Annotated in this window: 201 protein-coding genes, 9 tRNA genes and 1 pseudogene (2 of these 211 only partly in view); 128 read left to right on the forward strand and 83 right to left on the reverse strand. The window is 66.9% G+C overall.

What is annotated here, in order from left to right:
* The 4 genes from AC5P53_RS05550 to AC5P53_RS05565 form a co-directional block, all read right to left on the reverse strand.
* Positions 1-1,392, reverse strand: partial view of a basic amino acid/polyamine antiporter gene (locus AC5P53_RS05550; RefSeq protein ID WP_241887552.1) — the 5' portion only. The gene continues 30 nt to the left of window position 1, outside the view; only the first 1,392 of its 1,422 coding nucleotides appear in the window; the start codon lies at positions 1,390-1,392; its stop codon lies off the left edge, out of view.
* Between the two features lie 167 nt (positions 1,393-1,559).
* A complete protein-coding gene (locus tag AC5P53_RS05555) occupies positions 1,560-4,355 on the reverse strand; it encodes a TonB-dependent receptor (RefSeq protein WP_495227164.1) in 2,796 nt (931 codons plus the stop codon).
* 197 nt (positions 4,356-4,552) lie between these two features.
* Positions 4,553-5,203, reverse strand: a complete 651-nt coding sequence (locus AC5P53_RS05560) for an energy transducer TonB (protein WP_014647940.1) — start codon at positions 5,201-5,203, stop codon at positions 4,553-4,555.
* A gap of 219 nt (positions 5,204-5,422) precedes the next feature.
* A complete protein-coding gene (locus AC5P53_RS05565; RefSeq protein WP_049442355.1) occupies positions 5,423-6,160 on the reverse strand; it encodes an SIMPL domain-containing protein in 738 nt (245 codons plus the stop codon).
* 129 nt (positions 6,161-6,289) lie between these two features.
* Here AC5P53_RS05565 and AC5P53_RS05570 point away from each other — a divergent pair, with 129 nt between their 5' ends.
* Genes AC5P53_RS05570 through tldD form a run of 4 tightly spaced genes read left to right on the forward strand, consistent with a single transcriptional unit; the run spans position 6,290 to position 13,770 of the window.
* Positions 6,290-6,898: a Maf family nucleotide pyrophosphatase gene (locus AC5P53_RS05570; protein ID WP_032961948.1), complete on the forward strand. Its 609-nt coding sequence runs from the start codon at positions 6,290-6,292 to the stop codon at positions 6,896-6,898.
* Positions 6,891-8,378, forward strand: coding sequence for a ribonuclease G (gene rng / locus AC5P53_RS05575; protein ID WP_005418079.1), 1,488 nt, complete (start codon positions 6,891-6,893; stop codon positions 8,376-8,378). The genes AC5P53_RS05570 and rng overlap by 8 nt, the downstream gene beginning before the upstream one ends.
* 30 nt (positions 8,379-8,408) lie before the next feature.
* Entirely contained in the window at positions 8,409-12,266 is a 3,858-nt protein-coding gene (locus AC5P53_RS05580; RefSeq protein WP_241887551.1) for a YhdP family protein, read from the forward strand.
* A 58-nt stretch (positions 12,267-12,324) separates the two neighbouring features.
* On the forward strand, positions 12,325-13,770 hold the full coding sequence (gene tldD / locus AC5P53_RS05585) for a metalloprotease TldD (RefSeq protein ID WP_014647936.1): 1,446 nt from the start codon (positions 12,325-12,327) through the stop codon (positions 13,768-13,770).
* A gap of 41 nt (positions 13,771-13,811) precedes the next feature.
* Here tldD and yjgA read toward each other — a convergent pair whose 3' ends face one another.
* The gene (yjgA, locus tag AC5P53_RS05590; RefSeq protein ID WP_014647935.1) at positions 13,812-14,399 is read right to left on the reverse strand and encodes a ribosome biogenesis factor YjgA; all 588 of its coding nucleotides are present in this window, start codon (positions 14,397-14,399) and stop codon (positions 13,812-13,814) included.
* 68 nt (positions 14,400-14,467) lie between these two features.
* On the opposite strand from yjgA, the gene pmbA reads away from it, so the two are divergent.
* Positions 14,468-15,835: a metalloprotease PmbA gene (pmbA, locus tag AC5P53_RS05595; protein WP_241887550.1), complete on the forward strand. Its 1,368-nt coding sequence runs from the start codon at positions 14,468-14,470 to the stop codon at positions 15,833-15,835.
* Between the two features lie 87 nt (positions 15,836-15,922).
* Positions 15,923-16,294 carry a DUF4870 domain-containing protein gene (locus AC5P53_RS05600; RefSeq protein ID WP_014647933.1) on the forward strand — a complete coding sequence of 124 codons (372 nt, stop codon included), beginning with the start codon at positions 15,923-15,925 and terminating at the stop codon, positions 16,292-16,294.
* A gap of 76 nt (positions 16,295-16,370) precedes the next feature.
* Here AC5P53_RS05600 and AC5P53_RS05605 read toward each other — a convergent pair whose 3' ends face one another.
* The 5 genes from AC5P53_RS05605 to AC5P53_RS05625 all read right to left on the reverse strand — a co-directional run bounded on the left by AC5P53_RS05605 (position 16,371) and on the right by AC5P53_RS05625 (position 21,586).
* Positions 16,371-17,249 (reverse strand): polyprenyl synthetase family protein, encoded by an 879-nt coding sequence (locus AC5P53_RS05605; protein WP_014647932.1) that lies wholly within the window; start codon positions 17,247-17,249, stop codon positions 16,371-16,373.
* Positions 17,239-17,499 carry an exodeoxyribonuclease VII small subunit gene (locus AC5P53_RS05610; protein WP_014647931.1) on the reverse strand — a complete coding sequence of 87 codons (261 nt, stop codon included), beginning with the start codon at positions 17,497-17,499 and terminating at the stop codon, positions 17,239-17,241. The genes AC5P53_RS05605 and AC5P53_RS05610 overlap by 11 nt, the downstream gene beginning before the upstream one ends.
* A 36-nt stretch (positions 17,500-17,535) precedes the next feature.
* Complete coding sequence (gene tilS / locus AC5P53_RS05615; RefSeq protein ID WP_241887549.1) at positions 17,536-18,822, reverse strand: tRNA lysidine(34) synthetase TilS; 1,287 nt, start codon at positions 18,820-18,822, stop codon at positions 17,536-17,538.
* 530 nt (positions 18,823-19,352) lie between these two features.
* The gene (locus AC5P53_RS05620) at positions 19,353-19,892 is read right to left on the reverse strand and encodes a WG repeat-containing protein (RefSeq protein ID WP_134809147.1); all 540 of its coding nucleotides are present in this window, start codon (positions 19,890-19,892) and stop codon (positions 19,353-19,355) included.
* Positions 19,889-21,586, reverse strand: coding sequence for an alkaline phosphatase (locus AC5P53_RS05625; RefSeq protein ID WP_241887548.1), 1,698 nt, complete (start codon positions 21,584-21,586; stop codon positions 19,889-19,891). Before AC5P53_RS05625 ends, AC5P53_RS05620 begins: the two co-directional genes overlap by 4 nt.
* 154 nt (positions 21,587-21,740) lie before the next feature.
* Between AC5P53_RS05625 and AC5P53_RS05630 the strand changes: the two genes are divergently transcribed.
* A complete protein-coding gene (locus tag AC5P53_RS05630) occupies positions 21,741-23,075 on the forward strand; it encodes a dicarboxylate/amino acid:cation symporter (RefSeq protein WP_014647927.1) in 1,335 nt (444 codons plus the stop codon).
* 216 nt (positions 23,076-23,291) lie between these two features.
* Here AC5P53_RS05630 and AC5P53_RS05635 read toward each other — a convergent pair whose 3' ends face one another.
* The gene (locus tag AC5P53_RS05635; protein WP_005414115.1) at positions 23,292-24,065 is read right to left on the reverse strand and encodes a C40 family peptidase; all 774 of its coding nucleotides are present in this window, start codon (positions 24,063-24,065) and stop codon (positions 23,292-23,294) included.
* 131 nt (positions 24,066-24,196) lie between these two features.
* Positions 24,197-24,736: a C40 family peptidase gene (locus AC5P53_RS05640; protein ID WP_026347086.1), complete on the reverse strand. Its 540-nt coding sequence runs from the start codon at positions 24,734-24,736 to the stop codon at positions 24,197-24,199.
* Positions 24,737-24,847: 111 nt separating this feature from the next.
* On the opposite strand from AC5P53_RS05640, the gene AC5P53_RS05645 reads away from it, so the two are divergent.
* The 7 genes and pseudogenes from AC5P53_RS05645 (at position 24,848) to AC5P53_RS05675 (ending at position 30,398) form a co-directional block, all read left to right on the forward strand.
* Positions 24,848-25,330, forward strand: a complete 483-nt coding sequence (locus AC5P53_RS05645) for an FKBP-type peptidyl-prolyl cis-trans isomerase (protein ID WP_014647924.1) — start codon at positions 24,848-24,850, stop codon at positions 25,328-25,330.
* A gap of 99 nt (positions 25,331-25,429) precedes the next feature.
* Entirely contained in the window at positions 25,430-26,674 is a 1,245-nt protein-coding gene (locus AC5P53_RS05650) for a DUF418 domain-containing protein (protein ID WP_041863671.1), read from the forward strand.
* Positions 26,675-26,700: 26 nt separating this feature from the next.
* Positions 26,701-26,862 (forward strand): annotated as a pseudogene (locus AC5P53_RS05655) (amino acid dehydrogenase); the annotation flags it as partial.
* On the forward strand, positions 26,859-28,217 hold the full coding sequence (gene gorA / locus AC5P53_RS05660) for a glutathione-disulfide reductase (protein WP_049442360.1): 1,359 nt from the start codon (positions 26,859-26,861) through the stop codon (positions 28,215-28,217). The pseudogene AC5P53_RS05655 and the gene gorA, both read left to right, overlap by 4 nt.
* A gap of 160 nt (positions 28,218-28,377) precedes the next feature.
* A complete protein-coding gene (locus AC5P53_RS05665) occupies positions 28,378-29,298 on the forward strand; it encodes a DMT family transporter (protein ID WP_241887547.1) in 921 nt (306 codons plus the stop codon).
* The gene (locus AC5P53_RS05670) at positions 29,205-29,633 is read left to right on the forward strand and encodes an MGMT family protein (protein WP_401730001.1); all 429 of its coding nucleotides are present in this window, start codon (positions 29,205-29,207) and stop codon (positions 29,631-29,633) included. The genes AC5P53_RS05665 and AC5P53_RS05670 overlap by 94 nt, the downstream gene beginning before the upstream one ends.
* Before the next feature lie 93 nt (positions 29,634-29,726).
* Positions 29,727-30,398, forward strand: a complete 672-nt coding sequence (locus AC5P53_RS05675) for a rhomboid family intramembrane serine protease (protein WP_014647919.1) — start codon at positions 29,727-29,729, stop codon at positions 30,396-30,398.
* Positions 30,399-30,538: 140 nt separating this feature from the next.
* Here AC5P53_RS05675 and AC5P53_RS05680 read toward each other — a convergent pair whose 3' ends face one another.
* The 7 genes from AC5P53_RS05680 to AC5P53_RS05710 form a co-directional block, all read right to left on the reverse strand.
* The gene (locus AC5P53_RS05680) at positions 30,539-32,122 is read right to left on the reverse strand and encodes a phytoene desaturase family protein (RefSeq protein WP_495227166.1); all 1,584 of its coding nucleotides are present in this window, start codon (positions 32,120-32,122) and stop codon (positions 30,539-30,541) included.
* 76 nt (positions 32,123-32,198) lie between these two features.
* Positions 32,199-32,693: a VOC family protein gene (locus tag AC5P53_RS05685; protein WP_049442362.1), complete on the reverse strand. Its 495-nt coding sequence runs from the start codon at positions 32,691-32,693 to the stop codon at positions 32,199-32,201.
* A gap of 123 nt (positions 32,694-32,816) precedes the next feature.
* Positions 32,817-34,823, reverse strand: a complete 2,007-nt coding sequence (locus AC5P53_RS05690; protein WP_069116157.1) for a M13 family metallopeptidase — start codon at positions 34,821-34,823, stop codon at positions 32,817-32,819.
* 215 nt (positions 34,824-35,038) lie between these two features.
* Entirely contained in the window at positions 35,039-37,141 is a 2,103-nt protein-coding gene (locus AC5P53_RS05695; RefSeq protein WP_032957470.1) for a M13 family metallopeptidase, read from the reverse strand.
* A 173-nt stretch (positions 37,142-37,314) separates the two neighbouring features.
* Positions 37,315-39,342, reverse strand: a complete 2,028-nt coding sequence (locus AC5P53_RS05700) for an alpha/beta hydrolase family protein (RefSeq protein WP_495227168.1) — start codon at positions 39,340-39,342, stop codon at positions 37,315-37,317.
* A 94-nt stretch (positions 39,343-39,436) separates the two neighbouring features.
* Entirely contained in the window at positions 39,437-42,415 is a 2,979-nt protein-coding gene (locus AC5P53_RS05705) for a TonB-dependent receptor plug domain-containing protein (RefSeq protein ID WP_014647913.1), read from the reverse strand.
* A gap of 387 nt (positions 42,416-42,802) precedes the next feature.
* Positions 42,803-45,592 carry a TonB-dependent receptor plug domain-containing protein gene (locus AC5P53_RS05710; protein WP_014647912.1) on the reverse strand — a complete coding sequence of 930 codons (2,790 nt, stop codon included), beginning with the start codon at positions 45,590-45,592 and terminating at the stop codon, positions 42,803-42,805.
* A gap of 213 nt (positions 45,593-45,805) precedes the next feature.
* Here AC5P53_RS05710 and apbC point away from each other — a divergent pair, with 213 nt between their 5' ends.
* Positions 45,806-46,660, forward strand: coding sequence for an iron-sulfur cluster carrier protein ApbC (gene apbC / locus AC5P53_RS05715; RefSeq protein ID WP_014647911.1), 855 nt, complete (start codon positions 45,806-45,808; stop codon positions 46,658-46,660).
* Positions 46,661-46,738: 78 nt separating this feature from the next.
* Complete coding sequence (dcd, locus tag AC5P53_RS05720; protein WP_014037995.1) at positions 46,739-47,311, forward strand: dCTP deaminase; 573 nt, start codon at positions 46,739-46,741, stop codon at positions 47,309-47,311.
* Positions 47,312-47,417: 106 nt separating this feature from the next.
* Here dcd and AC5P53_RS05725 read toward each other — a convergent pair whose 3' ends face one another.
* From AC5P53_RS05725 to AC5P53_RS05735, 3 genes are read right to left on the reverse strand one after another with little or no spacing between them, the layout of a single operon-like run.
* Positions 47,418-47,585 (reverse strand): LiaI-LiaF-like domain-containing protein, encoded by a 168-nt coding sequence (locus AC5P53_RS05725; RefSeq protein WP_005418011.1) that lies wholly within the window; start codon positions 47,583-47,585, stop codon positions 47,418-47,420.
* A gap of 15 nt (positions 47,586-47,600) precedes the next feature.
* Positions 47,601-48,023 (reverse strand): HIT domain-containing protein, encoded by a 423-nt coding sequence (locus AC5P53_RS05730; protein ID WP_014647910.1) that lies wholly within the window; start codon positions 48,021-48,023, stop codon positions 47,601-47,603.
* Positions 48,020-48,691, reverse strand: coding sequence for a dienelactone hydrolase family protein (locus AC5P53_RS05735; protein WP_032957503.1), 672 nt, complete (start codon positions 48,689-48,691; stop codon positions 48,020-48,022). Before AC5P53_RS05735 ends, AC5P53_RS05730 begins: the two co-directional genes overlap by 4 nt.
* Positions 48,692-49,056: 365 nt before the next feature.
* Between AC5P53_RS05735 and AC5P53_RS05740 the strand changes: the two genes are divergently transcribed.
* The 11 genes from AC5P53_RS05740 (at position 49,057) to AC5P53_RS05790 (ending at position 64,748) form a co-directional block, all read left to right on the forward strand.
* Positions 49,057-49,515, forward strand: coding sequence for a hypothetical protein (locus tag AC5P53_RS05740; protein WP_014037992.1), 459 nt, complete (start codon positions 49,057-49,059; stop codon positions 49,513-49,515).
* Positions 49,515-49,859 (forward strand): hypothetical protein, encoded by a 345-nt coding sequence (locus AC5P53_RS05745; protein WP_014647908.1) that lies wholly within the window; start codon positions 49,515-49,517, stop codon positions 49,857-49,859. Before AC5P53_RS05740 ends, AC5P53_RS05745 begins: the two co-directional genes overlap by 1 nt.
* A gap of 80 nt (positions 49,860-49,939) precedes the next feature.
* On the forward strand, positions 49,940-50,182 hold the full coding sequence (locus AC5P53_RS05750) for a phage tail assembly protein T (RefSeq protein ID WP_227864145.1): 243 nt from the start codon (positions 49,940-49,942) through the stop codon (positions 50,180-50,182).
* A gap of 94 nt (positions 50,183-50,276) precedes the next feature.
* Entirely contained in the window at positions 50,277-52,592 is a 2,316-nt protein-coding gene (locus tag AC5P53_RS05755) for a phage tail tape measure protein (protein WP_069116152.1), read from the forward strand.
* The gene (locus AC5P53_RS05760; RefSeq protein WP_014647906.1) at positions 52,589-52,942 is read left to right on the forward strand and encodes a hypothetical protein; all 354 of its coding nucleotides are present in this window, start codon (positions 52,589-52,591) and stop codon (positions 52,940-52,942) included. Before AC5P53_RS05755 ends, AC5P53_RS05760 begins: the two co-directional genes overlap by 4 nt.
* Positions 52,939-53,400: a DUF1833 family protein gene (locus AC5P53_RS05765; RefSeq protein WP_014647905.1), complete on the forward strand. Its 462-nt coding sequence runs from the start codon at positions 52,939-52,941 to the stop codon at positions 53,398-53,400. Before AC5P53_RS05760 ends, AC5P53_RS05765 begins: the two co-directional genes overlap by 4 nt.
* Positions 53,400-53,795 (forward strand): hypothetical protein, encoded by a 396-nt coding sequence (locus tag AC5P53_RS05770; protein WP_014647904.1) that lies wholly within the window; start codon positions 53,400-53,402, stop codon positions 53,793-53,795. Before AC5P53_RS05765 ends, AC5P53_RS05770 begins: the two co-directional genes overlap by 1 nt.
* Positions 53,786-62,074, forward strand: coding sequence for a host specificity factor TipJ family phage tail protein (locus tag AC5P53_RS05775; RefSeq protein ID WP_241887546.1), 8,289 nt, complete (start codon positions 53,786-53,788; stop codon positions 62,072-62,074). Before AC5P53_RS05770 ends, AC5P53_RS05775 begins: the two co-directional genes overlap by 10 nt.
* 87 nt (positions 62,075-62,161) lie before the next feature.
* Positions 62,162-62,377 (forward strand): hypothetical protein, encoded by a 216-nt coding sequence (locus AC5P53_RS05780; protein ID WP_241887545.1) that lies wholly within the window; start codon positions 62,162-62,164, stop codon positions 62,375-62,377.
* A 188-nt stretch (positions 62,378-62,565) separates the two neighbouring features.
* A complete protein-coding gene (rimO, locus tag AC5P53_RS05785; protein ID WP_049407526.1) occupies positions 62,566-63,927 on the forward strand; it encodes a 30S ribosomal protein S12 methylthiotransferase RimO in 1,362 nt (453 codons plus the stop codon).
* Positions 63,924-64,748, forward strand: coding sequence for a DUF3025 domain-containing protein (locus AC5P53_RS05790; RefSeq protein WP_241887544.1), 825 nt, complete (start codon positions 63,924-63,926; stop codon positions 64,746-64,748). The genes rimO and AC5P53_RS05790 overlap by 4 nt, the downstream gene beginning before the upstream one ends.
* Positions 64,749-64,835: 87 nt before the next feature.
* Here the strand turns inward: AC5P53_RS05790 and greB are convergent, their stop codons facing one another.
* A complete protein-coding gene (gene greB, locus AC5P53_RS05795; protein ID WP_014647900.1) occupies positions 64,836-65,342 on the reverse strand; it encodes a transcription elongation factor GreB in 507 nt (168 codons plus the stop codon).
* Positions 65,343-65,468: 126 nt separating this feature from the next.
* Complete coding sequence (locus AC5P53_RS05800; RefSeq protein WP_046431840.1) at positions 65,469-66,974, reverse strand: helicase HerA-like domain-containing protein; 1,506 nt, start codon at positions 66,972-66,974, stop codon at positions 65,469-65,471.
* A 122-nt stretch (positions 66,975-67,096) separates the two neighbouring features.
* Here AC5P53_RS05800 and AC5P53_RS05805 point away from each other — a divergent pair, with 122 nt between their 5' ends.
* The gene (locus AC5P53_RS05805; RefSeq protein WP_014647898.1) at positions 67,097-68,707 is read left to right on the forward strand and encodes a transglycosylase SLT domain-containing protein; all 1,611 of its coding nucleotides are present in this window, start codon (positions 67,097-67,099) and stop codon (positions 68,705-68,707) included.
* 23 nt (positions 68,708-68,730) lie between these two features.
* Positions 68,731-69,078 (forward strand): ribonuclease E inhibitor RraB, encoded by a 348-nt coding sequence (locus tag AC5P53_RS05810; RefSeq protein WP_046431838.1) that lies wholly within the window; start codon positions 68,731-68,733, stop codon positions 69,076-69,078.
* Between the two features lie 111 nt (positions 69,079-69,189).
* Here AC5P53_RS05810 and asd read toward each other — a convergent pair whose 3' ends face one another.
* Entirely contained in the window at positions 69,190-70,032 is an 843-nt protein-coding gene (gene asd / locus AC5P53_RS05815; protein WP_169411778.1) for an archaetidylserine decarboxylase, read from the reverse strand.
* Positions 70,029-70,679, reverse strand: a complete 651-nt coding sequence (locus AC5P53_RS05820) for an SCO family protein (protein ID WP_014647895.1) — start codon at positions 70,677-70,679, stop codon at positions 70,029-70,031. Before AC5P53_RS05820 ends, asd begins: the two co-directional genes overlap by 4 nt.
* 123 nt (positions 70,680-70,802) lie before the next feature.
* Here AC5P53_RS05820 and prmB point away from each other — a divergent pair, with 123 nt between their 5' ends.
* From prmB to AC5P53_RS05885, 13 genes are all read left to right on the forward strand, one after another.
* Complete coding sequence (gene prmB, locus AC5P53_RS05825; RefSeq protein WP_126411215.1) at positions 70,803-71,732, forward strand: 50S ribosomal protein L3 N(5)-glutamine methyltransferase; 930 nt, start codon at positions 70,803-70,805, stop codon at positions 71,730-71,732.
* Positions 71,729-72,832, forward strand: a complete 1,104-nt coding sequence (gene aroC, locus AC5P53_RS05830) for a chorismate synthase (RefSeq protein ID WP_126411214.1) — start codon at positions 71,729-71,731, stop codon at positions 72,830-72,832. Before prmB ends, aroC begins: the two co-directional genes overlap by 4 nt.
* Complete coding sequence (locus AC5P53_RS05835) at positions 72,825-73,862, forward strand: 2-hydroxyacid dehydrogenase (RefSeq protein WP_126411213.1); 1,038 nt, start codon at positions 72,825-72,827, stop codon at positions 73,860-73,862. Before aroC ends, AC5P53_RS05835 begins: the two co-directional genes overlap by 8 nt.
* 90 nt (positions 73,863-73,952) lie before the next feature.
* Complete coding sequence (locus AC5P53_RS05840) at positions 73,953-74,981, forward strand: aspartate-semialdehyde dehydrogenase (protein WP_014647891.1); 1,029 nt, start codon at positions 73,953-73,955, stop codon at positions 74,979-74,981.
* 145 nt (positions 74,982-75,126) lie between these two features.
* Positions 75,127-77,139 (forward strand): FimV/HubP family polar landmark protein, encoded by a 2,013-nt coding sequence (locus AC5P53_RS05845; RefSeq protein ID WP_046431834.1) that lies wholly within the window; start codon positions 75,127-75,129, stop codon positions 77,137-77,139.
* Positions 77,140-77,165: 26 nt separating this feature from the next.
* Positions 77,166-77,528: a VOC family protein gene (locus AC5P53_RS05850; protein WP_014647889.1), complete on the forward strand. Its 363-nt coding sequence runs from the start codon at positions 77,166-77,168 to the stop codon at positions 77,526-77,528.
* Positions 77,529-77,560: 32 nt separating this feature from the next.
* On the forward strand, positions 77,561-78,331 hold the full coding sequence (gene truA / locus AC5P53_RS05855; protein ID WP_014647888.1) for a tRNA pseudouridine(38-40) synthase TruA: 771 nt from the start codon (positions 77,561-77,563) through the stop codon (positions 78,329-78,331).
* On the forward strand, positions 78,328-78,984 hold the full coding sequence (locus tag AC5P53_RS05860; RefSeq protein ID WP_014647887.1) for a phosphoribosylanthranilate isomerase: 657 nt from the start codon (positions 78,328-78,330) through the stop codon (positions 78,982-78,984). The genes truA and AC5P53_RS05860 overlap by 4 nt, the downstream gene beginning before the upstream one ends.
* 168 nt (positions 78,985-79,152) lie before the next feature.
* Positions 79,153-79,827: a hypothetical protein gene (locus tag AC5P53_RS05865; protein WP_014647886.1), complete on the forward strand. Its 675-nt coding sequence runs from the start codon at positions 79,153-79,155 to the stop codon at positions 79,825-79,827.
* On the forward strand, positions 79,824-81,842 hold the full coding sequence (locus AC5P53_RS05870) for a hypothetical protein (protein WP_014647885.1): 2,019 nt from the start codon (positions 79,824-79,826) through the stop codon (positions 81,840-81,842). Before AC5P53_RS05865 ends, AC5P53_RS05870 begins: the two co-directional genes overlap by 4 nt.
* An 85-nt stretch (positions 81,843-81,927) precedes the next feature.
* Entirely contained in the window at positions 81,928-87,315 is a 5,388-nt protein-coding gene (locus AC5P53_RS05875; protein ID WP_241887543.1) for a DNA repair ATPase, read from the forward strand.
* 2 nt (positions 87,316-87,317) lie between these two features.
* A complete protein-coding gene (locus AC5P53_RS05880) occupies positions 87,318-88,019 on the forward strand; it encodes a hypothetical protein (protein WP_232017584.1) in 702 nt (233 codons plus the stop codon).
* Positions 88,020-88,063: 44 nt separating this feature from the next.
* Positions 88,064-89,173, forward strand: coding sequence for a toxic anion resistance protein (locus AC5P53_RS05885; protein WP_014647882.1), 1,110 nt, complete (start codon positions 88,064-88,066; stop codon positions 89,171-89,173).
* A 71-nt stretch (positions 89,174-89,244) separates the two neighbouring features.
* Here the strand turns inward: AC5P53_RS05885 and AC5P53_RS05890 are convergent, their stop codons facing one another.
* Positions 89,245-90,132: a LysR substrate-binding domain-containing protein gene (locus tag AC5P53_RS05890; protein WP_241887542.1), complete on the reverse strand. Its 888-nt coding sequence runs from the start codon at positions 90,130-90,132 to the stop codon at positions 89,245-89,247.
* Positions 90,133-90,229: 97 nt separating this feature from the next.
* On the opposite strand from AC5P53_RS05890, the gene trpB reads away from it, so the two are divergent.
* From trpB to glmM, 5 genes are all read left to right on the forward strand, one after another.
* Positions 90,230-91,447, forward strand: coding sequence for a tryptophan synthase subunit beta (gene trpB / locus AC5P53_RS05895; protein WP_032957499.1), 1,218 nt, complete (start codon positions 90,230-90,232; stop codon positions 91,445-91,447).
* The gene (locus AC5P53_RS05900; RefSeq protein ID WP_049407824.1) at positions 91,444-92,124 is read left to right on the forward strand and encodes a hypothetical protein; all 681 of its coding nucleotides are present in this window, start codon (positions 91,444-91,446) and stop codon (positions 92,122-92,124) included. Before trpB ends, AC5P53_RS05900 begins: the two co-directional genes overlap by 4 nt.
* A gap of 1 nt (position 92,125) precedes the next feature.
* Complete coding sequence (gene trpA, locus AC5P53_RS05905) at positions 92,126-92,935, forward strand: tryptophan synthase subunit alpha (RefSeq protein WP_241887541.1); 810 nt, start codon at positions 92,126-92,128, stop codon at positions 92,933-92,935.
* A 261-nt stretch (positions 92,936-93,196) separates the two neighbouring features.
* Positions 93,197-94,072, forward strand: coding sequence for an acetyl-CoA carboxylase, carboxyltransferase subunit beta (accD, locus tag AC5P53_RS05910; protein ID WP_241887540.1), 876 nt, complete (start codon positions 93,197-93,199; stop codon positions 94,070-94,072).
* The gene (glmM, locus tag AC5P53_RS05915; RefSeq protein ID WP_014647877.1) at positions 94,072-95,433 is read left to right on the forward strand and encodes a phosphoglucosamine mutase; all 1,362 of its coding nucleotides are present in this window, start codon (positions 94,072-94,074) and stop codon (positions 95,431-95,433) included. Before accD ends, glmM begins: the two co-directional genes overlap by 1 nt.
* Positions 95,434-95,511: 78 nt before the next feature.
* Here the strand turns inward: glmM and AC5P53_RS05920 are convergent, their stop codons facing one another.
* From AC5P53_RS05920 to AC5P53_RS05930, 3 genes are read right to left on the reverse strand one after another with little or no spacing between them, the layout of a single operon-like run.
* Positions 95,512-96,369, reverse strand: a complete 858-nt coding sequence (locus tag AC5P53_RS05920; RefSeq protein ID WP_049407821.1) for a polysaccharide deacetylase family protein — start codon at positions 96,367-96,369, stop codon at positions 95,512-95,514.
* Positions 96,362-97,507 carry a glycosyltransferase family 4 protein gene (locus AC5P53_RS05925; RefSeq protein ID WP_014647875.1) on the reverse strand — a complete coding sequence of 382 codons (1,146 nt, stop codon included), beginning with the start codon at positions 97,505-97,507 and terminating at the stop codon, positions 96,362-96,364. The genes AC5P53_RS05920 and AC5P53_RS05925 overlap by 8 nt, the downstream gene beginning before the upstream one ends.
* A 20-nt stretch (positions 97,508-97,527) precedes the next feature.
* Positions 97,528-99,405 (reverse strand): DUF3413 domain-containing protein, encoded by a 1,878-nt coding sequence (locus tag AC5P53_RS05930; RefSeq protein ID WP_241887539.1) that lies wholly within the window; start codon positions 99,403-99,405, stop codon positions 97,528-97,530.
* A 194-nt stretch (positions 99,406-99,599) separates the two neighbouring features.
* Between AC5P53_RS05930 and AC5P53_RS05935 the strand changes: the two genes are divergently transcribed.
* From AC5P53_RS05935 to AC5P53_RS06075, 29 genes are all read left to right on the forward strand, one after another.
* Complete coding sequence (locus AC5P53_RS05935; RefSeq protein ID WP_032956201.1) at positions 99,600-100,535, forward strand: isopenicillin N synthase family dioxygenase; 936 nt, start codon at positions 99,600-99,602, stop codon at positions 100,533-100,535.
* A gap of 668 nt (positions 100,536-101,203) precedes the next feature.
* Positions 101,204-101,959 (forward strand): triose-phosphate isomerase, encoded by a 756-nt coding sequence (gene tpiA, locus AC5P53_RS05940; RefSeq protein WP_053495921.1) that lies wholly within the window; start codon positions 101,204-101,206, stop codon positions 101,957-101,959.
* Positions 101,960-101,990: 31 nt separating this feature from the next.
* Entirely contained in the window at positions 101,991-102,428 is a 438-nt protein-coding gene (secG, locus tag AC5P53_RS05945; RefSeq protein ID WP_014647871.1) for a preprotein translocase subunit SecG, read from the forward strand.
* Positions 102,429-102,479: 51 nt separating this feature from the next.
* A tRNA-Leu gene (locus tag AC5P53_RS05950) sits at positions 102,480-102,564 on the forward strand.
* Between the two features lie 111 nt (positions 102,565-102,675).
* Positions 102,676-103,032 carry an NADH-quinone oxidoreductase subunit A gene (locus tag AC5P53_RS05955; protein ID WP_008265012.1) on the forward strand — a complete coding sequence of 119 codons (357 nt, stop codon included), beginning with the start codon at positions 102,676-102,678 and terminating at the stop codon, positions 103,030-103,032.
* The gene (locus AC5P53_RS05960) at positions 103,023-103,577 is read left to right on the forward strand and encodes a NuoB/complex I 20 kDa subunit family protein (protein ID WP_005417936.1); all 555 of its coding nucleotides are present in this window, start codon (positions 103,023-103,025) and stop codon (positions 103,575-103,577) included. The genes AC5P53_RS05955 and AC5P53_RS05960 overlap by 10 nt, the downstream gene beginning before the upstream one ends.
* A gap of 33 nt (positions 103,578-103,610) precedes the next feature.
* Positions 103,611-104,360 (forward strand): NADH-quinone oxidoreductase subunit C, encoded by a 750-nt coding sequence (locus AC5P53_RS05965; RefSeq protein ID WP_014647869.1) that lies wholly within the window; start codon positions 103,611-103,613, stop codon positions 104,358-104,360.
* The gene (locus AC5P53_RS05970; RefSeq protein WP_014647868.1) at positions 104,357-105,664 is read left to right on the forward strand and encodes an NADH-quinone oxidoreductase subunit D; all 1,308 of its coding nucleotides are present in this window, start codon (positions 104,357-104,359) and stop codon (positions 105,662-105,664) included. Before AC5P53_RS05965 ends, AC5P53_RS05970 begins: the two co-directional genes overlap by 4 nt.
* 97 nt (positions 105,665-105,761) lie before the next feature.
* Positions 105,762-106,289: an NADH-quinone oxidoreductase subunit NuoE gene (gene nuoE, locus AC5P53_RS05975; RefSeq protein WP_014647867.1), complete on the forward strand. Its 528-nt coding sequence runs from the start codon at positions 105,762-105,764 to the stop codon at positions 106,287-106,289.
* A 4-nt stretch (positions 106,290-106,293) separates the two neighbouring features.
* Positions 106,294-107,634, forward strand: coding sequence for an NADH-quinone oxidoreductase subunit NuoF (nuoF, locus tag AC5P53_RS05980; protein ID WP_014647866.1), 1,341 nt, complete (start codon positions 106,294-106,296; stop codon positions 107,632-107,634).
* Positions 107,631-109,865 (forward strand): NADH-quinone oxidoreductase subunit NuoG, encoded by a 2,235-nt coding sequence (gene nuoG / locus AC5P53_RS05985; RefSeq protein WP_241887690.1) that lies wholly within the window; start codon positions 107,631-107,633, stop codon positions 109,863-109,865. Before nuoF ends, nuoG begins: the two co-directional genes overlap by 4 nt.
* Positions 109,862-110,956: an NADH-quinone oxidoreductase subunit NuoH gene (gene nuoH / locus AC5P53_RS05990; protein WP_014037948.1), complete on the forward strand. Its 1,095-nt coding sequence runs from the start codon at positions 109,862-109,864 to the stop codon at positions 110,954-110,956. Before nuoG ends, nuoH begins: the two co-directional genes overlap by 4 nt.
* Positions 110,957-110,960: 4 nt before the next feature.
* Positions 110,961-111,449 (forward strand): NADH-quinone oxidoreductase subunit NuoI, encoded by a 489-nt coding sequence (gene nuoI, locus AC5P53_RS05995; protein WP_005410456.1) that lies wholly within the window; start codon positions 110,961-110,963, stop codon positions 111,447-111,449.
* A 9-nt stretch (positions 111,450-111,458) separates the two neighbouring features.
* Positions 111,459-112,115, forward strand: coding sequence for an NADH-quinone oxidoreductase subunit J (locus tag AC5P53_RS06000; RefSeq protein ID WP_014647864.1), 657 nt, complete (start codon positions 111,459-111,461; stop codon positions 112,113-112,115).
* Positions 112,112-112,417 (forward strand): NADH-quinone oxidoreductase subunit NuoK, encoded by a 306-nt coding sequence (gene nuoK, locus AC5P53_RS06005; protein ID WP_005417921.1) that lies wholly within the window; start codon positions 112,112-112,114, stop codon positions 112,415-112,417. The genes AC5P53_RS06000 and nuoK overlap by 4 nt, the downstream gene beginning before the upstream one ends.
* 7 nt (positions 112,418-112,424) lie before the next feature.
* Complete coding sequence (gene nuoL, locus AC5P53_RS06010; protein ID WP_046431809.1) at positions 112,425-114,599, forward strand: NADH-quinone oxidoreductase subunit L; 2,175 nt, start codon at positions 112,425-112,427, stop codon at positions 114,597-114,599.
* A 23-nt stretch (positions 114,600-114,622) separates the two neighbouring features.
* A complete protein-coding gene (locus AC5P53_RS06015; RefSeq protein ID WP_019660580.1) occupies positions 114,623-116,131 on the forward strand; it encodes an NADH-quinone oxidoreductase subunit M in 1,509 nt (502 codons plus the stop codon).
* Between the two features lie 15 nt (positions 116,132-116,146).
* Positions 116,147-117,607, forward strand: coding sequence for an NADH-quinone oxidoreductase subunit NuoN (nuoN, locus tag AC5P53_RS06020; protein WP_032957446.1), 1,461 nt, complete (start codon positions 116,147-116,149; stop codon positions 117,605-117,607).
* 127 nt (positions 117,608-117,734) lie between these two features.
* Positions 117,735-117,811 (forward strand) — tRNA-Met (locus AC5P53_RS06025).
* An 82-nt stretch (positions 117,812-117,893) separates the two neighbouring features.
* Positions 117,894-117,970: transfer RNA gene (locus AC5P53_RS06030), tRNA-Met, on the forward strand.
* Positions 117,971-118,336: 366 nt separating this feature from the next.
* Complete coding sequence (rimP, locus tag AC5P53_RS06035; protein ID WP_014647860.1) at positions 118,337-118,927, forward strand: ribosome maturation factor RimP; 591 nt, start codon at positions 118,337-118,339, stop codon at positions 118,925-118,927.
* Positions 118,928-118,931: 4 nt separating this feature from the next.
* Positions 118,932-120,443 (forward strand): transcription termination factor NusA, encoded by a 1,512-nt coding sequence (gene nusA / locus AC5P53_RS06040; protein ID WP_014647859.1) that lies wholly within the window; start codon positions 118,932-118,934, stop codon positions 120,441-120,443.
* A 92-nt stretch (positions 120,444-120,535) separates the two neighbouring features.
* Positions 120,536-123,181: a translation initiation factor IF-2 gene (infB, locus tag AC5P53_RS06045; RefSeq protein WP_014647858.1), complete on the forward strand. Its 2,646-nt coding sequence runs from the start codon at positions 120,536-120,538 to the stop codon at positions 123,179-123,181.
* Positions 123,182-123,313: 132 nt separating this feature from the next.
* Positions 123,314-123,697, forward strand: coding sequence for a 30S ribosome-binding factor RbfA (rbfA, locus tag AC5P53_RS06050; protein ID WP_005410447.1), 384 nt, complete (start codon positions 123,314-123,316; stop codon positions 123,695-123,697).
* 107 nt (positions 123,698-123,804) lie between these two features.
* Positions 123,805-124,713, forward strand: a complete 909-nt coding sequence (gene truB / locus AC5P53_RS06055; protein WP_014647857.1) for a tRNA pseudouridine(55) synthase TruB — start codon at positions 123,805-123,807, stop codon at positions 124,711-124,713.
* Between the two features lie 173 nt (positions 124,714-124,886).
* Positions 124,887-125,147, forward strand: a complete 261-nt coding sequence (gene rpsO, locus AC5P53_RS06060; RefSeq protein WP_005417886.1) for a 30S ribosomal protein S15 — start codon at positions 124,887-124,889, stop codon at positions 125,145-125,147.
* A gap of 151 nt (positions 125,148-125,298) precedes the next feature.
* A complete protein-coding gene (gene pnp / locus AC5P53_RS06065; RefSeq protein WP_046431803.1) occupies positions 125,299-127,407 on the forward strand; it encodes a polyribonucleotide nucleotidyltransferase in 2,109 nt (702 codons plus the stop codon).
* A 280-nt stretch (positions 127,408-127,687) separates the two neighbouring features.
* Positions 127,688-128,878, forward strand: a complete 1,191-nt coding sequence (locus AC5P53_RS06070; RefSeq protein WP_241887691.1) for a glycoside hydrolase family 18 protein — start codon at positions 127,688-127,690, stop codon at positions 128,876-128,878.
* A 97-nt stretch (positions 128,879-128,975) separates the two neighbouring features.
* Positions 128,976-129,380 (forward strand): VOC family protein, encoded by a 405-nt coding sequence (locus AC5P53_RS06075; protein ID WP_241887692.1) that lies wholly within the window; start codon positions 128,976-128,978, stop codon positions 129,378-129,380.
* Between the two features lie 24 nt (positions 129,381-129,404).
* Here the strand turns inward: AC5P53_RS06075 and AC5P53_RS06080 are convergent, their stop codons facing one another.
* The 3 genes from AC5P53_RS06080 to AC5P53_RS06090 are packed head-to-tail and all read right to left on the reverse strand — an operon-like array spanning position 129,405 to position 131,534.
* Positions 129,405-130,964, reverse strand: a complete 1,560-nt coding sequence (locus AC5P53_RS06080; protein WP_069116130.1) for a PepSY-associated TM helix domain-containing protein — start codon at positions 130,962-130,964, stop codon at positions 129,405-129,407.
* A 10-nt stretch (positions 130,965-130,974) separates the two neighbouring features.
* Positions 130,975-131,238 carry a hypothetical protein gene (locus AC5P53_RS06085; RefSeq protein ID WP_241887693.1) on the reverse strand — a complete coding sequence of 88 codons (264 nt, stop codon included), beginning with the start codon at positions 131,236-131,238 and terminating at the stop codon, positions 130,975-130,977.
* A complete protein-coding gene (locus AC5P53_RS06090) occupies positions 131,238-131,534 on the reverse strand; it encodes a hypothetical protein (protein WP_005410439.1) in 297 nt (98 codons plus the stop codon). The genes AC5P53_RS06085 and AC5P53_RS06090 overlap by 1 nt, the downstream gene beginning before the upstream one ends.
* 429 nt (positions 131,535-131,963) lie before the next feature.
* Here AC5P53_RS06090 and thrS point away from each other — a divergent pair, with 429 nt between their 5' ends.
* From thrS to AC5P53_RS06145, 11 genes are all read left to right on the forward strand, one after another.
* On the forward strand, positions 131,964-133,865 hold the full coding sequence (gene thrS, locus AC5P53_RS06095; RefSeq protein ID WP_032957627.1) for a threonine--tRNA ligase: 1,902 nt from the start codon (positions 131,964-131,966) through the stop codon (positions 133,863-133,865).
* 48 nt (positions 133,866-133,913) lie between these two features.
* Entirely contained in the window at positions 133,914-134,456 is a 543-nt protein-coding gene (gene infC / locus AC5P53_RS06100) for a translation initiation factor IF-3 (protein ID WP_079222586.1), read from the forward strand.
* A gap of 265 nt (positions 134,457-134,721) precedes the next feature.
* Entirely contained in the window at positions 134,722-134,919 is a 198-nt protein-coding gene (gene rpmI, locus AC5P53_RS06105) for a 50S ribosomal protein L35 (RefSeq protein ID WP_005410436.1), read from the forward strand.
* A gap of 11 nt (positions 134,920-134,930) precedes the next feature.
* Positions 134,931-135,290 carry a 50S ribosomal protein L20 gene (gene rplT, locus AC5P53_RS06110; protein ID WP_241887694.1) on the forward strand — a complete coding sequence of 120 codons (360 nt, stop codon included), beginning with the start codon at positions 134,931-134,933 and terminating at the stop codon, positions 135,288-135,290.
* Positions 135,291-135,483: 193 nt separating this feature from the next.
* On the forward strand, positions 135,484-136,479 hold the full coding sequence (locus AC5P53_RS06115) for a phenylalanine--tRNA ligase subunit alpha (protein WP_005417865.1): 996 nt from the start codon (positions 135,484-135,486) through the stop codon (positions 136,477-136,479).
* Between the two features lie 102 nt (positions 136,480-136,581).
* Positions 136,582-138,963 (forward strand): phenylalanine--tRNA ligase subunit beta, encoded by a 2,382-nt coding sequence (pheT, locus tag AC5P53_RS06120; RefSeq protein WP_241887695.1) that lies wholly within the window; start codon positions 136,582-136,584, stop codon positions 138,961-138,963.
* 27 nt (positions 138,964-138,990) lie between these two features.
* On the forward strand, positions 138,991-139,290 hold the full coding sequence (locus AC5P53_RS06125; RefSeq protein ID WP_005410432.1) for an integration host factor subunit alpha: 300 nt from the start codon (positions 138,991-138,993) through the stop codon (positions 139,288-139,290).
* A complete protein-coding gene (locus tag AC5P53_RS06130) occupies positions 139,271-139,627 on the forward strand; it encodes a MerR family transcriptional regulator (protein ID WP_005410431.1) in 357 nt (118 codons plus the stop codon). Before AC5P53_RS06125 ends, AC5P53_RS06130 begins: the two co-directional genes overlap by 20 nt.
* A gap of 68 nt (positions 139,628-139,695) precedes the next feature.
* Positions 139,696-139,772, forward strand: a tRNA-Pro gene (locus AC5P53_RS06135).
* Positions 139,773-139,889: 117 nt separating this feature from the next.
* Positions 139,890-140,090 (forward strand): hypothetical protein, encoded by a 201-nt coding sequence (locus AC5P53_RS06140; RefSeq protein ID WP_049442386.1) that lies wholly within the window; start codon positions 139,890-139,892, stop codon positions 140,088-140,090.
* Entirely contained in the window at positions 140,087-140,428 is a 342-nt protein-coding gene (locus AC5P53_RS06145) for a low molecular weight protein tyrosine phosphatase family protein (RefSeq protein ID WP_014647846.1), read from the forward strand. Before AC5P53_RS06140 ends, AC5P53_RS06145 begins: the two co-directional genes overlap by 4 nt.
* Here AC5P53_RS06145 and AC5P53_RS06150 read toward each other — a convergent pair.
* Both AC5P53_RS06150 and AC5P53_RS06155 read right to left on the reverse strand, forming a co-directional pair.
* The gene (locus tag AC5P53_RS06150; protein WP_241887696.1) at positions 140,407-140,856 is read right to left on the reverse strand and encodes a GNAT family N-acetyltransferase; all 450 of its coding nucleotides are present in this window, start codon (positions 140,854-140,856) and stop codon (positions 140,407-140,409) included. The genes AC5P53_RS06145 and AC5P53_RS06150 overlap by 22 nt on opposite strands.
* Positions 140,857-140,942: 86 nt before the next feature.
* Positions 140,943-141,464, reverse strand: coding sequence for a DUF3011 domain-containing protein (locus AC5P53_RS06155; RefSeq protein WP_495227178.1), 522 nt, complete (start codon positions 141,462-141,464; stop codon positions 140,943-140,945).
* A gap of 241 nt (positions 141,465-141,705) precedes the next feature.
* On the opposite strand from AC5P53_RS06155, the gene AC5P53_RS06160 reads away from it, so the two are divergent.
* On the forward strand, positions 141,706-142,101 hold the full coding sequence (locus AC5P53_RS06160) for a hypothetical protein (protein WP_032956187.1): 396 nt from the start codon (positions 141,706-141,708) through the stop codon (positions 142,099-142,101).
* Positions 142,102-142,113: 12 nt separating this feature from the next.
* On the opposite strand, the gene AC5P53_RS06165 is transcribed toward AC5P53_RS06160, so the two are convergent.
* Positions 142,114-142,806 (reverse strand): aspartate/glutamate racemase family protein, encoded by a 693-nt coding sequence (locus AC5P53_RS06165; protein WP_032956186.1) that lies wholly within the window; start codon positions 142,804-142,806, stop codon positions 142,114-142,116.
* Between the two features lie 162 nt (positions 142,807-142,968).
* On the opposite strand from AC5P53_RS06165, the gene AC5P53_RS06170 reads away from it, so the two are divergent.
* Positions 142,969-143,610 (forward strand): LysE family translocator, encoded by a 642-nt coding sequence (locus AC5P53_RS06170; protein ID WP_241887698.1) that lies wholly within the window; start codon positions 142,969-142,971, stop codon positions 143,608-143,610.
* A gap of 94 nt (positions 143,611-143,704) precedes the next feature.
* Positions 143,705-143,878 (forward strand): DUF1328 domain-containing protein, encoded by a 174-nt coding sequence (locus AC5P53_RS06175; protein ID WP_005417836.1) that lies wholly within the window; start codon positions 143,705-143,707, stop codon positions 143,876-143,878.
* A 22-nt stretch (positions 143,879-143,900) separates the two neighbouring features.
* Here the strand turns inward: AC5P53_RS06175 and AC5P53_RS06180 are convergent, their stop codons facing one another.
* From AC5P53_RS06180 to AC5P53_RS06195, 4 genes are all read right to left on the reverse strand, one after another.
* A complete protein-coding gene (locus AC5P53_RS06180; RefSeq protein WP_014647841.1) occupies positions 143,901-144,233 on the reverse strand; it encodes an SMR family transporter in 333 nt (110 codons plus the stop codon).
* Positions 144,234-144,246: 13 nt separating this feature from the next.
* Positions 144,247-144,819, reverse strand: coding sequence for a TetR/AcrR family transcriptional regulator (locus AC5P53_RS06185; protein WP_049442390.1), 573 nt, complete (start codon positions 144,817-144,819; stop codon positions 144,247-144,249).
* 92 nt (positions 144,820-144,911) lie between these two features.
* A complete protein-coding gene (locus tag AC5P53_RS06190) occupies positions 144,912-145,145 on the reverse strand; it encodes a DUF1653 domain-containing protein (protein ID WP_014647839.1) in 234 nt (77 codons plus the stop codon).
* Between the two features lie 12 nt (positions 145,146-145,157).
* Positions 145,158-145,439 carry a hypothetical protein gene (locus AC5P53_RS06195; RefSeq protein WP_126411199.1) on the reverse strand — a complete coding sequence of 94 codons (282 nt, stop codon included), beginning with the start codon at positions 145,437-145,439 and terminating at the stop codon, positions 145,158-145,160.
* 394 nt (positions 145,440-145,833) lie between these two features.
* On the opposite strand from AC5P53_RS06195, the gene AC5P53_RS06200 reads away from it, so the two are divergent.
* Positions 145,834-146,091, forward strand: coding sequence for a hypothetical protein (locus tag AC5P53_RS06200; RefSeq protein ID WP_061478083.1), 258 nt, complete (start codon positions 145,834-145,836; stop codon positions 146,089-146,091).
* On the opposite strand, the gene AC5P53_RS06205 is transcribed toward AC5P53_RS06200, so the two are convergent.
* The 8 genes from AC5P53_RS06205 to AC5P53_RS06240 form a co-directional block, all read right to left on the reverse strand.
* Positions 146,060-146,551 (reverse strand): response regulator, encoded by a 492-nt coding sequence (locus tag AC5P53_RS06205; protein WP_126411198.1) that lies wholly within the window; start codon positions 146,549-146,551, stop codon positions 146,060-146,062. The two genes, AC5P53_RS06200 and AC5P53_RS06205, sit on opposite strands and share 32 nt — an antisense overlap.
* A gap of 6 nt (positions 146,552-146,557) precedes the next feature.
* Positions 146,558-147,040, reverse strand: coding sequence for a pilin (locus AC5P53_RS06210; protein WP_126411197.1), 483 nt, complete (start codon positions 147,038-147,040; stop codon positions 146,558-146,560).
* Between the two features lie 109 nt (positions 147,041-147,149).
* The gene (locus AC5P53_RS06215; protein ID WP_126411196.1) at positions 147,150-147,605 is read right to left on the reverse strand and encodes a pilin; all 456 of its coding nucleotides are present in this window, start codon (positions 147,603-147,605) and stop codon (positions 147,150-147,152) included.
* Positions 147,606-147,758: 153 nt separating this feature from the next.
* Complete coding sequence (locus tag AC5P53_RS06220) at positions 147,759-148,205, reverse strand: pilin (protein ID WP_126411195.1); 447 nt, start codon at positions 148,203-148,205, stop codon at positions 147,759-147,761.
* 109 nt (positions 148,206-148,314) lie between these two features.
* Entirely contained in the window at positions 148,315-148,677 is a 363-nt protein-coding gene (locus tag AC5P53_RS06225) for a hypothetical protein (protein WP_041863646.1), read from the reverse strand.
* A gap of 63 nt (positions 148,678-148,740) precedes the next feature.
* Positions 148,741-149,112, reverse strand: coding sequence for a roadblock/LC7 domain-containing protein (locus AC5P53_RS06230; RefSeq protein ID WP_126411194.1), 372 nt, complete (start codon positions 149,110-149,112; stop codon positions 148,741-148,743).
* Positions 149,105-149,656 carry a GTP-binding protein gene (locus AC5P53_RS06235; protein ID WP_014647833.1) on the reverse strand — a complete coding sequence of 184 codons (552 nt, stop codon included), beginning with the start codon at positions 149,654-149,656 and terminating at the stop codon, positions 149,105-149,107. The genes AC5P53_RS06230 and AC5P53_RS06235 overlap by 8 nt, the downstream gene beginning before the upstream one ends.
* Positions 149,653-150,360, reverse strand: a complete 708-nt coding sequence (locus tag AC5P53_RS06240) for a hypothetical protein (protein WP_241887699.1) — start codon at positions 150,358-150,360, stop codon at positions 149,653-149,655. Before AC5P53_RS06240 ends, AC5P53_RS06235 begins: the two co-directional genes overlap by 4 nt.
* Positions 150,361-150,610: 250 nt before the next feature.
* Between AC5P53_RS06240 and AC5P53_RS06245 the strand changes: the two genes are divergently transcribed.
* The 3 genes from AC5P53_RS06245 to AC5P53_RS06255 all read left to right on the forward strand — a co-directional run bounded on the left by AC5P53_RS06245 (position 150,611) and on the right by AC5P53_RS06255 (position 152,352).
* Positions 150,611-151,282: a response regulator transcription factor gene (locus AC5P53_RS06245; protein WP_241887700.1), complete on the forward strand. Its 672-nt coding sequence runs from the start codon at positions 150,611-150,613 to the stop codon at positions 151,280-151,282.
* Positions 151,283-151,410: 128 nt separating this feature from the next.
* Positions 151,411-151,974, forward strand: coding sequence for a DUF3011 domain-containing protein (locus AC5P53_RS06250; RefSeq protein WP_032956176.1), 564 nt, complete (start codon positions 151,411-151,413; stop codon positions 151,972-151,974).
* Positions 151,975-152,148: 174 nt separating this feature from the next.
* Entirely contained in the window at positions 152,149-152,352 is a 204-nt protein-coding gene (locus AC5P53_RS06255) for a hypothetical protein (protein ID WP_005417823.1), read from the forward strand.
* 139 nt (positions 152,353-152,491) lie between these two features.
* Here the strand turns inward: AC5P53_RS06255 and dxs are convergent, their stop codons facing one another.
* From dxs to AC5P53_RS06290, 7 genes are all read right to left on the reverse strand, one after another.
* A complete protein-coding gene (gene dxs / locus AC5P53_RS06260) occupies positions 152,492-154,399 on the reverse strand; it encodes a 1-deoxy-D-xylulose-5-phosphate synthase (protein WP_032956193.1) in 1,908 nt (635 codons plus the stop codon).
* 105 nt (positions 154,400-154,504) lie between these two features.
* Positions 154,505-155,170 carry an HNH endonuclease gene (locus AC5P53_RS06265; RefSeq protein ID WP_032956174.1) on the reverse strand — a complete coding sequence of 222 codons (666 nt, stop codon included), beginning with the start codon at positions 155,168-155,170 and terminating at the stop codon, positions 154,505-154,507.
* Between the two features lie 475 nt (positions 155,171-155,645).
* The gene (locus AC5P53_RS06270) at positions 155,646-157,436 is read right to left on the reverse strand and encodes an acyl-CoA dehydrogenase C-terminal domain-containing protein (protein WP_495227181.1); all 1,791 of its coding nucleotides are present in this window, start codon (positions 157,434-157,436) and stop codon (positions 155,646-155,648) included.
* A 64-nt stretch (positions 157,437-157,500) separates the two neighbouring features.
* Positions 157,501-157,977 (reverse strand): LEA/WHy family protein, encoded by a 477-nt coding sequence (locus AC5P53_RS06275; RefSeq protein WP_014647826.1) that lies wholly within the window; start codon positions 157,975-157,977, stop codon positions 157,501-157,503.
* Positions 157,978-158,142: 165 nt separating this feature from the next.
* Positions 158,143-158,694 (reverse strand): lipocalin family protein, encoded by a 552-nt coding sequence (locus AC5P53_RS06280; protein WP_142235341.1) that lies wholly within the window; start codon positions 158,692-158,694, stop codon positions 158,143-158,145.
* Between the two features lie 141 nt (positions 158,695-158,835).
* Positions 158,836-158,911: transfer RNA gene (locus AC5P53_RS06285), tRNA-Phe, on the reverse strand.
* 72 nt (positions 158,912-158,983) lie between these two features.
* A tRNA-Phe gene (locus AC5P53_RS06290) sits at positions 158,984-159,059 on the reverse strand.
* A 333-nt stretch (positions 159,060-159,392) separates the two neighbouring features.
* Here AC5P53_RS06290 and curA point away from each other — a divergent pair.
* Positions 159,393-160,418, forward strand: coding sequence for an NADPH-dependent curcumin/dihydrocurcumin reductase (curA, locus tag AC5P53_RS06295; protein WP_142235342.1), 1,026 nt, complete (start codon positions 159,393-159,395; stop codon positions 160,416-160,418).
* A 46-nt stretch (positions 160,419-160,464) separates the two neighbouring features.
* Here the strand turns inward: curA and AC5P53_RS06300 are convergent, their stop codons facing one another.
* A complete protein-coding gene (locus tag AC5P53_RS06300) occupies positions 160,465-161,307 on the reverse strand; it encodes a bifunctional transcriptional activator/DNA repair enzyme AdaA (protein ID WP_126411190.1) in 843 nt (280 codons plus the stop codon).
* 132 nt (positions 161,308-161,439) lie between these two features.
* On the opposite strand from AC5P53_RS06300, the gene AC5P53_RS06305 reads away from it, so the two are divergent.
* On the forward strand, positions 161,440-162,201 hold the full coding sequence (locus AC5P53_RS06305; RefSeq protein ID WP_241887701.1) for an SDR family oxidoreductase: 762 nt from the start codon (positions 161,440-161,442) through the stop codon (positions 162,199-162,201).
* A 6-nt stretch (positions 162,202-162,207) separates the two neighbouring features.
* Here AC5P53_RS06305 and AC5P53_RS06310 read toward each other — a convergent pair whose 3' ends face one another.
* On the reverse strand, positions 162,208-162,693 hold the full coding sequence (locus AC5P53_RS06310) for a hypothetical protein (RefSeq protein ID WP_075076317.1): 486 nt from the start codon (positions 162,691-162,693) through the stop codon (positions 162,208-162,210).
* A 158-nt stretch (positions 162,694-162,851) separates the two neighbouring features.
* On the opposite strand from AC5P53_RS06310, the gene AC5P53_RS06315 reads away from it, so the two are divergent.
* Positions 162,852-163,025: a hypothetical protein gene (locus tag AC5P53_RS06315; RefSeq protein WP_006457496.1), complete on the forward strand. Its 174-nt coding sequence runs from the start codon at positions 162,852-162,854 to the stop codon at positions 163,023-163,025.
* 61 nt (positions 163,026-163,086) lie between these two features.
* Here the strand turns inward: AC5P53_RS06315 and AC5P53_RS06320 are convergent.
* Positions 163,087-163,162 (reverse strand) — tRNA-Ala (locus tag AC5P53_RS06320).
* 231 nt (positions 163,163-163,393) lie between these two features.
* Between AC5P53_RS06320 and AC5P53_RS06325 the strand changes: the two genes are divergently transcribed.
* Entirely contained in the window at positions 163,394-165,724 is a 2,331-nt protein-coding gene (locus AC5P53_RS06325) for a TonB-dependent receptor (RefSeq protein ID WP_046431763.1), read from the forward strand.
* Positions 165,725-165,795: 71 nt separating this feature from the next.
* Here the strand turns inward: AC5P53_RS06325 and AC5P53_RS06330 are convergent, their stop codons facing one another.
* Positions 165,796-166,869: a hypothetical protein gene (locus AC5P53_RS06330; RefSeq protein ID WP_049442402.1), complete on the reverse strand. Its 1,074-nt coding sequence runs from the start codon at positions 166,867-166,869 to the stop codon at positions 165,796-165,798.
* Positions 166,870-166,958: 89 nt separating this feature from the next.
* Positions 166,959-168,038, reverse strand: coding sequence for a ribonuclease D (gene rnd, locus AC5P53_RS06335; protein WP_032956162.1), 1,080 nt, complete (start codon positions 168,036-168,038; stop codon positions 166,959-166,961).
* An 84-nt stretch (positions 168,039-168,122) separates the two neighbouring features.
* Here rnd and AC5P53_RS06340 point away from each other — a divergent pair, with 84 nt between their 5' ends.
* Together AC5P53_RS06340 and AC5P53_RS06345 are read left to right on the forward strand one after the other, a co-directional pair.
* The gene (locus AC5P53_RS06340) at positions 168,123-170,009 is read left to right on the forward strand and encodes a formylglycine-generating enzyme family protein (RefSeq protein ID WP_014647818.1); all 1,887 of its coding nucleotides are present in this window, start codon (positions 168,123-168,125) and stop codon (positions 170,007-170,009) included.
* Between the two features lie 84 nt (positions 170,010-170,093).
* Positions 170,094-170,990: a M48 family metallopeptidase gene (locus AC5P53_RS06345; protein ID WP_005417787.1), complete on the forward strand. Its 897-nt coding sequence runs from the start codon at positions 170,094-170,096 to the stop codon at positions 170,988-170,990.
* A gap of 612 nt (positions 170,991-171,602) precedes the next feature.
* Here AC5P53_RS06345 and xseA read toward each other — a convergent pair.
* Positions 171,603-172,934 (reverse strand): exodeoxyribonuclease VII large subunit, encoded by a 1,332-nt coding sequence (gene xseA, locus AC5P53_RS06350; protein WP_014647817.1) that lies wholly within the window; start codon positions 172,932-172,934, stop codon positions 171,603-171,605.
* Positions 172,935-172,978: 44 nt separating this feature from the next.
* Positions 172,979-174,049, reverse strand: coding sequence for a tRNA epoxyqueuosine(34) reductase QueG (queG, locus tag AC5P53_RS06355; protein ID WP_032956157.1), 1,071 nt, complete (start codon positions 174,047-174,049; stop codon positions 172,979-172,981).
* A gap of 23 nt (positions 174,050-174,072) precedes the next feature.
* On the opposite strand from queG, the gene AC5P53_RS06360 reads away from it, so the two are divergent.
* The 6 genes from AC5P53_RS06360 (at position 174,073) to AC5P53_RS06385 (ending at position 181,644) form a co-directional block, all read left to right on the forward strand.
* Positions 174,073-175,557: an NAD(P)H-hydrate dehydratase gene (locus AC5P53_RS06360; protein WP_049442403.1), complete on the forward strand. Its 1,485-nt coding sequence runs from the start codon at positions 174,073-174,075 to the stop codon at positions 175,555-175,557.
* Positions 175,554-176,036: a tRNA (adenosine(37)-N6)-threonylcarbamoyltransferase complex ATPase subunit type 1 TsaE gene (gene tsaE, locus AC5P53_RS06365; protein ID WP_049442404.1), complete on the forward strand. Its 483-nt coding sequence runs from the start codon at positions 175,554-175,556 to the stop codon at positions 176,034-176,036. The genes AC5P53_RS06360 and tsaE overlap by 4 nt, the downstream gene beginning before the upstream one ends.
* Before the next feature lie 82 nt (positions 176,037-176,118).
* Positions 176,119-177,687 (forward strand): N-acetylmuramoyl-L-alanine amidase, encoded by a 1,569-nt coding sequence (locus AC5P53_RS06370; protein ID WP_495227184.1) that lies wholly within the window; start codon positions 176,119-176,121, stop codon positions 177,685-177,687.
* Positions 177,688-177,833: 146 nt separating this feature from the next.
* Entirely contained in the window at positions 177,834-179,738 is a 1,905-nt protein-coding gene (gene mutL, locus AC5P53_RS06375; RefSeq protein WP_049442405.1) for a DNA mismatch repair endonuclease MutL, read from the forward strand.
* Between the two features lie 11 nt (positions 179,739-179,749).
* The gene (locus AC5P53_RS06380) at positions 179,750-180,679 is read left to right on the forward strand and encodes a DUF1684 domain-containing protein (protein ID WP_014647811.1); all 930 of its coding nucleotides are present in this window, start codon (positions 179,750-179,752) and stop codon (positions 180,677-180,679) included.
* Between the two features lie 2 nt (positions 180,680-180,681).
* Entirely contained in the window at positions 180,682-181,644 is a 963-nt protein-coding gene (locus AC5P53_RS06385) for a TraB/GumN family protein (protein ID WP_049405938.1), read from the forward strand.
* A gap of 74 nt (positions 181,645-181,718) precedes the next feature.
* Here the strand turns inward: AC5P53_RS06385 and phaR are convergent, their stop codons facing one another.
* The 3 genes from phaR to gluQRS all read right to left on the reverse strand — a co-directional run bounded on the left by phaR (position 181,719) and on the right by gluQRS (position 184,114).
* The gene (phaR, locus tag AC5P53_RS06390) at positions 181,719-182,252 is read right to left on the reverse strand and encodes a polyhydroxyalkanoate synthesis repressor PhaR (RefSeq protein ID WP_041864232.1); all 534 of its coding nucleotides are present in this window, start codon (positions 182,250-182,252) and stop codon (positions 181,719-181,721) included.
* A gap of 183 nt (positions 182,253-182,435) precedes the next feature.
* A complete protein-coding gene (locus AC5P53_RS06395; RefSeq protein WP_014647808.1) occupies positions 182,436-183,176 on the reverse strand; it encodes a beta-ketoacyl-ACP reductase in 741 nt (246 codons plus the stop codon).
* A gap of 17 nt (positions 183,177-183,193) precedes the next feature.
* Complete coding sequence (gluQRS, locus tag AC5P53_RS06400; protein WP_111205989.1) at positions 183,194-184,114, reverse strand: tRNA glutamyl-Q(34) synthetase GluQRS; 921 nt, start codon at positions 184,112-184,114, stop codon at positions 183,194-183,196.
* A 93-nt stretch (positions 184,115-184,207) separates the two neighbouring features.
* Here gluQRS and htpX point away from each other — a divergent pair, with 93 nt between their 5' ends.
* A complete protein-coding gene (gene htpX, locus AC5P53_RS06405) occupies positions 184,208-185,074 on the forward strand; it encodes a protease HtpX (protein ID WP_014647806.1) in 867 nt (288 codons plus the stop codon).
* A 244-nt stretch (positions 185,075-185,318) separates the two neighbouring features.
* On the opposite strand, the gene AC5P53_RS06410 is transcribed toward htpX, so the two are convergent.
* Positions 185,319-186,146, reverse strand: coding sequence for an inositol monophosphatase family protein (locus AC5P53_RS06410; protein ID WP_495227185.1), 828 nt, complete (start codon positions 186,144-186,146; stop codon positions 185,319-185,321).
* A gap of 120 nt (positions 186,147-186,266) precedes the next feature.
* Between AC5P53_RS06410 and AC5P53_RS06415 the strand changes: the two genes are divergently transcribed.
* The 3 genes from AC5P53_RS06415 to AC5P53_RS06425 all read left to right on the forward strand — a co-directional run bounded on the left by AC5P53_RS06415 (position 186,267) and on the right by AC5P53_RS06425 (position 190,139).
* Positions 186,267-187,037, forward strand: a complete 771-nt coding sequence (locus AC5P53_RS06415; protein WP_241887799.1) for an RNA methyltransferase — start codon at positions 186,267-186,269, stop codon at positions 187,035-187,037.
* 103 nt (positions 187,038-187,140) lie between these two features.
* Positions 187,141-188,016 (forward strand): phosphate/phosphite/phosphonate ABC transporter substrate-binding protein, encoded by an 876-nt coding sequence (locus tag AC5P53_RS06420; protein WP_495227187.1) that lies wholly within the window; start codon positions 187,141-187,143, stop codon positions 188,014-188,016.
* A complete protein-coding gene (locus AC5P53_RS06425) occupies positions 188,013-190,139 on the forward strand; it encodes a putative bifunctional diguanylate cyclase/phosphodiesterase (protein WP_014647803.1) in 2,127 nt (708 codons plus the stop codon). Before AC5P53_RS06420 ends, AC5P53_RS06425 begins: the two co-directional genes overlap by 4 nt.
* Before the next feature lie 67 nt (positions 190,140-190,206).
* Here AC5P53_RS06425 and epmB read toward each other — a convergent pair whose 3' ends face one another.
* Complete coding sequence (epmB, locus tag AC5P53_RS06430) at positions 190,207-191,247, reverse strand: EF-P beta-lysylation protein EpmB (protein WP_126411185.1); 1,041 nt, start codon at positions 191,245-191,247, stop codon at positions 190,207-190,209.
* A 96-nt stretch (positions 191,248-191,343) separates the two neighbouring features.
* Here epmB and efp point away from each other — a divergent pair, with 96 nt between their 5' ends.
* The 5 genes from efp to AC5P53_RS06455 all read left to right on the forward strand — a co-directional run bounded on the left by efp (position 191,344) and on the right by AC5P53_RS06455 (position 195,611).
* A complete protein-coding gene (gene efp, locus AC5P53_RS06435) occupies positions 191,344-191,910 on the forward strand; it encodes an elongation factor P (protein ID WP_005410381.1) in 567 nt (188 codons plus the stop codon).
* Between the two features lie 206 nt (positions 191,911-192,116).
* Positions 192,117-193,460, forward strand: a complete 1,344-nt coding sequence (locus AC5P53_RS06440; RefSeq protein WP_014647801.1) for a TRZ/ATZ family hydrolase — start codon at positions 192,117-192,119, stop codon at positions 193,458-193,460.
* 26 nt (positions 193,461-193,486) lie between these two features.
* Complete coding sequence (gene ubiG / locus AC5P53_RS06445) at positions 193,487-194,203, forward strand: bifunctional 2-polyprenyl-6-hydroxyphenol methylase/3-demethylubiquinol 3-O-methyltransferase UbiG (protein ID WP_014647800.1); 717 nt, start codon at positions 193,487-193,489, stop codon at positions 194,201-194,203.
* Positions 194,200-194,895 (forward strand): phosphoglycolate phosphatase, encoded by a 696-nt coding sequence (locus tag AC5P53_RS06450; RefSeq protein WP_014647799.1) that lies wholly within the window; start codon positions 194,200-194,202, stop codon positions 194,893-194,895. The genes ubiG and AC5P53_RS06450 overlap by 4 nt, the downstream gene beginning before the upstream one ends.
* A gap of 11 nt (positions 194,896-194,906) precedes the next feature.
* On the forward strand, positions 194,907-195,611 hold the full coding sequence (locus tag AC5P53_RS06455; RefSeq protein ID WP_032956133.1) for a squalene/phytoene synthase family protein: 705 nt from the start codon (positions 194,907-194,909) through the stop codon (positions 195,609-195,611).
* 89 nt (positions 195,612-195,700) lie between these two features.
* On the opposite strand, the gene AC5P53_RS06460 is transcribed toward AC5P53_RS06455, so the two are convergent.
* The 3 genes from AC5P53_RS06460 to yidD are packed head-to-tail and all read right to left on the reverse strand — an operon-like array spanning position 195,701 to position 198,148.
* Entirely contained in the window at positions 195,701-196,546 is an 846-nt protein-coding gene (locus AC5P53_RS06460) for a M23 family metallopeptidase (protein WP_495227189.1), read from the reverse strand.
* Positions 196,546-197,892 (reverse strand): dihydroorotase, encoded by a 1,347-nt coding sequence (locus AC5P53_RS06465; protein WP_014647796.1) that lies wholly within the window; start codon positions 197,890-197,892, stop codon positions 196,546-196,548. The genes AC5P53_RS06460 and AC5P53_RS06465 overlap by 1 nt, the downstream gene beginning before the upstream one ends.
* A 1-nt stretch (position 197,893) precedes the next feature.
* On the reverse strand, positions 197,894-198,148 hold the full coding sequence (gene yidD, locus AC5P53_RS06470) for a membrane protein insertion efficiency factor YidD (RefSeq protein WP_014037867.1): 255 nt from the start codon (positions 198,146-198,148) through the stop codon (positions 197,894-197,896).
* Positions 198,149-198,419: 271 nt separating this feature from the next.
* Between yidD and dksA the strand changes: the two genes are divergently transcribed.
* Positions 198,420-199,646, forward strand: a complete 1,227-nt coding sequence (gene dksA / locus AC5P53_RS06475) for an RNA polymerase-binding protein DksA (RefSeq protein WP_014647794.1) — start codon at positions 198,420-198,422, stop codon at positions 199,644-199,646.
* Between the two features lie 546 nt (positions 199,647-200,192).
* Here dksA and AC5P53_RS06480 read toward each other — a convergent pair.
* From AC5P53_RS06480 to cysS, 3 genes are read right to left on the reverse strand one after another with little or no spacing between them, the layout of a single operon-like run.
* Positions 200,193-201,440, reverse strand: a complete 1,248-nt coding sequence (locus tag AC5P53_RS06480) for an MFS transporter (protein ID WP_032956128.1) — start codon at positions 201,438-201,440, stop codon at positions 200,193-200,195.
* Entirely contained in the window at positions 201,437-201,889 is a 453-nt protein-coding gene (locus tag AC5P53_RS06485; RefSeq protein WP_014647792.1) for a SufE family protein, read from the reverse strand. Before AC5P53_RS06485 ends, AC5P53_RS06480 begins: the two co-directional genes overlap by 4 nt.
* A 54-nt stretch (positions 201,890-201,943) precedes the next feature.
* Complete coding sequence (gene cysS, locus AC5P53_RS06490; RefSeq protein ID WP_241887801.1) at positions 201,944-203,320, reverse strand: cysteine--tRNA ligase; 1,377 nt, start codon at positions 203,318-203,320, stop codon at positions 201,944-201,946.
* 188 nt (positions 203,321-203,508) lie between these two features.
* On the opposite strand from cysS, the gene AC5P53_RS06495 reads away from it, so the two are divergent.
* The 11 genes from AC5P53_RS06495 to AC5P53_RS06545 all read left to right on the forward strand — a co-directional run bounded on the left by AC5P53_RS06495 (position 203,509) and on the right by AC5P53_RS06545 (position 214,944).
* Entirely contained in the window at positions 203,509-204,072 is a 564-nt protein-coding gene (locus AC5P53_RS06495; RefSeq protein ID WP_014647790.1) for a glycine zipper 2TM domain-containing protein, read from the forward strand.
* A gap of 331 nt (positions 204,073-204,403) precedes the next feature.
* Positions 204,404-205,414 carry an N-acetylornithine carbamoyltransferase gene (locus AC5P53_RS06500; RefSeq protein WP_014647788.1) on the forward strand — a complete coding sequence of 337 codons (1,011 nt, stop codon included), beginning with the start codon at positions 204,404-204,406 and terminating at the stop codon, positions 205,412-205,414.
* 119 nt (positions 205,415-205,533) lie between these two features.
* The gene (locus AC5P53_RS06505) at positions 205,534-206,730 is read left to right on the forward strand and encodes an argininosuccinate synthase (RefSeq protein ID WP_014647787.1); all 1,197 of its coding nucleotides are present in this window, start codon (positions 205,534-205,536) and stop codon (positions 206,728-206,730) included.
* 151 nt (positions 206,731-206,881) lie between these two features.
* Positions 206,882-207,970, forward strand: a complete 1,089-nt coding sequence (locus AC5P53_RS06510) for an acetylornithine deacetylase (RefSeq protein ID WP_014647786.1) — start codon at positions 206,882-206,884, stop codon at positions 207,968-207,970.
* Positions 207,971-208,045: 75 nt separating this feature from the next.
* Complete coding sequence (locus AC5P53_RS06515; RefSeq protein WP_049406136.1) at positions 208,046-209,374, forward strand: acetylglutamate kinase; 1,329 nt, start codon at positions 208,046-208,048, stop codon at positions 209,372-209,374.
* Positions 209,375-209,378: 4 nt separating this feature from the next.
* The gene (locus AC5P53_RS06520; protein WP_014647784.1) at positions 209,379-209,978 is read left to right on the forward strand and encodes a GNAT family N-acetyltransferase; all 600 of its coding nucleotides are present in this window, start codon (positions 209,379-209,381) and stop codon (positions 209,976-209,978) included.
* On the forward strand, positions 209,975-210,928 hold the full coding sequence (gene argC, locus AC5P53_RS06525) for an N-acetyl-gamma-glutamyl-phosphate reductase (protein WP_014647783.1): 954 nt from the start codon (positions 209,975-209,977) through the stop codon (positions 210,926-210,928). Before AC5P53_RS06520 ends, argC begins: the two co-directional genes overlap by 4 nt.
* A 20-nt stretch (positions 210,929-210,948) precedes the next feature.
* A complete protein-coding gene (gene argH, locus AC5P53_RS06530; protein WP_014647782.1) occupies positions 210,949-212,244 on the forward strand; it encodes an argininosuccinate lyase in 1,296 nt (431 codons plus the stop codon).
* Positions 212,244-212,507, forward strand: coding sequence for a YciI family protein (locus tag AC5P53_RS06535; protein ID WP_014647781.1), 264 nt, complete (start codon positions 212,244-212,246; stop codon positions 212,505-212,507). The genes argH and AC5P53_RS06535 overlap by 1 nt, the downstream gene beginning before the upstream one ends.
* An 11-nt stretch (positions 212,508-212,518) precedes the next feature.
* Positions 212,519-213,676, forward strand: a complete 1,158-nt coding sequence (proB, locus tag AC5P53_RS06540; RefSeq protein WP_241887517.1) for a glutamate 5-kinase — start codon at positions 212,519-212,521, stop codon at positions 213,674-213,676.
* On the forward strand, positions 213,673-214,944 hold the full coding sequence (locus AC5P53_RS06545; protein ID WP_126411181.1) for a glutamate-5-semialdehyde dehydrogenase: 1,272 nt from the start codon (positions 213,673-213,675) through the stop codon (positions 214,942-214,944). Before proB ends, AC5P53_RS06545 begins: the two co-directional genes overlap by 4 nt.
* A 96-nt stretch (positions 214,945-215,040) precedes the next feature.
* Here the strand turns inward: AC5P53_RS06545 and pgaD are convergent, their stop codons facing one another.
* The 10 genes from pgaD to AC5P53_RS06595 all read right to left on the reverse strand — a co-directional run bounded on the left by pgaD (position 215,041) and on the right by AC5P53_RS06595 (position 225,730).
* Positions 215,041-215,511: a poly-beta-1,6-N-acetyl-D-glucosamine biosynthesis protein PgaD gene (gene pgaD, locus AC5P53_RS06550; protein WP_014647778.1), complete on the reverse strand. Its 471-nt coding sequence runs from the start codon at positions 215,509-215,511 to the stop codon at positions 215,041-215,043.
* On the reverse strand, positions 215,508-216,758 hold the full coding sequence (gene pgaC, locus AC5P53_RS06555; protein ID WP_153643664.1) for a poly-beta-1,6-N-acetyl-D-glucosamine synthase: 1,251 nt from the start codon (positions 216,756-216,758) through the stop codon (positions 215,508-215,510). Before pgaC ends, pgaD begins: the two co-directional genes overlap by 4 nt.
* Before the next feature lie 7 nt (positions 216,759-216,765).
* Positions 216,766-218,652 carry a poly-beta-1,6-N-acetyl-D-glucosamine N-deacetylase PgaB gene (gene pgaB, locus AC5P53_RS06560; RefSeq protein ID WP_075076327.1) on the reverse strand — a complete coding sequence of 629 codons (1,887 nt, stop codon included), beginning with the start codon at positions 218,650-218,652 and terminating at the stop codon, positions 216,766-216,768.
* A 1-nt stretch (position 218,653) separates the two neighbouring features.
* Entirely contained in the window at positions 218,654-220,681 is a 2,028-nt protein-coding gene (pgaA, locus tag AC5P53_RS06565) for a poly-beta-1,6 N-acetyl-D-glucosamine export porin PgaA (protein WP_032956114.1), read from the reverse strand.
* 341 nt (positions 220,682-221,022) lie between these two features.
* Positions 221,023-222,228, reverse strand: coding sequence for a CynX/NimT family MFS transporter (locus AC5P53_RS06570; protein ID WP_241887519.1), 1,206 nt, complete (start codon positions 222,226-222,228; stop codon positions 221,023-221,025).
* A gap of 221 nt (positions 222,229-222,449) precedes the next feature.
* Positions 222,450-222,526: transfer RNA gene (locus AC5P53_RS06575), tRNA-Pro, on the reverse strand.
* 140 nt (positions 222,527-222,666) lie between these two features.
* Positions 222,667-222,743: transfer RNA gene (locus AC5P53_RS06580), tRNA-Pro, on the reverse strand.
* A 55-nt stretch (positions 222,744-222,798) separates the two neighbouring features.
* Positions 222,799-222,915 carry a cytochrome bd-I oxidase subunit CydX gene (gene cydX, locus AC5P53_RS06585; protein WP_005410354.1) on the reverse strand — a complete coding sequence of 39 codons (117 nt, stop codon included), beginning with the start codon at positions 222,913-222,915 and terminating at the stop codon, positions 222,799-222,801.
* 58 nt (positions 222,916-222,973) lie between these two features.
* A complete protein-coding gene (gene cydB / locus AC5P53_RS06590) occupies positions 222,974-224,125 on the reverse strand; it encodes a cytochrome d ubiquinol oxidase subunit II (protein ID WP_014647773.1) in 1,152 nt (383 codons plus the stop codon).
* A gap of 15 nt (positions 224,126-224,140) precedes the next feature.
* Complete coding sequence (locus AC5P53_RS06595; RefSeq protein WP_005410352.1) at positions 224,141-225,730, reverse strand: cytochrome ubiquinol oxidase subunit I; 1,590 nt, start codon at positions 225,728-225,730, stop codon at positions 224,141-224,143.
* 228 nt (positions 225,731-225,958) lie between these two features.
* Here AC5P53_RS06595 and cydD point away from each other — a divergent pair, with 228 nt between their 5' ends.
* A protein-coding gene (cydD, locus tag AC5P53_RS06600; RefSeq protein ID WP_111187912.1) for a thiol reductant ABC exporter subunit CydD crosses the window boundary here: on the forward strand, positions 225,959-226,822 show its start. The gene runs 882 nt beyond the window's last position; 864 of the gene's 1,746 nt are visible here — the first part of the coding sequence; the start codon lies at positions 225,959-225,961; the stop codon falls past the right edge of the window.

Here is a 226,822-nt window from a genome sequence, read left to right on the forward strand (position 1 = left end):
CACCAGCGTGGCGATCGCCACCGCCAGGATCGCGCCGAACAGTACCCACTCCAAGCGCGTGAATACCCGCTCGCCGCGCTGGCGCCGGGTCAAAGCGAACAACACCACGCCGGGCACGTACAGCAGTACCGACAGCAGCAGGTTGTCCAGGCCGCCGGCATACACCAGCCACAGCGCATAGGCGCTGGCCAGCAGTGCGACCCCGAAATCGCGCCAGCGCACGCCTGGTTCGCCGGTGTAGGCCTGCCCGCGCCAGGCCAGCTGCACGCCGAACGCGGTGGACAGGAAGTAGGGCACCAGGCTCATCGACGCAGCGAGCAGCACCAGCCCGGTGTAGCTGCCCGAACTGACCAGCACCATCAGCAGGAACAACTGGATCAGGCCATTGCTCAACCACAGTGCATTGGCCGGCACGCCACGCGCGTTCTCGCGGCCGAGGAAGGCCGGCATGGTGCCGTCACCGGCGGCGGCATACAGCACTTCGGCGCACAGCAGCACCCAGGCCAGCAATGCGCCGAGTACGGAGACGATCGAACCGATGATGATCACCGTCGCGCCCCATTCGCCGACGATGGCGCGCAGCACGTAGGCCATCGACGGATTGGGCAGCCCGGCCAGTTCGGCCTGCGACAGCACGCCCATCGACAGCAGGCTGACCAGTACCAGCAGCAGCCAGACCCCGAGGAAACCGATCACCGTGGCACGGCCGACGTCGGCACGGCGCGCGGCACGTCGCGAATAGATGCTGGCCCCTTCGATGCCGATGAACACCCACACGGTCACCAGCATCATGCCGCGCAGCTGCTGGCCGAGGTCGCCGAGTGCGGGCGTACCGAGGAAATCGGCGCGGAACACGTCCATGCGGAACGCGCCCGCCGCCAGGATCAGGAACAACGCGATGGGCAGCAGCTTGGCCACCGTCACCAGGCCGTTGACGATGGCGGCCGTGCGCAGGCCGCGCAGCACCAGCAGGTGCACGGTCCACAGCAGCAGTGATGAAGCGGCTACGGCGGCGGGTGTATTGCCTTCACCGAAGACCGGCACGAAGTGGCCGAGGCCACTGAAGATCAGTACGAAGAAGCTGGCGTTGCCGAGCACCGACGCCACCCAGTAGCCCCACGCCGCGGAGAAGCCGATGTAGTTGCCGAAGCCTTCGCGCGCATAGGCGTAGATGCCGGTATCCAGGTCGGGGCGACGATTGGCCAGGGCCTGGAACACGAAGGCCAGCATCAGCATGCCGGCGCCACTGACCGCCCAGCCGATCAAGGCGGCGGCCGGGCCGGCGCTGCGCGCGACGTTCTGCGGCAGTGAAAAGATGCCGGCGCCGACCATCGAGCCGACTACCAGTGCAGTCAACGCGGGCAGGCCCAGCCGTTGCGATGTCGCGGCCATGGAGATCCCCTGCGGCGCGGATGCCGCGAGCATACGGTAGCCATGTCCTCGTGAACATGTCCGCAAGAGCCAGCGGGCAAGCGCCAGCCTGCAGGAACCGGCCCGCGTGAAAACGACGAAGGCCCGGGCAACGGCCCGGGCCTTCGAAGGTGACGCTGCAACCGGTCTTACTTGAACGTGTACTTGAAGCCGACGGTGTAGTAACGGCCCAGCGCACCGGAGAAGTGCATCGGGTTGTAGTTCACCGCGCCGTAGGTGGTCGGATCGAGCGGGGCGATGCAGTCGAACACGTTGGCCACCGAGGCGTTGAGTTCGAACGAGTCGTTGATGCTCCAGCGACCGGACAGGTCCATCGTGGTGAACGAAGAGATCTTCTTCACCGGCGTACCGTCAGCGTAGAAGGCCAGGTAGCTGCCACCACGGCTGTCGATGTTGTCCATCTTGCTGATGTAGTTGACGATGCCGCTGACGCTCCACGGGCCCTGCTTCCAGGTGGTGCCGAAGTTGACCTTGTCCTTCGGCGTACCGATGCAGTTGGTGACGTCGCAGTTGCCGTGGGTACCCACGTAATCAACCGTGTCGCCGCCTTCGGTGCGCTCGAACTTCAGGATGTGGCTCCACTGCAGGTCCAGCTCCAGCTGGCCCGGGCCGATCTCGAAGGTCTGGCGGATATCGGTATCGATACCGCGCACGCGCGACGAGCTGGCATTCACGTAGCCGGTGTTGACCGCCAGGATGGTGCCGCTGTTGGCCACGCCATTGAGATTGTTGCTGTCGCGCAGCACGTTGCCGGCCAGGATCGCCGCCGCCGTGCTGCCCTGAACGATCTCGTTGGTACGCTTGATCTGCCAGGCATCGACGGTCATCGAGGTGGTCGAAGTCGGCTGCAGCACGATGCCGACCGAGTAGCTCTTGGACTCTTCCGGCTTCAGCAGCTTGTTCGGCTTGGTGATGATCGCCACCGAATTGGCGCCACATTCGCTGGCAGCGCCGCCGCTGATCTGGCAACGCACCGGGTCGACCGCAGTGGAGAAGGCGGCCAGGCCACCGTCACCGTTCTCGGCCGGGTTCGGCGCGCGGAAACCTTCGGCGTAGCTGGCGCGCAGGGCGATCCAGTCGGCCGGGGTCCACTTCACGCCCAGCTTCGGCGTAGCCTTGCCTTCGCCGCTTTCGTACTTGTCGTAACGCAGGGCGCCGGACAGTTCCAGCTGTTCCAGCACCGGTGCCGACAGTTCGACGTAGCCGGCGTAGACGTTCTGGGTGCCGTCATAGGCCGAGTAGCCCAGGCCGATGATGTCGCCCTGGTCGGTGTAGGTCTGCGGGGTCAGGCTGTTGCTGGTCTTGCGCCACTCGGTACCGATCGCCAGGCCCAGCGGACCACCCTTCAGGTCCATCAGGCTGCGCGAGACGGTGAAGTCGAACATGTCCAGGCTGGACTTGGCGCGGGCGCTGATCGTGGGCGAGATGTAGTCGTACAGCGCCTGCGAGTTCTTGCCGGCATCATCACCGATACGCCACACGCCACCGGCGCAGTTGGCATTGCCCAGTGCACACTGGACGGCGCTGTAGCGCAGGAAGCCGGTGCGCTTGTTGGTCAGGTCGGTGCCCGAGTGCAGGTAGGCGGTATCGTAGCTCCAGTCGCCCCAGTTGCCCTTGATGCCGACCAGGAAGCGGTTGAACTCATTGGTGTTGTCGGTCACGCGCGGGCCGACATCCCAGGCCGAGTAACGCACGCGGCGCGCCGTGCCCGGGGTCGGGTTGTCGGGATGGTTCGGGCCCAGCACGGTGGCACCGGGGCCACTGTTGGCATTGACCGGGCCGCCCGGATAGCCCCAGCCGCCCGACACGCCGGACGGGGTGTTGCTGAAGATGGTTTCCTTCTTCGAGTAGCCGATCTCGGTGTAGATCTCGCCGCCTTCACCGAAGGCGAAGCTGGCGCGACCGAACACGTTGACGTACTTCTCTTCCGGAATCAGGTCGCGGTACTGCTGCGCCGGATCCCACAGGCAGCCATCGGCGGCGATGCTGGCCGGGGTCTGCCCACCGATGGTGGTCAGGCCGGCGCAACCCGGCAGCGGCACCAGATGGCCGGTGGCGTCGAGGTAGGAGCCGTTCGGGCCGGAACCGCCGGAGGTGCCACCACGGGTGTAGGCACCGCCGAGGAACTGGGCGGTCTTGTCATAGCCCCACGGGCGGGTGTCACCGGTACCGATCCACTTGCGGTTCTTGCGGTCGCTGATCTTGATCGCGTCGGTCTTGCCAACGTCCAGGCTGAAGAAGGCGTTCCAGCCATCGGTGGCCAGGTCGCCGGTACCGGCGGTCAGGGTTGCCTTCCGGGCGTCGCCATCGCTGTCACCGGACAGGCCGTAGGAGCCACGCAGGATGGCGCCCTGGAAGTCGCTGCGCAGGATGATGTTGACCACGCCGGCGATGGCATCGGAGCCGTAGATCGCCGAAGCGCCGTCCTTCAGGACTTCCACGCGCTCGACGGCATCGAGCGGAATGGTGCTGAGGTCGGTGAAGACCTTCTGTCCGTCATCGGCCAGGCCATAGGTGGCCATGCGGCGGCCGTTCAACAGTACCAGCGTCGAGCCGGCGCCCAGGCCGCGCAGCGAAATGCCGGCACCACCGCCGGCGAAACCGTTGCCGAAGGTCTTGGGAATCGAGCCGGCGCCATCGGCGGTGATGGTCTGCAGGTACTCGGCCAGCGAGGTCTTGCCGGTGCGGTCGATTTCCTGGCGGGTCACCACCTGCACCGGCGACGGTGTCTCGGTGTTGGTGCGCGGGATGTTGGAGCCGGTGACCGTGATGCGGTCGAGGTTGGTGGCCTTTTCCTGCGCGAAGGCGGAGGAGGAAGCGACGGCGCCGGCCAGCAGCAGGGCGCCGCCGGTGAGGATGTGGGTGATGGACGATGCCAGGGTGCTGCGGCGGCGGCTGGCGGGCCGTTGGATCGGGTGTTTCACAGCTTCTCTCCTAACTGGAAAACCGTAGCGTTGAGGGCTGTCGCCGGATCGATACCGGGACGCGCCAATCTAGGTTTCCTGCAGGTGACGAAGTCGTGAAATTTTGCTTAATCGGTAACGCTTGGTCCCTGGCCTGTCCGCATTTCCCGGGCAGCGGCAGGGACCGGCCCGGCGCGAGGCCGGGCCGGTGGTGGGGCTCAGTCGGGCAGCGAGAACTGTACCGGTACCAGGCCGATGGCCGGAACTGCCACGCCGTCACGCTGGGCAGGCTCGAAGCGCCAGTGCCGGAGCACCTGCTGGCGGGCGGCCTGGTCCAGGTTGCGCGAGCCGCTGCTGCGCTCGACGCTGACCGCGACCGGTTGGCCATGGCTGTCCACTTCCACCCGCAACAGCACTGTTCCCTGTTCGTGGTTGCGCAGGGACTGGATGGGGTAGGTCGGCGGCGGGGCGCTGCGGTACTGCAGCTGGGCGCCGGCCAGAGGGGTGGACGTGTCGATGCTGGGCGCCAGCTGCGGCGGAGCCGGTTCGGCGGCCGGCAGCGCGATGCCCTGGGTCTCCTCCACGGTCGCGGTGGGCGCCGGCAGTGGCGGTACCACCGGCTGCGTTCGCGGTTTCGGCACCACCTGGACGATCTCCTTGGGCGGGACCGGAACCGGCGGCGTTGGCGGTGGCGGGATCTTCTCGATCAGCCGGACCGGCGTCTTTTCACGCGGGACCTGCACGGCCTGGTAGGTCGCAGGGATGAGCAGCAACAGGAAGGCCAGCAGGTGCAGGGCGATCGCCGCGCTCCAGGCGGCCACCCGGGCGGGGTCGAAATGCAGGGATGCAACGGGGTACGTACGAACCATGATCCACCTCCATGCCAGTGACGAAGTCCTCAACGCACCAGGGCCCGTGGCGGGGTTGCCGCACGCGGCTGGCAGTCCATCAGTAGCGCGGCACGACGGCTACTGCCTAGAGGCAGGGGCATGATCGTTGGGCTGGCCTTCAGCCAGTGTCGGCGGAGGGCACGAAAAAGGCGGGCCCCCTGCGGGACCCGCCTGTGTCGTCGACCGCGGCGGACGCGATCAGCGGCCCAGTTCGAACACCACGTCCAGGTTGACCGAGACGGTCGATTCGCCCGGTGCGACCGGGGTGGCCTTGTCCATCGCCGCACCGGCCGCCATGGTGCGCATCATCTGCATCGGGCGGAAACCGCCGCTGCTGTTCTCGGAGATGCTGACGATGCGGCGCACCTGCAGGCCCAGCGACTTGGCATAGGTCTGGGCGCGGGCCTGGGCCTTCTTCAGCGCGGCCAGGCGGGCTTCGTCATAGACCGGTTCCGGCTGGTCGATCTCGAAGCTGGGGCCGTTGATCTGGTTGGCGCCCTGAGCGGCCAGCGCATCGAGCACCTTGCCGAGCTTGGCGATGTCACGGACCTTCAGGCTGACCGTGTTGCTGGCCTGGTAGCCGGTGATCTTCGGCGCCTCGTTGTCGGCATAGCGGTACTGCGGGTTGAGGCTGACGCCGCTGGTCTGCACGTCGCGCTCGGCGATGCCGGCGGCCTTGATCGCGGCCAGCACCTTGTCCATCTGCTGGGCGTTCTGGCGCATGGCGCTGTTGCCGTCGGCGGCCTGGGTGACCACGCCGGCCGACAGGGTGGCGACGTCCGGCACGCGGGTGGCCTCGGCGTTGGCCGAAATGTTCAGCAGGGTGCCTTCGGCCGCGGCGGCGATCGACGGCGACGACGGAGCAGCATGGGCAGTCATCGAGGTTCCAAGGGCGAGGGACAGGGCGAGCAGCAGCGGGGTGGCGGTCAGGCGCATGGGATCTCCTTGTTGTGCGGTGAGGGTGGTGTCGTAGCGATGAACGCGCTGTGAGCCTGTAAGGGGTTGTACGCGTTCCGTAACGGGTTGCCGACGATTCAGGTGACGGGCTCAGGTTATGCTGTGCCGATGCTCTATCTTGCTTCCCGCTCCCCCCGACGCAACCAGTTGCTGGCCCGACTCGGACGCCCCTTCCAGGCCCTGGACCTGGAGGTCGTCGAGCAGCGCGCCGCGACCGAGAGTGCCGAACAGTATGTGTGCCGGGTCGCCGCCGACAAGGCGCGCGCCGGGCTGGCCCGGGTGCTGGCCGAAGACCCGCAGGCGCGGGTGCTCGGCTCGGACACCGAGGTGGTGCTGGACGGTGAAGTGTTCGGCAAGCCGGCCGACGCCGCCGGCGCGCGCGCGATGCTGGCGCGCCTGGCCGGGCGCACCCACCAGGTGATGACTGCGGTGGTGGTGGTCGGCGCCGACGGGCTGGACAGCGAACTGGTCATTTCCGAAGTGACCTTCGCCCCGATCGCCGCCGCCGACATCGCCGCCTATGTCGCCACCGGCGAGCCGTTGGACAAGGCCGGGGCCTACGCCATCCAGGGCGGGGCCGAGCGCTGGATCGAACATCTTTCCGGCAGCTACTCCGGCGTCATGGGGCTGCCATTGCTGCATACCGATCGTCTGCTGGCGCGCTGTGGCGTGCCGGCCCCCACTGCCGATGCCGCCAGGGAGGCTGCCGATGTCTGAGGAAATCCTGGTCAATGTGACCCCCCGCGAAACCCGGGTCGCGGTGATCGAGAACGGCATGCTGCAGGAACTGCACATCGAGCGCGGCTGGCGCCGGGGTGTGGTCGGCAACATCTACAAGGGCAAGGTGCAGCGGGTCATGCCCGGCATGCAGGCCGCGTTCGTCGAGGTCGGCCTGGAGCGCGCCGCGTTCCTGCACGCCAACGACGTGGTGCGCCCGGCCCCGGTGGCCAGTGCCGACACCGAGAACACGACCCTGCCGCCGCCGGCCAGCGTGCCGATCGTCGAGCTGCTGCGTGACGGCCAGGACATCGTGGTGCAGGTGGTGAAGGACCCGATCGGCACCAAGGGTGCACGCCTGACCACGCAGATCAGCATTCCCTCGCGCTACATGGTGCTGCTGCCGCAGTCCAAGGTGGTGGGGGTGTCCGCGCGCATCGAGGATGAAACCGAGCGCGCCCGCCTGAAGGCGCTGGTGACCGAGTTGTCGGCGCAGCACGGCGGCTACGGCTACATCGTGCGCACCAACGCCGAAGGCCAGCCGGCCGAGGCCATCGCCGAGGACATCGCCTACCTGTCGCGCGTGTGGAACGTGGTCGAGCGCCGCGGCCGCGAAGCGCCGTCGTGCAGCATCATCTATGAAGACCTGAGCCTGCCGCTGCGGTCGGTGCGCGACCTGATCCGCAAGGACGTGGACAAGGTGAAGGTGGACTCGAAGGAGACCTTCGGCCAACTGCAGGCCTTCGTCGCCAAGTACATGCCGGTGCTGGCCGAGAAGCTGGAGCTGTACTCCGGTGACCGCCCGATCTTCGACATGTTCGGCGTGGAGGACGAGATCGGCCGCGCGCTGGACAAGCAGGTGCCGCTGAAATCCGGTGGCTACCTGGTGATCGACCAGACCGAGGCGATGACCACCATCGACGTCAACACCGGCTCGTTCCTCGGCCAGCGCAACCTGGAAGAAACGGTGTTCCGCACCAACCTGGAAGCGGCGCAGGCGGTGGCGCGGCAGCTGCGGCTGCGCAACCTGGGCGGCATCATCATCATCGACTTCATCGACATGGATGATGCGGAGCATCGTCGCCAGGTGCTGCGCACGCTGGAAAAGGCGCTGGCCCGCGACCATGCCAAGACCACGGTCTATGATTTCTCGCCGCTGGGCCTGGTGGAGATGACCCGCAAGCGTACGGTGGAAAGCCTGGAGCGCCAGCTGTCGGAGACCTGCCCGCAGTGCAGCGGCCGCGGCAGCATCAAGACCACCGAGACGGTGACCTATGAGATCTTCCGCGAGATCACCCGTGCCGTGCGCCAGTTCGATGCTGCGCGCCTGCTGGTGATCGCCTCGACCAAGGTGGTCGCGCGAATTACCGATGAGGAATCCTCGGCGGTGGCCGAGCTGGAAGAGTTCCTCGGCAAGAGCATCCGCTTCCAGGCGGACGAGCAGTACCTGCAGGAGCAATTCGATGTCGTTCTGCTCTGATCCTCGCCGGCTGCAGGCCGGCGGTGGCCGATGAGCGCGCCGCCGCGCCTGCGACTGCGAAGGATCCGCCGTCATTTCATTGCCGCCTGTGCGGTGGGCCTGGTCGGGCTTGCACTGCTGGTGGGCACGCTCAGCCAGCTGCTGCCGCTGGCCGAGCGTCATCCTGACAGGATCGCCGCCTGGCTGAGCGAGCGTGCCGGCCAGCCGGTGCGTTTCGACCAGCTGCAGACCGCCTGGACCCGTCGTGGCCCGCTGCTGCAGCTGAAAGGCCTGCGCATCGGCGCCGGGCAGGGCCTGGCGATCGGCGAGGCCGAGGTGCTGGTATCGATGTACAGCGGGCTGCTGCCCGGGCGCTCGCTGACCGAGCTGCGCCTGCGTGGCCTGGCGCTGGATCTGCAGCAGGGCGAGGACGGACGCTGGACGGTGCGCGGGCTGCCGCAATCGGACAACGGCGGCGATCCGCTGGATGCGTTGCGCCGGCTGGGCGAGCTGCAGGTGATCGGAGGGCGCCTGGGCGTGCACGCGCCGACGTTGGGCATCGACACCACGCTGCCGCGCATCGACCTGCGCATGCGGGTCAATGGCGATCGCCTGCGCGTGGGCGTACGCGCCTGGGCGCAGCCCGAAGCGCTGCCGCTGACCGCGGTGCTGGACGTGGACCGTGCGCGCGGCAACGGCGAGGCCTGGCTGGGCGCCGACCCGGTCGATTTCCACGCCTGGGCGCCCTTGCTGGCGGCTGGCGGCGTGCGCCTGCGCGAGGGCAAGGGCGAGTTGAACCTGTGGTTGACCCTGCGCGATTTCGCGCCGGTGGCGCTGACCACGGATTCGGACCTGCGCGACGTGCGTATCGATGGCGCACCGATACCCGGCATGGCGGCGCCGCAGCTGCAGCTGCAGCGACTGCAGGCCCGCCTGCGCTGGCAGCGCCAGGCCGAGGGCTGGGCGCTGCAGGTACCGCAGCTGCGGCTGAAGAATGAAGACGGCGAGCAGCGCCTCGATGGCCTGCAGCTGCAGGTCGGCAAACAGCTGCAGGTCCGTTCCGGTGAAGTGCAGGCCGGCATCGCACTGCGTGCGCTGGCCCTGAGTGATCGCCTTGAGCCGGGCCTGCGTCGCTGGCTGTTCCTGTCCAGGCCGCAGCTGGACGTGCGCGCCTTGCAGCTGTCGGGCGAACGCGATGGCCCCCTGTGGGCGCAGGGTGAACTGCAGTCGCTGGGTTTCGCCAGCGTGGGCAACTCGCCCGGCCTGCGCGGCCTGGGCGGGCGCTTTGAAGGCGACGCCGACGGCTTCAGCCTGCAGCTGCAACCGCAACGGCAGCTGCAGTTCGATTGGCCGACCGGCTTCGGCGTGCGCCATGACCTGCACCTGGCCGGACAGATCGTGGGCTGGCGCGACGAGGGCGGTGGTTGGCGGATCGGGACGCCGGCGATGCGTGTGGAAGGCACCGACTACGCGGCCGACGTGCGCGGCGGGGTCTGGTTCCAGGGCGACGGCACGCGGCCGTGGCTGCAGCTGGCCGCGAAGCTGGACGACGTGCCGATGACGGCGGCCAAGCGCTTCTGGATCCACTCCAAGATGAGCAAGGGCGCCACCGACTGGCTGGACATGGCGCTGGCTGGCGGCCAGGTGCGCAATGGCGTCGGCCTGGTCACCGGTGACCTGGACGACTGGCCGTTCGACAACAATGATGGCCGCTTCGAGGCCACCGGCCACATCACCAATGGCGACATCCGCTTCCAGCACGACTGGCCGCTGATGAGCCAGGTCGACGCCGACATCGCCTTCATCGGCCCTGGCTTCGACATGCGTGGACGGGGTGATCTTGCCGGCGTGGCGGTACAGAAATTCGAAGCGGGCATTCCGGACTTCGGGCACCAGCCGTTGTACGTACGTGCCGACGCGCCGAGCGAGGCCGGCAAGCTGCTGGCGATGCTGCGCCAGAGCCCGTTGCACAAGGATTACGGCGATACGCTGGACAATCTGGTCGCCAGTGGTCCGGCCCATGTGACCTTCGATCTGCTGCAGCCGCTGCATCAGGACGAGGGCGAGGGCCACCTGCAGGGCACGGTCGATCTGGCCGGCGTGAAGCTGGTCGACAAGCGCTTCCAGCTGACCTTTGACAACATGCACGGGCAGGCGCGCTACAGCAATGGCGGTTTCGGCGCCGAGGACCTGGCGGTGCGCCACCTCGGCCAGGAAGGACGGCTGAGCCTGCGTGCCGGAGGTTACGTGCATGACAGCACGCGCGCCTTCGAGTCGCAGCTGACCGCCCGCCTCGATGCCAGCGTGCTGATCGACCGTGCTCCGGAGATGGCCTGGCTCAAGCCTTACATCAACGGCAATTCGGCCTGGACCATCGGCGTCAACCTGCCCAAGGTGGCGCCCGGCGCGCCTGCGCCGCCGAGCGAGCTGCGACTGAGTTCGGACCTGGTCGGCACCCGGCTCGACCTGCCGGCGCCGCTGGACAAGCCGGCCGCCGAGCCGCTGGCGACCACGGTGGCCGCGCAGCTGCCGATGGGCGCCGGCCGCATCGATGTGGCGTTCGGCCAGCGCCTGGCCCTGGCCGCGCGCAGCCACAACAACCAGACCGGTGTGCAGGTCACGCTGGGCAGCGACCATGTCGACCGCGAGCCGCCGGCGAGCGGACTGACGGTCAATGGCCGCAGCCCGACCCTGGATGCGCTGGAGTGGATCAGCCTGGCGCGCGGTGGGAGTGACGACGACGCGATGCCGCTGCGCGCGGTCGACGTGCAGGTCGGCCAGCTCAAGCTGATCGGCGGAGTCTTCGAGCAGACCCGGCTGCAGCTGCACCCGGGCCCGCAGGCACTGGACGTGCGCCTGGACGGGCCGTCGCTGGCCGGCCGCCTGACCGTACCCAACGCCGACGGCGGCACCATCAGCGGCCAGCTTGACCGGGTGCACTGGCAGTCACTGCCGGCGGCACCGGGTGCGGCCGCCGCGCCGGCGCGGGTACAGGCCGGTGCCAATGACATGGACCCGGCCACGCTGCCGCCGTTCGCGCTGGACATCGCCGACCTGAAGTTCGGCAAGGTGGTGCTGGGCCAGGCGGTGCTGCGCACGCGCCCACTGGCCAACGGCCTGAACGTGGACGCGTTGCGCTTCCGCGCGCCGGACCAGGAAATCGACATCACCGGCCGCTGGCTCGGCCGTACGGGCGGCGCCCGTACCGAACTGACCGCGCAGGTGCGCAGCGAGGACCTGGGCGGGCTGATGCAGAACCTTGATTACGGCGGCCAGCTGCGCGGCGGTTCCGGCCAGGCGCAGCTGCAGGCGGCCTGGAGCGGGGGGCCGTCGGACTTCCAGCTGGGCAACCTGCAGGGCAGCCTCGACCTGCATGCGCGCAATGGCCAGCTGCTGGAGCTGGAGCCGGGCGCCGGCCGCGTGCTGGGCCTGCTCAGCGTCGCGCAGCTGCCGCGGCGGCTGATGTTCGATTTCCGCGACTTCTTCTCCAAGGGCTTCGCGTTCAACCAGATCGAGGGCAGCATGCAGTTCGGTCAGGGCATGGCGCGCACCGACAAGGTGCTGATCGAAGGCCCGGCGGCCAACATCACCATCCGTGGCCAGGCCGACCTGCGCAACCAGCAGTTCGACCAGACCATCGACGTCAACCCGCGCGCGGGCAACCTGCTGACCGTGGTCGGTGCGGTGGCCGGCGGCCCGGTGGGGGCGGCGCTGGGCGCGGCCACCAATGCGGTATTGTCCAAGCCGCTGGGCGAGATTGGCGCCCGTACCTACAAGGTGACCGGTCCATGGAAGGAGCCGAAGGTGGAAGTGATCGAGCGCAGCCGCGACAAGACCCCATCACCGCCCGTGCCGGCACCTGCACCGGCCATTCCGCCGACCGTCACCGACCTGCCGCGCTCGCGCTGAGCACGGCTTCCTGTTCACGGGGCTTGCCTGAGCGCCCCCGCACCCCCAGATCGAAACCATGACTGATATCGCCCTGACGCTTGCCCAAGACCGCCTGCTGCGCCCCGGCGGCCTGGATACCGCCGGCCTGGAGCGCACCTTCGGGCAGCTGCTCGGCCCTGGTGTCGACTTCGGCGACCTTTATTTCCAGCACGCCCGCCGCGAGAGCTGGAGCGTGGAAGACGGCATCGTCAAGGACGGCGCCCATTCCATCGAGCAGGGCGTGGGCGTGCGGGCGATTTCCGGCGAGAAGACCGGCTTCGCCTACTCCGATGACATCCATGCCGATGCGCTGCTGGCGGCGGCGCAGTCGGCGCGCGCGATCTCGCGCGAGGGCGGTGCGCAGACCGGACGTTCGCTGCTGCGCGGCAATGCGCGCGCGCTGTACCCGGCGCTGGACCCGATCGACGGCATCGGCAACGAGGCCAAGGTCGAGGTGCTCAAGCGCCTGGATGGCTACCTGCGTGCCGCCGACCCGCGCGTGAAGCAGGTGATGGTGAGCCTGTCCGGCGGCGTCGATACGGTGCTGATCGCCCGCAGCGACGGCGTGCTGGCGGCCGACGTGCGCCCGCTGGTACGCCTGAACGTGCAGGTCATCGTCGAACACAACGGCCGTCGCGAGTCCGGCTACGCCGGTGGTGGTGGCCGTTATGGCTACGAAGCGCTGTTCGCCAGCGGCCGCCCCGAAGCCCTGGCCCAGGAAGCGCTGCGCCAGGCGCTGGTGAACCTGGACGCGGTGCCGGCGCCGGCCGGCATGATGCCGGTGGTGCTCGGCCCGGGTTGGCCGGGCGTGTTGCTGCACGAAGCGGTCGGCCACGGCCTGGAAGGCGACTTCAACCGCAAGGGCACCAGCGTCTACGCCGGCCGCATCGGCGAGCGCGTCGCCGCACCGGGGGTGACCATCGTCGACGACGGCACCCTCGACGGTCGCCGCGGTTCGTTGAACATCGACGACGAAGGCCACCCGAGCCAGTGCACCCCGCTGATCGAGGACGGCATCCTGGTCGGCTACATGCAGGACAGCCTCAACGCGCGGCTGATGGGCATGGCCCCGACCGGCAACGGGCGCCGCGAATCGTTCGCGCACCTGACCATGCCACGCATGACCAACACCTACATGCGCGCCGGCGAGCACGACCCGCAGGAGATGATCCGTTCGGTGAAGAAGGGCCTGTACGCGGTGAACTTCGGCGGTGGCCAGGTCGACATCACCAGCGGCAAGTACGTGTTCTCGGCCACCGAGGCCTACCTGATCGAGGATGGCCGCATTACCACCCCGGTGAAGGGCGCGACCCTGATCGGCAACGGCCCGGAGACCATGCAGAAGGTGCGCATGGTCGGCAACGATCTGGCCCTGGACGAGGGCGTGGGCATCTGCGGCAAGGACGGGCAGAGTGTGCCCGTGGGTGTCGGCCAGCCCTCGCTGTTGATCGAGGGCATCACCGTCGGCGGTACGCAGGCCTGAGCGTGGCGATGGCCGCGGCCACCGCCCGGGCCGGCGCGGACTCAGTCCTCGTCGGCCTCGTCGACCGGATCGCCGGCGTGTTCGTCGCCCGCCGTCTTCAAGCCCAGCGCCGCCGGCAGCATCAGCGTACGCAGCACCTGGAAGATCTCGCGGTAGGCGCGCGGCGGCTTGTTCTTCGCCTTTTCGGCCTGCGCGTTGCGTACCAGGGTGCGCAGCTGCTGGCGGTCGGCCTGCGGGTAGTCGTCAAGCAGGGCGGCCAGCGCCTTGTCACCGTCGGCCAACAGGCGGTCGCGCCAGTCTTCCACGCGGTGCATCATCGCCACTTCGCGGCGGCCAGTCTCGCTGTTGGCGTCCAGCGCATCGCGGATCGCGTCCAGCGTTGCCTCGTCCTCGCGGCGCATGTGCTTGGCCAGGAACGCCAGCTGGCGCTTGTGGGCGATGTGGGCGGTGATGCGCTTGCACTCGGCGATATGCGGCAGCAGGTCTTCCGGGATCGGCAGGCGCGCCAGCTGGGCCGGGGTCAACGACACCAGCTTCTCGCCCAGGGCCAGGACGTCGAGCGCGTCGCGCCGGTTCTGGCTGCGGCTCTTGTCGTGGAATTCACCGGTTTCTTCGTCGCGTCCGCGCATCGTCCCTACCTGATCTCAAAAAAAGTCGCCCGGCGTGATGCCGGGCCCAACCTGTACAGGATAAAGCATTGAACGTGATCGCCCCTGAAGTGGCCGTCGGCGACGACAGCCCGGCCCGGCTGGAACGGCTGGCCGACCTCTCCCAGCAGCTGCTCGACCGCGCCCGCGCGCTGGGCGCCAGCCAGGCCGAGGTCAGTTGCAGCGAGGACCGCGGATTGGAGGTCAATGTCCGCCTCGGCGAGGTCGAGACCGTGCAGTCCACGCGTGACCGCGGCATCGCCGTGACCGTCTATTTCGGCCAGCGCAAGGGCAGTGCCAGCACCGGTGACCTGAACGAGGCCAGCCTGGCCGCTACGGTCGAGCAGGCCTGCGCGATTGCCCGGCATACCGAGGATGACCCGGCTGCCGGCCTGGCCGAGGCCGCACTGATGGCCACCGACTTCCCGGAGCTGGACGGTTGGCACCCGTGGGCGCTGCAGGCCGATGAGGCGGTGGACCTGGCCCTGGCCTGCGAGGCGGCCGGTCGCGAGGCCGACGCGCAGATCCGCAATTCCGACGGCGCATCGGTGTCGAGCATGCAGAGCCTGTCGGTGTATGCCAATTCGCATGGTTTCTTTGGTCGTGAGCGCGGCACCCACCATTCGGTCGGCTGCGCGCTGATCGCCGGGCAGGGCGATGGCATGCAGCGCGATGGCTGGTACACCAGCGCGCTTGCCCGGGAGGACCTGGAAGACGTGGGCCGGGTCGGCCGTCGTGCCGCCGAGCGCACCGTGGCCCGCCTGCAGCCGCGTTCACTGGCTACTGGCAGCATGCCGGTGCTGTTCGCCCCGGAAGTGGCGCGCAGCCTGGTCGGCCACCTGCTGTCGGCGGTGTCCGGCGGCGCCTTGTACCGCCAGGCCAGCTTCCTGCTGGACAGCGTCGGCCAACGCCTGTTCCCGGAGTGGATGCAGATCGACGAGCTGCCGCACCTGCGCCGTGGCCTGCGCTCGGCCGCCTTCGACGGCGACGGCGTGGCCACCCGTAGTTCGGCGCTGGTCCGTGACGGCGTACTGCAGCGCTACGTGCTGGGCAGCTATTCGGCGCGCAAGCTGGGCCTGCAGACCACCGCCAATGCTGGCGGCGTGCACAACCTGCAGCTGGCGGCCAATGCCGGCTCGCTGGAAGAGATCGCCCGGCAGATGGGTGACGGCCTGCTGGTGACCGAGCTGATGGGGCAGGGCGTGAACGGGGTGACCGGCGATTACTCACGAGGCGCGGGCGGCTTCCGTGTCGAGAACGGCGAGATCCAGTACCCGGTGGACGGCGTCACCATCGCCGGCAACCTGCGCGAGATGTTCAGCAGCATCGAGGCGGTCGGCAGCGACGTCGACCCGCGCTCGCACATCCGGACCGGTTCGATCCTGCTGGGGCGGATGACCGTCGCCGGTAATGATTGATGGCATTGATGACGTAAGCTATGCGCGCCTGACGCAACCAGCTTGGTGCTGGTGGGTCAAGACCACCCAATGAAAAGGAGTTTTGTCGTGAGCGAATTCGATAACGTCCCGCCGCCGCCGGCAACCACCGATGCCCCGGCCGACCAGCGCACCATGGCGCTGGCTGCGCACCTGCTGGGCATCTTCACCTGGTTCATCGGCGCCCTGATCATCTGGCTGATCAACAAGGATGACGCCAGCAAGGCCTTCGTGACCGACCAGGCCAAGGAAGCGCTGAACTTCCAGATCACCGTGACCATCGCCATGGTCATCAGCATCATCCTGATGGTGGTGATCATCGGCGGCATCCTGGCGCCGATCGTGGGCATCATCAACCTGGTGTTCTGCATCATTGCCGCAGTCAAGGCCAACAACGGCGAAGCCTATCGCTACCCGTTCACGCTGCGCCTGATCAAGTAATACCGGCCGCATGCGCAAACAGGAACGCCCGGCATTGCCGGGCGTTCCTGTTTGAGGGCAGCGTCACCGGCGGCGATCAGTGATCGCGTTCCACCGCCAGCGTTGCCAGCGCGCGCAGCGCATCGGCCTCTTCGCCATGGCCGGCCAACGTGGCCTGCATGCGTGCGGCCAGTTCGCGCAGCTGCGCCTTCGCGCCGTCCATGCCGAGCAGCGCGGGGAAGGTGCTCTTGTCCTGCGCCTCGTCCTTGCCGGCGGTCTTGCCCAGCTGTTCGGAACTGGCTTCGACATCGAGGATGTCATCGCGGACCTGGAAGGCCAGGCCGAGTGCATCGGCGAAACTGTCGAGCTGGGCCAGCTGCGGCTCGTGGGCCTGGCCGCACAGCGCCCCCATGCGCACCGCTGCACGGATCAGCGCGCCGGTCTTCAGCGCATGCATGCGGGTCAGTGCCGCCAGGGTCTGCTGCTGGCCGGTGGCATCGATGTCCAGCGCCTGGCCACCGCACATGCCGGAGGCGCCGGACGCGTGAGCGAGGGTCTGCAGGCAGGCCACGCGCAGCGTGGCCGGCAGCGGCGCATCGGCCAGCAGGCCGAAGGCACGCGTCTGCAGGGCGTCGCCGGCCAGGATCGCGGTGGCTTCGTCGAAGGCGATGTGGGTGGTCGGCTTGCCGCGGCGCAGGGCGTCGTCGTCCATCGCCGGCAGGTCGTCATGCACCAGCGAATAGGCGTGGATCAGCTCGACAGCCATCGCCGCCGCGTCCAGCTGTTCCGGCTGCGCGCCGAACAGGTGGCCACTGGCATACACCAGCAGCGGGCGCATGCGTTTGCCACCGCCCAGCACCGAATAGCGCATGGCCTGGTGCAGGCGCTGCGGTGCTTCGGCGGGCGAGGGCAGGGCGGCATCGAGCTGGCTTTCGATACGGTCGCGCCAGCGCGCGAACAGGGCTTCAGCCGTCATGGTTGGGCGGATCGAAAGGCTCGGCCGTTTCCGGCTGGGCCGGATCGCTGAGCAGGCGCACGCGCAATTCGGCCTGCTCCAGCGCCTGCTGGCACTGACGGTACAGACCGACACCGCGTTCGTAAGCACTGAGCGACGCTTCCAGGCTCAGCTCGCCGGTTTCCATCTGCTCCACCAGCTGTTCCAGCGATTCGAGCGACTGCTCGAACTGGGCGACCGGGGAGGCGTTTTCGGGGGACTTCTTGGCCATGCGGCAAGTGTGGACGGGCTGCGCGCGGGGGTCAATTCACCAGCCGCCCGGACGCCACTGCAGCTGCGCGTCGTGGGCCTGCAACCAGGCCTGCAGGGGAGCTGCGATGACCACGTCGGCGGCGGCAAGCAGCTGCGCTCCATCGAAGACCAGCGGCAGCTGGGCGCGTCGCCAGGGGGCAAGGTGTTCGCGTTGCAGGCAGTCCTTCAGCGCATGCGAATGCTGGCGACCGGGCAGCAGGATGCGTTCGCCGCCCACACGCGCACGGACCTGGAGCGGCCGTTCGAAGGCCTCGGCGCCGTGCAGGTGCAGCTGACCGCCATCGGGCAGCGCCAATGGCGCGCGTCCATCCCATCCGGCCTGCCAATCATGGGGAAGCGCCGGCAGTTGCGCGGGCAGGAGATAGGCGTGATCGCGCCATTGCTGGATGGCATGATCGTGCCAGCGCACCCGCGCCTGGCGATCGTTGCTGGCTGGTAGCAGCTCGTCCAGCGCCTGCTGCAGCACCGTGGCCGGCAGTGGGGCGGCCCCATGGCCGATCACCCAGGCACGCAGCACGCGCGCGGCGCGGCCCGGTGACACCTGGCGCAGCAGCTGCAGCGACAGCACACGCGGTGCCACCTCCAGATGCACGATCAGCTCGGCGTCCTCCTCGTCCAGCAGTTCGCGAGTCTGCCGGCAATGCAGGGCGCTGCCCGCCAATGCCGCGGCGGTGTGCGGCCAGCGCTGGCGCAGCAACGGCAGCACCTGCAGGCGCAGGAAATTGCGATCGGCGTGGTCGTCGGCGTTGCTGGGGTCTTCAACCCAGCGCAGCGCGTGCTGGTGCGCGTAATCGAGCAGCGCACGGCGCGGCACCGCCAGCAGCGGTCGCCACACACGGTGTTCGCCTACGCGGCTGTCTGCGGACATCGCGGCAAGACCATCGACGCCGGAGCCACGCAGGGCATGCAGCAGGAAGGTCTCGGCCTGGTCGTCCAGGTGCTGCGCCAGCGCCAGTGTTTCGCCGTCGCGCAGTTCGGTGGCGAACGCGGCGCGTCGCGCCTGCCGTGCTGCGCCTTCCAGGCCCAGGCCCGATGTGGGGTCGATCTGCACGCGATGCACGGCCAGTTCGATGCCCAGCGCTGCGCATTGGTGCTGGCAATGCAGCACCCAGTCGTCCGCATCGGGGTGCAGGCCATGGTGCACATGCACCGCGCGCAGCGCCGTGCCGGAGGCCTTGGCGCAGCGCCACAGCCAGTGCAGCAGCACGGTCGAGTCGACACCGCCGCTGTAGCCCACCAGCAGTGGCGCATCCAGCGGAACGAGGGCAGGGAAGGCAGTCACGGCGGCAAGTATAGGGTTGCTCGGCAGGGCTGCGCCCTGCACCCGCTACGATCCAGAGCAACGGCAACAGCAACAGCAGAAGCTGGTTTCCTGAGGGGAGGCGGGGTGGGTCCGGTTGCGGGAGACGCCGTAAACCCCCAGGCCGGCCCAGCCGCTGGCGGCTGTGCGTTCGGGCGCTTGCGAAGCAGTGCTTCGCAAGCAAAGCGCCCTCACCCATGGGGGCTTGGCCGCGGCATCCATGCCGCGGACACTCCCGCAACCGGACCCATCCCGCCTTTGACAGTTTCCTGCGAACTGTCGGAATGGCTCTTGGGGTCAGATCCGTTTTCCTGCGGAAAACGGATCTGACCCCGTATTCAATTCGATATCTGAGAGAAAAATCGTGTCGACCAAGCTCGACACCTACCAGGAGCAACAGCAACCGCCGTGGTTGCCGGCCGCCCCGCCATCCCACGGAATGCACGCTGTTGCTGTTGCTTCGGCCGTTGCCGTTGCATCGGCAGGTGCAGGGCGCAGCCCTGCCGAAAAACCTACTTCACCCGACGGCCCGCGCGGTCGATGCGGAACCACTCCCCGCCTTCCATCGGCGTGTGGCCATCGGCATCCGGCGTGCCGCGCCGACAGCCGTTGCAGACCTCGGCCACGCCATCCTGGAACGGCCACCCGAAATCGAAGGTGCCGGGCACCACCTGGCGGAACGTCAGGTCGAAGTAGCCGACGCGGTTGCCGACGCGGCCGCGCAGCAGGCCTTCCTGCGGTGTTTCCGGGCCGTTGTCCCAGGTCAGCACAGGCAGGCTGCGGCCCTTGCGGTCGACGTAGTGGAAGCCCTGGTCGGCATACACCACGGCCAGGCCGTGGTCGTCGTAGTTCAGGTTCTTCAGCGCATCGGCGCTGATCTTCGGCCGGTGATCGACCACCTCGCAGTTGGGCAGCGGCCACAACCCGTGTTCGTCGGTCAGCAGCTGGCAGGCCGGCGCCTGCGCCAGCGCGCTGGAACCGGCCAGTACGCCGAGCAGGACCAGCGACCGCGCGAAGCGGCCGCGGTCGAGGCGGGCCTGCCGCACGATCACTTGGCCTCGGCCTTGCGCTCGAAGGCCGTCGGTGCCGGCAGCTGCACCGGCACGCCCTTGTCATCGCAGGTGCCGGCCTGGCACAGGCGCTCGCGCAGGGCCGGGGTGGCCTGCACGATCATGTGGTAGATCGCGTTCTGTTCCAGCGTGCCGCGGATCGCCTTGCTGCCCGGGCCACGCGCCCAGATGCCGACATCCTCACCACCGTGCGATTCGGACTTCATCGGCACCAGTGCTTCCTGCATGTAGTCCGGATGCTCGGTGTCGACCTCGCGCAGGTTCGGGCGGCCGTTGGCCGGTTCGAAGCTGCTCGGGTTGTGCGGGTAACGCTTCGGGCCGGCCGGCTGCTGGTTGCTGCTGCCGGTATGGCCCGGGCCGTTGGCATAGCTCAGTGTGGTGTACGGCTGGCCCGTGCCGTCCAGCGCGTAGTCCAGCTTGCCGGCACCATCTTCGCCGCCCTTGTCCTTCACCTTGCCCAGGATCGGATTGCCACGTGCCGGGTAGCCGACGAAGTTCAGCGTATGCGAGTGGTCGGCGGTAACGATGATCAGGGTGTCGTCGGCCGAGGTCAGTTCGTTGGCCACGCGCACCGCGTCGGACAGCGCCACGGTCTCGGTCAGTGCACGGTAGGCGTTGCCGCTGTGGTTGGCGTGGTCGATGCGCGCGCCTTCGATCATCAGCACGTAGCCTTCCTGGTGCCTGGCCAGATTCCTGATCGCTGCAGCCGTCAGTTCGGCCAGGCTCGGCTCACCGCCCGGATCCTGCGGGCGCTCGTATTCGTAGCGCATGTGGTCCGGTTCGAACAGGCCGAGGATGGCCGGCGCATTGGCGGCCGCCGCCAGCTGCTTGCTGTTCCACACGTAGGCACCCTGCGGGTGCGCCTGCTGCCATTCCTGCACCAGGCTGCGGCCATCCAGGCGCTGGCCGACCTTGTCGTCGTATTCCGGATCGCGCTCTTCCACGGTGGTGAATTCACCGCGACCGCCGCCGAGAGCGACCAGCGGGCCGCGCCCATAACGCGAGGTCGACAGCAGCTGCTGTGCGATGTCCTTGCAGCCTGCAGCCTTGGCCGCTTCAGTCAGGTCGGTGTCGTTTTCCCAGTTGCGCTCGGGCGAGTGCGCATAGGTGGCAGCAGGGGTGGCATGGGTCAGGCGCGCGGTGGACACCACACCGGTGGCCAGGCCGGCGCTGTCGGCCAGCTGCAGCCAGGTCAGCAGGCCCTTGGACAGGCTGTCGGCGCAGTCGGTGCGGCTGCCGGCGCTGACACCGATCGCGCCCATGTGGGTCTTCACGCCGGTGGTGATGGCGGTCATGGTGCCGGCCGAGTCCGGCGTCTGCGAATCGGTGTTGTAGGTCTTGCTGAACGCCGTGGCCGGGAAGCGCTCCCAGGACAGCAGGTTCTCCTCGCCCGAGCCACCCTTCTGCTGGCCTTCGTAGATGCGCGAGGCGGCCACGGTGGTCAGGCTCATGCCGTCGCCGAGGAACAGGATGACGTTCTTCGCCTTGCCGGACATCGCGCCGTTGGCGGCGGCCTGGGCGGCGCCACTGCGGTACCACCATTGCGGGGTCTCGCCGGCCGGATGGGCGACCGGGTCGACGGCGACCTTCAGGCCGGAGGCGGGGGTGGTGCTGGCGCAGGCGCCCAGCAGCAGGGTGGTGGCGCAGGCGGCCAACAGGGAGACGGAACGGCGCATGGACGCTGGGATCTCACAAACTGTAACGGGACGTTCATTATGCCCGCCCCTGCAAGGCACGCCGATGACACACTGATTTGCCGGCCGGGCGGTCGTTCTGCGGGCCGCCTTGGGCTATCGTGCCAGCATCCCTTCCTTCCCCTCTGGATTGCCTATGAAGCTGGTCTCTGCCTGGCTGCGGATTCCATTCTGGCAGCGCGTGGTCGGTGGCTTCGTGCTCGGCGCGCTGGCCGGCTGGGCGCTTGGCCCGGCCGCGGAAACGTGGTTCGGCCCGCTCGGTGAGCTGTACGTCACCCTGATCAAGATGATCGCCGTGCCGCTGGTGTTCTTCGCGGTCATCAACGCAATCTCGTCGCTGCACGGGCAGAAGTCGGTCGCCGCGCTCAGTGGCCGCACCTTCCTCTGGTTCGTGATCACCGCGGCGCTGGCGGTATGCGTTGGGCTGGGCGTGGGGACCGTGCTGCAGCCCGGTGCCGGCGGGCTGCAGCTGACAATGGCCAGCAACTACGTGCCGCGCGAAGTGCCCAGTGTGGTGCAGGTGCTGCTGGACGTGGTGCCGGCCAATGTCTTCTACGCGCTGTCCGGCATCGGTACCAAGGTCAATGCGGCCGGTGAGACTGTGCTGGCGGCCGGTCGCGGCTCGATCCTGCCGGTGATCTTCTTCGCAGGCCTGGTGGGCTTTGCCATCGTCAAGCTGGGCGAGAAGGTGACCGAGGCGCGCAAGCTGGTCGGCCAGATGAGCGACATCATGATCCAGGTGACCCGCTTCGTGCTGGAAGTCACCCCGATCGGTACCTTCGGCCTGATCGCCGGCCTGGTCGGCAGCTATGGCTTCGAGAAGCTGCTGCCGCTGGGCCATTTCGTGCTGGCCCTGTACGTGGCCTGCGCCCTGCACATCGTGGTGGTCTACAGCGCGCTGCTGCTGGCGCACGGCCTGAACCCGCTGAAGTTCTTCCGCGGCGCGGCGCCGGGCATGCAGGTGGCCTTCGTCAGCTCGTCCAGCTTCGCCGCGATGCCGGTGGCGCTGCGTTCGATCACCCACAACCTGGGCGTGAACAAGGACTACGGTTCATTCGCGGTGCCGCTGGGCGCCAGCATCAAGATGGATGGCTGCGGCGCGATCTATCCGGCGCTGTGCGCGGTGTTCATCGCGCAGTACAGCGGTGTGCCGCTGACCCCGGAGCAGTACGTGGTGGTGCTGATCGCCTCGGTGCTGGGCAGCTTCGGTACGGCCGGCGTGCCGGGTACCGCGGTGATCATGGCCACGGTGGTGCTGAGCGCAGCCAACCTGCCGCTGGAGACCATCGGCTATCTGTATGCCATCGACCGCATTCTCGACATGATGCGCACGATGACGAATGTGACCGGCCAGATGCTGGTGCCGGTGATCGTGGCCAAGGAAACCGGGCTGCTGGACCAGGCGGTGTATGACAATCCGTCCAGCAATGTGGGCGTGGACGATCCTGACCCGACACCGCCACGCAGCTGAGGTTGCGTGGAGATGAAAGGCCCGCCCTGACCGGCGGGCCTTTCGTTTGGGAGATAGCTGACGCGCTGCCGGCCGTGGTAGATCCACGCCATGCGTGGATGGAGGCGGTGCCGACCAAGGTCGGCAGCTACCCACCATTACGCGGGCCCAACAAAAAAGCCGCTGCAGGGCAGCGGCTTTGCTTTGCGTATCAGGCGGCGCTGTGACGCCAGCCGGTCAGAGGTCGACCCGGCGGGCCTGCATGAACTTGTTGCCCCAGTAGCCACTGAGCAGGGTGTCCACGCGGACGTCCTTGCCCGAGCTCGGCGCATGCAGGAAACGGCCATCGCCGACGTAGATGCCGACGTGGTCGACGCGGCCCTTGCGGCCGAAGAACACCAGATCACCCGCGGCCAGCGCGGTGCGGTCGTTGATCAGTTCGGCATTGTCATCGTGGGCCATCTCGCGCGAGACGCGCGGAAGTTCGATGCCCAGGGCCGAACGGAACACATAACCGACCAGGCCGCTGCAGTCGAAACCGCTGTCCGGGTTGCTGCCACCCCAACGGTACGGGGTGCCCAGCAGGGTCATCGCGCGGCGCAGCAGCGACTGCACCTTGCCGTTGTCGGCGGCGGTGCCGACGACGCTGCCATTGGCGGCGCTGCTGGTGTCGTAGTTGGCGAGCAGGCGGCTGAGGTCGCCGGCCACCACGGCCGAGCGGTCCATCAGCGGAATGGTGTCGTTGGCGGCCAGGTGCGGCAGCAGGGCGGCCAGCGTGGCACTGGCGGCGGCATCGACGCGGCTGCGCTGCGGAGCGGCAGCCTCGGCCTTGGCGGCCGGTCGGGCGGTGCTCTCGGCCACCGGGGCCGGGGTCACATCGGAACGGTTCGGAGCAGTCTGCGACCAGGCCGGAAGGCTGGTCAGACACAGTGCCAGGCCAAGCAACAGCGGGCGGGCACTACGTGAAGATACGGAAGTCTGGCCTTCGCTTTTCAGGTCGTCAGTCGTCACGCGTCGGTCACAGGAAAAAAACGATGGGGCATCATGCCCTGTAAAAGCGCGGATAAGTTAAAAATTCCGTTAGTAATTCGTTAGTTGTGCAGTGATGTTCGTCACACTTTTGAATATATCGCCTGTTCATTTTAGCGAAGGACGCGTTTCGCCCCTGTGTAGTGGTCCTTCCAGTAGGGACCGCTGAGCGAGTCCAGGCGCACGGTGCCGCCGGTGCTCGGCGCATGCACGAAACGCCCTTCACCTACATAAATACCGACGTGGGTGACGCTGCCGCGGCTGCCGAAGAACACCAGGTCGCCGGTGGCCAGGCGCTGCGGGTCGATCTTCGGGCCCTGCACCGCCGCCAGGTCGCGGGAGGTGCGCGGCAGCCGCAGGTCCAGCATCTCGCGATAGACATAAGCGACCAAGCCGCTGCAGTCGAAGCCCGAATCCGGGGTGTTGCCGCCATAGCGGTAGGGCGTGCCGACCAAGCTGATGGCGCGCATCAGCACCGAGTTGGCAGCCTCGGGGTTGTCCGGCACGGTCTTTGGCCAGTTCGCCGTGGGCGGGGGCGGGGCCGGGCGGGTGGCCTTGCCACCGCCACAGGCGGTCATCAACAGGGGCAGGGCCAGCAGCAGGGCCGGGGCGAGAAACCGGCGCTGGCCGGACGAAACTGGCGTGATGTGCATGATCTCCGGATAATGCGCCACCTTGGATTGGCCGTCATGATGGCGGCGTCCCCGCCGGGCGACAACCCGCCCCAACCCGCCTGCCTCCGGCAGATCCAGACAGAGTTGCGCATGAAGATCGAAAAAGACCGCGTTGTCCGCTTCCACTACACCGTTTCCGAAGTCGGCCAGGAGCCGATCGAATCGTCCAAGGACCGCGGCGAGCCGCTGGCGATCCTGATCGGTCACGGCAACATCATCCCGGGCCTGGAAAACGCCATGATGGACAAGGAAGCCGGCGCGACCTTCAACGTCGACGTCAAGGCGGCCGATGCCTACGGCGAGCGTCGTGAGGGCCTGTCCCAGCGCGTGCCGAAGAAGCACTTCGGCAATACCAAGCTGGCGCCGGGCCAGCAGGTCGTGCTGCAGACCAACTTCGGCCCGCGTGCGGTGACCGTGCAGAAGGTCGGCATGAGCGTCGTCGACGTTGACCTGAACCATCCGATGGCTGGCAAGGACCTGCACTTCGACGTCGAAATCGTCGACGTGCGCGAAGCCGGCAAGGAAGAGCTGGACCACGGCCACGTCCACGGCGACGGCGGTCACCAGCACTGATCGCAGCGCGATCGTGATGGCAGCAATGGCCCGCTTCGGCGGGCCGTTGCGTTTCTGGAACACGCCGCGGCCATCCATGGTGCACGGGCCGGCGGCATAATGGCGGACCTGCCTGACGGACGCCCCGTGAACGCCGCTTCTCCTTCCCTGCAGCCGGTGGCTTCCGGCGAACGCATCGCCGTGCTGGACGTGCTGCGTGGTGCTGCGCTGCTGGGCATCCTGCTGATGAACATCGAGGCTTTCAGCGGCCCGCTGGACCTGGCCTTCACCGGCATTGACGTGCACTGGCGGGGCATCGATTACTGGGCCGACGCCTTCGTCTATGTGTTCGTGCAGGGCAAGTTCTTCACCCTGTTCTCGCTGCTGTTCGGTGCCGGCTTTGCGGTGATGGCACAACGCGCCGAGGTGGCCGGGCGCGACTTCACCCCGTTCTACCTGCGCCGCAGCGCCGGCCTGCTGCTGATCGGCCTGTGCCATGCACTGCTGGTCTGGTCCGGCGACATCCTGGTGATGTATGCGCTGGTCTCGTTGCCCTTGCTGGCCTGCCGCGAGGCGCCGCGCAGCTGGCTGCCGTGGATGGGCGTGATCGTCTACCTCGGCGGTGTAGCGATGATGCTGCTGGTGGGTGCGATGGTGTCGATGGCGTCGGCCGAAGAGGTGCAGGGCATGCTTGCCGAGGCGCAGCAGAGCATCGACCTGCAGCGGCAGGTGTACGGGCAGGGCAGCTGGGCGCAGGCCACTGTGCAGCGCCTGAGCGAGTTCGGCACCTCGATGGGCGCGTTGCTGATCAGCGGCCCGGAAGTGCTGGGCATGTTCCTGCTCGGCAGCTGGTTCGCCGGCAGTGGCGCGCTGGCGACGCCGGAGCGCTTCCCGCGGCTGTACGCGTCGCTGCGCTGGATCGCACTGCCGCTGGGGCTGCTGGTCACGCTGCTGGGGGTTGCCTGGAAACCCTACCTTGCACCCGGCGCCTACAACCTGCCGGTGACCGCGGCGATGGCCCTGGTCACGGTTGGCGGGCTGCCGATGTGCCTGGGCTACCTGGCGTGGATCGTGCACTGGCGCACGCGGCTGGCGTGGCTGGCGCCGGTGGGGCGCATGGCGTTGACCCACTATCTTGGCCAGTCGCTGCTGTGTACCTGGACCTTCTACCACTACGGCCTGGGCAGGTTCGAGATGATGCCGCGCAGCGTGCAGCTGCTGTTCGCGCTGCTGTTGTTTGCCGTGCAGGTGGCTGTTTCGCACGCGTGGCTGGCGCGCTTCCGCTTTGGTCCGATGGAATGGCTGTGGCGTGCAATGACCTACCGGCAGTGGCCACCGATGCGGCGCAGGACGAAGCAGGGGTGAGCGATGAGCGCGCACGCGCTGTGCCGATCGGCCGCGCGCCCGCGCATCCTCACGTCTGGCCTGCAGCGGGGCATGGCATGCTCGGCGTCAGCATGAGCGCCGGCATCGGCCAGCGGATCGCCGATCTCGTCTGCGGCCACACGCCAGCGATCGATCCTGCCCCTTACCGACCCGAGCGATTCCGATGAGCACTGCATCCTATGATTACGACCTGATCGTCCTTGGCGGCGGCTCCGCCGGCCTGGCCGGCGCGATCCGCGCCGCGCAGCACGGCAAGCGCGTGGCAATGCTGGAACCCGGCGAACTGGGCGGAACCTGTGTCAATGTCGGCTGCGTGCCGAAGAAGGCGATGTGGCTGGCGGCCGACCTGCACGAGCGCATCGGCCTGGCCAATGCGATGGGCTTCGATGTCGAGGCACGCCCGGCGCTGTCGTGGAAGGAACTGGTGATCCATCGCCAGGCCTACATCAGCAACATCCACACCAGCTACCACAAGCGCCTGGACGAAACCGGCGTGGTGCGCATTCCGGCACGTGGCCATCTGCTTGATGCGCACACCGTGGCCTGCAGTGATGGCGTGCACTACAGCGCCGAACACATCCTGATCGCCACTGGCGCGCATCCACTGCGTCCGGATATTCCCGGCGCGGAGCTGGGCCTGGTCTCCGACGATTTCTTCGACCTGCGTGCGGCGCCGGCCGAGGTGGCGATCATCGGTGGTGGTTACATCGCGGTGGAGCTGGCTGGCCTGCTGCAGGCGCTCGGCAGCCGCGTGAGCCTGCTGGTGCGCGGCAAGCGCCTGCTGGAGCGCTTCGATTACGAGCTGACCGATCAGCTGGCCGAGAACCTGAAACAGCAGGGCGTGCGGATCCATTTCGACTATCGCCTGCGCGAACTGCAGCGCGATGGCGAGCGCGTGCGGGCGTTCGGCCATGACGGCCCGATCGACAGTGTGTTCGATGCGGTGTTCTTCGCTGCCGGCCGCCGCGGCAACAGCCGTGGCCTGGGTCTGGAAGCGCTCGGCATCGACATCGGCGAGCACGATCAGGTGCAGGTGGACGAGTGGCAGACCACCCGCGTGCCGAGCGTGCACGCGGTCGGTGACATCGCCGGCAAGGTCGGCCTGACCCCGGTGGCGGTGGCCGCTTCGCGGCGGCTGATGGACCGCCTGTTCGGGGGGCGCCCGCAGTCCAAAATGGATTACGAGAACGTGGCCAGCGTGGTGTTCTCGCATCCGCCGCTGGGCGCGGTGGGCATGAGCGAGGAAGAAGCGCGCCGGCGTTTCGACCAGGTGAGCGTCTACCACAGCCGCTTCCGCCCGATGCTGCAGGCGCTGGCCAATGGTACCCAGCGCAGCCTGTTCAAGATGGTCTGTGCCGGCCCGGAAGAACGCGTGGTAGGCATCCACCTGCTGGGCGAAGCGGCCGACGAGATCCTGCAGGGCTTTGCGGTGGCGGTGAAGATGGGCGCGACCAAGGCCCAGTTCGACGACACCGTGGCGATCCACCCGACCTCGGCCGAAGAAGTGGTGCTGATGCGCTGAGCCGGGCCGTTGTGGGGCCGAGCCCTGCTCGGCAGCCTTTCGCCCCGGCCTGGCGACGCCGAGCGCAGGCTCGGCTCTACAGGGCAGCGGGCGCCCCCATGCGACAATGAGCGTCCCCCACGCCTTACCGGGCCGCTCTGCGCGGCCCGCCGTCGTCCTGATGTCCACTCCCGCTTCCCGCATCGCCACTGCTTCCCCACGCATTGCGCTGGGCGGCATCGGCCTGGCCGCGATCGGCGCCATCGCCGCGTCGGGCAAGGCGATCATCGTCAAGCTCGGCCTGCGCCACGGCGTCGATGCCACCACGCTGCTCGCCCTGCGCATGCTGATGGCGCTGCCCCTGTTCGCGTTGATGGCAGCGTGGGCCGCGCGCCGGGCCGAGCCGTTGTCCTGGGCCGACCGTGCCCGCGTGCTGTGGCTGGGTTTCACCGGCTACTACCTGTCCAGCCTGCTCGACTTCCAGGGACTGCAGTACATCAGCGTGACCCTGGAGCGGCTGATCCTGTACTTGAACCCGACCCTGGTACTGCTGATCAACGTGCTGCTGGCGCGCCAGCGGCCGGGCCGCTGGCAGATCGGTGCGCTGGTGCTGAGCTACCTCGGCGTGCTGCTGGCCTTCGGCCACGATCTGCAGCGCGAGGGTGGGCAGATCATCGTCGGCAGCCTGCTGGTGCTGGGCAGTGCCCTCAGCTATGCGCTGTACCTGTTCGGCAGTGGGCAGGTGGTCGCGCGCATCGGTGCGGTGCGGCTGACCGCCTATGCCAGCTGCGTGGCCAGCGTGCTGGTGCTGCTGCATTTCGCGGTGACCCATCCGCTGCCGCTGCTGTGGCAGGCACCGGCGCCGGTGCAGTGTCTGTCGTTGGTCAATGCCACCGTGTGCACGGTGCTGCCGGTGCTGGCGATCATGCTGGCGGTGCAGCGCGTGGGTTCGTCGCTGGCCGCGCAGGTCGGTATGCTGGGCCCTGTTTCCACCATCGTGATGAGCCTATGGCTGCTCGACGAACCGATGGGGCCGGCGCAGATCGCCGGCACCGTGCTGGTGCTGATCGGCGTTCTGCTGGTGACCCGCCTGCGGCGCTGACGCCGGAGCAGGCGCGTGCGCGCATCCTGGCGGTGATCCGCGCAATCCCGGCGGGGCAGGTGATGGGCTACGGCCAGGTGGCGATGCGCGCGGGCCTGCCCGGGCGTGCACGCCTGACCGCACGCATCCTGGGCCAGAACGACGACCCGGACCTGCCCTGGCACCGCGTGCTGCGCTCGGACGGGCGCATTGCCATGGAAGAAGGGTCGGCCGGCTGGCGCGAGCAGTCACAACGGTTGCGCGCCGAGGGTGTGCGGGTGGAGAACGGCCGGGTGCGGATGCCGGCGACCGATCCGGCGGCGGCGCTGGACGCAGCGGTGTGGGGCCCGGGCTGAGCACCGCTGGCGACTGAACAGGCCGGACCTGCGGGTCGCCAACAAGACACGATGCTGCGGCTATGATGGAGGCCGTTCCATGCCGGTGCTCCCATGTTCCCGCGACTGCCAACCGTCACCAAGGCCCTGCTGATCGCCAACGCGATCCTGTTCCTGCTGCAGCAGCCGTTCCTGCTCGGCATGCAGACCTTCGAGCCGTTCATGCTGCAACCGTTGCAGCAGGGCTTCGACGCGTTCTCGCCGGGTGGCAACTTCCAGCCTTGGCAGCTGCTGACTTACGGTTTCCTGCATGGCAGCTTCGGCCATCTGTTCTTCAACATGCTGGCGGTCTTCATGTTCGGCGCGCCGCTGGAGCAGACCTGGGGCGAGAAGCGCTTCCTGCTGTACTACCTGGTGTGCGTGGCCGGTGCCGGTGTCTGCCAGCTGCTGGTGGGTACGCTGCTGGAAAACCCTGCCACGGTGCTGGGCGCCTCCGGCGGCGTGTTCGGCCTGCTGCTGGCCTACGGCATGCTGTTCCCGAACCAGCGGGTGATGCTGCTGTTCCCGCCGATCCCGATGAAGGCGCGCACTTTCGTGATCCTGTTCGGTGTGGGCGAGCTGGTGCTGGGCATGACCGGCTGGCAGCCGGGCGTGGCCCACTTCGCGCACCTCGGCGGCATGCTGTTCGGCTGGTTGCTGATCCGCTACTGGCGCGGGCAGCCGCCGTTCAAGCGCCGCCCGCCCGGCCCACCGAAGCGCCCGAACCATCTGCGCAGCGTCAAATGATCCGAAGGATCATTTGACGCTGCAGGTGCCGACCGTTGGTCGGCACGCCTTCTCCCACGCGGGCAGGTGCCAACCCTGGCTGGCACGCTTTGAATGGGATCATTTGACGCTGCAGGTGCCGACCGTTGGTCGGCACGCCTCTACAGATCCTGCAACACCACCTGCGCCGCGTTGTGCCCCGGTGCACCGGTGACGCCGCCGCCGGGGTGTGTGCCCGAACCGCACAGGTACAGCCCGGGCAGGGCGCCACGATAGCCGGCCTGGCCGACCATCGGCCGTGCCGAGAACAGCTGGTTGGCGCTCAGTGCGCCGTGGAAGATGTCGCCGCCGACCAGGCCGAAGGTGCGTTCCAGATCCAGCGGCGACAGCACCTGCCGACCGAGCACGCTGGCGGTGAAGCCGGGCGCATGCCGTTCGACGGTGGCGATCATCAGGTCGGCCACGGTCTCCCGGTGATCGTCCCAATGGCGGCCTTCAGGCAACACCGGCGCCACATGCTGGCAGAACAGGCTGGCCACGTGCTGCCCGGGCGGCGCCAGCGAATCGTCCAGCGTGCTCGGAATCAGCATTTCCACGATCGGTTCGCGCGCCCAACCGTCGCGGCGCGCATCCAGCCAGGCGCGGTCCATGTAATCCAGGCTGGGTGCCATGATGATGCCGGCGCTGAGGTGATCGCCGGGCCCGGGCAGGGCGCGGAACTCCGGCAGCCGCGACAGCGCCACGTTCATCCGGAACGTGCCGGAACCGCAGCGCCAGTTCGCCATGCGTTCGCGTCTCGCGTTGGGTACCTGTGCCGGTTCCAGCAATTGTTCGTACAGCAGTTTCGGATTGACGTTGGCGACCACCGTGCGTGCGCGCAGGATCTCGCCGTTGGCCAGTTCGACGCCCACCGCGCGGCCCTGTTCGATTCGCACGCGCTGCACACCGGCCTCCACGCGCAGTTCCGCTCCGGCCTCGCGTGCCGAGGCTGCAATCGCCTGGCTGATCGCGCCCATGCCGCCGATCGCATGGCCCCACGCACCCTTCACGCCATTGCACTGGCCGAATACGTGGTGCAGCAGTACGTAGGCACTGCCCGGTGTATAGGGGCTTGCGTAGTTGCCGACGATGCCATCGAAGCCGAACAGCGCCTTGATCGGTTCGCTTTCGAACCAGCGATCCAGATACTCGGCTGCCGACAGCGTGAACAGGTCCAGCAGCTCCTGCCGCAGCGAGGCATCCAGCGTGGCCAGTTCACGACCAAGACGACCCATCTGCCACAGCGCAGGCAACGCGCGCCAACCACCCGCAACGCCGGCATCCGGTGGCGCGCGCAGGGCCCACGCGCGCAGCACATCGGCGAAGATCTCCAGGCGCGCTTCGTATTCGGGAAGCCGCTGCGCATCCCGCTCGGAGAACTTCGCGACCTCTGCCTGGGTGCGGCCCGGTGCCGACAGCAGATAACGACCATCCTCCATCGGCAGGAAGTTGTTGACCGGGCGATTGATGATGCGCAGCCCATGCGCATGCAGTTGCAGGTCGTCGATCACCTTCGGCTGCAGCAGGGACACCGTGTACGACGCCACCGAGTTGCGGAAGCCGGGATGGAATTCCTCGGTGACTGCGGCACCGCCGAGAACGCCACGACGTTCCAGCACCAGCACCTTCTTTCCAGCGCGCGCCAGATAGGCCGCGCAGACCAGGCCGTTGTGGCCGCCACCAACGACGATCGCATCCCAGGACATCAACACCTCGCAAAAAGGGGACGGAGGGGATTAAGTCGCAATCTGCATCTGCACACGGGGCATGGGGAGAAACGACTTAATCCCCTCCGTCCCCTTTTTTGATTGCCGCTTCGATGGTGGCGATGTCGATCTTCTTCATCGGCATCATCGCGTTGAAGGCGCGCTTGGCCAATGCCTTGTCCTTGCTGGTCACGGCTTCGATCAACATGCGCGGGCTGATCTGCCAGGAGATGCCCCAGCGATCCTTGCACCAGCCGCATTGGCTTTCCTGTCCACCGTTGCCGACGATCGCATCCCACAGGCGGTCGGTCTCGGCCTGGTCCTCGGTCTGGATCTGGAAGGAAAACGCTTCACTGTGCTTGAACGCGGTGCCGCCGTTGAGGCCGACGCAGGGAATGCCGCAGACCGTGAACTCGACCGTCAGCACGTTGCCTTCCTTGCCATCCGGAAAGTCGCCGGGGGCGCGATGCACGGCGATCACCGCGCTGTCGGGCAGGATGCTGGCGTAGAAGGTGGCGGCCTCGAGCGCGCCGTTGTCGTACCAGAGGCAGATCGTGTTCTTGTGTGCCATGTCGGGGCTCCGCGATGGACGAAGCCGCAGCGATAGCACGCGCGGTGTTAACCCGGGATCGTGCTGCACCCGCAAAAAAGGGCGCCCGAAGGCGCCCCCTGTACTACGGGTAGTGCGCGTGGCTCAGCGCCAGACCTTGATCTGGTCGGCTTCGCTGCGCTGCATCGGCTGGCCGGCCTTGCAGCTGAAGGTGGCACCGAATGCCGGCAGGTTGGCCAGCGTGCCGTTGCTGCGCCACAGGCCCGGCGCGCGGATGTCGGCGGTCAGGCGGCGCACCGCCTCGTTCGGCGACAGCTGCTGTGCCCACAACGCCGACCAGGCGCGGAAGAAGCCCTGCTGCTGTGCCGGCTTGGCCTTCGGCTCCTGCGCGGTATAGGCCGCCCAGGCCAGTTCCAGACCGGCGATGTCGGCCAGGTTCTCTTCCTGGGTGAGCGTGCCGTTGACCTTGGCACCCTTCACGCCCGGGAAATCGTAGGCGCTGTACTGCGCGGCCACGCGGTTGCCAAGCAGGGTCCAGGCGGTCTTGTCGGCCGGGGTCCACCAGCTGCGCAGTTCGCCCTTGGCGTCGACCAGTGCACCCTTGGCGTCGATCGCACGGGTCAGCTCATGGCCGACCAGGCCACCGAAGCTGCCGAACTTGTCGGCGGCGTCGGCCTTGGCATTGAACACCGGGCCCTGCAGGATCGCCGCGGTAACGATCAGGCGGTTCTGTGCCAGGTCGTAGGCCAGCGACGGCTGCTGCGGCAGCACGTCCCAGCGGCGGTCGGCGTTGCCCTTGCCGATGCGCTTCATTTCCTCGCGGTGGCGCCAGGTCGACGCGATCAGCATGTTGCCGCCGAACGAACCGCGGCCCATCGGCTGCACGCTGTAGTCGAGGTCGCGCAACGGGGTGCCGATCTCGATCTTCAGCGCAGCCAGCTTGGCCTGCGCTTCGGTCTTGGCTTCGGCGCTCATCCAGCTGTTGTTCTTGACCGCCTCGATCTGCACTTCGCGCAGCTTGTCGACGATCCACGCCGCCTGGCGACGGTCTTCGGCCGACAGGTAACGGGCCGCGTATTCGCGGCCGACCATCGGGCCGGCGGCCACGTTGATCGCCTCCAGCACGTCTTCCCAGCGCTGCGGCGGCAGCGTTTCGCCACGCAGCACGCGGCCACGGAATTCAAACTCCGCGTCGCGGTAGGCCTTGGACAGGTACGGTGCCATCGAGTCGCCCACGCGCCAGCGCAGGTAGGCCTTCCACTGGTCCGGCTTGAGCTTGGTGACCATGCCATCGAGCTGCTTGAACAGGCCCGGGTCGGCCAGCGAGACCAGGTCGTCGTCCACGCCCTGTGCCTTCAGGAACGCGTCCAGCTGCAGGTTGCGGTAACGGCTGTTGAGCTCCTTGGTGGAGATCGGCGCGTAGTTGTTGAACGGGTTGTTGATGCCGGCCAGCGATTGCGCATTGCGCGCCAGCTCGGTCTCCAGCGCGATCACCGACTGCGATTCGGCATCGAGCCTGGCCGCCGGGGTGCCGGTCAGCGCCAGGATCTGCTTGACGTAGTTGCGGTAGCGCCCCATCAGCGCCACGGTATCGGCGTCGGTGCGGGTATAGAACGCCGGGTCCGGCAGGCCCATGCCGCCCTGCATGAAGTAACCGATGTGGCGGTCCAGTGCCTTCAGGTCGACGTCCGGGCCGAAGTTGAAGGCCACCGGGATGCCCACCTGGTGCAGCGCGGCGATCGAGGCCGGCACATCCTTGGCCTTCTTGATGGCGTTGATGCGGGTCAGCAGCGGCGCGATCGGGTTGGAGCCGTCCGCTTCCACGGCGGCTTCGTCCAGGCCGCTGGCCCAGAAGTCGCCCAGCAGCTTCTGCACGTTGCCCTGCGGCGACTTCATCGCTGCGTCGAGCAGTTCACGCTGCTGCTGGCGGCTGCGCTCGACCAGCTGGCCGAGCGCGGTGGTGGCACCGGTCTGCGGCACCGGGTTGGCCTTCAGCCAGCCTGCATTGGTGGCGTCGTAGAAGTCGCTGCACTGGGCGCTGACGGCCGGGGCGCGCGCGGCCTTCTTCTTGGCGGCGAACGCATCGTGGGTCGGGACCAGGGTCGCCAGGCTGATGCCCAGGGCGATGGCAAGCGGACGGAAATTGGGCATGTGGAACGAATCCGTGATGGATTGAGGGCGCGCGCACTATAGCAAGCTGTGCATGGGCGCGGCATGCACGCGTCACGGTGGCGCCGCTGGGCCGTGCGCCGACCAGGGTCGGCATCTACCAACGGCCTGGGCCATGCGTGGATGACGGGCGCTGTGAAAAACAAAGGCCCGGGATTCCCGGGCCTTTGCAGGTCTGCCGCAGCGTCAGCCGTGGCTTACCAGATCACCACCTGCTGCTCGCCGGTGCGGGCCATCGGCGAACCGGCCTTGCACTGGAACGCGGCAGCGAAGGTCGGCAGGTTCGACGGCGCACCCATGGCACGGAACTGCGCCGGGGCGTGCGGGTCGGTGGCCAGGCGGACCTTGGCGTTTTCCGGGGTGTACTTGGTGCGCCACACGGTGGCCCAGTTGAAGAAGAAGCGCTGGTCGCGGGTGAAGCCGTCGACCTTCGCATCTTCCTTGCCGGCGGTCGCCTTCTGCAGGGCGTCGTAGGCGGTGGCCAGGCCGCCCAGGTCGGCGATGTTCTCGCCCAGGGTCAGGTGGCCGTTCACTGCCTGGCCGTCGACCTTGTACTGGTCGAACTGCTTGACCAGCTTGCCGGTGAGGCCTTCGAAGTTCTTCTTGTCGGCCGGGGTCCACCAGTCTTCCATGTTGCCGGTCGGCCCGAAGCGTGCGCCCTGGTCGTCGTAACCGTGGGTCATCTCATGGCCGATCACCGCACCGATGCCGCCGTAGTTCAGCGCGTCGTCGGCCTTCGGATCGAAGAACGGCGGCTGCAGGATGGCGGCCGGGAACACGATCTCGTTCTGCAGCGGGTTGTAGTAGGCGTTGACGGTCTGCGGGGTCATGCCCCACTCGGTCTTGTCCACCGGCTTGCCGATCTTGGACAGGTTGAACTTGTAGTTGAACTCGTTGGCCGCGCGCACGTTGCCCAGGTAGCTGTCGCGCTGGGTCTGCAGGCCCGACCAGTCGCGCCACTTGTCCGGGTAACCGATCTTCGGGGTGAAGGTTTCCCACTTGGCGATGGCCTTGGCCTTGGTTTCCTCGCTCATCCAGCTCAGGCCCTGGATGCGGTCCTTCAGCGAGGCGGCCAGGTTCTTCACCAGTTCTTCCATCTTCGCCTTGGCTTCCGGCGAGAAGGCAACCTTCACGTACAGCTGGCCGAAGGCTTCACCGGCATCGTTTTCGATGGTGCCCAGCACACGCTTCCAGCGCGGCTTCTGCTCCTTCTGGCCGTTGAGGGTCTTGCCGTAGAACTCGTAGTTCTCCTGCACGAAGGCATCGGCCAGGTACGGCGAGGCGCTGTCCACGGTGTGGAAGCGCAGGTAGGCGCGCCACACCGACGGATCGGTGTCGGCCAGCGACTTGCTCACTTCCTCATGGAAGGCCGGCATGGCCAGCGAGAACTTCTCCGGCGCGGCCACGCCCTGCGACTTGAAGAACTCGGTCCAGCTGAAGTTCGGGGTCAGCTTGTCGGCGTCGGCCAGGGTGACCGGGTTGTAGTACAGCTCGACGTTGCGCGACAGCTCCACGCGCGACTTGGAGGCCTTGGCCAGGCGGGTTTCGAACTTGACCACGTCCTCGGCCTGCTTGGCTGCATCGGCCGCGGCCACGCCGGACAGCTCCAGCACCTTGGCGACATGCGCCTGATAGGCCTTCAGCTTGTCGGCGTTCTTGGCATCGGTGTAGTAGGTGGTATCCGGCAGGCCCAGGCCGCCCTGGCTGGCATAGGCCATGTTCACCCCGGAGTTCTTGAAGTCGGCTTCAGCGCCGAAGCCGAACAGGAGGTTGTCACCCTTGGCGGCGCTGGTGCGCAGGTAGTTGGCGATGGCCGCCTTGTCCTGCAGGCCGTCGATCGCAGCCAGGTCGGCCTTCAGCGGCTCGATGCCCTGGGCGTTGATCTTGGCTTCGTCCATGCCGGTGGCCCACAGGTCGCCGACGATCTTCTCGATGTGGTTCGGGTTCTTGACCTGCGCAACCTGTTCGGCCAGCTGGTGCTGCACGGCCACCGAACGTTCGTCGAGGATGGTGAACGCGCCCCAGCTGGTGCGGTCGCCCGGGATTTCATTGGCGGCCAGCCACTTGCTGTTGACGTAGTCGCCGAAGGCGGTGCACGCGTCCTTGGTGGTGTCCAGGTCGCTCGGCTGGAAGGCGTTGTAGGCCGGCAGCTTGCTGTCGTCCAGCTTGTAGGTGGTGGCTTCGGCGGTGGCCGGGGCGGGGGTCGCGGCATCCTTGGCCGGGGTTTCGTTCTTGCCGCAGCCGGCCAGCACGGCCGACACGGCCAGGCTGAGCAGGACGATCTTGGGAGTGCGCGTCATCACTATTCTTGGCCTCCAGGCCGAGTGAGTCAGGGAGAAGCCGCAGGTACGGCCGTGGGCCGAACGATACGCCGCCGGCCTGGCCTGCAAGGGTGTCGAAGGTCATGTCCGGGCGCAAGGGGCCAGAACGTGCAAGGGCGCCCCGTGGGCGCCCTTGCAGGAAGCGGTGCGGCTTACAGGCCGCCGCCGCCGCAGCCCTTGCCCAGGTAGTCGTCGATCAGCCTGAGCTGGTCACCCATGATCGCGCGGGTCCAGGCGGGACCATGCGCGTAGTCGGCGATGGCGTGGAACTCGACCGGCTGCCCCGAACCCCTGGCCTTGTTCACGAACCACTCCGACTGCTCGATCGGCACCGTGCGGTCGCGGTCACCGTGGTAGACCATCAATGGAATCTTCATTTCACCTGCCTTGTCGACCGGGTTGAGGCCGGCCACGGTCGGCGCCTGGGCCTGGCGGAAGAACGGGTTGGTATAGAAGCGCGACCAGATCTTCTTGATGTCCGAAACGCCGGCACCGGCGATGGCGCACTTGTACAGGCCATTGGGACGCACCGAAGCCGCGAACGCCGAGTAGCCGCCGTAGGAGAAGCCGAACATGGCGATGTGGCCGGGCTGGGCGATCTTCTGGTCGATCATCCACTGCGCGCCATCGTCCTTGTCGTCCTGCATCTTCTGGCCCCATTCGGCATCACCGGCCATCCACAGCTTGCGGCCCCAGTCGGCCGAGCCGCGGAACTGCGGGCGCAGGACCGCCATGCAGCGTGATGCCATCAGCGGTACCCACATCGAGCCGTCGAAGTCCATGCCATCGCGTGCCCACGGGCCGCCGTGCGGATGCACCACGGCTTTCCACGGGCCGGCACCGCACAGCTCGGTGCTGGGCGTGGTCAGGAATGCCGGAATGTCCAGCCCGTCGCGTGCCTTGTAGTAGACCAGCCGGGTGGTGCCCAGCGCGGCTGGCTGGATCTGCGGATAGGTCTTGGCCAGCAGGGTCAGCTTGCCGTCGTGCAGCAGGTGATACTCGGGCGGGTTGGAAGGGCCGGAGGTAGCCACCAGCACATTGGAAAGATCGGCGGTGTAGTCGACGATGCGGTAGCTCAGGCCTGTATCGTAGTTGGCGGTGTAGCGCTGGCCGTTCGCGGTATCGACCATCGCCAGCGGCTCCTGGCGGATGCCAAGCGCCTGGCGCAGCCCCTGGTCCAGGGCCTTCATGCGCGGAGAGGTCCACTGGATGTCGTCGCCGCGCGGACCGGCGTAGCCGATTCCCATGATCTCGCCGAAGGGTACCGCACCGCTCCGGTGGCGGTTGATCAGCATCGAGCCGGCGTTGAACAGTTTGTGCTCGAACAGCACTTCCTTCTGCTTGCGGGCCGTGATGTCGTACTCGTAGACGATTGATTTGTCGCGGCCGACATTGCTGAGTACGAACGCGATGTTCGGATCATCGGCAAAGCCGATCACCTGGTTGACGTCGCGGTTCTTCACGTAGGAGCGGAAATGCTCCTCCCAGGCACCGTTGGCAGGCGAGCGGAACTCGGTGGCGACGTAGGCGCCGGAACCGTCGACGTCCTGCCGCAGGCGTGCCCGCAGTTCACTGTCCAGGTCGGTGATATAGCCCGCCACGCGCTCTTCGGTCTTCTGGATGCGCTGGGAGGTGAAGTTGCGCAGGTCGACCTTGTAGACGTCACCGGAACTGCTGCCCGAACCGTTGACCACCAGGATGTGGTCGGGATCGTTGGGCAGGGTGTCGAGCACCGTGGCGTTGGCCAGTGCCTGCTCGAGCTCTTCATTGCGACTGGAGGCGCGCGGCGGCGTGATCGGCTCCTTCCACTGCTTGCCTTCGATGTCGGTGATGAAGAACTTGCTGACGAAGGTCTTGGTCACCCGGTCGGCGCGCAGGTCGTAGGGTTGCCACAGCACGACGGCCAGCTGTCCGTTCTTGATGAACGACACGCTCTGGAACTTCATGCGGTTGGCGCCGATCACCGTGGGTGGCTTGTCCAGTGCATCGGTCCGCCAAACCACGATCACGCGCTCCTCGCCATCGGCGCGAAGGCCGGCGATGTGTTTTCCGTCTGGTGACAACGACAGGCTGGAGATGGCCGGGAAGGCGGCCATCTGTTCGATGGTGGGCGCCACAGGCTTGGCGTGCAGCAACGGTGAAAGGCTGGCCAGGGCCGCCAGCAGCAGGGCTCGCTTCATTGCAACCTCGGAATGCGTTGGCACCGGCCTGCGGAGAATCCGGTGCCTGAAATGGAACCGCCGCCTCGAAGGGCGGCGGTTGCAGGGAGCAGGATCAGAACGAACGCGTGATGTTCAGGAAGTAGCTGCGACCGAAGTAGTCGAAGCCGCTGTACAGCAGCGCGTTGCCGACGGTGCTGTAGACACCCTGCGAGATGGTCGGCGGCTTGCGGTCGGCGAAGTTGCGCACGCCACCGGTGACCGACCACTTGTCCGCTTCATACTTCACCGAGATGGCCTGCAGGAAGTAGTTCGGGGTGTACAGCTTGTACGCCGAGGTGGCCGGATCGAAGTCACCCGGGTTGCGCTCCTCGTAGTACGCGTAGCTGTCCATCTTGTCGATCCAGTCCAGGCCGTAACGCACCTGCCAGTTCTTCCACTTGTAGCTCAGGTCCAGCGAGGCGGTGTTTTCCGGACGCGACAGCATGCCGTTGTAGTCCACCAGCGGATCGTCGGAGAAGACCTTGCTGGCCTGTTCCAGGTAGTGGGTGAACTGCAGCGTGGTGCGCAGGGTGCCCGGGCCGATTTCGCGGACATAGCGGGTGGTGAAGTCCAGGCCACGGACCTTGTCGGTGGACAGGTTGATGAAGCCGTTGGTCACCACCAGTTGGTTGTTGACCGGGTTGCGGGCCACCAGGCGGCACAGACCCGAACCGGAGGAGAAGTCGGCACTGCCGCTGTCGTAGCAGCGCGACAGGATGTTCGCGCCGCCCGCGCTGTCGACGCCGTTCTTCACTTCGATGTCGAAGTAGTCGGCGGCGAAGGACAGGTCACCGAAGCCGCTGCCGAATTCCGGCTGGATCACCACGCCCAGGGTCTTGGCCTTGGAGGTTTCGGCTTCCAGGCCGGCCTCGGCACCACCCTGGGTGACCACGGTCACGCCCTGGGTGGCCAGGTAGTCCGGTGCCAGGCCCAGCGATGCGCAGTTCTGGTAACGCGGCGAGCTCGGGTTGCGATCACCATACTCGTTGCAGGGGTCGGCACTGCTGCTCAGGAAGCCGGTGGTGCCGCCCAGGAACTGTTCGAACAGCGCCGGTGCGCGGTAGGAGGTGCCGTACGACGCACGGAACGACAGCCACTTCACCGGGGTCCACAGCGCGCCGATCTTGTAGGTCTCATCCGAGCCGTAGGACTTGTAGTCGGTGTAGCGGCCGGACAGGTTGACCGTCAGTTCCTCGGCAGCGGTGACGCCGGACAGCAGCGGCAGTTCCAGTTCGCCGTAGGCTTCGAACACCGAGTCCGAACCGCGGGTCGGAGTGGCGTTGGTCAGGTTGTACAGGTCGGCATTGATCGAGTACGGCGACGGGGTGTCGTCGATGCGTGCCTTGCGGTACTCGACGCCGAATGCACCACCGGCCGAACCGTACGGCATGTCGAACAGCGGGCCGTTGACGTTGAAGTTGACCGTCGTTTCCTTGTACAGCGTGTTGCCGGTGACCGGCACGAACACCCAGTCCTTCCAGTCCTGCGGCAGCTTGCCACCGATGGTGTTGGTGTTCAGCGCCGGCGCGGCGATGCAGCCGTTGGAACCGTCCCGGCAGACATAGCCACCGGCACCGTTGGAGACCACGTCCAGGCTCTGGCGCAGGCGGCTGGTCAGGAAGCTCTCGAAGGTGTAGTCGGCGTCGCTGCGCGAGTGCATGACGTTGAAGTCATAGTTCCACTCCGAGCTCAGGTGGCCACGCAGGCCGGCATTGAAGCGCAGGAAGTCGACGTTCTGCTTGTTGGTGTCGTTGCCGAAACCGATGAACGCACGCACGCCCAGGTTCTTGCCGCTGGTCTGGTCGGTCGGAGCACCGGCAACGCTGTCACGCAGGTTGGCCGGGATCAGCGGGCTGCCCACGGCATAGTCCAGGGTCAGCTGGCGATAGCCGGTCTGGGTCGACTTGCGCTTGTTGCCCAGGAACTCGTAGTACAGCTCGGCATCGCCCAGTGCGTTGAGGTCGAAGCCACCCTGCAGGTACAGGGTGTGGGTCTTGGTCGGCGAGATCAGCGACTGGTTGCGCATGGCCGGATCGAAGGTGTCGCGGGTGTTCAGGTCCACGCCTTCGTAGCCCACCAGGCCGGTGGTGATGGCCGCATTCGGGCGCCAGCGGTTGAAGCGGGTGCCGGCGCCGCCCGGGGCCGCAACACCGGTACGGGTGTTGGTGCCGATGGTGTTCAGCGTGGTGCCGCCGGCATCGAGCGACCAGCACTTCGGCTTGCCGGTCAGCGGGTCGATGAAGTCGCCGCTGCCCCAATAGTCGCCCGCGTCGATGTCGCGGTACATGTCGGTCGGGCAGCCACCGGCCCAGCTGCGGTCGGCCAGGGTCAGCTCGTTGCGGGTGTAGTACTCATAGGAGCCGGAGAAGTGCGAGCGCTCGCCGGTGGCACCGAACATGATGGAGTAACGGCGCTCTTCACCGCCGCCGCCATCGGTGGCGTTGTGCTGTGCTTCGAAGCTGACGCCATCGACCTTCTTCTTGGTGATGATGTTGATTACGCCGGCAACGGCGTCGGAGCCGTAGATCGAGGACGCACCGTCCTTCAGGATTTCGACGCGGTCGACGATCGAGTTCGGCAGCACGTTCAGGTCGGTCGAGCCCACCGAGCCGCGGGTACCGGCCGGCGACACGCGGCGGCCATTGAGCAGGATCAGGGTGCGGGTCGGGCCGAGGCCGCGCAGGCCCAGGGTGTTGGCGCCCGGGCCACCGTCGGTGACGTAGCCGCCATAGGCGTTGTTGATCTGCGCCGCACCGGCGGTGACCGCGGTGCTCTGCAGGGCCGCCGTGGTCGAGTTGAAGCCGGCCAGGGTGGTTTCTTCACGGGTGACGACCTGCACCGGCGAGACCGAGTTGAACACGTCGCGGCTGATGCGCGAGCCGGTGACGGTCACCGTATCCAGATTGGTGGCCTTGGACTTGGATGCCTCTTCGGTGGTCTGCGTCGAGCCCGAGGCGTCCTGTGCGATCGCCGGGGCAGCCGCAGCGAGCAGCACGGCGGAGGCGAGGGCGAAGCTCAGCGGGTGCTTGCTGAGCGACTTGCGATTGATCATCTGAAATCCCCTTGAATCGAATGATTGCGTCGTACACCGGGACAGGTCCTTGTCGGCGTCTCCGTGTGCCCCTTGCCCGGGGTCGGCAGCGTGCTGCCACCCGGCGCTGGTACCGGCTTCACGTGCCGATGACCCGAGATTAACACGACATTAACCGAGCCTGTCAAACGTTCACGAGGGAGTCATGAAGCTATGGGTGATGGGCGCGCCTTGCAGTGACAGGAGCGCCCATTTCTCCTTCATCTCATTGATACGTATTGATTTGTTTCGGTTCATGTCAAACGTGTCTGAACCGTGAACGGGATGTGGCCGTGCTGTGCGACGGACAAAAAAAGGCCCCGCCGAAGCGGGGCCTGGTCCAGACACGCAGTCCGGAATACGACGGGATCAGAAGTCGTACTTGACCTGGGCCGAGATCTGACGGCCGTAGACGCTGTAGAAGCCGTCGTTGAACGGGGTCGATTCGTTGCCCGGGTAGTTGTAGCGCTGGCCTTCCGGCAGCTTGTTGAACACGTTGTTGACCATCAGCGACAGGGTCAGATCGTCCTGCGCCTGGTAGTTCAGGCTCATGTTGTAGGTGGTGTACGAGCCCCACTTGCCGGCCTTGGCGCCGGAGGAGTGGACGTAGTCATAGCTGCGGCCGGTGTAGGCCAGGTAGTTCGGGGTGCTGCCGACGTAGTTGGCGTACAGGGTGGTGGTGAACTTGGAGATGGCCCAGCCCACCGACACATCGCCGCGCACCTTGGCGAAGTTGTCGTAGTACCACATGTTGTACGGATCGCTCAGCAGATCCAGCTTCTGTGCGCCCGGCAGCGGCACCACTTCACGCTTCAGCATGTTGGTGTAGTTGCCCGAGAACATCAGCGAACCGAAGCGGCCCAGGTCCTGCTGGTACTTGGCGCCGACGGTCACCGCTTCCAGGTTCTGGCTGGCCACGTTGAGCTTCGGGGTGTACACGCGGGCCAGGTTGCCACCGGCGTCGCGGGACACCCAGTCGGTCACGTTCTGGCAGCTGGCCGAGGTGTTGTTCGGCAGGCCGTTGCGGCACTGGTACTCGGCCAGCAGCAGCTGGTCGGTGCTCAGGGTCTTGACCTCGTTCTTGATCTTCCAGTTGTAGTAGTCGACCGACAGCGAGAAGTTGCTCACCGGGGCCCACACCACGCCCGCGCTCCACACGTCGGCGGTGATCGGCTTCAGGTCCGGGTTGCCGGACTTTTCGCTGTACACCGAGGTGGTCTTGTAGAACGAGCAGGCTTCGTCACGCAGCGCGTAGCCCATCTGGCTGCAGCGGTAGTAGTCGTTCTGGCCGGAGGCGAACGAGCCGCTCATGCCCTGGAAGGCATCGGACAGGGTCGGCGCACGGAATGCGGTGCCGTACTTGCCGCGCAGCAGCAGGCTCTCAACCGGGCGGTATTCCAGGCCGATGCTGTAGGTGGCCTTGTCAACGGTCTTGTCGGCGATCTTGAAGGCGTCGTAGCGGCCCGAGGCGCTGATGGTCAGCGACTCGAACACCGGCATGCGCAGTTCGCTGGTCACCGCGTAGTTGCTGCGGTGGCCGGCACCGGCCACGGCGGTGGCGCCCCAGGCGTTACCATCGACGAAGGCCTGGTCGGGCGAGTAATCCCAACCTTCGCTGCCACCTTCCAGCACCACGGCCAGGCCGGCGTCGCCGCCCGGCAGGGAGAACAGCGACCCGTTGGTCACCTGCACGCGACCCAGGTTCTGCCAGGTCTTGCTGCGGTGGGTGCCATAGCCGGTGAAGCTGGCGAACTGGTCCGGGGTGATCGGCGAGTAGAACGCAGCGTAGTCCGGGTTGTAGATGCCGAAGCCATCAGCGGTGGTACCCAGGCGCGGGCCCAGCACGGTGTCGCCGAAGAAGCCTTCGATCTTGTCCTTCCAGCGCGCGAAGCGGTTCTGGTCCAGGCGGTATTCGCCGCGGGTGAAGCTGGCGCTGTAGTCCCAGTCGCCGACCATGCCCTTGCCACCCAGGGTGACCTGGTAGGAACGGCTCTCATCGGAGTTCAGGATGTTGTTGTAGTGGCCCGGGCCGATTTCTTCCGGTGCGAAGGCGCGCTGCAGGTTCACGACCTTGCCCAGGCCCTGGTCGTAGAAGCCGCCCATCACCGACTTGGTGCCCCACCACAGGGCGCTGGAGCCGGAGGTGAACTCGGTCTTTTCCTTGCTGTACAGCACATCGGCGAACAGCTGGAAGTTGTCGTTCACGTCGAAGGTCATCGACGAGTAGAACTGGCCGCTGTTCTTGCCGTTCTTCAGGGTCTTGTAGCCGGCGCTGTACACCGAGCCGCACGATTCGCCCGATGCACGCTTGCCGACGGTGGTGGTGCCGTCGTACAGGCCTGCGACGTTGGCGCAGCGGGTCGGGTCCATCATGTACAGCTTGTTGTCGGCGTTGCCGATGACGGCAAAGTCGTTCGACGGCAGCTGTGCGGTGTAGCCGACCGGGTTGTTCTGCTTGGTGATGTCACGCTGGTAGCCCCAGATCGGGCTGCCGTTTTCGATCTGCACGTTGACCAGCGCGTGGAAGCGGTCGTCGAATGCATTGAAGCCCTTGGCGGCGCTGAAGCGGATGTTGCTGCCACCACCTTCGGTGTAGGTGCCGCCACGGATCGACATCGTGCCGCCGTCCATGCGTTCCTTCAGGATGATGTTGACCACGCCGGCGATCGCGTCCGAGCCGTACAGCGACGACTGGCCGCCCGGCAGGACCTCGATGCGCTCGACGATGTCGATCGGAATGCCGCTGATGTTGTTGAACGACTCGCTGCCGTTGTACAGCGCCGGATACGAGAGCATCGGGCGGCCGTTGATCAGGTACTTGGTGTAGCCCGGGTTCAGGCCGAACATGCCGGCGGCTTCGGCGCCCTGGGTGAACGCACCCGAGGTCTGTCCACCCTGCAGGCCGCCGGTGGTCAGCGACGACTGCTGCAGAACTTCAGCAACGCTGCTGAAGCCGCGGGTCTGGATGTCTTCGGCGGTGATGGACATCACCGGGGTCTGGGTTTCGACCTGGGTCTGCGGGATCAGCGAACCGGTGACGGTGATCTTGTCCAGGTTGGTCGCCTTGTCCTGGGCCATTGCCGGGGCGGCGGCCATCAGAGCGGACATCAGGGCGACGGCGAGCGTGTTGCGACGTGCGGTATTGCTGACGTGTTTCATGTAATTCCATTGGAGAGCAAAAACAAAAACGGCACTGCGCATGCGCCATCGCGCGGGCTGGAATATCCGGCTCCGCAGCTCAAAACAGTGCTCATCGAACGTAACATGAACTTAACAATCTGTGCACGAATCTGTCGCATTCCTGAATTTCAGTCAGCTTGCATCCAGCTTGTATGATGTCGGGTTATCCCCCTGACCCCGCCGGTGCCCGTTGTGAACAGTTCTCCCCGCCGTCCCCATGTCAGCCAGGTCCAGAAGGGACTTACGCCGCATGCCCGCATCCGCAACGTGATCGCGGTCGGTTCGGGCAAGGGCGGCGTCGGCAAGTCCACCACCTCGGTGAACCTGGCCGTGGCGCTGCAGCAGCTCGGTGCGCGCGTGGGCGTGCTCGATGCGGACATCTACGGGCCGAGCGTGCCGGCCATGCTGGGCCTGTCCGGTCGCCCGGAAAGCCCGGACAACAAGAGCATCGAGCCGTTGCGTGCCTTTGGCGTGGACACCATGTCGATCGGCTACCTGATCGAAGAGGACACGCCGATGATCTGGCGGGGCCCGATGGCCACCTCGGCGATGACCCAGCTGTTCAACGACACCCTGTGGGACGACCTGGATTTCCTGCTGATCGACCTGCCGCCGGGCACCGGTGACATCCAGCTGACCCTGACCCAGAAGATTCCGCTGGCCGGTGCGGTGATCGTCACCACGCCGCAGGACATCGCCACGCTGGACGCGAAGAAAGCGCTGAAGATGTTCGAGAAGGTCGAGGTGCCGGTGCTGGGCATCGTCGAGAACATGGCGGTGCACACCTGCAGCAGTTGCGGGCACATCGAGCACCTGTTCGGCGAGGGCGGCGGCGAGCGCATGGCCGCCCAGTACGGCGTGCCGCTGCTGGGCTCTCTGCCCCTGCAGATCGGCATCCGTGAACAGGGCGATGCAGGCACCCCGATCACCGTCGCCCAGCCGGATTCGGCGCCGGCCCAGGCCTACCGCCATGCCGCACAGCGCCTGATCGAGGAAGTGGGCAGGCGCCCGCGGGCTTCGATCCCGATCCTGTCGTCGCTGCTGTAAGGGCCGGGGCAGGGGCCGCCGGCCGAGGCCGGGCCCCTGCTAGAATCCTCGCGCCCCCTCGTACCCCCAGGACAAAGCATGAGCATCAAGAGTGACCGTTGGATCCGCCGCATGTCCGAGCAGCACGGCATGATCGAGCCGTTCGAGGCCGGGCAGGTGAAGCAGGCCAACGGCCAGCGCATCGTCAGCTATGGCACGTCCAGCTATGGCTATGACGTGCGCTGCTCGCGCGAGTTCAAGGTGTTCACCAACATCAACTCGACGATCGTCGATCCCAAGCACTTCGACTCGGGCAGCTTCGTCGACATCACCGCCGACGAATGCATCATCCCGCCGAACAGCTTCGCGCTGGCGCGTACCGTCGAGTACTTCCGCATCCCGCGCGATACCCTGGTGGTGTGCCTGGGCAAGAGCACCTACGCGCGCTGCGGCATCATCGTCAACGTGACGCCGCTGGAGCCGGAATGGGAAGGCCACGTCACCCTGGAATTCAGCAACACCACGCCGCTGCCGGCGCGCATCTACGCCAACGAAGGCGTGGCACAGATGCTGTTCTTCCAGGCGGCCGCCGATGACGTCTGCGAGACGTCCTACCGCGACCGTGGCGGCAAGTACCAGGGCCAGACCGGCGTGACCCTGCCGCGGACCTGACGATTGCAGGCGATTTGTAGAGCCGAGCCATGCTCGGCTGCCCTGCATTGAAGCCGAGCATGGCTCGGCTCTACATGAGGGAAGGCGGCGCAATGCGCCGCCTTCCTTATTTGCCGCGACCGAACAGCATCGCGATGCCGACACCGACCAGGGCCACCGGCCACCAGGTCAACAGCAGCTTGGACAGGTTCAGGTGCGTCCAGCCGAGATTGCTGGCGAGCATGAACAGGCCGATCAGGATCAGCAGGACGGCGGCAACGAGGTTGAATCGCATCGGGTCGGCGAAGGCTCAGGACTGGGCCGGATATCCTAGCCGTTCCTTCCAGTAGGCGACATGCTGGTCCAGCGCCGCCGGCTCGTAGCGGTGCGCCGGGCCACTGCCCCAGACCGGGCCCGGCCAGGCCGGATCACCGTCATGGCGGCCGATGACATGGAAGTGCAGCTGGCGCACGATGTTGCCCAGCGCCCCGATGTTGATCTTCTCCACCCCGTCGGCACCCTTCAGGGCCTTGCAGGCGCGGTTGAGCTCGGTGCGCAGCTTGTCCTGCTGCTCGCCGTCCAGCTCGATCCACTCGGTCACCCCGGCCAGGCGCGGTACCAGCACCAGCCAGGGGAATCGTTCGTCGTTCATCAGCCGCACTTGCGACAACGGTCCTTCCGCCACCAGCACGCTATCGGTGGCCAGGCGTGAATCGAGTTCGAATTCGCTCATCCAAGATGCTCCGAGAAGAAGTCCAGGGTGCGTTGCAGCGCCAGGGCGGCGCTGTCTGGATCATACGCATGTCCGACCTCCCGGTTGAAGGCGTGATCGGCCGGATAGACGTAGGTGGCCATCTGCGGCAGCTTCTCGCGGTGGGCCTGGACCGCTTCCGGCGGGATGCTGCGGTCCTGGGCGCCGAAGTGGAAGATCACCGGGGCCTTGGGCGCCTCGTCGAGGAACTGCACGTTGCGCGCACCGTAGTAGCTGACCGACGGCAGCCCCAGGCGCAGTGCGGACAGCATCGCCACCGTGCCGCCCCAGCAGTAGCCGACGGTGCCGACCTTGCCGTAGGGCGCCAGTCGGGTGGCCGCCGCGCGCACGACCTCCAGCGCCCGTTCCATGCCCAGCGCGCCGACCCGTTCCAGGCCCTGCTTCACGCCCTCGGCGTCGTAGGGCAGCGCATCCGGGTCGGCGTCGGGGCCGTCGACCAGGTCGAAGAACGAGGGCGCCAGCACCGCATAGCCTTCGGCTGCGAAGCGCTCGGCCACGCTGCGGATGTGCGGATTGGCGCCGAAGATTTCCTGCACCACCACCAGGCCGCCGCGCGCGGTGCCGTCCGGCAGGGCCTGCCAGGCCCGTACCGGGCCGTGATGCGTATCCAGGGTGATCCACTCGGCCATCGTCATCTTCCTCGTTGCTGGGAACAGAGCTGCATTGTCGGCGCTGCGCCGGTTAGCGCGGCGTCAGCGGCTGTGCCGGATCGGGCGGCTGCGGGTTTGCGGCAGTGCGTTCCCAAGGCGGTGCAGAGGGCTGTTTCTGCATTGACCGGTGCACACCCGCAGCCTAAGCTTTCAGCCACGATGACATACAAGCCTCCGGCGCGAGCCGGGGGCTTTTTTGTTGTCCGCGTGTTGCGGGTCGCAACGCGCAACCGGTGGCTGTGACGGGCCAGCCACGATGACCCACTGCAGGCAGCCCCGAGCCTGATCACCCCGAACCCCAGCCGCCGCAAGGCGGCTTTTTCATTTCCAGGAGATTCAACACCATGTCCATCAATCAAGCCATTTCCGCCCAGGACTCCGCGCTGTACGTGAAGGCCGGTACCGCCCCGACCGCGCCGAACAATCCGGCCGGCTATACCGAAATCGACGGCCTGACCGCCTTCCCGTTCGGCCGCGGCCAGGCCAACACCCTTGATGCCACCAACCTGCGTTCGAAGCAGATGGAGAACATCGCGGGTCTGTCCGGCGGCCAGGCCGTGCAGGTGTCCGGCCACCGCTGGCCGGTCGGCAGCTCGGCAGGCCAGGAGATCCTGCGCGACGCCGATCCGGATGCCGACCTGCACTTCCTGATGGTGCTGCCCACCGGCGATGCCGCTACCTTCGTCGCCAAGGTCGCCGCCTTCAACGTGGCCCCGGGCACCAACCAGGTGCTGACGTTCACTGCGGACCTGCTGCCGCGTGAGTTCGCGCTGGTAACCGTGGCCGCTGGCGGCACCCCGTGATGCTGCTGGGCAAGCAGCAGATCCTGGACGCGCAGGATCGCCGGCACGAGGACGTCGCCGTACCCGAATGGGGCGGCAGCGTGCGCGTGGCGATGATGTCGGCGCGTGACCGTGATCGCTGGGAGCAGGAGACCTATGGCGGTGACACGCCCAAGGTGGATGACTTCCGCGCGCGATTCGTCGGCCTGTGCCTGGTCGATGAAATGGGCGAGCGCCTGTTCTCCGACCACGAGGTGGCCCAGCTGGGCACGAAATCGGCCGCGGCGCTGGATCGCGTGTTCCGTGTCGCGCAGACGCTCAATGCGCTCGGCGATGCGGCCGTGGGAGAGCTGGAAAAAAACTGATCCGCCGGCCTGAGCGCCGGCTTCAGTTCCGGATCGCGTGGAGGCTGGGCCTCCCGCATCCGGACCACCTGCTGGCGGGAGTGACCTCCCGCCAGCTCTCGGAGATGTATGCGTTCGCACGCCTGGAGCCGTTGGACCAGCCCCTGCAGGGGATGCTCGCCCAGCTGACCAGTGTGCTGGCGCAGGTGCACGGCAATACGACCACTGCCGACGACTTCCTGCTGGTGCGACCGCGTGCGTCGCCGGAGAGGGCGGCAAAGGAGCGCTCGCAGCAGCTGCTGGAACTGTTCGGCAGCGCATCGCGGCGCAACGCTGCGGCGTGATTCCGGGCGGGGCAGGGCATTGCTTCTCCGATGCGTGGCATGCAATCGAACCTGGGGCCCTGCGGGGCCCCTCATCATTCTTGGAGGAACGCGTATGGCGTCCACTAACCAGAATCTAGACGTAGTACTGCGGGTCAACACGACGGGCTTCCGTACCGCAATGGCGGAGGCCAGCCGCCTGGCAACGCAGAATCTCAAGACACTGCGCGCGGAGGCCGAGCGGACGGCCGCCGCGCTGGCGCGCGTGCATGCGGCACCGGAGGGCGCAACGGGCAAGGCCGCGACAAAGGCAAAGGCCAACGTCGGCGGCGATGTGCTCGGCAGCGGCTTGAAGGAGCTTGGTAGCGGCCTGCTGACGGCCGCCGGTGGCCCATGGGGCATCGCCATCGCGTCGGTGCAGAAGCTGGGCGAAGCGTACCTGGACATGGTCAAGGCGTCCGAACGTGCGCGCAGCGAGTACAAGGAGCAGATGCAGTCGCTGCAGCAGATGTCGTTCTCGATGGACCAGGCCGGCCTGGGCATGGGCGCGGGCACGCTGCCCCTGGAGCAGGCGGTCGCCACGCTGCATGAGCAGGCCAGGGCGCTGCGCGAGCTGGAGGCACGCGAGAAGGCGCTGCAGGGCTCGGTCGTCCATTGGGAAGGCCGAGTGAGTCATGGCCAGCGATCGGGACGGGAAGGGGCGGGCCTGAGTGCAGCCTCGGACTACGCCGAGCTGGAGAAGGCCAGGGCGAACCTGGAAGCGTTCCAGGCGGAGGTCGCGCCGGTCCAGGAGAAGTTCCGTGGCCTGAAAGAAACGATCAGGGGCGCCCTCGACGAGAAGCTGTTCAATGCGATTGCCGCGGCCATCCAGAACGTGGACAACCAGACGCTTGACCAGCTCATCGCGTCTCTGGGTGCGACGCAATGGAACGCATTGAAGGCGACCGATGCCTTCAACGGCATGCTGGGCGCCATGCGCGGAGAGGCGTGGCGGGACGAGGTCGAGTGGATCCGGCTGACCCGTGGCGAGTACGCGGCCTGGATGGCTGAACGCGGCGCGGAGATCAACGCAAGGGGCGGCCCGGACAAGATGGACCCGGCCCAGCGCGCAGAGTTCAACAGGGATGCCGCGCGCAAGAAGGCCGACATCGAACGCAAGGCCCAGTTCCGCGAACAGCAGCAGGCCGCCCAGCAGTCGGTCAGGGGCGTGCACGAGCAGGCTGATGCGTACGCCGGGCTGATGGATCGCATCGAGAAGCAGATCGCCCAGGACCGGGTGCGGCAGAAGCTGAAGGAGGGGATGACAGAGGCGGAAAAGCTGCAGGTCACCCTCCTTGACGAGATGGAGCATGCCGAGAAGAAGCTCAGCGAGCAGAAGCAACTGCGGGTGAAGGCCTCGCTGGACGCCGCGGTGGCCCTGGCCAAGGAAGCGGCAGCCGCTGAAGCGTCGAAGAAGGCCCAGCAGGATCTGCTGAAGCTGCAGCGGGAGCTCCAGCAGGCGGCGCATGCACAGCAGCGCGGCAACGACCAGGCGCTGTTCGGCATCGGCCATGGCGCAGCGAGCGTGGATCGCATGCAACGCCGTTCCGCTCTGGATGAGGATCGGGACAATCGAAAGCGCGCGCTGGACGACGAGTCGCGTGGTGAGGATGGCAAGGTCATCGAGTCGGAGCGCTACAGAGCCCGGCTGGCCGAGCTCGATGCATTCCATGAACAGTCACTGCAACGCGAGGCAGAGTTCCAGGAGAACAAGAAGGCATACCAGTCCGATTGGAAGAACGGCGCAATGCGGGCGTTCGAGGACTATGCCGATGCCGCGGCCAATGCCGCCGAGTTGAGCCACGGCGTCTTCAGTAATGCATTGGGCGGGTTGGAAGACAGTCTGGTCAAGTTTGCCCAGACCGGAAAGCTGTCCTTCTCCGACCTCGCCGACTCGATCATCGCCGATCTGGCGCGCGTGGCAGCCAAACAGATGGTCAGTGGGCTGATCAGTTCGATCGGGCAGATGTTCGGGCCGAAGATCACCGGCTTTTCCATCGGCGGGTACACGGGCCCAGGGGGCAAGTACGAGCCGGCCGGCATCGTCCACAAGGGCGAGGGCGTGCTCAGCCAGGAAGACATGGCTGCGCTCGGCGGCCCATCGGCATTCTTCGCCCTGCGCACTTCGCTGCGAACCGGCAATGGCCTGTCCGGTGGTGATAGCGGGGGTTATGTGCAGGTACCGATCGCCCGTGCCGGCGAGGGTGGGATGAATGTGGAAATCAACAACTACGGCGAAAGCCGGGTCAACACCCGGGAAGAGCGGCAGCGCATGCCCGATGGCAGCGAAGTACGGCGGCTGGTGATCGACATCGTGGGCGACAGCCTCAACGGTGGTGAGCTGGGCGCCATTGGACGGGCCCGATACGGATGGACGGAGGCAGTGGGATGAGCAGTTGGCCAGAATATGCAGAAATCCGCTTTGCGGATTACGGCGAGGAGATCGTCGCTTCGGAAGAGCGGACCGAGATGGAGCGCGGCCCCAGCAAGATGCGCGCGCTCAACAGCCGGGTGATGAAGAACGTGTACGCCTCGGTGCAGTTCCGCACCGCGGCTGACGCCGAGGCATTCGAAGCGTGGTACCTGCACGATGTCGGTCGCGTCGGCTGGTTCACGATGGAGCACCCGCGGACCGGGCAGCCGATCAGCGCCCGCTTCCCGCAGGGCATCGGCCGCCTGGTGCCACTGAACACCCGGTTCCGCTTCTCCAAGCGCGATCTTGTACTGGAGTACATGCGATGAGTTCCTTCCATGAGCGCCGCCAGCGCCTGGCCGACACCCAGGGACCGCTGATGCTGTTGGAAGTGTCGGCGCCGTCGATGCCGGAGGTGTTGCGGATCGTCAACGACAACGTCAACTGGACCAGCAACGGCAAGGAGTTCATTGCCGCACCGTTCGGCTTCCAGCTTCCCGACGATGTCAGTGGACAGGCACCGCGCGCGCAGCTGGTGATCGACAACATCGGCCGCGCACTCACCGAGGACCTGGAAGGGCTTGCCCCCGGAGAGATGGTGACCGCACGGTTGATGCTGACCGATCGCGCCGATCCGGATGCCATCGAGGCCGAGTACGACCTGCCGATGACCCAGGTGTCGGTCAACACGCGCACGGTCAGTGCCCAGTGTGGTGTCGACTTCCTGATGCGCCAGCAGGCCGTGCTGCTGCATGCCAATCCGTTCACGCTGCCGGGAATCTTCTGATGCGCCTGGTCGACGTCGAGCGATGGGTGGGCATCCCCTATGACGAAGCAGCGTGCGACTGCGCCGACCTGGTGATGCAGGTGCAGCGGGCGCTGTTCGCCCGTGAAGTGGCACTGCCCGGACGCCGGCCGCGCGGGCGGCGCGGCTCGGCCGAGCTGGGCGCATTGTCGCGCGCGCAGGCGGTACCTCGCGAGGGCCCTCCACAGGACGGCGACCTGGTACTGATGATCGAACGCGGACAACACAACCCCGGCCACGCCGGGGTTTTCTTTTTCCTGGCTCATGAGGGCTGGGTCTTGCACAGCAACGAAACGAACGGCTGCAGCGTGCTGCACCGCGTTCGTGACCTGCCCGGATTTGGGCTGAGGATCGAGGGATACTACGCATGGAACTGACACCACAACCGGCGGTCGACGGCCGCCTCATCATCACCCCGCACCCGGTGCTGCTGGATGGCCAGCGCAACGTGCCGGTCGAACTGCGCCCGGGTGAAAGCCTGTACGCATTCCTCATGCGCCATGTAGACGGGCTCGATGGCCGCGCATGGCAGGTCTGCGTTGACGGGCTGGAGGTGCCGCGCGAGCAGTGGATGCACACGCGACCGCGCCATGGCCAGTTGATCGAAGTGCGCAGCGTGGTGGGCAAGGCGGTGATTCCGCTGGTGGCGATGATCGCGCTGACCTATTTCACCTTCGGCATCGGCACGCTGGTGGCCGGTTCCGCGTGGGGCGCAGGCGCCGTTGCGGGGCTCAGCGCCACCTACGGCACCGCGCTGGCGTCGGCGGTCTATGTTGCCGGCAGCGTGCTGATCAACAAGGTGCTGGGCCCGAAGCCTCCCCGTGCAGGTGGCGGTGGCGGTGTCGCCGACACTGCGTATTCCCTGGCAGCGCCGCGCAACCGTGTGCGCGCCTATGAACCGCTGGGCCTGCTGTTCGGTTCCACGCGCCTCGCTCCGGACCTGATCAGCCGCCCCTATACCTGGTTCGAGGGCGATGAGCAGTACGTCGGCCTGACCCTCAGCCCGGGCATCAACGTTGGCCGGGTGGAGGCCCTGCAGAACGGTGATTCAGCGCTGTCCAGCTACGAAGGCGTGCGCACCTGGTTCCGCGGCTTCCCGCAGATGCCCGACGAAGCGATTCCGCTGTACAGCAACGCGGATGTGATTGAAGGCGCGCAGCTGCTCGATACCGGCAGCGATGCCAAGCACGTGGCCAGCCCGTGGGTGGAGCGCACCAGCTCCGCTGACTCTCTGCGCCTGCAGGTGAACATCGAGTTCCGGCTGTGGGATACCACGTCCAAGGGCAAGGACAAGGACAACCGCGAGCAGATCCAGATCCAGTACCGGCCGGTCGGCTCCGATGCCTGGCAGTCGTTCGGCAATTACAGCGTCGTGGGACGCACGCAGAAGGCGCGCCGCGTCAGCTACGGCCGCGACGTGGAGCTGGGCCAGTACGACGTGCGCGTACGCGTGGCCGGGCAGAACACCGATGGCAGTGGCGCGCAGGCGAATTTCACCTGGACCACGCTGGTCAGCGTGCAGCGCGACGACGCCAGCCATGCCGGCATTCCTGCCATCGGCCTGCAGATGAAGGCGTCCGGCCAGCTCAATGGCACCCCGGATGAGATCCGCTGCGTGGCTCATGCGCGACCGATTCCGGTGTGGAAGGGTGAAGCGGCCGGCTGGGTGACCGAGGAAACCAGCAACCCGGGCGCACAGATCCTGGCCTACGCGCGTGGCATCCATGATGAGAACGGCAAGCGCATCGCCGGCCTGGGCATGGCCGACCGGCGCATCGATATCGAAAGCCTGAAAGCCTTCATGCTGCACTGCGCGGACAACGCGCTGGGCTACGACTACTGGCTGACCGAGGTGCGCAGCCACCAGGCAGTGCTCGACGCCATCGCGCTGGCCGGCTTCGGCCAGGTGACCTGGGCCAAGGGCCGGCTGGGCGTGGCCTGGGCGGCCGATGAGCAGCCCCTGTCCGGCGTGGTCAACATGGCCACGATCAAGAAGGGCCAGTTCCAGGTCGATTACACCCTGGCCAACGCTGCCGACGGCATCGAGTACAGCTACCTGGACCGCCGCACCTGGAAGGCGGCGACGCTGCGCGTGCCGGCGCCGGGCGTGGAGGTGATGCTCAATCCGGCCAAGATCACCGGTGAGGGCGTCAGCTCCGAAGCCCATGCCGCGATGCTGGCGCGTTGGCATCTGGCGCAGAGCGTCTATCAATACAAGTCGATCAGCTACAGCACCGACATCGAGCACCTGGCCTACTCGCGGTTGTCGGTGCTGGCGTTGCAGCACGACCTTACCCAGTGGGGCTTCGGTGGCCGCCTGATCGATGCCGCCGTCGACGCTGCAGGCGTTGCCACGCTGCAACTGGACGAGACGGTCCCGGCACCTTCGCTGGGCAGTGCGTTCATCGGCCTGCGTATTCCAGGCGAGCGTGTCTACCGCGTACTGCGCGTGGTTCCGGGCGCTGAGCCAAGTGACAGGCTGGTGCTGGCCGATCCGTGGCCGGCAGATGCACCGCTGCCGGGCCACAACGACGGCAATCCTGCACACGACACGATCTGGATCTACGACTTCAAGCAGACGCCGGGTACCCGCGTGCGCGTGACCGGCATCCGCCCGGAAGGTGACCTGAAGGGCGCCGCTGTGGAGGTGGTGCAGGAGGGGCCCGAGTTCTGGCACTACGTGCGGACCGGGCAGTATGTGCCGCCGTCGAATGAATCCTCGCTGCAGACCCGGCCGGTGGCCAGCAATCTGAAGGTGGTCGAGCGCCAGGTCAGCCGGGGTGGCAGCGTGCATACCGAACTGCAGGCCAGCTTCGATATCAGTGGACCCACCGGCGAAACGCGGGTCCTGTCCGATCCAGACGGCAATGCCGCGCTGGAGGAAGTGGCACGCACCAGCACGCGATCAGCGAGCTGGGCGATTCCCGGAGCGGGTACCTATCCGGTGGTCGTTCGTCCGTACAGCCCCGATGGCCGTGCCGGCGTTGCCGTGTCCACCCAGTACACCACGCTGGGTGCCGATGCGCCGCCGGTCCTGGTCGATCTGTTCGACATCGAAGAGCTCAGCGGTGGCGTGCGCCGGTATGTGTGGGGCTTCTCCGGCGACACCGTGCAGTCGGCTGATTTCGCCGGCGTGGAAATCCGCTATACCGCCGGCAGTATCGACAACCCGCTGTGGGAGCACATGACCCCGCTGGGCGATGCCGGTGGCTTCTTCACCTCCGCAATCGAAGCCGTATTGCCAGAGGCGGGCAGCTGGACGTTTGCGTGCCGCAGTCGCAACACCGCTGGCGTGCTGTCCGTCGGTGCCCGCTACCTGCGACGCTCGCTGGGGCGCAATACCGGGCAGACGCTGGAGGGAATCGGCGGTGTGGTCGAATCGGTCAAGCAGGACCTGGGCAAGGAAATCAACGCCCGCATCGACAGCGACCTGGCCGCCGCCACCCGTGCAGCCGAGGCGCTGCGTAGCGAATCGCTGCGCCTGCAGGACCAGATCACCGCCAGCGCCCAACGACTTGCCGGCCAGGCCGAACGGCTGGACCAGCAGGCGCAGGCGCTCAAGGCGAACACCGATGGCCTGGCGCGCGAAGTGCTGGACCGTGCTGCCGGCGATCTGAATACCCGCACCGAGCTGACCACGGCGGTGACCCGCGAAACCAGCGAGCGCCGGTCGGATGTGGAGAACCTGACCCGCATGGTGAGCCAGCTGTCGGCAGGCAGTGGCGTGCAGTTCGACAGCAAGCGCATCTGGTACTTCGACAGCAGCGTGGAAGGTTGGGGCGCGAATGGCGGCAGTCCAACGCTGGTGGAGGGCTGGCTGCGCCCGGCCAACCATGCCAGCGACGCCTTCGTGACGAGCCCGCGCGGCCAGGATGTCCAGGGCGCGGCGCACCGCTTCGTCAAGCTGCGCATCCGCAAGGTGGGCAGTCCTGCCTGGGACGGGCGCCTGCTGTGGAATGGTCCCGGCCAGTCGTGGGACAACGCACGCATGGTGCAGTTCGCGGAGCCAAGCTATGACAGCAACGGCATCGCGACGCTGGACGTGGACAACATTCCATGGAACGGGACCATCGTCGACCAGATCCGCCTGGATCTGTCCAAGGCGCAGACCGATGCCGACTACTTCCTGCTGGACTGGGTGGCGATCGGTCGCCCGACGCCGGGTGCGTCGGTGGCCATGCTGCAGGACGAAGCCACTGCACGCGTCGCAGCAGACAGCAGCGAAGCGGGCCGGCGCGAGTCGCTGGCCGTGCAGTTGCGCGGCAGCTACGAGGGCGGTGACCTGGCAGGGGTCAGCCAGGGCCTGATCGCGGCCGAGAAGACCGCACGGCTGAGTGGCGACCAGGTCAACGCGCAGTCGATCCAGGCACTCCAGGCACGGATGCCGGCAGGCACCGGCGCGCTGGCCACCAGTGCCAGTGTCAGCAGCCTGCAGCAGGCGATGGTGACCGCTGACACCGCGCTGGGGCGGCGCGTGGACAGCCTCGATGCCACGATGGGGGACAAGATCGGATCCAGCGCCTTCAATGCGTTGAAGACCGAAGTCGGGCAGCTCGATGGCCGGGTTACCAGCAGCAGCCAGGACCTGGTGCAGCTGAAGAGTCGCATGGAAGCGGTGATGGGCGCGGGCAGCAACCTCGCGCTCAATGGCGACTTCAACCTGGGCGCTGGCACCGGCTGGACGTTCTTCAACACCACCGCAGCATCGGTGGTGCGCGAGGGCCGCGGCAACAGCCTGTGCTGGAAGGCGGAGCCCTATGCGGGCGGAAGCAATACGGTGGTCAGCGCCGCGGTCAATGAGGGGCGCGTCATCACCCTGACCGCCGGCCGTCGCTATCGGGTGTCGTGCTGGACGCGGACCAGCGAGGACTTCGACGGCACCGCCGACAATACCAAGCTGCGCGTCGCCGACCACAACGGCAACCTGATGGGCGGCGCCACGCAGTCGTTCCCGAAATCGGCGGACTGGGTCAAGACCGAGACCTTCGTGACGTTGCCGCCTACCGGCACGGTGCAGGGCATCAAGGTCACGATCAATCGCAATGGCACGGCCGGCACGTTGTGGCTGGACGATCTGTGGGTGGAGGATGTGACCGATGTCGACGCGAACGCTGCGGCGGTCAGTGGCCTGTCGACCAGGGTGGAACAGATCGATGGCAAGCTGAGCAGTGCCGCCGAGGACGTCACCCGGCTGGCCTCGGGCATCGGCAACATGGTGGCCTACAACATCATCGCCAACGCACATATCCTCGCCTGGCCCACCGGTGGCCCCCGAGCATCGGGTGTGTACCGTGCCAATGGCAGCATCGTGCCGGGCATGGGCGCCAACCGGGGGCTGCGGGTGGGCATCATCAATGCGGACAACAGCATCACCGATACGGCGGTGTTCGATACCCATGGCAATCTGCAGAGCGAGTCGGCCCGCTTCAACACCTGGTACGACCAGACGCTGAAGGACAACCAGTACTTCATTGCCTATACGTCCGATGCAGTGGGGGCGATCAGTAGTGCCAGCAACAGCGACACCAGTGGCCTGCGCACCCGCCTGCTGGACGCGGGCCTGTCACAGGAAAACCTGGCGGCCCTGTCGGGGTCGCGGATGCTGGTGATGATCGGGCGGCGCAGGAGTGGTGCCGGCGGTGGCAGGCAGATCCTGTCGCCCTTGCCGGAGACCGGCCGTACTGGCATGTGGGTGGAAATGACCGTCACCGTGCTCAATGGCGTGCCGACCGGATCGCAGGATTCGTCGATGCTCGATCGTACGGCGCGGAGCAATGCGGACGCCTTGACCGGGCTGCGCACCGACGTCAGCAAGCTCGGTACCGACCTGGTGTCCGCCGCAGACAGCCTGACCAGCCTGGCCGCGCGGGTCGACACCTCGGTGACCAGCAGCGACAACGTGCTGCGCAACAGTAACTTTGCTGGCAGTGCCGCCTGGTGGACGCTGACCCGTACCGTGTCGGCCAACACCGTGGAGTGGGTGAAGGCATCGGGCCAGAGTGGTGATGCGTTGCTGATGACGCATGGGCCGCAGGCCGGGCAGAATCCGGCCATCACGGCCAATGACGCGCGGTGGCTGCCCGTTGTTGCCGGCAGGTCGCGGCGGTACCGCCTGGTGATGGTCGCCCGCGCCTTCGACGATGCGACGGCGACCCTGGTCTGCCGGCTGCGCGTGCGGACCAGCGGGGTGAGTGAAAGCCATGCCGACGTGACGCTGAACCTGTCCGATGCGTCCTGGAAAACCTACACGGCCGAATGGTCTGCCGCGCAGGATCGCAACGAGATCATGCCGCAGGTGCATCTGACCAACGCCGGCGGCAAGGTGCTGTTCGACCGGATCGAGTTCTACGACATCACCGATGCGCAGGACATCGCCGGCAACGCGACGGCCATCGCCAACCTGCGCAGCGACGTGGTGCAGCTGGGCGATCGTGTCACCAGCAGTGCGTCCAGTGTGCTCAAGCTGCAGTCGGACGTGCAGTCGGTCCTCAATGGCAGCGACAGCCTGTTCCCGCTGGGTGCGTTCGAAACGTTCCAGGATGGCCAACTGCTGGGCAGTGCGGCGGGCACGATCTACACCGCCCGCGCCGATGCTCGCCGGACCGGTGAGCGCGGTCTGGATGTGAACGTTGCGGCCAACACCAGTCCGAACACCAATGCGGACCTGTACCTCGGGCAGTGGACCCCCATCACCGGCAATCGCCGCATCTATGTGGAGTACTACGCCCGCCTGCATCCGGACAGTATCCAGCCGACCGGTGGTTCCATCCGGGTGGGCTGGCAGACCACCAACGAAGCCAACGCGGAGAATTCCTGGCCCTTGCAGGCTTACGCACTGGCCTCGCTGCGCAAGGATGGCTGGACCAAGGTCAGCGGTTACCTGAACACCGCCGCGTCTGCGGCGAAGTGGCGGATGCTGGTCAGCATTCCGGGAGGAAGTGGTGCGCGCGAAGTGGGCGTGCGCGTGCAGGTGGACGACATCCGCATGATCGATGTCACCGACGCCTACGCCGCGCAGCAGAGCGCCGCTGCCACGGCCACCGCGGTGACCGCGCTGACCACCAAAGTCGATCAGCAGGGCACGAAGGTCGACGCGCAGGCGCAGCAGCTCACCGACCTGTCCAGCGGGCTGAAGGGCGTGCTCAACACCGGAAGCGGCCTGCTGCCCAATCCCGACTTCGCCGAAGGGCTGGGGGGGTGGACGGCATCGGCGGCGGCCAATGGGGCGGTGTGGAGTACGGTCAACGGCGACGGACGCCCAGGTGTGCTGCTCAACCGCTACACGAACGTGAATCCGACCCTGCAGGCCAACGGTGGCAAATGGGTGCCGATCAACGGCGCGCGCCGCCTGCGGGTGATCGTCCGCGCCTGCGGTGCTGGCGGCGCCAACAATCTGCTGGTGCGGATGTATCGCAAGAATGCGGCAGGCCAGCAGTCCTACCAGGATCTGCGTGCCGTGTTCGCGGTGGAGGCGTTCGAGACCCGATCGTTCGACTTCGATGCCTTCAACAGCGGCATCGATGCCTGGCGCTTGAACCTCTATGTTCATCCCGACAACGGTCAGGTGCGGGTGGACAGCGTCCAGGTCTATGACATCACCGACCAGGTGGCCAACGATGCCAATGCCTCGGCCATCACGGGGCTGAGCACCTCGGTAAGCCAGCAGGGCACCAAGCTGGACACCACCGCGCGTGACCTGACCCAGCTCAAGACCCAGGTGGGCGATGTATCGGCCAGCGGCTTCTCGCAGCTGAACAGCCAGGTCAGCCAGCAGGGTACGCAACTGACTGCGCTGTCCGGGCGGATCGATGGCGTGCAGGCCTCACTGGGTGGCAAGGCGGATGCAGCCGTGGTCACCAGCATGCAGGCGCAGGTCAAGAATCTGGGCGCCGGTGGCAACCTGCTGATGAACACCACGTTCCCCTTCTGGCAGCGCTCGGGGTGGGGCTGGGGCAGTAATCCGAACGGGCGGTGGACCGAACTGGGCAACCCCACCGGCGATGACAGCTGGCATCCGCAGGGGATCTTCGGGCTGGGCGCGGTGACGCCCGGCGTCGTCGCAGCAGGCGAAATGGCATGGTGGGGAACCGAGTACGACATCGCCATCGAAGGCGGCAAGACCTATTGCGCGTCCGCCTGGATCAATACCCATCGCGTGGAAGCCAAGCTGGAGATGACGTTCTTCGATGCGGCCGGCAATCACCTGGGGCTGGTGCACAGCCCTGGCGTGAGGAGCGATACCGGAACCCCGATCACGCTCGACCGCTTGACGCGCACGTTCCTGATCACCAAGGCGCCCGCCACGGCGACCTTCGCTCGCTTTCGCGTGATCGTGATCGGCACCGGTGGAAACACGCCCTATTTCTGGATGTTCCGCCCGATGCTCAGCCAGGTGGACGCGGCAGCAACCGCCCCGCCCACCTGGTCGGCCGGAGGCACCGAGTCTTCCGCGCAGTGGTCGGTCAACGTCCGTGCAGATGGCCGGGTAGGGGGCGTGCAACTGGCGTCCAGCGGCCAGGTCTCGCGTTTCGATGTGGTGGCCGACGCGTTCAGTGTCAGTGCCCCCGGTGGCGGGCGTCGTACCGAGTACAGCGATGGCAACTGGCGGGTCTATGACGAAGCCGGACGCCTGCGCGTGCGCATGGGCGTGTGGTGACCCGTGCACCTGCCCGTCGCGGTGGGTGCCCTGCATGAAAACCGTTCGGGCCGCCGGTGGATGCGGCCCTTTTTTTGGAGATCCAACATGAAGTTCAACGCACGTCTTGTCCTGCTGACCCGCGCAGTGGAGCAGTCGGGGGTGGTCAATCTGCATTTCCGGCCGGAGGGCGAGAACCTTCTTCCGCAGATGGTGATCCCGGTATCGCCGCTGGATGCGCATGCCTTGAAGTTCGGGGCACTGTACCGGTTCGAGGCGATCGAGGTGGAAGAAGCGCTGCCCATTGAAACAGCCGCTGGCTGAGACCGGGCGGTTGCAGTGGTGCTGGATATGACCGGGTACTGACCCTTCACGGGCCAGGCGCCGCAGGCGGCAGCGGCGATTCAGGGCGCTGGCCCGAAGCCCGGTATACTGGCGCCCTTTCAGGCCCCGGCCCCCAGGAACCCCTGCCATGCCGGCAGGGGCCCAGGCCCCCAGAGTCCCGCGATTCCATGTCCCAGCTGAACCCCAAAGTCGGCTTCGTCAGCCTTGGCTGCCCGAAGGCCCTCGTCGATTCCGAGCGCATCCTCACCCAGCTCCGCTCGGAAGGCTACGACATCGTCCCGTCCTACGATTCGGCCGACGTGGTGGTGGTCAACACCTGTGGCTTCATCGATTCGGCGGTGACCGAGTCGCTGGATGCCATTGGCGAGGCGATGAACCAGAACGGCAAGGTCATCGTCACCGGCTGCCTGGGCAAGCGCCCTGAGCAGATCCGCGAGGCGTACCCCAACGTGCTGGCGGTGTCCGGCCCGCAGGATTACCAGAGCGTGATGGAAGCGGTGCATGAAGCACTGCCGCCCAAGCACGATCCGTTCGTGGACCTGGTGCCCGACTACGGCATCAAGCTGACCCCGCGCCATTACGCCTACCTGAAGATTTCCGAAGGCTGCAACCACAAGTGCAGCTTCTGCATCATTCCGTCGATGCGCGGCAAGCTGGTCTCGCGCCCGGTGGATGAGGTGCTGCGCGAAGCCGAGCGCCTGGTGCGTGGTGGCGTGCGTGAGCTGCTGGTGGTTTCGCAGGACACCTCTGCCTACGGCGTGGACGTGAAGTACGCCGAGAAGATGTGGCGCGACAAGGCCTACCAGACCCGCCTGAAGGCGCTGTGCGAAGGCCTGTCCGAGCTGGATGCGTGGGTGCGCATGCACTACGTCTACCCGTATCCGCACGTGGACGAAGTGGTGCCGCTGATGGCCGAGAACCGCATCCTGCCGTACCTGGACATCCCGTTCCAGCATGCGAGTCCGCGCATCCTGCGCCTGATGAAGCGCCCCGGTGCGGTCGAGAAGACCCTGGAGCGCGTGCAGAACTGGCGCCGTATCGCGCCGGACATCACCGTGCGTTCGACCTTCATCGTCGGCTTCCCGGGCGAGACCGAGTCCGAGTTCGAAGAACTGCTGTCGTTCCTCGACGAAGCGCAGCTGGATCGCGTGGGCGCGTTCGCCTATTCGCCGGTCGAGGGGGCCACCGCCAACGATCTGCCCGATGCTGTGCCGGAGGAAGTGAAGCAGGAGCGTCTGGCCCGCTTCATGGAGAAGCAGGCGCAGATCTCCGCCGCACGCCTGGAGGCCAAGATCGGCACCGTGCAGCAGTGCCTGGTCGACGCCATCGAAGGCGATATCGCCGTGGCCCGTTCCAGGGCCGATGCGCCGGAGATCGACGGACTGGTGCACATCCAGAACGCCGACCAGGTGCCGCTGCGCGTGGGCGAATTCGTCGACGTGGAAATCACCGAGAGCGACGAGCACGACCTGTACGGTGACGCGCTGCCCGCCGCTACCCGCCCGGCATTCGACCTCAAGATGCTGTGACCGCAGCGACGACCGCCGCCAATGACGGGGGCGGCGTCCGGCGCTTCGTACCGCCGCCACGTGCGGCGATCGATCCGCAGGTGTTCGCGCAGCCGCTGTTTGCCGGGCTGCAGGATTTCCGTGATCTGCTGGATGGCCCCCACTGGCCGTCCATCGCGGCGCTTGACGCACGCCTGTCCCTGCCGGGTTGGCAGCTGGTCGAACAGGATGCCGCGTTGCTGGCCGATGGCCTGCACTACGAGGCCCGCATCGCGCAGGGGCGCATCGCCACCCGTGCCGACAACTGGCACGACCTGTTCAACGCGCTGGTGTGGGCCTCCCACCCGCAGCTCAAGCGGGCACTCAACGTGCAGCAGTGCCGGCATATCGAAGCCATGCCACCCGGCCAGCGCAACCGCGCGCAGGCCGCCTTGACCCAGTTCGACGAAACCGGCGTGATCGTGCGTGTGGGTGATGTCACGTTGCTGCGCGCGTGGGATGGGCATGACTGGCCTGCGTTGTTCGAGCCAACGCGCTGGCAGAGCGGTGACATCGCCATTGCCGCGGTATTCGGGCACGCGTTGATGGAACAGGCACTGCTGCCGGGGCGATTGCTGGTGGGCAAGTGCGTGGTGGTGCAGGGTGATGCCGATGCTGCCTGCGTTGACGCGGTGACTGCGGCCATTGCCGAAGGCAGGGCAGTGACCGATCCGCTGCAGCTGCGGCCCCTGCCGTTGGCGGGTATTCCTGGCTGGCACGGCGTGCAGGATTCCGCCTTCTATCGCAATGCCGATTATTTCCGCCCGTTGCGTGCAGGGCGCACATACCCGCCGCCGTTGTAGAGCCGAGCCCATGCTCGGCTGTGTTTGCCCACCAGCCGAGCATGGGCTCGGCTCTACAACGGCAGCGAGGTCGGGCATGACTCGACTCTACAACGGCGCGTACTCCACCCCGATCACCGCAAAGGTGAATTGCCCGCCGGGCAGCTCCACCGAGAATTCATCATCCAGTCGCTTCTTCAGCAGCGCCCGCGCCAACGGCGAATCGATGCTGATCCAGCCCAGCCCGGCATCGGTCTCATCCGGCCCGACAATGCGATAGCGGCTGGTCTCGCCACTGTCCACATTCTCCAGTTCCACCCATGCGCCGAAGAACACCGCCAGCGGGTCGGTCGGCGTGGTGTCGACCACGCGCAGTGATTCCAGCCGCTTGGTCAGGTAGCGCACGCGACGGTCGATCTCGCCCAGCTGCTTCTTGCGATAGGTGTATTCGGCGTTCTCGGAGCGGTCACCTTCCGCGGCGGCCGCGGCCAGTGCCTTCACCACCTCCGGGCGGCGCACACGCCACAGCTCATCCAGTTCGGCCTTCAGCCGGGCATGCCCGGAGGCGGTGATCAGTGCCGTGCTTTTTTCTGCGGGGGGACGCCAACGCGACATGCAATACGACTTCTTTTCTGGATCACGAATGGGGAGTGGGGTCGGAGCCCTCTCTGGCGGGGGGGATCCGACCCTGGGGTCAGATCCCTTTCCAGCGGAAAGGGCTCTGACCCCGGCCGTGGCAGATCAACGCTTTCCGCCGAAGATGCCACCCAGGATGCCGCGCACGATCTGGTTGCCCAGCTTGGTGCCGACGGTGCGCGTGGTCTGCTTGGCCATCGTCTCGATCATGCCCTGGCGGCGCTTGGTGCCGAAGATCGCATCCTTGATCGCCTGGCCGAAACCGCCTTCCTGCGCTTCGTCCTGTTCGCGGCTGCGCGCGGCCGGCGCCTGCGCCTGTTCGACAGTCTTCTGTGCACGCTGGGCCAGCAGTTCGGCGGCCGATTCGCGGTTGATCGCGGTGTCGTAGCGACTGCCGACCGGGCTGCCGGCACGCACCTGGGCGCGTTCGGCTTCGGTGATCGGCCCCATCCGGCAGCGTGGCGGCGCGATCATCGTCTGCTGCACCGGCATCGGGATGCCCTTGTCCTGCAGCGTGGAGACCAGGGCCTCACCAGTGCCGAGCTGGCTCAGTACCTTGGCCACGTCCAGCTTCGGGTTCGGCACGAAGGTTTCGGCCGCGGTCTTCACCGCCTTCTGGTCGCGCGGGGTGAACGCGCGCAGTGCGTGCTGCACACGGTTGCCGAGCTGGCCGAGGATGTTGCCTGGCACGTCGTCGGGGAACTGCGAGCAGAAATACACGCCCACGCCCTTGGAGCGGATCAGGCGCACCACCTGCTCGATGCGCTGCACCAGCGATGGCGGCGCATCGTCGAACAGCAGGTGCGCCTCGTCGAAGATGAAGACCAGCTTCGGCTTGTCCAGGTCGCCCACTTCCGGCAGCTGCTCGAACAGCTCCGACAGCAGCCACAGCAGGAAGGTGGAGTACAGCTTGGGCTTGAGTACCAGCTGGTCGGCGGCGAGGATGCCGATCATGCCGCGGCCGTCGTGGTTGACGCGCATGATGTCGGCCAGCTCCAGCGCAGGTTCGCCGAAGAAGTGCTCGCCACCGTCCTGCGCCAGGCGCAGCACCGAACGCTGGATCGCGGCGATCGACTGCGCGCTGACCAGGCCGTACTCGGTGGAGATGTCCTTGCGCTCCTCGGCGACGAGGCCGAGCAGGGCGCGCAGGTCGTCCATGTCCAGCAGCAGCAGGCCGCGGTCGTCGGCCAGCTTGAACACGATGTCGAGCACGCCGGACTGGGTGTCGTTCAACTCGAGGATGCGCGCCAGCAGGGTCGGGCCCATTTCGCTGACGGTGGTGCGCACCGGGTGGCCCAGCTTGCCGTACAGGTCCCAGAAGAGGGTGGGGCTGGCGGCCGGCGCATAGTCGGCCACGCCGATCTCGGCGGCACGCTGGAGCAGGTTCTCGGCGCCGCTGCCGGGCACGGCCAGGCCGGAGACATCGCCCTTCACATCGGCCAGGAACACCGGCACGCCCAGTCGCGAGAAGCCCTCGGCCAGCGTCATCAGGGTCACGGTCTTGCCGGTACCGGTGGCGCCGGCCACCAGGCCGTGGCGGTTGCCGAGTTTCGGCAGCAGGGTGACGGCAATATCGTCGGTAATGCCTTTGCCGAGCAGAATCGGATCCATGGTCCAGCCCTTGTGATGAATAGCCCAATGTTAACCGCCGGCAGTGACGGTCCGAAGGTCGGCTTGCCCGGACCTTGGCGGCGCCGCTACTCTGCCTGCCTGTTTCGCACACAGTGCCATCAATGCCCGTTCCTGTCCTGATTTCCCGCGGTTGGCCGCTGCTGGCCCTGGCCGGCCTGGTTTCCCTGGCGCCCGACGCCCATGCGCAGCGGGTTTCGGCCCGGGACAAGGTGAAGGTGGATGCGCTGCAGCAGCGCATGACCGTCGCCGAAAAGCGCTACAGCGACGCCCTGCTGCTGGTCGCCAATGCCGACCCCAAGGGCAGCAACGAGGCCGACGCCGCGCTGGAGGACATGGAAGATGTCCTCAACGACTGCGTGAAGCAGAAGGGCTGCCAGATGGGCACCCTGCTGGCCAGCTACAAGCGCCTGCTCAAGCACGACGCCGATGCCGCTGCCAGCGATGACGTGGCCGACGAGGGGGGTGACCGCCTGGAAGCCGACCCGGATCACATCGGCCCGCTGACCGCGGATGTGCCCGAGGCCGCGCGCGCTGCCGCGCTGCTGAACGACAAGCGGCACGCCTTCGACAGCATGGTCGAGTACAACCCGGCGGTGCAGGCCGGCATCCGTCGCTGGCTGACCGACATGCGTCCTGCGCTGCTGACCAGCTACGAGAACTACCAGAACCTGCGCGCGGTGATGTGGCCGGAGTGGGAGAAGCGTGGCCTGCCCGAGGCGCTGCTGTTCGGCATCATGGCCAAGGAATCCAACGGCCGCGTGCACGCTTCCTCGCGTGCCGGCGCCGCCGGCCTGATGCAGTTCATGCCGGCCACTGGCCGTCGCTTCGGCCTCGGCCCGGATGGCACCGGCTTCGACACGCGCTTCGATGCGCGCAGCGCCGCCGAGGCCAGCGCCAGCTACCTCAACGAACGCCTGCGCGAACTGAACAACAACGTGGAAATGTCGGTGGCCGCCTACAACGGTGGCGAAGGCCGTGCCGCACGCGTGTTCAAGCAGAGCGCCGGCCAGAGCTTCTGGACCGACAGTGTCTACAACCAGTTCCCGGGCGAGACCAAGGACTATGTGCCGATGGTGATTGCCGCGGCCTGGATCTTCCTGCACCCGCAGCAGTATGGCGTGGAGTTCCCGAAGATCAGCGCGCAGCCGGCCACGCTGCGCCTGGCCAAGTCCACCACCATCTATGAACTGACCATCTGCCTGGGCAGCCACGGCACCCGTGATGGCTACATGCGCGCGCTGCGTAACCTCAACCCGCGCTATGAAGCCGATGGCTGGATTCCGGCCGGCACCCTGATCAACGCCACCACCCGCATCGCCGGGCTGTACCAGCGCAACTGCGTCAGTGGCCCGCGTGCCGACCTGGCCCGCACCCTGATCACCGCCGATCTGAACGCGGCGATCAAGCGCCCGACCGCGGCCAGCTACACCGGCAGCGTCGCCGTGGGCGGCGTGGTGCCGGTGGCCGACGCTGCGGCCTCCACCAGTGTGCCGACCACGCCGGTGGCGGCGGTGGCGACGCCTCGCCCGGCGCCGGCCGCGCGCCCGAAGCCGGTGCGCAGCCACAAGGTGGGCAAGGGCGAGACCCTGGGCGCCATCGCGGCGAAGTTCCAGTGCGACGTGCCGACCCTGGCCCGCGCCAACGGCCTGAAGGCCCCGGCCTACAGCCTGCGTCACGGCCAGACGCTGAAGCTGCAGGGCTGCGACAAGTAATTCCCCCGACCCCTGGAACCCGCATGGATCTCGAAGACACCCGCAACCTGTTCGCCAACCTCCGCGAAAACACCGACTGGGACATCAACGGCCCGTTGCTGTGGGGGTACTTCTTCGTGCACTCCACTGCTGAGCCGTTGCAGGCACTGGCAGAGCACCTGCAGGCGCAGGGCTACACCTTCGTGGAACTGTTCGAACAAGATCCGGAAGAGGGTGACGCGCCGTTCCACGTGCTGCATGTGGAGCGCGTGGAGATCCACGACGAAGCCTCGCTGGACCGTCGCAACCAGGAATTCGCAGCGCTGGCCGCGGAGAAGGGCGTGGAAGACTACGACGGCATGGACGTCGGCCCGGCCCCGGCCCTGCAGTAACGCGCGTACCGGTAGTGCCGGCCGCTGGCCGGCATCCCGTTGTGGAAAAGGGGACGGAGGGGATTAAGTCGTTTATGCATAAACGACTTAATCCCCTCCGTCCCCTTTTTATCAGCGCAGCTTCGCCAGGGCCTGGCCCAGCTGTACCGGGCTTTCGGCGCCCAGCTGCGGGGCGAATTCGGCCACGCCCGGCGGCAGCAGCACGATCACGGTCGAGCCGTAGTTGAAGCGTGCCATCTCGGCGAAACGCTCCAGCCTGATGCCCTGGCCGCGGTAGTCCTTGCGGGTGATGCGGTCGCCGTAGTGCGGAATCTCCTCGCCGCTCCACACGGTTTCCACGCCGGACACCAGCAGTGCACCGACCATCACGCTGACCATCGGGCCGAAGCTGGTATCGAAATGGCAGACCAGGCGTTCGTTGCGTGCGAACAGGCGCGGTACGCCGTTGACGGCCGCCGGGCCGACACTGAACAGGCGCCCTGGCACGTGCACGGTTTCACGCAGGGTGCCGGTCCAGGGCATGTGCACGCGGTGGTAGTCGCGCGGGGACAGGTACACGGTGGCGTACAGGCCGTCGTTGTACGGCTTGGCATCCTCGGCGCCGCCCAGCAGTTCGGCGGCGGTGAACGACTGGCCCTTGGCCTGGAAAATGCGGCCGGCCTCGATCCTGCCGAGCTGGCTGATGCGGCCGTCGGCCGGCATCACCAGGCTGCGCGGATCGGCATCGGCCACGCGTGCGCCCGGCTTCAGCGCACGGGTGAAGAACTGGTTGAAGGTCGCATAGCTGCGCGGGTCCGGGTTGGCCGCTTCGTCCAGGTTGACGTTGAACTTGCGGGTGACCGTGTCGATCAGCCAGCGCGACACGCGCGGATCGTCCGAGTACGCCAGCGAACGCGCCATCGAGGACAGCAGGCGGTGGGGCAGGGCATACGTCAGGGCGGTGGTGAGGCTCATGGGGCGGTTTTCTCGGTCAGCTTCTGCAGGTCGCGGGCGATCGCCGGCGCGTTGAACGGGGGGCGTACCAGGCCGGCGAGGCGGCCCTGCGGGTCGAGCACGGCCAGGCTGGCCGAATGCTCGACGGTGTAATCCTCGGGGTTCTCGTCGAAATGCTTGCCCGGCACCTTCTGGAACACGAAGCCCAACGAGGTGGCGAAGCGCTCCAGCGAGGGAACGTCAGCGGTGGCGGCCAGGGTGTCCTTGTGGAAGCCGTGCACGTACTCGCCCAGCCGGGTGGCGCTGTCGCGGTCGGGGTCGACCGAGATGAACAGCACGCGTGGGCGCAGGCTGTCGGGCAGGGCTTCCCACTGGTTCTGCGCGCCGGCCAGCGCGGCCAGCGTGGTCGGGCAGACGTCGGGGCAGAAGGTGAAGCCCAGGAACACCAGGGTCCAGTGGCCCTTCAGTTCGCCCGGGATCAGGCGGGTGCCGTCGGACTGGGCCAGGTTGAAGTCGGGCAGTTCGCGCGGCTGCGGGTACAGCGTGATCGCTTCGGTGGCCGGGGCATTGGCCGGCGGCTTCGGCGCGAACACCTGCTGGGCGGCCAGCAGGCCGAGACCCGCCGCCAGGGCGATCAGCAGGATGATGCCGGCGTTGCGATTGAACATGGGGGCTCCCGCGCGAAGTGGGCCCCATCATACCGGCTGTGGCCCGAATCGTTTCCGCCGCAACGGATGCCGCCACGGGCGCCAGCCCCTATAATCGGGGGCCACTTTGCCCGCAGTACCGCCATGACCGCTGAAACGGCCGCCGAACTCCACACGATCATCGATCTGATCCGCTACGGCACCAGCCGTTTCAACGAAGCCGGGCTGACCTTCGGGCACAGCTACGACAACGCGCTGGACGAGGCCACCCAGCTGGTGCTGCACAGCCTGCACCTGCCGCACGACCTCGGCCCGGCCTACGGCCAGGCGCGCCTGCTGCAGGCCGAAAAGCTGCGCGTGCTGGAGCTGTTCCAGCGCCGCATCGATGAACGCATCCCGGCCGCCTACCTGACCGGTGAGGCCTGGTTTGCAGGATTGAGCTTCAAGAGCGACAAGCGCGCCCTGGTACCGCGCTCGCCGATCGCCGAACTGATCGAATGCGGCTTCGAGCCGTGGCTGGCCGGCCGCGACGTGTACCGTGCACTGGACCTGTGCACCGGTTCGGGCTGCATCGCCATCGCCATGGGCCACTACTACCCGAACTGGCAGGTGGACGGCGTCGACCTGAGCGACGATGCACTGTCGCTGGCCGAAGAAAACAAGGAGCGCCTGCAGGCGCACAACGTCACCCTGATCAAGTCGGACCTGTTCAACGGCCTGTCCGGCCGCCACTACGACCTGATCGTCACCAATCCGCCATACGTCACCAACGACGAGACCGATGCCCTGCCGCAGGAATACTCCTACGAGCCGGAGATGGGCCTGCGTGCCGGCGACGACGGCCTGGACCTGGTGCTGAAGATCCTGCGCGATGCCCCGCTGCACCTGAGCGAGGACGGCCTGCTGATCTGTGAAGTGGGCGAGTCCGAGCAGCATCTGGTCAAGCTGCTGCCGGAAGTCGATTTCGCCTGGATCGAATTCAAGGTCGGCCAGATGGGTATCTTCGCGGTTGAATGCCGCGAGCTGATCGCCCACAGCGCACGCATCACCGAACTGGCGGCGCGCCGCCCGTGAGCTCCAATTCGTTCGGCAAGCTGTTCACCGTCACCACGTTCGGCGAGTCGCACGGGCCGGCCATCGGCTGCGTGATCGATGGCTGCCCGCCGGGGCTGGCGCTGGACGCGGCCGAATTCGCCCACGACCTGCAGCGTCGCGCCACCGGCAAGAGCCGGCATACTTCGGCGCGGCGCGAGGCCGACGAGGTCGAGATCCTGTCCGGCGTGTACGAGGGCCTGACCACCGGCACCCCGATCGCGCTGCTGATCCGCAACACCGACCAGCGCAGCAAGGATTACGCCAACATCGGCCAGCAGTTCCGGCCGGGCCATGCCGACTACAGCTACTGGCACAAGTTCGGCATCCGCGACCCGCGCGGTGGCGGCCGTTCCTCGGCACGCGAGACCACCATGCGCGTGGCCGCTGGCGTGGTCGCCAAGAAGTGGCTGGCCGAGCGCTTTGGCGTCACCGTGCGTGGCTACCTGTCGCAGCTGGGCGACATCACCCCGGCCGGTTTCGACTGGTCGGCGGTGGAAGACAACCCGTTCTTCTGGCCGCACGCTGCACAGGTGCCCGAACTGGAGGCGTACATGGACGCGCTGCGCAAGTCCGGAGATTCGGTCGGCGCGCGCGTGGACGTGGTCGCCGACAATGTGCCGCCGGGCTGGGGTGAGCCGATCTACGGCAAACTCGACGGTGAACTGGCTGCCGCGCTGATGAGCATCAACGCGGTGAAGGGCGTGGAGATCGGCGACGGTTTCGCCAGCGCCGCGCAGAAGGGCACCGAACACCGCGACCTGCTGACCCCGCAGGGCTTCGCCAGCAATCATGCGGGTGGCATCCTCGGTGGCATTTCCACCGGCCAGCCGGTGGTCGCCTCGATCGCGTTGAAGCCGACCTCCAGCCTGCGCCTGCCGGGCCCGTCGCTGGATACGTCCGGCAACGTGGTCGAGGTGGTCACCACCGGCCGCCACGACCCCTGCGTCGGCATCCGCGCCACCCCGATCGCCGAGGCGATGGTAGCGATGGTGCTGATGGACCAGGCGCTGCGCCACCGCGCGCAGTGCGGCGATGTCGGCACGATCACCCCGCGCATTCCCGGGCAGATCGATGGCTGACACGCGGCCGACCGTGTGGGTGAGCCAGCCGCTGATCGACGCGGCCATCGCGCCGCTGCGCGATCGCGTGCAGCTGCGCAGCACCGACACCGTCACCGCCTGGGCCCCGGACCAGATCGCCGGACAACTGGCCAGCGCCGACGGCGCGATCATCACGCTCAACGAGCGCATCGGCGCGGCCCAGGTGGCCGGCGCCGCGCAGCTGCGGGTGATCGCCAATGTCGGGGTGGGCTACAACAACCTGGACGTCGACGCGCTCAGCGCGGCCGGCATCCTGGCCAGCAACACACCGGACGTACTGACCGAAACCACCGCCGATCTCGGTTTCGCCCTGCTGATGGCCACCGCGCGCCGCATCACCGAGTCCGAGCGCTGGCTGCGCGAAGGGCAGTGGCAGCAGTGGTCGTTCCAGACCATGCTCGGTGCCGATATCCACGGCAGCACGCTGGGCATCCTTGGCATGGGCCGCATCGGCCAGGGCATCGCCCGTCGCGGCGCGCACGGTTTCGGCATGAAGGTGCTGTACCACAACCGGTCGCAGCTGCCGGCGGCGACCGAGGCGGAAGTGGGCGCGACCTATGTGGACCTGGATACGCTGCTGGCACAGTCCGACCACCTGCTGCTGGTGCTGCCGTACACGCCGGCCTCGCATCATCTGATCGATGCCGCCGCACTGGCGAAGATGAAGCCGTCGGCGACGCTGGTGAATATCGCCCGCGGTGGCCTGGTCGATGAGATCGCGCTGGCCGATGCGCTGGCCAACGGTCGCCTGGCTGCGGCGGGTCTGGATGTGTACGAAGGCGAGCCAACGGTACGCCCGGAACTGCTGGCGCTGCGCAACGTCGTGCTCACTCCGCATATCGGCAGCGCCTCGCTGGCCACGCGCACGGCGATGGTACAGCTGGCCGTGGATAATCTGCTTGCCGGGCTCGGCCTGGACGGCGGCCCGTCGCGGATGCCGAGCGCGATCAACGCTGAGGCGGCGATGGCCGCGCGCGTGACGCTGGGCAAAAAAACCGGGAAACGATAGGGAACCTCCGCGCGCCCCGCTTGAGGAGGTTCCCCGAACCCAGCTGTCGTGCGTGTTTTTCCCCATTCCCGTTTTCGTGAGAGTTCCCCCATGAGCAATGCACAGCGCAGTTTCCACGTCGCCGTCGTCGGTGCCACCGGCGCCGTCGGCGAGACCATGTTGTCGATCCTGGCCGAGCGTGATTTCCCGGTCGGTACCCTGAGCGTCCTGGCCTCCGAGCGTTCGGCCGGTGGCGAGATCGAGTTCAACGGCCAGAAGGTCACGGTCCAGGACCTGGCCACCTTCGATCCGGCCGGCGTCGAGATCGCGCTGTTCTCGGCCGGTGGCAGCGTGTCCAAGGAATACGCACCGAAGTTCGCCGCCGCAGGTGCGGTGGTGATCGACAACTCCTCGGCCTTCCGTTACGACGATGACGTGCCGCTGGTGGTGTCCGAAGTCAACCCGGAACAGGTCGCCAACCGTCCGCGCGGCATCATCGCCAATCCGAACTGCTCGACCATGCAGATGCTGGTGGCGCTGGCGCCGCTGCACCGCAAGTACGGCATCGAGCGCATCAACGTCTCCACCTACCAGTCGGTGTCCGGCGGTGGTCGTTCGGCCACTGAGGAGCTGGGCAAGCAGACCGGCCAGCTGCTGAGCTTCCAGGAGATCGATCCGCAGCGCTTCCCGGTGCAGATCGCCTTCAACCTGATCCCGCACATCGACGACTTCCAGGACAACGGCTTCACCAAGGAAGAAATGAAGCTGATCTGGGAGACCCGCAAGATCCTCGGCGACGACAGCATCCTGGTGAACCCGACCGCAGTGCGCGTGCCGGTGTTCTACGGCCATTCCGAGTCGGTGGCGATCGAAACCCGCGACAAGGTCACCGTGGCCGAAGCACGTGCGCTGCTGGAGCAGTCGCCGGGCATCGAAGTGGTGGACCGTCACGAGGCCGGTGGCTACCCGACCCCGGTCACCCACGCCTCGGGCACCGACGCGGTGTACGTCGGCCGCATCCGTGAGGACCTGTCGCACCCGCGCGGCCTGAACCTGTGGATCGTATCGGACAACGTGCGCAAGGGCGCCGCCCTGAATGCCGTGCAGCTGGCCGAGCTGGTCGCCGCCGAGCAGCGCTGATCACAGCGGTTGCCTCACCGGTAGTGCCGGCCGCTGGCCGGCATTGCCGTGATGGCACGTGCGTGTCTGCCGGCCAGCGGCCGGCACTACCGAAGGTCCCCATCGGTGGGTGCGGACCGCGGTCCGCACGCTTTATAGTGTCGCCATGAATAAACGGGCCAGGGGCGCAAAGCGCCCCCTCCTCTATCTTTCCACCGCGCTGCTGGCCCTGGCCAGCAGTTCGGCGCTTGCCCTGGGCTTGGGCGACATCCGTGTCCTGTCCAAGCCGGGCCAGCCCCTGCTGGCCGAAATCCCGGTGGTCTCGGCCGATCCGTCCGAGCTGGAGAACCTGCGTGTCGCGTTGGCCTCACCGGTCACCTTCGAGCGCGTCGGCCTGCAGCGGCCGACCGGGCTGGTCGGCGAACTGCAGTTCGAACTGACCCGCAATGCGCAGGGCAGGGCAGTGGTGCGGGTGACCTCGCAGACGCCGGTCGAGACCCCGTCGCTGAGCTTCCTGATCGAGGCGGACTGGGGCCAGGGCCGCCTGGTGCGCGAGTACTCGGCGCTGGTCGATGCACCGTCCAGCGCACTGGCCGTGGCCGAGCCGGAAATCGTTGCACCCGCAGGTACGCTCTCCAACACCATCGCCCGTGAGGCCGCCCCGGCGCCCGCCGCCGCGGAGAGCGTGAGCGCGCCTGCGCCGTCCACCGCCACCACGCCGGCACCCGCACCGGCTCGCCCGCGTGCAGTGGCTGCACCCGCTGCCGCACCGGCAGCCGATGGCAGCGTTACCGTCCAGCGTGGGCAGACCTTGTCGCAGATCGCCAGCGTGGTGGCCCGCGGCAACCAGGTCAGCCGCGACCGCGCAATGATTGCGCTGCTGCGGGCCAACCCGGAGGCCTTCATCCGTGGCAACGTCAACCTGCTCAGGCAGGGCGCCGTGCTGCGTATGCCCGGCAGCGATGCACTGGCGGCGGTCGATGCCGCCGAGGCCGCCGCGCTGGTGCGCGAGCATGCCGCACAGTGGCGTCAGGCGCGCACCGTGCCGCAACCGGCGGGTACTGTCGCCCCGGTCGCCACGGCGGGAACCACGAAGGCTTCTTCCCCGGCTGCGGCCACTGGGGCACGACTTGAAATCGCTCCGGCGCTGGCCTCCGACGCCGCGCACGCGGGCACAACCACCGGCACTGCAGCCGGCAGCGAGGGTGACATGCTGGGCAACGAACAACTGCGCCAGGCACGCGAGGACATCGCGACCCGCGATGCCGAGATCGGCGAGCTGAAGCAGCGGGTGGCCGACCTGGAAAAACTCAAGGAACAGCAGCAGTCGCTGATCGCGATGAAGGACAACGACCTGGCCGCGGCGCAGCAGCGCCTGGCGCAGGCACCGGATGCCCGCGATGCGGCAACGCCGTGGTACTGGCTGGGTCTGCCGGTGCTGTTGCTGGCGGCCGGCGCGGCCTGGCTGCTGCGTCGTCGCAAGCCGTCGCCACTGCCGCCGCTGCGCGAGGAAGGCGACGCCGCCGGCCTGGCCGCTGCGGTACCGGCCGGCGCGGCGCTGGATACGCTGGCCGAGCAGTCTTCGTGGTCGACGGCGGTGTCCGACAGTGGCCGCCAGGAACCGGCGATGCCTGCCTGGGCGACCGAAGCCGAGGTGCAGGATGACGTGGCTGCCGAAGCGGTCGCCGACGTCGCCGCCCAGACTGACTGGCAGGCGCAGACGCTGCGCGATGACGAAGTGGTGGAGCTGCCTGGGGCCGTGACCGACCTGCCGCGCTGGGACGAGCCGGTGGCCATGCAGGACACCCCCGTGCAGGATGAGCCGCCCGCGCAGGCGGTCCCTGACGAGATCGCAGTACCGGACTACGCGCTGCACGCCGAACAGCAGCCGCAGTTCCGCGGCGTGTTCGACCTGCCGGCCGAGCATCATGACGGCGGGGATTCGAGCGCGGCGCCGCACGACGCGCTGGCCGCGGCCGCGCATGAAGACGGTACTGCCGCGCCGGCCAGCGATGCCGGCTGGGCGCCGCGCGCCGGGCAGGAACGCCTGGAACTGGCCATCGCCTACCTCGACCTGGGCGATGCGCAGACCGCACGGACGTTGCTGCTGGAAGTGGCCGAGGGCGGCGACCTGCACTGCCAGGCCCAGGCTCGCGAACTGCTGGCCCGCCTGCCGTGACCGAACCCGCCGACAAGGACCGTGCCATGAGCCGCGAGCGCCGTATCGACTACGTTGAATTCGCCTCCAGTGACCCGGCCGACAGCCGCGCCTTCTTCGAAAAGGTGTTCGGGTGGTCGTTCGTCGACTATGGCAGCGACTACACCGCCTTCGACGATGGCCGCCTGCAGGGTGGCTTCTTCCGCGGCCAGCCGCAACGAGCCAGTGACAGCGGCGCGCCGCTGCTGGTGCTGTATGCCGACCAGCTGGCGCCCATCGAGGCAGCGGTGCGCGACGCTGGCGGTGAGATCGTACGGCCGGTGTTTTCTTTCCCCGGTGGCAGCCGCTTCCAGTTCGTCGAGCCCGGTGGCAACGAACTGGCGGTCTGGTCCGAACGCGATCCGGCCTGAGCGCCGCCCCTCCCGCAACATCGAGGTAGCACATGCGTTACGCGCTTGGCGTCGAGTACGACGGCAGCGATTTCAGGGGCTGGCAGAACCTGGGCGAGGGTGGTCCCAGCGTGCAGGCCAGCCTTGAGCAGGCCCTGTCGTCGGTGGCCGATGCGCCGCTGCAGGTGGTCTGTGCCGGTCGCACCGATGCCGGCGTGCACGGCCAGTGCCAGGTCGTGCATTTCGACACCGACGTGGTGCGCGATCCGCGCGCCTGGATGCTGGGCACCACCACCCGCCTGCCGCGCTCGATCGCGGTGCGCTGGTGCGTGCCCGTGGCCGATGATTTCCACGCCCGCTTCTCGGCGCGGGCACGCCGTTACCGTTACCGCCTGCTCAACCGCGAAGTGCGGCCGGCGCTGCAGCGGCAGACCCTCAGCTGGGAGCGCCGTGCGCTGGACGCGGGCCTGATGCATGCCGCCGGCCAGGCCCTGCTAGGCGAGAACGACTTCAGCGCGTTCCGCTCGGTGCAGTGCCAGGCGCTGCATGCACGGCGTGAACTGCAGTCGCTGCAGGTCAGCCGCCAGGGCGAGGTGATCGAGGTCGCCGTGCAGGGCAATGCATTCCTTCATCACATGGTCCGCAATATCGTCGGATCGCTGATCCTGGTGGGCAGTGGCGAGAAGCCGGTGGAATGGATCGCCGAACTGCTGGCCGGGCGCGATCGCACCGTAGCCGGTCCCACCGCACCGCCGCAGGGCCTGGTGTTCCTTGGGCCCCTGTACCCCGACAACTGGCATCTGCCCGCCGAGGTCACGCTATGAGCCGCTCCTACTACCGCACGCGCATCAAGTTCTGTGGCATGACCCGGGCCGGCGACGTCCGCCTGGCCGGTGAGCTGGGCGTGGACGCGGTGGGTTTCATCTTCGCCCGTGAAAGCAGCCGCCGGGTCGCTCCGGCCGAGGCACGCGCGATGCGCCAGGCGATCGCGCCCATGGTCGACGTGGTGGCGTTGTTCCGCAACAACAGCAAGGAAGAAGTGCGCGAGGTGCTGCGCACGGTACGACCGACCCTGCTGCAGTTCCACGGCGAGGAAGACGAGAGCTTCTGCCGCAGCTTCAACATGCCATACCTGAAGGCGATCGCCATGGGCGGCCGTGAAGAGATCAACGCCCGCACCCTGCAGCTGCGCTATCCCAGCGCCGCCGGCTTCCTGTTCGACAGCCACGCGCCGGGCGGCGGTGGCGGCACCGGCGTGGCCTTTGACTGGGGCCGGATCCCGACCGGCCTGCATCGCCCGTTCCTGCTGGCCGGCGGCCTGAACCCGGAAAACGTCTACGACGCGGTGCTGGGTACCCTGCCGTGGGGCGTGGATGTCTCCAGTGGCATCGAACTGGAGCCGGGCATCAAGGACGGCTACAAGATGCGCACCTTCGTCGAGGAAGTGCGCCGCGCCGATTGCACGGTTCTCGAGTGATTGGCGTCATTATTTGCCGTGATTTGGACCTGGATTTGAGCCTGCACGCATTCTTCACATAGGATGGTCCCAAGCGCGCCTGCCATGAGGGCTGGCGCGGGGATCGACGGGACGCGCGCGGCGCGCCCCGAACGGGCGGCCGCCGCCCACAGCCCAGGAAGGCAAGCGATGCAGGAGTTTCTCACCGTCGTACTCGGTTACCCGACGCTGCCGTACAGCATTCTGCTGTTGGTGTCGGTGATGTATTGGGCGGTTGCGGCGTTCGGCCTGGTCGATGACGGTTTTGGCAATCTCGGCGCCGATGGCGCGCTCGAGGCGGGGACCGACCTCAGTGGCCTGTCAGCCATGCTGGCGCGCTGGGGCCTGGGTGGCGTCCCGATCATGGTGGTGGTCACCCTGCTGAGCCTGTTCGGCTGGCTCATCACCTATTTCATCCATCTGTTCGTACTGCTGCCGCTGCCGGACCTGCTGCGCTGGGGCCTGGGTACGCTCGTGGCGGTGCTGGCACCGCTGCCAGCGGTACCGCTCATCGCGCTGATCCTGCGCCCGGTCCGGCGCTTCCTGCTGCGCCTGCGGCCGGTGCCGCAGGCATCGCTGCTCGGCCGGGCCGGCGTGGTCGCGTCGCCGAAGGTGGACGCACGCAGCGGTCATGCCACGGTCGATGATGGCGGCGCCGGGCTGGTGCTGCAGATCCGCAGCGACATCGAACTGCAGCGTGGCGAGCGCATCGTGCTGGTCGAGCACATGGCCGAACAACACTATTACCGGGTGGTCCGCGCCGATGCGATCGCCCTCGATTTCCAGGACAACCTGCTTCCGGGCAACAAGGAGACTCATCAATGACGTTGGCATCCCTCTTACCGTTCCTGGCCGTCGCCGGCGGCCTGCTCGTCCTGCTGCTGGGCGTGGCCGGGCTGTTCAAGGCCTTCTACCGCAAGGTCGACCAGGGCGTGGCCCTGATCGTCAACGACATGAGCTCCACGCCCAAGGTGCACTTCACCGGTGCGCTGATCATCCCGGTGCTGTACCGCGCCGAGCTGATGCGGATCAGCCTGATCACCCTGCAGATCGACCGCCGTGGCAAGGAAGGCCTGATCTGCCGCGACAACATGCGTGCCGACATCGCCGTGGCCTTCTACCTGCGGGTGAACGAGACCCAGGCCGACGTGCTGCGCGTGGCCAAGGCCATCGGTGCCGACCGTGCGTCGGACAAGCATGCCGTCGATGAGCTGTTCAACGCCAAGTTCTCCGAAGCGTTGAAGACGGTCGGCAAGAAGTTCGACTTCACCGAACTGTTCGAGAAGCGCCAGGAGTTCCGCGACGAGATCATCGCGGTGATCGGCAACGACCTCAACGGCTATGTGCTGGAAGACGTGGCGATCGATTACCTGGAGCAGACCCCGAAGGCGCTGCTGGACCAGTTCAACATCCTTGACGCGCAGGGTATCCGCAAGATCACCGAGCTGACCGCCGCGCAGAACGTGGTGACCAACGAGCTGGAGCAGAACGAGAAGCTCGCCATCACCAAGAAGAACGTGGAAGCGCGTGAAGCGCTGCTGGCGCTGGAACGCCAGCAGGCCGAAGCCGAAGCACGTCAGAAGCGCGAGATCGAGACCATCCGCGCGCGCGAGGAGGCCGAGACCGCCAAGGTGCAGGAAGAGCAGCGCCAGCTGTCCGAGAACGCCCGCATCGAAGCACAGCAGCTGATCGAGATCCGCGACCAGAACCGCCTGCGCGAAGTGGAAGTGGCCGAGCAGAACCGCCAGCGCGCCGTGGCCATCGAGGCCGAGCGCGTGGAGCGCGCACGCCAGCTTGAGCAGGTCACCACCGACCGCGAAGTGCAGCTGCAGGGCGTGGAGCGCGACAAGGTGGTCGAGCAGGGCAAGATGGACGTGGCCAACATCACCCGCGAACGCATCTCCATCGACAAGACCGTGGCGCAGGAGGAAGAGCGCATCAAGGAAGTGCGCGAGGTCTCCGAGGCCGACCGCCAGAAGCAGGTGCTGATCCTGGAAGCCGAGGCCAAGGCACAGGAATCGCTGGTGCGCGAGGTAAAGGAAGCGCAGGCACGCGAGACCGCTTCCAAGCACCGCGCAGTGGAACTGACCACGCTGGCCCAGGCCGAACACGAAGCAGCCGGCAAGCAGGCCGAAGCCAAGCGCCTGCTGGCCGACGCGCTGCGCGCCGAGCAGGCCGCACCGGGCCTGGCCGAAGCGCAGGTGCGTGAAGCTTCGGCACTGGCCATCGAGAAGGTCGGCATCGCCGAGGCCCGCGTGATCGAAGCCAAGGCCGAAGCCAGCCTGAAGCAGGGCAGCAACGAAGCCCGCGTGCTGGCCGAGACCCTGCAGGCGCAGGCGCAGGGTGAGGAGAAGATGGGCCTGGCCCGTGCCACCGCCACCGAATCGCTGGGCAACGCCGAAGCCGGCGTGGTGCAGAAGAAGCTGCTGGCCGAAGCCGAAGGCCTGGTGCGCAAGTTCGAAGCGATCGCTTCGCTGAGCGACCAGGCACGTGGCCACGAAGAGTTCCGCATGATGCTGGACAACAGCCTGAAGCAGGCGCTGGCCTCGATCGAAGCCGGCAAGGAAGTCTCGCGCGAGAACGCCAACGTCATCGCCAGCGCGTTGCGCAACGCCGATATCGACCTGGTCGGTGGCGACGGCGGCATGTTCGAGAACCTGGTCAAGGCGGTGTCGCTGGGCAAGTCGATCGAAGGCTTTGCCGGCAAGAGCCCGATCGTGCAGGAGCTGATGCAGCGCTACCTGGGCGTGGCCGTGGCCGAACCGGCGCCGCGCCAGATCGCCGAGGATGCCGAAGCGGTGCCGACCGTGTCGGCCACCGTGGTCGACAGCGCCCGTTGATGCATCGGGCGATGGCTGCTGCGGCCATCGCCCGCCCGCGCCGGCCGCAACCGCGGCCGTCCGCCCGTGAGCCGGAAGCCTGCTGATGTCTGATACCCATCCGTCCGCCGAATCCACTGCACCGGAGGCCGGCGGCACTACCGTCGACCAGGCCGTTGCCCAGGGCGGTGCCTATGAAGTCCTGCGCCGCCGCCTGGCCGAGCAGGGCCAGCGCCTGCAGGGCCTGGCCGAAACGCTCAACCGCCAGCGCCTGGCCGAGTTCGGCGACAGCCGCCTGGAGGTAGTCGGGCGCTTCCGCATCCGCAGCGAAAACAACTGCGTCGGCCGTGACATCGTGCAGGTCGGGCCGGACCGCCTGCTGTTCGGCTACAACGTGTTCATCGGGCTGAAGACCCAGACCCGCATCGAGGACGTGTTCGGCCTGTACCGGCTGGTGCAGGGCAGCGACGGCTACGACGTGGCGGCGCTGGAGCTGAAGGGCAGCTTCCTCGACCAGCCCGGCTTCGTGCACGACTTCAACGAACTGTACGCCTACTACAAGCACGCGCGCCTGCTGCAGCTGATCGTGGTGGGCGACAAGCTGCTGGCGTCGTTCCAGATCGGTGAGCGCAGCAGCGACGTGCGCGTGTTCCGCTGGGCGCTGTCGCGCGATGGCGAACTGACCTATCTGGATGCGCGCGGTGAGCGCGATATCGCACTGCCGCCGCCGTTCGACTTCGAATGGACCCGGGCGACCCGCGACCTGGCGGTCAATGGCCGCCATTCGCACCTGAACATCCTCGATACCCTGTTCGTGGAGACCACCGGCGGCGACCTCACGATCAAGGTCGAGAACAACACCGAGACAGGGCAGGGCATCTACAGCGAACCGGTGGAGGACAGCACGCAGTCGCTGGACGACGCCCAGTTCGAGTTCGCCCGGGTCGGCTCGCTGGTGCTGCTGAAAGTGCTGCCGTACCGCGAGACGGAGTGGCGCGGGCTTATCTACAACACGCTGACCGGCGGCATCGTGCGCAACGATGCGATCGTGCAGGCCTGCGTGCAGCTGCCCGAAGACCACGGCGTGATCTTCCCGGGTGGCTATTACCTGCAGGGCGGCGAGCACAAGGCGTTCGACGCCTCGATGGCCGGCATGCAGTTCAAGCGCAGCATCCGTTCACCGAATGGTGAGGACGTGCTGTACATCTTCTATGAGCGCGAAGGCGGGCGCTCGGCGCTGTTCGTCTACAACACCATCCAGCGCGTGTTGCAGAACCCGGTGTTCGGCCATGGCTACGCCTTGATGCAGGACGGGCGCATGGTGCTGTTCCATGCCGAAGGCAGCGAACCGACCCGCATCCATCCGATGCAGGTCTGGCAGACCCCGTTCAGCAGTGACGAGTTTGCTGCAAGCCGGCCACCCGGCAACACCTTCATGGGCCGCATCGGCAATGCCGAACTGGTGCGGGGCATCTCCAACCTGTTCAACCTGGCGCGCGAGATCGATGGACAGGACGTGTCGGTGCAGCGCTACCAGCGCCTGGTGGCCGACACCCGGCGCCTGTTCGATGCCCACCACTGGTTGGGCGACGCGGCCTGCGATGGCGCCGAGGCGCTGCTGCGGCAGATCAGCGCCACCGGCGAATCGGTGCTGGACGAGTACGAGAAGGTGCAGTCGATCCGCCAGCAGTCGGCGCAGGCGATGGTCGAGGCAGAGGCCGCGCACAAGGCGCTGCTGGGCCGGCTGCAGCCGCAGAACTGGAACGAGGTGCAGGCCTTCGTCGAGGCCCTCAATGCGATCACCGCATTGCGTGGACGGCTGCTGACCATCCGCGAGCTGCGTTACATCGACACCGCGCGCATCGAGACGATGACGGCCGAGCTGGTGGAGGCGCAGGATCATGTCGGCGCCGCCACGGGTGACTTCCTCGCCGGCGATGCCGCGCTGGTGCCGCTGACCACGCGCCTGCAGGCGCTGGATGAAGCTGCGCAGCAGGCGCAGAGTGCCCGCCAGCTGGATGAGCAGCTGGCGGGGCTGCGCGGGATGGCGGCCGATCTGGATATGCTGTCTGAACTGATGGCCGGCCTGAAGGTGGACGATGCCACCGCCCGCACCCGCGTGGTCGAGTCCATTTCGGTGCTGTACGGCCGCCTCAACCAGGCCCGCGCGCGTGCCGATCAGCGCCGCAGGTCGCTCGGCTCAGCCGAGGCCGTGGCGCAGTTCGCCGCGCAGTTCGCGCTGTTCTCGCAGTCGATCACCAGCGCGCTGGCGCTGGCCACGGACCCGGAGCGTGCCGACGAGCAGTTGTCGCGCCTGCTGGTGCAGCTGGAGGAGCTGGAGAGCCAGTTCGGCGAACACGAGCAGTTCCTCGGCGACATCCTGAGCAAGCGCGAAGAGCTGGTTGAAGCCTTCGAAACGCACAAGCAGGCGCTGCTGGATGACCGCCAGCGCAAGGCACGTTCGGTGCTGGATGCGGCCAGCCGCATCCTCGATGGCCTGGCCAAGCGCACCGAGCGCTTCGCCACCGCCGATGAGCTCAATGCGTTCTTTGCCGGCGATCCGCTGATCCTCAAGCTGCGTGAGCTGGCCGAACGCCTGCGCGCGTTGCATGACAACGTCAAGGCCGACGACATCGAAGCGCGCCTGAAGGGCGTGCGTGACCAGGCGGTGCGCCAGCTGCGTGACCGCAGTGATCTGTACGAGGCGGGCGGCAACGTGGTGCGGCTGGGGCCGCGCCATCGCTTCAGCGTCAACACCCAGGCGCTGGACCTGACCCTGCTGCCGCGTGGTGACACGCTGGCGATCCATCTGACCGGCACCGACTTCCTGGAGACCCTGCACGATCCGGAGCTGGATGCGCTGAAGCCGTTCTGGCCGGTCACCCTGGACTCCGAATCACCTGCACTGTATCGCGGCGAGTATCTTGCCGGCAGCCTGTTGATGGCCGCGCAGGAGGGGAGCGACGGGCTTGACCTGGCCACGCTGCAGCACGACGTCGCCACGCCCGAAGCACTGGACCAGCGCGTGCGTGCGTTTGCCGCACCGCGCTACCGCGAAGGCTACGAGCGCGGCATCCATGACCATGATGCCGCGCTGATCCTGCGTGCGTTGCTGCCCTTGCAGCAGGCGGCCGGCAGCCTGCGGCATGCACCACGGGTGCGTGCGCTGGCGGTGCTGTTCTGGGCTGCCGAGCAGCGGCGCGAAGCGGTGGCGCAATGGCCGGCCCGCCAGATGGGTGCTGAAGCGCTGGCACGCCTGCTGGGGTCCGACGAAGGGCGCCTGGCGTTGCGTGCGGAAATGGCCGAGGCACTGCTGGCGTATGCGCAATCCCACGCGTTGCCGTTCGATGCCGATGCCGCAGAGGCCGCGGCCGCTTATCTGGGCGAGGAACTGGCGGCCGGCGAACCGGTGTTCAGCAGCAGCCGCCATGCGGTAGCGCTGCTGGAGGCACTGGCTCGGCAGCTGGAACAGGCCGGGCAACGCGAGGCGGTCGAACGCGCCCTGCAGCGCAGCCAGGATCCGCTGGCCACGCGCTGGGCGCTGGCCGGTCAGTGGCTGCGGGCGCTGGCGCGGATGCCGGCGCATGCCCCGCATGCCGGCTACGTCGACGAGGCTGCAGCACTGCTGCTGGTGCAGCGCCAGCTGCGTACCCGTGCCAGCGACGCCGCGCTGCAGGCGGAGGTCAGTGGCCTGCTGGGTGAACACGCACGCATCAGCAACGGCACGCTGGTGGTATCGCTGGATGATTTCCTGGCGCGCCTGAAGCAGCACCTGCGTCATTTCGTGCCAGCGTTCCATGCCTACCAGGCGCTGCGCCAGGGCATCATCGGCCGCGAGCGCGAGACCTTGCGGCTTTCCGAGTTCAAGGCGCGGCCGCTGTCCTCGTTCGTACGCAACAAGCTGATCAATGATGTCTACCTGGGCGTGATCGGTGACAACCTGGCCAAGCAGATGGGCACGGTCGGCGAGAACAAGCGCAGCGACCTGATGGGCCTGCTGATGATGATTTCGCCGCCCGGCTACGGCAAGACCACGCTGATGGAATACGTGGCGCACCGCCTGGGCCTGGTCTTCATGAAGATCAACGGCCCGGCGCTGGGTCACGAGGTGCGGTCGCTGGACCCGGCCCAGGCACCGGACGCGACCTCGCGGCAGGAGCTGGAGAAGCTCAACCTGGCGCTGGAAATGGGCAACAACACCATGCTGTATGTGGACGACATCCAGCACACCCATCCGGAGTTCCTGCAGAAGTTCATCTCGCTGTGCGATGGCACCCGCCGTATCGAGGGTGTGTGGCGCGGTCGCACCCGCACCTACGACATGCGCGGCAAGAAATTCTGCGTGGTGATGGCCGGCAATCCGTACACCGAGTCTGGCGAGGTGTTCAAGATTCCGGACATGCTGGCCAACCGTGCCGACATCTACAACCTGGGTGATGTGCTCGGTGGCATGGAGGCGGCCTTTACCCTCAGCTACATCGAGAACAGCCTGACTTCCAACCCGGTGCTGGCGCCGCTGGCTACGCGCGACATGGCTGACCTGTACACGCTGGTCGACCGGGCGATGGGCAAGGAGGTCTCGACCAACGGCCTGAGCCACGCCTACAGCAGCGCGGAGATCAACGAAATCACCGCCACCCTGCAGCGCATGCTGCGCGTGCGCGACGTGGTCTACCGCGTCAACCAGCAGTACATCGCCAGTGCCGCGCAGGACGATCGCTACCGCACCGAGCCGCCGTTCCGGCTGCAGGGTAGCTACCGCAACATGAACAAGCTGGCCGAGAAAATCTCGCCGGTGATGAACGAGGACGAGCTGCAGCAGTTGATCTCCGACCACTACCTGGGCGAGGCACAGCTGCTGACCACCGGCGCCGAAGAAAACCTGTTGAAGCTGGCCGAGCTGCGCGGCGTGCTGGACGACACGCAGGCGCAACGCTGGACGCAGATCAAGCGCGACTTCCTGCGCAACAAGGCCATGGGGGCCGACGACAGCGATGTCGGCGGGCGCGTGGTCGCGCAGCTGGCCGACATCGCCACCGCCCTGCAGCTTCCACCGCCGGCGCCGGAAGCGATTGCCGTTGCCGACCCGGCACCGTGGCCGGCGTTGCTGGAGGCCCTGCATCGTCTTTCTGAAACACGTCCGCCCGCCGCGCCGGTGCCGGTCGCGGCAGCCGCCAGTGTGCCGACGACGGTCCTGGCCGACGACCTGCAGGCTGGCCTGGCACCGTTGGTGGAACTGTTGGCGGCATCGCAGGCGCAGCAGGCACAGGTGTCCCAGACCCTGGCCGCGTTCGCCGGCTGGGCGCGGCAGCAGGTCGAGCGTGGGGTGCCGAACAGTGCGGTGGCGCAGCGTGCGCGTGTGCGCCGTGCCACGACGCCGGAGGAGCGCGCGCTGGATGAGGCGCTGATGCGTCACTTCTACGGCGAGTCGTTGCCGCCGGACGACGGTGAGGAGATTCCAGCGACGACACCGAAGCCGCCGCCGCTGCCGTGACCATGCAGGCGCCACTGCCGCCACCGAGCTTGCCGGACACGGCCGATGTCGCCGCGCTGGCCGACTATGGTGCGCCGTTGCTGCAGGCGCTGGCGCGGCGCGAAACACCGTTGCCGCCGGGCGCGGGCGCAGGGCTGGTGGCCGCACTGGCACGCATCGCGCTGGCCCTGCAGGCCGATAACCCGGCGCAGATCCGGCAGCAGGCGGGCTGGTGGGGCCGCCTGCTGGGGCGCGATGTCGATCGCGAGGCGGAAGGACGTGCGCTGCAGTCGCAGCTGGGCGTGCTGGCCCTGCAGGCGCGCGAGCAGGCCCAGCAGCTGCAGCAGCAGCTGCAGCTGCGGGCCATGGCCATCGCCGGACATTCAGCGGCGGCCGCAGCGCTGGACGCCTGGGTCGAGCTGGCAGCGGTGCGGCTGGCGTCGCTGGATACCGCCGGCCAGGCCGCGCTGTCGCAACGGCTCTATCACCTGCGCCGGCTGGCCACGCTGCGCCGTCTCGAGGCCGGCCAGTGGCAGCTCCTGCAGGACCAGGACAACGTGCTGCTGCAACGCTTCGCGCGCATCCATGACGTCCTGTTGCCAGCCTGGCGGCAGGCCGCCGCGGCGGGCCAGGCCGCGGCCGGCGCCACATTGGCGGCGAAGGCCGCCACGCTGCACGCACAGATCGATGACGAGGTCGCGGCGGCTCAGGCTAGACTGCCTTGAGCCGGCCGCCGCTGCCGCTTACCCAACTGCAAGGAGACTGCCCGATGACCCAGGACAGCCAGACCCCCGGTGCCCTCGTGCCCGGCACGACTACCGCCGTTCCGCTCGATGAAGGCGCATTGCAGGCGCTTGGCCTGGTCCGCGAGGATCTGCCGCGCATCGCCGAGATCCGTCTGGAGCTGGATGACCTGCGCCCGGGCAACCTGCAGGTCTTCGGTCGCGAAGCGGCCACGCGCACCGCGGCGTTTTCCAGCCAGTTGCTGGACCAGGTGCGCAATCGTGACCTCGATGCCAGCGGCGAGAAACTGGGCGAAGTGGTGCGCATCGCACGCAGCCTGAAGCTGGACGGCTTCGCGCAGCGGTCGAAGGTGCCGGTGATCGGTGGCCTGATCGACCGCCTGCGCGTATCCAAGGGCGAGCTGGTGCAGAAGTTCAGCGACACCAATGCGCAGATCGAGCAGCTGCTGGGTGATGTCGGTGTGCAGCAGGCGTTGATGGGCAAGCGCGTGGGCGAGTTCGACCGCATGCATGACATCGTCCGCGAAGAACGCCATGCGCTGGGCCTGTATGCTGCGGCCGGCAAGCAGCGCCTGGCCGAACTGCAGGCCGAGCAGCAGGCCGGGCAGGGCAGTGAGGATCCGCAGCAGCGCATCCGCCAGAGCGAAGTCGACAACGCGATCCGCCTCCTCGAAAAGCGCGTGTCCGACCTGCAGCTGATGCAGCATGCGGCCGACCAGTCGCTGCCGATGATCCGCCTGATCCAGGCCAACGCGCTGCAGCTGATCGAGAAGTTCAACACGGTGCGCGAGATCACCATCCCGTCGTGGAAGCGCCAGTTCGCCATCCAGCTTTCGCTGGGTGAGCAGAAGGCCGCGGTCGAGCTGTCCACCGCCATCGACGATGCCACCAACGAGCTGATGCGCCGCAACGCCGACCTGCTGCGCCAGGCCTCGGTGGATACCGCGCGCAGCAACCAGCGCGGCGTGATCGACGTGGCGACGCTGCGCCACGTGCACGACCAGTTGATCGCCACGGTCGAGGAAGTGCGCAGCATCCATCGCGAAGGAATGCAGCAGCGGCAGCAGGCCGAAGTCGAGCTGTCGCGCCTGCGCGAAGACCTGCAGCAGCGACTGGCCACCCCGACTGCCAGCTGAAAAAAGGGGACGGAGGGGATTAAGTCGTTTGTGCCACTTGCGACTTAATCCCCTCCGTCCCCTTTTTGTTGTCAGCGCAGTTGCTGGCCCAGCCAGTCGGCCAGCGCATCCACGCGCCCATCTGCCGGTCCATCCGGTCGCGCCAGCACCCAGAAGCCACCGGTGGCGGCAAACCCCCACGGCGCGACCAGTCGCCCGGCGGCCAGGTCCTCGGCCACCAGGGGCTCGGGTGCGATCGCCGGGCCCAGCCCGGCCACCGCTGCCTCCAGCAGGTAGTACAGGTGCTCGAAGGCAGTACCCAGCTGCAGCTTCGAGGTGTCCAGATCGTGCGCTTGCGCCCACGCCGGCCATGCCTGCGGCCGTGAGCTGGTGTGCAGCAGCGTCTCCTGCAGCAGCGCCGAGGGCGGCACATGCCGCAGGCGCTGCGCGGCCGGATGCGAGGGGGCCACCACCACACCGACCCGTTCCGGCGCCAGCTCACGCACCTGCCAGCCCCGGGGCCACGGCCCCTGCGCCAGCAGCAGCACCGCGTCCAGTGCGGCCTGCGCCTCGGTGAAGCTGCCATCCAGCGCCGACCACTGCAGGCGTACGCCGGGCAGGGCAGCCTGCAGTGCGGGCAGGCGCGGAATCATCCAGCGCGCCAGCACGCTGCCGCTGCAGCCCAGCACCAGCGCCGGGGCCGCGGTCGGCCGGCGCAGTTCGCGCACGCAGTCTTCGATGCCGCTGAAGGCCTCGCTGCACGCTGCCTGCAGGCGCGTGCCCGCATCGGTCAGGCGCAGGCCGCGACCGGCCCGCTGGAACAGCGCCAGGCCGAGGTGGTCTTCCAGCAGCTTCAGCTGGCGGCTGACCGCGCCGTGGGTCACGTGCAGGTCCTGCGCGGCGCGGCCAACCCCGCCCAGGCGGGCGGTGGCCTCGAACGCGCGCAGCGCATTGAGCGGTGGCAACAGCGAACGGCTCATGTGAGATTTCCTGACGGTATATGCCAGATAATATCCATTTTCCGGTCACGACCCGTGCGCTAGAGTATCCACCTGTCTCGAACCAGCGGTCGCTTCCATGTCTGCCTCCCCCATTGCCGACTACCACGCCTTCCCGGATGCCCAGGGCCATTTCGGCCGCTACGGTGGCAGCTTCGTTGCCGAAACCCTGGTCGGCCCGCTGCAGGAACTCGCCCAGGCCTATGACCAGGCCCGCCAGGATCCGGCCTTCCAGGCCGCCTACGACCGCGACCTGGCCCACTACGTGGGCCGGCCGAGCCCGATCTACCACGCCCAGCGGCTGAGCGACCATGTCGGCGGCGCGCAGATCCTGCTCAAGCGCGAAGACCTGAACCACACCGGCGCGCACAAGATCAACAACACCATCGGCCAGGCGCTGCTGGCGGCGCGGATGGGCAAGAAGCGCATCATCGCCGAGACTGGTGCCGGCCAGCACGGCGTGGCCAGCGCCACGGTTGCCGCGCGGTTGGGCCTGGAATGCGTGGTGTACATGGGCGCCACCGACATCGAGCGGCAGAAGATCAACGTCTACCGCATGAAGCTGCTCGGCGCGACGGTGGTGCCGGTCACCTCCGGTTCGGCCACCTTGAAGGACGCGCTCAACGAAGCGATGCGCGACTGGGTGACCAATGTGCAGGACACCTTCTACATCATCGGTACGGTCGCCGGTCCGGATCCCTACCCGCGCATGGTGCGCGACTTCAACGCCATCGTCGGCCGCGAGGCACGCGAGCAGATGCTGGCCGAGTACGGCCGCCTGCCCGATGCGATCACTGCCTGCGTCGGCGGCGGCAGCAATGCCATCGGCCTGTTCCATGCCTTCCTCAACGACCGCCAGGTCGAGATCGTCGGCGCCGAGGCCGCAGGTGATGGCATCAGCACCGGTCGCCATGCTGCATCGATCGCCGCCGGTCGCCCGGGCGTGCTGCATGGCAACCGCACCTATGTACTGTGCGACGACGACGGCCAGATCATCGAGACCCATTCGGTGTCGGCCGGCCTGGACTATCCGGGCGTCGGCCCCGAACACGCATTCCTGGCCGATACCGGCCGCGCGCGCTACCTCGGCATCACCGATGACGAAGCACTGCAGGCCTTCCACCTGCTGGCGCATACCGAGGGCATCCTGCCGGCGCTGGAGTCCAGCCATGCGCTGGCGCAGGCGATCAAGCTGGCGCGTGAGCGTCCGCGTGACCAGATCGTGCTGTGCAATCTGTCCGGCCGTGGCGACAAGGATGTGCATACCATCGCCGCGCGCGAAGGGCTGGTGCTGTGAGCGCGCTGCTGCGCAACAGTGGCGTGCTGCTGCTGGCGCTGGGGTTGGCCGCGTGCCAGCCGCCGGAGCCGCCGCTGCTGGCACCGGCCGCCAAGGCCACCACGCAGCCGGCACAGCAGGCGGCCGCGAATGATGACCTCGACCCGATGGCACGTGCGCCGATCGTCGATCCGCCGTCCACGGAAGATATGGACAGCGATGGCGCGCCTGCGGTGGTCTCGGTGGCGCTGGACCATGCCGGCGAGGTGCTGATCGGCCAGCACATGGGCGATCTGAAGGCACTCGGGCCGTGGACCGCGCAAGGGGCGGTCGAAGCCATCGGCGGCAGTTGCGAGTACTACGACGGCAAGGGGCTGCCGCCCGGCGTGTCGATGATGACCGATGAAGATCGCGTCGTCCGTTTCGATCTCGGCCTGGATCCGGACAGCGGGGCGCCGACCCAGCAGCCCGGTCCGTTCGGCCTGCGTGTCGGCATGACCCGCGCCCAGGCCATGGCCCAGTTCCCGAAGCCGCCGGTATCCAGCCCGCATGCCTACGACGGTGACCAGGGCGAGTACCTCACCTGGCAGGACCCGGGTTCGGACCTGGGTATCCGCGTGGAACTGTTTGAAGGGCGGGTCACCCAGATGTACTGGGGAACCAGCGATGCGATTGAACTGATTGAAGGATGTGCCTGAAATGTCCGTATCCCGACTCGATGCCTGTTTCCAGCGTCTGCGCGAACAGCAGCGCAAGGCGCTGATCCCCTTCGTCACGGCCGGTGATCCCTCGCTGGAGGCCACCGTGCCGGTCATGCACGCACTGGTCGACGCCGGCGCCGACGTGATTGAACTGGGCGTGCCGTTCTCCGACCCGATGGCCGATGGCCCGACCATCCAGCGCAGCTCCGAGCGCGCGCTGGCGCGCGGCGCCGGCAGCCGCTACGTCCTGCAGGCCGTGGCGCAGTTCCGCGAGCGCGATGCGCAGACCCCCGTGGTGCTGATGGGCTACCTGAACCCGGTGGAGATCCACGGTTACGCGGCCTTCGCCAAGGCCGCCGTCGACGCCGGCGTGGACGGCGTGCTGCTGGTCGACCTGCCGCCGGAAGAAGCGGGCGACGCCCAGCAGACGTTCGACGCAGCCGGCCTTGCGCTGGTACTGCTGGCGTCGCCGACCACCAGCGAGGCGCGAGCCGACAAGCTGCTGGCGCTGGCCCGTGGCTATCTCTACTACGTCAGCTTTGCCGGTGTCACCGGCGCGTCCGAGCGCCTGGACAGCGATGCCGCCAGTGCCCGCCTGCAGGCGTTGCGCGCGCGTGCGTCGGTGCCGGTGGTGGCGGGCTTCGGCATCAAGGATGCCGCCAGTGCCGCGGCCATGGCCCGCCAGGCCGACGGCGTGGTGGTGGGCAGCGCGCTGGTGGCGGCGCTGGCCGAAGCGGGCTCGGCGGAAGAGGCCGCGCAGCACGCCCGGGCCTTCCTCGCCCCGCTGAGGCAGGCGCTGGACGCGTAACGGTAGTGCCGGCCGCTGGCCGGCATCCTCCTGAGGGCTCGCGTGCAAGGGCTGCCGGCCAGCGGCCGGCACTACCCATCGGTCTGCACGCAAGGGCTGCCGGCCAGCGGCAGGCACCGCCCCAGCACCTAAACGTACGTCCCAGCATGGTTTTTTCCGGCTGCCCCGTGTCTGGCAAGGGGGTGCACGGGCGGGGAAAGCGGAGCTAGACTGTCCGCCTTTGCGGCCCCCGGGCCGCCCTGAACGGAAGTGTCCTCCCGCATGAGTTGGCTCAGCAAGTTGATGCCGTCCGGCATCCGCACCGACAACACCCCCAGCAAGAAGCGCAGTGTCCCCGAGGGCCTGTGGGAAAAGTGCAGCAACTGCGGCAGCGCGTTGTACCGTCCGGAACTGGAAGAGAACCTGGAAGTCTGCCCGAAGTGCGGCCATCACATGGCGATCCGTGCGCGTGCGCGCCTGGCTGCCCTGTTCGATGCCGACAGCACCACCGAGATCGGTGCGCGCCTGGGGCCGACCGACCTGCTCAAGTTCAAGGACCAGAAGAAGTACAGCGAGCGCATCAAGATCGCGCAGAAGAACACCGGCGAGTACGACGCGCTGATCGCCATGCGCGGCCTGCTCAAGGGCCGTGCGCTGGTGGCATCGTCGTTCGACTTCGCCTTCATGGGCGGCTCGATGGGCTCGGTGGTCGGCGAGCGTTTCGCACTGGCCGCGGAAACCGCGGTCGAGATCGGTGCGCCCTACGTGTGCTTCTCGCAGAGCGGTGGCGCCCGCATGCAGGAAGGCCTGTTCTCGCTGATGCAGATGGCCAAGACCTCGGCCGCGCTGGGCAAGCTGCGTGAAGCCGGCCTGCCGTACATCTCGGTGCTGACCCATCCGACCACCGGCGGCGTGTCGGCTTCCTTCGCGATGCTGGGTGACATCAACATCGCCGAGCCGCAGGCGCTGATCGGCTTCGCCGGCCCGCGCGTGATCGAGCAGACCGTGCGCGAGAAGCTGCCGGAAGGCTTCCAGCGCTCGGAATTCCTGCTGGAGCACGGCGCTATCGACCAGATCTGCGACCGTCGCAAAATGCGCGACCGCCTGTCCGATCTGCTGGCAATGCTGGGCCGTCAGCCGGCGCCGGAGGTGGCTTGATGGGAGGCCGCAAGTACTTCGGTACTGATGGCATCCGTGGACGGGTCGGCCAGGGCGTGATCTCGGCCGACTTCGTGCTGCGCCTGGGCAACGCCCTGGGCCGTGTCCTGGTCGACCAGCGCGGCCAGGACGGGCGCCGGCCGATCGTGGTGATCGGCAAGGACACCCGCATCTCCGGTTACATGTTCGAAGCGGCACTGGAAGCCGGCCTGGTCGCCGCCGGTGCGGACGTGCAGCTGCTGGGGCCGATGCCGACCCCGGCGGTGGCGTTCCTGACCCGTACGCTTGGCGTGGACGCTGGCATCGTCATCAGCGCCTCGCACAACCCGCACTACGACAACGGCATCAAGTTCTTCTCCGCCCAGGGCGAGAAGCTCGACGATGCCACCGAGCTGGCCCTGGAAGCGGCGCTGGACATCCCGTTCACCACCGCCGAATCGGAAAAGCTGGGCAAGGCGTCGCGTGCGCGCGAAGCGGTCGGCCGCTACATCGAGTTCTGCAAGGCCAGCGTGCCGCGCGCGTTCGACCTGCGTGGCGTGCGCCTGGTGCTGGACTGCGCGCACGGCGCCACCTACCAGATCGCGCCGCTGCTGTTCCGTGAACTGGGCGCCGAGGTGATCGGCATTGGTGCCGAGCCCAACGGCGTCAACATCAACGCCGGCGTGGGTTCCACCCACATCGACAACCTGGCGGCCAAGGTCCGCGAAACCCGCGCCGATCTCGGCATCGCCTTCGATGGGGATGGCGACCGCGTGCTGATGGCCGACGACCAGGGCAACCCGGTCGACGGCGATGACCTGCTGTATATCCTGGCCCGTGCATGGAAAGCCGAAGGCCGCCTGCGCGGCCCGGTGGTCGGCACGCTGATGAGCAACTACGGCGTCGAGAAGGCATTTGCCGACCTGCAGATTCCGTTCGTGCGCAGCAATGTCGGCGATCGCTACGTGCACCAGGCGCTGATGGAAGGCGGCGGCGTGCTCGGCGGTGAAGCCTCCGGCCACCTGCTGTGCCTGGATCGGGCCACCACCGGCGACGGCATCGTCAGCGCGCTGCAGGTGCTGGTGGCATTGCGCAACAGCGGGCAGACCCTGCGCCAGGCGCTGGAAGGACTGGTGCGGGTGCCGCAGAAGACGGTCAACGTGCGGTTGGGCAATGTCTCGGCCAAGGCCACGGTGCAGGCCGGCAGCGTGCAGGCCGCGCTGGCTGTCGCGCAGCAGTCGGTGGCCGGCCGTGGCCGTGCGTTCCTGCGCCCGTCCGGTACCGAGCCGGTGGTGCGGGTCACGGTCGAAGCCGATGATGCGACGCTGATGCAGGACACGCTGGATCGACTGTCCGCGGCGGTACGTGAAGCCGCCGCCTGAGGCCGCTGCACATCTGCCCAACGAAAACGCCCCGGAATGCCGGGGCGTTTTCGTTGAAGGGGCAGGGCGGTGGGTTGCCTACGGCCCCGGCACCATCTTCTTCTGGCGTGCCTTGAAGCCATTGAACAGCGGTGCGATCAGCGGGTTGTAGCTCTGTGCGATGCGTTTTCGCAGCCAGCTGGCCGGGCGGTTGCGGATCGCGAAACGATAGATGCGCTCCGGGTCGCCGCCCACCACATTGCGTCCGAACGGGTGGGTGGTATGCAGGTAGCGGAAGCCGTGCTCGCGCGCCACCTCGATGTGGTCCTGGTCGAAATCGCCGTAGGGCCAGCACAGCGTATCGGACACCTCGCCAAGCTTGTCCTGCAGGACGTCGCGCGAGACTGCCAGGTCGTGGCTCAGGCCGGCACGGCGCTGTGCGCGGTCCAGGTCGTCGCGGCGCAGCCAGCGGGTGTGGGTATGGGTGTGGCAATGCACTTCGAAGGTGCCGGCGGCGATGGCCGCGCGCGCTTCGCTCCAGCGCATCATCACGTCGTCGCTGCGGTTCTGCTCGTAGATCGCCGCTTCGCAGCCGCGATGGTCCGGCGTGGCAGGCAACGTTGCCCCGGCAAGCCCGGCGTGGGGCCGCTCCGGGCCTTCGCCCATCCAGCCGGTGACCACGAACACCACCGCGTGCATGCCGTACTTCTGCAGGATCGGGTGCGCATACACCCAGTTGTCCAGGTAGCCATCGTCGAAGGTGATCACGATCGACTTGCGCGGCACCGGCTTGCCGGCCAGGAAGCCGGCGTACTGGTCCAGTGTCAGCGACGTCCAGCCGTTGCCGGCCAGCCACGCGATCTGGCTTTCGAAATTCTCCGGTGACACGGTGATCATGCCCGGCGACGGACTGACGTGGTGGTGCATCAGCACCGGTACGGTTCGGGCATCAGCCATGTCCCAGCTCCTTCAGCCACTGGTGGTAATAGTGTTCGGTGGTCTCACCGTGGCCGTCGGGAGTGAACCGGTGCGCGCTGCGCATCCAGTCCCACCCGGCGCGGCCCATCTGCCGCCGCCGTTCCGGATCGTCCACCAGCAGGCGCAGGGCGCCTGTCAGGGCTGCATTGTCGCCCAGCCGGGTGAGGATCGCATTGCTGCCATCCACCACCATCTCCGGCACGCCACCCACCCGCGTGGCCACGATCGGCACCCCGACATAGGCGGCCTCCAGGAAGACGGTACCGGCCGCTTCCTTGTGCGATGCCAGCGCGAAGATGTCGAAGCCAGCCATCAGCCGGCATGCGCCATCGCGATAGCCGAGCAGATGGACCTGCTGCTGCAGCCCGTGCTCGTCGCGCAGCGCCTGCAGCCGGTCCATGACCGGCTGGCCATCGCCGACCACCACCAGGTGCAGGTTCGGGTGCGTCTTGCACAGCGGCACCATCGCCTGCAGCAGGTCGGCATGACCCTTGGGTTCGCGCAGCACCGCCACGCAACCGACCACGATGTCCTGTTCGCCGAAGCCGAGTTCGGCGCGCACGTCCGCGCGTACCTCCTGCAGGCATTGCCAGGGGTCGTCCTTGCGGATTTCGCTCCAGCGCGGCGGGACCGCGATGGGCGGCACGATACCGATGTGTTCGGCCGGAATGCCGCGCGCGGCCAGCAACTGCTTGACGAAGCTGCTGACGGTCAGCACCCGGTGCGGCAGGCCGGTATAGGTCAGCAGCGAGTTGACCGGGCTCATCAGGTGGCGCGAGCGCACCACCAGCGGCGTGCCGCCCAGGCGTGCACCGGCGGCGGCGATCAGTGCGTCACGGCGGCTGGTGGTGTTGACCACGTCATAGCGTTCGCGGCGCACCAGGCGCGAGACCGACCAGATGCCGCGCAGCAGGCGCAGCAGGCCACCCATGCGCAGGGTATGCACGGTGAAACCATCATCGCGTGCCAGCTGGGCCAGTCGCGCTTCGGGCTGGCACAGCAGCGCCACCTCGTGGCCACGCGCGCGCATCACCTGCATGTGGCGGAAGATGTAGATCTCCTGCCCGCCCATTCCCTTGGCGGCTTCAGTGTGCAGGATGCGCAGCGGACGGTTCATGCAGGATCGATCCTTGAGGGTCAGCGGTTGCGGAAGCGGGTCAGCGCTTCCCATGCAGTGCGTACGGCGGCCGCATCGGGCGCCTGCTGTGGCAGCGGCCGGTAGCGCAGGTCCAGGGCGGTGGCGTTGCCGAACTTGTCGAACACATAGATGGCATCGCCATGGCGCACCGCGCGCTGCGACCAGCTTTCGACCACCAGCGCACGCGTGCCCTGCGGCTCGGCCAGCAGGTCCTGGCCGGTGCTGTAATCGGCCAGTGCGTTCTCGCAACCCAGTGCGTGGCGCATCAGTGTCGGCACCCAGTCTTCGTGCGAGCTGGTGCGTGCGTCGTGGCCAGCGGCCTTGCCCGGCCAATGCAGCACGAACGGGACCTGCAGCTGATAGTCGGAGAAGTTGCCGTTGTGGCCCCAGTAGTTCAGCTTGAGGTCGTTGAACTCTTCGGCATGGTCACCGGTGACCAGCACGATGGTGTCCTCGGCCAGGCCCTGTGCGCGCAGGTCGTCCAGCAGCGAGCCGATCAGGCTGTCGGCATAGTGCACGGCGGTGCGGTAGCGGTTGAGTTCCGGCGTCGGGTCATGCTCCGGGCCGAATTTGAGGAAATCGATATCGGCGGCCATCGGTGTGGCCACCGCCGGATAGCCCTCGGGCATGTGGTAGGGCGCATGGGTGGAGTCGAGGAACACGAAGCCGAACCACGGGCGCTGCGCGGCCTGGCTGGCGCGGATGTCCTGCTGCAGCGCACTGATGATCGCGCGGTCGCGGCCGTCTGACTTCAGCGCTGCCGGCCCCTGGTGCAGCTGGTCGCGGACATCGGCGAACACCGTGCGATCGAACTCCGGGCTGTACAACGGCGCACTGCCGTACAGGTGCAGGTCGTAGCCCTGCTGGCCCAGCACCTGGAACAGCTGCGAGCCACGCTGCTCGTCAAGCATGCTCGGCCAATAGCCGCCGGGCAGGCCGTAGAGCAGTCCGAACAGGCCGTAGCGGGTGGCATTGCCGGTGCTGAAATGGTGGTCGAAGACGCGCGCATCCTGCGCCAGCGTCGACGTGTTGGGCATCAGCTGCGGTGTCAGCACATCGTGGCGCAGCGACTCCAGTACCACCATCAGTACGTTGGGACGATGTGGGCTCTGGCAGCGCAGCGGATGCAGCGGGTACAGCAGCTGCGCATGGCGCGGGTCGGGCAGGCCGGCGTGCTGTTGGCTGACCACGCCCAGGCGCCGCATGAAGCTCTTGGCCGTGATCGGCTGCGCCCACGGCAGGTAGTTCCACTGCGCGATCACATCACGGTCGCCGCGGGCGTCGTAGTAGGCCGTGGCGACCTGGCCGCCGGCCATCAGCAGCGCGACCACCGCCCAGGCCTGCAGCACCCGTCGACGGCGCGGCGCGGCCGGCAGCAGTTTCCAGCACGCCCAAGCCAGCAGGCCCTCGGCGGTGAAGACCGCGGCAACCAGCAGGCCGACCTGCAGCCAGGTCTTCCAGGACAGGGCAACCTGGTCCTGCAGGGCGCCGCCGAACACCATGTTCACGACCATGGCATTGAGGTGGAAGCGGTACAGGGTGAAGACCTTGGCGTCGACCAGCAGCAGGCACAGCCACAGGCCCTGCAGCACGGCCGCGCTGATGCTCAGCGCACGCGCGCTGCGTGGCCACAGGCCCAGCAGCAGCGGCAGCAGGCCGGCCAGCGCACCGAACGCGAGCAGGTGGCCGGGCAGGGCGACCGCCAGATAGGCCAGGCCGGCGCCGCCGCCCGGATTGTCACGCAGCGGTACATTGCCCAGCGCAATCGCCGCGGCCAGTACCGCATTGCCGACGATGAACAGCGACCACCAGGCCAGCCGCCGCCAGCGCCGGGCGGAACCTTCAATGGCAGGGGCGGCAGGGGCAGCTGCGGGCATGGTGGGGCAGGTTCAGGGGGTGCAGGAGAGGGGCGGGGCCAACGTGACGGAAGCGTTGCTCCGCGCGCGGGTCGCGCATTGTATCGGTTTGTTTCCGTGTATCGAGTGGCGTCCCCCGGGCGATCTGTCACAATGTTCAGGCGGGCCATGAATGCGTTGGCCCCCTCAGACCCAACGACAAGCCAGGAACCGCTGTGAGCCAGATCCCCACCCTCGACATCACCCGTTTCGACAGCGACCGCGAGGCCTTCGTGGCCGAGCTGGGCGCGGCCTACCGCCAATGGGGATTCGCGGGCATCCGTAACCACGGCATCCCGCAGGCCGACATCGACGCGGCCTACGATGCCTTCAAGGCTTTCTTCGCCCTGCCGGAAGAGGTCAAGCGCAAGTACCACGTGGCCGGCAGCGGCGGCGCCCGCGGCTACACCCCGTTCGGCGTGGAAACCGCCAAGGGCTCCAAGCATTTCGACCTGAAGGAGTTCTGGCACATCGGCCGCGAGATCGCCGACGATTCCAAGTACCGGGACGTGATGGCGCCGAACCTGTGGCCGGCCGAGGTCGAAGGTTTCCGTGAGCGCGGTTACGGCCTGTATCAGGCGCTGGACAACCTGGGGTCGCGCGTGTTGTCCGCGTTGGCCCTGCACATTGGCCTGCCGGAAGACTTCTTCGCCGACAAGACCAACTTCGGCAACTCGATCCTGCGCCCGATCCACTACCCGCCGATCACCACTGACGACATCCCGAACGTGCGTGCCGGTGCCCATGGCGACATCAACTTCATCACCCTGCTGGTCGGCGCCAGTGCCGCAGGCCTGGAAGTGCAGTCGCATGACGGCGAGTGGGTGCCATTTACGTCAGATGCGGACACGATCGTGGTCAACATCGGCGACATGCTGCAGCGCCTGACCAACCACGTGTATCCGTCGACCATCCACCGCGTGGTCAACCCCCCGGGTGACCTGGCGCGCCAGCCGCGCTACTCGGTGCCGTTCTTCCTGCACCCGAACCCGGACTTCCTGATCGACGTGCTGCCCTCGTGCATCACCCCGGAGAACCCGAGCCGGTATCCGGAGGCGATCACCGCCCACGGCTTCCTCGAGGAACGCCTGCGCGAGATCAAGCTGAAGTAAGGAAAAGTGAGGCCGCCGAAAGGCGGCCTTTTCTTTGCAGGGTTGCACCCTGCACCCGCGGTAGTGCCGGCCGCTGGCCGGCAAGTCCAAAGCCAAAGCGGCTCTGGGGTGTTCCGTGGGGAGGCGGGGAGGTGTCGGATGGCGGGGACGCCGTAAACCCATCCCTGGGGGCTTGGCCGCGGCATCCATGCCGCGCACACCCCGCCATCCGACACCTCCCCGCCTTCGACAGTTTCCCGGTGACGGTTGGTGGGTGTCGACCTTGCTCGACACGGTAGATCCACGCCATGCGTGGATGAGATCTGTCAGATCGAAGTGGGGCAGGGCACGTGGTATGCCGCTTTTGCTCTTGCTCTTCTTTTTTCTTTCCGTGGCGGGCGGAACCGCCGGAATGTGTCGGAGGCCGGGCGGGTGGGGATGACGGGGGTGTCCGCGGCATGGATGCCGCGGCCAAGCCCCCACGGACGGGTTTACGGCGTCCCCCGCCATCCCCACCCGCCCGGCCAAGCCCACCAATCCAACCGGGCTTTCCGCGACCAACCCAAACAAACTCCCGCCACGAGGGGCTGCGCCGTTGGCTGAAAATCCATGTAACCGCTTACAAGGAAACGGATTTTTGCCGCAACGGGTATCATGACCGGCTGACTTCACACAGGAGCCACCCGCTCATGCGCCGCAAGATCGTCGCTGGAAACTGGAAGCTGCATGGCAGCCGTCAATTCGCCAATGAACTGCTGGGGCAGGTGGCCGCCGGGCTGCCGCTGGAGGGGGTGGACGTGGTGATCCTGCCGCCGCTGCCGTACCTGGGCGAGCTGGTCGAGGACTTCGGCGAGACCGGCCTGGCCTTCGGCGCGCAGGACGTGAGCAGCAACGAGAAGGGCGCCTATACCGGCGAGGTCTGCGCGGCCATGCTGGTCGAGGTCGGGGCCCGCTATGGCCTGGTCGGCCATTCCGAGCGCCGCCAGTATCACCATGAAAGCAGCGAGCTGGTCGCGCGCAAGTTCGCCGCCGCCCAGCATGCCGGCCTGGTGCCGGTGCTGTGCGTGGGCGAGACCCTGGAGCAGCGCGAGGCCGGGCAGACCGAAGCGGTCATCGCCAGCCAGCTGGCGCCGGTGCTGGAGCTGGTCGGTGCGGCCGGCTTTGCCAAGGCCGTGGTCGCCTACGAGCCGGTCTGGGCCATCGGTACCGGCCGTACCGCTACAAAGGAGCAGGCACAGCAGGTGCACGCGTTCATCCGTGGCGAAGTTGCGCGCTTCGATGCTAGAATTGCTGATTCACTGCCCATTGTTTACGGCGGTAGCGTGAAGCCCGACAATGCCGGGGAACTGTTCGCGCAGCCGGATGTCGATGGTGGGCTGGTCGGCGGCGCCTCCCTGGTGGCCGCGGACTTCCTGGCCATCGCACGGGCGGCGGCCGCGAACTAATCCTAGAAGTATTGTCCGAGGGCGGTTTCCAATGCTGATGTTGATCCTCAATGTCGTCTACGTGCTGGTCGCTGTGGCCATGATCGCGCTGATCCTGATGCAGCGTGGCTCGGGTGCGGCGGCGGGTTCGGGCTTTGGCGCCGGCGCCTCGGGTACGGTGTTCGGTGCGCGTGGCGCCTCGAACTTCCTGTCCAAGTCGACCAAGTGGCTGGCCGTCGTGTTCTTCGGCATCAGTCTCTTCATGGCCTGGTATGCCGGTCACGGCACCCGTCCGGCGGCCGACCAGGACCTGGGCCTGATGTCCGCCCCGGCGGCCAGCGCGCCGGCTGCTCCGGCGGGCGAACTGCCGGCCGTTCCGAAGGCCGATCCGGTCCCGGCCGCCCCGGTTCCGGCGGCGAATGTGCCGGCTCAGGCGGAATCTTCGGTTTCTGGTGAAGAAAAGCCTTCGGAAGGCTCCCAGAAACACTGAAGCCGGTTACAATACGCGGCGCATCGGGAAGATAGTCTGATGTGATCGTTTGCCCAGGTGGCGGAATTGGTAGACGCACTACCTTGAGGTGGTAGCGACGCAAGTCGTAGGGGTTCGAGTCCCCTCTTGGGCACCATTTGTAAGTAAAGCGGGTTCGTCTGGCGCGCAAGGCGCCAGGCAGGTTCCCGTCCACTCCCCCATGCCAAAGCGCCTGCAGGCGCGGCGGCAGAGGCAAGAGAGAATCGCTGTGCTGGCCGAATATTTGCCTTCTCTGCTGTTTCTGATCGTTGCCACCGGTATCGGCATTACGCTGATGCTGGTTGGTCGATTCCTCGGTCCCCGCCGCCCCGATCTGGAAAAGCTGTCGCCGTACGAGTGCGGCTTCGAGGCCTTCGAAGACGCGCGCATGAAGTTCGACGTGCGCTACTACCTGATCGCGATCCAGTTCATCGTCTTCGACCTGGAAATCATCTTCATCGTGCCGTGGACCCAGGTCTTCATGGAGCTGGGCGCCCGTTCGCTCATCACCATGGGCCTGTTCGTCGGCATGCTGTTCCTCGGTTTCATTTACGTCTGGAAGAAGGGAGCGCTGGAATGGGAGTGATTCAGACTCTCGATGGCCTCATGAACAACCCGTCGCCGGAAGGCCGGGTTGATGACATCCTGCGGCCGGAAGGCGACAACCCGCTGCTGGAAAAGGGCTTCGTCACCACCAGCGTCGACGCACTGCTGAACTGGGCGCGCACCGGCTCGATGTGGCCGATGACCTTCGGCCTGGCCTGCTGCGCGGTCGAGATGATGCACGCCGGCGCCGCGCGCCTGGACCTTGACCGTTACGGCGTGGTGTTCCGCCCGTCGCCGCGTCAGTCCGACGTGATGATCGTGGCCGGTACCCTGGTCAACAAGATGGCCCCGGCGCTGCGCAAGGTCTACGACCAGATGCCGGACCCGAAGTGGGTCATCTCGATGGGTAGCTGCGCCAACGGCGGTGGCTATTACCACTACTCCTATTCTGTCGTGCGCGGCTGTGATCGCGTGGTGCCGGTGGACGTCTACGTCCCGGGCTGCCCGCCGACCGCCGAGGCGCTGGTGTACGGGATCCTGCAGCTGCAGAAGAAGATCTGGCGTACACAGACCATCGCCCGCTGACCCCTTCACCTGACAAGAGCGCGCCAAGCCCCCATGGCAGAGCAAGCATCCTTCATCGACCGACTCTCCGCACGTTTCGCTGGTGCGAAGGTCATCGTGGTCGAACCCCGCGGCGAAGTGACGCTGGAAGTGCCTGCCGCCGAGTGGCACGCCACCGCCCTGGCGCTGCGTGACGAGTTTGGTTTCGAGCAGGCCGTGGATCTGTGCGGCGTCGACTACCTCGGTTATGGCTCCGACGAATGGGACACCGCCGACGTGTCCTCGCAGGGCTTCAGCCGTGGCGTCGAAGGCAAGGCCCAGGGCCGCTTCGCGTGGGGCGAGTTCCCCACCGAGGAAAACGGTGCCGACGGTGCCCGCCCGCAGCACATGCCGACCCAGCGTTTCGCCGTGGTCGCCCAGCTGCGCTCGTACCAGCACAACCTGATGATGCACCTGCGCTGCTTCGCCCCTGACGAAGCGCTGCCGGTGGTGTCCTCGCTGACCAGCGTGTGGCCGGGCCTGAACTGGTTCGAGCGTGAAGCGTTCGACCTGTACGGCGTGATCTTCGAAGGCCACCCGGACCTGCGCCGGATCCTGACCGACTACGGTTTCGTCGGCCATCCGTTCCGCAAGGACTTCCCGCTGATCGGCAATGTCGAAGTCCGCTACGACGAAGAAAAGAAGCGCGTGATCTACGAACCGGTCACCTCGGTGGAGCCGCGTGTCGGCGTGCCGCGCGTGATCCGTGACGACGCCCGTCTGCAGACCGCAGCCGGTGAGCGCGCGCAGGAGGCAGTGAAGTGAGCCACGTACACCAGGCCGGCGAAGCGTTCGCCAGCAACGCCGCCGAAAGCCGGCAGGAAATCCGCAACTACACCATGAACTTCGGCCCGCAGCATCCGGCCGCTCACGGTGTGCTGCGCCTGATCCTGGAAATGGACGGCGAAACCATCATGCGTGCCGACCCGCACGTGGGTCTGCTGCACCGTGGCACCGAGAAGCTGGCCGAGTCCAAGCCGTTCAACCAGTCGATCGGCTACATGGATCGCCTCGACTACGTGTCGATGATGTGCAACGAGCACGCCTACGTGCGCGCGATCGAGACCCTGATGGGCATCGAGGCGCCGGAGCGTGCGCAGTACATCCGCACCATGTACGACGAGATCACCCGCATCCTCAACCACCTGATGTGGCTGGGCTCCAACGCGCTCGACCTGGGTGCGATGGCCGTGATGCTGTATGCCTTCCGTGAGCGCGAAGAGCTGATGGACTGCTATGAAGCGGTCTCCGGCGCGCGCATGCACGCGGCGTACTACCGCCCGGGCGGTGTCTACCGCGACCTGCCGGACCACATGCCGAAGTACAAGGAATCGCGCTGGCACAAGGGCAAGGCGCTGAAGCAGCTCAATGCTTCGCGCGAAGGCTCGCTGCTGGACTTCCTGGAGAACTTCACCGTCGAGTTCCCCAAGCGCGTCGACGAATACGAAACCCTGCTGACCGACAACCGCATCTGGAAGCAGCGTACCGTCGGCATCGGCGTGGTCACTCCGGAACTGGCACACCAGTGGGGCATGACCGGCGTGATGCTGCGTGGCTCTGGCGTGGCCTGGGACCTGCGCAAGAAGCGCCCGTACGCCAAGTACGATGCTGTCGATTTCGACATCCCGCTGGGCAAGGAAGGCGACTGCTACGACCGCTACCTGGTCCGCGTCGCCGAAATGCGCGAATCCAACCGCATCATCAAGCAGTGCGTGGCGTGGCTGAAGGCCAACCCCGGCCCGGTCATGGTCAAGAACTTCAAGGTCGCTCCGCCCAAGCGCGAGGACATGAAGGACGACATGGAAGCGCTGATCCACCACTTCAAGCTGTTCAGCGAAGGCTATTGCGTACCGGCGGGTGAAACCTATGCGGCCGTGGAAGCGCCCAAGGGCGAATTCGGCTGCTACCTGGTCTCCGATGGCGCCAACAAGCCCTTCCGCGTGCACCTGCGCGCACCGGGCTTCGCCCACCTGTCCTCGATCGATTCGATCGTGCGCGGCCACATGCTGGCCGACGTGGTGGCGATGATCGGTACCTATGACCTGGTGTTCGGCGAGGTTGACCGGTAATGCCGTCCGCCACGCCAACGCCCGCTGCAGGCAGCCGGCGCAAGCCGGCGCCGCAGTTTCTGGAATTTCACGTTATGCATTTCGCTGAGGTCGGCCGATGAAGGCGACAGGTAATTTCGAGGCGGCGCGCGACGTCGACCCGATGGTGGTGCTGAGCGACAAGACCCGCGCTCACATCGATCACTGGCTGTCCAAGTTCCCGCCGGACCGCAAGCGCTCTGCCGTGCTGCAGGGCCTGCATGCGGCCCAGGAGCAGAACCAGGGCTGGCTGACCGACGAGCTGATCGCCGCCGTCGCCAAGTACCTCGACCTGCCGCCGGTGTGGGCCTACGAGGTCGCCAGCTTCTACTCGATGTTCGAGACCGAGAAGGTGGGCCGCAACAACGTGGCCATCTGCACCAACATCAGCTGCTGGCTCAATGGCGCCGAGGACATCGTCCGCCATTGCGAGAAGAAGCTGGGCATCAAGCACGGTGAATCGACCCCGGACGGCCGCGTCTACCTCAAGCGCGAGGAAGAGTGCCTGGCCGGTTGTGGCGGCGCGCCGATGATGGTCATCAACGGTCACTACCATGAGCGTCTGACCCTGGAAAAGGTCGACGAGCTGCTGGACGGGCTGGAGTAAGGGCATGGCACATCACCACGAATCCAAGGGTCCGGTCGGCCCCGCGCCGCTGCCGCACCAGGTGGTCTACACCACCCTGCATTACGACACCCCGTGGTCGTACGAAAGCTACCTGAAGACCGGTGGCTACGCCGCCCTGCGCAAGATCCTCGAAGAGAAGATCCCGCCGGAGCAGGTCATCGAGATGGTCAAGGCCTCGGGCCTGCGCGGCCGCGGTGGCGCAGGCTTCCCGACCGGCCTGAAGTGGTCCTTCATGCCCAAGGGCAACATGCAGAAGTACATCCTCTGCAACTCGGACGAATCCGAGCCGGGCACCTGCAAGGACCGCGACATCCTGCGCTACAACCCGCATTCGGTGGTGGAAGGCATGGCGATCGCCTGCTACGCCACCGGTTCGACCGTGGGTTACAACTACCTGCGCGGTGAGTTCCACCACGAGCCGTTCGAGCACTTCGAGCAGGCCCTGGCCGACGCCTATGCGAACGGCTGGCTGGGCAAGAACATCCTCGGCAGCGGCGTGGACATCGACATCTACGGTGCGCTGGGCGCCGGCGCCTACATCTGCGGCGAAGAAACCGCGCTGATGGAATCGCTGGAAGGCAAGAAGGGCCAGCCGCGCTACAAGCCGCCGTTCCCGGCCAATTTCGGCCTGTATGGCAAGCCGTCGACGATCAACAACACCGAAACCTACGGTTCGGTGCCGGCGATCATCCGCAACGGTCCGGAGTGGTTCAAGGGCCTGAGCCTGACCGCCAACGGCGGTCCGAAGTGCTTCTCGGTGTCCGGCTGCGTGCAGAACGGCGGCAACTTCGAAGTGCCGCTCGGCACCAAATTCCACGACCTGCTGGAAATGGCCGGTGGCCTGCGTCCGGGCCGCACGCTGAAGGGCGCGATCCCGGGCGGCGTGTCGATGCCGGTGCTGACCGCGGCCGAGCTGGAGGACCTGCCGATGGACTACGACACCATCCGTGCACTGGGCTCCGGCCTGGGTTCGGGCGCGATCGTGGTGCTCGACGACAGCGTCTGCTGCGTCAAGTTCGCCTGCCGCATCAGCCAGTTCTTCCACAAGGAATCCTGCGGCCAGTGCACCCCGTGCCGTGAAGGTACCGGCTGGATGCACCGCGTGCTGGAGCGCATCGTCGCCGGCAAGGCCACGATGGAAGACCTGCACCAGCTGAAGGCGGTGGCCGGGCAGATCGAAGGCCACACCATCTGTGCGTTCGGTGAAGCGGCTGCATGGCCCATCCAGGGCTTCCTGCGCCAGTTCTGGGACGAATTCGAGTACTACATCGTCAACGGTCATTCGATGGTTGACGGCAAGAAGGTGGAGGCAGCCGCCGCATGAGCGCGCAACCCGTAAACCCGAACGTGCCACCGGATCACGTGACCATCGAGATCGATGGCAAGTCGCTGGTCGTGCCCAAGGGTTCGATGATCATCCAGGCGGCCGACAAGGCCGGTATTCCGATTCCGCGCTTCTGCTACCACGAGAAGCTGCCGATCGCCGCCAACTGCCGCATGTGCCTGGTGGACGTGGAGAAGTCGCCGAAGCCGGCGCCGGCCTGCGCCACCCCGGTGATGGACGGCATGAAGGTCGCCACCCGTAGCGAGAAGGCACTGAAGTTCCAGCGCTCGGTGATGGAGTTCCTGCTCATCAACCACCCGCTGGACTGCCCGATCTGCGATCAGGGCGGCGAGTGCGAGCTGCAGGACGTGTCGCTGGGCTATGGCCGTTCGGTCAGCCGCTTCAACGAGCGCAAGCGCGTGGTGCCGGACGAGGACATGGGCCCGCTGGTCGCTACCGAGATGACCCGCTGCATCCAGTGCACCCGCTGCGTCCGCTTCACCGCCGACGTTGCCGGTACCTACGAACTGGGTGGCATGTACCGCGGTGAGAACCTGCAGATCGGTACCTTTGACGGCAAGCCGCTGACCACCGAGCTGTCCGGCAACGTCGTCGACGTCTGCCCGGTCGGCGCGCTGACCAACAAGGTGTTCCAGTTCCGCGCCCGTCCGTGGGAACTGACCGCGCGCGAATCGCTGGGCTACCACGACGCGATGGGTTCGAACCTGTTCCTGCACGTGCGTCGCGGTGAAGTGCTGCGCACCGTGCCGCGCGACAACGAAGCCGTGAACGAGTGCTGGCTGTCCGACCGTGACCGCTACTCGCACCAGGGCCTGTACAGCGAAGACCGTGCGGTCAAGCCGCTGCGCAAGGTCAATGGCGAGTGGAAGGAAGTGAGCTGGGCCGAAGGCCTGGCCGCGGCCGCCGAGATCCTCAAGGCGAACCAGGGCGACAACCTGGGCGTGCTGGTGCACCCGTCCACCTCCAACGAGGAAGGCGCGTTGCTGGCCCGCCTGGCCAAGGGCCTGGGCACGGGCAACATCGACCACCGCATCAACAACCGCGATTTCTCCGACGCCGCAACCGCCGAAGTGTTCGGCCTGCCGCTGGCCGAAATCGAAGGCGCTGACCGCATCGTCGTTCTGGGCAGCAACATCCGCCACGAACTGCCGCTGCTGCACGCCCGCCTGCGCAAGGCGCAGACCACCAAGGGCGCGAAGATCCATGTCGTCAACCCGGTGGACTTCGACTTCGCCTTCAGCATCGCCGGCAAGCAGATCGTCGCACCGTCCAAGTTCGTCGACGCGCTGGCCAACGCCGAGCTGCGTTCGGCAGTGCAGGGCGGCAACAACACCGTGCTGATCGTCGGTGGCATCGCCGAAAACCACCCGCGGGCTGCCGCGATCCGCGCTGCTGCGCGTGAGTTCGCCGCCGCCACCGGTGCCAAGCTGTGCCGCATCCCGCAGGGCGCCAACGCCGTTGGCCTGACCCGCGCCGGTGTGCTGCCGGCCGGCAGGGACGTCGCCGCGATGCTGGCGCAGCCGCGCCAGGCCTATGTGGTGTACGGCCTTGAGCCGGGCCTGGACTTCGCCGATGCACCTGCCGCGCGCAAGGCGCTGGCCGGTGCCCAGGTGGTGGCTTTCAGCCAGTTCGCCTGTGCCTCGACCCGCGACGTCGCCGACGTGATCCTGCCGATCGGTGCGCTGCCGGAAATCGACGCCACCCTGACCAACCTTGATGGTCGCGAGCAGTCGGCCCGTGCCGGCGGCAAGCTGCCGGGCGAGGCCCGTGAAGGCTGGCGCGTGCTGCGCGCCCTGGGCGGCGAGCTGGCCGTGGCCGGTTTCGACTTCACCGACCTGGCCGGCCTGCGCGCCAGCCTGGCCCCGGTATCGGTCACCGTTGCCGCTTCGGCGCAGCCGGTGGTTGCCGGCGAAGGCCTGGAAGTGGCTTCGACCGCCGCGATCTACCGCACCGATGCGGTGGTCCGTCGCGCCCCGGCGCTGCAGTCGCATCCGCTCAACAACGCCCCGCGCATCGTGCTGAACGCTGAAGATGCCGCTCGCCTGCAGCTGCAGGAAGGGCAGATGGCCAAGGTCGGCACCGATGCCGGCAAGGCCACCCTGCCGGTGGTGGTCGACGCCCGCGTCGCTGCGGGTTCGGTCTGGATTGAATCGGGCCACGGCGCGACCGCGCCGCTGGGTGCCGCTCGCGTATCGGTGGTGGCTGCATGAACGAATTGCTGTTGAACGCGGTCGACCCGCTGCACCAGTGGCTGCTGGGCCTCGGTGACATCGGCGCGCTGATCTGGATCATCCTGAAGATCCTGGTGATCGCCGTTCCGGTGATCATCTCGGTGGCCTTCTACGTGGTCTGGGAACGCAAGCTGATCGGCTGGATGCACGTCCGCCACGGCCCGATGTACGTGGGCATGGGCATCTTCCAGGCCTTCGCCGACGTCTTCAAGCTGCTGTTCAAGGAAGTGGTTCAGCCGAGCAGCGCCAACAAGGCGATCTATCTGCTGGCCCCGCTGATCACCCTGGCCCCGGCCTTCGCGGCCTGGTCGGTGGTGCCCTTCGATTCGCAGATCGTGCTGTCCAACGCCAACGCCGGCCTGCTGTACCTGCTGGCGATGACCTCGCTGGGCATCTACGGCATCATCCTGGCCGGTTGGGCGTCCAACTCGAAGTATGCGTTCCTGGGGGCGATGCGCGCCTCGGCGCAGATGATCAGCTACGAAATCGCCATGGGCTTCGCCCTGGTCGGCGTGATGATCGCCTCGGGCAGCCTGAACCTGAGCAACATCGTGATGGCGCAGGCCGGCAGTTCCGGCTTCTTCGACTGGTTCCTGCTGCCGCTGTTCCCGCTGTTCGTCATCTACTGGGTCTCGGGCGTGGCTGAAACCAACCGCGCGCCGTTCGACGTGGTGGAAGGCGAATCGGAAATCGTCGCCGGCCACATGGTCGAATACTCCGGCGGTGCCTTCGCCCTGTTCTTCCTGGCCGAATACGCGAACATGATCCTGATCAGCTTCCTGATCTCGATCTTCTTCCTCGGGGGCTGGCTGAGCCCGGTCCAGGGCTGGGTCAACTTCGGCGATGTCTCGCCGCTGGTCGACTGGATCTGGAAGGGGGGCGCGCCGTGGCTGTTCGTCAAGGTGTTCTTCTTCGCCAGTGCCTACATCTGGTTCCGTGCCAGCTTCCCGCGCTTCCGCTACGACCAGATCATGCGCCTGGGCTGGAAGGTCTTCATCCCGCTGGCCATTCTGTGGATCGCGGTTACCGCCGTCATGGTGTTCTTCGGCGTGATTCAAAAGGGCGTCTAAAGTGATGAACAGGATTACCCATTACTTCAAGAGCCTGCTGCTGCTCGAACTGCTGGCGGGCCTCTGGCTGACGCTGAAGTACAGCTTCAAGCCGAAGTACACGATGATGTACCCGATGGAGAAGTTCCCGCAGTCGCCGCGCTTCCGTGGCCTGCATGCGCTGCGCCGTTATCCCAACGGCGAAGAGCGCTGCATCGCCTGCAAGCTGTGCGAAGCGGTGTGCCCGGCGCTGGCCATCACCATCGACTCGGCCAAGCGCGAGGACGGCACCCGCCGCACCACGCGTTATGACATCGACCTGTTCAAGTGCATCTTCTGTGGCTTCTGTGAGGAAAGCTGCCCGGTGGACTCGATCGTCGAAACCCACATCCTCGAGTACCACTTCGAGAATCGTGGCGAAAACATCGTTACCAAGCCGCAGCTGCTGGCCCTGGGCGACCGTCTCGAAAACGAGATCGCCGAGCGTCGCGCCGCCGATGCCGCTTACCGCTGAGGTCGAGAGATGGATTGGGTAAATATCGCTTTCTGGGTGTTCGCCATCGCGGCAACGGTTTCGGCCGGTGCGGTGATCAGCGTGCGCAACCCGGTTCACGCCGTGCTCTGCCTGGTGCTGACCTTCTTCTCCATCGCCTGCGTGTGGCTGCTGGTGGGCGCCGAGTTCCTCGGTGTGGCGCTGGTGCTGGTCTACGTCGGTGCGGTGATGGTGCTGTTCCTGTTCGTGGTGATGATGCTGGACATCGACCCCACCAAGCTGCGTGAGGGCTGGGTGCGCTACCTGCCGGTCGGCCTGATTGTCGCGGTCGCGATGCTGGCGCAGATGCTGATCCTGATCGGGGTCAAGGCGCGTTCGGTCACGCCGTTCCCGGCCGACAACGCCGCTGCGGTCGCCGCCGACAGCTCCAACATCACCTGGCTGGCACGCACGCTGTTCACCGAGTACCTGCTGCCGTTCGAGTTCGCCGCCGTCATCCTGACCGTGGCCGTGGTTGCCGCCGTGATGCTGACCCTGCGTCGCCGTACCGGCGTGAAGAGCCAGAACCCGGGCCAGCAGACCATGGTCAAGGCCGGCCAGCGCCTGCGCATGGTCAAGATGGGTGCCGAAGCACCGGTCGTGCACAGCAACAGCAAGCCGGTCGCCGGCGAGGAGACCCAGCCGTGATCACCCTTGGCCATATCCTCGCGCTGGGCGCGGTGCTGTTCGCCATCAGCCTGGCCGGTATCTTCCTCAACCGGAAGAACGTCATCGTCCTGCTGATGTCGATCGAGCTGATGCTGCTGTCGGTGAACATCAATTTCGTCGGCTTCTCGCGTCAGCTGGGCGATCCGTCCGGCCAGCTGTTCGTGTTCTTCATCCTGACCGTCGCCGCCGCGGAAGCCGCCATCGGCCTGGCGATCCTGGTGACCCTGTTCCGTACACGCCGCACGATCAATGTCGGCGAAGTCGATTCGTTGAAGGGCTGATCCACAGATGGAAATCACTCTCTCCAAGAGTCTGTTGATCGCAGTGGTGCTCGCACCGCTGTTCGGCAGCATCATCGCCGGCCTGTTCGGTCGCCAGGTCAAGCGCTTCGGCGCGCAGACCATCACCATCCTCGGCGTCGCGGTGGCCTGCGGCCTGTCGATGTATACGCTCTACCAGCTGCTGTGGGGCGGGGCGCAGCCGTTCAACCAGAACATCTACACGTTCTTCGAAGTCGGCCAGTACTCGGCCCACGTCGGTTTCATGGTCGACAAGCTGACCGCGATGATGATGGTGGTGGTGACCTTCGTGTCGCTGCTGGTCCACATCTACACGATCGGCTACATGCAGGACGATCCGGGCTACCAGCGGTTCTTCAGCTACATCTCGCTGTTCACCTTCTCGATGCTCACCCTGGTGATGAGCAACAACTTCCTGCAGCTGTTCTTCGGCTGGGAAGCGGTGGGCCTGGTGTCGTACCTGCTGATCGGCTTCTGGTTCAAGCGCCCGACCGCGATCTTCGCCAACATGAAGGCGTTCCTGGTCAACCGCGTCGGTGACTTCGGCTTCCTGCTGGGCATCGCCGGCGTGCTGTGGGTGTTCGGCACCCTGGACTACTCGCAGGTGTTCTCGCAGGCCGGCATGCTGGCCGACCCGCGCGCCCAGCTGCAGATCTGGGACGGCACGCTGCTGGGCATGCAGCTGCTGAACGAGCCGGTGATCTGGTCGATCGCCACCGTCATCTGCATCTGCCTGTTCATCGGTGCCATGGGCAAGTCGGCCCAGGTCCCGCTGCACGTGTGGCTGCCGGACTCGATGGAAGGCCCGACCCCGATCTCGGCACTGATCCACGCCGCGACGATGGTGACCGCCGGTATCTTCATGGTCACCCGCATGTCGCCGCTGTTCGAGCTGTCGCAGACCGCGCTGAACTTCGTGCTGTTCATCGGTGCCACCACCGCGTTCTTCACTGGCCTGATCGGCATCGTGCAGAACGACATCAAGCGCGTGGTCGCGTACTCGACCCTGTCGCAGCTGGGCTACATGACGGTTGCACTGGGCGTGTCGGCCTATTCGGCTGCCGTGTTCCACCTGATGACCCACGCCTTCTTCAAGGCCCTGCTGTTCCTGGGCGCCGGCTCGGTCATCATCGCGATGCACCACGAGCAGGACATGCGCAAGATGGGCGGCCTGCGCAAGTACATGCCGATCACCTTCATCACCATGTGGATCGGTACCCTGGCGCTGGTCGGCACGCCGTTCTTCTCCGGCTTCTACTCGAAGGACACCATCATCGAGGCGGCCGAGCTGCACGCGCACCTGTCCAACAGCTGGGTGGCCACCTATGGCTACTGGGCGGTGCTGGGTGGCGTGATCGTCACCAGCTTCTACAGCTTCCGCCTGCTGTTCCTGACCTTCCACGGCAAGGAGCGTTTCCGCGACGCGCATGACGATCACGGCCACGGCCATGACGATCACCACGCCGCCGACGCCCACCACGGCGATGCACACCATGGTGATGGCCACGACGACCACGGCCATGGCCACGGTCCGCACGAGCCGCACGAAACCCCGTGGGTGGTGACCCTGCCGCTGATCCTGCTGGCCATCCCGTCGATCGCCATCGGTTTCTTCAGCATCGGCCCGATGCTGTACGGCACCGACTGGGCCGGCAACCACGCGCACGATGCCATCAAGGGCCAGGCGCACACGTTCTTCACCGGCATCGTCGACTTCTACGATCCGGCCAAGAACACCATCGGCTTCCTGGGTGAGGAGTTCCATGGCCCGGTCGCCTTCGCGCTGCATGGCATGATGGCTCCGGCGTTCATGCTGACCGTTGCGGGCTTCCTGCTGGCCGCACTGTTCTACCTGTGGAAGCCGGACCTGTCGGGCAAGGCCCGCAAGACCTTTGCTCCGCTGGTGTCGGTGCTTGAAAACAAGTACGGCTTCGACAAGCTGTGGATCGATGGCTTTGCCGGTGGCAGCGTCAAGCTGGGCAAGGTCTCGCGCTGGATCGACAGCAACATCGTCGACGGCGTGGTCAATCTCTCGGCACGTGTTGTGGACGTCGCAGCCGGCGTGCTGCGTCGTACCCAATCCGGTTTCCTCTATCACTACGCCTTCGCGATGATCATCGGCCTGATTGCCCTGCTGGGCGTGCTGATGCATTACCTGCGTTGATGACCTGTACGGAATAAGAAGACGTGTCGAACTGGCCTCTACTCAGTGTCCTCATCTGGCTGCCGATCATCGGTGGTGCCCTGATCCTTGCGATCCGTGATGCGCAGACCGCCCGCTGGGCGTCGCTGGGCGTAGCGGTGCTGACCTTCGTGGCGAGCCTCTCGCTGCTGAGCGGCTACAACGCAGGCGTCGATGGTCTGCAGTTCGTCGAGACCCATGCCTGGATCCCGGCGTACAAGATCGGCTACAACCTGGGCGTGGACGGCATTGCCGTGGCGCTGATCCTGCTGACCACCCTGGTCAGCGTGCTTGCCCTGATCGGCGCCTGGAGCGCCATCGACAAGCGCGTGAACCAGTACGTGGCGGCCTTCCTGATCCTGGAAGGTGTCACCGTCGGCATCTTCGCCGCGACGGACGCGATGCTGTTCTACGTGTTCTTCGAGGCGATGCTGATCCCGATGTTCCTGATCATCGGTGTCTGGGGCGGTCCGCGCCGCATCTACGCCGCGCTGAAGTTCTTCCTGTACACCTTCCTCGGCTCGGTGCTGATGCTGGTGGCGCTGATCTACCTGTACATGAAGGGCGGCAGCTTCCAGCTGGCCGACCTGTACGCGCTGCCGCTGTCGGCCAAGGAGCAGACCTGGATCTTCTTCGCCTTCCTGATCGCCTTCGCGGTCAAGGTGCCGATGTTCCCGGTCCACACCTGGCTGCCGGACGCCCACGTGGAAGCGCCCACCGCCGGTTCGGTGATCCTGGCCGCGATCGCCCTGAAGATCGGTGGCTACGGCTTCCTGCGCTTCAACCTGCCGATCGTCCCGGACGCGTCGCAGGAATGGGCCTGGCTGGTGATCGCGCTGTCGCTGATCGCGGTGATCTACGTCGGCTTGGTCGCCCTGGTGCAGGACGACATGAAGAAGCTGATCGCCTATTCGTCGATCGCGCACATGGGCTTTGTCACCCTGGGCACCTTCATCGCCCTGTGGCTGGTGCGCGAAGCCGGCAACGCCGATGCCGCCCGCCTGGGCCTGCAGGGCGCCATGGTGCAGATGATCTCGCACGGCTTCGTGTCCGGCGCGATGTTCTCCTGCGTCGGCGTGCTGTACGACCGCATGCACAGCCGCCGCATCGCCGATTACGGCGGCGTGGTCAACGTGATGCCGTGGTTCGCCACCTTCGCGATGCTGTTCTTCATGGCCAACGCGGGCCTGCCGGGTACCAGCGGTTTCGTTGGCGAGTTCATGGTCATCCTCTCGGCCTTCCAGCGTAATCCGTGGATCGCCCTGGGCGCGGCCACCACCTTGATCATCGGCGCCGCCTACACCCTGTGGCTGTACAAGCGCATCTTCTTCGGTGAAGTGGCCAACAGCCATGTTGCCGAACTGAAGGACATCAACGGCCGCGAATGGCTGGTGCTGGGCGTGTTCGCCATCGGCGTGCTGGCCCTGGGCATCTACCCCAAGCCGCTGACCGACCTGATGGAGCCCTCGATCGCGAAGCTGGCGATGCAGATCGCATCCAGCAAGCTGCTGTAATTCCAGGATTTGATGATGACCACCTCGCCGCTGCTGCCATTGACCGCCGCTGACCTGCCACCGCTCGCTCCCGAGCTGGTGCTGATCGGCAGCGCCTTCGCCCTGATGATCCTCGACCTGTTCGTCAGCAACCGGAACAAGATCGTCACCCACCTGTTCTCGCTCGCTGCGCTGGCCGTGGTGCTGTTCATGCTGGCCACCGGCGTGGGCGGGCAGGGGGAGGTCTTCCATGGCATGTTCGTGCGCGATACCGCCGCGGACGTGATGAAGACCGGAATCGTGCTGCTCAGCGGCCTGACCCTGGTCTACGGCTGGCGCTACCTGCGTGATCGCGACCTGTTCCAGGGCGAGATCCCGGTGCTGATCCTGTTCGGCACCGCCGGCATGATGATCCTGGTCTCGGCCGGCAGCCTGCTGATGGTCTACCTGGGCCTGGAACTGCTGGCGCTGTGCTCCTACGCCCTGGTCGCCAGCAACCGCGAAAGCGGCCTGGCCTCGGAAGCGGCGATGAAGTACATCGTGCTGGGTTCGCTGGCCTCGGGCCTGCTGCTCTACGGCATGTCTCTGATCTACGGCGCCACCGGCAGCCTGCACCTGGATGTGATCCGCGAGGCCATCCCGCACTCGGAAGAGCGCGTGCTGCTGATCACCGGTGCGGTGTTCATGATCGCCGGCGTCGCCTTCAAGCTGGGTGCCGCGCCGTTCCACATGTGGCTGCCGGACGTGTACCAAGGTGCCCCGGCACCGATCGCACTGTTCATCAGCTCGGCGCCGAAGCTGGCCGCGTTCGGCATGGCCTACCGCCTGCTGGAAATGGGCGTGGGCCCGCTGTCGACCGAACTGCAGCTGCTGATTGCCGGCCTGGCCGCGGTATCGCTGGTCATCGGCAACCTGATGGCCATCGCGCAGAGCAACCTCAAGCGCATGCTGGCGTTCTCCACCGTCTCGCACATCGGCTTCCTGCTGATGGGCATCGCCGGTGGCGGTTCGCAGGGCTACGCCGCCGCGCTGTTCTACGCACTGGCTTACGCGATCATGTCCACCGCCGCCTTCGGCGCGATCATCGCGCTGTCGCGTGCCGGCTTTGAAGCCGAGAACATCGAGGACTTCAAGGGCCTGAACGCCCGCAACCCGTGGATGGCCGGCCTGGTGCTGTGCATCATGGCGTCGCTGGCCGGCATCCCGCCGTTCCTGGGCTTCTGGACCAAGCTGGCGGTGCTGGGCGCGGCCGTCAACGGCGGCCTGCTGTGGCTGGCCATCCTCGGCGTGCTGTGCGCCGTGGTCGGCTGCTTCTACTACCTGCGCGTCATCAAGGTCATGTACTTCGATGAGCCGGTGGGCGAGGCCATGCCGCGCAGCAACGACCGCGTGCTGGGCGTGGTGCTGGGCGTGAATGCCCTGGCGCTGCTCGCGCTGGGCCTGGCCTGGAACCCGATCATGGTCTGGTGCCAGCAGGCATTTGCGCATCTTGCATGAAAGTTGACACAAAGCTGCGCGATTCGTGTAATATGCGCAGCCTGAGTTGTCACTGCAGCGGTTCAGCCAGAACATCGTTGCGGTAGCCCTTCTCGAAAGAGCAGGGCAACAGTTCAAACACTTCCGGTGCGGGGTGGAGCAGTCTGGCAGCTCGTCGGGCTCATAACCCGAAGGTCGCAGGTTCAAATCCTGCCCCCGCTACCAACGTCGGATCGGCGCCAACCGGTTCGATGAATGAGGGAAAGCTTGCATTTTTCGCAGCAATGCCTCATGATTCCGCTTCTGATGCGGGGTGGAGCAGTCTGGCAGCTCGTCGGGCTCATAACCCGAAGGTCGCAGGTTCAAATCCTGCCCCCGCTACCAAGTAAAGAGATCGCCTTCGAAGTCCTGCTTCGAGGGCGTTTTTCTTTGGGGTCTGCGTTGTTTCTGCGTGATCGGGGTCAGATCCCTTATCCACGGGAAAAGGGATCTGACCCGGGTCCGCACCTTGCACCAGCGCGGTGCAGTCGCTATCATCAGCGGCCTAGCAGTACCCCTGAAGGCGGCCTCCCAGCGGGAGTCCGGACCCGGAAGGAGGGCCGCAGCCGGCAGGCAATGCAGGTTGCAACCGGAATCCAGTCACCGGAGTCTTTCCGGAAAAGGGGCCCAACGGGCCCTTTGTCGTTTCCGGGGCGTCACGTTTCCACGCCGGCCAAGGCCGGCACCCAACCATAGAGATCAAGGCAGGCTGTGAGCGACAAGGCAACCGACATCGCGAATCTGCTCGCCCCGACCGTTGTGTCGCTGGGCCTGGAGCTGCTGGGCGTTGAGTATCTGCCGGCCCCCGGCGGTGCGACCCTGCGCCTTTACATCGACGTGCCGCTGGCTGAACAGCCCGAGCGCATCATCAATGTCGACGACTGCGAGCGGGTCAGCCGCGAAGTGTCGGCGCAGCTGGACGTCGAGGACCCGATCAGCGGCAATTACACGCTGGAAGTGTCCTCGCCGGGCGTCGACCGTCCGCTGTTCAGCCTGGAGCAGTTCGGCCGTCACCTCGGCGAATCGGCCAAGGTCACGCTGAAGCTGCCGCAGGACAACCGTCGTCGCCTGCAGGGTCGTATCGAGGCGACCGACGAGGCGGCGGGGACCATCACTTTCATCGTCGACAAGGCCGAAGTGGTCGTGTCGGCCGACAACATCGACAAGGCACGGATCATGCCCGACTGGGTGGCGCTGGGGCTGGCCCCGAGCAAGCCGACCGGTCCGGCGCCGAAGCGTCCGAAGCCGAACACGAATTCTTCTTCCAACGAGCCGGCGGCAAAGAAGCCGCGCGCGGAGTGAGCCAATGAGCAAGGAACTGTTGCTGGTAGTCGACGCAGTCGCCAACGAGAAGGGCGTGCCGCGTGAAGTGATCTTCGATGCCATCGAGGCCGCCCTGGCCTCGGCAGCGAAGAAGCGCTATCCCGACGAGGAAGTGCTGACCCGCGTGGTCATCGACCACAAGGACGGCAGCTACGAAACCTTCCGCCGCTGGGAAGTGGTGGCCGATGACGTGGTCATGGAATCGCCGGACCGCCAGATCCGCCTGATGGATGCCGTCGATGAAGCCGAAGGCGTCGAGGTCGGCGACTACATCGAAGAGCAGATCGAGAACCCGGATTTCGGCCGCATCGCTGCCCAGGCCGCCAAGCAGGTCATCGTCCAGCGCGTGCGCGAAGCCGAGCGCCAGCAGGTCGTGGATGCGTGGAAGGATCGCGTGGGTGAGCTGATCACCGGCGTGGTCAAGCGCGCCGAGCGCGGCAACATCTATGTCGACCTCGGTGGCAACGCCGAAGGCTTCATCCCGAAGGACAAGGGCATCCCGCGCGACGTGCTGCGCGCCGGTGACCGCGTGCGCGGCTACCTGGCCGAAGTGCGCTCGGAGCCGCGTGGCCCGCAGCTGTTCATCAGCCGTGCCGCCCCGGAATTCATGATCGAGCTGTTCAAGCTGGAAGTGCCGGAAGTCGGCCAGGGCCTGGTGGAAATCAAGGCCTGTGCACGTGACCCGGGCGACCGCGCCAAGATCGCCGTGCTGGCCCACGACCAGCGCACCGATCCGATCGGCGCCTGCATCGGCATGCGCGGTTCGCGCGTGCAGGCCGTGTCCAACGAGCTCAATGGCGAGCGCGTGGACATCGTGCTGTGGAACGACAACCCGGCCAACTTCGTCATCAACGCGATGGCGCCGGCCGAAGTGCAGTCGATCATCGTCGATGAAGACAAGCACTCGATGGACCTGGCCGTTGCCGAAGACCGCCTGGCCCAGGCGATCGGCAAGGGCGGCCAGAACGTGCGCCTGGCCAGCCGCCTGACCGGCTGGCAGCTCAACGTGATGACCCAGGACCAGGTCACCGCCAAGTCGGAAGCCGAGCAGGCTGCGGCCCGCCAGCTGTTCATGGACAAGCTGGAAGTGGACGAGGAAATCGCCGGCATCCTGGTCAGCGAAGGCTTCGGCACCGTCGAGGAAATCGCATATGTCCCGGTCGGCGAACTGCTGGCCGTGGAAGGTTTCGACGAGGACATCGTCGAAGAGCTGCGCGCTCGTGCCCGCGATGCGCTGCTCAATGAGGCCCTGGCAGTCGAGGAAGGCCTTGAAGACGGCCAGCCGGCGCAGGACCTGCTGTCCCTGAAGGGCATGGACGAAGCCACCGCGTACGCGCTGGCCGGCCACGGCGTGCGTACCAGCGAGGATCTGTCCGACCTGGCCGCCGACGAGGTCATGGACTTCGGCATCGAAGGACTGGATCAGGCGCGCGCCGCTGCGCTGATCCTGGCCGCCCGTGCCGAGGAGATCGCCCGACTGGAACGCGGCGAATGAGCCGGCAATGAACAGGGCCCTGAGCCGCTCAGGGCGTAGAATCCGCGCCACCTCCACATGCGGGGGGGCGCCCACAAGATCATAGGATCCGAATGTCGCAGCAAACCACCATCCGCAAGCTTGCCGAACTGGTCAACACGCCGGTCGAAAAACTGCTGGAACAGCTGGCCGGTGCCGGCATGAAGTTCAGCGGTCCCGACCAGGTCGTGACCAGCTCCGAGAAGGTGAAGCTCCTGGGCTTCCTTCGTCGTTCGCACGGCAAGCCCGAGCAGGCCCCGGAAGAGACCGATCAGTCTGCGAAGAAGATCACGCTCAACCGCCGGAAGCAGCAGGAAGTGACGGTCAATTCCGGTCGCAGCAAGACGACCGTGAATGTCGAGGTGCGCCAGAAGCGTACCTACGTCAAGGATGGTGCTCGCGCCATGACCCCGGACGAAGAGCGCGCCGACATCCTGCGCAAGCTGGAAGAGTCGCGTGCCCGCAACCTTGCCGAACAGCAGGCCCTGGCCGAGAAGGATCGTCTGCGCGACGAAGCCATCGTCCGTGCCCGTGAGGAAGAGGCCGCCGCCAAGGAACGCGCCGAGGCCGAGAAGAAGGCTGCCGAGGAAGCTGCGGCTGCCGCCAAGGCGGCCGAGACGCTGGCTGCCAGCAAGCCCAAGCGTGCTCCGATCGACGAAACCGCGCCGCGCCCGCCGCGCACCCCGGCCGCAGCCCCGGCTGCGCCGCGTGGTGCACCGCCGCCGCCGCGCAACGACGACCGCAACAACCGCAGCGCGCCGCGCAACGAGCGTGGCCCGGGTGACCGTTTCGCCGGCCAGATGCACCTGTCGGCCGCCGACCGTGCGCGTCGTGGCAACAGCAACAACAGCAACACCCGGGGTCGTCCGGGCGGGCGCAACCAGGCCGGTGGCCGTCGCGACATGTCGCGCGGTGGCAACAATGCCGGCCCGCACGCCTTCGAGCGTCCGACTGCACCGGTGGTGCGTGAAGTGGCGATCGGCGACACCATCACCGTGGCCGACCTGGCGCAGAAGCTGGCGCTGAAGGGCGGCGAGGTGGTCAAGGCGCTGTTCAAGATGGGCGTGATGGCGACCATCACCCAGTCCATCGACCACGACACCGCCGCGCTGGTGACCGAAGAACTCGGCCACAAGGCGATCCGCGCCAACGACAACGACGCCGAAGACGCACTGCTGGCCTCGACCGGTGAAAACCAGGGCGAAGCCACCCAGCGTCCGCCGGTGGTCACCATCATGGGCCACGTCGACCACGGCAAGACCTCGCTGCTGGATTACATCCGCCGCACCAAGGTCGCCACCGGCGAAGCGGGTGGCATCACCCAGCACATCGGCGCTTACCACGTCGATACGCCGAAGGGCGTGATCAGCTTCCTGGACACCCCGGGCCACGCCGCCTTCACCTCGATGCGTGCGCGCGGCGCCAAGCTGACCGACATCGTGGTGCTGGTCGTGGCCGCCGATGACGGCGTCATGCCGCAGACCAAGGAAGCGATCCAGCACGCCCGTTCGGCGGGTGTGCCGCTGATCGTGGCGATCAACAAGATCGACAAGTCCGACGCGGATCCGATGCGGGTCAAGAACGAACTGCTGTCCGAGCAGGTCGTGGCCGAAGACTTCGGTGGTGACACCCAGATGGTGGAGATCTCGGCCAAGACCGGCCTGGGCATCGACGACCTGCTGGACGCCATCTCGATCCAGGCCGAACTGCTGGAACTGAAGGCGGTCGATGAAGGCCGCGCCTCGGGCGTGGTGATCGAATCGTCGCTGGACAAGGGCCGCGGCCCGGTCGCGACGGTGCTGGTGCAGCAGGGCCGCCTGAAGAAGGGCGACTACCTGGTGTGCGGCATCCAGTACGGCCGCGTGCGTGCGCTGTTCGACGAAACCGGCAAGCAGCCGGAGTTCGCCGGCCCGTCCATCCCGGTGCAGGTCCTGGGCCTGTCCGGCGTGCCGGAAGCTGGTGACGACTTCGTGGTCGTCGAGGACGAGCGCCTGGCCAAGGACGTTGCCCAGCAGCGCGAGACCAAGCGCCGTGAATCGCGCCTGGTGGCCACCGCTGGCAGCCGCATGGAAGACATCATGGCGACCCTGGGCAAGGGCGAGGGCCAGCAGGTCCTCAACCTGGTCATCAAGGCCGACGTGCAGGGTTCGGTGCAGGCGCTGAGCCAGGCACTGGTCGCGCTGTCCAACGAAGACATCCGCATCAACGTGATCCACTCCGGCGTGGGTGGCATCACCGAGTCGGACGCCAACTCGGCCGCCGCTTCGAAGGCCACCGTCATCGGCTTCAACGTGCGTGCGGACGCTTCGGCCCGTCGCATCATCGAATCCAATGGTGTCGACCTGCGTTACTTCTCGATCATCTATGACGTGATCGACCAGGTGAAGCAGGTGGCCTCCGGTCTGCTGGGCGTGGAGATCCGCGAAGAGATCATCGGTATCGCCGAGGTCCGCGACGTCTTCCGCAGCTCGAAGCTGGGTGCCGTCGCCGGCTGCATGGTCATCGAGGGTGTGGTCAAGCGCAACAAGCCGATCCGCGTCCTGCGCGACAGCGTGGTGATCTTCGAGGGCGAGCTGGAATCGCTGCGTCGCTTCAAGGAGAACGTCGAGGAAGTCCGCAACGGTACCGAATGCGGTATCGCGGTGAAGGCCTACAACGACGTCAAGCCGGGTGACCAGATCGAGTGCTTCGAACGTATCGAAGTGCCGCGCACCCTGTAATGCTGCAAGGTGGCCCGGCCAACGGTCGGGCCCCACCATGTACCTGTAGCGCCCGACCGTTGGTCGGGCGACAATCGAATCAAAGGTAGTGCCCGACCGTTGGTCGGGCGACAACTGAACCAAGAGCTCCTCGTGCCCAAGACTTTCCATCGAACCGACCGTGTCTCCGCCCAGCTGCGCCGTGAACTCGGCACCCTGGTGCACAACGCCGTGCGCGAGCACGGGTTGCCCTCGGTGAGCGTGTCCGACGTGGAAATCACCCGCGACATGGCCCATGCCAAGGTGTTCGTCACCGCGCTGATGCCGGAACGTTCGGCTGAAGCCGTGGCCGGCCTGAAGGAACTGGGCTACCGCCTGCGCATGGACCTGGCCCGCGCGATGAAGCTGCGCCACGTGCCGGAGCTGCATTTCCACTACGACGACTCGGTCGACCGTGGTGAGCACATCGACAACATCCTGCGCGACCTGCCCGACACGCTGGCCGCCGAGAAGCGTCGCGAGAGCGACGAAGAATAACCGCGCGACGCCGGGCATGCCCGGCGTTGCTGCATTCCGGCTGCGCGATGTCTGATGCAGGCCGCGCTGCGGCAGCCGAGCATGGCCCGTCCCAACACTTTCCTGTCATGACCCGAATTCAGTTCCGTCGCCTGGATGGCATCCTGCTGCTCGACAAGTCGACCGGCATGAGCTCCAACGCCGCCCTGCAGGTGGCGCGCCGCCTGTTCCGCGCCGAGAAGGGCGGCCATACCGGCAGCCTCGACCCGCTGGCCACCGGCCTGCTGCCGCTGTGTTTCGGCGAGGCGACCAAGATCGCCGGCCTGCTGCTGGGTTCGGCCAAGGCCTACGACGCCGAGATCGTGCTCGGCCAGACCACCGATACCGACGATGCCGAAGGCCAGGTACTGCTGCAGCGCCCGGTGCCGGCGATCAGTGCCCAGGCCCTGCAGGCTGCGCTGGCGCCGCTGACCGGCACCATCCGCCAGCGTGCCCCGATCTATTCGGCGCTGAAGCAGGGCGGGGAACCGCTGTATGTGAAGGCCCGCCGCGGTGACGTCATCGAAGCGCCCGAACGCGAGGTGCAGGTACACGCCATCGAGGTGCTGGAGCAGCAGCCGGAACGGCTGCGGCTGCGCGTGACCTGTGGTTCCGGCACCTATATCCGCAGCCTGGCCCGCGACCTCGGCGAACGCCTGGGCTGTGGCGCCCACATCAGCGCGCTGCGCCGGCTCTGGGTCGAGCCGTTCCGCGAGCCTGCCATGGTCACCCTGGACCAGCTGCGGGCGATGGTCGAGGCCGGTGACGAGGCTGGCATGGACGCGTTGCTGCTGCCGCTGGCGGCCGGGCTGGCTGAATACCCGAGGGTCGACCTGGACGCCGACCAGGCCCACCGGTTCTGCGTGGGCCAGCGCCAGCGCGACCTGTCCTGGCCGCGCGGCCTGGTGGCCGTGTTCGGTCCGGACGATGCTGTCCAGGGCCTGGGCCAGGTCGACGAGAGTGGCCTGCTGGCCCCGCAGCGCCGTTTCAACCTCTGACCGGGGCCTGCCGGTTCAGCCCCGGTCCTTGTCCCGGACGCCCCCGGCCGTTACAATTTCGCGGCCGTTTTCCGGCAACCTGCCTCGCGCAGGTTTCATCCTCGTAGTCCACGGCGAGCCTGGCGGTGCGCGAAGCGCGTTCCTGCCGGCCACGCATCACAGAGAAAAAAGAAATGTCGATCGACACCCAGAAGGTCATTGAAGACAACAAGCGCAGCGCGGCTGACACCGGCTCCCCGGAAGTCCAGGTTGCACTGCTGACCGCCCGCATCGAACTGCTGACCGGCCACTTCAAGACCCACAAGAAGGACCACCACAGCCGCCGCGGCCTGCTGCAGATGGTCAACCGCCGTCGCAGCCTGCTCGACTACCTGAAGAAGAAGGACGTCGAGCGCTACAAGGCCCTGATCGAGAAGCTTGGCCTGCGTCGCTAAGCAACGAATCCCCCGCGGCGCAGCGATGCGCCGCGGTTTTGTTTTGTAGTACCGCAATCCCCGATTCAGGCCGGAACGATCCGGCCACCCGCTGGCGGCAAGGGTCGCCGACGGTCCAAATTCGCAGACAGCATCCCCAAGGACACCCTCCGTGGCAAAAATCACCAAAACCTTCCAGTACGGCAAGCACACCGTCACGCTTGAGACCGGCGAAGTCGCCCGTCAGGCCAGCGGCGCCGTCATCGTCAAGATGGACGACACCGTACTGCTGGTCACCGCCGTCGCCGCCAAGAGCGCGCGCGAAGGCCAGGACTTCTTCCCGCTGACCGTCGATTATCAGGAAAAGTTCTACGCCGGCGGCCGTATCCCGGGTGGTTTCTTCAAGCGCGAAGGCCGTGCGACCGAGAAGGAAACCCTGATCTCGCGTCTGATCGACCGTCCGATCCGCCCGCTGTTCCCGGAAGACTACAAGAACGAAGTGCAGATCATCGCCACGGTGATGTCGCTGAACCCGGACGTGGACGGTGACATCCCGGCCCTGATCGGTGCTTCGGCTGCCCTGGCCCTGGCTGGCACCCCGTTCATGGGTCCGATCGGCGCGGCCAAGGTCGGTTACAAGAACGGCGAGTACATCCTGAACCCGACCGTCAGCGAACTGGCTGACTCGCAGCTGGAGCTGGTCGTCGCCGGTACCTCCAACGCCGTGCTGATGGTTGAATCCGAAGCCGCGCTGCTGTCCGAAGAAGTGATGCTGGGCGCCGTGACCTTCGGTCACCGCGAAATGCAGAAGGTCATCAACGCGATCAACGAGCTGACCGTCGAAGCCGGCACCAAGCCGTCGACCTGGGAAGCCCCGGCCAAGAACGAAGCGCTGATCTCCGCCCTGAAGGAAGCCATCGGCCCGCGCCTGGGCGAAGCCTTCCAGGTGCGTGACAAGCTGCAGCGCCGCGACGCCATCTCGGCGATCAAGAAGGACGTGTTCGAAGCCCTGGCTGGTCGCGTGGCCGCTGAAGGCTGGAACCCGGCCGAGCTGTCGAAGGAATTCGGCGAACTGGAATACCGCACCATGCGTGACTCGGTGCTGGACACCAAGGTCCGTATCGACGGCCGTGCGCTGGACACCGTCCGCCCGATCACCGTGAAGACCGGCGTGCTGCCGCGTACCCACGGTTCCTCGCTGTTCACCCGTGGCGAAACCCAGGCCATCGTGACCATCACCCTGGGCACCGCCCGTGACGGCCAGGTCATTGACGCCGTTGCCGGTGAGTACAAGGAAAACTTCCTGTTCCACTACAACTTCCCTCCGTTCTCGGTGGGTGAGTGCGGCCGCATGATGGGCCCGAAGCGCCGCGAAATCGGCCACGGTCGCCTGGCCAAGCGCGGCGTGCTGGCTGTCATGCCGTCGCTGGAATCCTTCCCGTACACCATCCGCGTCGTCTCGGAAATCACCGAGTCGAACGGTTCCTCGTCGATGGCATCGGTCTGCGGCTCGTCGCTGGCCCTGATGGACGCCGGCGTGCCGGTGAAGGCGCCGGTGGCCGGTATCGCCATGGGCCTGGTCAAGGAAGGCGAGCGCTTCGTCGTCCTGTCCGACATCCTGGGTGACGAAGATCACCTGGGCGACATGGACTTCAAGGTGGCCGGTACCGCTGAGGGCATTTCCGCCCTGCAGATGGACATCAAGATCGAAGGCATCACCGAAGAGATCATGAAGCAGGCTCTGCAGCAGGCCAAGGCTGGTCGTCTGCACATCCTGGGCGAAATGGCCCACGGCCTGACCGCTCCGCGTGAAGAGCTGTCGGACTACGCGCCGCGCCTGCTGACCATCAAGATCCACCCGGACAAGATCCGCGAAGTGATCGGCAAGGGTGGCTCGACCATCCAGGCCATCACCAAGGAAACCGGCACCCAGATCGACATCCAGGATGACGGCACCATCGTCATCGCTTCGGTCAATGCCATCGCTGCCCAGGCCGCCAAGGCCCGCATCGAGCAGATCACCTCGGACGTCGAGCCGGGCCGCATCTACGAAGGCAAGGTCGCCAAGATCATGGACTTCGGTGCGTTCGTCACGATCCTGCCGGGCAAGGACGGTCTGGTCCACGTGTCGCAGATCTCCAGCGATCGCGTCGAGAAGGTCGGCGACGTTCTGAAGGAAGGCGATGTGGTCAAGGTCAAGGTGCTGGAAGTCGACAAGCAGGGCCGTATCCGCCTGTCGATGAAGGCCGTGGAAGAAGGCGACGCCGTCAGCGCCGAGTAATCGGTACTGCTGATTGTGCGGTGGGTGAGGACCGTCGGTCCTCACGCTTCCGCAAATGAAAAAGCGGGCTTCGGCCCGCTTTTTCTTTGCCTTGATGTCATGCAGTGCCGCTCATCCAGGTCGCTGCATGTCCTGCTGCAGTGCGTGAGCGCCGCCACGTGGCCATCGTTCTGTCACGGTTGCGCGGATCACGCCTGTCCACGGGACGACATGCCGCGACAACCGTCCCACAGCCACATCGGTTTGCTAACGTGGCGGCGCCTTCGAACCGGGAGATCCCATGTTCCGCCAGACCGTGGCCGTCCTTGCCGTGCTGATTGCCGGTGCCGTGCCCATCGCTGCGCGCGCCGCGCCGCCGCCGCCGCCGATCTTCGGTGCCTACTACCCCGGCGGCTCGGCCGAGCGCTATCCGGTGTCGAGCATTCCCGCCGAGCGCCTGACCCATCTGTTCTATGCGTTCTCCACCATCGAGGACGGCCGCTGCGCGGTCGGCGCGGAAGCGCCGAAGAACTTCGCCGCGCTGGCCGAGCTCAAGAAGGCGCATCCGCACCTGCGCACGCTGATTTCGATCGGTGGCTGGGGTGCGGGTGGGTTCTCCGATGCAGCGTTGACCGAGGCCAGCCGCAAGCGCCTGGTGGACTCATGCATGGCACTGTTCTTCGATCACCATGCCGGCAGCTTCGATGGCGTGGATATCGACTGGGAGTTCCCGGTCAGTGGCGGGCCGAAGGAGCTGGCGCATCGCCCGCAGGATCGCGCCAACCTGACCAGGCTCGCGCAGGCGTTCCGCGTGGCACTCGATGCGCATGGGCGCAAGGTGGGGCAGCCAATGCTGCTGACCGCCGCGCTGGCCGCCGGTCGCCTGCAGACCGATGGCCCCTATGATCCGGCGGCGAGCTACGACCTGCCGGCGCTGGCCAAGGTGTTCGATTTCATCAACCTGATGAGCTATGACATGGGCACCGGCTTCTCATCGGTGTCGACCTTCAATGCGCCCCTGCATGAAGTGCCGGCCGATCCGCTGGCGCCGGAGCTGCGGCGCTGGAACAACGTGGCCGGCGCGGTGCAGTACTACCGCGAGCACGGTGTGCCGGCCGACAAGCTGGTGCTGGGCGTGCCGTTCTATGGGCGCGGCTTCAAGGTCACCGGCGATGCGCCGGATGGCCTGTATCAGCCCTACAGCGCACCGGCCGACGCCGGCGACTGGCGGGTGATCAAGGCGCGCTATCTCGACCAGCCGGGTTGGGTGAAGCACTGGCAGCCGCAGGCGCAGAGCCCGTGGCTGTACAACGCCGTGCAGAAGATCTTCATCAGCTATGAAGACCCGCGCTCGATCGGCCTGCGTGCCCGGTTCGCCCGCGAGCAGGGCCTGGCCGGGGTGTTCATGTGGGAGCTGACCGGCGACGACGAGCAGGCCAGCCTGCTCAACGCGATGCTCGGCCCGTGGCAGAAGGCGCGCATCGGCGATTGAGTCACTGGTGGCGCCGGGCCATGCCCGGCGCCAGGCGGCAACGCCATCGGCCCGACACCGCACATTGCGACGACGCCGGCGGCGCTACGCTTTGGGCATGATCCATCTCGAACGCCTGGACCACCTGGTCCTCACCGTCGCCGACATCGAACGCAGCTGTGACTTCTACCAGCGCGTGCTCGGCATGCAGGTCGTGCGCTTCGGCGCTGGCCGTACCGCGCTGCAGTTCGGCCAGCAGAAGATCAACCTGCATCCGGCCAGCGCGCCACTGCAGCCGCATGCGCTGCGACCCACGCCGGGCAGTGCCGATCTGTGCCTGGTCACGCATACGGCAATGGTCGATGTGCTGGCGCACCTGCAGGCGCAGGCCATCGCGGTGGAGGAGGGGCCGGCCACACGTACCGGTGCGCTGGGACCGATCGAATCGGTGTACTTCCGCGACCCGGATGGCAACCTGATCGAAGTGAGTCGTTACCCGGGCGAAGAACACCTGCAGCGGTAGCGCCGGGCCATGCCCGGTGAAGGCTTAGTTGGCCCAGACGCTGTTGGGGTCGCCGTTGCGGGCGCGGCGCTGGCTGGCGACGGCCAGGCGAGCGAAGCCGAAGGCCATGGCCAGCGCGATGGCATCGACCCAGAACAGCGGCCAATGGCCACGCGCGGCGGCGCGCCACAGCCAGTCACCATTGAGTGCGCCGTGCAGGACCGGCACCAGTGCAGTGCTGAGCGCTGCGGCCCACAGCAGCTCGCGCGCCGCCTGCGCGGGGCGGCGCAGTGCAGCCCACAGCGCACAGGCTGCCCAGCTGCCGAAGCAGGCCCAGCGGATGCCATGGTCGACCGCCGACGGTGCCAACCGCTCCAGCACCAGCGCGGTGATGAAAGCGACCGAGATCGCCACGCACAGGCCGATGCACACGCCAACCGTGGCCCGTGCCATGTTCACCCCGGCACGCGGCTGTTGCGGCTGGCGACGCTTGCGCCGCGACTCGATCCACAACAGGTTGCCGGAGTAGAACAGGAACGCACCGCCGAGGCCGAGCAGGAAGTACAGCCAGACCACCACGCCATTGCCGAACTCACCGAAGTGCAGGGCATAGGCGGCGCTGAGCGTGGCGTGGTTGGCATCGCGCTGGCCCGGCAGCTGGGAGGCCAGGACGTTGCCAGTGGCCACGTCCAGGGCCACCGAACCGAGCGGCCCGAGTGTGCCGGTGGATTCGCCCGTGATCTCGATCGTGGCGCTGGCATCGCCGGCGTTGGCCAGCTTCAGGTAGGCCGGCTCGAAGTTGGCCACGCCCTGTGCGCGTGCTACTTCAAGCGCGCGCGCATGCAGCAGGCGCAGGCTGCCCGGCGGTGCCGGGATGCCACTGGCGTCGCGCACCGGCGCGGTGTCCATTGCAGTCGGTACCGCCTGCAGGGCCTTGCCGTCGTAGATCAGTGGATTGAGCAGGGCCATCTGCACGAACACCAGGCAGAGCAGGGCGCCAGTGACCGCGAACATCAGGTGGAAGGGCAGGCTGAGCACGCCGATCACGTTGTGCGCGTCCTGCCACAGCTGCTTCAGGTTGCGGCCCGGACGCAGCGCGAACAGGTCGCCGAACAGCTTCGGCAGGTGGATCACCAGGCCGCTCAGCAGCGCCATGCCATACAGCAGGCTGACGATGCCCATCACGTAGATGCCGGCCACCGGTAGTCCGAGGCTGTAATGCAGTTCGTTGACCAGTTCGGCCAGCCCGGTCTGTGGCGGCGTCGGGCTGCCGGCGATCTGGCCCGGCCAGGCATAGCGCCAGCTGCCGTCGTCGGCCTGCCAGTAGGCCAGGGGTTGCGGATGTTCGGCGCCGGGGAACGTCATGCCGACGTGGCGGCGGGCTTCCGGGTGTGCCGCCAGCACGTCTTCCAGCAGGTACTGCGCATCGTCCAGGCCCGCCGGCAACGCGGTGGCTGCACCGGGCGTCTGCCACAGCGGCAGGTCGTGGTGGAACAGGGTCAGCGCACCCGCGTAGAAGGCCACGAACAGGCCGAAGCCGGCAACCAGGCCGACCCAGGTGTGCAGGGTGGTGAACGTACGCAGGGTCTGCGAGCTGAACTTCATGGGGGGAGTCTCATTGCACCGCGCCGGTCAGGCGCAGCAGCGTCAGCACGGCGAAGCCGGCCGTAGCGCTGCCGGCCAGTGTCACCCAGGCGCGCAGCGCGCTGCGGAAGCTGAACGCCCACAGGGCAGCCAGCATCCACAGCGGGATGAACGTGACCAGGCTGGGCACCAGCGCGTTCTGCCAGGGGCCCGGCGGCAACCACGTCACCAGCCCGGTCGCGGCGGCGGCCAGCAAGAAGCCGGCCACGATGCCGGCGAAGGCGCGCGGCCACATCAGGGCGACTCCGTGCCCGGGCGATGCCAGGCGGCCAGTGCCGGCAGCAGCATCGCGGCCAGCATCCAGGTGCACAGCATCGCCACCAGGCCAGCGGCAAAGCCGAGTTCGGCCATCCACAGCCACAATGCGGCAGCCGCGGCGACCAGGCCGATCTGGCGGCCGAGGCGGCCGGCGCGGCGCAGGCGGGGCCAGCGGCAGTGCGGCGAGGCGGCATAGAAGGCCAGTGCCGAGAACATCGCTGCCAGCATGCCCAGGCTGCAGAAGCCCAGCGTGGAAAGGCCGACGGTGATCATTGCGGGCGGCCGCCATGGCAGCGGGCCAGCGAACGCGGGGCACGGGCGGGGCCGGCGGGAGCCGGTCGGAGCGGGTGGCGCATCACGAGGTCCTGGGGGGAAGCGGGCAGGCTGGCACGGGGCGGGCTGCGCGGACATGGTAATCATTGCGTTTTCACGCCGCCAGCGAGGGCCATTCAGCGGACCGTACGGTAGGCCTTGGGCTTTCCGGTGTGCTGGTTTAAGATCGTCGCAGAACCCTGACTGGAACAAGGTGGCCCGCGCCCAGCGCCGGCCGAGCGTGCGACATGAGCACTACCACCGCCCACTGTTGACTTGCCCCCGAAGGCCCTGTGTTCCAGGCGCCCTCGCGGCGCTTTTTTATTGCCCGGGCAATGGCCCGGGAACGCTTTCCAGCCCGCCCAGCGGGCCCCGCACGAAGCCAATGCGATGATCAACATTACCCTTCCCGACGGCAGCCGCCGCGAGTTCGAAAACCCCGTCAGCGTCATGGACGTCGCCCAGTCGATCGGTGCCGGCCTGGCCAAGGCCACCATCGCCGGCTCGGTCGACGGCGTGCTGGTCGATGCCAGTGACGTCATCGACCACGATGCCAGCCTGCGCATCATCACCGCCAAGGACGAGGAGGGCGTGGAGATCATCCGCCACTCCTGCGCCCATCTGGTCGGCCACGCCGTCAAGCAGCTGTACCCGGACGTGAAGATGGTGATCGGCCCGGTGATCGCCGAGGGCTTCTACTACGACATCTATTCCGAGCGCCCGTTCACCCCGGACGACATGGCCGCGATCGAGAAGCGCATGGGTGAGCTGATCGCCCAGGATTACGACGTCATCAAGAAGATGACGCCGCGCGCCGAAGTGATCGAGATCTTCAAGGCCCGTGGCGAGGACTACAAGCTGCGCCTGATCGAGGACATGTCCGACGACATCCAGGCGATGGGCATGTACTACCACCAGGAATACGTGGACATGTGCCGCGGCCCGCACGTGCCGAACACGCGCTTCCTGAAGGCCTTCAAGCTGACCCGCATCTCCGGCGCCTACTGGCGCGGCGATGCGCAGAACGAACAGCTGCAGCGCATCTACGGCACCGCCTGGGCCGACAAGAAGCAGCTCGAGGCGTACATCAAGCGCATCGAGGAAGCCGAGATGCGCGACCACCGCCGCATCGGCAAGCAGCAGGACCTGTTCCACCTGCAGGAAGAGGCGCCGGGCCTGGTGTTCTGGCACCCGAAGGGCTGGGCGTTGTGGCAGGTGGTCGAGCAGTACATGCGCAAGGTCTACCGCAGCAGCGGCTACGGCGAAGTGCGCTGCCCGCAGATCCTGGACGTGAGCCTGTGGAAGAAGTCCGGCCACTGGGACAACTACCAGGACAACATGTTCTTCACCGAGTCGGAGAAGCGCACCTACGCGGTCAAGCCGATGAACTGCCCGGGCCATATCCAGGTGTTCAACCAGGGCCTGCACAGCTACCGCGACCTGCCGATCCGCTACGGTGAGTTCGGTTCCTGCCACCGCAACGAGCCGTCCGGCGCGCTGCACGGCATCCTGCGCGTGCGTGGTTTCACCCAGGACGACGGCCATGTGTTCTGCACCGAGAGCCAGATCGAATCGGAAGTGACCGCGTTCCACCAGCAGGCGCTGGCGGTCTACCAGCACTTCGGCTTCGACGAGATCCAGATCAAGATCGCGCTGCGTCCGGAATCGCGCCTGGGCGACGACGCCACCTGGGACAAGGCCGAGGGCGCACTGCGTTCGGCGCTGTCCGCCTGTGGCGTGGAATGGCAGGAGCTGCCGGGCGAGGGCGCCTTCTACGGCCCGAAGATCGAGTACCACCTGAAGGATGCCATCGGCCGTACCTGGCAGCTGGGCACCATGCAGGTCGACTTCATGATGCCGGGCCGCCTGGGCGCCGAGTACGTGGACGAGAACAGCCAGAAGAAGCATCCGGTCATGCTGCACCGCGCCATCGTCGGCTCGATGGAGCGCTTCCTGGGCATCCTGATCGAGCACCACGCCGGCCAGTTCCCGGCCTGGCTGGCGCCGACCCAGGTGGTGGTGGCCAACATCACCGACGCCCAGGCCGACTACGTCTCGGGCGTGACCAAAACCCTTGCGGAGCAAGGCTTCCGCGTCAGCTCGGATTTGCGTAACGAGAAGATCGGCTATAAAATCCGCGAGCATACGTTGCAGCGCGTGCCCTACCTGCTGGTCATTGGTGACCGCGAGAAGGAAAATGGGGCTGTGGCGGTGCGTACGCGTTCTGGCGAAGACCTGGGCAGCATGAGCCTGCAGGCCTTCATCGAGCGGCTCCAGGCCGAGGGCGCGTAAGCAAAGGTCCGGTCCGGGGGCACAGGCACCCGGACCGGTTCGATACCCTTGGGAGAACGTAATATCAGCACCCCTGACAACAAACAGAACCGCAAGAATCAGGAAATCCGTGTGCCGCGCGTCCGCGTGATCGGCAGTGACGGAGAAATGATCGGCGTGTTGTCGCGCGACGAAGCGCTGTCCATGGCCGAAGATGAAGGCCTGGACCTGGTCGAAATCCAGCCGCAGGCCGATCCGCCGGTCTGCAAGATCATGGACTTCGGCAAGTTCAAGTTCGAAGCGCAGAAGAAGGCCAGCGAGGCCAAGAAGAAGACCAAGCAGGTCGAGATCAAGGAAGTGAAGTTCCGTCCGGTCACGGACGAGGGCGACTACCAGATCAAGCTGCGCAAGATGCGCGGGTTCCTTGAAGAAGGCGACAAGATCAAGGTCAACATCCGTTTCCGTGGCCGTGAAATGAGCCACCAGGAACTGGGTCGCGAAATGGCCAACCGGATCGAGACCGATCTGGGCGAGGACATCGTCATTGAATCCCGTCCGCGCCTGGAAGGGCGTCAGATGGTCATGATGATCGCGCCGAAGAAGAAGACCTGAGGCCTGACGGGCCGCCTCCGGGGCGCCTGGCTGAATGGTTCAGGGTAAGGGGACGCCACTGGCGTCCCTTTGCTTTTGCAGGATGCCGGTGAAATGCCGGCGCAAGGGGTGCTGGGGCTGGTGGCAAGGCGGTTTTGCCTGTATCATGCCCGGCTCGACCCACCCAGGACGGGTCGTACGCCGATCATGGCAGGACGGAAAGAGCGGCCCAGGCCGCCGCCAGATCAGTCAGAAACCAGGGTCAAATCCCATCAAGGACATTGCAATGCCCAAGATCAAGACCAACCGGGCAGCGGCCAAGCGTTTCCGCAAGACCGCCTCGGGCAAGTACAAGTGCGGCCACGCCAACCGTAGCCACATCCTCACGAAGAAAGCGACCAAGCGTAAGCGTAATCTGCGTCAGACGGGCCATGTCCGTGCAGAAGACGCAGGCCGTCTGGACCGCATGCTCCCTTACCTCTGAGGAACTGAAAAATGGCACGAGTTAAGCGTGGCGTACAGGCGCGTCGCCGCCACAAGAAGATTCTGGATCTCGCCAAGGGCTATTACAACGCCCGCCGCAAGGTCTTCCGCGTCGCCAAGCAGGCGGTCATCAAGGCACAGCAGTACGCCTACATCGGCCGTAAGCAGAAGAAGCGCAACTTCCGTTCGCTGTGGATCACCCGTATCAATGCGGCTTCCCGTATCAACGGCCTGAGCTACAGCCGCTTCATGAACGGTCTGCTGAAGGCCGGCATCACCCTGGACCGCAAGGTCCTGGCTGACATCGCCGTGCACGACGCAGCCGGTTTTGCTGCGCTGGCCGAAAAGGCCAAGGGCGCGCTGGCGGCATAAGTCCTTCCCGATGCCGTAACCGTTCATCCGGAACGGTGTCAGGTCAAGGCAATGCATGGGGAAGGGCGCAAGTCCTTCCCCATTCTTTTTTGGGTCCCGGCGAGGCCATGGCGGCAGCGCGGGGACGGCGGTGGCGACAGGGGTCGGCCCTTCGCGCATCGCGATGGCAGATCGACTGGAGTTCCGGCCCCCCATGAGCGACATCCAATCCCTCACCACCCAGGCGCTGGCCGATGTGGCCGCCGCACAGAGCCCCGACGTGCTGGAACAGCTGCGCGTGGCCCTGCTTGGCAAGAGTGGCAGCATCACCTCGCAGCTCAAGCAGCTCGGCGCCCTGCCGGCCGACGAGCGCAAGGCCGCCGGTGAAGCGATCAACCAGGCCCGCGACGCGCTGACCCGCGCGCTCGGCGAGCGCAAGGCGCTGCTGGAAGATGCGGCACTGGATGCACGCCTGGCCGCCGAAGCCATCGACATCACCCTGCCGGGTCGCAACGGCGACCGCGCCGGCCTGCATCCGATCACCCGCACCCTGGAGCGCATCACCGGCATCTTCGGCCGGCTGGGCTACGAGCTGTCGGAAGGGCCGGAGATCGAGGACGACTGGCACAACTTCGAGGCGCTGAACTTCCCGCCGCACCATCCGGCGCGCGCCATGCACGACACCTTCTACTTCGGCGACGGCCGCCTGCTGCGCACGCACACCTCCGGCGTGCAGGTGCGCTACATGGGTGACCACGCACCGCCGCTGCGCATGATCGCCGCCGGCAAGGTGTACCGCAGCGACAGCGACCAGACCCATTCGCCGATGTTCCATCAGGTGGAAGGCTTGCTGGTGGACGAGCATTCGACCTTCGCCGACCTGAAGGGCACGCTGGCCGAGTTCGTGCGCGCCTTCTTCGAGCGCGATTTCGAAATGCGCTTCCGCCCCAGCTATTTCCCGTTCGTTGAGCCGGGCGCGGAAGTGGACATCGCCTGGCAGCAGCCCGATGGCAGCACCCGCTGGCTGGAAGTGCTGGGCTGCGGCATGGTCCATCCGAACGTGCTGCGCAACGTCGGCATCGATCCGGAGCGCTACACCGGCTTCGCCTTCGGCATGGGCGTGGAGCGCTTTGCAATGCTGCGCTACGGCGTCAACGACCTGCGTGCGTTCTTCGAGAACGACGTGCGGTTCCTGAAACAGTTCGCGTAAGCCGCAACCCTGTAGAGCCGGGCCATGCCCGGCTGCTCCTGAAACGACTGCTCCCAAATTCGCAGGCCCAGGCGCATGCGCCGGGCCCACCAGGATGACACCATGAAATTCTCCGAAAACTGGCTGCGCAGCCACGTCCCGACCGGCGCTTCGCGCGATGAACTGAGTGCAGTGCTGACCGCCATCGGCCTGGAAGTGGAAGACGTGACCGCGCTGGGCGAAGGCCTCGACCACGTGGTCGTGGCACGCATCGTCGACGCGGTGCGCCATCCGGAAGCGGATCGCCTGCAGGTGTGCAGGGTTGATGCCGGGCAGGGCGAACTGCTGCAGATCGTGTGCGGCGCCCCGAACGCGCGCCCGGGCCTGGTCGCGCCGCTGGCGATGGTCGGTGCGCAGATCGGCGAGCTGAAGATCAAGCCGGCCAAGCTGCGTGGCGTTGAGTCCAACGGCATGCTGTGCTCGGCCAAGGAACTGGGCCTGGACAACGATGCTTCCGGCCTGCTGGAACTGCCCGACGACGCACCGGTCGGCCAGACCCTGGTCGAGTACCTGGGCCTGCCGGATGCCAGCATCGAGATCAAGCTGACCCCGAACCGCGCCGACTGCTTCAGCCTGCGCGGCATCGCCTACGACGTCGCCGCCGCCACCCGCAGTGAAGTGCTGGACTTCGCTGCCGACGCCATTCCGGCAGTCGGCAGCCGTGAGCTGGGCATCCAGCTCGACGCCGGCGCCGAAGCGCCGCGTTACCTGGGCCGTGTCATCGAAGGCGTCAATGCTGCCGCCAAGACCCCGTTGTGGATGGCCGAGCGCCTGCGCCGCAGTGGCGTGCGTCCAGTCTCGCTGCTGGTCGACATCACCCAGTATGTGATGCTGGAGCTGGGCCAGCCGATGCACGCCTACGACCTGGGCACCCTGCAGGGCAGCATCGCCGTGCGCCGTTCGCGCGCGGGCGAGACGCTGAAGCTGCTGGACGGCCGCGATGCTGCGCTGGACGACAGCTTCCTGGTGGTCACCGACGCTGACCGCGCGGTCGGCCTGGCCGGCCTGATGGGCGGCTTCGACACCCGCGTCACCGACGCGACCACCGCCGTGTTCCTGGAAGCCGCGCACTTCGCGCCGGCCGCGATCATGGGTCGTGGCCGCAAGCTGGGCCTGCACACCGATGCCGGCCATCGCTTCGAGCGCGGCGTCGATCCGGCGCTGCCGCGCACCGCGATCGAGTACGCCACCCGCCTGGTGCTGGACCTGGCCGGCGGTACCCCGGCACCGGTCACCGAGGCCGTGCGTGAAGCCGATCTGCCGCAGCCAGCGACCATCGTGCTGCGCCGCGCCCGCATCACCCGCGTGCTCGGCATCACCATCGACGATGCGGAAGTCGAGCGCATCCTGCGCGCGCTGGGCATGGACGTGGTCGCCGCCGCCGACGGCTGGCAGGTGGTCGCGCCGAGCCGCCGCTTCGACATCGCCATCGAAGAAGACCTGATCGAAGAGCTGGCCCGCATCCACGGTTACGAGCAGATCCCGACCACGCTGCCGGGCGGTGCCTCGCGCGTGGCGATGCCGAGCGAGACCCAGCTGGACGCGCTGAGCGTGCGCCGCCAGCTGATCGCCCGTGACCAGCAGGAAACCGTCAATTTCGCCTTCGTCGACGACGCGCTGCTGACCCAGTGGCAGCTGCGCGACGGCCTGGTGCCGCTGGCCAACCCGCTGTCGGCCGAACTGGCGGTGATGCGCCCGTCGCTGCTGCCGGGCCTGGTCGCCACGTTGGGCCGCAACGCCGCCCGCCAGTTGGGCCGTGTGCGCCTGTTCGAGCTCGGCCGCGTGTTCGCCCAGCAGGCCGGAGACGGCCAGCCGGCACCGCTGGAAACCCCGCGCGTGGCCGCTGCGGTCTGCGGTGAGGCGCAGGCGGTGCAGTGGGGCCTGCCGACCCGCAAGGTCGACTTCCATGACCTGAAGGGCGACCTGGAGTCGCTGGCGGCCGCCAGTGGCGCGCAGCTGGAGTTCCGCCCGTCCGTCCGCGCCTACGGCCACCCGGCGCGTTCGGCCGAGGTGTACCGCGATGGCGTGGCGATCGGCTGGATCGGCCAGATCCACCCGCGCCTGACCCGGGCGATGGATATCGAAGCCGACGTCTACGCCTTCGAGCTGGACCTGGAGCCGCTGACGGCCCGCCGACTGCCGCGCGCCGGCGAGCTGTCGCGCTTCCCGGCGGTGCGTCGCGACCTGGCGTTCCTGGTGCCTGAACAGGTGGCCTGGGCCGATCTGGCGGCCACCGTCCGCCAGGCCGCCGGCCCGCTGCTGCGCGACCTGAACCTGTTCGACCGTTACGTCGGCCAGGGCGTCGAGCCGGGATTCAAGAGTCTCGCTATGGGCTTGATTTTGCAGGACAAGTCGCGCACTCTGACGGACCGCGACGTGGATGCGGTGGTGGCCGAGGCGGTCACTGCCATCGAGCGTGAACACCACGCCCGGATCCGCGGCTGAGCGGGCAGCACTCGGGGGTAGCAGGCAATGGCATTGACCAAGGCGGAGATGGCGGAAAAGCTGTTCGACGAAGTCGGTCTGAACAAGCGGGAAGCCAAGGAATTCGTCGACGCGTTTTTCGATGTGCTGCGTGAAGCATTGGAACAGGGACGTCAGGTGAAGCTGTCGGGCTTCGGCAATTTCGATCTGCGGCGCAAGAACCAGCGCCCGGGTCGCAACCCCAAGACCGGCGAGGAAATTCCGATTTCCGCCCGTACGGTGGTCACCTTCCGTCCGGGCCAGAAGCTCAAGGAGAGGGTGGAAGCTTATGCTGGATCCGGGCAGTAACCGCGAACTACCGCCGATCCCGGCCAAGCGCTACTTCACCATCGGTGAAGTCAGCGAGCTGTGCGACGTCAAGCCGCATGTCCTGCGCTACTGGGAAACCGAGTTTCCCAGCCTTGAGCCGGCCAAGCGCCGAGGCAACCGCCGCTACTACCAGCGCCACGACGTGCTGATGGTGCGGCAGATCCGCAGCCTGCTGTACGAACAGGGCTACACGATCGGTGGTGCACGCCTGCGTCTGGACGGCCCCGATGCCCGCGAGGAATCGGCGCTGAGCAACCAGATCATCAAGCAGGTGCGCATGGAGCTGGAAGAAGTGCTGCAGTTGCTGCGCCGCTGATCCCATTTCCATCGTAATCCGCTATACTTCACGGCCCGCCGCAGTGGCGGGCACATCGCAGCATCAGTCGGGGCGTAGCGCAGCCTGGTAGCGCATCTGCCTGGGGGGCAGAGGGTCGTCGGTTCGAATCCGGCCGTCCCGACCACTGTGATGAATCAAGAAGCCCGCGCAGCGATGCGTGGGCTTTTTTGTGCGTGCGGTGTATGCTGCGCGCCACTCGTACTACCGCGGCTGCTGAACCCGGTACTCACGAGAACACATCATGGATTCTGCAAGAAGCCGTGCCTGGCGTCGCAGCCAGGCTCGCAACCGTGGTGGCGACCGCGCCACGACCGCCTACAGCTACAAGCCCGAGAAGAACTGGAAGCTGCTGTATACGCGCGATGCCAAGCTCGCGCGCGCACGCCAGCTGGGCTTCACCTATCCGGTCCTCAGCGCCCGCCAACTGCAGGAACAGGAATGATCAACCTGCTGTTCGTCTGCAGCCGCAACCAGCTGCGCAGCCCGACCGCCGAAGCCATGTGGCGACGGCGACCCGGCTTCGCTGCGCTGTCGGCCGGCACCAGTCCGCATGCACGACGCCCCATCGGCCCGGCGGATATCCGCTGGGCCGATGTCATCTTCGTGATGGAGGCCAAGCACCAGCATCGCCTGCAGGCCGCCTATGCGCGCCTGCTGGAATACAAGCGCCTGCATTGCCTGGATATCCCCGACGACTATCGCTGCATGGATCCGCTGTTGATGGACCTGCTGGATGCAAAGGTGACCACGTATCTCGATCAGCTGCCGGCAAAGCGGTAGAGCAGCTCCGAATCGCCTTCGTCCAATCCGTGCACGATGCCGCTGTCGATGAAACCCGAAGCGGCGAGCAGGCGTTGCATGCCGGTATTGGAAGCATTGGTCGAAGTGAACAGCCTGCCGTGGCCGTGCAGCGCGATGGCATGGCGCAGCAGGGCGGCGCCGACGCCCTGGCTGCGTTGTTCGCGCGCCACCATCAGCATCTCGACGAAGGCTTCGCCGAAGAAGTGATGGTGGATGACCAGGTAACCGGCCAGCTGACCGGCCCATTCGGCCACGTGCATGCCACCATTGGCCTGCCAGTCGCTGATCTGCCGTGCGCGTTGCGGATCGTGGACCGCAACGCTGTCGAGCGCGATCAACGCGGAAACGTCGGCGGGCATTGCCTCGCGGATGTGCAACATCGTCGAGGAGGGATCGGGCGGCACCATCGAAGGCTCCTGGGCTGGGTGCGCCCAGTCTATCGATCGCGTCGGCCGTGTCTGCGCATCCGCCACAGCCAGCGTGTGGTCGGCAGTCAATACACACGGAACTCGGCACGGCAGCCGTCGCTGACCCACACGCCGCGGCGGTCCCAGCCCCAGTTGCGATCCTCGACGCACGGTGTCACCGACTTCTGCTTGACCAGGCGTACCTCGTGGCGCACACGGATGCGGCATTCCTTGTCCTTCTGCTCGTAGGACTCGCAGACCAGGCGCTCGCCATCGTCATCGCGGTCACGGTCACGGTCACGGCCGCGCCCCGGCCAGCGTTCGCGTCCCTGTCCGTCGGCCACGAACTCGGCGCGACAGCCGTCGGTGACCCGGAGCATGCGGCGGCTCTGGCCCCAGTTCTGGTCCTCTACGCAGCGGGTGACCGACAGCTGCCTGGCCAGGCGCATGCGGCCTTCGATCGGGCACTGCTGGGTCTTGTTGAACTGCGATTCGCAGCGCAGCGGCGCAATGGGATCGCTGTCGTAATCCTGGGCGGCCACCGTGGTGGCGGCCAGCAGCAGGGCCAGGGTGGGGAGGGCAACCGGCAGCAGCAGGCGATGGGTCATGGGGGGCCTCGGCAGGGGAATGGGCCGCAAGAATGGACCAGCCCGGGGCCATCGGAACGGATCGTTCCGGCGTTGGCTCAGTGGGGATTTAGTAGTGTGCACCGGCCCATGCAGAGCCTTACATCCCTTATCATCGCGGCACATCCGATCGCATCGGCTTACACCTTCTTACATCTCTCCCACGCTTGCCGGCCCAGCCTGTGGCTGCCGTCACTGGCGTGCAGCCGGCGTGTGGAGGAGGATGCGCGGACCACGACGACCACAGGGGGTTGCGTTGATCAGCAGTACCGTCATTCATCGCTCGGCTGGCGCAGAGGCCGGGCAGGTGCGTGTCCTGGACACCACGTTCAAGGGCAAGCATGTGTTCATTGCGTGGGGCCTGCGCGGGCCGGAACTGGCCCGCAGCGCGGACCCGCCCGCCACCGTGGCTGCGCGCAAGGCGCTGCATGCCGTGGCCGGCCACAGCGAGGGACCGCGCAGCCCGGAGGTGTTCATCGCCAACCAGTCGGCAGTGGCGATTACCGTCTATCGGCTGCTGACCGAGGCGCGTTCGGGCGATGCCATCTTCTTCCTGTGTGATTCGCAGGCCGTGGTCGACTGGTTGATCACCGCACTGGAAGTGCAGGGCGAAGACTGACAGCGCGCAGGGTCAGGCCAGTGCCGCATCCACCGCCGCCAGGGCGTGCAGGGTGGTGGTGTCGAACAGCGGCACCGGGCTGTCCTCGGCGCGGACCAGCAACATGATTTCGGTACAGCCGAGGATGATCGCTTCGGCGCCGCGTGCAACCAGGCGCGCGATCACGCCGGCGTACGCCTGCCGCGAATGCTCGCTGACCACGCCGCAGATCAGCTCCTGGTAGATGATGTCGTGCACGCTGCGGCGATCATCGGCCTCCGGAACCAGTACCTCCAGCCCGAAGCGGTCCTGCAGCCGGTCGCGGTAGAACGCCTGCTCCATGGTGAAGGCGGTGCCGAGCAGTCCCACCTTGCGGATGCCGGCCTGCAGGATCGCCGCGGCGGTCGGGTCGGCGATATGCAGCAGGGGCAGCGGGCATCCGGCTTCGATCCGGCCGGCCAGCGTGTGCATGGTGTTGGTGCAGATCACCAGCAGCTCGGCGCCACCGGCCTGCAGCCGCCGTGCAGCATCCAGCATGTGGTTGCCCAGCAGATCCCATTGGCCGTCGTGCTGCAGCTGCTTGATGCCGGCGAAATCCACCGACCACAGCAGCAGTTGCGCCGAATGCGCGCCACCGAGGCGATGCCGCACCGCCTCGTTGATGAGCCGGTAGTACTGCGCCGAGCTTTCCCAGCTCATGCCGCCGATCAGGCCAAGGGTCTTCATGCACTGCTCCAAGCCAGAGACGGCCATTGCAGCACAGATGGCAGTGGCGCTGCCGTGCACGGGCGCCGGCATCTGTAACCGTCGCATCCACCGCCCGCTGTATGTGCCGCGTCCTGCATGGGTGCCCTATGCTGGTGCCGTCTTCTGAAGTGGAAACCGGCAATGGCCCTGCATACCTGGTGGTGGTTCCTGGCCACGGTCTTCGTGCTGTGCGGGACGCCCGGGCCGAACATGCTGCACATCCTCGGGCGCAGCGTCGGGCTGGGGTTCCGTGGCAGCGTGCCGGCCATGGCCGGCTGCCTGCTGGCGATGCTGCTGGTGCTGGCCGCATCCGCTGCGGGCCTGAGCGCGTTGCTGCACTCCTCGCCGATGCTGTTCGAAGTGCTGCGCTATCTCGGTGTGGCCTACCTGGCCTGGCTTGGCATCAAGGCGTGGCGTGACAGCTGCCGCCCGGCACCCGCGGTGGCCGATGCTGCCGAGGTCACACTGGCGCCGGTACATGGCGCAGCGATGGTATTCCGTGGCGGCCTGTGGGTTGGCCTGAGCAACCCCAAGCTGTTGTTGTTCGCTGCGGCGTTCCTGCCGCAGTTCGTTGATCCGTCGCGTAGCCAGGCCATGCAGTACAGCGTGCTGGTGGCGACCTTCGCGGCCTGCGAACTGTTCTGGTACGTGATGTACGCCGCCGGTGGCCACGGCCTGCGTCGTTGGCTTGCAAAGCCATTCGCACGGCGCTGGTTCGAGCGGCTGGTGGGAAGCGTGTTCCTGGCCTTCGCGGTGGCGCTGCTGCGCTTCCGGCCGCGCTGATTCACGCCGCACACGCGGCCTTTTCACGACTGCCGCATCGGCTGCGGCCTAGCCTGATCACACCGTTTGCGTTCCCTGCGGGGTAAGGACTGACATGATCAAGTGGGCCATCATTTTCGCCATCATCGGCATCATCGCCGGCGTGCTGGGCTTCGGCGGCATCGCCGGTGCCGCTGTGGGCATCGCCAAGTTCCTGTTCTGGGCCGGCATCATCATTGCCGTGGTGCTGTTCCTGATCGGCATGAGCGTGGCGAAGAAGGTCAGCTAGCACCTGCCGCGCAGCAGCGTGTTCAGTGCGCGCTGCTGCGCGAGAACAGGTTGATCACCAGCACGCCGGCGCAGATCAGCGCGATGCCGGCCAGCGCAGCTGCATCCAGCCGCTGCTTGAACACCACCAGGCCGATCAGCGAGATCAGCACGATGCCGACGCCGGACCAGATCGCATAGGCGATGCCGGTCGGCACCGACTTCATGGTGACCGACAGCAGGTAGAAGCACAGCCCGTAGCCGACCAGCGCGCCCAGTGTCGGCCACAGCCGGCTCATGCCGTCCGAGGCCTTCAGCAGCGACGTGGCAATCACTTCCAGCACGATGGCGGCGGCCAGGTAGATATAGGGGTTCATCGCGGGCTCCGGGTCACTGCGGGTCGCACAGCTTGAGGGCCTGCTCGGCCATCGCCAGCGCATTGAGGCGCTCTGCTTCGTCCAGCGGCCGACCATAGGCGGTGGCCCAATAGCCATCGGCCGCGCAGCGTGCCGCGTACAGGCGCGGATCGCCGGCTTCGCCGGGGAACTCGGCCAGCATCGCGCGCTTCCAGTCGCGCCAGTGCGCCAGCAGGGCCGGCTCCATCAGGTTGCCCAGGGTCAGGCCGACGTCGTTGTCCTGTTCCTGCTGCAGCAGGTGCTCGAAGTTGGCCCGCACATAGGCGCGGCTGAAGCAGCCGTGGCCGGGCGTGCCGTCCTGCAGGAGCGTGCGCACACGCGCCTCGAACTCGCCGATGAGTGCGCCGATGGCTTCATCGACCAGCGCCTGCTTGCTGCTGAAATGGTGGAACAACGCGCCCTTGCTGACCCCGGCCACGCGCGCGACATCCTGCACGGTCAGTGCCGCCAGCCCGTTCTGGCCAATCACGGCGATGGTGGCGTGCAGCAATGACTGGCGCACGCTGTCGGGTGCTTTGCGCCGCGAGCGGGGAGGGGGCGGGGACATGATGGGAAGAAACCGACTGGACGGTATGATTTGTAGCGCAGCCGGATCGCGTCACCGGCGCGACCATCGGCCACCGCCCGGTGGGAGCCGGATCAATCGTCGATGCGTGCGAAACGCGCCTGCGGGCCGTGTTTGCCTGGGACCTGCTCGACGAACATCGGGTAGGGGCGTACCCACAGGCCACCTTCGCCGTAGAGTGCGCGGTACAGCACCAATGGTTCCAGCGTCTCGCTGCTGCGGACGATGTCGATCACTTCGTACTCGCCGCCCTTGAAGTGGCGATACCGGCCACGGGCGAGGTCGGGCAGGGGACTCAGCTCAGCCATGACGGGTCGTGCTCACTTGCGCGCCGGGCTGGCGGGCGTGGCGCAGTACGCGTCGATCGCCTCGGCGCTGTTGGCCAGGCCGTGTGCCTGTGCCAGCTCCCAGGGCCGCTCGCAGCGCTGGCTGTGCTCGCACCACTGGTAGCCGGCCGAGCCGATGCAGCCATGCGCGTCGCGATCGCCGCCTACCCTCGGCGTGGTGGTCGAAGGCTTGCCGTCGGCACGTGGGGCTGCATTGTCCGGGCTCGCGCATGCGGCCAGAACCAGCAGCGCTGGAATCAGAAGAAGCACCTTCATGCGCGAGCTCCGTGCGTAAAGCAACATATTCTGTCGCAAATAGCCCGTTAGCAAGCGCTCAATGCACGGCGGCGCGGACCAACTCTTCGATCAGAATCAGATAGCTGGCCACGAAATAGAACTTCAGCAACGTCGAACGCTGGTGCGAGAAGAAGGTGCGCATGTGGAAGGGGCCCCTGTTGATGATGGTAGTGTGAAGCCCAGCTGACTCCGTGACAAGGATCACGGAATGAACGAGCTAAACGGACTCAGGGATGTGATGAGGGTGGGGTTCTGACGCACTGGCGCGGACTTTTCGTACTTTTCTGATGGGACCACCCTGATGGCATGGCTAGGGTGACGGCATCAGCAGAGGCTCTGGTGCCCCCTGCGCCTATCCCAGAAGGAGCGTCCCATGGTCATTACCGTCAAGTGCAGTGCCGCGCAGTGGTCCCTGTTGGACCCGGCCGCAGGCGTCGCCGAAGCATTCAACTCCGGGGCCGCAGCGTTCGATGCCGCGGTTGGCCTGGCCAGCGCCCACCATCGCCGGACCGGCCAGGGCAGCACGGTGCGCGTGGAGGCGCTGGGCAGCAGCGTGGATGCCGTGCATTTCGAGGCGATGGCAACCGCCTCGGGGCCGGTTACCGGCCTGCGTCCTGCGCCGGTGGCGTAACGCCGGAGGATCCCCCGCGCAGTGCCTGGCTTACGACATGGCACAGCCACGACGGATTCACCGTCTTGGCATAGACATGACCGATCTGTGCCGGCAGGGCGCGATCCTGCAGTACGCGCAAGGGCTGTTGGGCCAGCACGAGGATGAGCAGATCCCTGCGCAGGCAGCAGATGCGGCGCAGCAGTGGCATGCCGTCGGCCTGGCCCACAGTCGGCATGCAGGGATCGATGATCAGTACGTTGCAGCGCGGGCTGGCGATCTGGGTCAGAACGTCTGCGGGCGAGCGCGCTTCGCCGAGGGTTTTGCCGTCCAGATGAGACTGGAGTCTGCGTATCAGTTCGCGTCGGATCCAGGGGTTTGCATCGGCGATGACGAGGGAGGGGAGGGGAGATGGCCGGCTTTCGCAGGCGGCACTGCCTGACTGGAGCGGGAAAGCGTGAACAGCTTGAAGTATCTGCATAGCAGGCTATGGATTGTCGGGGCCACAGCCTTTGGGCAGGAGGTCGTAGTAGGGGATGGCAGTCCAGCAGCGCCATTCATGGTTGTCCGAATCCCTGATCAGCGTCAGGTTGCCACGCCATGTGCCCAGGTTGTAGCCAGCATCGGATCGCAGCAGGCAATTGATTTCCAGGTCGCCGTCCGGAGCAATCATTGTTGTAATGGTTTCACAGCGCTCACTGCTCTCCGGCAGTCCCAGCTTGCGATTGTCCGAGCCATGTAGATCACCGCGTTCGGCCAGCCACGCCTCTACTCCTGCCTTCCCGCCGGCCAGCTCGGCCAACGCCGCCGCCAGCTTGGCTTTGGTAGAGAACTTCTTGTATTGCGGGACCGCTATCAGGGAAAGAACTGCAATGATGGCTACGACCGCCATGAGTTCGACCAGAGAAAACCCTCGTTGCCGATGTGTACGCCTCCCCGCGTGGCCGGCCCTTGAGATTTTATTTTTCATAGGTTCCTCCATGAGGAAATCAACTTTGAATCGTGGCTGGCGCACGCAATGGAAAGGCGCATGCGACTGTGGCAGGTTGGGCAGTCCGCGCAGTGACTTGCGTCAGCGATCAGGCCTGGCAGCCTTGGGGAAGCAGGCTCTGGTCCGGTATGTCGCTGCTGCAGACCCAGTTGCCTTCCCAGCCGCGATCCAACTTCAGCCAGCCAGTGCCAAACGTGGCATCGCTCTTGAGGAAGCAGCCAATGCTCGTTTCTCCGTTCGTGACATTGCTCGTCACCGTAATCCCGTCACAGCGGGAGCTTGACTCGGGCAGGCCAATCGATGCCGGCGTGGTGATCTCGCTGCCTTCGGCGAGGAGTGATTCAACGCCGACTTTTCCACCAGCGACTTCAGCGAGGGCAGCGGCCAGCTTTGCCTTGGCCGAGAACCGCTGATACTGCGGCAGGGCAATCATCCCCAGAATCCCGATGATCGCCACCACCACCATGAGTTCAATAAGGGAAAAGCCCTTCTGCCGGGATGCGCTTTTGCCTGCGTGGCGTGTGCGGTCGATTGCGGTATTCATGATAATCCTCTGTAGCGTGGTGGTTTCGTTGGTCTGGCCCCGAAACAAGTATTCGTGGCGCAGTCATAGGAAATCACGTGCACGGCAGTGGGTATATTCAAGAATTGGTAAAATCGAATCTATTGAATGGTTGCGCGATTGTTTTACGAATAATCAGAAAGTGCGCCGCAATTCCGCGGGGCATGGCGCAGGCACTGCAACCACATCGGCCATGCCTGCATTGCATCGCCATTCTCCGGCAGGGGTTCGCCACCATTGCAGGCGGCCGTCCTGGCGCAGATCACAGGTCAGCACTGCGCGGCCGGTGTCGGGGAGCGAGGCGCGCAGGTGAGCGCAATGCGCAGCGCTGGCAGGCAGGCCAAGGTGATGGTCGGTCAAGGTGAGATCACCTTCGGCGTAACTGTTTTCCACGGCGGCGATGGCGGCGCCCAGCACGCTGGCCGCGTCGCACGGCCGGGTGCAGCCGGTAGCGTCATCTGCCGAGGGCGCACACAGCAGTAGCGCGTAGATGGCGGTCAGTCCGGCGACGATGCAGACCGACGCCCAAGGCCGGTAGTGGCGTGGGCGACGTGCCGCCTGTGTGGTTGCTCGAGGGCGCATGGAGGGCAGCTCCCGTTGTCGAGAAGGGCGCGCGGTGCAACTGCAGGCCGGGGCCGCTCTCCCCAGAGCGGCCCCGGCATTCGCATCCCCTGGCTATCGTTGTCGTGCGCTACAGCGCCAGCGAGCTTTCCACGTCCAGCACCATGCGCCGGGCGAGAGCAAGATTGGCCTTCTGCCGATCCAGCACCACATAGAAGAACAGGCCCTTCTTGGCCGACACCGGGCGCAGCACGTGGTACGCACGACCCAGGGTGATCAGCATGTCTTCGATGTTGTCGTTGAGTTTCAGCGCTTCGGCCGTTTTCATCTTGGCGCGGAGCACCTCGGTGTTTCCAGCGGCCGCCAGTTCCATGTCCACGCCTGAGCCGGCTTCACCCAGCAGCATGCCGCTTTCGTAATCGACCAGGGCAACGGCTTGTGCGCCGTTGATCTGCATGAGCGTGTCCAGGCATTTGTTGATGGCGATATTCATTTCAGTGGTCCGTTGCGGGTGTGAGGAGTTGAAGAGCCGTCTGATCAGTGAGAGAGGCATGCATCAGTTCGGGTTGTCGGCCAGGGCACGCACGCACTGCTTGGCATGCCACAGCACGTTGCCGATGACGCAGCTGTGGTCGCATGCGGTCATCAGCAGGCGCGGTTGCTTTCCTGGAATGGCGAGCATGAGTACTTTGCCGTTGGCGGCATCGAGGATGAGTGTGTCGAGTTCGCCAAAGTGCAGTTCGTGGCCCAGCGCGCTGGCCAGGCCGAGCATCGAACTGGTCATCGCGGCCAGACGATCGGCGACATGGCCTTGCGGGCCGGCCTGGGCCAGTGCAAAACCATCGGTGCTGGCAACGACGAGGGCCTGGATGCCGGTGACGTCGCGTGCCAGGGCATCCAGTGCCGAAGCGTGGCCGATGTCATTCATGGGTGACCGCCATGGCATTGCATTCGATCTGGCTCATCAGCAGATCCATCGTGGTGATGGCCTGCGCCATGTCGCGTGGGTCCAGCGGCAACGCCGGCAGGTGCGGTGCGTGGTCCTGCAACCAGTCCTGCCAGTGCGGCTGTACCGGGTCATCGGTGCTGCCGCACCGGGTGAAACCGATGACCACGGGCAGGCCCGGCGCGTTGTCTGCGATGGCCTTCAGGTGCTGCCCCGCCAGCGTACTGTCCTTGCTGGCGCTGCCATCGATCAGGACGATGGCGCCTTCGGCACCGGCCAGCAGGATCGGCCAGATGTACGAGAAGCGCTCCTGTCCGGGCGATCCATACAGGCGCAGGCGGTCACCACCCGGCAGGTCGATGTCGCCATAGTCCATGGCTACGGTGGTGTACTGCTTGCCCACGGCAGGGTCGGTATTGCGGGCCTCGGTCACTACGGCCTTGCCCCGGGTCAGGGTCTGCACGAGGGTGGACTTGCCCGCGCCAAGTGGGCCCATCACTACGATCTTGTGCTCACGCACGGTCATGCACTCCAGCGGATGCGAAGTTGTCGCCACAGGTTGACGAGGCCATCGGTGGGCGAGGGGCGCACGGGTGCGTCCTCGCCTACGACGGGAAAGGCATAGGCGGTGAGAAACGCCGCATTGAAGAACGACTGCACGGTACGGCGCGGCAGGTCGAGGAGGTCGCAGCACGCCTGCACGGATGCGCCTTGCTTGATCAGCAGCGCACACAGCCGGAAATGATCCGGCCGATGGGCCAGGATGCGGAAATCCGGCCAGCGACGAAGGCGCAGCTTCGCGCTCTCGTGCAGGGTAGGCATCGGCGCGTTGTGATCAGCCGTGGACAGGCCGACGTTCCACAAGGTCGGGCGTAGCGGGATGTTGCTGGACACTGTCGCGCGCTGCATGAACACATCCTGGGTCACCGGCACCAGACTCAGCGGGGGATCCTCATCGCGCAACAGCCTCTGCAGCAGCGTCAGGGTGATCGGCGCTGGCGCAGTGGTCATCATCCGGTCGTTCCTGGCATCCAGCCAGCACACCGTGGCCTCGCCGTGGATGATCGCGGCATGGGCCGGCCGCCGTGACGGCATGCTGTCGCTTGCTAGGTGCAGGCGCAACTGCTGTACGAACGGCAATGCTGCCGTCGGCAGTGTTGCCGGTGCCAGCGGCGTTGGTTCAAGTGGTCCTTGCAGATCCTCAAACGATTGACGACGGAATCGGACCATGGGGTGTCCAGCGCAGCGAGTAATCGGAGATGGATATGTAAGCGGCCTTTCCGGATTTCTGGAATGAAACTATTGGGAAAGTTCACGCGCGGCGTTTGTTTATGATCGCGAATGCAAATAATGGAAACGGGCTGGCGATTCTGCTTGAATGAAATCAATTGCAGTGGATCATTGTTAAGTTGACGTTGCCCGGAATGATTACTAGGGTTTTCGCTGCGCATTGCGGCGTGACTATTTACGGGTAATCAGCATGCTCACTCGAATTGCCATCGCGGACGACCATCCTCTGATCCTGCTTGGTACGCGCATCGTGATCGAGGCTGGTGGGCGCCATCGCGTGGTGGCAGAGGCGCGGTGTGCAGAAAGCCTTATGTCGATCCTGGCCGAAGAAGTCGTTGATCTGGTGGTGACTGATTTCTCGATGCCCACTGGGGGGCGCTCGGATGGCCAGTCGATGCTGCAGGCGTTGAGTCGCAATTACCCCAAGGTGCCGGTGATCCTGGTCACGATGGTCACCAATGCCACGACCTTGAACATGGCCATGCGCACGGGTGTGCGGGGACTGGTGTGCAAAAGCAGTGGCGTGGATGGCGTTCGCAAGGCGGTCGATGCCGTGCTGAGTGGCGGGATCTACCTGGACCCCGAGCTGGCGCCCTGCCTGCAGGACTCCGGGCGTGAGCGATCGCTTTCAGTACTGTCGCCCAAGGAGCTGGAAGTTCTGCGGCTGTATGTGTCGGGGCCTTCGATCACAGAGATCGCCGGGCAGCTGCGGCGCACCGTCAGTACCATCAGCCGGCAACGCATTTCGGCGATGAGGAAACTGGGCATCAGCAATGATGCCGAGCTGTTCGCCTATGCGTTCGAGGAACGCCTGGGCAATGCCGGTGGCATGGCCAGTGGGGCAGCGAACGGAAGCCCATGAGCTCACGGCGGTCCGGTCAGCCACGGTTGAGTTGTTTGAATGGGGGAAAAACTGCCATCACGCATCCCTCTGTGCGTCGGGCCGTGAATCCCGGATGCTTGCGCCATCGTATTCATCTGGAGATCTCGATGGGCAAGGCACTCACCTGGCGCACCCTGGCCTGCACCCTGTTGCCGATGCTGGCGGCTGCCGGCGGCGCCCAGGCGCAGAGTTATGGCTACGGCTATGACGACGACCGCTATGGCGGCCGCGATGGCAGCGGCATCGTGCGCTGCGAGTCGGTCAAGAACCGCAGCAATGAGTGCCGCCTGGACGGCCGCGCGCGGTTGATCCGCCAGTTGTCCGGTTCGCCCTGTGTGGAAGGTGAGACCTGGGGCCAGTCGCGCAACGGCGTCTGGGTCACACAGGGGTGCCGTGCCGAATTCGTCGGTGAATATCGCCGCGGTGGCGGCTGGGGTGGCAATGGTGGCGGCTGGGGCAATGGCAATGGCAACGGATGGGGCGGCGGCGATGTGGTCACCTGCCATTCCAATGGACATCGGCAGGAGTACTGCGATGCGCGCATCCGCCGGGGTGTGCGCCTGATCCGCCAGGACTCACGCAGCGCCTGCATCGAAGGCCAGAGCTGGGGCTGGGATCGCCGCGGCATCTGGGTGAGTGATGGCTGCCGGGCGCAGTTCCAGGTGAACTGAGCTTTACGGGTTCAGCCCATGAAAATCAGAATAATCTGATACAGCTCACATTTTGAACGCCGTATTGTCTGCGATCAGGGCACGTTGCGTGCCCTGAATTCCAGCGGTGCCGTGTGCCATAACCGGCATGGGCATCCCGCCGCCGTCGATACGCTGTCTCAAGGAGTGAGCTGCATGTTGATCCGCCTGCAATGCGAACAGCGCCAGTGGCGCGTGCTGCATCCGGACCGGCCGGAGCCGATCGAGTTCCGCGATGGCGCCCGCGCCTACGACTTCGCCGAGACCCTGGCCCGCCTGCACTTTGTCGACACCGGTCAGCGTGCGGCCGTGCGCGTGGAAGCCAGCGGCGCATTCGTCGAAGCGGTCAGTTACGGCTGAGCGCGGGTGCCTGCCAAGGCAGGCACCCGGAATTCCATCATCCACGCATGGCGTGGATCTACGCGTTTCGAGCCTGGAGGGTGCGGACGCTGTCCGCACCCATTGCGCCCTGTGTGGATCTACCGGGTGGTGATCGGCCTCAGCCTGCCGCGCTGAGCGGCGGGGTACCTGCGGCGAGCTGCGGCCAGCGCTTGAGCACAGCGGCGCGGATGCCGGCCGCGTCGATGCCGGCTTCGGCCAGCAGGTCTTCGCGGCTGGCATGGTGCTGGTAGCTGTCGGGCAGGCCCAGGTGCAGGATCGGCCGCAGCACGCCTTCGGCATTGAGCAGTTCACCAACACCGGAGCCGGCGCCACCGGCCACCACGTTGTCTTCGATCGTCACCAGGCCCTCGTGCTGGGCGGCGACAGCCAGCACCAGCTCGCGGTCCAGCGGCTTGATGAAACGCATGTTGACCACGCTCAGGCCCAGTTCGCGGCCGACCTGCTCGGCGGCGGCCACGGTGCTGCCGAAGGCGAGCAGGGCAATGCGGCTGCCCTGCAGGCGCAGTTCGCCCTTGCCGATCGGCAGGGTCGACAGGTCGGTGCCGGCTGCAACGCCGGTGCCGGTGCCGCGCGGGTAGCGCACGGCGGCCGGGCCCGGGTGCTGCAGGCCGGTGCTTAGCATCTGCCGGCACTCGGCTTCGTTGGACGGTGCCATCACCACCAGGTTCGGCACGCAGCGCAGGAAGCTCAGGTCGAGGTTGCCGGCGTGGGTCGCACCGTCCGGGCCGACCACGCCGGCGCGGTCGATCGCGAACAGCACGTCCAGGTCCTGGATGGCCACGTCATGTACCAACTGGTCGTACGCGCGCTGCAGGAAGGTCGAGTAGATCGCCACCACCGGCTTGCCACCCTGTGTGGCCATGCCGGCGGCGAGGGTGACCGCATGCTGTTCGGCAATCGCCACGTCGAAATAGCGCTGCGGGTATTCCTTGCTGAAACGCACCAGGCCGGAGCCTTCGCGCATCGCCGGGGTGATGCCGTACAGGCGCGGCTCGGCGGCGGCGGCATCGCACAGCCAGTCGCTGAATACATCGGTGTAGGTCGGCTTCTTGGCACCGGCCTTGGCCACCAGGCCCTTGTCCGGATCGAACGGGCCCACGGCGTGGTAACCGATCTGGTCGCCCTCGGCCGGCTCGTAACCCTTGCCCTTGGTGGTCATCACATGCAGCAGCTTCGGGCCCTTGGAGGCGCGCAGCGTCTTCAGCGTGGACAGCAGGGCGGGCATGTCGTGGCCGTCGATCGGGCCGGTGTAGTGGAAGCCCATTTCCTCGAACATCGTGGAAGGCACGAACATGCCCTTCCAGTGCTCTTCCCAGCGTTTCACGAAGCGTGCCGGATTGTTCTTCTTGTCACCGAGAATCTTCTTGCCGCCTTCGCGCAGCGCGTTGAGCGTGCGGCTGCCGGTGGCGCGGCCCAGCATCTTGGTCAGGCCGCCCACGGCCTCGGAGATCGACATGTTGTTGTCGTTGAGGATCACCAGCAGGTTCGGCTCCGGCTCCATGCCGCCAGCGTGCATCAGCGCTTCGAACGCCATGCCGGCGGTCATCGCGCCGTCACCGATCACCGCCACGATCTTGCGGTCGTCGCCTTCGGACTGGCGGGCGATGGCCATGCCCAGTGCGGCCGAGATCGAGGTCGAGGAGTGGCCGACACCAAAAGTGTCGTACTCGCTTTCCTCGCGCTTCGGGAACGGCGCGATGCCGTCCTTCTGCTTGACGGTGTGGATCTCGTCGCGGCGGCCGGTCAGGATCTTGTGCGGGTAAGTCTGATGGCCGACGTCCCAGACCAGCTGGTCGTGCGGTGTCTGGTACAGGTAGTGCAGGGCCACGGTGAGCTCGATCACGCCCAGGCCGGCGGCGAAGTGGCCGCCACTCTTGCCCACCGATTCAATGAGATAGGCGCGCAGTTCGTCGGCAACCGCCCTCAATTCGGATTCGTCGAACGTGCGCAGGTCATCCGGCGTCTGGATGCGCGCGAGGCGGGGATAGCGGGCAGAGTCGATCATCATGTTCGCACTTTTTCTGAACGCCCATTTTCGCCCTCAAACGGGGGTGGGGCAAGCAAACGCCGCCGTCCGTGACAGGACGGTGAGGGTTGCATTTTCAGGCGTTCAGGTGCTCAGTTTCGAGCGCTTGGGCAATTGCGCCTTCAGGAAGGCCATCTGGTCGGCCAGGATGTTGCGGTTGGACAGGATCAGGTGCTCGATCCAGCTGGGCCGGTAGGGCACTGCCAGCAGGGGCATGCCGGCCTGCTGCGGGGTGCGGTCGCTCTTGCGCGAATTGCAGTGGAAGCAGGCGGTGACCACGTTTTCCCAGCAGTCCAGGCCGCCCTTGGACAGCGGCATGACGTGGTCGCGGGTGAGCGTGGGGCGGCTGAACTGCTGGCCGCAGTACATGCACAGATGGGCGTCGCGGGCGAAAAGGGCCTGGTTGGTCAGGTTCGGCGTCGGGTCGATCGCACGGGAGCGGGCGTGGCCGCGGGCGGCGATGATCGGGTGCAGGTCCATGCCGCTCTGCAGGCCGCTGAAACGGTTGGTGCCACCGTGGATGTGCAGGCAGGGGTCGCCGAGCGTCCAGGCCACCGCCTCGCGGGCGTAGAGGCAGGCCGCATCCTGCCAGGTGATCCAGTCCAGTACGCGTCCGTGGGCATCAAGCGAGAGCAGCCGGACCGAACCGGGGCGATGCAGCGTCGTGGCATTGGGCGATGCTTCGGCGCCCGGAGCAGAAAACGGAGCTCCGGCTTCGATCAGACCCAAGCGTGTAGTGTCTGTCTCCATCGGGAGAACAGCTTATACCTGAATCATTGCGATTTGGGTATCGCCCGGAGGGCGAAACCCAAATCGCAATGATTCAGGTCCGCGCATTCCTCCTATCCCCCGCACCTGTCGGTGCGCCCCCCTTAACAAAGGGGGGCTTTTCCCCAGATGGATTTCAGTGGTTTCCATCCACGCGTGGCGTGGATCTACGCAGATCGCGGGGAACTGTCAGAGGCGGGGCGGTGTGGGTTGGCAGGACCGTTGGCGCCATGGAGGGCGCCATCGAGCCCCCAAGGGTGAAGGCGCTTTGCTTGCGAAGCACTGCTTCGCAAGCGCCCGAACGCACAGCCGCCAGCGGCTGGGCCGGACCGCGGAGCGGGGTTTACGGCGTGTCCTGCCAGCCCACACCGCCCCGCCATCCACCGGGATCCAGCTGTTGCTATTGCGGTTGCCGGCCAGCGGCCGGCACTACCGCGGGTGCCGGGCGAAGCCCGGCTCAGGCGCCGAAGCGCTCGTCGTCCATGGCCATCAGCGGCGCGGCGCCGGCCTGGATCGCGGCGGCGTGGCTGAGGGTGCGCGGCAGCACGCGGGCGAAGTAGAACCGTGCGGTCTCGCGCTTGCTCTGGGCGAAGGCGGCGCCGTGCGCGCTGGCATCGGCGGCGGCGACGCTGCGGGCCCACCAGTAGGCCAGCACCACGTAACCCGAATAGAACAGGTAGTCGTAGCTGGCCGCGCCCAGTTCGTCGGGATTGGCGGCCGCGCGCTGCAGCACGTCCATCGTCAGCTTGCCCCATTCGGCGGCCTTGGCGCGCAGCGGGCCGATGAACTCGGCCAGCGCTTCGTTGCCCTCGTGTTCCTTGGCGAAGGCTTCGATCTCGGCCAGCATCAGCTTCAGGCCGGCGCCCTGGCTGGATGCGGTCTTGCGGCCGATCAGGTCCAGCGCCTGGATGCCGGTAGTGCCTTCATACAGCGTGGTGATGCGTGCATCTCGGGCCAGCTGCTCCATGCCGTGCTCGCGGATGTAGCCGTGGCCACCGAAGCACTGCAGGGCGTTGTAGGTGTTCTCGATGCCCCATTCGGTCTGGCAGGCCTTGGAGATCGGGGTCAGGAAGCTCACCAGGGTGTCGGCGCGCTCGCGCTCGGCGGCATCCTCGGCGTGGTGGGCGATGTCGATCAGGGTGGCGGCGTGCAGTGCCAGCAGGCGGCTGCCTTCGACCAGCGACTTCACGGTCAGCAGCATGCGACGCACGTCCGGGTGGACCAGGATCGGGTCGGCCGGCTTGTCCGGGAACCTGGCGCCGCTCAGGGCGCGCGACTGCAGGCGCTCACGGCTGTACTTCAGTGCGTTCTGGTAGGCGCGCTCGGACAGGCCGATGCCCTGCAGGCCGACACCCAGGCGCGCGGTGTTCATCATGGTGAACATGGCCTGCAGGCCCTTGTGCGGCTGGCCGACCAGGTAACCCTGCGCACCATCGAAGTTCATCACGCAGGTGACCGACCCCTTGATGCCCATCTTGTGTTCGATCGAGCCACAGCGCAGTGCATTGCGCTCGCCGACGTTGCCATCGCGGTCGACCTTGAACTTCGGGGTGACGAACAGCGAGATGCCCTTGGCGCCCGAAGGGGCGTCGGGCAGCTTGGCCAGCACCAGGTGCACGATGTTCCCGGTCAGGTCGTGCTCCCCGGCGGTGATGAAGATCTTGGTGCCGGTGATCGAGTAGCTGCCGTCGGCGTTCGGCTCGGCCTTGGTCTTGAGCAGGCCCAGGTCGGTGCCGCAGTGCGGCTCGGTCAGGCACATCGTGCCGGTCCAGCGGCCTTCGATCAGCGGCTTGAGGAAGGCGTCGTGCTGCCACGCCTCGCCGTGCTGCTTCAGCGCTTCAATGGCGCCGTGCGAGAGCAGCGGGAAGTTGCCCCACGCCAGGTTGGCGGCGTTGATCATTTCGTTGAGCGGCACCCCCAGGGTGTGCGGCAGGCCCTGGCCGCCCAGCTCCGGCGAGGCGGTCAGGCCGGTCCAGCCGCCATCGACGAACTGGTCGTAGGCCTGCTTGAAGCCGGGCGGGGTGGTCACTTCACCGGTGGCCTGGTCGAGTACGCAGCCGATCTCGTCGCCGACGCTGTTGAGCGGGGCCAGCACGGTGGCGCTGAAGCGGCCGGCTTCCTCCAGCACGGCATCGACCACGTCGGCGGTGGCGTCGGTGAAGCCCAGGCGGGCGAACAGGGGTTCGACCTTGAGCACGTCGTGCAGGGCGAAACGGAGGTCGGAAAGCGGGGCGGTGTAGCTGCTCATCGGTACGTCTCGATTTGATCAGGGCAGAGGGGAGCGGCGCCGGGCGCCGCGACGAAAGGCGGGTTCAGCGCAGCACGCCGGGCAGGCCGGGGGCCTGGTTGAGGGTGCTGCGGCTGCTGATGTCGAAGCTGCGCTGCTTCTTTTCCTGCGGCGTGGCCGCCACCGTTCCCTTCAGGGCGTAGGCCAGGGTACGGTTGCTGGCCAGCGCGTCGGCCACCACCAGGCGCGCGGTCGAGCTGGGCACGAGGTCGACATTGATGACGTCGGCGGAGGTGCCGCCGATGGAGATGCCGGGCTTGACCTGCAGGGTGCCGGCATCGCTGTCGCCGACGGTCAGCGCCAGTGAGACATCATCGAAGGTCATCGGCATCGAGCTGAAGTTCTGCAGGCGCAGGGCCACGGTCCAGTTGCCGTCGGCACGCACGGTCAGCTGCTGCAGGCTGGCCGCCGGTTCCGAAACACGCTTGACGATGCCGTTGCTGCAGGCAACAAGGGCGAGGGTGCACAGGACGATCAAGGCGGTACGGAAGCGGTGGAGCATGGGCGCAAGTCCTCTGGAGGGGGTGCGTTGGGGTAAGCATACTACGGCGTATGGTTTTATGGATCGCCCGGAGCGACCCGTCCGCAGAGGGTAGCGCGTGAAGATGGCGGTCGGGCATGCACAACGCCGGATGGCGCGCGCACGATGCGCCGGATGCGAAGCGGTTCAGTCGGCCGCGGGATCGCGCAGCGGGGCCATCAGGCGCAGTGGCCCGAGGTCGTACCCCATCGACTCGGCCTTGGCTTTCAACTGTTCGAACCGATCGCGCTCCATCTCCGGCAGGCGCGAGAGGATCCACAGATACTTGCGGCCGGGTTCGCCGACCAGGGCCCATTGATAGTCCGGGTCCAGCGCCAGCACCCAGTAGTCGGCCCAGACCAGGGGCGCCCAGCTCAGCCAGTCGGGGACGAAGCGCACCTGCAGTTGCCCGGGATGGCCGGCCACCGGGCGTGCCACGCCTTCGGCGACCACGCGCTCGCCGTCACCCTTGCGGCAGGCATTGGTGACGCTGATGCGGCCGTCGCGGCGCAGGCCATAGTTGGCGGTGATGTCGCCCACGCACTGCTTCTGGAACGAGACTGGAAGATGCGCGATCTCGTGCCATTGGCCCGCGTAGCGATCAATGTCCAGGTGCTCGACCGCGCGCACCGGTTCAGTGGCGGTCACCGGGAAGGCGGCCAGCAGCAGGCAGGTGAGCAGGGCGGGGCGCAGAGGCATCGGCAGGCTCCAGGCAGGAGTCTGGAGCGTAGGTGCCGCGGCCCGTGCCGGTGTAAATGTTTCGTCAACCGGGCCACGGTGGTCGCCGCTTGCGCGAAGCGCGAATAAAAAAAGACCTGCATTTCTGCAGGTCTCTGAAGATGGTGGCCGAAGACGGAATCGAACCGCCGACACGGGGATTTTCAATCCCCTGCTCTACCAACTGAGCTACTCGGCCAAATTGTGTGGCGACCGCGGTGAATGCGGTTTCCGGAAAAAAAAGACCCGCATTTCTGCAGGCCTTCGAAAGTGGTGGCCGAAGACGGAATCGAACCGCCGACACGGGGATTTTCAATCCCCTGCTCTACCAACTGAGCTACTCGGCCACATGTTTCGTTGCAGCGAGGTCGCTGCCAAGGACGCGTATATTACGGAGGTCGGCTGCCTTCGGCAAGCGTTTTGCCAAGATTTCTTCACATTGCCCTCTGCGCGCTCGCAAGTGCTTGATCCTCCGTTGTGGGGCGGGCGTGCCCCATCGATTGTCGTCTGCGGTGGAAATCAGCAGGTCGCCGCGTTCGCCAAAGCTGCAAGGGCAGGGGGTGCGCCGGACCCGCGCGGGTCCGGGCAATGGAACGCTGTTTTCGTGGCCGCCATCGGGGATCGCCGCAGCGTAGTGTCGGCAGTCCTTTCCCGATGCTGGCAACAGCAGAGACCTGGCCATGTCCGATTCCTCCACCGCGTCCCGCATCGTGCTTGCCTCGCGTCCGCAGGGGGCGCCAAGTGCAGCCAATTTCCGCCTGGAACAGGTTGCGCTGCCGGCCCTGGCCGATGGCGAAGTGCTGCTGCGCAACCGCTACCTTTCGTTGGACCCGTACATGCGAGGACGCATGGACGAGGGCCCGTCGTATGCCGCGCCGGTGGCGGTAGGGGCGGTGATGGAAGGCCAGACCGTGGCCGAGGTGCTGCAATCCAAGGCCGAGGGCGTAACCGCAGGCGAGCTGGTGCTGGCGCCGGGGGGCTGGCAGACCCACGCGGTGCTGCCGGCCAAGGCGCTGGGGCGTCGTCTGGATCCGGCCGGGCTGCCGCTCAGTACGGCGCTGGGGGTATATGGCATGCCCGGTTTCACCGCCTATTCCAGCCTGCATGAAATCGCCCGTCTGAAGCCGGGCGAGACGTTGGTGGTAGCCGCCGCGACCGGGCCGGTGGGCGCGACCGTGGCGCAGCTGGCCAAGCTGCAGGGCGCGCGCGTGGTCGCCATCGCCGGTGGCGAGGCCAAGCGTGCCTATCTGCAGACGCTGGGCGTGGACGTGGCGCTGGATCATCGCGTGGCTGATTTTGCGGACCAGCTGCGCGCGGCAGTGCCTTCGGGCATCGACGTGTACTTCGAGAATGTCGGCGGCCATGTGCTGGATGCGGTGCTGCCGCTGCTCAACGACTTCGCCCGCATTCCGGTCTGCGGCACCATCGCTACCTACAACGAGCGGGGCGTCGAGCAGCCTGGCCCGGATCGGCTGCCGTCACTGTTCAGCCAGATCCTGCGCCAGCGCCTGACCGTGCGTGGTTTCATCGTGCACGACTTCAACCACCTGTGGCCGGACTTCGAACGCGAGATGCCGCAGTGGCTGCGCGAGGGCCGCATCCAGTACCGCGAGGATGTGGTGGAAGGTCTGGAGAAGGCGCCGGAGGCGTTCTTCGGGCTGTTGCAGGGGCGTAACTTCGGCAAGCTGGTGGTGAAGCTGGATTGAGTGCTTGGTGGGTGTGCCGACCAAGGTCGGCGGCTATCGGGTGGCGTCAGCCGTTGGCGACCTTTTCCCGGCGCAGCAGTTCGCGCTTGCGCGCAACGCCCCAGGCATAGCCGGACAGGTCACCGTCGCGGCGCACCACGCGGTGGCAGGGCACGGCTACCGCCAATGGATTGCTCGCGCAGGCACGTGCCACCGCACGACTCGAGCGTGGTGCACCGATATGCGCGGCAATATCCGCATACGACGCGGTCTGGCCGCGCGGAATCTGCTGCAGTGCCTGCCATACCCGCTGCTGGAAGGCGGTGCCGCGGATATCCAGCGGCAGTGTGGCGCCTCGCGAGGGATCCTCGACCAGGCCCACCACCTGTGCCACCAGTTGCTCATAGCCGTGGTCGGCACCGACCAGTTCGGCCTGGCGGAAGCGTTGCTGCAGTGACTGCAGCAGCGCCTCCGGATCGTCGCCGAGCAGGATCGCGACCACGCCGGTGGCGCTGCTGGCCACCAGCACGCTGCCCAGTGAGCTTTCGGCAAGCGCGAAGTGGATGACTTCGCCGCGACCACCTGCGCGCCATTGCTTGGGAGTCATGCCCAGCAACTTCGGTGCGTTCTCGTAGAAGCGCCCGCTGGAGCCGAAGCCGGCATCGTGGAAGGCATCGGTGATGCGCTCCTGCTGTTCGAGCCCGGTGCGCAGGCGGTCGGCGCGCAGCGCGGCAGCGTACTGCTTGGGGGTCAGCCCGGTGGCCTGTTTGAACAGGCGATGCAGGCGCGTCGGGCTGCAGCCGGCGATGTCGGCCAGCTCCTGCAGCGAGGGCTCGTCGAGGCTGGCCTGCAGATGGCGGCAGACCCGTTCGACGCGGGCGTCGAGGGCGGTGGTGGCGGTGCTGTCCATGGGAGGATTCTGGCACGTGCCGGTTCTGCGGAAACTCCGTTTCCTGCACCTGGCCGCGAGGCCCGGAAACGGAGTGTTTGTGGGCCGGAGGCGCGGCATCGTGGCGGCCACTCCACAACCGGTACCACCCTCATGCGCCTGAACAACAAGATCGCCATCATCACCGGTGCCAGCGCTGGCATTGGTCGTGCCAGCGCCCTGCGCTTTGCTGCCGAAGGGGCAAAACTGGTGCTCAATGCGCGGCGGCCGCAACCGCTGCACGCACTGGCCGAGCAGATCCGTGGCGCCGGCGGCGAGGTGGTGATGCATGCCGCCGATGTGGCTGATCCGGGCACGGCGCAGGCGCTGGTGGATCTGGCCCAACAGTCATTCGGAGGCCTGGACATCGCGCTCAACAATGCCGGCATGCTCGGCCCCGGCGTGCCGGCAGCAGAGTTCCCGGCGGATGCGTGGCGCGAGGTGATGGCCACCAATCTCGACGCCGCCTTCCATGCCGCACGCGCGCAGTTGCCGGCATTGCTGGCACGCGGGGGTGGCTCGCTGGTGTTTGTCGGTACCTTTGTCGGCCATACCGTGGGCTTCCCGGGTATGGCCGCCTACGCGTCGAGCAAGGCCGGACTGATCGGCCTGAGCCAGGTGATCGCCGCCGAGTACGGCGCGCGTGGCGTACGCAGCAACGTGCTGCTGCCTGGCGGTACCGATACCGAGATGGGCCGGCAGGCCGCACCCACCGGCGATGCCCGCGACTTCGTGCGCTCGCTGCACGCACTCAAGCGCATGGCCGAGCCGGAGGAGATCGCCAACGCGGCGCTGTTCCTGGCCAGCGATGAAAGCAGTTTCGTTACCGGTACCGCGATGCGTGTTGAAGGTGGAGTGTCGATCACCCGTACCTGAGCGGCGTCATGAGCGCGGCGTGTAGCGGATACCGCTGCTGGCCATGAAGCCTTTCGGGTCGAACCGGGCCCATGCCTCGCCCCACTCGAACCGGGCGCGGCCACCTGCCAGTTTGCGCCCCAGAGCCGTGGCCAAGGTGCGACGCATGAAAGCGACTTCGGCATCGATCGCGACCTGGGTCGGCCAGCCGTCTTCCAGTGTCGCACCCGGCAGATCGACGCCGATCGTCACCATGTCGAGCTGTTGCCCGTGGAAGCACAGGCTGATGCCGGCGGGCGCACCGCCCAGACTGACCCGGTGCAGGCTGAGCCAGTGATAGCCGGTGCCGGCATCGCGCTCGCCATGCATCAGCGTGGCGAAGGCGATGCGCGCCTCCTCCAGTGACAGGGTGGGGCAGATCAACGTCGTCAGGTGGCCGAGCTGGATGCTGCCGTCCGCTGGATCGAGGCGCATTGGCAGCGTACGCGCGGCGTGCTGGGCGGGAGGTGACATCGCGGACTGGCTGGGCATGTTGGTCCGGATTCTGCAGAGCCGTGAGCTGCGGCGGCAAGCGGAACTGCACACGCTGTTCGCGCGGGCCTGACCTGCGGATCACTGCGCAGCCTCTAGCGTGAAGTCCTGATCGGCCTTCGCCGGCACAGGAGACTTCGATGAGCGAGCGCGACAAAGACCCTGGCGATCCGAAACAGGGCGTACAGGAAAGCCGTCAGGACAGGGCGCAGGAGGACGTGGCAAAGCAGCGGCCGGGGCAGCGCGATCAGCAGGTGCGTGATACGCATTCGCGTGGTCCACGCCGCAAGGACGGGGATCAGGAACCTGCCTGACTCGTGATCGATGCAAGAAAAAACCCGCAGATCGCGACGATCGGCGGGTCTTCTTAATGAGTGGTGGAGCCAAGGAGGATCGAACTCCTGACCTCGTCATTGCGAACGACGCGCTCTCCCAGCTGAGCTATGGCCCCACGGCAGGGCTTCAGTGTAGCCAACTGGCTGCGCCTTGCCAAGCCGACCCGGGATGTGCCGGACGGCGTGGCATGAAGGCGTGCACTGTGCCGAAACCGTCCGGTTTGTCGGGGCCGGATGCCGCGCAACGAAATCGTAACAATTTGGGGGATAATGGCGGCTTGCGCAGTTCTCCTCCTTTTTGCCGCCCGGCTCGCGCAGGCCGCACGGACGCCTCCTCAGAGCATTCCATGCCCTCCCATTCCGATTCCCGCCGCCTGTCGGGTATGTCGTCTTCCTTCGTTTCCTTCCGCCGCCATCCGCTGGCCCTGGCCTGTGCCGGCCTGGCCCTGGTCGGCAGCTTTGGTGCCGCCGCGCAGGACAGCGCGCCGACCCCGACGGGCCTGGACACGATCACCGTGACCGCCGAGCACCGCGAGCAGAACCTGCAGGAAGTGCCGGTCTCGGTGGGCGTGGTGCAGGGCGAGCGCATGCGCGACTTCACCGCCGGCGGCGACGACACCCTGCTGGCGCTGTCCGGCCGCGTGCCGAGCCTGTATGCGGAAACCACCACCGGCCGCATCTTCCCGCGCTTCTATATCCGCGGCCTGGGCAACATCGACTTCTACCTGGGTGCCTCGCAGCCGGTGTCGATCATCCAGGACGACGTGGTGCTGGAGCACGTGGTGCTGAAGTCCAACCCGGTCTATGACGTGGACCAGGTGGAAGTGCTGCGCGGCCCGCAGGGCTCGCTGTTCGGCCGCAACACCACCGCCGGCATCATCAAGTTCGACACGCTGAAGCCGACCCAGGACTACACCGGCCGCGTCAGCGCCAGCTATGCGACCTACAACAGCGTGTCGATCGACGGCGGCTTTGGCGGCCCGATCAACGACATCGCCTCGTTCCGCGTGTCGGCGCTGTACCAGCACCGCGACGACTACGTCGACAACACCTACAAGGGCCCGAGCGCTGACGGCACGGTCAGCCCGAAGAAGAACGCCATGGGCGGCTTCGATGACCGCAACGTGCGCGCGCAGCTGCTGCTGACCCCGAGCGACCAGTTCTCGATCCTGGCCTCGGCCCACGCCCGTGATTACGAAGGCACCTCGACCCTGTTCCTGCGTGGTGCGCTGACCAAGGGCTCGAACAAGACCGACGTGCCGCGCGACCAGGTCGCCTACGACGAAGCCGACAACAACCCGCAGGCCTACAAGACCTACGGCGGCTCGGTGAAGGCACGCTACGACTTCGGCGCGATCGACTTCACCTCGATCACCGCCTATGAGACCACCTCCGGCTACAGCCGTGGTGACACCGACGGCGGCGCGGCGGTGAACTTCCCGGTGAACGGTGTGCCGAACGGCTACGGCCAGTCGATGGGCCGCATCCGCGACCTGGACCAGTGGACCCAGGAATTCCGCCTGGCCAGCCATGACGACAGCGCCCTGCAGTGGCAGGCCGGTGCGTTCTACTTCAACGGCAGCGACACCACCGACTTCTACCAGCGTGCGTGGTTCCTGCAGGGTGCGGCCCGCAACCCGAACAACTGGGTGCGACTGCGCAACAAGAACACCTCGTGGGCCGGTTTCGGCCAGCTGAGCTACGCCTTCACCGACAAGTTCACCGTCACGGCCGGCCTGCGCCAGACCAAGGACGAGAAGCACACCCGCCTGCTGAAGACCGCTGACACCGCCGCCGGCGTGGTGACCTACAAGGGCCGCACCGACGTCAAGATGTCCGACACCACCCCGAGCTGGGATCTGAGCGCGATGTACCAGATCACGCCGGACGTGAGCGTCTATGCGAAGGTCGCACGCGGCTTCCGCGGCCCGACCATCCAGGGCCGTTCGGCGGTGTTCAATGCCGACTTCACCACCGCCGATTCCGAGACCATCCTGTCCTGGGAAGCCGGCGTGAAGAGCAGCCTGTGGGACAACCGCCTGCGCCTGAACGCCACCGCGTTCACCTACACCGTCAATGACATCCAGCTCAACGGCAACGATTCGGACGGCAACGGCGTGCTGTTCAATGCCGACAAGGCCAAGGCCTACGGTTTCGAAGCGGACATGGAGCTGCGCCCGATCCCGAACCTGACCCTGAGCGCCGGCGTCAGCCTGCTGCACAGCGAGATCAAGGACAAGCGCGTCTACGCGCAGGTCTGCGGCCTCAACGGCAAGGTGGTGTGCACGGTGAATGACCCGACCATCAAGGTCGGTGCCAACACCTTCGCGCAGATCGACGGCAACCCGCTGCCGAACGCGCCGAAGTACAACGTCAACTTGGCCGCCCGCTACGACTTCCCGGTCAGCGACGCGGGCACCATGTTCGTGTCCACCGACTGGAACAAGCAGGGCTACACCAGCTTCGTGCTGTACGACAGCAAGGAGTTCAACTCCAAGGGTGATTTCGAGGGCGGCCTGAAGATCGGCTACTCGGGCAACTACGGTGCCTATGAAGTGGCGCTGTTCGCGCGCAACATCACCAACGAGAAGAACCTCAAGGGTGTGATCGAGAACTACATGGCCGCGGTCTACAACGAACCGCGCACCGTCGGTGTCTCGTTGAACATGAACTGGTAAGGCTTACCCCGTCGTGTAACGGAAACGGCGCTCATCGAGCGCCGTTTTTCGTTGCTCGGCATCATCCGTGCTCACGGCGTGGCGCTGACGCCCTTGCCCAGCGCTGCATCGGACGGCGCACTGGGGCCCAGCACCTGCAGCTGCATCGCCTCCATCCGCTCCAGTACCTTGCGCTGCTTGCCGTTGAGGCCGCGCGAGGTGATTGCGATGTGCTTGCGTGCAGCGTCCAGCGGCGCGGGTTGGTAGTGCACCGTGAAGCGGCGCAGGGCGCATCCCGTCAGCTTGTCGACCGGTGCGCAGTCGTTCGCGTTGAAATCGATATCGCCGTCGGCGGCAACAATGAAGGGGCTGAGCAGGATCTGCCCTTCGCGGGCAGTGAAGGCCAGTGGCGCGTGGGCCTTGGCAATGACCGCCTGGATGCGTACGGCAGGGATGTCTTCAGGGACGATCCTGTCATCCCAGTAGCCTTCGGTCGGGCGCGAGGTTTCGTAGTTCTGGGTGCCCCATGCCACGCAGTTGCCGGAGGCCACATGCACCGAGATGCAGACCTGCTGGGAGTGCTGATCGGTCAGGACGCCGGGTGGTACCCAGACCTTCTTCCAGGAATAGAAACGGTAATCGACGTCGGCCAGGCGGGTGGCGCCGATGTCCTTCGATACTTCGTCCGTAGTCCCCAGCGGCTTCAGCTTGGCCACGCGGGTGTTCAGGCGGTAGTTCTCCGCACCGTTCAGCAGATAGGTGCCCGGCGGAATCAGATGCACCTCGAACACGTCCATCAACACCGTCCGCTGCGGGCCGGTTTCCAGTTCGTTGGTGTTGAACAGCTGCACATAGCCCTGGGAGGGAATGTCCTTGTGCTGGAAGGACACCCGCGTCGAGAACCCGGGCAGGTCGGTCGAGCGCTTGCCCAGATGAAAGCCGGGGACCGGAGAGCCGACGCCTGGCCCGCCGTTGTGCACGACATACGGGGCCGGCACCAGCACGGCAACCAGACCGTCGCGGGTGGCACCGTCAATGATGTCCACCAGCTTGGCTGTGTTCTCCTTTTCCTGTGCATAGGAAAGCGGTGCGGCCTGCCCAGAGCATGCCAGGCCCAACGTGGTTAGCAGCAGTGCGCAGGCGGTCGCGATCTTGAGGGTCTGCATCGACGTCTCCTTGTCAGTACCGGTAAACCTAGCACGGCCCCTGCAGGCTCGAGGTGCATGGCGCCGACGTGGTCCGGCGCCTTGTGCCATCAACGTGCGGGCAGCAGCGCCTGCAGCCGCGATTCCAGTTCCTGCTGGCGCCAGCCGGCCAGTGCGGCCGGCCACTGGCGGCGTTCCAGATAGCTTTCCAGGTGCTTGCGTGAGGCCAATACGCCATCCGGCAGGCCCAGTTCGCGGCTGCGCTCGGCAACCGCGTCCTGCAGCTTCTTCAGTGCCTGCTTGTTGCTGTCGTTGGCCGGCAGCGCCAGCGGTGCTTCGGCCTCATCGGCCAGCGGCGTATCCAGCGCCTGCCACACAGCGCCCGCGAGCTTGCGCGGTGCCTTCGGGAACTGTTCGAACAGCTTGCCCAGTGCGGCGGCATCGGCCGGTGGCGTGCGTGCCAGCGTGGCGGCCAGTTCGTTGTCCAGGATCCAGCTGCGCGGGCGGTCGCTGCTGCGTGCCTGCACATCGCGCCAGCGCAGCAGACGCAGCAGCCGATGCTGTGCGGCCGTGTCGAGGAACTGCGCCGAGCGCATCGCCAGGTGCGGCCAACGGTCTTCGTCATTGGCGACGCTGGCCAGCAGGCGCTCGCCGTCGTCGTGCAGCCACTGCTGGCGGCCCAGCGCCTGCAACCTGGCATCGATGGCGTCATGCAGCGCGAACAGGTGCTCGACATCGTCGGCGGCGTACTGCAGCTGCGATTCGGACAACGGGCGGCGCATCCAGTCCGAACGGGTTTCGCCCTTGGCCAGCGCCACGCCGGTGATTTCCGCGACCAGCTTCTGGTAGCCCATACCGCCACCGATGCCTGCCAGCGAGGCGCCGATCTGGGTGTCGAACAGCGGACGTGGCAACACGCCGCAGGCCCACTTGAAGGCGACCAGGTCTTCGCTGGCGCTGTGCATCACCTTGACGATCGATTCATCGGCCAGCCACGGCGCCAGCGCCTCGGTCATGCCGGGAATCAGGGGGTCGATCAGCAGGATGTCCTGCCCGACCGCCATCTGCACCAGGGCCAACTGCGGCCAGAAGGTGCGTTCACGGATGAATTCGGTGTCCAGGCCGATGCGGGCCGGACGCTGCTGGAAGTACGGATCCAGCTCGGCGGGGGTGGTGATCCAGATTGCCACGGGTCAGGGCCTACTACTCGGGTTTGCTCAGGCAGGGGAGAATAGCCTAACGTCGGTCCGCATCCGTGCCGAAGGAGATCCTGCTTGCGTTTTCCGCTGTCGTCCGTGCTGTGCACCGCCCTGGCCCTGGCCGGCTGCACGCCGTCGCCCTCGGCGACGCCGGAGCCGGGACCGGCTGCTGGCGAAGACGCACGGCCGCAGCAAGGCATGCAGGCGGACGCGACGCCGGAGGCGGCGCAGGGCAGCGTCACCATCGCCGGTGAGGATGCCGCCGAGGATGTGCAGCGGTGGACGCCACCGCGGGTCGATCGGCAGGGGCGCAGCCTGGCCCAGCTGCGTCGCGCGGCCGAGAAGGCGTTCGCCGAAGGGCGCCTGTACGAGGACGCCGACGCGGCGGTTCCGCTGTGGCTGGCGGTGCAGGAGGAAGACCCGGATGACCGCCAGGCCCGCAACGGCCTGCAGCGCGCCCGCCAGCGCCTTCAGCAGCAGGCCGATGCCCTGCTGGTCCGGCCGCTGCAGCAGCGCGAGGCGCTGGCCGAGGCCAGCCGCCAGGCACTGGTGCTGCTGACCCTGGCGCCGAAGGATGAGAAGGTTCGCGCGCTGCAGGGACGGGTGGAGCTCGCCCAGCGCGTGGTGGCCTACAACCGTGCCGGCGAGGAAGACCTGCGTTCGGGGCGGATCGGTGAGGACGGTGACGGAGCGATCGGCAACTTCCGTGAAGCGCTGGCCCTGGATGAACACAACAGCCGGGCACGGCAGGGCCTGGCGGCGGCCGAGAGTGGCCTGATCCGCCGTGCCGAGGACGCGGCGCGGGTGCGTGACTTTGCCAGCGCCGGCACCTGGCTGGCCGAAGCCAGCAAGGTCCGTGACTCATCACCGGCCATTGCCGATGCCTTCGAACGTATCGAACAGATCCGCGCGGCGGCACTGCTGCAGCTGCGCGATGATGGCCTGCGCGAACTGGCGACGCCACAGGGCCTGAAGCCGGCGCGCGAGAAGCTGGCCGAGGCCCTGCGCATCGCCTTGCCAGGGGATGCGGTGGTGGCCCAGTTGCGCGAACGCATCGACCTGGCCACCCATTACGGCAGCTTCCGTCCCGGGCAGGTGTTCAGCGACGCCATGCGCGATGGCGGGCGCGGCCCGCAGATGATCGTGGTGCCGCATGGTGGCTTCCAGATGGGCGCGGGTGATGCCGAGCCCGGTGCCAGCGATGCCGAGCGGCCCTCGCATTATGTGCGCTTTGACCGCGGGTTTGCGATGGCGATCACCGAGATCACGGTCAGTGATTTCGAGCGCTATGTGAAGTCGACCAATGCGCGGCCGCGTGCGACCCGGCGCGGCCACTCGGTGGTCTATGACGAGCGCAGCGGCAATTTCATCCGCCGCAGCGGTGTGGACTGGCGTTCCGATTACGATGGCGCGCGCGCACTGGGCAATTCGCCGGTGATGCATGTGAGCGTGCGTGATGCCGAAAACTACGCGGCGTGGCTGTCCGAGCAGACAGGACGCAGCTACCGGCTGCCCAGCGAGGCCGAATTCGAGTACGCGCTGCGTGCCGGCAGCAGTGGCCGTTATCCGTGGGGCGACGCCGGCACGCCGCCGCCCGGCGCTGGCAACTTCACCGGCAGCAAGGATGTCTCGCCCTCGGGGCGGCACTGGCACAACGCCTTCGTCGGCTATGGCGATGGCTGGTGGGGGCCCGCGCCGGTGGCCAGTTTCCAGGCCAATGCCTTCGGCCTGCACGACATGGCTGGCAATCTCAGCGAGTGGGTGGCCGACTGCTGGCATGCCAGCTACCGGCGTGCGCCGTCCGATGGTGTCGCCTGGTTCAACCCGGGCTGCCGGTCGCGGGTGATCCGGGGCGGCAACTGGGCCAATGCGCCCGAGCAGACCCGTGCGGCCTGGCGGCAATCGCAGGACTCGGACACCACCAACGCGCGCATCGGCTTCCGTCTGGTGCGGGGCATCTGAGCATCGGGCTTCACCCGCTGCTGGCGTCCGCGCACTAAGATTGCGCCGTGCCCGCCGGCCGGCGGGGCCTGCTGGAAGACACCGATGCGCAACGATCCCTTTTCCCGCTCGCCGCAAGGCCCGCAGCGGCGCGGCCTGTTCGGCAACATCCGCTGGTGGGTGCTGCTGCTGGCAGCGGGCTATGCGGTGTTCTACTGGTTCTCCAATCGCACGGTCGATCCCTACACCGGCGAGAAGGTGATGATCGACAGCAGCCTGGATGCGCGCCAGGAGACCGCGCTCGGGCTGCAGGCCTACCAGCAGATCCTGTCGCAGGAACGGCCGATGGATCCGAATGCGCCGATCGCGCGTGATGTGCGCGACATCGCCCAGCGCCTGATCGCCAAGGTGGACGTGGTGGAGACCGCGCTGGCACAGGAGCACGGCGTGCAGCCGGCGCATTTCGCGCGGGATTTCCAGTGGGAAGTGAATGTGATCCCGTCCGAGCAGGCCAATGCGTTCTGCCTGCCGGGTGGCAAGATGGCGGTCTACACCGGCCTGGTGCCGGTGGCGCGTACGCGTGACGCGATGGCGGTGGTGATGGGCCATGAGATCGCCCATGCGCTTCTACGCCATGGTGCACAGCGGATGGCGCAGCAGAAGCTGACCCAGATCGGGCAGATGGCTGGTGCCGCCAGCGGCATGGATGCGCAGCAGCAACAGATGATGATGTCGGCGATGGGCTACGGCTACCTGCTGCCCTATGCGCGCAGCCACGAGACGCAGGCCGATGAAGTGGGGCTGATGCTGGCCGCAGCGGCCTGCTTCGATCCCCGCGAGGCGGTGCCGCTGTGGCAGCGCATGGGCCAGGCCAGTGGCGGCCAGGCGCCGCCGGAGTTCGCCTCCACCCACCCGAACCCGGGTACCCGCATCCAGAACCTGCAGGCGCTGATGCCGAAGGCGCTCGAGTACCGGCAGAAGTTCTGCGAGCAGGCAAAGTAGGGGAGGCGGCAGGGCTTGCAGCCCTGCACCCGCTGCGAACCAAGGCAACAGCAACAGCCGAAGCAGAAGCGGGTTTCCTGTGGGTAGGCGGGGTGGGGCCAGTTGCGGGAGACGCCGTAAACCCATCCATGGGGGCTTGGCCGCGGCATCCATGCCGCGGACACTCCCGCAACCGGACCCACCCCGCCTTCGACAGATTCTCGCGATCTGTCGGAATGGCGTGGGGTCAGATCCGTTTTCCTACGGAAAACGGATCTGACCCCGAATTGATTCGATATCTGACAGAGATTCATCCACGCATGGCGTGGATCTACCGATCCGTCGCCGGGAAACTGTCGGGGGGGGCGGTGTGGCTGTGCAGGACCGTTGGTGCCATCGAGCCCCCAAGGGTGAGGGCGCTTTGCTTGCGAAGCACTGCTTCGCAAGCGCCCGAACGCACAGCCGCCGGCGGCTGGGCCGGACCGCGCAGCGGGGTCTACGGCGTGTCCTGCACAGCCACACCGCCCCGCCAAACCATCAGCAATCCAGAGCCGCTTTTGCTGTTGCTGTTGAGGTTGTCGGCCAGCGGCCGGCACTACCGCAGGTGCAGGGCGCAGCCCTGCCGAACGCCCCTTACTTGACCTGTACGTCGATCACACCGTCGCCGACGCGGGCCTGCAGTGCGTCACCTGGCTTTACCTGATCGATCTGGCGTACCAGCGTGCCATCGTCGCTGCGGGTGAGGATGCTGTAGCCACGCGCCACGGTCGCCAGCGGGCTGACTGCTTCAAGTGAACGCGCCAGTCCGCGCAGTCGCAGTGCATCGCGCTCCAGCAGGCGCTGCATCGCGGCCTGCGGCCGCCCGCGCAGGGCAGCCAGACGGCGCTGCATCGCATCGAGCTGGCGCTGCGGATGGTGCCCGCGCAGCACTGCCGCCGCATGACGCAGGCGCGCGGCGCGGCGCTCCTGCTGCTGGTTGAACGCAGCATGCAGGCGCCGGCCCAGATCCAGCTGGCGTCGGCGCAACAAGTCCAGCCGCGCCTGCGGGCTCTGGGCGTTCAGGCGCAGCAGGGCGCGGTCGGCGCGCTGCATCGCCTGCTGCATCGCATGCCGTTGCAGCTGCACCATGCGCGCGGCCGTGCGGCGCAGGCGCAGTGCCAGTTCGCGCTGGTCGGGTACCAGCAGTTCAGCTGCCACCGAAGGCGTCGGTGCACGCAGGTCGGCGGCGAAGTCGCTGAGGCTGAAGTCGGTTTCGTGGCCGACCGCCGAAACCACTGGGGTGTGGCTGGCGGCGATCGCACGGGCCAGGGCTTCGTCATTGAAGGCCCACAGGTCTTCCAGCGAACCGCCGCCGCGGGTCAGCAGGATCACGTCGTAGCGACCACTGGCATCGGCCGCCTGCAGCAGGCGGGTGATCTGCGCGGCGGCGCTGCTGCCCTGCACCAGGGTCGGCAGCAGGTCGACTTCCAGCAGCGGGAAACGGCGGCCGAGCACGCTCAGCACATCGCGCACGGCGGCGCCGGTCGGCGAGGTGATCACTGCCAGACGTTGTACATGCGCCGGCAGTGGCCGTTTGCGCGCCGGGTCGAACAGGCCCTCGGCCTCCAGCCGTGCCTTCAGTTCCTCGAAGGCGCGGCGCAGTGCGCCTTCGCCCGCCTCCTCCATGTGGTCCAGCACCATCTGGTACTCGCCACGGGCGTCGTACAGGGTCACCTTGCCGCGCACCAGCACGCGCATGCCTTCGCGCGGCACGAACTTCAGGTACTGCGCCTTCATCCGGAACATTGCGGCACGCAGCTGCGCACGCGCGTCCTTCAGGGTGAAATACAGGTGACCGGAGGCAGGACGCGCCACGCTGCCCAGTTCGGCCTCGACCCAGATCGCCGGGAAACTGCCTTCCAGCAGGTCGCGGGCCAGGGTGTTGAGCTGGCTGGGGGTGAAAATGTCGTTGTTGCGTGGCTGCATGGGAACGGCGTGCTGCGGGTGGAGCGGGGGCTCAGGATCGCACGTCAGCGCGCCGTGTGCTGGCCCAGCGCCCACTGCACGTGTTCACGCACCAGCGGCGAGGGATCATCGACGCGGGTCTGCAACGCGGCCAATGCTTCGGCCGAGGACGGTGCGTTGCCCAGTGCCACGGCGATGTTGCGCAGCCAGCGCTCGTGCCCGCTGCGGCGGATCGGGCTGCCCTCGGTGCGGCGCAGGAACTCGGCCTCGTCCCAGGCGAACAGCTGGTCCAGGCGCGCGGTATCGAGGTTGTTGCGCGCGCGGAAATCGGCTTCGTCGGTGCGCTTGGCGAACTTGTTCCAGGGGCAGACCAGCTGGCAGTCGTCGCAGCCGTAGATGCGGTTGCCGATCAACGGACGCATGTCTTCGGGAATGGCGCCGTCGTGCTCGATGGTCAGGTAGGAAATGCAGCGCCGCGCGTCCAGCCGCTGCGGGCCGGTGATGGCCTGGGTCGGGCAGACATCGATGCAACGCGTGCAGGTGCCGCAGTGCGCCGTGGCCGGCGTGTCGATCGGCAACGGGATGTCGATGTAGATCTCGCCGATGAAGAACCATGAGCCGCCATGGCGGTCGATCAGGCAGGTGTGCTTGCCGATCCAGCCGAGGCCGGCGTTGCGCGCCAGTGCGCGTTCCAGCACGGGGGCGGAATCGACGAACACGCGGTAGCCCAGTGGCGCTACTTCGTCGTTGATCTGCGTCGCCAGCTTCTGCAGGCGGTTGCGCATCAGCTTGTGATAGTCGCGGCCCAGCGCGTAGCGCGCCACGTAGGCGCGGCCCGGGTCGGCCAGGGTCGCCCAGGCTTCGGTGTCGTCCTTGTGGCTGTAGTCCATGCCCACTGAAATCACGCGCACGGTGCCGGGCAGCAGCTCGGCCGGTCGCGCGCGCAAGGTGCCGTGGCGCGCCATCCAGTCCATCGTGCCGTACAGGCCCTGGCCCAGCCAGTCGGCCAGGTGCGCTTCATCCTCGCCCAGTTCGATACCAGCGATGCCGCAGCGCTGGAAGCCATGCGCACGCGCCAGTTCGCGGATGCGCTGCACGGCCTGGACCGGATCGACAGGGGTGGGGGCGGGGGACATGTGCACCAGTATAAAATCCCTGCATGGCCAACCTTGCCGATCTGTTCGATTCCGCTGCCGCGCGTGCGCTTGATGCGCAGGCCTCGGCGTTGGCCGCCGACGGCGGCTGGGGCCTGATGGCGCAGGCCGGCCAGGCCGCCTGGCAGTGCCTGCTGCAGCATTGGCCCCAGGCGCGGCGGATCGGCGTGGTGGTCGGCGCTGGCAACAATGGGGGCGATGGCCAGGTGCTGGCCCGTCACGCGCTGCAGGCCGGGCGCGAGGTGACAGTGATCGCCCTGCCGGGCAGGCCGCCCTCGACCGCGCTGGCACAGCGTGCAGCATCTGAATTCAGGTCCGGCGGCGGCACCATCACCGATTTCGACGGCATGCTGCCCGAGGCCGACGTCTGGGTCGATGCCCTGTTCGGGCTGGGCTTTGATCGCGCGCCGGAGGGTACGGCGCAGGCGTTGATTACCGCGCTCAACGCGCAGACTGCGCCGGTGCTGGCGCTGGATGTTCCCAGTGGCGTCGATGCCGACCGTGGGGCGGTGCCGGGCGTAGCAGTGCGCGCTGCACTGACCCTGCAGTTCATCGTGGCGCATCGCGGGCTGTATTCCGGCGATGCGCTGGATCATTGCGGGCACAAGGTCCTGGCGCCCCTGCTGTTGCCCGCGGCGGCCTGGCAAGGCGTGGTGCCCGCTGCGGAGCACTGGACGCAGGTGAGGTTGCGGGCCCTGTTGCCACCGCGCCGCGCCAATACCCACAAGGGCGAATCCGGGCACGTGCTGTGCGTCGGCGGCAACCATGGCAGCGGCGGTGCCATCGCGATGGCGGCCGAAGCCGCCTTGCGCGCGGGTGCGGGGCTGTTGAGCCTGGGCACCCGCCGCGACCACGTCGGTCCACTGCTGGCCCGGTTGCCCGAGGCCATGACCCATGCACTGGAAGATGGCGATGTGCTGCCGGCGCTGCTGGACAAGGCGAAGGTGGTGGCGATCGGGCCCGGTCTGGGCCAGGACGAATGGGCACGCGCCTTGTTTGCGCGGGTGCTGGCCAGCAACAAGCCATTGGTGGTCGATGCCGATGCCCTGAACCTGCTGGCGCAGGATCCGCGCGCGTTGCCCGATGCCATTCTCACACCGCACCCGGGCGAGGCCGCGCGCCTGCTCGGCTGCAGCACGGCTGAAATCCAGGCCGACCGCTACACCTGTGCGCACATGCTGGCCGAGCGCTTCCATGCCGTGGTGGTGCTGAAGGGCGCTGGCAGCATCGTGGCAGCGCCTGGGCAAACGCCCCGGTTGATCGCTGCCGGTAACCCAGGGATGGCCGTGGGAGGCATGGGCGACCTGCTCACCGGCATCATCGCCAGCCTGCGTGCGCAGGGCCTTGCGGCCTTCGATGCCGCGGCCGCGGGCGCGCTGCTGCATGCGCTGGCGGGCGATGCAGCTGCCGCCGATGGCGCGCGCGGCCTGCTTCCTACTGATCTGCTGGCGCCGCTGCGGCGACTGGCCAACCCGGACCTCTCCCCATGACCGAATTCTTCCTTGCCGACAGCGACGCCACCGAACTGCTCGGGCAGTGGCTGGCGGCCACCCGGCCGCCGCAGGCGCTGATCGAACTGCGCGGCGACCTGGGTGCCGGCAAGTCCACCACGGCCCGCGCGCTGCTGCGCGCGCTGGGCGTGCAGGGCGCGATCCGCAGCCCCACCTACACCCTGGTCGAGCGCTATCCGCTGGCCAGTGGCGGCGAGGCGTGGCACCTGGACCTGTATCGCATCGGCCAGGCCGGTGAGCTGGATTTCCTCGGCCTGGACGAGGGCAGCGCGGTGCTGTGGCTGGTCGAATGGCCGGAACGGGGCGCCGGCGCGCTGCCGCCGACCGACCTGGTGGTGGCGCTGGAGATCGACGGGCAGGGACGACGCGTCCGTCTCACTGGGGCCAGCGACGTAGGACATGAATGGCTGGAACGGTTGCCGCAAGGGGGCGACTTGCAGGCCATTTCTGTCGGCTGACGAGAACAAAGACCGGCAGGTTACGGATTATTAAGGAAAAAAGTGTTGCATTCCGTTCAGCGCGGTGATTGAATCCTGAGCCATGCGCCCGGGGAACCGTCTCATCGCCATCTGTGCCGCCGTCGGACTGGGTCTGGCGAGCGTCAGTACGTGGGCGGGTGAAGTCCGACAGGTCCTGCTGAACACCGGCGCTACCGGCACCCGTGCCGAGATCTCGCTGGTCGGCAGTGGCGGCTACAAGACCCTGTCGCTGGCCGGCCCGAACCGCCTGGTGGTCGATTTCCCCGACTCCAGCGCCATACGCAACCTGAAGATGCCGGCCGCGCAGGGCGTGGTCACGGCGGTGCGTACCGGACAGCCGGTCCCGGGCACGTTCCGCGTCGTTTTCGACCTCGCCGAATCGGTGGCGCCGTTCCGCCCGCAGATGCAGCGCGAGGGCAATGAATCCAAGCTGGTGATCGAATGGCCGGGCGATGGCCCGGCCTTGGCCAGCAGCCGCCCGGCGGCGACGCCAGCCGGGCAGCCGCAGGCGCCCGCGGCGGGAGCTGCACCAGTACCGACTCCGGCCGAGAGCGCGCAGTCGCGCACCGATGCCGCGCGTGCCACGGCCCTGCTGACCGCACAGGTACAGCAGCAGGCCAGCGCCACTGCCGCCGCACCGGCCACGCCGACCCCGGCACCGACCACCGCGCCGGCCCAGGTTGCTGCGGCCGGTGTCACCGCCAGCAGCACGCCGTCGTCCTCGCCGGCCGCGATCCTCGCCGGCCAGCGCACCGCAGCGGTGGTGACCACGCCGCCGGCCACCGTGCCTACACCGGCACCGACGCCGGTGGAACCGCCGCGTCCTGTCATGCCCAGCGATGCGTCGCGTATCCGCATGCAGGCCGGCATGCGCCACCTGGTGGTGGCGATCGATCCCGGACACGGCGGCCAGGACCCGGGTGCGATCGGCCCGACCGGCAAGCGCGAGAAGGATGTCACTCTGGCAGTGGCGCGCGAGCTGGCCCGCCAGGTTAACGCCACGCCGGGCCTGAAGGCCTACCTGACGCGCGACAGCGACGTGTTCATTCCGCTGCCGATGCGTGCGCAGAAGGCGCGTGCGAACAAGGCGGACATCTTCATCTCGATCCATGCCGACGCGGCCGAAAACCGCTCGGCCACGGGCTCATCGGTCTACGTGCTGTCGACCAAGGGCGCCTCGTCGCAGCGCGCCCGCTGGCTGGCGGACAAGGAAAACGCGGCCGACCTGGTCGGCGGCGTGCGCCTGCAGCAGACCGAAGGCACCCTGGCCAACGTGCTGCTGGACCTGGCGCAGAGCGGCTACATGAAGGCGTCCGAAGACGCGGCCGGCCACGTGCTGGGCGGCCTGAAGCGGATCGGCAACAACCACAAGCCGAACATCGAGCGCGCCAACTTCGCGGTGCTGCGCACCTCGGACATGCCGGCGATGCTGGTGGAAACCGCGTTCATCTCCAATCCGGATGAAGAACGCCGCCTGATGGACCCGGCGTACCAGCGCAAGATCGCTGGCGCCGTGCTGGACGGCGTGCACACCTTCTTCAGCCGCCAGCCGCCGCCGGGGACCTTGTATGCGGCCCGCGCCCAGGCCGAGATCGACGCGGCCGGTACCATGGCCGGCGGCAGCAAGTAAGCCGCCGAAGGCGGGTTGCTGCTTTCCGTAGAGTCGAGCCGCGCTCGACTGGGCCTTGTCGGTAGCCCGCAGTCGAGCATGGCTCGACTCTATCCTCGGCAGCTCCGCTATCATCGACCCATGAAGTCTGCTGCCCATCACCTCCCATGAGTGCGCCCGGTCCGCGCCCGATCCGGCCGTTGCCGGAGATCCTCATCAACCAGATCGCCGCTGGCGAAGTGGTCGAACGGCCCGCGTCGGTGGTCAAGGAACTGGTCGAGAACGCGATCGATGCCGGCGCCAGCCGCGTCGACATCGATCTGGAAGAGGGCGGTGTGCGCCTGATCCGCATCCGTGACAATGGCAGCGGCATCGCACCGGAGCAGCTGCCGCTGGCGGTATCGCGCCACGCCACCAGCAAGATCGCCGACCTGGACGATCTGGAATCGGTGGCAACGCTGGGGTTCCGCGGTGAAGCGCTGCCTTCGATCGCCTCGGTCAGCCGCTTCACCCTGGCCTCGCGCCGCGCGCATGACGAGCACGGTTCGGCGTTGCAGATCGAAGGCGGCAAGATCGGCGAGGTGACCCCGCGCGCGCACGCGCCGGGCACCACGGTGGAAGTGCGCGAGCTGTTCTACAACGTGCCGGCGCGGCGCAAGTTCCTGCGCGCCGAGCGCACCGAACTGGGCCATATCGAAGAGTGGCTGCGTTCGCTGGCGCTGGCACGGCCGGATGTCGAGCTGCGCGTGTCGCACAACGGCAAGGCCTCGCGTCGTTACAAGCCGGGCGATCTGTATTCCGATACACGCCTTGCCGAAACGCTGGGCGAGGATTTCGCCAACCAGGCCGTGCGCGTGGACCACAGCGGTGCCGGACTGCGCCTGCATGGCTGGATCGCGCAGCCGCATTATTCGCGCGCGAGCGCCGACCAGCAGTACCTGTACGTCAACGGTCGCTCGGTGCGTGACCGCAGCGTCGCCCACGCAGTGAAGATGGCCTACGGCGATGTGCTGTACCACGGCCGCCAGCCGGCCTATGTGCTGTTCCTGGAACTGGATCCGACCCGCGTCGACGTCAACGTGCACCCTGCCAAGCACGAAGTGCGCTTCCGTGATTCGCGGCTGGTCCATGATTTCGTCTACCGCACGCTGAAGGATGCGCTGGCCGATACCCGCGCCGGCATGTCGGCGCAGGAGATCGGTGCCGGTGCTGCGCAGCCGGTGGATGCCACGGCCATGCCGATGGCATCGAGCGCAGGCGCGTCGGGATTCGGGCTGGTGCGTGGGCCCGCGCCGGGTGCCGGCTCGGGAGGTGGTGGTGGCGGATTCTCCGGATGGCGCCCGCAGCAGCCGCTGGGCCTGCAGGTGGCCGATGCACCGGCTGCCTATGCCGCGCTGTATGCCGCACCGGCCGGCGCCGAGCGCGGTGCTGCGCTGCCGCCGATGCCGACCGAGAACGGACTGCCGGTCACCAGTGCCGACGCAGGCGTGCCGCCGCTGGGCTATGCGATCGCGCAGCTGCATGGCATCTACATCCTGGCCGAGAACGCCGAAGGCCTGATCGTGGTCGACATGCATGCGGCCCACGAACGCATCGGCTACGAGCGCCTGAAGAACGCGCACGATGGCATCGGCCTGCAGTCGCAGCCGTTGCTGGTGCCGATCACGCTGGCAGTGGGCGAGCGCGAGGCCGACACCGCCGAGAGCGAAGCTGAAACCCTGGCGGCGCTCGGCTTCGAGGTGACCCGTGCCGGGCCCGGTTCGCTGCACGTGCGCAGTATTCCGGCATTGTTGGCGCATGCCGAACCGGAAGGGCTGCTGCGCGACGTGCTGACCGACCTGCGCGAGCATGGCCAGAGCCGCCGCGTGGCCAGTGCACGCGACGAACTGCTGTCGACCATGGCCTGCCACGGCGCGGTGCGTGCCAACCGGCGCTTGACCCTGCCGGAAATGAACGCGCTGCTGCGCGACATGGAAATCACCGAACGGTCCGGCCAGTGCAACCACGGCCGACCGACCTGGGCCCGTTTTTCGCTGGCGGAGATCGACCGCTGGTTCCTGCGCGGACGTTGAGGGGAGCATCGATGCGTTATCGGGGAATGGCGGGCCTGCTGGCCGCCGTGGTGTTGGCCGCCTGCAGCCCGGCAACACCGCCGGTGCCGACGGCCGCTGAAGATCCGGCCTACGCGGCCGCGCAGCAACAATGGCGTGTAGCGCGCTACCAGGACCTGACCCGGCCCGATGGCTGGACGGCGCTGGTGGGCCTGCACTGGCTGCAGAACAAATCGCATTTCGTTGGCAGCGGCGCTACCAACGGCATCCGCCTGACGGTTGGCCCGGACAAGCTGGGCCTGCTGCGTCGCGAAGGGACGCAGTGGTGGTTCACGCCTGAAGCCGGTGTCGATGTCAGTCATGATGGCCTGCCGGTGCGCGGCCGCATCCGCGTTGACACCGACAAGGACGCGCAACCGACGCTGCTGGCCTTCGATGGCGGCAAGGGCCAGCTCAGCATCATCCGCCGGGGGCCGCGGGACGCGCTGCGGGTCAAGCATGCCGATGCGCCTGCGCGGCGTGACTTTGCCGGCCTGCAGTACTGGCCGGGCGGCGTGGACTGGCAGGTGCAGGCGCGCTTCATCGCGCACCCGCCGGGCAAGACCCTGCCGATCGTCGACATCACCGGCCTGACCACCGAGATGCCCAATGCCGGCGCGGTCGAGTTCGAACGCGATGGTCGCAGCTGGCGGCTGGAAGCGATCGGTGCGCCCGGGCAGCCGCTGTTCCTGATCTTCGCCGACCGCACCAGCGGCCGCGGCAGCTATCCGGCCGGGCGCTACCTGGATACCGATGCGCCCGCCGCAGACGGCACCGTGCGCATCGATTTCAACCATGCCTACAACCCGCCGTGCGCGTTCACCGCCTACGCCACCTGTCCGCTGGCGCCACCGGAAAACCGGCTGGATCTGCGCGTGGAAGCGGGCGAGAAGGCGTACCACCTGCCTGAAGGAGAAGGCTGACCATGCCGATCAAACACCTGTTCCGTGCCGCGCTGCTGATGGCGGCGTGCGCGATGGCACCCCTGGCCACTGCCCGCGATGCGCCGGGCACCACGGCTGCGGCCGCGACCGCCGCGGCGGCCAAGCCGCCCGTACCGCTGTTGTGGAAAGTCACCGGCCCGGGCGATGCACGCGTCTACCTGCTGGGGTCGTTCCACCTGCTGAAGCCGCAGGACTACCCGCTGTCGCCCGATGTCGAGCAGGCGTTCGAGGCCTCGCAGCGGGTGGTGTTCGAGCTGTCGCCGGAAGACATGCAGTCGCCGCAGCTGGCCAGCCGCATGGTGCAGGCCGCGACCCGCACCGATGGCAGCGAGCTGAAGCGTGATCTGGATGCGCCGACCTGGCAGAAGCTGCAGGCCTTTGCTGCCCAGAACCAGCTGCCGCTGGCGCAGATGCAGGGCATGAAGGCCTGGTTTGTCGGCCTGAGCATTTCGGTCGGGCAGATGCAGAAACTGGGCCTGGACCCGGCGCTAGGCCTGGACCGCCACTTCATGGAGCGTGCGCAGAAGACCGGCCGCAAGACGGCGGGCCTGGAGGACATCGATACCCAGATCGGCATGCTTGACGGGATGACGGTGCAGGAGCAGCGGCAGATGCTGGCCGAAGCGCTGGACCAGGCCGGCAAGGCCGATGAGCAGGCGCGGCTGCTGCATGATGCATGGCGTCGCGGCGACGAGCGCCTGCTGTGGACCAAGATGGCGGCGGAGATGCGCCAGCAGTATCCGCAGCTGTACCAGCGCATCAACACCGGGCGCAACGATGCCTGGGTGCCGAAGCTGCAGCCGTACCTGCAGGCCGGGCAGGGCGGTACGCTGGTGGTGGTCGGCACGCTGCACCTGCTGGGCAGTGATGGCGTGGTCGAGAAGCTGAAGGCCAAGGGCTACAAGGTCGAGCGCGTGTGCACGGGGTGCAAGGCGAAACGCTGACGCATCGTTGGCGCGATGCCAAACAGAACGGCGCGCCAGGGGCGCGCCGTTTTCGTATCAGCCGTAGCTGCCGTTCAGCGGCGGGTCTTGCCGCCGGTGCCGGTGCCCGGTTCGCCGGGCTTGTTGCCGGTGCCGGTTCCCGTTCCGGTACCGCCGGGGCGCGGGCCACCGAAACCGCTGCCCATGCTGCGCTGGAATTCCTGCCACAACTCCAGGTTGCGCTCGGTCAGCTGGTTCATCATCGCCCACGGGGTCTGGCCCAGCAGGTTGCCCATCTGCTGGCGGAACTGTTGCTGCTGGTCGAGGAAGACCTGCATGCTGCGCTCCAGATAGTTGCCCATGAAGCCCTGCAGGGAATCGCCGTAGAAGCGGATCAGCTGGCTCAGCAGCTGGGTGGACAGCATCGGTTCGCCGTCCTGTTCCTGGTCGGCGATGATCTGCAGCAGGACCGATCGAGTGAGGTCGTCGCCGCTCTTGGCGTCGCGGACTTCGAAGTCTTCACCGTCCAGGATCAGCTGGCGCACGTCCTCGATGGTGATGTAGCTGGAGATCTCGGTGTCGTAGAGACGGCGGTTCGGATACTTCTTGATGATGCGGGTCGCAGCCATGAAGCGGTACTCGTCACAGTAGACGCGCAGCATGGCGCAGTGCAGCAGCGGTTGCAACCGCTCCAGCCCCCGCCAGGCTTGGCTTTCAGGGGCGATCATGTTGCGCAACAAGGGTTTGCGTGCTGCGCAGCATGACCATCGGCAGGGGCCGCCGGTGCATGCCGCGGCGCCCCCCTGCGCGGCTCACCAGCCCATGTGGTGGCCGCCGTTGATGTCCAGGTTGCTGCCGGTGATCCACGAGGCTTCCTCGGCCACCAGGAAGGACACGCCATAGGCGATTTCTTCCGGCTTGCCGAGGCGTCCGGTCGGGATGTCGGCGATGATCTTGGCGCGCACGTCCTCCGGAACCGCCATCACCATGTCGGTGGCGACGTAGCCGGGCGAAATGGTGTTGACAGTGATGCCGAAGCCGGCGTTCTCGCGGGCCAGCGAGATGGTGAAGCCGTGCATGCCGGCCTTGGCCGCAGCGTAGTTGGCCTGGCCGTACTGGCCCTTCAGGCCGTTGATCGAGCTGATCTGGATGACCCGGCCCCAGCCGCGGCGGCGCATGCCCTCGATGACCGGCCGGGTGACGTTGAACACCGAGTTGAGATTGGTGTTGATCACATCGTGCCACTGGTCCGCGCGCATGCGGTGGAAGGTGGTGTCACGGGTGATGCCGGCGTTGTTGACCAGGATCTCGACCGGGCCCAGCTCGGCCTCGACGGCGCGCACGAGTGCTTCGGCGCTGTCCGGATCGGAGACATCGCCCGGGAAGATCGCCACGTGGTAGCCGCGCTCGGTCATCGCCTGCTGCCAGGCGCGGGCCTTGGCCTCGTCGCGGTAGTTGGTGGCGACCCGGTGGCCCTGGTCGGCCAGGCGTTGGCAGATGGCGGTACCGATGCCGCCGGTTCCGCCGGTGACCAGTGCGACGCGAGATGTCATGGAGTACTGTCCGGGTATCAGGTGGGGGAAGGGGGATTCTGCAACATCGGCGCGGAAAGTGCGCCGGCCGGCAACAGGATGTCGGTCCGCGGCAGCCGCGCCGGGTCGAACGCCCGTTGCGCAGCCTCCAGCAGCGCATCCCGCTCATCGGCGCCGTCCAGTGCGGCAGGCGCCTGGCCCAGCAGCTGCCAGAGCGCGCGCAATACCGGCACCGGCCGCGTGCTGTCCACCGGCAGCGACGCCAGCGACTTGGACAGTTTGTGCCCCGGTGCATCGAGCAGCAGCGGCAGGTGCCAGTAGCGTGGCACGGCCAGGCCCAGCGCCTGCTGCAGCAGGATCTGCCGCGCGGTGGAATCGAGCAGGTCGGCGCCGCGCACCACTTCGGTCACGCCCTGTTCGGCGTCATCGACCACCACGGCCAACTGGTAGGCCCAGCAGCCATCTGCACGGCGCAGCACGAAGTCGCCAACCTCGGCATGCACGTCCTGGTGCTGCGGCCCGCGCAGGCCATCATTGAAGTGCACGATGCTGCCGCGTGGCACGCGGAAGCGGACGGCAGGGTCCGGTCGTGGCTGTCGCGCAACGCAGCGGTGGTGGATGCCGCCGCTGGCGGCCAGTTCGCTGCGGCTGCAGTGGCAGACAAAGGCCAGATCGCTGGCCAGCAGCACGTCGAGCGCGGCCTGGTAGGCCTCCCCGCGCGCGCTCTGCCACAGGACCGGGCCGTCATGGGTGAGGCCGAAGGCGGCCAGCGCCTGCAGTTGTGCCTCCGCGGCGCCAGGCACCGTGCGCGGCGGATCGACGTCTTCAATGCGCAGCCGCCACAGGCCGCCGTGATGGCGGGCGAGCAGCCAGCTGCCGAAGGCGGCAAGCAGGGATCCGGGGTGGAGCAGGCCGGTCGGCGAGGGCGCGAAGCGGCCGCAGGAAATGGGGGAGGTCATGCTGGCTGAATCGTCGGTCAGGTTGGCGCTTGAATTCAAGCTGACCACACCGCAAATTGACTGGTATCGACCCCTTCCGAGCCGGATTTTCCCATGTTTACCCGCATTGCCCTGTTCCTGGCGACCAACTTCGCGGTCCTGATCCTCGCCAGCATCGTGATGTCGTTGCTGGGGGTCAATCCGAGCCAGATGAGTGGCCTGCTGGTCATGGCCGCGATCTTCGGCTTCGGTGGCTCCTTCATCTCGCTGCTGCTGTCCAAGTGGATGGCCAAGCGCTCCACCGGTGCGGTGGTGATCACCGAGCCGCGCAACCAGACTGAGCGCTGGCTGCTGGCCACCGTCGAGCGGCAGGCCAAGGCGGCCGGCATCGGCATGCCCGAGGTGGCGGTCTATGACGGCCCGGAGATCAATGCCTTCGCCACCGGTGCCAACCGCAACAACGCGCTGGTGGCGGTGTCCACCGGCCTGCTGCACAACATGAGTGAAGACGAGGCCGAAGCGGTGCTGGGCCACGAGATCGCCCACGTCGCCAACGGTGACATGATCACCATGGCACTGCTGCAGGGCGTGTTGAACACCTTCGTGATCGTGCTGGCCCGCGTGGTCGGCGGCATCATCGACAGCGCGCTGTCGGGCAACCGCGAAGGCGGCGGCCGCGGCTTCGCCTACTACATCATCGTGTTCGTGCTGGAGATGGTGTTCGGCCTGTTCGCCACGATGATCTCGATGTGGTTCTCGCGCCACCGCGAGTTCCGTGCCGATGCGGGTGGTGCCTCGCTGGCGGGCCGCCAGAAGATGATCGCCGCGCTGGAGCGCCTGCAGCTCAACCACGGCCAGAGCACGCTGCCGACCCAGATTGCCGCCTTCGGCATTTCCGGTTCGACGGCCAAGAAGCTGTTCATGAGCCACCCGCCGCTGGAAGAGCGCATCGCCGCGCTGCGGGCGTCGACGGCGGCGTAAGCCACCGCTCCACGGTAGTGCAGGAACGCCTGGCTTCGCGCCGGGCGTTTTTGTTTGCGCGATGCATTGCTGATGCCGGATCGTGCCCGGCGGATCGTTTCCGCGCCTGCGGGGAGGTGTCACTTTCTTTGCACGAGCAAAGAAAGTGACACCTCCCCGCGGTCGCGGAAACGACTCTCCGTGCGCACAAACGAAAACGGCACCCTCGCAGGTGCCGTCTCCATGAACCGCATTACGCGAAACCTCAGAACTTCGCGTCGAACTCCGCCGCATAACCGGTGTTGACCAGCACCTTCTGCAGCGACTCGGCCACCTTCAGGTTGCCGGCCACGATCTGGTGGGTCTCCGGGCCACGGTTGTCCATGCGGCCCAGGGTCGCGCCCTTGAAGTCGCAGACCTTGCCACCCGCCTCGCGGACCAGCAGCAGGCCGGCGGCGATGTCCCACGCCTTCACGCCGGCTTCGAAGTAGGCGTCGGCGCGGCCGCAGGCCACGTAGGCCAGGTCCAGTGCGGCCGAGCCGGTGCGGCGGATGTCCTCGCCGTGCACCAGCAGGGCGTCAACCGCCTTCAGCTGGGCGCTGGCACGGCTGCGCTCGCGCGGCGCGAAGCCGGTGTGGATCATCGTGCCTTCCAGGTCCTTGCGATCGGCCACGCGGATGCGGCGGTCGTTCAGCACGGCGCCAGCGCCACGGCTTGCGGTGAACAGTTCATTGCGCAGCGGGTCGAAGATGACCGCATCGGTCGGTTCGCCATTCTCGACCAGAGCGATCGACACGCAGTAGTGCGGCACGCCGCGCAGGTAATTGCTGGTGCCGTCCAGCGGGTCGATGACCCACATCTGGCGGCGCTCGCCCTGCACGCCACCTTCTTCGCCGAAGATGCCGTAGTCCGGGTAAGCGCGCTTGAGTTCCTTGACGATGACCTTTTCCGCGTCCGCATCCACTTCGCTGGCGTAGTCCATCCGGCCCTTCTGCACCACGTTCAGTGCCTCGAACTTGTTGATGTTGCGCAACAGGACGTTGCCGGCGAGGCGGGCGGCCTTGACCATGACGGTGACGGCGGGTTTCTGCATGGCGTGGGCTCCCGGAAAGGCAGAAGAGATGGACTGGCGGGGGAAAAGAGCGGGTCCGGCGCAGTGGCCGGCCGCACAGTTTACCATTGGTCATCGTCCAGCTCGACCTTTTCCCTGTTCATGTCCCAGTTTCCCGCCGCCACCCGCCTCCGATTCGTCCTGGTCGGTACCCAGCACCCCGGCAACATGGGCGCTGCCGCCCGTGCCCTGAAGACCATGGGCCTAGCCCGCCTAGTGCTGGTCGCCCCCGAAAAACCGCTGGACGAGGAGGCTTTCCGCCGCTCGGCCGGTGCCGAAGACGTGCTGGGGGACGCCCCGGTGGTGGCCACCCTGGCCGAGGCCGTGGCCGATTGCCGACTGGTGCTGGGCTGCACCGCCCGTGCCCGCCGCGTCCAGCTGGAGGAGTACCTGCCGGCCGATGCCGCCGCCCGTGCGGTGGCCAAGGCGGGCGAGGGCGCCGAGGTGGCGCTGGTGTTCGGTCGCGAGCGCACCGGGCTGACCAACGAGGAACTGCAGCTCTGCCATGCGGCGGTGCATATTCCATCCGACCCGGCGTTCAGCTCGCTCAACCTAGCAGCCGCGGTGCAGGTGCTGGCCTATGAAACGCGCATGCAGCTGCTGGGCGCGCAGCCGGCCGCCGACGCCGAGACGGGTTTCCGCGAACAGGCCGCCAGCCATGAGCAGATGGAGAGCTTCTTCGCCCAGCTCGGCGACACCTTGGACGAGATCGATTTCCACAAGGGCCGCGCACCGGAATCAGCGATGCGCAAGCTGCGCCGCCTGTTCCTGCGCAGCGAGCCGAGCGAGCAGGAAGTGCGCCTGTTGCGCGGCATCCTGGCCGACACCCAGCGCATGGCGCGACTGGCACAAGCGGGCAACAAGGACAGCTGACGACGTTCTCATTTTTTCGGGTAGTCTGTCCGGATACCCAGGGGGGATGAAGCCTGTGTCGGGTCTGCGAAGGGCAGTGCAGAGGGGACTGCTGAGCCTGGTCATGATCCTGCTGGCCGGGACGGTGCATGCAGCACCGGACCCGGTGCTGGTGCTGGGCCGGATCAGCGATGATCCCAAGGCCCATTACGAGCAGCTGCAGCCGTTGCTGGACTATGTGGTGGCACGCATGCATGACGTCGGCATCAAGGAGGGGCGGATCCTGATGGCGCGCGACCCGCAGCAGATGGCCAGCTATCTGCGGCGGGGGCGGGTCGACTGGGTCACGGAAACGTCGGGTACGGCGGTGGCACTCGGCCAGCGCAGTGGCGCGCTGCCGTTGTTGCTGACCGAGCGCAATGGCGTGCGTGAGTACCAGACCGTGTTCTTCGTGCGCCGCGACAGTCCGGTCCAGCGCATCCAGGATATGCGTGGGCATCGCCTGGCGTTGCAGAACACGGCGTCCACCAGTGCCTACCTGGTGCCGGTGATGACGCTGCTGCAGGAGGGGCTGGCGCCGCAGATCCTGGCCGGCGTGTGGGACATGCCGGGCCGGGACAGTGTGGGGTATGTGTTCGCGCGCAGCGAGTTGAACATCGCTACGTTCGTGCACAAGGGCGTGGTTGACGTGGGGGCGGTGAGCAGCGTGGACTGGAACGACGAGCGACGGATGCCGGCGGCATTCCGGCGCGACTTCCGCGAGCTGCTGCGCACCAGGCCCTACCCGCGGGCGGTGGAGATGGTGCGCGCCGACCTCGACCCGCGGGTGCGTGACCGGCTGCAGGACGTCCTGCTGCAGGCGGCCAGTGACCCGCAGGCGCAGGGGGCGTTGCATCGGTTTTTCGGTACTTCCGGTTTCCACCGCGTCGATGCGCATGCGCAGCAGCGGCTGGATGAATTGAAACAAGGATTGACGCGCGTGCGGATGGAAGTGGAATGAAGTGGCTCGGCTCGGGAATGCAGGCCCGGTTCCTGCTCGCGATGGGCGGGGCGATGGTCGTGGTGGTGGCGATCCTGGCAGTGTTGCTGGGGCGGCAGGCGGCGATGCAGGGCGAGGTGCGCAACCTCAGTGGTGGCGTCATCCATGAACTGTTCGACCGCAGCGTGCGCAGCCGCGGCGAAGCGATGGCGCGCGAGCTGTCCGACGCGCTGGCCAACCCGTTGTACTACCGCGACCTGGACCAGGTCGGTGCGCTGGTGCGCAGCACCGCACGGCAGCCGGTCGTGCGCTATGTGCTGGTGTTCGACGACCGTGGCCGGCTGGTGCATGACGGCTCGATCGAGGTGTCCGGCTTCGGCCAGCCGATGGCCGACCCGCTCGCTCCCAAGGCCGCGGTGGCGCAGGCGCTGGTGGTGCAGGAATCGCCCAAGGTGCTCGACAACACCATGCCGATCATGGTCGGCAACCAGCGCATCGGCGGCGTCCGCGTCGGCATGGCGCTGGACGAGGTGCAGCAGCGCGAACAGGCAGCCAATGCCACGCTCGGCGAGCGCCTGCAGCAGGTCGGCAGCCGCCACCTGGGCTGGCTGCTGCTGATGCTGGGCCTGCTGGTGGTGATCGGCGTGGCGGTGATCCTTTACGTGCAGCGCACCCTGGTGGCGCCGATCCGGGACCTGGCCGCTGCGGCACGCCGCATCGAGGCTGGCGACTATCAGGCGCCGCTGGCCGAGAACACCCGCAATGACGAGGTCGGCGAGCTGGTGCGCGGCTTTGCCCGGATGCGCGATTCCATCGCCCGCCATGACCGCGAGGTGCGGCGCATGGCCTATACCGATGCGCTGACCGGGTTGACCAACCGGCTGGCGTTCCGGGAAGCACTGGACCATCGCCTGATGGCGGCGCGCGCATCCAATCATCGGCTGGGCCTGCTGTTCGCCGATATCGACGACTTCAAGCGCGTCAACGATACCCTCGGCCACGAGGCCGGTGACGAAGCGCTGTTGCAGTTCGCACAGCGCATCGGGCGCGCGGTCGCCGAAGCGGGAGGCGATGAGGCGCTGCTGGCCCGCTTCGGCGGCGACGAGTTCGTGATCCTGGTCGGCGATGGCGACGTGGCCGCGAACGCCCGGCTGCTGGCCGAGGTGCTGGTGCGCGAACTGGGCAAGCCGCTGGTGGTACAGGGCAGGGAGCTGTTCCTGGGGACCTCGATCGGCGTGACCCTGTTCCCGGACGATGCCGCCGATGCGACGACGCTGCTGAAGAACGGCGACATCGCCATGTACCAGGCGAAGATGGCCGGCAAGAACTGCTACCGCCATTACAGCCGGGCGATGGACCATGCGGTCGAGCGCCGCGTGCACATGGAGCAGGAACTGCGCGGGGCCTGGGAGCGCGGCGAGCTGCGCCTGGCCTACCAGCCGATCTTCCGCATGCGCGACCGCCGCATGGTCGGCGTCGAAGTGCTGCTGCGCTGGCAGCATCCGACCCTGGGTACGATTCCGCCGTCGGTGTTCATCGAAGTGGCCGAGCAGAGCGGGCTGATCGAGATCATCGGCCCGAAGGTGCTGCGTGCGGCCTGCATGGAAGCCTCGCAGTGGCCACGGGGTGCGGGCGGCGACGATCTGTTCGTGTCGGTGAACGTATCACCGCGGCAGCTGCGCGGCGGCGAGCTGCCGGCGCTGGTTGCACAGTGCCTGCATGAGTCCGGGCTACCGGCCTCGCGCCTGCACCTGGAGCTGACCGAAACCGCAGTGATCGGCGACGAGATGGTTGCCGCGCAGCTGCTGGACAAGCTGCACCGCACTGGCGTGAAGGTCTGGCTGGATGATTTCGGAACGGGCTTCTCCGGTCTCAGCCACCTGCGCCAGGTGCCGGTGGACGGCGTGAAGATCGACAAGAGTTTCGTGGCCGACATGCAGCGCGATCCCGACGATCTGGCACTGACCACGGCCATCATCGCCATGGCCCACGCGCTGGGCATCACGGTGGTGGCCGAAGGCATCGAGCAGCAGGCGCAGTTCGAACTGCTGGTGCAACGCGGCTGCGATCTTGGCCAGGGCTACTGGCTGAGCCACCCGGTGACCGCCACCGAAGTGGTGCGGATGATCGAATCGGGTCTCTGACCGACGGTTGTTGTGTCGGGGTCAGATCCCTTTTCCGCAGGAAAAAGGGATCTGACCCCCTGCGGAATTACAGCGGGCGCTTGCTCGGGTCGCCGGGCAGTTCGCGCACCAGCTTGGGGATCAGGTAGCCGGACAGGCGTGCGGTCAGGCCGGCAATCAGCGCCTTGGCCTGGCTGTCGTCCACTTCGAAGTGGGCCACGCCCTCGACCCGGTCCAGCTGGTGCAGGTAATAGGGCAGCACGCCGGCGGCGAAGCTGCGCTCGCTCAGGTCCTGCAGGGCCCGCACGCTGTCGTTGACCCCGCGCAGCAGGACGGCCTGGTTCAGCAGCTGGGCGCCGACGCCGCGCAGGCGGCTCATCGCAGCGTCCACGCTGGCGTCGAACTCATTGGCATGGTTGGCGTGGACCACGATCGCCAGCGGCCACGGCAGGCTGCCCAGCCAGGCCAGCAGCTCCTCGTCCACGCGCTCCGGCAGCACGATCGGCAGCCGGGTGTGGATGCGCAGGCGGCGGATGTGCGGGATCGCGCGCAGCGCATCGGTCAGCTCGGCCAGCTTGTGCGTGGCCAGTGACAGCGGGTCGCCGCCGGACAGGATGACCTCGTCGATGTCCGGGTCGGCCGCGATGGCCGCTACGGCCTCCTGCCAGCCGCCCTTGGCGGCGTTTTCCGCGGCATAGTCGAAGTGGCGGCGGAAGCAGTAGCGGCAGTTGATCGCGCAACTGCCGGTGGCGACCAGCAGGGCGCGTCCACGGTACTTCTGGATGACGCCGGTGGCCTTCCTGGCGGCACCATCACCCACCGCATCGAAACTGAACCCGGGTGCCGGGCGCATTTCCTCGTCGACGGGCAGCACCTGGCGCAGCAGCGGGTCGGCCGCGTCGCCCACGCGCATGCGCGCCACGAAGCCCTCCGGCACGCGCAGCGCGAACTGGGCAATGGCCGCCTCCGAGACACCCAGCGCGGCCGGGTCCAGCTGCAGCCGGGCCAGCAGGGCGTGCGGGTCGCGCAGCGCCTGGCGCCAGAGCTGCTGCCAGCGCGCGGGCGCGCCTGGCGACTGGGGCCGGGGGAAGGCGGAAAGCTGCATGGAGAGGGGGCCTGCGGTTATCATGGGGGCAGAAAAACAGTCGCCCACCGGCACCCGGTGGGCTTTCCATTCTAACGGCTCGCCGCACCCGCGGCGTTTTTGCCACTCAGGAGTTTACGCATGGCCAGCTACGGCATGAACGACGTCAAGAACGGGATGAAGATCCTGGTCAACAACCAACCGGCCGTCATCATCGACACCGAATACGTCAAGCCGGGCAAGGGCCAGGCCTTCACCCGCGTGAAGTACCGCCTGATCAAGGACGGCCGTACCCAGGAAGTGACCATGAAGTCGACCGACTCGCTGGATGCAGCCGACGTCGTCGATACCGACATGAACTTCATGTACAGCGACGGTGAGTACTGGCACTTCATGGACCCGGAATCCTTCGAGCAGGTCCAGGCCACCAAGGCCGGCATGGGCGGCGCCGAAAAGTGGCTGAAGGGCGAAGAGTCCTGCGTGGTCACCCTGTGGAACGGTGAGCCGATCTTCGTGCAGCCGCCGAACTTCGTCGAACTGAAGATCACCGAAACCGATCCGGGCGTCCGTGGCGACACCTCGGGCGGCGGCGGCAAGCCGGCCACCCTGGAAACCGGCGCCGTGGTCCGCGTGCCGCTGTTCGTCAACCAGGACGAAGTGATCCGCGTCGACACCCGTTCGGGCGAATACTCCGCACGCGTCAAGTAAGGTTCCGGCCATAGGCCGACCTTGCGGTAGTGCCGGCCGCTGGCCGGGTACGCGCCAGCACATTCGCGCTGGCGCTCCCATGATCTGCTTCGGCAGATCATGGGCCCCGCTTCACGGGTCTCCAGACCCCGCCGCTTCGCGGCAGCCCCTGACTCAGGGGCGTGTCCCCAGAAGTATCTCGCCGCCCCCACAGCCAGTGAGCCCGCATGAGCGATAGCCCGCACCTCCCCGAAGCCTGCGACCTGCTCATCGAAGCCGGTTACGTCGTTCCGATCGAGCCGCATGCGGTGGTGCTGGAAGACCATGCCGTTGCCGTGCGTGGCAGCGAGATCGTGGCCATCCTGCCGCGTGCCGAGGCGCGCGCACGCTTCCGCGCCACCCAGGTGGTGAGCCGACCCGAGGCTGCGCTGATGCCGGGCCTGGTCAACGCGCACACGCACAACCCGATGACCCTGCTGCGCGGCGTTGCCGACGACCTGCCGCTGATGACCTGGCTGCAGCAGCACATCTGGCCGGTGGAAGCGGCGGTGATCGGCCCCGAATTCGTTGCCGACGGTACCACCCTGGCCATCGCCGAGATGCTGCGCGGCGGCACCACCTGCGCCAACGAGAACTACTTCTTCGGCGACGTGCAGGCCGCGGTCTACAAGAAACACGGTTTCCGCGCGCTGGTGGGCGCGGTCATCATCGATTTCCCCACCGCCTGGGCCAAGACCGACGACGAGTACTTCGCCAAGGCCGGCGAACTGCACGACCAGTGGCGCACCGATCCGCTGATCGGCACCGCGTTCGCGCCGCATGCGCCTTACACGGTCAATGATGCCAACTTCGAGCGGGTACGGATGCTGTCCGACCAGCTCGACATGCAGGTGCACCTGCACACCCACGAGACCGCGCAGGAAATCAACGATTCGATCAGGCTGCACGGCCAGCGCCCGCTGGCGCGGCTGGATCGGCTCGGCCTGGTCAACGACCGCCTGATCGCGGTGCACATGACCCAGCTGACCGATGCGGAAATCCACCTGTGCGCCGAACGTGGCGTCAGCGTGGTGCATTGCCCGGAATCCAACCTGAAGCTGGCCTCCGGTTTCTGCCCGGCCTGCGCCCTGCAGCGCGCAGGCGTGAACCTGGCGATCGGTACCGATGGCTGCGCCAGCAACAACGACCTGGACATGTTCAGCGAGAACCGCACCGCGGCGATCCTGGCCAAGGCCGTGGCCGACGACGCCACTGCACTGGACGCGGCAACCACGCTGCGCGCGTCCACGCTGGGTGGCGCACGCGCGCTGGGCTTCGGCGACCGCATCGGCTCGATCGAAGTCGGCAAGCAGGCCGACCTGGTCTGCGTTGATCTGTCCGCGCTGGAAACACAGCCGCTGCACAACGTGCTGTCGCAGCTGGTGTACGCCACCGGCCGCCAGCAGGTCAGCGATGTCTGGATCGCCGGCAAGCCGAAGCTGGTGCAGCGCGAGCTGGTCGGCATGGACCTGCCGGGCATCATCGCCAACGCGCGCCAGTGGCGCGAGCGCATCCGCCATATCCGCGCCTGAACCCTGGCGCCGCAAGGACATCCCCCATGACTGCCCCCCACGCTTCCTCAAATTTCGATCAGGCCGAGCTGGACAAGTTCGCTGCGCTGGCCAACCGCTGGTGGGACGCTGACGGCCCGCAGAAGCCGCTGCATGCGCTGAATCCGGTGCGCCTGCAGTACGTGGCTGACCGCGTGCCGCTGCGCGGCGCCCGCGTGCTCGACATCGGCTGCGGTGGCGGCCTGTTGAGCGAAGCGCTGGCCCAGGCCGGTGCTGACGTCACCGCCATCGACCTGGCCCCGGAGCTGGTCAAGGTCGCGCGCCTGCATGCGCTGGAAAGCGGCGCCCAGGTCGATTACCGGGTGCAGGCGGCCGAGGATCTGGCCGCCGAGCAGCCGGGCAGCTTCGACGTGGTCACCTGCATGGAAATGCTGGAGCACGTGCCGGACCCGGGCGCGATCATCGAGGCCTGCAAGCGCCTGCTGAAGCCGGGCGGCCACCTGTTCCTGTCGACCATCAACCGCACCGCCGCCGCGTTCGCGGTGGCGATCGTCGGCGCCGAGTACGTGGCGCGCCTGCTGCCCAAGGGCACGCACCACTACCAGGAATTCATCAAGCCGGCCGAGCTGGCGCGCTGGCTGCGCGAGGCCGACCTGCAGCTGGTGGATGTCAGCGGCATGGCCTACGAGCCGTGGCGCAACCATGCCCGCCTGAGCAGCCGCACCGACATCAACTACCTGGCCTACGCGGTCAAGCCGGCATGACCGCCGCCCGCTTCCCGCGTGCGGTGCTGTTCGACCTGGACGGCACCCTGCTGGACAGCGCGCCGGACTTCGTCGCCACCTGCAACGCGATGCTGGCCGAGCGTGGTCGTGCGCCCATCGATCCGGCGGTGCTGCGCCCGGTGGTCTCCAAGGGCTCGCGCGCGATGGTCGGGGCCGCTTTCCCGGACCTGGATGCCGCTGCGCGAGATGCACTGATTCCGGAATTCCTGCAGCGCTACGAAGCGCTGATCGGCCAGCACGCGGTGCTGTTCGATGGCGTGGCCGGCATGCTTGCCGCGCTGGATGACGCCGGCACCGTGTGGGGCATCGTCACCAACAAGCCCGAGTACCTGGCGCGGCTGATCCTGCCGCAGCACGGCTGGCAGCAGCGCTGCGCAGTGCTGGTCGGCGGTGACAGCCTGGCCGAGCGCAAACCTCACCCGCTGCCGCTGCTGCACGCTGCGCAGGCCATTGGCGTTGCCGCCGAAGACTGTGTGTACGTGGGTGACGACGAGCGCGACATCATCGCCGCGCGGGCCGCGGCCATGCCGTCGGTGGCAGCCCTGTGGGGCTACCGCCTGCACAGCGACGATCCGCTGGCCTGGCAGGCCGACGTGCTGGTCGAGAACGCTGAACTTCTGCAACTGGCCAGTCTCTGGCCGACCCGGCCGGCAGCCCCGGCCCAGCCGTAAGGAATGGTGTAGTGAGCAGTACCGCGCTGGACAGTTTCCTCGACAAGTGGCGCAGCCGTTGGCCGGAATGGTCGGTGGCCGCCCCGTTCGTGGCCGAATCGCAACGCGAGCTTGCAGTGGCGTGGTTCGCGCTGCTGCAGGAGTTCGACGACATGCTCAACACCAGCGGCGATCCGCTGCCGGCCGACGCCAAGCTGGCGTGGTGGGGCGAGGAGCTGCGCAGCTGGGCGGGACATCGCTCGCGCCATCCGCTGGGCAGGCTGCTGGAGCCGGTGCGTGCACCGTGGGCCCAGTTGGCCGAAGCACTTCCGGATCTGGTTGAAGCGCGCACGGTCGCGCTGGATGCGGCCGGCGCCGAGCGCGCGCTGGCGAACTACGCCGAGGCCGTAGCCGCGGTGGAGGCGGCCTTGTTCGCTGACAAGCCGCGCACCGGCGCCGGTCGTGCGGTGCAGCTGCAGACCCTGGCGCAGCGCCTGCAGGACGCTGGCGTGGCCGGTGTGCCGCGCAGCCTGCTGGACGAGGACGCCAGCAATGCCGCACAGCGCTGGGCGCAGCATCTGTTGAAGGGGTGGGGCACCCGCGTGCCCGGCCCGCGCCCGCGCCGTGTGTGGTCCAGCCTGGCGCGTGCGCGGGTGGCGGCACAGGCCGCAGGCAAGCCGATCGAGGCCACCCCGGTGCGCACCCTGCTGCGCGTGTGGTGGGCCGCGCGCGGTTGATCCAACGTACCTGGTAGTGCCGGCCGCTGGCCGGCATCCAGCAGGGCGCGGAAGAGGATGAGGTTGCCGGCCAGCGGCCGGCACTACCGTTACTTGCGCTCCAGCACCAGCAGCGGGTCGATACGGGTCTCGAACCAGTTCATGCCCCAGTGCAGGTGCGGGCCGGTGGCACGGCCGGTGGCGCCGACCGCAGCGATCACCTGGCCCTGTTCAACCCGGTCGCCGACCTTTACGTCGATGCGCGAGAGGTGCAGGAAGTTGGAGCTGACCCCGAAGCCGTGGTCGAGCAGCAACGTGCCGCCGGTCAGGTACAGGTCCGGGCCGGCGAAGGTGACGATGCCGGCGGCCGGTGCTTTCACCGGCGTGCCGGTCGGCACCGCGATGTCCATGCCGGAATGACCGGCACCGGGCTGGCCGTTGTACACGCGGGCATTGCCGAAGCGGCCGCTGATGCGGCCCTGCACCGGCCAGATGAAGGTCTGGGTGAAGTCGGTGCGGTCGTCATCGCGGGCGCGTGCGGCGGTCACCTGCGCCTGTTCGCGCTTGATCCGCTCGGCAATCGCCGGCGGCGGGTTGACCGTCTTCGGCGGCACGCCATTGACCCGCTCTGTGGGCCAGTCGCGCGGCGTCACCGCAATGGTCGCGGTCTCGCTGCCACCATCGGGGCGCTGCACCTGCACGCGCAGCGGGCCCTTCTCGTCACGGCCGATGCCGAACACCACGCTGCCGTAGCCGCTCACCCGCAGCTGGCGACCGGCGTACTGCACGCGGCTGCCGGCGGAAACCTTGCCGATCACCAGTGCGCCCTGCGACGCACTGGCCGGGAACACCACGCGGCTGTCGATCAGGCTGCCAATGCCATCCTGCGCCTGCGCCGCGGGTGCGGAAAACAGGGGCGCGGCCAGCAGCGACCCGATCAGAAGTGCCGAGCGCATCAGCGGTCGTAGGTCATGCGCTGGCCGGCGGGTTCGCCCACCAGGTTGCTGCCGTCCCACACCAGCTGGCCGTTGACCCAGGTGGAGGCGACGCGCGAACGGAAGGTGGTGCCCTCAAACGGCGACCAGCCGCACTTGGACAGCACGTCCTCGCGCTTGACCGTGAACGGCACGTCTTCAACCAGGACCAGATCGGCGAAGTAGCCTTCGCGCAGGAAACCACGTTCTTCCACGTCGAACAGCTGCGCCGGGGCGTGGGCGAACTTCTGCACCACCTGCTCGCGGGTCAGCTTGCCTTCGTGCACGCGCTCCAGCGCGGCCACCAGCGCGTACTGCACCAGTGGCAGGCCGGAGGGGGCCTGCGCGTAGGGCTTCTGCTTCTCTTCCCAGGTGTGCGGCGCGTGGTCGGTAGCCAGCACGTCCAGCACGTCGTCGGCCAGCGCAGCGGTGATCGCCTCGCGGTCGGACACTTCCTTGATGGCCGGGTTGCACTTGATCAGGTTGCCCTTGGTCGCATAGTCCGGGCGCGCGAAGTGCAGGAAGTGCACGCAGGTTTCAGCGGTGATCTGCTTGCGGCTGCCATCGGCGCGGATCAGCGGGCCCTTCTCGAACAGCGCCAGTTCATCGGCGGTGGAGATGTGCAGCACGTGCAGGCGGGTGCCGTGTTTGCGCGCCAGCGACATCGCCAGGCGGGTCGACTTGATGCAGGCTTCGCGCGAGCGGATGTCCGGGTGCATGTCCGGGGTCAGCGCATCGCCGTACTTTTCCTGGAAGGCCTTCAGGTTGGCATCGATCATCGGCGTGTCTTCGCAGTGCGTGATGATCGGGGTCGGGCATTCGCGGAAGATCGCGTCCAGCGTTTCGGGGTTGTCGACCAGCATGTTGCCGGTCGAAGCACCCATGAACACCTTCACGCCCGGCGCCTTCTTCGGGTCCAGCGCACGGATGGCGTCCAGGTTGTCATTGCTGGCGCCGTGGTAGAAGCCGTAGTTGGCCCAGGCGCGGCCGCGCGCGAGCTCGTACTTGGCTTCCAGGATGGTCGAATCCAGCGTCGGCGGGTTGGTGTTGGGCATGTCCATGAAGCTGGTCAGGCCACCGGCCACGGCCGCCGCCGATTCGCTGGCGATGTCGCCCTTGTGGGTCAGGCCCGGTTCGCGGAAGTGCACCTGGTCATCGATCATGCCCGGGAGCAGCCAGCGCCCGGCCGCGTCCACCACCTGCTCGCCGTCGCGCGGCGCCAGCCCGTTGCCGATCTGCGCGATGCGGCCGTTCTCGATGCGCAGGTCGCCGTCGAAGGTGCGGCCTTCGTTGACCATGCGGGCATTGGTGATGAGGGTGGAGGACATGTCAATGTTTTCCTGTGCAACGGCAAGAGGGGGCGTTGGGGGACTCGGGCACGGGGTCGAAACCGCCGGGATGGAACGGGTGGCAGCGGCCCAGCCTGCGCGCAGCCAGCCAGCTGCCGCGCAGCGGGCCGTGCCGCGAGATCGCGTCCATCGCGTATTCAGAACAGCTCGGCACGAAACGGCAGCGGGGCCCCAGCAAGGGGCTGATGAAGCGCTTGTAGAAGCGCAGCAGGGCGATGAGCAGGCGCGAGATCACCCAGTCATCTTATGCCAGTTGGCATGAAGGCCGCATTTGTGCAGGATGGGCCGTTGGTCGCATGTCGCCGATGGCCTGCGACCGGTACCAGCACCGTCGGGTGCTGGCCAGGTTCCGTACCGCGCAAGGCGGTCCGTGTTCGTCGGACTGCCCATTGGGCGCCTTGGCTCCAGGACTGAATGGAGCAGGGTGCCGAGGTTGCTGCTGCGGGTCGGGTAGGCTATAAAGGCCCGCTTTCCCGGGCCCCGGGGAATCCAAGGAAGAGCGTTTCGTGGCTGCTAAAAAAACTGCAAAGAAGGCCGCAACGGCCGCCAAGAAAACCGCCAAGCCTGTTGTGAAGAAGTTGGCGGCAAAGCCCGTTGCCAAGAAGCCGGCGAGCAAGCCGGCGACCAAGGCAGCGTCCTCGCAACCGGCGGCCAGGAAGGCCACCGCAAAGAAAACGCCGGTCAAGGCAACCAAGCCGGTGGCGAAGAAGGCCGCTGCGCCCGCCAAGGCCAAGCCAGCCGCTGCCAGCAAGAAGGCGCCGGTGAAAAAGGCCGTCAGCAAGGCTGCGCCGGTGAAGAAGACCGTCGCCAAGCCGGTGGTCAAGAAGGCAGCAGCCAAGCCGGCGCCGAAGGCGGTGGTGAAGAAGGCTGCAGCCAAGCCGGTCGCCAAGCCGGCGGCAAAGAAGGTCGCTGCGGCCAAGCCGGTCGCCACGCCTGCCGCTGCAAAGAAGGTTGCCAAGAATGTTGCCGCACCGGCCGTAAAGCCGGCCCCGGCCCCAGTAGTGAAGTCCGCACCGAAGCCTGCTGCCAAGCCGGCTCCGGCCAAGCCTGTCCCGGCCAAGACCGTGGCAGTGGCAGCAGCCCAACCGGCCCCCAAGCCGGCCCCGGCCGCCGCTCCTGCCGCTTCGAAGGCCCCGCAATCCAAGAATCCCGTGCCCGTTTCGAAATCGCCTGCCAAAACCGCCGTGAAATCCGATTCCGCCCCGAAGACCGTGTCGCGCCCTGTCGGCAAGGTTGCCGTGGCCGTCGCCGCCCGCTCGGCAGCACCGGCCCCGCGCAGCAAGTACAAGGTGGTCGAATACAAGACCGACGAGGCCACCGGCCGCCCGATCCTGCCGGCTGGCTACAAGCCGTCCTCGGAAGAGGAATACATGAGCCCGCTGCAGCAGGAGTATTTCCGCCAGCGCCTGCAGAACTGGCGCGCGGACCTGGTGGAAGAGTCCAAGCAGACCATCGAGAACCTGCGCGAGGAAGTGCGTGACATCGGCGACGAAGCCGAGCGCGCGACCCGCGAAACCGAGAACTCGCTGGAACTGCGTACCCGCGACCGCTACCGCAAGCTGATCGGCAAGATCGACAGCACCCTGAAGCGCCTGGAAGCGGGCGACTACGGTTACTGCGTCGACACCGGCGAAGAAATCGGCCTGGAGCGCCTGGAGGCGCGCCTGACCGCCGAGCGCACCATCGATGCCCAGGAGCGTTGGGAGCATCTGCAGAAGCAGCAGGGCGACTGATTCCTGATCGTTGTCTGGTCATGCAGAAAACCCGGCTTCGGCCGGGTTTTTTGTTGGGTTCGAGTTGGCTGTGTAGAGCGCCTTCCGGGTATCGGGTGGAGCCTGCGGGTGGGTCCGATGTAGAGCCGAGCCCACGCTCGGCTCAGGCCGAAGCCGGAGGGCAAGGAAGAGCAAAAGCAAAAGCAAAGGCAGCCAAGCATGGCTTGGCTCTATCAGGAGCGGTCATGCGTGCGCTCGCGGCTGTTGGGTCCGCCTTGTAGCGAGCCGAGCACCGCAGGGGAATCAGGGGCGAAGAGGCGGCTCTATCCTGTAGAGCCGACTGCTGGTCGGCTGGCTCTCCGCGTCGTCCCCTGATTCACCGAGGAGCACAGGGCACCGGCGCGCAGCGCCGGCTCGCGGATGGCGGCGTGTTTCTTTGGTTACTTTTCTTTTCGCGCGAAAAGAAACGTGACACCCCACCGCGGTCGCGGAAAGAGCCCGCCGGGCATGGCCCGGCGCGTGGGCGCACGGAAATACGCAGCCGAGCATGGGCTCGGCTCTACAGGCTCACTGCAGGTCGCGAAGATTCAACTTCCGCAGCGTCGGGTTCTTCCACGCGGTGATCCCGGCCACGCTCAGCACCGCGAACCCGCCCAGCACCACGGCCGGTACCAGGCCGAGCAGCTTCGCCATCGTGCCGGCATAGAACGCGCCCAGCTCGTTGGACGAACTGATGAAGATGCCGTTGATCGACGATACGCGACCGCGCATTTCTTCCGGCGTGGCCAGCTGCAGGATGGTCGAGCGGATCACCACCGAGACGCCATCGAAGGCGCCGTAGAACAGCAGGATCAGCGCCGACAGCCAGAAGTGCTGCGACAGCCCGAAGCTGATCACGCACAGGCCGAAGCCGGCCACCGCGAACAGCAGCACGCGGCCGGCATTGCGGTGCAGCGGGTGGCGGGCCAGCCACAGGCCCACGCACACCGAGCCCAGCGCCGGCATCGCGCGCAGGATGCCCAGGCCTTCCGGGCCGTGGTGCAGGATTTCGTGCAGGAACGCCGGCAGCATCGCCACCACGCCGCCCAGCAGCACCGAGAACATGTCCAGCGCCATCGCGCCGACCATGATCCGGTTGCCGACCACGAAGCGCGCGCCTTCGGCGATGCTCTTGAAGATCGGCGCGGCAGGGCCGGTGTGCACCGGCTCCTCCACTTTCAGCGTGGCCAGACAGGCCATCGCCACCAGCGCGAAGGCGGTGGCCACCGCGTAGGACAGGCCCTTGCCACCGAAGCCGACCAGCACGCCGCCCAGTGCCGGGCCGGCGATCATGCCGGCCTGGAATACCACCGCGCCCAGGCCGGCGCCACGCGCGAACTGGTCACGGGCCAGTACGCGGGCGAACAGGGCGTTGTAGATCGGCGACAGGAAGGCGCGGACCATGCCGGTCAGCGCAATGGCTGCGTAGATCGGCCACACGCCGTCGATCGGCAGCCAGCCCATGGCCACGCTGGTCAATACCAGTGCGGTGGCGATCAGTCCGCAACAGGCGACCATGCCCAGGCGGCGGCGCGGCAGGTGATCCACCAGGTAACCGGCGAATGGCGCCACGCAGAAGAACGGCAGCACCTCGGCCAAGCCGATCAGGCCCAGCGAGAACGGATTGCGGGTGACTTCGTAGATGTGCCAGCCGACGGTGACCGCGACCACCTGGTAGGACAGCATCGCGAAGATGCGGTACGCCAGCAGCCTGGCGAAACCGGGCCGGGACAGCAGGCCCAGCGCGCTGTCTTCGGCTGTGGCAGGCTCGCTCACGACGGGTCGCGCTGCAGCTGGGCCTGCGCGGTCTCGCGGATGAAGGCCAGCATCGCCGCCACGCCGTTGCTGCGGGTCGGCGAGAGGTGGCGGGCCAGGCCGATGTCCTGGATGTAGCTCGGCTCGGTGGCCAGGATCTCCTGCGCCGAGCGCCCGGAGTACACACGCAGGGCCAGGAAGATCAGGCCGGAGACAATCGCCGAATCACTGATGGCATGGAAGCGCAGCGACTGCGCGTTGCCTTCGGGCACGATCCAGACCATCGACTGGCAGCCGAGCAGGCGATGCTCTTCGGTCTTCCATTCTTCCGGGAAGGCCGGCAGCTTGCGGCCGAGGTCGATCAGGTACTGGTAGCGCTCGGACCAGTCGCCGAAGAAGCCGAATTCCTCGGCGATGGCGGCCTGTGCCTCGGCGGCGGTGGGTTCAAGCGGGAACGGGGAGTCGGTCACAACAGTCTCTACGGTGGGGGCGTGGCCGGCGTACCGGCCACGGGGCAGGGCGGGTCAGCCGCGCTTGCGCGACCAGCGCACACCCTGCGGGGTGTCTTCCAGCGCGATGCCTTCGGCGGCCAGCTGGTCGCGGATGGCGTCGGAACGGGCGAAGTCGCGCGCCTTCTTGGCAGCGGCACGCTCATCGATCAGGCCCTGGATGCGGGCATCGTCGCCGCGGTCGCTGGCCGCAGTGCCGAACCACTGCGCTGGATCGGCCTGCAGCAGGCCCAGTGCCAGTCCGGCGCCGAGCAGTTCACCCTTCAGGCGCGCCTGCTCGGCCGGATCGGTGGCACGACGCGCATCGGCGGCGATGCGGGCCACTTCGGCCAGTGCCTGCGGGGTGTTCAGATCGTCATCCAGGGTCGCTTCGACCGTGGCCGGGATCGCAACGACCGCCTCGACTGAAGCCAGTTCGCGCAAGGTGCCGTACAGGCGGTCCAGGGTGCGCACCGACTGTTCGATCAGGCCATCGGACCAGTCCAGCGGTTGCCGGTAGTGGGCCGACAGCAGGGCCAGGCGCAGTGCTTCCGGCGGGTGCTGGCGCACCAGGTCGTGCACGCGCTCGATGTTGCCCAGCGACTTGCTCATCTTGGCGCCGCCGAAGTTGAGCATGCCGTTGTGCAGCCAGAAGCGGGCGAAGATCTTGCCGCCGTGGGCGCACTCGCTCTGCGCAAGCTCGTTCTCGTGGTGCGGGAACTGCAGGTCGACGCCGCCGGCATGGATGTCGATGGTCTCGCCCAGGTGGGCGGCGGCCATTGCCGAGCACTCGATGTGCCAGCCCGGGCGGCCACGGCCCCAGGGCGACGCCCAGCCGGGCAGGTCGTCGCTGGACGGCTTCCACAGCACGAAATCACCCGGATCACGCTTGTACGGGGCCACGTCGACACGGGCGCCGGCCAGCATTTCGTCCGGATCGCGGCGCGAGAGCTTGCCGTAGCCATCGAAGCTGGCCACCGCGAACAGCACGTGGCCTTCGGCAGCGTAGGCATGCCCGTTGGCGATCAGCTGCTCGATCATGGTGATGATCTGCGGAATGTGCGCGGTCACCTCCGGCTCGATGTCCGGCGGCACCACGCCCAGCGCGGCCATGTCCTCACGGTAGGCGGCGGCGAACCTGTCGGTGATGGTGCTGATCGGTACGCCCTGCTCGCGCGCGGCGGTGTTGATCTTGTCGTCCACGTCGGTGATGTTGCGCGCGTAGCGCAGGCCACCGAAACGGCGCCGCAGCAGGTCGGCCAGCACCCCGAACACCACCGGGCCACGGGCGTTGCCGATGTGCACGTAGTTGTAGACCGTCGGGCCGCACACATACAGGGTCGGACAGGCCGGATCGAGCGGGGTGAACGGTTCGAGCTGGCGAGTCAGGTTGTTGTGCAGGCGCAGGGTCATGGGGCTGTGGCTGGGGGACAAGCCTGTGATTTTAGAACGTGTCGGCCCCCTTTGGGGGCACCCGTTGCCACCGGTGGACGCCGGGGCCACCCGGGGTGGGGTGGGCAGGAGCGGCGTGGACGGGTAATGTTCAGCCCCTTGCGCTCGCCACTGCCTACACTATTGCCGTGTCCTTGCTCCCGTCGCCAATGAAATCCACCGCGTTGCTGACCCTGGCCTGCCTGTCGGCGCTGCCCGCCGTGGTGCTGGCGCAGGAGGCCGAGCCCCGCAACCGGGTGGTGATCGTTGAGAACGTGAAGTTCGACTACGCCCAGGTGCTGAACGTGGAGCCGGTGTTCCAGACCCTGCGCGCGACCCGCACCGAGGAGCACTGCGAGCCGGTGTCGACCCGGACCCTGGCCCCGGTGAACGTGACCGGCGAGGAGCCGGTCGAGGACAAGGGCCGGATCAGCCGCTTCTGGGACTCGGTGCGCTCGATGTTCAAGCGCAGCGACGAAGAGGCCGTTGAGGAGCCCGGAGCCGAGACGCCGGCCCCGGCACCGGCCAACACTGGCCCGATGCTGACCCGCGACTGCCGCATCGTGCCGGTGGGGCGTGAATTCCGCCGGCCCATCGCCTACGACGTGGATTACGTCTACAAGGGCACCAAGTACCGTTCGCGGCTGCCGGAAGACCCCGGCAACCGGCTCAAGATCCGGGTGTCGATCACGCCCTGGGTCGGCCCGGAGCAGGGCACGGCCAGCAATCCCTGATTCTGGGACCCCGGCCCTTGCGCCGGCCTCGGCCGCATGCAAAGATGGTTGACCATGAAGCTCACCGACTTCCAGCACGACAGCAGCGCAGCCCGACAGGCGTCGGGCATGACCTCGCGTGCGCGTCGACCGGAACCCCACATCCTCGCTGGGTAACCGGAGCTTTTTGCTGTTCGTCCGAAAAAACCCAGCCCGCCGGCTGGGTTTTTTCGTTTCCGCGCTTCGAAAATGCATCTTCTGAAAGCTGCAACTGCAACCTTCCCGCTCCACCTTTGATTCCTGTTTTCCCTTCCACCGCGTCGAAACCGGCGCCGCCACGCAAGGAAAGATGATGTCCCCCAAGCACTTCCTGAACACCCAGGACTGGAGCCGCAGCGATCTCGACGCGCTGTTGACCCAGGCGGCGCTGTTCAAGCGCAACAAGCTCGGCGACCAGCTCAAGGGCAAGTCGATCGCGCTGGTGTTCTTCAACCCGTCCATGCGCACCCGCACCAGCTTCGAACTGGGCGCGTTCCAGCTCGGTGCCCACGCGGTGGTGCTGCAGCCGGGCAAGGATGCGTGGCCGATCGAGTTCAACCTCGGCACGGTGATGGACGGCGATACCGAAGAGCACATCGCTGAAGTGGCCAAGGTGCTGGGTCGTTACTGCGACATCATCGCCGTGCGTGCGTTCCCCAAGTTCATCGACTGGGCCTACGACCGCCAGGACATCGTCCTCAACAGCTTCGCCAGGTACTCGCCGGTGCCGGTCATCAACATGGAGACCATCACCCACCCGTGCCAGGAGCTGGCCCACATCATGGCCCTGCAGGAGCACTTCGGCACCCAGGACCTGCGTGGCAAGAAGTACGTGCTGACCTGGACCTACCACCCCAAGCCGCTGAACACCGCCGTTGCCAATTCGGCGCTGACCATCGCCACCCGCATGGGCATGGACGTGACCCTGCTGTGCCCGACCGCCGACTACATCCTCGACGAGCGTTACATGGGCTGGGCCGAGCAGAACGTGGCCGAGAGCGGCGGCTCGCTGAAGATCAGCCATGACATCGACAGCGCCTACGCCGGCGCCGACGTGGTCTACGCCAAGAGCTGGGGCGCGCTGCCGTTCTTCGGCAACTGGGAACCGGAGAAGCCGATCCGCGACCAGTTCAAGCACTTCATCGTGGACGAGCGGAAGATGGCGCTGACCAACAATGGTGTGTTCAGCCACTGCCTGCCGCTGCGCCGCAACGTGAAGGCCACCGACGCGGTGATGGATTCGCCGCAGTGCATCGCCATCAACGAAGCCGAGAACCGCCTGCACGTGCAGAAGGCGATCATGGCGGCGGTTGCCGGGCGCTAGATCGAACAAGGGGTAGAGCCGACCGTTGGTCGGCTGCTCCCGTAGCGGCGCATCCAATATTCCAGCCGACCAACGGTCGGCTTTACCGAATTCCCATCCCCCAAGTGGACCTGACCCCCATGAGCAACAAAGACGTCGTTCTCGCCTTCTCCGGCGGCCTGGATACCAGCTTCTGCGTGCCGTACCTGCAGGAGCGCGGCTACAACGTGCACACCGTGTTCGCCGACACCGGCGGCGTCGATGATGAAGAGCGTGACTTCATCGAGAAGCGCGCCGCCGAACTGGGCGTGGCGAGCCACCTCACCGTCAACGGTGGCCCGGCCATCTGGGAAGGCTTCGTCAAGCCGTTCGTGTGGGCCGGCGAAGGCTACCAGGGCCAGTACCCGCTGCTGGTCTCGGACCGCTACCTGATCGTCGATGCCGCGCTGAAGCGTGCTGCCGAGCTGGGCACCAACATCATCGCCCACGGTTGCACCGGCATGGGCAACGACCAGGTCCGCTTCGACCTGGCCGTGAAGGCGCTGGGCGACTACCAGATCATCGCGCCGATCCGCGAGATCCAGAAGGAACATACCCAGACCCGCGCCTACGAGCAGAAGTACCTGGAAGAGCGTGGCTTCGGCGTGCGCGCCAAGCAGCAGGCCTACACCATCAACGAGAACCTGCTGGGCCTGACCATGTCCGGCGGCGAGATCGACCGGTGGGAAGCTCCGGGCGAGGGCGCGCGTGGCTGGTGCGCACCGCGCAGCGAGTGGCCGGAGCAGGCCCTGACCGTGACCCTGAAGTTCGTTGAAGGCGAAGCCGTCGAACTGGACGGCAAGGCGCTGCCGGGCGACCAGATCCTGGCCCAGCTCAACAAGCTGTTCGCCCCGTACGGCGTGGGCCGCGGCGTCTACACCGGCGACACCGTGATCGGCCTGAAGGGCCGCATCGTGTTCGAGGCCCCGGGCCTGGTTTCGCTGCTGGCCGCACACCGTGCGCTGGAAGATGCGGTGCTGACCAAGCAGCAGAACCGCTTCAAGCCGGACGTGGCGCGCAAGTGGGTGGAGCTGGTGTACGAAGGCTTCTACCACGACCCGCTGAAGACCGACATCGAAGCTTTCCTGAAGTCCTCGCAGGCCAAGGTCAACGGCGAAGTGGTGCTGGAAACCCGTGGTGGCCGCGTCGATGCGGTGGCCGTGAAGTCGCCGCACCTGCTCAACACCAAGGGCGCCACCTACGCGCAGTCGGCCGACTGGGGCGTGGAGGAGGCTGAAGGCTTCATCAAGCTGTTCGGGATGAGCTCCACTGTCTATGCGCAGGTCAATCGCGGTTGACCTGTGACGGGGTGCCGGCCGCTGGCCGGCGCCTCGCAACGTCGATGGAGGGTAGTGCCGGCCGCTGGCCGGCTCGTGGCACGGCTGGATCATTGCGGAGCCGGCCAGCGGCCGGCACTACCGATTTCGAACCCTACGGATATTCAGACACATGCTTGAACAGACGCTCGATCACCTGCAGGCCCTGGTGTCCTTCGACACCCGCAACCCGCCGCGTGCGATCACCACCGGTGGCATCTTCGATTACCTGCGCGACAACCTGCCCGGCTTCAACGTCGAGGTGATCGACCATGGCGCGGGCGCAGTCAGCCTGTACGCCGTGCGCGGGACGCCGAAGTACCTGTTCAACGTGCACCTGGACACCGTGCCGGACTCGCCGCACTGGAGTGCCGACCCGCATGTGATGCGCCGCCTGGACGACCGCGTGGTCGGCCTGGGCGTGTGTGACATCAAGGGCGCCGCCGCTGCGCTGGTGGCGGCGGCCAATGCCAGCGATGGCGATGCCGCCTTCCTGTTCTCCAGCGACGAGGAAGCCAACGATCCGCGCTGTATCGCCGCGTTCCTGGCCCGTGGCCTGCCGTATGAAGCGGTGCTGGTGGCCGAGCCGACCATGAGTGAAGCGGTGCTGGCGCATCGTGGCATCAGCTCGGTGCTGATGCAGTTCGCCGGCCGCGCCGGCCATGCGTCCGGCAAGCAGGACGCGGCCGCCAGCGCGCTGCACCAGGCCATGCGCTGGGGCAACCGTGCACTGGACCATGTGGAATCGCTGGCCTCGGCCCGCTTCGGCGGGCTGACCGGGCTGCGCTTCAACATCGGTCGCGTCGAAGGCGGGATCAAGGCCAACATGATCGCACCGGCTGCTGAGGTGCGCTTCGGGTTCCGCCCGCTGCCGTCGATGGACATCGATGGCCTGCTGGCGACCTTCGCCGGTTTCGCCGAACCGGAAGCCGCCGTGTTCACCGAAACGTTCCGTGGCCCCAGCCTGCCGGCCGGTGACATCGCCGAGGCCGAGAACCGCCGCCTGCTGGCGCGCGATGTGGCCGATGCGCTGGAGCTGCCGATCGGCAACGCGGTGGACTTCTGGACCGAGGCCTCGCTGTTCTCCGCCGGTGGCTACACCACGCTGGTGTTCGGCCCGGGCGACATCGCCCAGGCCCACACCGCCGATGAGTTCGTGACGCTGGAGCAGCTGCAGCGCTACACCGACGCCGTGCATCGCATCATCGCCGCCGGCGCCTGATCGACCCTACAACGCCGCCCGGCCCTGGCCGGGTGGAACTGCAACGCGGCGACCGCCGCCTGTGACGAAACCGAAATGTCTCCTGCCCTCCAGCCCCACCGCCAGACCCGCCAGACCATCGTGCGCCTGCTTTCCAGCATGGCCAGCGCGAAGGAGATCAGCCAGTACCTCAAGCGCTTCTCGCAGCTGGACGCCAAGCGCTTCGCCGTGGTCAAGGTCGGCGGCGCGGTGCTGCGCGACGACCTCGACGCGCTGACCTCTTCGCTGTCGTTCCTGCAGGAAGTCGGGCTGACCCCGATCGTGCTGCACGGCGCCGGCCCGCAGCTGGATGCCGAACTGTCGGCCGCCGGCATCGAGAAGCAGACCGTCAACGGCCTGCGCGTGACGTCGCCGGAAGCGCTGGCGATCGTGCGCCGGGTGTTCCAGCAGTCCAACCTGCGCCTGGTCGAGGCGCTGCAGCAGAACGGCGCGCGCGCCACCTCGATCACCGGCGGCGTGTTCGAGGCCGAGTACCTGGACGTGGACACCTACGGCCTGGTCGGCGAGGTGAAGAAGGTCAACCTGGCACCGATCGAGGCCAGCCTGCGTGCCGGGTCGATCCCGGTCATCACCAGCCTGGGCGAGACCGCTGGCGGCCAGATCCTCAACGTCAACGCCGACTTCGCCGCCAACGAGCTGGTGCAGGAACTGCAGCCATACAAGATCATCTTCCTGACCGGCACTGGCGGCCTGCTGGACGAGCAGGGCAACGTGATCGATTCGATCAACCTGTCCACCGAGTACGACCACCTGATCGCGCAGCCGTGGATCCACGGCGGCATGAAGGTGAAGATCGAACAGATCAAGGATCTGCTCGATCGCCTGCCGCTGGAATCGTCGGTGTCGATCACGCGCCCGGCCGACCTGGCCAAGGAACTGTTCACCCACAAGGGGTCGGGCACGCTGGTGCGCAAGGGCGAGAAGGTGCTGCGCGCCACCGCCTGGAACGCGCTGGACCTGCCGCGCCTGAAGGGCCTGATCGAATCCAGCTTCGGCCGCACCCTGGTGCCGGAGTACTTCGAAAAGACGAAGCTGCTGCGCGCCTACGTCAGCGAGAACTACCGCACCGCGGTGATCCTCACCGACGAGGCCGAGGGCGTGTACCTGGACAAGTTCGCCGTGCTCGACGATGCGCAGGGCGAGGGCCTGGGCCGCGCGGTCTGGAACGTGATGCTGGAGGAAACCCCGCAGCTGTTCTGGCGTTCGCGCCATGGCAATCCGATCAACCACTTCTATTACGCTGAATCCGACGGCTGCTACAAGCAGGACCACTGGAAGGTGTTCTGGTTCGGCGCCGACGGCATCGACCGGATCAAGACCTATGTCGACCATTGCGCCCGGCGCGCGCCGAGCCTGCAGGGCTGAACACATGAACCATGCCGACTGGACCAAGGTCCCTACGCTGGCGGGCACCCATGCGCGGCTGGAGCCGCTGCAGATGGGGCATATCGATGGCCTGCGCGGCGCGCTTGGCGATGGCGCGTTGTCCAGGCTCTGGTACACCCAGGTGCCCGATGCGAAGACCATGGCCGGCTACGTGCAGGCAGCGCTGCAGGCGCAGGCCGAAGGCAGGGTGCTGCCGTTCGTGGTGTTCGATGCCAACGACCAGATTGTCGGCACCACCCGCTACTACGATCTGCAAGCGGACGTGCCGCGCCTGAGTATCGGTTACACCTGGTATGGCGAGTCTGCGCAACGCACCGGGGTCAACACCGAGACCAAGCTGATGCTGCTCAGCCACGCGTTCGAGCGGTTGCAGTGCCTGAGCGTCGTGTTCGAGACCAGCTGGTTCAACTTCACCTCGCGCACCGCCATCGCACGCCTCGGCGCCAAGCAGGATGGCGTGCTGCGCAACCACAAGCGGCACGCCGACGGCACGCCGCGCGACACCGTCATCTTCTCCATCATCGATGCGGAATGGCAGGGCGTGAAGCGCCACCTGCAGTACCGCCTGGACAGCCACGCATGAACGATTCGACTTTCACCCTGGGCATCGTCGGGGCCCGCGGCCATACCGGCGCCGAGCTGATCAAGCTGGTGGCCGCCCATCCGCGCCTGGAACTGGCCTTCGTCTCCTCGCGCGAGCGCGCCGGGCAGCGCCTGTCCGACCACCACCCGGAGTTCCAGGGCGAGCTGCAGTACGAGAACCTGGATGCCGACGCGGTGGCCGCCAAAGGCGTGGACGCGGTGATCCTGGCCCTGCCCAACGGCCTGGCCGCACCGTTCGTGGCCGCGCTTGAAGCCGCCAAGCCGGACACCGTCATCGTCGATCTCTCGGCCGACTACCGCTTCGACAACAGCTGGTATTACGGCCTGCCGGAGCTGACCCGCGGCCGCTACAACGGCCAGAAGCACATCAGCAACCCGGGCTGCTATGCCACGGCGATGCAGCTGGCGGTGCATCCGCTGCTGGACCTGCTGGCCGGCCCGCCGCAGTGCTTCGGTGTCTCCGGCTACTCCGGTGCCGGTACCACGCCGTCGGACAAGAACAACGTCGAACTGCTGGCCGACAACCTGATGCCGTATGCGCTGACCAACCACGTGCACGAGCGCGAGGTGTCGGTGCAGCTGGGCGTGGCCGTCGAGTTCATGCCGCACGTCGCGCCGCATTTCCGCGGCATCACGCTGACCGCCAACCTGTGGCTGAACCGCGTGCAGACCCGCGAACAGATCGTCGAGCGCTTCCAGCAGGCCTATGCCGGCGAACCCCTGATCGAAGTGGTGGATGAAGCGCCGTGGGTCAGCCGCATCGCCGGCCGCCACGGTGCCCAGGTCGGTGGCTTCACCCTGGCCCCGGGCGGCAAGCGGGTGGTGGTGGTGGCGACCCTGGACAACCTGCTCAAGGGCGCGGCCACCCAGGCCATGCAGAACCTCAACCTTGCGCTGGGCATCGACGAACTGACGTCGATCCCGCACTGAACACGCCTTCCGGAGCCCCCATGGCAGACCTTCTTTGGCAGAAGCCCGGCGTCGCTGTCGACGCCCAGATCCAGACCTTCCTCGCCGGCGACGATGTGATCCTCGACCGCGAGTTCTTCCTGCATGACATCGCTGCCAGCGCCGCGCATGCGCAGGGCCTGCAGCACATCGGCATCCTCAGCGCCGACGAGCTGGCAGGCCTGCTGCGCGAGCTCGACGTGCTGGCGCAGGATTTCCGTGAAGGCCGCTTCGTGCTGGATACGCAGTACGAAGACGGTCACTCAGCAATCGAAGCGCGTTTGACCGAACGCCTCGGCGACGCTGGCCGCAAGATCCACACCGGCCGCAGCCGCAATGACCAGATCCTGGTCGCCACCCGCCTGTGGCTGAAGGAGAAGCTGCTGCGCGTGGCCGGGCTCAGCACCGACGTGGCCAAGATCGCGCTGGACCGTGCGCAGGCCGAGAAGGACCTGCCGATTCCCGGCTATACCCATATCCAGCGCGCCGTGGTCTCTTCGGCCGGCATGTGGTGGGCCGGATGGGCCGAGGCCTTCATCGACAACGCCATCCGCGCCCGTGACACCCATGCGCTGGTCGACGCCAATCCGCTCGGCACCGCCGCCGGCTACGGGGTGAACCTGCCGCTGGACCGCGAGCACACCACGGCCGCGCTCGGTTTCGCGCGCATGCAGATCTCGCCGATCTACGCACAGCTGTCGCGCGGCAAGTTCGAGCTGGCCGCGCTGGAAGCGCTCGGTGGCGCTACGCTGGACCTGCGCCGCATCGCCTGGGACCTGTCGCTGTTCACCAGCGCCGAGTTCGGCTTCGTCGCGCTGCCGGCGCAGTACACCACCGGCAGTTCGATCATGCCCAACAAGCGCAACCCGGACGTGATCGAGCTGATGCGTGCGACCCACGCCAGCGTCGCCGCCGCGCGCACCGAGATCGAGCAGCTGCTGTCGCTGCCTTCGGGTTATCACCGTGACCTGCAGTCGTCCAAGGGCGCCATCTTCCACGGCTTCGGCCGTGGCCTGGCCGCGCTGGAACTGCTGCCGGCGCTGCTGGCCAATCTGGAGTGGCGTGACGACAGGCTGCGCGCAGCGATCGATTCGGGCATGTATGCCACCGACGTCGCCGTGGAAGCGGCGGTGGCCGGTGTGCCGTTCCGCGAGGCCTACAAGGCCGCTGCAGCCGGTGCCGACAGCGCAGGGCAGGGACGTACCCCGGAAGGCAGCCTGGCTGCGCGTGTATCGCCGGGCTCGGCTGCCGATCTGCGCCTGGACGAACTGCGCGCACGCTGGCAGGCGCTGTCCTGATGGCGGGCACTGTCTATCTGGTGATGGCGATGCGCCGGCCGGACTTCAACGATGCGGCGGTGCAGCCGCACCGCGATTTCCTCGAGGCGTTGCAGGCACAGGGAAAGCTGCAGCTGACCGGTGGTTTCGCCGATGGCAGCGGTGGCGCCTATGTGCTGTGCAATGTCGAGAGCCTGGAACAGGCGCGGGCCATCGTCGCCACCGATCCGCTGGTGACGATGCACGCTTCCGAGCTGACCGTGCACGAATGGAATACCCGCTGAGGCCCTGACCGATGACCCTGCACGCCGCCACCGTCGCTTCGCCGTTCCCGCAACAGGCGCTGCCGCCATGGCGGCGTGCGGTGCTGAAGGTTGGCAGCAGCCTGCTGGCGGCCGATGGTGGCGGCCTGTCGCCACGCCACGCGCTGGGCCTGGCCCAGTTTGTATCCGCCAACGTACTGGCTGGGCGCGAGGTGGTGATCGTCTCCTCCGGCGCGGTTGCGGCGGGGCGCGCGATCCTGCCGCGGGCCGATGAACCCGGTGCGGCGATGGCGGCGCGCCAGGCCCTGGCCGCGCTCGGCCAGGCGCAGCTGATCGGGCTCTGGCAGCGCTTCTTCGAGCGCCCGGTGGCGCAGGTGCTGCTGACCCACGACGACCTGCGCAACCGCCGCCGCTACCTCAATGCACGCGCCACGCTGAGCGAACTGCTGCGGCTGGGTGCGCTGCCGGTGGTCAACGAGAACGACACCGTATCGGTGGACGAGCTCAAGCTCGGTGACAACGACAACCTGGCCGCGACCGTGGCCGCGCTGGTCGATGCCGATGCACTGTTCATCGCCACCGACATCGACGGCCTGTACAGCGCAGATCCGCGCACCGTGGCCGACGCGCGGCCACTGCACGACGTGCCGGAACTGAGTGACGATGTGCTGGCGATGGCCGGCGGCGCCGGCTCGCGCGCCGGCACCGGCGGCATGCGTACCAAGCTGGAGGCGGCGGCCAAGGCGGGCCGCCTCGGCATCGAGACCTACCTGTTCAACGGCCGCAGCAGCGATGTGGTGCGCGCGCTGGCGCAGGACCGCCTGTTCGGCACCCGCATCCACGCCGCACGCAGCCGCGAGGCTGCCCGCAAGCACTGGCTGCGGCACGCGCCGCTGGCCGAGGGCGCGATCGTCGTCGATGCCGGTGCGGCACAGGCGATGCGGGAGAAGGGCGCCTCGCTGCTGCCCGGCGGCATCACCGCTGCCGAGGGGGCATTCCGCCGCGGCGACATGGTGCAGGTGTGCTGGATCGCACCGCAGGGGCGTGTCTGTGTCGCCCGCGGCGTCAGCCAGTACGCGGCCGACGACGTGCGCCGGATCGCCGGCCATCATTCGCGCGACATCCAGGCCGTGCTGGGCTACAACTACGGCGGCAGCGTCGTCCATCGTGACGACCTGGTGCTGTCATGACCGGTTTGAAGGACACCCCGATGAGCGAAATCGAAGCCCAGGCGCGCGCCTGCCGTGATGCAGCGCAGATCGTTGCCGGCCTGGACAGTGCGGCGCGACGCACGCTGCTGCTGGCGATGGCGCAGGCCCTGGAAGTAAATGCCGGACTGATCCTGGCCGGCAACGCACGCGACCTCGCCGCCGCGCGCGACAAGGGCGTTGGCAGTGCCATGCTCGACCGCCTCGCACTGGACCCGCCGCGGCTGTTCGCGATGGCCGAGGCGGTGCGCGAGGTGGCCGCGCTGCCTGACCCGGTCGGCCAGGTGACGCGCGACGACGTACGTCCCAACGGCATCCGCGTGCAGAAGGTGCGCGTGCCGCTGGGCGTGATCGCGATGATCTATGAGGCGCGCCCGAACGTGACGGCCGAAGCCGCCGCGCTGTGCCTGAAGGCCGGCAATGGCGTGATCCTGCGCGGTGGTTCCGAAGCGATCCACTCCAATACCGCCATCGCCCAGGCGCTGGCCGGTGCATTGAAGGCCAACGGCGTACCGCCGGCGGCGGTGACCGTGCTCACCGACCTGCGCCGCGAGGCGATGCTGGAACTGCTGCAGCTGCATGAGCTGATCGACCTGGCCATTCCGCGTGGCGGCGAAGGCCTGATCCGTTTCGTGGCCGAGCACGCGCGCGTGCCGGTGATCAAGCATTACAAGGGGGTGTGCCACCTGTTCGTGGACGCCAGCGCCGACCTCGGCAAGGCCATCGACCTGCTGGTGGACGGCAAGTGCAGCCGGCCGGCGGCGTGCAATTCGCTGGAGACGCTGCTGGTGCACCGCGCCGTGGCTGACGCGTTCCTGCCGCGCGTGGCGAAGGCGCTGGGTGAGCGTGGGGTGCAGCTGCGCGCCGATGCGCAGGCGCAGCCGTTGCTGCCGGGCAGCACGGCGGCGACCGAGGAGGATTACGCCGCCGAGTTCCTCGATCTGGTGCTGGCGGTGCGCGTGGTCGATGATCTTGATGCAGCCATCGCGCACATCCGCACCTATACCTCCGACCACACCGAAGTGATCGCCACCGAGGACACCGGCCACGCCGAGCGCTTCGTCAACGCGCTGCGCTCGGCGGTGGTGATGGTCAACGCTTCGTCGCGCTTCTCCGATGGTGGCCAGCTGGGCCTGGGCAGTGAGATCGGTATTTCCACCACGCGCCTGCACGCCTACGGCCCGATGGGCTTGGAAGCCCTCACCGTTGAACGATTTGTCGTGCGCGGCGAAGGGCAGACGCGTACATAAGTGGATCCACGCCGCGCGTAGATGCTCTTCGCGGCAAACCCCGGTGCCGACCAAGGTCGGCACCCACCAGGCCCAAGCGCCGACCCAGGTCGGCAGCTACACCACCTCGCGGCGGATGCCGACCGGCCGTGCGTGATCATCCATGTGCAGCGTGGCGGCCTTGCAGCCCATCAGGCGTTCGGCCAGCCCGGTGCTGGCGCCCAGATCGGCGGCCACTTCGTTGAGGCTGGCCAGGGGCCGCGGCAGGCGGCGTTCGCGGCCACGGAAGCGGGCGCGGTTGTACTCGGCCCAGGCGATCAGCAGCACGCTGGCGCACAGCAGCATCAATGGCAGCGCGACCAGCACGTACGGGTCGAACTGGTTCTGCCGTTCGTAGAGCTGCCGCCAGGCCAGCTGGCCACCGATCAACCACGAGAGCAGGGTCACCAGGGGGGCCCACAGATAGAAGTAGAAGCCCCAGAACGCCAGGGTGACGAAGCCCCAGGCCGTGCGCTGGAAGTGTGGCTGGCGATGCGGCTTGCGGATCATCCGCGAGTCGAAGCGGTTGGACGGGCGTTGCGCGTTCATCGGATCCCCCGGTCAGGGCTGGTCCAGGTGGCGCGCTTGCTGCCACGGCGCAGCAGCGTCTTGGGCAGCGCCACCAGGGTGGTGGAAAGGCTGATCAGCCAGTACGCCATCGGGTACCAGATGACCCAGAAGTAATTGCGTCCAATCTGTGTTTCGTAACGCCGGTCGATGATCAGGCTGCTGGCGAACTGCAGCAGGCAGACCAGCGCCAGGATCACGCCATGCCACTCCGGCAGCAGGCTGGCGATATGCAGCTGCGGCGGCAGCTCGATGAACTTGCCCAGTGCCCACAGCAGCACGATGAACAGCATCGTGTAGGCCCAGACCACGCTCAACACGTACTCCAGCAGCACGCCCCACATGCGCCGCTCTTTCCAGTGCAGCAGCGAGCGCGCGTGGCGCAGCATCACTTCCACGCCGCCCTGGGCCCAGCGCAGGCGCTGCCGCCAGAGGCCCTTGAGCGTCTCCGGCATCAGGATGAAGCACAGCGCATTGGGTTCGTAGCGGATGTCCCAGTGCGCGCGCTGCAGGCGCCAGCTGATGTCGATGTCCTCGGTCACCATGTCATCCGACCACCAGCCGACCTGGTGCAGGGCAGTGCGGCGGAAGCCGGCGATCACGCCGGAGATGGTGAAGATGCGGCCATACACGCGCTGTGCCCGCTTGATCATGCCGATGATCGAGGAGAATTCCGCCACCTGCAGGCGTCCGAGCAGGGTGGAGCGGTTGCGGATGCGCGGGTTGCCGGTGACCGCACCGACCCGGTTGCCACTGACCAGGTGCCAGACCATCCAGTGCAGTGCATGCTCTTCCAGCATCGCATCGCCATCGATGCACACCAGGTACTCCGAGCGTGCGGCCAGTGCGCCCATGCGCAGCGCATTGGCCTTGCCCAGGTTGCGGTCCAGGTGCAGCACGCGAAGCCGTGGATGCCTTGCCGCCAGCGCATCCAGCCGTGCGCCGGTGTCATCGCTGCTGCCATCGTCGATGGCGATCACTTCGTAATCGGCGGGGTAGCGCTGGGCCAGCGCCGCAGTGAGCGTGTCGTCCAAATTTTCTGCTTCGTTGTGGCAGGGCACCAGCAAGGTCGCGAAGGGAGGGGCGATCATCAAGGGCGGATCGTTGCGCGGACGTGAGTGACGCTCGCGCCGGAAGTAGTAGTACAGGCCACCGGACATCCAGAAGAACGCCATCACCATCGGGTAGTAGAAGGCGAACTGGAACAGGACCTGCAGCAGCGGATGCATGTCCACGTCACTTCTCCGGGTACGGGAAGTTGCCGGCGGACATTGCCGCGCGGGCATCGCGGGTGGAGGGCTGGTCGGCGATGAAGTCATCGGGGTACCAGGCGAAGTGGTGCACGCCCTGCGCCTGCAATTGGCGGATCTGCGCACGCAGGCGCCCGGCGGGAATCGGCTGCCCGCTGCGCCAATCGACGGTCTGCAGCTCGAACAGCGTGTGCTGAAGCTGCGGGTCGTGCGCGCGTACCGCGGCCAGCAACTGGTCGAGCCAGCGCTCGGGGTGCCTGCTGCCTTCCATCCACGGCATCGCCATCAGCGCCGTCTGGTCGTAGGCCTTGTTGAACAGGTCCAGGCGCTGCGCGAACCAGGCTTCGCTCTGCGGGCGGAGTACCGGCTCGGCATACAGGTTGCGCACCGTTGCCAGTTTCGGCCGCCAGCGCTGCGCGCTGTTGCGCAGGGCCAGGGTGAAGTCGATCAGTGCCTGGGTACGTGCGCTGCCATCTTCGCCGGCCGCCAGGGCGGGCAGCTCGGTGTCGCGCAGGTAGCCGTCGTCATGGAACAGCAGGCCTTCGAAGTAGGAATTGACCGCCAGGTCCTCGTAGATGTCGAGCATGATCTGCCTGGCCTTCGGGTTGGTGAAATCCAACCGGTACATGCCGTCGGCATCCCCATTGCGGATCGCCAGCACCTTGCGCTGCTCCGGGTCGGGCAGTTCGAAGCCGAGCACTGGCAACCACGCGTAGACCTTCACGCCCGCGCGGGATTTCAGCTGCCAGGCGACGCGGCTGAACAGGTCCGCCCGCATCGGCATGTGCCGGTTCGGGAAATACAGCGCATCGGCGGTGTTGTTGCCGTCCGGGTCGGCAAAGGCCTGCAGATAGACATGGGTCGGCGCGATGCGCTTGACCCGCTCGATCAATGCATCGAGATTGCGTGCCTGCTGCGCTGGATCCGGGTCATACATGTCATCCAGATCGATCTGCAGGGCGCGGATGCCATCGAGCGCCACGTCTCGGCGCAGTTCGTAGGCCAGGCCTTCCACGGTCGGGTTGTTGCTCACCAGCAATCGTGCCAGCCCGTGCAGGTCGCTGGCCACTGGCGTGCTACGGCCTTCCAGGTCGAACGAAACCGGCATGCCCAGCTGCTCGGCGATGTCGTTGCTCAACTGGTTGTACGCGGCATATGGCCAGACGATGGCGCGCGGGCGCACGCCCAGGTGCTGCTGGATGCGCTGCACGCTGCGCGAAAGATCAGTGCGCAGGCGCTGCTCATACTGTGTCCCGCTCTCGTAGCTGCGCGTGGCCGGGGTGTAGATGCGGGTGACCACGGCCGGCGTGGAGTTTCCCTGCGGATTGGCAAGCACGCCGTGGTGCAGGTCGTCGGTATGGCTGGCCACTTCGATCAGGCCACTGTCGTGCATCTGCTTCAGCTGCGCCCAGGTCACGAAGTCATCGTGGCCGAACGGGCGGTAGCCGTAGTCGATGGTGCGGCCCGGTGCCATGTCCACGTAATCGGTGATCACCGCCACCAGGGCCGGGTAGTGGTAGGCCTGCAGCAGCGGGAACGCCTTGTCGTAGACGCTGCGCAGGCCATCGTCGAAGGTCAGCAGCACCGGCTTGGGAGGCAGCGTGGCGCGGCCCTGCGAGGCCTCGATCAGCTGCGACAGCGAAACCGGGTGGTAGCCGTGCGCGCCCAGCCAGTCCAGGTGCGCGGCGAAGTTCTGCGTGCTCACCGCATAGGAATCGGCATCACCCTTGGCGGCCACCTTGTCGCGGATGTCGTGGTAGCTGAGGATCAGCAGGCCGTTGTCGATCGCATCAAGATGCAGGGGCTGCTGCGCGAACGCCGGTGGCACGCAGGCCAGCAGCAGGAGCACGATCAGTCGCAGGAAGCGGGCCATGTCAGTCTCCCCAGCGCAATGCGGCTTCGAAGCCGATATGGCGCTCGCGATGGCCGTCGTAGACCGGTCGTGACCACCGCACGCCATACTCGAACACGCGGCCAGGGCCCAGCTGCCACTCGTGCATGTAGGACACCGACGGCACCAACGCGCTGCCGAAGCCGTCCTGCCAGTAGTCGCCCAGCGAGACGGTCAGCCGGTGCCGGAAGTGGCGCTCGTAGTGCCGCCACAGCTGCTGGTCGATGCGCAGGCCGATCTCGACCATGCGGTCGCGCTTCGGGTTGAAGTAGGGCGCATCATCGCGGCTGCCGCGACTGGTGTAGGCACTGGCCAGGCCATCGACCAGCCAGCGTGGGCGGGTCAGCAGGCGCTGTTGGACGCTGGTGCCGAACAGCTCGCGGTGGTTGCCGTCGTCATAGCGGAAGCGGCTCGCGCCGAACGTCCAGTGGGTGAGCTCGCTGCGCCGGTAGTCCACCTGTGCGCTCACGCTGTCGGCGGTGATGCCGGCCGCGCGCGCCTGCATCGAGGCCTCCGGGTCATTGCGTGCGACCACCACGCCGGCGTGCCAGGAATCGTTGAACTGCCAGCCGACGCCGACGCGCAGGCCGGTGTCGCCGATGTGATCGTTGGCGCGCAGGACCGCCGCTTCCGCATCCAGCTGCCCGAAGCGGTAACGCACGCCCGCACCCAGCCACAGGGGATCGATGCGCTGGTCCTGGAAGTCGGTCACGCGACGGTCGGCGAGGGCGAACAACCGCCAGCGGTCATCAAGGACCGGCGTCTCCACGTCCACGCCGTAGTGGCGGTCGTTGTTGCCCAGGGGCGAAGTACCACCGCCCCCGGAGCTGCGGCCGATGTCGGTCCATGCCTTCAGCTGCCAGCCGCGATGCGCGCGCCAGGCCTGGTCCATGCGTTCGACTGCCGGCTGGGTGGGGTAGCGTGCGACCAGGTCATCGTGCAGCGGCCGCGCCAGGTCGTCGCGCTGCAGGGCGACATAGGCCTCTTCCATGCCCAGCCGCGGTTCGATGTCCCGCGGATCGAGCGCGTGTGCCATCTGCTGGCGCTGCAGCGCCCGGCGTGGCCAGCCGCGCATCATGTAGACGCTGCCCAGCGCACTCTGCAGCCCGCCGTTGCCGGGTGCGATCTCGACCATCGACTCCAGGTCGTGCTGCGCGGTGTGCAGGTCGCCGCTGTAGGCGCGCACCATCGCCAGGTTGAGATCGGCCTCGTAGCGCGACCAGTTCGCGTACGGCGACTTGCCGTTGCTCCAGCGCCACGCCGGCTCCTTGTCGCGCCATGCCTGCAGCAGGTCGATGGCTTTTTCCTGCTGCTCGCTTTCCAGGTAGGCGTAAGCCAGTTCCGAATGCGAGGCGTCGCGCGTCGGGTCGCCAGCGACGGCCGCCTGCAGCACCGGGATGGCTTCTTCAGGGTGCAGGGTGCCCATCAACGAATCGCCCACTGCGGGCAGCACGTAGTCGGGCAGGGTGTGGCCTTCGGCCTGCAGTGCCCGCGCTTCCTCGCGGACCTGTGCATGGCGGCCCAGCCGGTTGAGCAGGATCAGACGGTCCATGCGGATCCGCAGTGGTGCCTGCGAGGGCGGGGTGCCTTCGCCGCCGAGGTAGCGCTGCATGCGGGCCAGGGTCGATTCGGCTTCTTCCAGGCGGCTGTCCTCGCTGCTGCTGTAGGCCAGGCTCCAGACCACCAGCTTGGCCAGGTAGTCGCCCTCCAGGCGCTGTTTCTGCGCAGCGTCGAACAGTTGCGGGCGCTGCTGGTACAGCTCCCACGCACGCCAGGCGTTGCCGATGTCGCCCAGCGTCAATACGCGCAGCTTGAACAGCAGGTCGTCGTTGGGTTGCTGTTGGCTGGCGCGCTCGATCGCGCCCAGGGCGTCCAGCCAACGCGCCTGGTCTCGATAGCGGCCGATCTCGGCCAACGCTGCTTCGCGGTCGGGCGGGGCAGCGCTGCTGGCCCAGGCCAGGGCGGTGCAGGCGAGGCCGACGCAGAGCGCCAGCCGGCGGTGGACAACCATTGGGGACCCCCTTGGCTTCCGAACCAGACAACCTGAAAAATGTGACGCACATCACATGCCAGCTTTTGGCGTGGCCGTGGCCCGCGTCACTCCCTTCGTGCATTCCCGCCCAGCGAAGACGGATACAACCCGGACAGCGACCTGCGATGTCTTGTCTGAAACGAAGTCCCCCGCACACCGAGTGGTGGCCCGGGCGGCGCTGCCGCCCCCATGCCCGATGCCGGCACGCGGCAAGGATGGGCATTCGTGGGCACTATCCGCCCGGAATTGTCAGCCCGGCGTCAAAATGCGCAGACGGGCTGACGAATGGTAGGTGGGCCCGGTTGCGGGCCCCACGTGGCTTACCAGAGATCTTCCAGCTTGCGCGGCTTGCAGGCCACCCACGAGGCGCACAGCATCAGGGCGGCGCAGCCGAACAGGAAGCTGAACGGGAGGGTCCAGCCGTCGCTGACCGTGTGCAGCCAGCCGACCAGGAACGGGCCCAGGCAGCTGAAGCTGTAGCCCACGCCCTGCATGAAGCCGGACAGCGCCGCCGAGCCGGTCGGGGTGCGGGTGCGCAGGTTGATCAGGGTCAGTGCCAGCGGGAAGGTGGATGGGCCGACGCCGAGCAGGCAGGCCCACAGCAGGGGGGCCTTCATCGGTGCCAGCAGCAGGCCGGTGAAGGCGATCACGAACGAGAAAAAGCCGATCAGCACCAGCGGGAACGGGTTCTGCATGCGCACCGCCATCGACGGAATGACCAGCGATGGCAGCAGGCCCAGCGCCGAGAACACGGCGACCATCACGCCACCGAACGCGGGCGTGCCACCGGCCTCGACCACGATGCGCGGCAGCCAGGTGAACATCGAGTAGGTCATCAGCGAGGTCATGCCGAACATCAGCGTCATGCTCCAGCCCAGTGACGTGCGCCAGACCTTGCCGTGCGGCTGCGCGGTCGGATCGGACACGTCGGACTGCGGCTTCGGCGCGCGCGTGGCCAGCACCAGCCACGGCAGTGCGGCAGCCAGCGCCAGCAGCGCCCACATGCCCAGCGACACGCGCCAGCCTGCGGCGTTGGCCACCGGCACCGCCAGCAGTGCCGGCAGCATCGTGCCCAGCTGCAGCACGCTGATGTAGAGCGTGCTCATGGTGCCGACCTTGTTGGCGAAATAGCGCTTCACCAGCGGCGGCACCACCACGTTGCCGATGCCCATGCCGGCCAGTGCCACCACCGAACCCAACAGCAGCGTGCCGACGTTGCCGGCGCTGGAACGCAGCAGCAGGCCGGCCATCGCCATCACCATCGCCAGCAGCGTGGTGCGCTCCAGCCCGAGGCGCCGCGCCAGTGCCGGCGTGGCCACGCCGAACAGTGCGAACGACGCGGTCGGCAGCATGCCCAGCACGCCGGTCATGATGGTACCGAAACCGAACTGCTGGCCGAGCACGTCCAGCAGCGGAGTGATCGAGGTGACCGCGGTGCGCAGGTTGATCGCTGCCAGCAGGATCGCGGCGAATGCGAGGACGCGGCCGTGCAGCAGCGACGGCGAATCGGAAGGGGAGGAACTCATCGGTGGTCCTTGCAGGTGTCGCACGCCGGGGCAATGGCATGCAGCGCCGGCATCGGTCTACGCCGAAGCGGCAGGTGGGGGAGGGGCTGCTGGCGGGCCGGCAGCGCGGCCATTGTACGTGCGGGCTCCGGCAAGGTCCCGTCATGCGGGCGGGCAGGTGCCTGATACAAAAAAACCCGGAGGACAGTGATGTCTTCCAGGCTTCTTGGTGACCACCGAAGTGGTCGGGGAGACAGGATTCGAACCTGCGACCTCTACGTCCCGAACGTAGCGCTCTACCAGACTGAGCTACACCCCGAAGGGAGCCGCCTATTCTAGCGATTCACCCCGATGGCGGCAAGGGGTGAATGCTGTTTTCTTCACACTGCCGAAGCAGTGCCACTTCAGGGAACAAAAAAGCCTGGACGACTTCACCAGGCTTCAATGCGACCACCGAAGTGGTCGGGGAGACAGGATTCGAACCTGCGACCTCTACGTCCCGAACGTAGCGCTCTACCAGACTGAGCTACACCCCGAAGGAGCCGCCTAAGATACCGTGTGAAGGCCAAGGCGGCAAGGTTTTTTTACAGCTCAGCGACGATTTTCTTTCTCGATGCGGTTCTGCTCGCGGGCTTCGAACCACATGCCGTTGAGGATGGCCACCGTCGAGGCGAGGCCGGCACCGAGAATCCAGGCGAAATACCACATGATCAGTCTCCTTCATTCCGGGTAGGTGCCGACCGTTGGTCGGCACACGTGCAAGCAATCAATACGCGTTCGGGTTGTTGCCCATCTCTTCGGTGGTGGTCTTGCCCTTCAGCACGCGGTACACCCAGGTGGTGTAGGCGAGGATGATCGGCAGGAACACCGCCGTGGCCAGCAGCATGATCCACAGGGTCAGGTGGCTGGACGAGGCATCCCACACGGTCAGGCTGGAGGTGGGCTGGCTCGAGGACGGCAGCAGGAACGGGAAGATGGCGAAGCCGACGGTCAGGATGATGCCGGCGATGGCCGCACCGGAGGCAATGAAGGCCAGGCCGCCGCGGCGGGCACGCAGCAGCACCGCACTGGCGAGCAGGCCGGCCAGGCCGAGCAGCGGGGCCAGGATCGTGGCCGGCATCGTGCTGTAGTTGCGCATCCAGCCACCGGCGGCGCCGAGTTCGGCGGTCTTCAGCAGCGGATTGGTGGCGCCGTCGGTGACCACCTGCGAAGTGATCTGGTAACCCGGCAGGCCGAAGGCCACCCAGGCGCCGCCGACCGCAAAGAGCACGAAAGCGATGATCGCGGCGATGCTGCCGAAGCGGGCCGCACGCTCGGCCACCGGGCCGTCGGTCTTCAGCACCAGCATGGCGGCACCGTGGGCGACCAGCATCGACACGCTGAGCAGGCCGGCCAGCAGTGCGAAGGGCATCAGCAGGCCGAAGAACGAGCCGGTGTAGAAGATGCGCATGCTGTCATCGAAGTGGAACGGCACGCCCAGCACCACGTTGCCCACCGCCACGCCCATGATCAGCGCCGGTATGAAGCCACCGATGAACAGCGCCCAGTCCCAGGTGTTGCGCCAGCGCTCGCTGGGCATCTTGCTGCGGAACTTGAAGCCGACCGGACGCAGGATCAGGGCGAACAGGATCACGAACATCGCCAGGTAGAACCCGGAGAAGCTGACCGCGTAGAGCGGCGGCCAGGCGGCGAAGATCGCGCCGCCGCCCAGGATCAGCCACACCTGGTTGCCTTCCCAGACCGGACCAATGGTATTGATCACCAGCCGGCGCTCAGCGTCGTTGCGGGCGACGAAGGGCAGCAGGGTGCCCACGCCCAGGTCGAAACCATCCATCACGGCGAAACCGATCAGCAGGATGCCGAGCAGCAGCCACCAGATCACGCGCAGCGTGGTGTAGTCCAGAAGAATGAAATCCATCTTGGTTCTCCTGCCTCAGGCCTGGCCGGCGGCCGGCGCCGAGGCATTGTGGGAAGCATGCGGCTGGGGCGACTGCAGCGACGGCAGCACCTCGTCCGGACCCTTGCGGATCGCCTTGAGCATCAGCTTGATCTCGACCACGATCAGCGCGGTGTAGATGGCAGTGAAGCCGGCCAGGGTCAGCACGATTTCATGCAGGGCCAGGCCCGACGCCGCATAGAAGGTCGGCAGCACGCCATCGACCGCCCACGGCTGGCGACCATACTCGGCCACGAACCAGCCGCACTCGATCGCGATCCACGGTGCCGGCAGCGTCCACAGGGCCAGCTTGAGGAACCAGCGCTTGTCCTGGAAGTTGTTGCGGCACGAGTAGTAGAAGGCCAGCGCGAAGAAGGCGATCAGGTAGAAGCCCAGGCCGGCCATCACGCGGAAGGTCCAGAACAACGGCATCACGCGCGGCACCGTGTCCATCGCCGCCTGCGAGATCTCCTGCGGGGTGGCGTTGAGGATGTCATCGCGATAGCGCTTGAGCAGCAGGCCGTGGCCCAGGTCCTGCCAGTGGCGGTCGAACATCTCGCGCGCTTCAACGTCGTTCTTGTTGGCGCGCAGGCGTTCCAATGCACCGTAGGCCAGCTGGCCGCCACGCACGCGGTGTTCGGCGCGCTCGACCAGTTCCAGGATGCCGGGAATCGGCTGGTTCAACGAGCGGGTGGCGATCAGGCCCATCAGGTAGGGGATCTTCACCGCGTAGTCGTTCTGGTGAGTCTCCTGGTTGGGGATGCCGAAGGCGGTGAAGTCGGCCGGCGCACGCTCGGTCTCCCACATCGCCTCGATCGCGGCCAGCTTCATCTTCTGGTGTTCGCTGGCGGCGTAACCGCTCTCGTCACCCAGCACGACCACCGACAGCGATGACAGCAGGCCGAACGCCGCGGCCACCGCAAACGAACGACGGGCCAGGTCCTTGTGCTTGTTGCGCAGCAGGAACAGGGCGCTGATCGCCATCACGAACACCGCACCGGTCACGTAGCCGGCGCTGACGGTGTGCACGAACTTGGCCTGCGCCACCGGGTTGAACACCACCGCCATGAAGTCGACCACTTCCATGCGCATGGTTTCCGGGTTGAACACCGCACCGGTCGGGTTCTGCATCCAGCCATTGGCCACCAGGATCCAGATCGCCGACAGGTTGGTCCCCAGCGCCATCAGCCAGGTCACCATCAGGTGCTTGACCTTGCTCAGGCGGTTCCAGCCGAAGAAGAACAGGCCGACGAAGGTCGCTTCCAGGAAGAACGCCATCAGGCCTTCGATCGCCAGTGGCGCACCGAAGATGTCACCCACGTAGTGGCTGTAGTAGGACCAGTTCATGCCGAACTGGAATTCCATGACGATGCCGGTGGCAACGCCCATGGCGAAGTTGATGCCGAACAGGACGCCCCAGAACAGGGTCATCCTGCGCCAGATCTCCTTGCCGGTCATCACGTACACGCTCTCCATGATGGCCACCATGAAGGACAGGCCGAGGGTGAGCGGTACGAATAGGAAGTGGTACATCGCGGTCAGCGCGAATTGCAGCCGCGACAGTTCTACGACTGTCTGATCAATCATGGCCTGGCTACCTCGTTGGATAGTGCCGTTGCAGGTGGCGGGAAGGGTGGTCTACGACGTGAATGATGTGACCGACTACTTCAAACAGCCTTGATCCAGATCAATGTATGAACAGGTGCCCCGGTTGATCGTATGCCAACCTGATGAAGACTGCGACCGCCGGCCGCAGGGGCGGGCTATTGCCTGCGCCTACAATGCCGTGTCTCCCCCGCTGCCCGTGAAGACCTCTTGAGCGCTGCCGAAACGACCCCTGACGGCCTGTCCCCGGAAGCTGAAACCGCCCGCCAGCGGCGTGTGCGCACGGCCTGGCTGGCCGACCTGGCACGCTCCGCCCGGGGCCGCCAGCGCTTGGCCGCGCTGTGCATCAGCCTGTCCGGCGCGCTGTTGATCGGCCAGGCTGCCGCCATCGCCTGGCTGGTGCAGCAGGTGCTGGTGGAGCGCGTGCCGCTGGCCTCTGGCCTGCCGGTGCTGGCGGGATTGGCGGTGATCCTGGTGCTGCGCACCCTGCTGGGCAGCGCCACCCAGGCCGCCGCCGGTGACGTGGCCGACGCCGCCCGGCTGGCACTGCGCGAACGCGTGTTCGCGCGCCTGCTGGGCCAGGGCCCGCTCTGGCTGCGGCAGCGCCGCACCGGTGAACTGGGCGAACTGATGCTGCATCACGGTGATGCGATCGAGAGCTATTACAGCGGCTTCCTGCCGGTGCGCACCGAAGTGGTGGTGGTGCCGCTGCTGATCCTGGCCGCTGTCGCCTGGGTGGACTGGGTGGTGGCGCTGATCCTGCTGTTCACCGCGCCGCTGGTGCCGTTCTTCATGATGCTGGTGGGCTGGGGCGCTGAAGCCGCCGGGCGCGCGCAGCTGGGCGAGCTGGCGCGCATGAGCGGCCATTTCGCCGACCGCATCAAGGGCCTGGGCCTGCTGCGCCTGTATGGCCGCGGCGAAGCCGAACTGGCCGGCATCGAGGCCGCCGCCGAAGGCGTGCGCGTGCGCACCCTGAAGGTGCTGCGCATCGCCTTCCTGTCGTCCACCGTGCTGGAATTCTTCGCCTCGGTGAGCGTGGCGATGGTGGCGCTGTACCTGGGGCTGAGCTATCTG

Source organism: Stenotrophomonas sp. YJH_SMC_82 (assembly GCF_059368875.1).

Bases quoted from the DNA above. Each gene is read 5' to 3' on its own strand.
- AC5P53_RS06465 (WP_014647796.1), bottom strand. From the start codon at position 197,892: ATGTCCTCCACCCTCATCACCAATGCCCGCATGGTCAACGAAGGCCGC.
- AC5P53_RS05685 (WP_049442362.1), bottom strand. From the start codon at position 32,693: ATGGCACACAAGAACACGATCTGCCTCTGGTACGACAACGGCGCGCTC.
- AC5P53_RS06255 (WP_005417823.1), top strand. From the start codon at position 152,149: ATGTTGATCCGCCTGCAATGCGAACAGCGCCAGTGGCGCGTGCTGCAT.
- AC5P53_RS06385 (WP_049405938.1), top strand. From the start codon at position 180,682: ATGCCGATCAAACACCTGTTCCGTGCCGCGCTGCTGATGGCGGCGTGC.
- accD (WP_241887540.1), top strand. From the start codon at position 93,197: ATGAGTTGGCTCAGCAAGTTGATGCCGTCCGGCATCCGCACCGACAAC.
- AC5P53_RS06495 (WP_014647790.1), top strand. From the start codon at position 203,509: ATGAAATCCACCGCGTTGCTGACCCTGGCCTGCCTGTCGGCGCTGCCC.
- AC5P53_RS05735 (WP_032957503.1), bottom strand. From the start codon at position 48,691: ATGGCCGAGTGGATCACCCTGGATACGCATCACGGCCCGGTACGGGCC.
- nusA (WP_014647859.1), top strand. From the start codon at position 118,932: ATGAGCAAGGAACTGTTGCTGGTAGTCGACGCAGTCGCCAACGAGAAG.
- AC5P53_RS05870 (WP_014647885.1), top strand. From the start codon at position 79,824: ATGACGTTGGCATCCCTCTTACCGTTCCTGGCCGTCGCCGGCGGCCTG.
- AC5P53_RS06420 (WP_495227187.1), top strand. From the start codon at position 187,141: ATGATCCTGCTGGCCGGGACGGTGCATGCAGCACCGGACCCGGTGCTG.
- AC5P53_RS05675 (WP_014647919.1), top strand. From the start codon at position 29,727: ATGTTCCCGCGACTGCCAACCGTCACCAAGGCCCTGCTGATCGCCAAC.
- AC5P53_RS06345 (WP_005417787.1), top strand. From the start codon at position 170,094: ATGCGCAACGATCCCTTTTCCCGCTCGCCGCAAGGCCCGCAGCGGCGC.
- AC5P53_RS06240 (WP_241887699.1), bottom strand. From the start codon at position 150,360: ATGGTCCGATTCCGTCGTCAATCGTTTGAGGATCTGCAAGGACCACTT.
- AC5P53_RS05835 (WP_126411213.1), top strand. From the start codon at position 72,825: ATGGCTGACACGCGGCCGACCGTGTGGGTGAGCCAGCCGCTGATCGAC.
- nuoN (WP_032957446.1), top strand. From the start codon at position 116,147: ATGACCACCTCGCCGCTGCTGCCATTGACCGCCGCTGACCTGCCACCG.
- AC5P53_RS06330 (WP_049442402.1), bottom strand. From the start codon at position 166,869: ATGCAGACCCTCAAGATCGCGACCGCCTGCGCACTGCTGCTAACCACG.
- AC5P53_RS06205 (WP_126411198.1), bottom strand. From the start codon at position 146,551: ATGCAGATACTTCAAGCTGTTCACGCTTTCCCGCTCCAGTCAGGCAGT.
- argC (WP_014647783.1), top strand. From the start codon at position 209,975: ATGAACGATTCGACTTTCACCCTGGGCATCGTCGGGGCCCGCGGCCAT.
- AC5P53_RS06440 (WP_014647801.1), top strand. From the start codon at position 192,117: ATGAGCGATAGCCCGCACCTCCCCGAAGCCTGCGACCTGCTCATCGAA.
- AC5P53_RS06225 (WP_041863646.1), bottom strand. From the start codon at position 148,677: ATGAATATCGCCATCAACAAATGCCTGGACACGCTCATGCAGATCAAC.
- AC5P53_RS05640 (WP_026347086.1), bottom strand. From the start codon at position 24,736: ATGCACATCACGCCAGTTTCGTCCGGCCAGCGCCGGTTTCTCGCCCCG.
- nuoF (WP_014647866.1), top strand. From the start codon at position 106,294: ATGGCACATCACCACGAATCCAAGGGTCCGGTCGGCCCCGCGCCGCTG.
- AC5P53_RS05680 (WP_495227166.1), bottom strand. From the start codon at position 32,122: ATGTCCTGGGATGCGATCGTCGTTGGTGGCGGCCACAACGGCCTGGTC.
- AC5P53_RS06535 (WP_014647781.1), top strand. From the start codon at position 212,244: ATGGCGGGCACTGTCTATCTGGTGATGGCGATGCGCCGGCCGGACTTC.
- AC5P53_RS06515 (WP_049406136.1), top strand. From the start codon at position 208,046: ATGTCTCCTGCCCTCCAGCCCCACCGCCAGACCCGCCAGACCATCGTG.
- AC5P53_RS06185 (WP_049442390.1), bottom strand. From the start codon at position 144,819: ATGTCCCCGCCCCCTCCCCGCTCGCGGCGCAAAGCACCCGACAGCGTG.
- AC5P53_RS05930 (WP_241887539.1), bottom strand. From the start codon at position 99,405: ATGCCCGCAGCTGCCCCTGCCGCCCCTGCCATTGAAGGTTCCGCCCGG.
- AC5P53_RS05730 (WP_014647910.1), bottom strand. From the start codon at position 48,023: ATGAGCGAATTCGAACTCGATTCACGCCTGGCCACCGATAGCGTGCTG.
- AC5P53_RS06245 (WP_241887700.1), top strand. From the start codon at position 150,611: ATGCTCACTCGAATTGCCATCGCGGACGACCATCCTCTGATCCTGCTT.
- yjgA (WP_014647935.1), bottom strand. From the start codon at position 14,399: ATGCGCGGACGCGACGAAGAAACCGGTGAATTCCACGACAAGAGCCGC.
- AC5P53_RS06165 (WP_032956186.1), bottom strand. From the start codon at position 142,806: ATGAAGACCCTTGGCCTGATCGGCGGCATGAGCTGGGAAAGCTCGGCG.
- pgaB (WP_075076327.1), bottom strand. From the start codon at position 218,652: ATGGCCCGCTTCCTGCGACTGATCGTGCTCCTGCTGCTGGCCTGCGTG.
- AC5P53_RS06145 (WP_014647846.1), top strand. From the start codon at position 140,087: ATGATCAACCTGCTGTTCGTCTGCAGCCGCAACCAGCTGCGCAGCCCG.
- AC5P53_RS05650 (WP_041863671.1), top strand. From the start codon at position 25,430: ATGGCGGACCTGCCTGACGGACGCCCCGTGAACGCCGCTTCTCCTTCC.
- AC5P53_RS06275 (WP_014647826.1), bottom strand. From the start codon at position 157,977: ATGCTCCACCGCTTCCGTACCGCCTTGATCGTCCTGTGCACCCTCGCC.
- truB (WP_014647857.1), top strand. From the start codon at position 123,805: ATGACCCGAATTCAGTTCCGTCGCCTGGATGGCATCCTGCTGCTCGAC.
- AC5P53_RS06140 (WP_049442386.1), top strand. From the start codon at position 139,890: ATGGATTCTGCAAGAAGCCGTGCCTGGCGTCGCAGCCAGGCTCGCAAC.
- nuoH (WP_014037948.1), top strand. From the start codon at position 109,862: ATGAACGAATTGCTGTTGAACGCGGTCGACCCGCTGCACCAGTGGCTG.
- AC5P53_RS06500 (WP_014647788.1), top strand. From the start codon at position 204,404: ATGTCCCCCAAGCACTTCCTGAACACCCAGGACTGGAGCCGCAGCGAT.
- argH (WP_014647782.1), top strand. From the start codon at position 210,949: ATGGCAGACCTTCTTTGGCAGAAGCCCGGCGTCGCTGTCGACGCCCAG.
- AC5P53_RS05755 (WP_069116152.1), top strand. From the start codon at position 50,277: ATGGCGTCCACTAACCAGAATCTAGACGTAGTACTGCGGGTCAACACG.
- AC5P53_RS06360 (WP_049442403.1), top strand. From the start codon at position 174,073: ATGGCCAACCTTGCCGATCTGTTCGATTCCGCTGCCGCGCGTGCGCTT.
- AC5P53_RS05570 (WP_032961948.1), top strand. From the start codon at position 6,290: ATGCTCTATCTTGCTTCCCGCTCCCCCCGACGCAACCAGTTGCTGGCC.
- AC5P53_RS05565 (WP_049442355.1), bottom strand. From the start codon at position 6,160: ATGCGCCTGACCGCCACCCCGCTGCTGCTCGCCCTGTCCCTCGCCCTT.
- AC5P53_RS06075 (WP_241887692.1), top strand. From the start codon at position 128,976: ATGATCCATCTCGAACGCCTGGACCACCTGGTCCTCACCGTCGCCGAC.
- AC5P53_RS05645 (WP_014647924.1), top strand. From the start codon at position 24,848: ATGAAGATCGAAAAAGACCGCGTTGTCCGCTTCCACTACACCGTTTCC.
- AC5P53_RS06510 (WP_014647786.1), top strand. From the start codon at position 206,882: ATGCTTGAACAGACGCTCGATCACCTGCAGGCCCTGGTGTCCTTCGAC.
- queG (WP_032956157.1), bottom strand. From the start codon at position 174,049: ATGTCCCCCGCCCCCACCCCTGTCGATCCGGTCCAGGCCGTGCAGCGC.
- AC5P53_RS06160 (WP_032956187.1), top strand. From the start codon at position 141,706: ATGCGCGGACCACGACGACCACAGGGGGTTGCGTTGATCAGCAGTACC.
- AC5P53_RS05580 (WP_241887551.1), top strand. From the start codon at position 8,409: ATGAGCGCGCCGCCGCGCCTGCGACTGCGAAGGATCCGCCGTCATTTC.
- AC5P53_RS05705 (WP_014647913.1), bottom strand. From the start codon at position 42,415: ATGATCAATCGCAAGTCGCTCAGCAAGCACCCGCTGAGCTTCGCCCTC.
- pgaC (WP_153643664.1), bottom strand. From the start codon at position 216,758: ATGCATCCGCTGCTGCAGGTCCTGTTCCAGTTCGCCTTCTACTACCCG.
- efp (WP_005410381.1), top strand. From the start codon at position 191,344: ATGGCCAGCTACGGCATGAACGACGTCAAGAACGGGATGAAGATCCTG.
- AC5P53_RS05860 (WP_014647887.1), top strand. From the start codon at position 78,328: ATGAGCCGCTCCTACTACCGCACGCGCATCAAGTTCTGTGGCATGACC.
- AC5P53_RS06265 (WP_032956174.1), bottom strand. From the start codon at position 155,170: ATGGAGACAGACACTACACGCTTGGGTCTGATCGAAGCCGGAGCTCCG.
- cydX (WP_005410354.1), bottom strand. From the start codon at position 222,915: ATGTGGTATTTCGCCTGGATTCTCGGTGCCGGCCTCGCCTCGACGGTG.
- AC5P53_RS06425 (WP_014647803.1), top strand. From the start codon at position 188,013: ATGAAGTGGCTCGGCTCGGGAATGCAGGCCCGGTTCCTGCTCGCGATG.
- truA (WP_014647888.1), top strand. From the start codon at position 77,561: ATGCGTTACGCGCTTGGCGTCGAGTACGACGGCAGCGATTTCAGGGGC.
- AC5P53_RS05695 (WP_032957470.1), bottom strand. From the start codon at position 37,141: ATGACGCGCACTCCCAAGATCGTCCTGCTCAGCCTGGCCGTGTCGGCC.
- AC5P53_RS05745 (WP_014647908.1), top strand. From the start codon at position 49,515: ATGCTGCTGGGCAAGCAGCAGATCCTGGACGCGCAGGATCGCCGGCAC.
- AC5P53_RS05760 (WP_014647906.1), top strand. From the start codon at position 52,589: ATGAGCAGTTGGCCAGAATATGCAGAAATCCGCTTTGCGGATTACGGC.
- AC5P53_RS06545 (WP_126411181.1), top strand. From the start codon at position 213,673: ATGACCGGTTTGAAGGACACCCCGATGAGCGAAATCGAAGCCCAGGCG.
- AC5P53_RS06195 (WP_126411199.1), bottom strand. From the start codon at position 145,439: ATGAAGGTGCTTCTTCTGATTCCAGCGCTGCTGGTTCTGGCCGCATGC.
- AC5P53_RS05965 (WP_014647869.1), top strand. From the start codon at position 103,611: ATGGCAGAGCAAGCATCCTTCATCGACCGACTCTCCGCACGTTTCGCT.
- gorA (WP_049442360.1), top strand. From the start codon at position 26,859: ATGAGCACTGCATCCTATGATTACGACCTGATCGTCCTTGGCGGCGGC.
- xseA (WP_014647817.1), bottom strand. From the start codon at position 172,934: ATGCAGCCACGCAACAACGACATTTTCACCCCCAGCCAGCTCAACACC.
- AC5P53_RS06090 (WP_005410439.1), bottom strand. From the start codon at position 131,534: ATGATCACCGTCGGCCTTTCCACGCTGGGCTTCTGCAGCCTGGGCATG.
- infB (WP_014647858.1), top strand. From the start codon at position 120,536: ATGTCGCAGCAAACCACCATCCGCAAGCTTGCCGAACTGGTCAACACG.
- AC5P53_RS06450 (WP_014647799.1), top strand. From the start codon at position 194,200: ATGACCGCCGCCCGCTTCCCGCGTGCGGTGCTGTTCGACCTGGACGGC.
- AC5P53_RS05845 (WP_046431834.1), top strand. From the start codon at position 75,127: ATGAATAAACGGGCCAGGGGCGCAAAGCGCCCCCTCCTCTATCTTTCC.
- glmM (WP_014647877.1), top strand. From the start codon at position 94,072: ATGGGAGGCCGCAAGTACTTCGGTACTGATGGCATCCGTGGACGGGTC.
- AC5P53_RS06410 (WP_495227185.1), bottom strand. From the start codon at position 186,146: ATGCAGAAACCCGCCGTCACCGTCATGGTCAAGGCCGCCCGCCTCGCC.
- AC5P53_RS05800 (WP_046431840.1), bottom strand. From the start codon at position 66,974: ATGGATCCGATTCTGCTCGGCAAAGGCATTACCGACGATATTGCCGTC.
- AC5P53_RS05780 (WP_241887545.1), top strand. From the start codon at position 62,162: ATGAAGTTCAACGCACGTCTTGTCCTGCTGACCCGCGCAGTGGAGCAG.
- trpA (WP_241887541.1), top strand. From the start codon at position 92,126: ATGTCCGTATCCCGACTCGATGCCTGTTTCCAGCGTCTGCGCGAACAG.
- pheT (WP_241887695.1), top strand. From the start codon at position 136,582: ATGAAATTCTCCGAAAACTGGCTGCGCAGCCACGTCCCGACCGGCGCT.
- AC5P53_RS05775 (WP_241887546.1), top strand. From the start codon at position 53,786: ATGGAACTGACACCACAACCGGCGGTCGACGGCCGCCTCATCATCACC.
- AC5P53_RS06180 (WP_014647841.1), bottom strand. From the start codon at position 144,233: ATGAACCCCTATATCTACCTGGCCGCCGCCATCGTGCTGGAAGTGATT.
- AC5P53_RS05850 (WP_014647889.1), top strand. From the start codon at position 77,166: ATGAGCCGCGAGCGCCGTATCGACTACGTTGAATTCGCCTCCAGTGAC.
- AC5P53_RS05665 (WP_241887547.1), top strand. From the start codon at position 28,378: ATGTCCACTCCCGCTTCCCGCATCGCCACTGCTTCCCCACGCATTGCG.
- AC5P53_RS06220 (WP_126411195.1), bottom strand. From the start codon at position 148,205: ATGCGCCCTCGAGCAACCACACAGGCGGCACGTCGCCCACGCCACTAC.
- AC5P53_RS05670 (WP_401730001.1), top strand. From the start codon at position 29,205: ATGGCTGCTCGACGAACCGATGGGGCCGGCGCAGATCGCCGGCACCGT.
- AC5P53_RS06175 (WP_005417836.1), top strand. From the start codon at position 143,705: ATGATCAAGTGGGCCATCATTTTCGCCATCATCGGCATCATCGCCGGC.
- AC5P53_RS05765 (WP_014647905.1), top strand. From the start codon at position 52,939: ATGAGTTCCTTCCATGAGCGCCGCCAGCGCCTGGCCGACACCCAGGGA.
- AC5P53_RS05805 (WP_014647898.1), top strand. From the start codon at position 67,097: ATGCCCGTTCCTGTCCTGATTTCCCGCGGTTGGCCGCTGCTGGCCCTG.
- AC5P53_RS05610 (WP_014647931.1), bottom strand. From the start codon at position 17,499: ATGGCCAAGAAGTCCCCCGAAAACGCCTCCCCGGTCGCCCAGTTCGAG.
- AC5P53_RS06380 (WP_014647811.1), top strand. From the start codon at position 179,750: ATGCGTTATCGGGGAATGGCGGGCCTGCTGGCCGCCGTGGTGTTGGCC.
- AC5P53_RS05885 (WP_014647882.1), top strand. From the start codon at position 88,064: ATGACCCAGGACAGCCAGACCCCCGGTGCCCTCGTGCCCGGCACGACT.
- AC5P53_RS06170 (WP_241887698.1), top strand. From the start codon at position 142,969: ATGGCCCTGCATACCTGGTGGTGGTTCCTGGCCACGGTCTTCGTGCTG.
- AC5P53_RS06125 (WP_005410432.1), top strand. From the start codon at position 138,991: ATGGCATTGACCAAGGCGGAGATGGCGGAAAAGCTGTTCGACGAAGTC.
- AC5P53_RS05925 (WP_014647875.1), bottom strand. From the start codon at position 97,507: ATGAACCGTCCGCTGCGCATCCTGCACACTGAAGCCGCCAAGGGAATG.
- AC5P53_RS05740 (WP_014037992.1), top strand. From the start codon at position 49,057: ATGTCCATCAATCAAGCCATTTCCGCCCAGGACTCCGCGCTGTACGTG.
- AC5P53_RS06270 (WP_495227181.1), bottom strand. From the start codon at position 157,436: ATGAGCAGCTACACCGCCCCGCTTTCCGACCTCCGTTTCGCCCTGCAC.
- htpX (WP_014647806.1), top strand. From the start codon at position 184,208: ATGTTTACCCGCATTGCCCTGTTCCTGGCGACCAACTTCGCGGTCCTG.
- AC5P53_RS05725 (WP_005418011.1), bottom strand. From the start codon at position 47,585: ATGCGATTCAACCTCGTTGCCGCCGTCCTGCTGATCCTGATCGGCCTG.
- pgaD (WP_014647778.1), bottom strand. From the start codon at position 215,511: ATGAACGCGCAACGCCCGTCCAACCGCTTCGACTCGCGGATGATCCGC.
- AC5P53_RS05630 (WP_014647927.1), top strand. From the start codon at position 21,741: ATGAAGCTGGTCTCTGCCTGGCTGCGGATTCCATTCTGGCAGCGCGTG.
- rpsO (WP_005417886.1), top strand. From the start codon at position 124,887: ATGTCGATCGACACCCAGAAGGTCATTGAAGACAACAAGCGCAGCGCG.
- AC5P53_RS05625 (WP_241887548.1), bottom strand. From the start codon at position 21,586: ATGCGCCGTTCCGTCTCCCTGTTGGCCGCCTGCGCCACCACCCTGCTG.
- dxs (WP_032956193.1), bottom strand. From the start codon at position 154,399: ATGATCGACTCTGCCCGCTATCCCCGCCTCGCGCGCATCCAGACGCCG.
- AC5P53_RS06155 (WP_495227178.1), bottom strand. From the start codon at position 141,464: ATGACCCATCGCCTGCTGCTGCCGGTTGCCCTCCCCACCCTGGCCCTG.
- AC5P53_RS05810 (WP_046431838.1), top strand. From the start codon at position 68,731: ATGGATCTCGAAGACACCCGCAACCTGTTCGCCAACCTCCGCGAAAAC.
- AC5P53_RS05690 (WP_069116157.1), bottom strand. From the start codon at position 34,823: ATGCCCAATTTCCGTCCGCTTGCCATCGCCCTGGGCATCAGCCTGGCG.
- AC5P53_RS06210 (WP_126411197.1), bottom strand. From the start codon at position 147,040: ATGAAAAATAAAATCTCAAGGGCCGGCCACGCGGGGAGGCGTACACAT.
- tldD (WP_014647936.1), top strand. From the start codon at position 12,325: ATGACTGATATCGCCCTGACGCTTGCCCAAGACCGCCTGCTGCGCCCC.
- rpmI (WP_005410436.1), top strand. From the start codon at position 134,722: ATGCCCAAGATCAAGACCAACCGGGCAGCGGCCAAGCGTTTCCGCAAG.
- AC5P53_RS06230 (WP_126411194.1), bottom strand. From the start codon at position 149,112: ATGAATGACATCGGCCACGCTTCGGCACTGGATGCCCTGGCACGCGAC.
- cysS (WP_241887801.1), bottom strand. From the start codon at position 203,320: ATGACCCTGCGCCTGCACAACAACCTGACTCGCCAGCTCGAACCGTTC.
- greB (WP_014647900.1), bottom strand. From the start codon at position 65,342: ATGTCGCGTTGGCGTCCCCCCGCAGAAAAAAGCACGGCACTGATCACC.
- rplT (WP_241887694.1), top strand. From the start codon at position 134,931: ATGGCACGAGTTAAGCGTGGCGTACAGGCGCGTCGCCGCCACAAGAAG.
- phaR (WP_041864232.1), bottom strand. From the start codon at position 182,252: ATGGCTGCGACCCGCATCATCAAGAAGTATCCGAACCGCCGTCTCTAC.
- AC5P53_RS06460 (WP_495227189.1), bottom strand. From the start codon at position 196,546: ATGCGCTCGGCACTTCTGATCGGGTCGCTGCTGGCCGCGCCCCTGTTT.
- AC5P53_RS06325 (WP_046431763.1), top strand. From the start codon at position 163,394: ATGCCCTCCCATTCCGATTCCCGCCGCCTGTCGGGTATGTCGTCTTCC.
- AC5P53_RS05960 (WP_005417936.1), top strand. From the start codon at position 103,023: ATGGGAGTGATTCAGACTCTCGATGGCCTCATGAACAACCCGTCGCCG.
- AC5P53_RS06080 (WP_069116130.1), bottom strand. From the start codon at position 130,964: ATGAAGTTCAGCTCGCAGACCCTGCGTACGTTCACCACCCTGCACACC.
- AC5P53_RS05880 (WP_232017584.1), top strand. From the start codon at position 87,318: ATGCAGGCGCCACTGCCGCCACCGAGCTTGCCGGACACGGCCGATGTC.
- AC5P53_RS06200 (WP_061478083.1), top strand. From the start codon at position 145,834: ATGGTCATTACCGTCAAGTGCAGTGCCGCGCAGTGGTCCCTGTTGGAC.
- ubiG (WP_014647800.1), top strand. From the start codon at position 193,487: ATGACTGCCCCCCACGCTTCCTCAAATTTCGATCAGGCCGAGCTGGAC.
- AC5P53_RS06235 (WP_014647833.1), bottom strand. From the start codon at position 149,656: ATGACCGTGCGTGAGCACAAGATCGTAGTGATGGGCCCACTTGGCGCG.
- AC5P53_RS05840 (WP_014647891.1), top strand. From the start codon at position 73,953: ATGAGCAATGCACAGCGCAGTTTCCACGTCGCCGTCGTCGGTGCCACC.
- pgaA (WP_032956114.1), bottom strand. From the start codon at position 220,681: ATGGTTGTCCACCGCCGGCTGGCGCTCTGCGTCGGCCTCGCCTGCACC.
- nuoL (WP_046431809.1), top strand. From the start codon at position 112,425: ATGGAAATCACTCTCTCCAAGAGTCTGTTGATCGCAGTGGTGCTCGCA.
- cydB (WP_014647773.1), bottom strand. From the start codon at position 224,125: ATGGATTTCATTCTTCTGGACTACACCACGCTGCGCGTGATCTGGTGG.
- nuoG (WP_241887690.1), top strand. From the start codon at position 107,631: ATGAGCGCGCAACCCGTAAACCCGAACGTGCCACCGGATCACGTGACC.
- AC5P53_RS06250 (WP_032956176.1), top strand. From the start codon at position 151,411: ATGGGCAAGGCACTCACCTGGCGCACCCTGGCCTGCACCCTGTTGCCG.
- AC5P53_RS06520 (WP_014647784.1), top strand. From the start codon at position 209,379: ATGAACCATGCCGACTGGACCAAGGTCCCTACGCTGGCGGGCACCCAT.
- mutL (WP_049442405.1), top strand. From the start codon at position 177,834: ATGAGTGCGCCCGGTCCGCGCCCGATCCGGCCGTTGCCGGAGATCCTC.
- AC5P53_RS06115 (WP_005417865.1), top strand. From the start codon at position 135,484: ATGAGCGACATCCAATCCCTCACCACCCAGGCGCTGGCCGATGTGGCC.
- AC5P53_RS06150 (WP_241887696.1), bottom strand. From the start codon at position 140,856: ATGGTGCCGCCCGATCCCTCCTCGACGATGTTGCACATCCGCGAGGCA.
- trpB (WP_032957499.1), top strand. From the start codon at position 90,230: ATGTCTGCCTCCCCCATTGCCGACTACCACGCCTTCCCGGATGCCCAG.
- AC5P53_RS05920 (WP_049407821.1), bottom strand. From the start codon at position 96,369: ATGGCTGATGCCCGAACCGTACCGGTGCTGATGCACCACCACGTCAGT.
- AC5P53_RS05710 (WP_014647912.1), bottom strand. From the start codon at position 45,592: ATGAAACACGTCAGCAATACCGCACGTCGCAACACGCTCGCCGTCGCC.
- prmB (WP_126411215.1), top strand. From the start codon at position 70,803: ATGACCGCTGAAACGGCCGCCGAACTCCACACGATCATCGATCTGATC.
- AC5P53_RS06280 (WP_142235341.1), bottom strand. From the start codon at position 158,694: ATGCCTCTGCGCCCCGCCCTGCTCACCTGCCTGCTGCTGGCCGCCTTC.
- curA (WP_142235342.1), top strand. From the start codon at position 159,393: ATGTCCGATTCCTCCACCGCGTCCCGCATCGTGCTTGCCTCGCGTCCG.
- AC5P53_RS06395 (WP_014647808.1), bottom strand. From the start codon at position 183,176: ATGACATCTCGCGTCGCACTGGTCACCGGCGGAACCGGCGGCATCGGT.
- proB (WP_241887517.1), top strand. From the start codon at position 212,519: ATGACCCTGCACGCCGCCACCGTCGCTTCGCCGTTCCCGCAACAGGCG.
- epmB (WP_126411185.1), bottom strand. From the start codon at position 191,247: ATGATAACCGCAGGCCCCCTCTCCATGCAGCTTTCCGCCTTCCCCCGG.
- AC5P53_RS06130 (WP_005410431.1), top strand. From the start codon at position 139,271: ATGCTGGATCCGGGCAGTAACCGCGAACTACCGCCGATCCCGGCCAAG.
- AC5P53_RS06370 (WP_495227184.1), top strand. From the start codon at position 176,119: ATGCGCCCGGGGAACCGTCTCATCGCCATCTGTGCCGCCGTCGGACTG.
- AC5P53_RS06300 (WP_126411190.1), bottom strand. From the start codon at position 161,307: ATGGACAGCACCGCCACCACCGCCCTCGACGCCCGCGTCGAACGGGTC.
- AC5P53_RS06070 (WP_241887691.1), top strand. From the start codon at position 127,688: ATGTTCCGCCAGACCGTGGCCGTCCTTGCCGTGCTGATTGCCGGTGCC.
- AC5P53_RS05820 (WP_014647895.1), bottom strand. From the start codon at position 70,679: ATGTTCAATCGCAACGCCGGCATCATCCTGCTGATCGCCCTGGCGGCG.
- AC5P53_RS06595 (WP_005410352.1), bottom strand. From the start codon at position 225,730: ATGATTGATCAGACAGTCGTAGAACTGTCGCGGCTGCAATTCGCGCTG.
- dcd (WP_014037995.1), top strand. From the start codon at position 46,739: ATGAGCATCAAGAGTGACCGTTGGATCCGCCGCATGTCCGAGCAGCAC.
- secG (WP_014647871.1), top strand. From the start codon at position 101,991: ATGCTGATGTTGATCCTCAATGTCGTCTACGTGCTGGTCGCTGTGGCC.
- nuoE (WP_014647867.1), top strand. From the start codon at position 105,762: ATGAAGGCGACAGGTAATTTCGAGGCGGCGCGCGACGTCGACCCGATG.
- gluQRS (WP_111205989.1), bottom strand. From the start codon at position 184,114: ATGACCTCCCCCATTTCCTGCGGCCGCTTCGCGCCCTCGCCGACCGGC.
- AC5P53_RS06085 (WP_241887693.1), bottom strand. From the start codon at position 131,238: ATGTGGCCGCGCGCCTTCGCCGGCATCGTGGCCGGCTTCTTGCTGGCC.
- AC5P53_RS06415 (WP_241887799.1), top strand. From the start codon at position 186,267: ATGTCCCAGTTTCCCGCCGCCACCCGCCTCCGATTCGTCCTGGTCGGT.
- AC5P53_RS06190 (WP_014647839.1), bottom strand. From the start codon at position 145,145: ATGGCTGAGCTGAGTCCCCTGCCCGACCTCGCCCGTGGCCGGTATCGC.
- thrS (WP_032957627.1), top strand. From the start codon at position 131,964: ATGATCAACATTACCCTTCCCGACGGCAGCCGCCGCGAGTTCGAAAAC.
- AC5P53_RS05560 (WP_014647940.1), bottom strand. From the start codon at position 5,203: ATGGTTCGTACGTACCCCGTTGCATCCCTGCATTTCGACCCCGCCCGG.
- AC5P53_RS06305 (WP_241887701.1), top strand. From the start codon at position 161,440: ATGCGCCTGAACAACAAGATCGCCATCATCACCGGTGCCAGCGCTGGC.
- AC5P53_RS05770 (WP_014647904.1), top strand. From the start codon at position 53,400: ATGCGCCTGGTCGACGTCGAGCGATGGGTGGGCATCCCCTATGACGAA.
- AC5P53_RS05605 (WP_014647932.1), bottom strand. From the start codon at position 17,249: ATGACGGCTGAAGCCCTGTTCGCGCGCTGGCGCGACCGTATCGAAAGC.
- AC5P53_RS06505 (WP_014647787.1), top strand. From the start codon at position 205,534: ATGAGCAACAAAGACGTCGTTCTCGCCTTCTCCGGCGGCCTGGATACC.
- AC5P53_RS06310 (WP_075076317.1), bottom strand. From the start codon at position 162,693: ATGTCACCTCCCGCCCAGCACGCCGCGCGTACGCTGCCAATGCGCCTC.
- AC5P53_RS06570 (WP_241887519.1), bottom strand. From the start codon at position 222,228: ATGAGTTCCTCCCCTTCCGATTCGCCGTCGCTGCTGCACGGCCGCGTC.
- AC5P53_RS05865 (WP_014647886.1), top strand. From the start codon at position 79,153: ATGCAGGAGTTTCTCACCGTCGTACTCGGTTACCCGACGCTGCCGTAC.
- rng (WP_005418079.1), top strand. From the start codon at position 6,891: ATGTCTGAGGAAATCCTGGTCAATGTGACCCCCCGCGAAACCCGGGTC.
- nuoI (WP_005410456.1), top strand. From the start codon at position 110,961: ATGAACAGGATTACCCATTACTTCAAGAGCCTGCTGCTGCTCGAACTG.
- AC5P53_RS05890 (WP_241887542.1), bottom strand. From the start codon at position 90,132: ATGAGCCGTTCGCTGTTGCCACCGCTCAATGCGCTGCGCGCGTTCGAG.
- AC5P53_RS06315 (WP_006457496.1), top strand. From the start codon at position 162,852: ATGAGCGAGCGCGACAAAGACCCTGGCGATCCGAAACAGGGCGTACAG.
- tsaE (WP_049442404.1), top strand. From the start codon at position 175,554: ATGACCGAATTCTTCCTTGCCGACAGCGACGCCACCGAACTGCTCGGG.
- tpiA (WP_053495921.1), top strand. From the start codon at position 101,204: ATGCGCCGCAAGATCGTCGCTGGAAACTGGAAGCTGCATGGCAGCCGT.
- AC5P53_RS05700 (WP_495227168.1), bottom strand. From the start codon at position 39,342: ATGAAGCGAGCCCTGCTGCTGGCGGCCCTGGCCAGCCTTTCACCGTTG.
- asd (WP_169411778.1), bottom strand. From the start codon at position 70,032: ATGAGCCTCACCACCGCCCTGACGTATGCCCTGCCCCACCGCCTGCTG.
- rimO (WP_049407526.1), top strand. From the start codon at position 62,566: ATGTCCCAGCTGAACCCCAAAGTCGGCTTCGTCAGCCTTGGCTGCCCG.
- AC5P53_RS05875 (WP_241887543.1), top strand. From the start codon at position 81,928: ATGTCTGATACCCATCCGTCCGCCGAATCCACTGCACCGGAGGCCGGC.
- AC5P53_RS06215 (WP_126411196.1), bottom strand. From the start codon at position 147,605: ATGAATACCGCAATCGACCGCACACGCCACGCAGGCAAAAGCGCATCC.
- AC5P53_RS06000 (WP_014647864.1), top strand. From the start codon at position 111,459: ATGGATTGGGTAAATATCGCTTTCTGGGTGTTCGCCATCGCGGCAACG.